Annotated in this window: 190 protein-coding genes, 1 rRNA gene, 1 pseudogene and 1 riboswitch; of the genes and pseudogenes, 90 read left to right on the top strand and 102 right to left on the bottom strand. The window is 56.6% G+C overall.

Features of this window, described 5'->3' with window-relative positions; all coding sequences use genetic code 11:
- Positions 1 to 452: ribosomal RNA gene (locus ABLU67_RS08235) — 16S ribosomal RNA — on the bottom strand; the annotation flags it as partial.
- Positions 453 to 820: 368 nt separating this feature from the next.
- Positions 821 to 1387, bottom strand: coding sequence for a D-glycero-beta-D-manno-heptose 1,7-bisphosphate 7-phosphatase (gmhB, locus tag ABLU67_RS08230; protein WP_014837457.1), 567 nt, complete (start codon positions 1385 to 1387; stop codon positions 821 to 823).
- Between the two features lie 188 nt (positions 1388 to 1575).
- Between gmhB and metN the strand changes: the two genes are divergently transcribed.
- The 7 genes from metN (at position 1576) to ABLU67_RS08195 (ending at position 8030) form a co-directional block, all read left to right on the top strand.
- The gene (gene metN, locus ABLU67_RS08225) at positions 1576 to 2607 is read left to right on the top strand and encodes a methionine ABC transporter ATP-binding protein MetN (RefSeq protein WP_004098793.1); all 1032 of its coding nucleotides are present in this window, start codon (positions 1576 to 1578) and stop codon (positions 2605 to 2607) included.
- A complete protein-coding gene (locus ABLU67_RS08220; protein WP_004098792.1) occupies positions 2600 to 3253 on the top strand; it encodes a methionine ABC transporter permease MetI in 654 nt (217 codons plus the stop codon). Before metN ends, ABLU67_RS08220 begins: the two co-directional genes overlap by 8 nt.
- Positions 3254 to 3292: 39 nt before the next feature.
- Positions 3293 to 4108 (top strand): methionine ABC transporter substrate-binding lipoprotein MetQ, encoded by an 816-nt coding sequence (gene metQ / locus ABLU67_RS08215; RefSeq protein WP_004098791.1) that lies wholly within the window; start codon positions 3293 to 3295, stop codon positions 4106 to 4108.
- Positions 4109 to 4216: 108 nt separating this feature from the next.
- Entirely contained in the window at positions 4217 to 4624 is a 408-nt protein-coding gene (rcsF, locus tag ABLU67_RS08210) for an Rcs stress response system protein RcsF (protein WP_004098790.1), read from the top strand.
- Positions 4621 to 5328, top strand: coding sequence for a tRNA (N6-threonylcarbamoyladenosine(37)-N6)-methyltransferase TrmO (gene tsaA / locus ABLU67_RS08205; protein WP_032748069.1), 708 nt, complete (start codon positions 4621 to 4623; stop codon positions 5326 to 5328). Before rcsF ends, tsaA begins: the two co-directional genes overlap by 4 nt.
- A gap of 110 nt (positions 5329 to 5438) precedes the next feature.
- Entirely contained in the window at positions 5439 to 7157 is a 1719-nt protein-coding gene (gene proS, locus ABLU67_RS08200) for a proline--tRNA ligase (RefSeq protein WP_048262316.1), read from the top strand.
- A gap of 51 nt (positions 7158 to 7208) precedes the next feature.
- Positions 7209 to 8030, top strand: coding sequence for a YaeF family permuted papain-like enzyme (locus ABLU67_RS08195; protein WP_047724396.1), 822 nt, complete (start codon positions 7209 to 7211; stop codon positions 8028 to 8030).
- On the opposite strand, the gene nlpE is transcribed toward ABLU67_RS08195, so the two are convergent.
- Genes nlpE through ABLU67_RS08180 form a run of 3 tightly spaced genes read right to left on the bottom strand, consistent with a single transcriptional unit; the run spans position 8031 to position 9729 of the window.
- Positions 8031 to 8753 (bottom strand): envelope stress response activation lipoprotein NlpE, encoded by a 723-nt coding sequence (nlpE, locus tag ABLU67_RS08190; protein ID WP_025107392.1) that lies wholly within the window; start codon positions 8751 to 8753, stop codon positions 8031 to 8033. It abuts the gene before it with no gap.
- Between the two features lie 20 nt (positions 8754 to 8773).
- Positions 8774 to 9187: an alternative ribosome rescue aminoacyl-tRNA hydrolase ArfB gene (gene arfB / locus ABLU67_RS08185; RefSeq protein ID WP_014228012.1), complete on the bottom strand. Its 414-nt coding sequence runs from the start codon at positions 9185 to 9187 to the stop codon at positions 8774 to 8776.
- A complete protein-coding gene (locus ABLU67_RS08180) occupies positions 9184 to 9729 on the bottom strand; it encodes a YaeQ family protein (protein ID WP_004098780.1) in 546 nt (181 codons plus the stop codon). The genes arfB and ABLU67_RS08180 overlap by 4 nt, the downstream gene beginning before the upstream one ends.
- A 196-nt stretch (positions 9730 to 9925) precedes the next feature.
- On the opposite strand from ABLU67_RS08180, the gene ABLU67_RS08175 reads away from it, so the two are divergent.
- Both ABLU67_RS08175 and rof read left to right on the top strand, forming a co-directional pair.
- Positions 9926 to 10126: a YaeP family protein gene (locus ABLU67_RS08175; protein ID WP_348852241.1), complete on the top strand. Its 201-nt coding sequence runs from the start codon at positions 9926 to 9928 to the stop codon at positions 10124 to 10126.
- The gene (gene rof, locus ABLU67_RS08170; protein ID WP_004098776.1) at positions 10113 to 10373 is read left to right on the top strand and encodes a Rho-binding antiterminator; all 261 of its coding nucleotides are present in this window, start codon (positions 10113 to 10115) and stop codon (positions 10371 to 10373) included. The genes ABLU67_RS08175 and rof overlap by 14 nt, the downstream gene beginning before the upstream one ends.
- Positions 10374 to 10388: 15 nt before the next feature.
- Here the strand turns inward: rof and tilS are convergent, their stop codons facing one another.
- The 21 genes from tilS to rpsB all read right to left on the bottom strand — a co-directional run bounded on the left by tilS (position 10389) and on the right by rpsB (position 36089).
- Positions 10389 to 11690 (bottom strand): tRNA lysidine(34) synthetase TilS, encoded by a 1302-nt coding sequence (tilS, locus tag ABLU67_RS08165; RefSeq protein WP_047725170.1) that lies wholly within the window; start codon positions 11688 to 11690, stop codon positions 10389 to 10391.
- 69 nt (positions 11691 to 11759) lie between these two features.
- Positions 11760 to 12149 (bottom strand): VOC family protein, encoded by a 390-nt coding sequence (locus ABLU67_RS08160; RefSeq protein WP_004098774.1) that lies wholly within the window; start codon positions 12147 to 12149, stop codon positions 11760 to 11762.
- Between the two features lie 62 nt (positions 12150 to 12211).
- Entirely contained in the window at positions 12212 to 14350 is a 2139-nt protein-coding gene (locus ABLU67_RS08155) for a lysine decarboxylase LdcC (protein WP_025107388.1), read from the bottom strand.
- A gap of 75 nt (positions 14351 to 14425) precedes the next feature.
- Positions 14426 to 16216 (bottom strand): chitinase, encoded by a 1791-nt coding sequence (locus ABLU67_RS08150; protein ID WP_049083129.1) that lies wholly within the window; start codon positions 16214 to 16216, stop codon positions 14426 to 14428.
- A 190-nt stretch (positions 16217 to 16406) separates the two neighbouring features.
- Positions 16407 to 17366: an acetyl-CoA carboxylase carboxyl transferase subunit alpha gene (accA, locus tag ABLU67_RS08145; RefSeq protein ID WP_004137983.1), complete on the bottom strand. Its 960-nt coding sequence runs from the start codon at positions 17364 to 17366 to the stop codon at positions 16407 to 16409.
- 12 nt (positions 17367 to 17378) lie between these two features.
- Positions 17379 to 20861 (bottom strand): DNA polymerase III subunit alpha, encoded by a 3483-nt coding sequence (dnaE, locus tag ABLU67_RS08140; protein ID WP_014228006.1) that lies wholly within the window; start codon positions 20859 to 20861, stop codon positions 17379 to 17381.
- Positions 20862 to 20899: 38 nt separating this feature from the next.
- On the bottom strand, positions 20900 to 21496 hold the full coding sequence (gene rnhB, locus ABLU67_RS08135) for a ribonuclease HII (RefSeq protein ID WP_014228005.1): 597 nt from the start codon (positions 21494 to 21496) through the stop codon (positions 20900 to 20902).
- Positions 21493 to 22641 carry a lipid-A-disaccharide synthase gene (lpxB, locus tag ABLU67_RS08130; RefSeq protein WP_025107387.1) on the bottom strand — a complete coding sequence of 383 codons (1149 nt, stop codon included), beginning with the start codon at positions 22639 to 22641 and terminating at the stop codon, positions 21493 to 21495. Before lpxB ends, rnhB begins: the two co-directional genes overlap by 4 nt.
- Complete coding sequence (lpxA, locus tag ABLU67_RS08125; protein WP_004098763.1) at positions 22641 to 23429, bottom strand: acyl-ACP--UDP-N-acetylglucosamine O-acyltransferase; 789 nt, start codon at positions 23427 to 23429, stop codon at positions 22641 to 22643. The genes lpxB and lpxA overlap by 1 nt, the downstream gene beginning before the upstream one ends.
- Before the next feature lie 3 nt (positions 23430 to 23432).
- Positions 23433 to 23888 carry a 3-hydroxyacyl-ACP dehydratase FabZ gene (gene fabZ, locus ABLU67_RS08120; RefSeq protein WP_004098761.1) on the bottom strand — a complete coding sequence of 152 codons (456 nt, stop codon included), beginning with the start codon at positions 23886 to 23888 and terminating at the stop codon, positions 23433 to 23435.
- A gap of 102 nt (positions 23889 to 23990) precedes the next feature.
- Positions 23991 to 25016, bottom strand: coding sequence for a UDP-3-O-(3-hydroxymyristoyl)glucosamine N-acyltransferase (gene lpxD, locus ABLU67_RS08115; protein WP_014837448.1), 1026 nt, complete (start codon positions 25014 to 25016; stop codon positions 23991 to 23993).
- Between the two features lie 3 nt (positions 25017 to 25019).
- Positions 25020 to 25505 carry a molecular chaperone Skp gene (gene skp, locus ABLU67_RS08110; RefSeq protein WP_004098757.1) on the bottom strand — a complete coding sequence of 162 codons (486 nt, stop codon included), beginning with the start codon at positions 25503 to 25505 and terminating at the stop codon, positions 25020 to 25022.
- Between the two features lie 130 nt (positions 25506 to 25635).
- Complete coding sequence (gene bamA / locus ABLU67_RS08105) at positions 25636 to 28065, bottom strand: outer membrane protein assembly factor BamA (RefSeq protein WP_014228002.1); 2430 nt, start codon at positions 28063 to 28065, stop codon at positions 25636 to 25638.
- Positions 28066 to 28096: 31 nt separating this feature from the next.
- Entirely contained in the window at positions 28097 to 29449 is a 1353-nt protein-coding gene (rseP, locus tag ABLU67_RS08100) for a sigma E protease regulator RseP (protein WP_049069153.1), read from the bottom strand.
- Positions 29450 to 29460: 11 nt separating this feature from the next.
- Positions 29461 to 30318, bottom strand: coding sequence for a phosphatidate cytidylyltransferase (gene cdsA / locus ABLU67_RS08095; protein ID WP_014228000.1), 858 nt, complete (start codon positions 30316 to 30318; stop codon positions 29461 to 29463).
- A gap of 12 nt (positions 30319 to 30330) precedes the next feature.
- Positions 30331 to 31089: a (2E,6E)-farnesyl-diphosphate-specific ditrans,polycis-undecaprenyl-diphosphate synthase gene (ispU, locus tag ABLU67_RS08090; RefSeq protein WP_004098751.1), complete on the bottom strand. Its 759-nt coding sequence runs from the start codon at positions 31087 to 31089 to the stop codon at positions 30331 to 30333.
- Between the two features lie 242 nt (positions 31090 to 31331).
- Entirely contained in the window at positions 31332 to 32531 is a 1200-nt protein-coding gene (gene ispC / locus ABLU67_RS08085; RefSeq protein WP_057173044.1) for a 1-deoxy-D-xylulose-5-phosphate reductoisomerase, read from the bottom strand.
- A 226-nt stretch (positions 32532 to 32757) separates the two neighbouring features.
- Positions 32758 to 33315: a ribosome recycling factor gene (gene frr / locus ABLU67_RS08080; RefSeq protein WP_004098748.1), complete on the bottom strand. Its 558-nt coding sequence runs from the start codon at positions 33313 to 33315 to the stop codon at positions 32758 to 32760.
- Positions 33316 to 33520: 205 nt separating this feature from the next.
- The gene (gene pyrH / locus ABLU67_RS08075) at positions 33521 to 34246 is read right to left on the bottom strand and encodes a UMP kinase (protein ID WP_004098747.1); all 726 of its coding nucleotides are present in this window, start codon (positions 34244 to 34246) and stop codon (positions 33521 to 33523) included.
- A gap of 146 nt (positions 34247 to 34392) precedes the next feature.
- A complete protein-coding gene (gene tsf, locus ABLU67_RS08070) occupies positions 34393 to 35244 on the bottom strand; it encodes a translation elongation factor Ts (RefSeq protein ID WP_004098746.1) in 852 nt (283 codons plus the stop codon).
- 119 nt (positions 35245 to 35363) lie between these two features.
- Complete coding sequence (gene rpsB, locus ABLU67_RS08065) at positions 35364 to 36089, bottom strand: 30S ribosomal protein S2 (protein ID WP_003856207.1); 726 nt, start codon at positions 36087 to 36089, stop codon at positions 35364 to 35366.
- Between the two features lie 323 nt (positions 36090 to 36412).
- On the opposite strand from rpsB, the gene map reads away from it, so the two are divergent.
- From map to ABLU67_RS08040, 5 genes are all read left to right on the top strand, one after another.
- Positions 36413 to 37207 carry a type I methionyl aminopeptidase gene (gene map, locus ABLU67_RS08060; protein WP_004098745.1) on the top strand — a complete coding sequence of 265 codons (795 nt, stop codon included), beginning with the start codon at positions 36413 to 36415 and terminating at the stop codon, positions 37205 to 37207.
- A 191-nt stretch (positions 37208 to 37398) separates the two neighbouring features.
- Entirely contained in the window at positions 37399 to 40062 is a 2664-nt protein-coding gene (gene glnD / locus ABLU67_RS08055; RefSeq protein WP_046878565.1) for a bifunctional uridylyltransferase/uridylyl-removing protein GlnD, read from the top strand.
- A 33-nt stretch (positions 40063 to 40095) separates the two neighbouring features.
- On the top strand, positions 40096 to 40920 hold the full coding sequence (gene dapD, locus ABLU67_RS08050) for a 2,3,4,5-tetrahydropyridine-2,6-dicarboxylate N-succinyltransferase (RefSeq protein WP_004098743.1): 825 nt from the start codon (positions 40096 to 40098) through the stop codon (positions 40918 to 40920).
- Between the two features lie 107 nt (positions 40921 to 41027).
- A complete protein-coding gene (locus ABLU67_RS08045) occupies positions 41028 to 41417 on the top strand; it encodes a DUF3461 family protein (RefSeq protein ID WP_004098742.1) in 390 nt (129 codons plus the stop codon).
- Positions 41418 to 41612: 195 nt separating this feature from the next.
- A complete protein-coding gene (locus ABLU67_RS08040) occupies positions 41613 to 44591 on the top strand; it encodes a putative mucin/carbohydrate-binding domain-containing protein (RefSeq protein WP_128696719.1) in 2979 nt (992 codons plus the stop codon).
- Positions 44592 to 44627: 36 nt separating this feature from the next.
- Here the strand turns inward: ABLU67_RS08040 and cdaR are convergent, their stop codons facing one another.
- The 3 genes from cdaR to dgt all read right to left on the bottom strand — a co-directional run bounded on the left by cdaR (position 44628) and on the right by dgt (position 49065).
- Complete coding sequence (gene cdaR, locus ABLU67_RS08035; RefSeq protein WP_004098741.1) at positions 44628 to 45785, bottom strand: DNA-binding transcriptional regulator CdaR; 1158 nt, start codon at positions 45783 to 45785, stop codon at positions 44628 to 44630.
- 191 nt (positions 45786 to 45976) lie between these two features.
- The gene (gene degP, locus ABLU67_RS08030; RefSeq protein ID WP_004098740.1) at positions 45977 to 47416 is read right to left on the bottom strand and encodes a serine endoprotease DegP; all 1440 of its coding nucleotides are present in this window, start codon (positions 47414 to 47416) and stop codon (positions 45977 to 45979) included.
- A 134-nt stretch (positions 47417 to 47550) separates the two neighbouring features.
- Positions 47551 to 49065 carry a dGTPase gene (gene dgt, locus ABLU67_RS08025; protein ID WP_046877770.1) on the bottom strand — a complete coding sequence of 505 codons (1515 nt, stop codon included), beginning with the start codon at positions 49063 to 49065 and terminating at the stop codon, positions 47551 to 47553.
- Positions 49066 to 49149: 84 nt separating this feature from the next.
- Between dgt and mtnN the strand changes: the two genes are divergently transcribed.
- The 3 genes from mtnN to ABLU67_RS08010 all read left to right on the top strand — a co-directional run bounded on the left by mtnN (position 49150) and on the right by ABLU67_RS08010 (position 51448).
- Positions 49150 to 49848, top strand: a complete 699-nt coding sequence (gene mtnN, locus ABLU67_RS08020; RefSeq protein ID WP_014227993.1) for a 5'-methylthioadenosine/S-adenosylhomocysteine nucleosidase — start codon at positions 49150 to 49152, stop codon at positions 49846 to 49848.
- The gene (gene btuF / locus ABLU67_RS08015; RefSeq protein ID WP_025107381.1) at positions 49841 to 50641 is read left to right on the top strand and encodes a vitamin B12 ABC transporter substrate-binding protein BtuF; all 801 of its coding nucleotides are present in this window, start codon (positions 49841 to 49843) and stop codon (positions 50639 to 50641) included. Before mtnN ends, btuF begins: the two co-directional genes overlap by 8 nt.
- Before the next feature lie 183 nt (positions 50642 to 50824).
- On the top strand, positions 50825 to 51448 hold the full coding sequence (locus tag ABLU67_RS08010; RefSeq protein ID WP_009654554.1) for a TRIC cation channel family protein: 624 nt from the start codon (positions 50825 to 50827) through the stop codon (positions 51446 to 51448).
- 99 nt (positions 51449 to 51547) lie between these two features.
- Here the strand turns inward: ABLU67_RS08010 and erpA are convergent, their stop codons facing one another.
- The gene (gene erpA / locus ABLU67_RS08005) at positions 51548 to 51892 is read right to left on the bottom strand and encodes an iron-sulfur cluster insertion protein ErpA (RefSeq protein ID WP_004098733.1); all 345 of its coding nucleotides are present in this window, start codon (positions 51890 to 51892) and stop codon (positions 51548 to 51550) included.
- An 81-nt stretch (positions 51893 to 51973) separates the two neighbouring features.
- Positions 51974 to 53392: a H(+)/Cl(-) exchange transporter ClcA gene (gene clcA, locus ABLU67_RS08000; protein WP_032694441.1), complete on the bottom strand. Its 1419-nt coding sequence runs from the start codon at positions 53390 to 53392 to the stop codon at positions 51974 to 51976.
- Positions 53393 to 53572: 180 nt separating this feature from the next.
- Here clcA and hemL point away from each other — a divergent pair, with 180 nt between their 5' ends.
- Together hemL and ABLU67_RS07990 are read left to right on the top strand one after the other, a co-directional pair.
- On the top strand, positions 53573 to 54853 hold the full coding sequence (gene hemL / locus ABLU67_RS07995; protein WP_032748054.1) for a glutamate-1-semialdehyde 2,1-aminomutase: 1281 nt from the start codon (positions 53573 to 53575) through the stop codon (positions 54851 to 54853).
- Between the two features lie 271 nt (positions 54854 to 55124).
- Positions 55125 to 55220, top strand: a pseudogene (locus tag ABLU67_RS07990) (Rpn family recombination-promoting nuclease/putative transposase); the annotation flags it as partial.
- Positions 55221 to 55397: 177 nt separating this feature from the next.
- Here ABLU67_RS07990 and fhuB read toward each other — a convergent pair.
- The 5 genes from fhuB to mrcB form a co-directional block, all read right to left on the bottom strand.
- Positions 55398 to 57380 carry a Fe(3+)-hydroxamate ABC transporter permease FhuB gene (gene fhuB, locus ABLU67_RS07985; protein WP_128696718.1) on the bottom strand — a complete coding sequence of 661 codons (1983 nt, stop codon included), beginning with the start codon at positions 57378 to 57380 and terminating at the stop codon, positions 55398 to 55400.
- Complete coding sequence (gene fhuD / locus ABLU67_RS07980) at positions 57377 to 58267, bottom strand: Fe(3+)-hydroxamate ABC transporter substrate-binding protein FhuD (protein WP_048262339.1); 891 nt, start codon at positions 58265 to 58267, stop codon at positions 57377 to 57379. Before fhuD ends, fhuB begins: the two co-directional genes overlap by 4 nt.
- Positions 58267 to 59064: a Fe3+-hydroxamate ABC transporter ATP-binding protein FhuC gene (gene fhuC, locus ABLU67_RS07975; protein WP_004098728.1), complete on the bottom strand. Its 798-nt coding sequence runs from the start codon at positions 59062 to 59064 to the stop codon at positions 58267 to 58269. Before fhuC ends, fhuD begins: the two co-directional genes overlap by 1 nt.
- Before the next feature lie 45 nt (positions 59065 to 59109).
- A complete protein-coding gene (gene fhuA / locus ABLU67_RS07970) occupies positions 59110 to 61314 on the bottom strand; it encodes a ferrichrome porin FhuA (RefSeq protein WP_049082182.1) in 2205 nt (734 codons plus the stop codon).
- Between the two features lie 274 nt (positions 61315 to 61588).
- Complete coding sequence (mrcB, locus tag ABLU67_RS07965) at positions 61589 to 64141, bottom strand: bifunctional glycosyl transferase/transpeptidase (RefSeq protein WP_046877774.1); 2553 nt, start codon at positions 64139 to 64141, stop codon at positions 61589 to 61591.
- A gap of 572 nt (positions 64142 to 64713) precedes the next feature.
- On the opposite strand from mrcB, the gene pulS reads away from it, so the two are divergent.
- Positions 64714 to 65091, top strand: coding sequence for a GspS family T2SS pilot lipoprotein variant PulS (gene pulS, locus ABLU67_RS07960; protein WP_025107373.1), 378 nt, complete (start codon positions 64714 to 64716; stop codon positions 65089 to 65091).
- Between the two features lie 28 nt (positions 65092 to 65119).
- On the opposite strand, the gene gspB is transcribed toward pulS, so the two are convergent.
- Together gspB and pulA are read right to left on the bottom strand one after the other, a co-directional pair.
- Positions 65120 to 65644, bottom strand: coding sequence for a type II secretion system assembly factor GspB (gene gspB / locus ABLU67_RS07955; RefSeq protein WP_048262345.1), 525 nt, complete (start codon positions 65642 to 65644; stop codon positions 65120 to 65122).
- 71 nt (positions 65645 to 65715) lie between these two features.
- Positions 65716 to 68988: a pullulanase-type alpha-1,6-glucosidase gene (pulA, locus tag ABLU67_RS07950; protein ID WP_348852240.1), complete on the bottom strand. Its 3273-nt coding sequence runs from the start codon at positions 68986 to 68988 to the stop codon at positions 65716 to 65718.
- Positions 68989 to 69341: 353 nt separating this feature from the next.
- Here pulA and gspC point away from each other — a divergent pair, with 353 nt between their 5' ends.
- From gspC to ABLU67_RS07885, 13 genes are read left to right on the top strand one after another with little or no spacing between them, the layout of a single operon-like run.
- The gene (gene gspC, locus ABLU67_RS07945) at positions 69342 to 70181 is read left to right on the top strand and encodes a type II secretion system protein GspC (protein WP_102803158.1); all 840 of its coding nucleotides are present in this window, start codon (positions 69342 to 69344) and stop codon (positions 70179 to 70181) included.
- Positions 70182 to 70217: 36 nt separating this feature from the next.
- Entirely contained in the window at positions 70218 to 72164 is a 1947-nt protein-coding gene (gene pulD / locus ABLU67_RS07940) for a GspD family T2SS secretin variant PulD (protein WP_029946937.1), read from the top strand.
- Entirely contained in the window at positions 72161 to 73654 is a 1494-nt protein-coding gene (gspE, locus tag ABLU67_RS07935) for a type II secretion system ATPase GspE (protein WP_109240696.1), read from the top strand. Before pulD ends, gspE (ABLU67_RS07935) begins: the two co-directional genes overlap by 4 nt.
- Before the next feature lies 1 nt (position 73655).
- Positions 73656 to 74861 (top strand): type II secretion system inner membrane protein GspF, encoded by a 1206-nt coding sequence (gspF, locus tag ABLU67_RS07930; RefSeq protein WP_348852239.1) that lies wholly within the window; start codon positions 73656 to 73658, stop codon positions 74859 to 74861.
- A gap of 20 nt (positions 74862 to 74881) precedes the next feature.
- Positions 74882 to 75304, top strand: a complete 423-nt coding sequence (gene gspG, locus ABLU67_RS07925; protein WP_004098709.1) for a type II secretion system major pseudopilin GspG — start codon at positions 74882 to 74884, stop codon at positions 75302 to 75304.
- Positions 75304 to 75816 (top strand): type II secretion system minor pseudopilin GspH, encoded by a 513-nt coding sequence (gene gspH / locus ABLU67_RS07920; protein ID WP_049083165.1) that lies wholly within the window; start codon positions 75304 to 75306, stop codon positions 75814 to 75816. Before gspG ends, gspH begins: the two co-directional genes overlap by 1 nt.
- Complete coding sequence (gene gspI / locus ABLU67_RS07915) at positions 75813 to 76178, top strand: type II secretion system minor pseudopilin GspI (protein WP_009654631.1); 366 nt, start codon at positions 75813 to 75815, stop codon at positions 76176 to 76178. Before gspH ends, gspI begins: the two co-directional genes overlap by 4 nt.
- Positions 76175 to 76771 (top strand): type II secretion system minor pseudopilin GspJ, encoded by a 597-nt coding sequence (gene gspJ / locus ABLU67_RS07910; protein ID WP_348852238.1) that lies wholly within the window; start codon positions 76175 to 76177, stop codon positions 76769 to 76771. Before gspI ends, gspJ begins: the two co-directional genes overlap by 4 nt.
- A complete protein-coding gene (gene gspK / locus ABLU67_RS07905) occupies positions 76768 to 77748 on the top strand; it encodes a type II secretion system minor pseudopilin GspK (RefSeq protein ID WP_032720565.1) in 981 nt (326 codons plus the stop codon). Before gspJ ends, gspK begins: the two co-directional genes overlap by 4 nt.
- Positions 77741 to 78934 (top strand): type II secretion system protein GspL, encoded by a 1194-nt coding sequence (gene gspL / locus ABLU67_RS07900; RefSeq protein WP_348852237.1) that lies wholly within the window; start codon positions 77741 to 77743, stop codon positions 78932 to 78934. The genes gspK and gspL overlap by 8 nt, the downstream gene beginning before the upstream one ends.
- Complete coding sequence (locus ABLU67_RS07895; protein ID WP_049102380.1) at positions 78927 to 79412, top strand: type II secretion system protein M; 486 nt, start codon at positions 78927 to 78929, stop codon at positions 79410 to 79412. Before gspL ends, ABLU67_RS07895 begins: the two co-directional genes overlap by 8 nt.
- Positions 79402 to 80160: a type II secretion system protein N gene (locus ABLU67_RS07890; RefSeq protein ID WP_049102377.1), complete on the top strand. Its 759-nt coding sequence runs from the start codon at positions 79402 to 79404 to the stop codon at positions 80158 to 80160. Before ABLU67_RS07895 ends, ABLU67_RS07890 begins: the two co-directional genes overlap by 11 nt.
- A 2-nt stretch (positions 80161 to 80162) precedes the next feature.
- A complete protein-coding gene (locus ABLU67_RS07885; protein ID WP_348852236.1) occupies positions 80163 to 80960 on the top strand; it encodes an A24 family peptidase in 798 nt (265 codons plus the stop codon).
- A 269-nt stretch (positions 80961 to 81229) separates the two neighbouring features.
- On the opposite strand, the gene hrpB is transcribed toward ABLU67_RS07885, so the two are convergent.
- Complete coding sequence (hrpB, locus tag ABLU67_RS07880) at positions 81230 to 83659, bottom strand: ATP-dependent helicase HrpB (RefSeq protein ID WP_181251227.1); 2430 nt, start codon at positions 83657 to 83659, stop codon at positions 81230 to 81232.
- Between the two features lie 72 nt (positions 83660 to 83731).
- On the opposite strand from hrpB, the gene thpR reads away from it, so the two are divergent.
- The 9 genes from thpR (at position 83732) to panD (ending at position 90722) form a co-directional block, all read left to right on the top strand.
- A complete protein-coding gene (gene thpR, locus ABLU67_RS07875) occupies positions 83732 to 84268 on the top strand; it encodes an RNA 2',3'-cyclic phosphodiesterase (protein ID WP_014837425.1) in 537 nt (178 codons plus the stop codon).
- Positions 84268 to 84984, top strand: coding sequence for a DNA/RNA nuclease SfsA (gene sfsA, locus ABLU67_RS07870; protein WP_004098690.1), 717 nt, complete (start codon positions 84268 to 84270; stop codon positions 84982 to 84984). Before thpR ends, sfsA begins: the two co-directional genes overlap by 1 nt.
- 164 nt (positions 84985 to 85148) lie before the next feature.
- Positions 85149 to 85604, top strand: coding sequence for an RNA polymerase-binding protein DksA (gene dksA, locus ABLU67_RS07865; RefSeq protein WP_004098689.1), 456 nt, complete (start codon positions 85149 to 85151; stop codon positions 85602 to 85604).
- Between the two features lie 60 nt (positions 85605 to 85664).
- A complete protein-coding gene (gene gluQRS, locus ABLU67_RS07860; RefSeq protein ID WP_014837424.1) occupies positions 85665 to 86546 on the top strand; it encodes a tRNA glutamyl-Q(34) synthetase GluQRS in 882 nt (293 codons plus the stop codon).
- A 51-nt stretch (positions 86547 to 86597) separates the two neighbouring features.
- Entirely contained in the window at positions 86598 to 87995 is a 1398-nt protein-coding gene (gene pcnB, locus ABLU67_RS07855) for a polynucleotide adenylyltransferase PcnB (protein ID WP_071846143.1), read from the top strand.
- The gene (gene folK / locus ABLU67_RS07850) at positions 87992 to 88471 is read left to right on the top strand and encodes a 2-amino-4-hydroxy-6-hydroxymethyldihydropteridine diphosphokinase (RefSeq protein ID WP_025106514.1); all 480 of its coding nucleotides are present in this window, start codon (positions 87992 to 87994) and stop codon (positions 88469 to 88471) included. Before pcnB ends, folK begins: the two co-directional genes overlap by 4 nt.
- Before the next feature lie 119 nt (positions 88472 to 88590).
- Entirely contained in the window at positions 88591 to 89382 is a 792-nt protein-coding gene (gene panB / locus ABLU67_RS07845) for a 3-methyl-2-oxobutanoate hydroxymethyltransferase (protein ID WP_004098680.1), read from the top strand.
- Positions 89383 to 89393: 11 nt separating this feature from the next.
- Positions 89394 to 90248 (top strand): pantoate--beta-alanine ligase, encoded by an 855-nt coding sequence (panC, locus tag ABLU67_RS07840; protein WP_025106513.1) that lies wholly within the window; start codon positions 89394 to 89396, stop codon positions 90246 to 90248.
- A gap of 93 nt (positions 90249 to 90341) precedes the next feature.
- Complete coding sequence (gene panD, locus ABLU67_RS07835; RefSeq protein WP_004098675.1) at positions 90342 to 90722, top strand: aspartate 1-decarboxylase; 381 nt, start codon at positions 90342 to 90344, stop codon at positions 90720 to 90722.
- 1 nt (position 90723) lies between these two features.
- Here the strand turns inward: panD and ABLU67_RS07830 are convergent, their stop codons facing one another.
- The 4 genes from ABLU67_RS07830 to ABLU67_RS07815 form a co-directional block, all read right to left on the bottom strand.
- A complete protein-coding gene (locus ABLU67_RS07830) occupies positions 90724 to 91977 on the bottom strand; it encodes a polysaccharide deacetylase family protein (RefSeq protein ID WP_122117159.1) in 1254 nt (417 codons plus the stop codon).
- A gap of 57 nt (positions 91978 to 92034) precedes the next feature.
- Positions 92035 to 92475, bottom strand: coding sequence for a PTS sugar transporter subunit IIA (locus ABLU67_RS07825; RefSeq protein ID WP_064374759.1), 441 nt, complete (start codon positions 92473 to 92475; stop codon positions 92035 to 92037).
- 121 nt (positions 92476 to 92596) lie between these two features.
- The gene (locus ABLU67_RS07820) at positions 92597 to 93367 is read right to left on the bottom strand and encodes an ABC transporter permease (protein WP_004098668.1); all 771 of its coding nucleotides are present in this window, start codon (positions 93365 to 93367) and stop codon (positions 92597 to 92599) included.
- Positions 93364 to 94290, bottom strand: a complete 927-nt coding sequence (locus ABLU67_RS07815; RefSeq protein ID WP_004098667.1) for an ABC transporter ATP-binding protein — start codon at positions 94288 to 94290, stop codon at positions 93364 to 93366. Before ABLU67_RS07815 ends, ABLU67_RS07820 begins: the two co-directional genes overlap by 4 nt.
- 107 nt (positions 94291 to 94397) lie before the next feature.
- On the opposite strand from ABLU67_RS07815, the gene can reads away from it, so the two are divergent.
- A complete protein-coding gene (gene can / locus ABLU67_RS07810) occupies positions 94398 to 95060 on the top strand; it encodes a carbonate dehydratase (protein ID WP_004098666.1) in 663 nt (220 codons plus the stop codon).
- Positions 95061 to 95111: 51 nt separating this feature from the next.
- Here can and hpt read toward each other — a convergent pair whose 3' ends face one another.
- On the bottom strand, positions 95112 to 95648 hold the full coding sequence (hpt, locus tag ABLU67_RS07805) for a hypoxanthine phosphoribosyltransferase (protein WP_014227950.1): 537 nt from the start codon (positions 95646 to 95648) through the stop codon (positions 95112 to 95114).
- A 203-nt stretch (positions 95649 to 95851) separates the two neighbouring features.
- Between hpt and ABLU67_RS07800 the strand changes: the two genes are divergently transcribed.
- Complete coding sequence (locus tag ABLU67_RS07800) at positions 95852 to 98242, top strand: glucose/quinate/shikimate family membrane-bound PQQ-dependent dehydrogenase (RefSeq protein WP_122117158.1); 2391 nt, start codon at positions 95852 to 95854, stop codon at positions 98240 to 98242.
- A gap of 100 nt (positions 98243 to 98342) precedes the next feature.
- Here ABLU67_RS07800 and cueO read toward each other — a convergent pair whose 3' ends face one another.
- A complete protein-coding gene (gene cueO / locus ABLU67_RS07795) occupies positions 98343 to 99944 on the bottom strand; it encodes a multicopper oxidase CueO (RefSeq protein WP_186006611.1) in 1602 nt (533 codons plus the stop codon).
- A 146-nt stretch (positions 99945 to 100090) separates the two neighbouring features.
- Here cueO and ABLU67_RS07790 point away from each other — a divergent pair, with 146 nt between their 5' ends.
- From ABLU67_RS07790 to speD, 5 genes are all read left to right on the top strand, one after another.
- Positions 100091 to 100438: a YacC family pilotin-like protein gene (locus tag ABLU67_RS07790; RefSeq protein WP_014227947.1), complete on the top strand. Its 348-nt coding sequence runs from the start codon at positions 100091 to 100093 to the stop codon at positions 100436 to 100438.
- A 343-nt stretch (positions 100439 to 100781) separates the two neighbouring features.
- Entirely contained in the window at positions 100782 to 101201 is a 420-nt protein-coding gene (locus ABLU67_RS07785) for a hypothetical protein (RefSeq protein WP_025106509.1), read from the top strand.
- A complete protein-coding gene (locus tag ABLU67_RS07780; protein ID WP_122117860.1) occupies positions 101198 to 102961 on the top strand; it encodes an FKBP-type peptidyl-prolyl cis-trans isomerase N-terminal domain-containing protein in 1764 nt (587 codons plus the stop codon). Before ABLU67_RS07785 ends, ABLU67_RS07780 begins: the two co-directional genes overlap by 4 nt.
- A gap of 165 nt (positions 102962 to 103126) precedes the next feature.
- Entirely contained in the window at positions 103127 to 103990 is an 864-nt protein-coding gene (gene speE / locus ABLU67_RS07775; RefSeq protein WP_004098658.1) for a polyamine aminopropyltransferase, read from the top strand.
- Between the two features lie 14 nt (positions 103991 to 104004).
- Entirely contained in the window at positions 104005 to 104799 is a 795-nt protein-coding gene (speD, locus tag ABLU67_RS07770; protein ID WP_004098656.1) for an adenosylmethionine decarboxylase, read from the top strand.
- Positions 104800 to 104822: 23 nt separating this feature from the next.
- Here speD and ABLU67_RS07765 read toward each other — a convergent pair whose 3' ends face one another.
- The 6 genes from ABLU67_RS07765 to acnB all read right to left on the bottom strand — a co-directional run bounded on the left by ABLU67_RS07765 (position 104823) and on the right by acnB (position 112114).
- A complete protein-coding gene (locus ABLU67_RS07765; protein WP_032748007.1) occupies positions 104823 to 105593 on the bottom strand; it encodes a DeoR/GlpR family DNA-binding transcription regulator in 771 nt (256 codons plus the stop codon).
- A 9-nt stretch (positions 105594 to 105602) separates the two neighbouring features.
- On the bottom strand, positions 105603 to 106586 hold the full coding sequence (locus tag ABLU67_RS07760; protein ID WP_014227943.1) for a D-threonate 4-phosphate dehydrogenase: 984 nt from the start codon (positions 106584 to 106586) through the stop codon (positions 105603 to 105605).
- Positions 106576 to 107847, bottom strand: a complete 1272-nt coding sequence (locus ABLU67_RS07755) for a D-threonate kinase (protein ID WP_102803133.1) — start codon at positions 107845 to 107847, stop codon at positions 106576 to 106578. Before ABLU67_RS07755 ends, ABLU67_RS07760 begins: the two co-directional genes overlap by 11 nt.
- The gene (locus ABLU67_RS07750; RefSeq protein WP_025106505.1) at positions 107844 to 108797 is read right to left on the bottom strand and encodes a 2-keto-3-deoxygluconate permease 1; all 954 of its coding nucleotides are present in this window, start codon (positions 108795 to 108797) and stop codon (positions 107844 to 107846) included. Before ABLU67_RS07750 ends, ABLU67_RS07755 begins: the two co-directional genes overlap by 4 nt.
- 181 nt (positions 108798 to 108978) lie before the next feature.
- Positions 108979 to 109341, bottom strand: a complete 363-nt coding sequence (gene yacL / locus ABLU67_RS07745) for a protein YacL (protein ID WP_004098646.1) — start codon at positions 109339 to 109341, stop codon at positions 108979 to 108981.
- A gap of 175 nt (positions 109342 to 109516) precedes the next feature.
- Positions 109517 to 112114: a bifunctional aconitate hydratase 2/2-methylisocitrate dehydratase gene (acnB, locus tag ABLU67_RS07740; RefSeq protein WP_004098644.1), complete on the bottom strand. Its 2598-nt coding sequence runs from the start codon at positions 112112 to 112114 to the stop codon at positions 109517 to 109519.
- Between the two features lie 355 nt (positions 112115 to 112469).
- Between acnB and ABLU67_RS07735 the strand changes: the two genes are divergently transcribed.
- Entirely contained in the window at positions 112470 to 114068 is a 1599-nt protein-coding gene (locus tag ABLU67_RS07735; RefSeq protein ID WP_348852235.1) for a DUF3300 domain-containing protein, read from the top strand.
- Positions 114069 to 114078: 10 nt separating this feature from the next.
- The gene (locus ABLU67_RS07730; RefSeq protein WP_148851028.1) at positions 114079 to 114879 is read left to right on the top strand and encodes a DUF2950 family protein; all 801 of its coding nucleotides are present in this window, start codon (positions 114079 to 114081) and stop codon (positions 114877 to 114879) included.
- Between the two features lie 51 nt (positions 114880 to 114930).
- On the opposite strand, the gene ABLU67_RS07725 is transcribed toward ABLU67_RS07730, so the two are convergent.
- From ABLU67_RS07725 to pdhR, 5 genes are all read right to left on the bottom strand, one after another.
- Positions 114931 to 115215, bottom strand: coding sequence for a hypothetical protein (locus ABLU67_RS07725; protein ID WP_014227938.1), 285 nt, complete (start codon positions 115213 to 115215; stop codon positions 114931 to 114933).
- Positions 115216 to 115378: 163 nt separating this feature from the next.
- Positions 115379 to 116803, bottom strand: a complete 1425-nt coding sequence (gene lpdA, locus ABLU67_RS07720; RefSeq protein ID WP_004098637.1) for a dihydrolipoyl dehydrogenase — start codon at positions 116801 to 116803, stop codon at positions 115379 to 115381.
- Positions 116804 to 117010: 207 nt separating this feature from the next.
- On the bottom strand, positions 117011 to 118900 hold the full coding sequence (gene aceF / locus ABLU67_RS07715) for a pyruvate dehydrogenase complex dihydrolipoyllysine-residue acetyltransferase (RefSeq protein WP_014227937.1): 1890 nt from the start codon (positions 118898 to 118900) through the stop codon (positions 117011 to 117013).
- A 14-nt stretch (positions 118901 to 118914) separates the two neighbouring features.
- Positions 118915 to 121578: a pyruvate dehydrogenase (acetyl-transferring), homodimeric type gene (aceE, locus tag ABLU67_RS07710; RefSeq protein ID WP_004098634.1), complete on the bottom strand. Its 2664-nt coding sequence runs from the start codon at positions 121576 to 121578 to the stop codon at positions 118915 to 118917.
- A 119-nt stretch (positions 121579 to 121697) separates the two neighbouring features.
- Positions 121698 to 122477 carry a pyruvate dehydrogenase complex transcriptional repressor PdhR gene (gene pdhR, locus ABLU67_RS07705; RefSeq protein ID WP_004098632.1) on the bottom strand — a complete coding sequence of 260 codons (780 nt, stop codon included), beginning with the start codon at positions 122475 to 122477 and terminating at the stop codon, positions 121698 to 121700.
- A 652-nt stretch (positions 122478 to 123129) separates the two neighbouring features.
- Between pdhR and aroP the strand changes: the two genes are divergently transcribed.
- The 3 genes from aroP (at position 123130) to ABLU67_RS07690 (ending at position 127033) form a co-directional block, all read left to right on the top strand.
- The gene (gene aroP / locus ABLU67_RS07700) at positions 123130 to 124500 is read left to right on the top strand and encodes an aromatic amino acid transporter AroP (RefSeq protein ID WP_086544283.1); all 1371 of its coding nucleotides are present in this window, start codon (positions 123130 to 123132) and stop codon (positions 124498 to 124500) included.
- A 176-nt stretch (positions 124501 to 124676) separates the two neighbouring features.
- Complete coding sequence (locus tag ABLU67_RS07695) at positions 124677 to 126083, top strand: MFS transporter (protein ID WP_014227935.1); 1407 nt, start codon at positions 124677 to 124679, stop codon at positions 126081 to 126083.
- Positions 126083 to 127033, top strand: coding sequence for a family 43 glycosylhydrolase (locus ABLU67_RS07690; RefSeq protein ID WP_064374764.1), 951 nt, complete (start codon positions 126083 to 126085; stop codon positions 127031 to 127033). Before ABLU67_RS07695 ends, ABLU67_RS07690 begins: the two co-directional genes overlap by 1 nt.
- A gap of 30 nt (positions 127034 to 127063) precedes the next feature.
- Here ABLU67_RS07690 and ampE read toward each other — a convergent pair whose 3' ends face one another.
- Together ampE and ampD are read right to left on the bottom strand one after the other, a co-directional pair.
- Positions 127064 to 127918 carry a beta-lactamase regulator AmpE gene (ampE, locus tag ABLU67_RS07685; RefSeq protein ID WP_004098628.1) on the bottom strand — a complete coding sequence of 285 codons (855 nt, stop codon included), beginning with the start codon at positions 127916 to 127918 and terminating at the stop codon, positions 127064 to 127066.
- A gap of 9 nt (positions 127919 to 127927) precedes the next feature.
- Positions 127928 to 128479 carry a 1,6-anhydro-N-acetylmuramyl-L-alanine amidase AmpD gene (ampD, locus tag ABLU67_RS07680; RefSeq protein WP_009654552.1) on the bottom strand — a complete coding sequence of 184 codons (552 nt, stop codon included), beginning with the start codon at positions 128477 to 128479 and terminating at the stop codon, positions 127928 to 127930.
- A gap of 200 nt (positions 128480 to 128679) precedes the next feature.
- On the opposite strand from ampD, the gene nadC reads away from it, so the two are divergent.
- The 4 genes from nadC to hofC all read left to right on the top strand — a co-directional run bounded on the left by nadC (position 128680) and on the right by hofC (position 132779).
- Positions 128680 to 129573, top strand: coding sequence for a carboxylating nicotinate-nucleotide diphosphorylase (nadC, locus tag ABLU67_RS07675; protein WP_025106498.1), 894 nt, complete (start codon positions 128680 to 128682; stop codon positions 129571 to 129573).
- Between the two features lie 183 nt (positions 129574 to 129756).
- Positions 129757 to 130188 (top strand): prepilin peptidase-dependent pilin, encoded by a 432-nt coding sequence (ppdD, locus tag ABLU67_RS07670; protein ID WP_014227930.1) that lies wholly within the window; start codon positions 129757 to 129759, stop codon positions 130186 to 130188.
- Between the two features lie 10 nt (positions 130189 to 130198).
- Positions 130199 to 131584, top strand: coding sequence for a type II secretion system protein GspE (gene gspE / locus ABLU67_RS07665; RefSeq protein ID WP_102803129.1), 1386 nt, complete (start codon positions 130199 to 130201; stop codon positions 131582 to 131584).
- A complete protein-coding gene (gene hofC / locus ABLU67_RS07660) occupies positions 131574 to 132779 on the top strand; it encodes a protein transport protein HofC (RefSeq protein ID WP_032694420.1) in 1206 nt (401 codons plus the stop codon). The genes gspE (ABLU67_RS07665) and hofC overlap by 11 nt, the downstream gene beginning before the upstream one ends.
- Positions 132780 to 132808: 29 nt before the next feature.
- Here the strand turns inward: hofC and ABLU67_RS07655 are convergent, their stop codons facing one another.
- Positions 132809 to 133852 carry a GMP reductase gene (locus ABLU67_RS07655; RefSeq protein WP_025106495.1) on the bottom strand — a complete coding sequence of 348 codons (1044 nt, stop codon included), beginning with the start codon at positions 133850 to 133852 and terminating at the stop codon, positions 132809 to 132811.
- A 348-nt stretch (positions 133853 to 134200) separates the two neighbouring features.
- Between ABLU67_RS07655 and coaE the strand changes: the two genes are divergently transcribed.
- Genes coaE through yacG form a run of 3 tightly spaced genes read left to right on the top strand, consistent with a single transcriptional unit; the run spans position 134201 to position 135768 of the window.
- Positions 134201 to 134821, top strand: coding sequence for a dephospho-CoA kinase (coaE, locus tag ABLU67_RS07650; protein WP_004098610.1), 621 nt, complete (start codon positions 134201 to 134203; stop codon positions 134819 to 134821).
- The gene (gene zapD / locus ABLU67_RS07645; protein WP_014227927.1) at positions 134821 to 135564 is read left to right on the top strand and encodes a cell division protein ZapD; all 744 of its coding nucleotides are present in this window, start codon (positions 134821 to 134823) and stop codon (positions 135562 to 135564) included. Before coaE ends, zapD begins: the two co-directional genes overlap by 1 nt.
- A gap of 9 nt (positions 135565 to 135573) precedes the next feature.
- On the top strand, positions 135574 to 135768 hold the full coding sequence (gene yacG / locus ABLU67_RS07640; protein ID WP_004098607.1) for a DNA gyrase inhibitor YacG: 195 nt from the start codon (positions 135574 to 135576) through the stop codon (positions 135766 to 135768).
- Between the two features lie 56 nt (positions 135769 to 135824).
- Here the strand turns inward: yacG and mutT are convergent, their stop codons facing one another.
- The 23 genes from mutT to leuO form a co-directional block, all read right to left on the bottom strand.
- Entirely contained in the window at positions 135825 to 136226 is a 402-nt protein-coding gene (gene mutT, locus ABLU67_RS07635; protein ID WP_046877800.1) for an 8-oxo-dGTP diphosphatase MutT, read from the bottom strand.
- 61 nt (positions 136227 to 136287) lie between these two features.
- The gene (gene secA / locus ABLU67_RS07630; RefSeq protein ID WP_004098603.1) at positions 136288 to 138993 is read right to left on the bottom strand and encodes a preprotein translocase subunit SecA; all 2706 of its coding nucleotides are present in this window, start codon (positions 138991 to 138993) and stop codon (positions 136288 to 136290) included.
- A 62-nt stretch (positions 138994 to 139055) separates the two neighbouring features.
- On the bottom strand, positions 139056 to 139565 hold the full coding sequence (gene secM / locus ABLU67_RS07625) for a secA translation cis-regulator SecM (protein ID WP_014837406.1): 510 nt from the start codon (positions 139563 to 139565) through the stop codon (positions 139056 to 139058).
- A 247-nt stretch (positions 139566 to 139812) separates the two neighbouring features.
- A complete protein-coding gene (gene lpxC / locus ABLU67_RS07620) occupies positions 139813 to 140730 on the bottom strand; it encodes a UDP-3-O-acyl-N-acetylglucosamine deacetylase (protein WP_004098599.1) in 918 nt (305 codons plus the stop codon).
- Positions 140731 to 140830: 100 nt separating this feature from the next.
- A complete protein-coding gene (gene ftsZ / locus ABLU67_RS07615) occupies positions 140831 to 141982 on the bottom strand; it encodes a cell division protein FtsZ (protein ID WP_004098597.1) in 1152 nt (383 codons plus the stop codon).
- 62 nt (positions 141983 to 142044) lie between these two features.
- Positions 142045 to 143301, bottom strand: coding sequence for a cell division protein FtsA (ftsA, locus tag ABLU67_RS07610; protein WP_004098594.1), 1257 nt, complete (start codon positions 143299 to 143301; stop codon positions 142045 to 142047).
- Positions 143298 to 144131: a cell division protein FtsQ gene (gene ftsQ, locus ABLU67_RS07605; protein ID WP_014227923.1), complete on the bottom strand. Its 834-nt coding sequence runs from the start codon at positions 144129 to 144131 to the stop codon at positions 143298 to 143300. The genes ftsA and ftsQ overlap by 4 nt, the downstream gene beginning before the upstream one ends.
- A 1-nt stretch (position 144132) precedes the next feature.
- Complete coding sequence (locus tag ABLU67_RS07600; RefSeq protein ID WP_064377750.1) at positions 144133 to 145053, bottom strand: D-alanine--D-alanine ligase; 921 nt, start codon at positions 145051 to 145053, stop codon at positions 144133 to 144135.
- Positions 145046 to 146521: a UDP-N-acetylmuramate--L-alanine ligase gene (gene murC, locus ABLU67_RS07595; RefSeq protein ID WP_014227921.1), complete on the bottom strand. Its 1476-nt coding sequence runs from the start codon at positions 146519 to 146521 to the stop codon at positions 145046 to 145048. Before murC ends, ABLU67_RS07600 begins: the two co-directional genes overlap by 8 nt.
- Before the next feature lie 47 nt (positions 146522 to 146568).
- Positions 146569 to 147639 carry an undecaprenyldiphospho-muramoylpentapeptide beta-N-acetylglucosaminyltransferase gene (murG, locus tag ABLU67_RS07590; RefSeq protein WP_014837405.1) on the bottom strand — a complete coding sequence of 357 codons (1071 nt, stop codon included), beginning with the start codon at positions 147637 to 147639 and terminating at the stop codon, positions 146569 to 146571.
- Positions 147636 to 148895 (bottom strand): cell division protein FtsW, encoded by a 1260-nt coding sequence (ftsW, locus tag ABLU67_RS07585; RefSeq protein WP_004098587.1) that lies wholly within the window; start codon positions 148893 to 148895, stop codon positions 147636 to 147638. The genes murG and ftsW overlap by 4 nt, the downstream gene beginning before the upstream one ends.
- Positions 148895 to 150211: a UDP-N-acetylmuramoyl-L-alanine--D-glutamate ligase gene (murD, locus tag ABLU67_RS07580; RefSeq protein ID WP_014227919.1), complete on the bottom strand. Its 1317-nt coding sequence runs from the start codon at positions 150209 to 150211 to the stop codon at positions 148895 to 148897. Before murD ends, ftsW begins: the two co-directional genes overlap by 1 nt.
- 2 nt (positions 150212 to 150213) lie before the next feature.
- Positions 150214 to 151296: a phospho-N-acetylmuramoyl-pentapeptide-transferase gene (gene mraY, locus ABLU67_RS07575; protein WP_004098585.1), complete on the bottom strand. Its 1083-nt coding sequence runs from the start codon at positions 151294 to 151296 to the stop codon at positions 150214 to 150216.
- Complete coding sequence (gene murF, locus ABLU67_RS07570; protein ID WP_014837403.1) at positions 151290 to 152648, bottom strand: UDP-N-acetylmuramoyl-tripeptide--D-alanyl-D-alanine ligase; 1359 nt, start codon at positions 152646 to 152648, stop codon at positions 151290 to 151292. Before murF ends, mraY begins: the two co-directional genes overlap by 7 nt.
- Positions 152645 to 154132, bottom strand: a complete 1488-nt coding sequence (murE, locus tag ABLU67_RS07565; RefSeq protein ID WP_004098583.1) for a UDP-N-acetylmuramoyl-L-alanyl-D-glutamate--2,6-diaminopimelate ligase — start codon at positions 154130 to 154132, stop codon at positions 152645 to 152647. Before murE ends, murF begins: the two co-directional genes overlap by 4 nt.
- Positions 154119 to 155885, bottom strand: a complete 1767-nt coding sequence (locus ABLU67_RS07560) for a peptidoglycan glycosyltransferase FtsI (RefSeq protein ID WP_004098582.1) — start codon at positions 155883 to 155885, stop codon at positions 154119 to 154121. Before ABLU67_RS07560 ends, murE begins: the two co-directional genes overlap by 14 nt.
- Positions 155886 to 155900: 15 nt before the next feature.
- Positions 155901 to 156266 carry a cell division protein FtsL gene (gene ftsL, locus ABLU67_RS07555; protein ID WP_002888550.1) on the bottom strand — a complete coding sequence of 122 codons (366 nt, stop codon included), beginning with the start codon at positions 156264 to 156266 and terminating at the stop codon, positions 155901 to 155903.
- Complete coding sequence (rsmH, locus tag ABLU67_RS07550) at positions 156263 to 157204, bottom strand: 16S rRNA (cytosine(1402)-N(4))-methyltransferase RsmH (protein WP_004098579.1); 942 nt, start codon at positions 157202 to 157204, stop codon at positions 156263 to 156265. Before rsmH ends, ftsL begins: the two co-directional genes overlap by 4 nt.
- Before the next feature lies 1 nt (position 157205).
- Positions 157206 to 157664: a division/cell wall cluster transcriptional repressor MraZ gene (mraZ, locus tag ABLU67_RS07545; protein ID WP_009654608.1), complete on the bottom strand. Its 459-nt coding sequence runs from the start codon at positions 157662 to 157664 to the stop codon at positions 157206 to 157208.
- Between the two features lie 626 nt (positions 157665 to 158290).
- Positions 158291 to 159295 carry a catabolite repressor/activator gene (gene cra, locus ABLU67_RS07540; protein ID WP_004098577.1) on the bottom strand — a complete coding sequence of 335 codons (1005 nt, stop codon included), beginning with the start codon at positions 159293 to 159295 and terminating at the stop codon, positions 158291 to 158293.
- Positions 159296 to 159475: 180 nt separating this feature from the next.
- The gene (gene ilvN, locus ABLU67_RS07535; RefSeq protein WP_004098573.1) at positions 159476 to 159967 is read right to left on the bottom strand and encodes an acetolactate synthase small subunit; all 492 of its coding nucleotides are present in this window, start codon (positions 159965 to 159967) and stop codon (positions 159476 to 159478) included.
- Positions 159968 to 159969: 2 nt separating this feature from the next.
- The gene (gene ilvI, locus ABLU67_RS07530; RefSeq protein ID WP_025106489.1) at positions 159970 to 161694 is read right to left on the bottom strand and encodes an acetolactate synthase 3 large subunit; all 1725 of its coding nucleotides are present in this window, start codon (positions 161692 to 161694) and stop codon (positions 159970 to 159972) included.
- A gap of 391 nt (positions 161695 to 162085) precedes the next feature.
- A complete protein-coding gene (gene leuO / locus ABLU67_RS07525; RefSeq protein WP_086073947.1) occupies positions 162086 to 163054 on the bottom strand; it encodes a transcriptional regulator LeuO in 969 nt (322 codons plus the stop codon).
- Positions 163055 to 163839: 785 nt separating this feature from the next.
- Here leuO and leuA point away from each other — a divergent pair.
- The 8 genes from leuA to aroD all read left to right on the top strand — a co-directional run bounded on the left by leuA (position 163840) and on the right by aroD (position 173847).
- Complete coding sequence (gene leuA, locus ABLU67_RS07520) at positions 163840 to 165411, top strand: 2-isopropylmalate synthase (RefSeq protein ID WP_004098567.1); 1572 nt, start codon at positions 163840 to 163842, stop codon at positions 165409 to 165411.
- A complete protein-coding gene (gene leuB / locus ABLU67_RS07515) occupies positions 165411 to 166502 on the top strand; it encodes a 3-isopropylmalate dehydrogenase (protein WP_025106488.1) in 1092 nt (363 codons plus the stop codon). The genes leuA and leuB overlap by 1 nt, the downstream gene beginning before the upstream one ends.
- Before the next feature lie 2 nt (positions 166503 to 166504).
- Positions 166505 to 167905, top strand: coding sequence for a 3-isopropylmalate dehydratase large subunit (gene leuC / locus ABLU67_RS07510; protein ID WP_025106487.1), 1401 nt, complete (start codon positions 166505 to 166507; stop codon positions 167903 to 167905).
- A gap of 10 nt (positions 167906 to 167915) precedes the next feature.
- Entirely contained in the window at positions 167916 to 168521 is a 606-nt protein-coding gene (leuD, locus tag ABLU67_RS07505; protein WP_014227913.1) for a 3-isopropylmalate dehydratase small subunit, read from the top strand.
- A 403-nt stretch (positions 168522 to 168924) separates the two neighbouring features.
- Positions 168925 to 170958 carry an FAD-dependent oxidoreductase gene (locus ABLU67_RS07500; RefSeq protein ID WP_348852234.1) on the top strand — a complete coding sequence of 678 codons (2034 nt, stop codon included), beginning with the start codon at positions 168925 to 168927 and terminating at the stop codon, positions 170956 to 170958.
- A gap of 10 nt (positions 170959 to 170968) precedes the next feature.
- Entirely contained in the window at positions 170969 to 171832 is an 864-nt protein-coding gene (locus ABLU67_RS07495) for a shikimate dehydrogenase (RefSeq protein ID WP_004108154.1), read from the top strand.
- Positions 171833 to 171843: 11 nt separating this feature from the next.
- A complete protein-coding gene (locus ABLU67_RS07490) occupies positions 171844 to 173058 on the top strand; it encodes an MFS transporter (protein ID WP_109240688.1) in 1215 nt (404 codons plus the stop codon).
- A gap of 33 nt (positions 173059 to 173091) precedes the next feature.
- Positions 173092 to 173847 (top strand): type I 3-dehydroquinate dehydratase, encoded by a 756-nt coding sequence (gene aroD, locus ABLU67_RS07485; RefSeq protein WP_014837399.1) that lies wholly within the window; start codon positions 173092 to 173094, stop codon positions 173845 to 173847.
- A 38-nt stretch (positions 173848 to 173885) separates the two neighbouring features.
- On the opposite strand, the gene ABLU67_RS07480 is transcribed toward aroD, so the two are convergent.
- Positions 173886 to 174782 carry a LysR family transcriptional regulator gene (locus ABLU67_RS07480; RefSeq protein WP_014227908.1) on the bottom strand — a complete coding sequence of 299 codons (897 nt, stop codon included), beginning with the start codon at positions 174780 to 174782 and terminating at the stop codon, positions 173886 to 173888.
- A 230-nt stretch (positions 174783 to 175012) separates the two neighbouring features.
- On the opposite strand from ABLU67_RS07480, the gene ABLU67_RS07475 reads away from it, so the two are divergent.
- Positions 175013 to 176323, top strand: a complete 1311-nt coding sequence (locus ABLU67_RS07475; RefSeq protein ID WP_187228512.1) for an MFS transporter — start codon at positions 175013 to 175015, stop codon at positions 176321 to 176323.
- A 47-nt stretch (positions 176324 to 176370) separates the two neighbouring features.
- Here ABLU67_RS07475 and ABLU67_RS07470 read toward each other — a convergent pair whose 3' ends face one another.
- Positions 176371 to 177555 carry a sugar efflux transporter gene (locus tag ABLU67_RS07470; protein ID WP_009654594.1) on the bottom strand — a complete coding sequence of 395 codons (1185 nt, stop codon included), beginning with the start codon at positions 177553 to 177555 and terminating at the stop codon, positions 176371 to 176373.
- Positions 177556 to 177783: 228 nt separating this feature from the next.
- On the bottom strand, positions 177784 to 177936 hold the full coding sequence (sgrT, locus tag ABLU67_RS07465) for a glucose uptake inhibitor SgrT (protein ID WP_004098552.1): 153 nt from the start codon (positions 177934 to 177936) through the stop codon (positions 177784 to 177786).
- An 87-nt stretch (positions 177937 to 178023) separates the two neighbouring features.
- Here sgrT and sgrR point away from each other — a divergent pair, with 87 nt between their 5' ends.
- From sgrR to thiQ, 4 genes are all read left to right on the top strand, one after another.
- Entirely contained in the window at positions 178024 to 179679 is a 1656-nt protein-coding gene (gene sgrR / locus ABLU67_RS07460) for an HTH-type transcriptional regulator SgrR (protein WP_025106480.1), read from the top strand.
- Positions 179680 to 179716: 37 nt separating this feature from the next.
- Positions 179717 to 179879, top strand: a riboswitch (TPP riboswitch).
- Between the two features lie 31 nt (positions 179880 to 179910).
- Positions 179911 to 180894 (top strand): thiamine ABC transporter substrate binding subunit, encoded by a 984-nt coding sequence (thiB, locus tag ABLU67_RS07455; protein ID WP_201993113.1) that lies wholly within the window; start codon positions 179911 to 179913, stop codon positions 180892 to 180894.
- Entirely contained in the window at positions 180870 to 182480 is a 1611-nt protein-coding gene (thiP, locus tag ABLU67_RS07450) for a thiamine/thiamine pyrophosphate ABC transporter permease ThiP (protein WP_014837395.1), read from the top strand. Before thiB ends, thiP begins: the two co-directional genes overlap by 25 nt.
- The gene (thiQ, locus tag ABLU67_RS07445) at positions 182464 to 183165 is read left to right on the top strand and encodes a thiamine ABC transporter ATP-binding protein ThiQ (protein ID WP_014837394.1); all 702 of its coding nucleotides are present in this window, start codon (positions 182464 to 182466) and stop codon (positions 183163 to 183165) included. The genes thiP and thiQ overlap by 17 nt, the downstream gene beginning before the upstream one ends.
- On the opposite strand, the gene ABLU67_RS07440 is transcribed toward thiQ, so the two are convergent.
- Together ABLU67_RS07440 and araC are read right to left on the bottom strand one after the other, a co-directional pair.
- Entirely contained in the window at positions 183152 to 183919 is a 768-nt protein-coding gene (locus ABLU67_RS07440; RefSeq protein WP_348852233.1) for a DedA family protein, read from the bottom strand. The two genes, thiQ and ABLU67_RS07440, sit on opposite strands and share 14 nt — an antisense overlap.
- Before the next feature lie 128 nt (positions 183920 to 184047).
- On the bottom strand, positions 184048 to 184893 hold the full coding sequence (gene araC, locus ABLU67_RS07435; RefSeq protein WP_004098545.1) for an arabinose operon transcriptional regulator AraC: 846 nt from the start codon (positions 184891 to 184893) through the stop codon (positions 184048 to 184050).
- A gap of 337 nt (positions 184894 to 185230) precedes the next feature.
- Between araC and araB the strand changes: the two genes are divergently transcribed.
- The 6 genes from araB (at position 185231) to rluA (ending at position 195503) form a co-directional block, all read left to right on the top strand.
- Entirely contained in the window at positions 185231 to 186940 is a 1710-nt protein-coding gene (araB, locus tag ABLU67_RS07430; protein WP_148849400.1) for a ribulokinase, read from the top strand.
- A gap of 10 nt (positions 186941 to 186950) precedes the next feature.
- A complete protein-coding gene (gene araA, locus ABLU67_RS07425; RefSeq protein WP_004098541.1) occupies positions 186951 to 188453 on the top strand; it encodes an L-arabinose isomerase in 1503 nt (500 codons plus the stop codon).
- Positions 188454 to 188526: 73 nt separating this feature from the next.
- Positions 188527 to 189222, top strand: coding sequence for an L-ribulose-5-phosphate 4-epimerase (araD, locus tag ABLU67_RS07420; RefSeq protein WP_014227900.1), 696 nt, complete (start codon positions 188527 to 188529; stop codon positions 189220 to 189222).
- A 157-nt stretch (positions 189223 to 189379) separates the two neighbouring features.
- A complete protein-coding gene (gene polB, locus ABLU67_RS07415) occupies positions 189380 to 191737 on the top strand; it encodes a DNA polymerase II (RefSeq protein WP_032747938.1) in 2358 nt (785 codons plus the stop codon).
- 187 nt (positions 191738 to 191924) lie between these two features.
- Positions 191925 to 194831 carry an RNA polymerase-associated protein RapA gene (gene rapA / locus ABLU67_RS07410; RefSeq protein WP_348852232.1) on the top strand — a complete coding sequence of 969 codons (2907 nt, stop codon included), beginning with the start codon at positions 191925 to 191927 and terminating at the stop codon, positions 194829 to 194831.
- Positions 194832 to 194843: 12 nt separating this feature from the next.
- Positions 194844 to 195503, top strand: a complete 660-nt coding sequence (gene rluA / locus ABLU67_RS07405) for a bifunctional tRNA pseudouridine(32) synthase/23S rRNA pseudouridine(746) synthase RluA (RefSeq protein WP_004098537.1) — start codon at positions 194844 to 194846, stop codon at positions 195501 to 195503.
- Positions 195504 to 195584: 81 nt separating this feature from the next.
- Here the strand turns inward: rluA and citX are convergent, their stop codons facing one another.
- On the bottom strand, positions 195585 to 196124 hold the full coding sequence (citX, locus tag ABLU67_RS07400; RefSeq protein WP_134899082.1) for a citrate lyase holo-[acyl-carrier protein] synthase: 540 nt from the start codon (positions 196122 to 196124) through the stop codon (positions 195585 to 195587).
- A gap of 168 nt (positions 196125 to 196292) precedes the next feature.
- The gene (locus ABLU67_RS07395; protein ID WP_047724510.1) at positions 196293 to 197648 is read right to left on the bottom strand and encodes a 2-hydroxycarboxylate transporter family protein; all 1356 of its coding nucleotides are present in this window, start codon (positions 197646 to 197648) and stop codon (positions 196293 to 196295) included.
- Between the two features lie 322 nt (positions 197649 to 197970).
- Here ABLU67_RS07395 and ABLU67_RS07390 point away from each other — a divergent pair, with 322 nt between their 5' ends.
- Together ABLU67_RS07390 and ABLU67_RS07385 are read left to right on the top strand one after the other, a co-directional pair.
- Positions 197971 to 199596 (top strand): sensor histidine kinase, encoded by a 1626-nt coding sequence (locus tag ABLU67_RS07390; protein ID WP_049084488.1) that lies wholly within the window; start codon positions 197971 to 197973, stop codon positions 199594 to 199596.
- Positions 199586 to 200284 carry a response regulator gene (locus tag ABLU67_RS07385; protein WP_025106473.1) on the top strand — a complete coding sequence of 233 codons (699 nt, stop codon included), beginning with the start codon at positions 199586 to 199588 and terminating at the stop codon, positions 200282 to 200284. The genes ABLU67_RS07390 and ABLU67_RS07385 overlap by 11 nt, the downstream gene beginning before the upstream one ends.
- A gap of 30 nt (positions 200285 to 200314) precedes the next feature.
- Here ABLU67_RS07385 and djlA read toward each other — a convergent pair whose 3' ends face one another.
- On the bottom strand, positions 200315 to 201142 hold the full coding sequence (gene djlA / locus ABLU67_RS07380) for a co-chaperone DjlA (protein WP_014227894.1): 828 nt from the start codon (positions 201140 to 201142) through the stop codon (positions 200315 to 200317).
- 244 nt (positions 201143 to 201386) lie between these two features.
- Between djlA and lptD the strand changes: the two genes are divergently transcribed.
- The 6 genes from lptD (at position 201387) to apaH (ending at position 208221) form a co-directional block, all read left to right on the top strand.
- Complete coding sequence (gene lptD, locus ABLU67_RS07375) at positions 201387 to 203729, top strand: LPS assembly protein LptD (protein ID WP_047724516.1); 2343 nt, start codon at positions 201387 to 201389, stop codon at positions 203727 to 203729.
- 53 nt (positions 203730 to 203782) lie between these two features.
- The gene (gene surA / locus ABLU67_RS07370; protein ID WP_004098530.1) at positions 203783 to 205069 is read left to right on the top strand and encodes a peptidylprolyl isomerase SurA; all 1287 of its coding nucleotides are present in this window, start codon (positions 203783 to 203785) and stop codon (positions 205067 to 205069) included.
- A gap of 112 nt (positions 205070 to 205181) precedes the next feature.
- Positions 205182 to 206171: a 4-hydroxythreonine-4-phosphate dehydrogenase PdxA gene (pdxA, locus tag ABLU67_RS07365; protein ID WP_025106472.1), complete on the top strand. Its 990-nt coding sequence runs from the start codon at positions 205182 to 205184 to the stop codon at positions 206169 to 206171.
- Entirely contained in the window at positions 206168 to 206989 is an 822-nt protein-coding gene (gene rsmA / locus ABLU67_RS07360; protein ID WP_004098527.1) for a 16S rRNA (adenine(1518)-N(6)/adenine(1519)-N(6))-dimethyltransferase RsmA, read from the top strand. Before pdxA ends, rsmA begins: the two co-directional genes overlap by 4 nt.
- A 2-nt stretch (positions 206990 to 206991) precedes the next feature.
- Entirely contained in the window at positions 206992 to 207369 is a 378-nt protein-coding gene (gene apaG / locus ABLU67_RS07355) for a Co2+/Mg2+ efflux protein ApaG (RefSeq protein ID WP_004098526.1), read from the top strand.
- A 3-nt stretch (positions 207370 to 207372) separates the two neighbouring features.
- Positions 207373 to 208221 carry a bis(5'-nucleosyl)-tetraphosphatase (symmetrical) ApaH gene (gene apaH / locus ABLU67_RS07350; protein WP_348852231.1) on the top strand — a complete coding sequence of 283 codons (849 nt, stop codon included), beginning with the start codon at positions 207373 to 207375 and terminating at the stop codon, positions 208219 to 208221.
- Between the two features lie 40 nt (positions 208222 to 208261).
- Here the strand turns inward: apaH and folA are convergent, their stop codons facing one another.
- From folA to citC, 12 genes are all read right to left on the bottom strand, one after another.
- On the bottom strand, positions 208262 to 208741 hold the full coding sequence (gene folA, locus ABLU67_RS07345; protein WP_004098524.1) for a type 3 dihydrofolate reductase: 480 nt from the start codon (positions 208739 to 208741) through the stop codon (positions 208262 to 208264).
- A 197-nt stretch (positions 208742 to 208938) separates the two neighbouring features.
- Positions 208939 to 210804, bottom strand: a complete 1866-nt coding sequence (gene kefC / locus ABLU67_RS07340; protein ID WP_032694437.1) for a glutathione-regulated potassium-efflux system protein KefC — start codon at positions 210802 to 210804, stop codon at positions 208939 to 208941.
- On the bottom strand, positions 210797 to 211330 hold the full coding sequence (gene kefF / locus ABLU67_RS07335; RefSeq protein ID WP_004098522.1) for a glutathione-regulated potassium-efflux system oxidoreductase KefF: 534 nt from the start codon (positions 211328 to 211330) through the stop codon (positions 210797 to 210799). The genes kefC and kefF overlap by 8 nt, the downstream gene beginning before the upstream one ends.
- 149 nt (positions 211331 to 211479) lie before the next feature.
- Positions 211480 to 211713 (bottom strand): YgdI/YgdR family lipoprotein, encoded by a 234-nt coding sequence (locus ABLU67_RS07330; RefSeq protein WP_014227888.1) that lies wholly within the window; start codon positions 211711 to 211713, stop codon positions 211480 to 211482.
- 388 nt (positions 211714 to 212101) lie between these two features.
- Positions 212102 to 215326: a carbamoyl-phosphate synthase large subunit gene (gene carB, locus ABLU67_RS07325; RefSeq protein ID WP_014837385.1), complete on the bottom strand. Its 3225-nt coding sequence runs from the start codon at positions 215324 to 215326 to the stop codon at positions 212102 to 212104.
- An 18-nt stretch (positions 215327 to 215344) separates the two neighbouring features.
- Positions 215345 to 216493, bottom strand: coding sequence for a glutamine-hydrolyzing carbamoyl-phosphate synthase small subunit (gene carA / locus ABLU67_RS07320; protein ID WP_014837384.1), 1149 nt, complete (start codon positions 216491 to 216493; stop codon positions 215345 to 215347).
- A gap of 457 nt (positions 216494 to 216950) precedes the next feature.
- On the bottom strand, positions 216951 to 217772 hold the full coding sequence (gene dapB, locus ABLU67_RS07315) for a 4-hydroxy-tetrahydrodipicolinate reductase (protein ID WP_004098517.1): 822 nt from the start codon (positions 217770 to 217772) through the stop codon (positions 216951 to 216953).
- A gap of 243 nt (positions 217773 to 218015) precedes the next feature.
- Positions 218016 to 218924, bottom strand: a complete 909-nt coding sequence (citG, locus tag ABLU67_RS07310; protein WP_025106470.1) for a triphosphoribosyl-dephospho-CoA synthase CitG — start codon at positions 218922 to 218924, stop codon at positions 218016 to 218018.
- A 19-nt stretch (positions 218925 to 218943) separates the two neighbouring features.
- On the bottom strand, positions 218944 to 220470 hold the full coding sequence (citF, locus tag ABLU67_RS07305) for a citrate lyase subunit alpha (RefSeq protein WP_085520376.1): 1527 nt from the start codon (positions 220468 to 220470) through the stop codon (positions 218944 to 218946).
- Positions 220471 to 220480: 10 nt separating this feature from the next.
- The gene (citE, locus tag ABLU67_RS07300; RefSeq protein WP_025106468.1) at positions 220481 to 221350 is read right to left on the bottom strand and encodes a citrate (pro-3S)-lyase subunit beta; all 870 of its coding nucleotides are present in this window, start codon (positions 221348 to 221350) and stop codon (positions 220481 to 220483) included.
- On the bottom strand, positions 221347 to 221640 hold the full coding sequence (gene citD, locus ABLU67_RS07295) for a citrate lyase acyl carrier protein (RefSeq protein WP_014227881.1): 294 nt from the start codon (positions 221638 to 221640) through the stop codon (positions 221347 to 221349). The genes citE and citD overlap by 4 nt, the downstream gene beginning before the upstream one ends.
- 29 nt (positions 221641 to 221669) lie before the next feature.
- The gene (citC, locus tag ABLU67_RS07290; protein WP_102803120.1) at positions 221670 to 222698 is read right to left on the bottom strand and encodes a [citrate (pro-3S)-lyase] ligase; all 1029 of its coding nucleotides are present in this window, start codon (positions 222696 to 222698) and stop codon (positions 221670 to 221672) included.
- Positions 222699 to 223103: 405 nt separating this feature from the next.
- Between citC and citS the strand changes: the two genes are divergently transcribed.
- Together citS and ABLU67_RS07280 are read left to right on the top strand one after the other, a co-directional pair.
- Positions 223104 to 224444, top strand: coding sequence for a citrate/sodium symporter CitS (gene citS, locus ABLU67_RS07285; protein ID WP_014837380.1), 1341 nt, complete (start codon positions 223104 to 223106; stop codon positions 224442 to 224444).
- A 160-nt stretch (positions 224445 to 224604) separates the two neighbouring features.
- Positions 224605 to 224838, top strand: coding sequence for an oxaloacetate decarboxylase subunit gamma (locus ABLU67_RS07280; protein ID WP_348852230.1), 234 nt, complete (start codon positions 224605 to 224607; stop codon positions 224836 to 224838).
- The last annotated feature ends 18 nt before the right edge of the window (positions 224839 to 224856 follow it).

Genomic DNA, 224856 nt, shown 5'->3' with positions numbered 1-224856 from the left:
CCTTCCTCCCCGCTGAAAGTACTTTACAACCCGAAGGCCTTCTTCATACACGCGGCATGGCTGCATCAGGCTTGCGCCCATTGTGCAATATTCCCCACTGCTGCCTCCCGTAGGAGTCTGGACCGTGTCTCAGTTCCAGTGTGGCTGGTCATCCTCTCAGACCAGCTAGGGATCGTCGCCTAGGTGAGCCGTTACCCCACCTACTAGCTAATCCCATCTGGGCACATCTGATGGCAAGAGGCCCGAAGGTCCCCCTCTTTGGTCTTGCGACGTTATGCGGTATTAGCTACCGTTTCCAGTAGTTATCCCCCTCCATCAGGCAGTTTCCCAGACATTACTCACCCGTCCGCCACTCGTCACCCGAGAGCAAGCTCTCTGTGCTACCGTTCGACTTGCATGTGTTAGGCCTGCCGCCAGCGTTCAATCTGAGCCATGATCAAACTCTTCAATTTAAGTTTGATGCTCGTGAATTAAACTTCGTAATGAATTACGTATGTTCACTCAGAGACTTGGTATTCATTTTTCGTCCGAGGACGTTAAGAATCCATGTCACTTTGAGTGCCCACACAGATTGTCTGATAAATTGTTAAAGAGCAGTGCAACGCGGCTTTCGCTCACCGTTGCGAGGTGGCGTATATTACGCTTTCCTCTTTCAGAGTCAACCCGTTATTTCAGGATTTTTTCTCTTCAACCAACCGGGTTGTTTGTGAAGTGATTCACATCTGCCGTGTCAGTGGGAGCGCATTATAGGGAGTTATTCGGCGGTGACAAGCGGTAAAATGCAATTTTATTTCAACCGCTCACCTTTTATACATAACGCTTATTTTTGCTGCTTTTTGATAGCATCCGGCAGGTCTGCCAGGCTATTAAGTACCCAATCAGCGGCACTTTCGGCTTCTGGGGTCACCGGCTTGCCGGTGCGCACTAATACTTTCGTGCCGACATTGGCCGCCAGAGCTGCCTGCATATCTTCGACTTTATCGCCAACCATAAAGGAAGCCGCCATATCAATATGCAGATAGTCGCGCGCCGAAATCAGCATCCCCGGATGCGGCTTGCGGCAGTCGCAGGTCTGGCGAAACTCTTCAACGGTTCCCTGCGGGTGGTGCGGACAATAATAGATGCCATCCAGGTCAACGCCGCGATCGGCCAGCGACCAGTCCATCCACTCCGTCAGCGTTTCAAACTGCTCTTCAGTAAACTTACCGCGGGCGATACCGGACTGGTTGGTCACCAGCACCAGCGCGTAGCCCATCTCCTTTAATTGACGCATTGCGTCAATGACGCCATCGATAAATTCAAAGTTGTCGATTTCATGGACATAGCCGTGATCGACGTTAATCGTGCCATCACGGTCAAGAAAAATTGCGGGTACTGACATTGCCACCGGTTTGCTCCTGATAAAGGCTAATGCGCGTAGTATCGCATGTTTCCGGACGCAAGAAAGTGCTCATTATACAGAGTCAGATTGATTTAGACGTCTGGATGCCTTAACATCCATTTCATTGACAGGCATCGCCTGGACACGGCAGAAGAAAATGCCACGGCAAACGGCTAAACGATAATAAATAACTGATGATTAAACTTTCGAATATTACCAAAGTGTTCCAGCAGGGAAATCGCAGCATACAGGCGCTGAACGATGTCAGCCTGCATGTCCCCGCCGGGCAAATTTATGGCGTCATCGGCGCTTCCGGCGCGGGTAAAAGTACGTTAATCCGCTGCGTTAACCTGCTCGAACGTCCAACGCAGGGCAGCGTACAGGTAGGCGGCCAGGAACTAACGGCGCTGTCAGAAAAAGAGCTCACTCGCGCTCGTCGCCAGATTGGCATGATCTTCCAGCACTTTAACCTGCTTGCCTCACGCACCGTATTCGGCAACGTGGCGTTGCCTCTGGAGCTGGATAATACGCCGAAAGATGAAATCAAGCGCCGGGTGACCGAGCTGCTCGATCTCGTCGGTCTGGGGGATAAACACGATAGCTATCCGGCAAATCTCTCCGGCGGTCAAAAACAGCGCGTGGCCATCGCCCGTGCGCTGGCGAGCAATCCAAAAGTCCTGCTCTGCGACGAAGCCACCAGCGCTCTGGACCCGGCCACTACGCGTTCAATTCTGGAACTGCTGAAAGATATCAACCGTCGCCTGGGCCTGACGATTTTACTGATTACCCATGAAATGGATGTCGTCAAACGCATCTGCGATTGCGTTGCCGTTATCAGCAACGGCCAGCTGATTGAACAGGATACGGTGAGTGAGGTCTTCTCTCATCCCAAAACCCCGCTGGCGCAACAGTTTATTCAGTCAACGCTGCACCTTGATATCCCGGATGATTATCAGGCCCGCCTTAAACCTGAAGCGCTTCCCGATAGCGTGCCCATGCTGCGCATGGAGTTTACGGGTCACTCCGTTGATGCCCCGCTTCTTTCTGAGACTGCCCGTCGTTTTAATGTGAATAACAACATTATTAGCGCGCAGATGGATTACGCGGGCGGCGTGAAGTTCGGCATTATGCTCACTGAGATGCACGGCACGCAGGAAGATACCCAGGCCGCAATCGCCTGGCTACAGGAACACCATGTAAAAGTAGAGGTACTGGGATATGTCTGAACCAATGATTTGGCTGCTGGTTCGCGGCGTATGGGAAACGCTGGCCATGACGTTTGTCTCCGGCTTCTTCGGTTTTGTTCTCGGCCTGCCGGTCGGCGTGCTGCTGTACGTCACCCGTCCGGGGCAAATTGTCGCTAATGCGAAGCTCTACCGCACGCTTTCGGCGGTGGTGAATATTTTCCGCTCGATTCCTTTTATTATCCTGCTGGTGTGGATGATCCCATTCACTCGCGTGATCGTTGGCACGTCGATTGGCCTGCAGGCGGCTATCGTTCCGCTGACGGTCGGCGCTGCGCCGTTCATCGCCCGTATGGTGGAAAACGCCCTGCTGGAGATCCCCACCGGCCTTATCGAAGCATCCCGCGCCATGGGCGCAACGCCGATGCAGATCGTGCGTAAGGTTCTGCTGCCGGAAGCGCTGCCGGGCCTGGTGAATGCGGCAACCATCACGCTCATTACGCTGGTCGGCTATTCCGCGATGGGCGGCGCCGTCGGTGCCGGTGGTCTCGGGCAGATTGGCTATCAGTACGGTTATATCGGCTACAATGCAACGGTAATGAATACCGTACTGGTGCTGCTGGTTATTCTGGTGTACTTAATCCAATTCTCAGGCGATCGTATCGTCCGGGCTGTGACTCACAAATAACATTACACACAATACAGAATCTTACAGGAAGGAAATAACATGGCCTTTAATTTCAAAACCTTTGCGGCAGTCGGCGCGTTAATCGGTTCTCTGGCTCTGGTGGGTTGCGGTCAGGACGAAAAAGATCCTAACCATATTAAAGTCGGCGTTATCGTCGGTGCGGAGCAGCAGGTTGCGGAAGTCGCGCAGAAAGTAGCAAAAGAAAAATACGGCCTTGATGTCGAACTGGTGACCTTCAACGACTACGTTCTGCCGAACGAAGCGCTGAGCAAAGGTGATATCGACGTTAACGCCTTCCAGCATAAACCGTATCTTGACCAGCAAATCAAAGATCGCGGCTACAAGCTGGTTTCCGTAGGTAACTCTTTTGTTTACCCGATTGCGGGTTATTCGAAAAAAATCAAATCGCTGGACGAACTGCAGCCGGGCTCTCAGGTCGCGATTCCTAACGATCCCACCAACCTTGGCCGCTCTCTGCTGCTGCTGCAGCAGGTTGGCCTGATCAAACTGAAAGAAGGCGTTGGTCTGCTGCCAACCTCTCTGGATATTATTGAAAACCCGAAAAACCTGAAAATTGTTGAGCTGGAAGCCCCGCAGCTGCCGCGCTCTCTGGATGATGCGCAAATCGCTCTGGCGGTTATCAATACTACCTATGCCAGCCAGATTGGCTTAACGCCGGCAAAAGACGGTATTTTCGTGGAAGGTAAAGAGTCTCCGTACGTGAACCTGATTGTCGCTCGCGAAGACAACAAAGATGCGGAAAATGTTAAGAAATTTGTTCAGGCCTATCAGAGTGATGAAGTTTACGAAGCGGCTAACAAAATCTTTAATGGCGGTGCGGTGAAAGGCTGGTAATCTTTTCTCAGCGTAATATCATTCAGGACGGGCTTTATGCCCGTCTTGTCATTTATGCAAGCACCTGATTCAATAGCGCCCTGTTTTATTATTTATTGAGGAAATACTATGCGTGCTTTACCGGTCTGTTTGTTAGCACTCATGTTAAGCGGTTGTTCTATGCTAAGCAGATCTCCCGTCGAGCCTGTACAAAGCACCGTAACCCCGCCTGCCAAATCGGAACCGGCAAAACCGAAAGCGACGCGTCCGGCCCCGGTAAGAATCTATACCGATGCAACAGAATTGGTGGGTAAACCTTTCCGCGAACTCGGCGAAGTCACCGGTGAATCATGCCAGGCCTCGAATCAAGACTCTCCGCCCAATATCCCGACGGCGCGCAAGCGCATGCAGATTAACGCTGCAAAAATGAAAGCCAATGCCGTGCTGCTGCACCGCTGCGAAGTGACCAGCGGAACTCCGGGCTGCTACCGCCAGGCCGTCTGCCTTGGTTCAGCGCTTAACGTTACGGCGCAATGAGTGATTTTCAGTTTGCGCAGATAGGCGTTATTCGCTCGCCCTATAAAGAAAAATTTGCCGTCCCCCGCCAGCCTGGGCTGGTTAAAAACGGCGGCGGCGAATTACATCTTCTGCCCCCCTATAACCAGGCCGATGCCGTACGTGGCCTGGAAAACTTCAGCCATCTGTGGATCCTGTTTGTGTTTCATCAGACCATGGAAGGCGGCTGGCGCCCGACCGTGCGCCCTCCCCGCCTCGGCGGTAATGCGCGGATGGGCGTTTTCGCCACCCGTTCGACCTTTCGTCCTAATCCAATCGGTATGTCGCTGGTCGAGCTAAAAGGTATTCGCTGCCAGAAAGAACACGTCGTTCTGGAACTCGGTAGTCTGGACCTGGTGGATGGTACGCCGGTCGTGGACATCAAACCTTACCTGCCCTTTGCCGAAGCGCTGCCGGAAGCCAGCGCGAGCTACGCGCAGCAGGCACCGCAGGCGGAAGTGGCGGTGAGCTTCACGCCCGAAACAGAAGCCCGGCTTTTAGAACTGGAAAAGCGCTATCCCCGACTTAAGGTGTTTATTAGCGAAGTTCTGGCGCAAGATCCGCGCCCGGCATATCGTAAAGAAGAAGACCCGGGAAAGACCTACGCCGTCTGGCTGCTGGATTTTAACGTGCGCTGGCGGGTGATTTCGTCCGGTTTTGAAGTCTTTTCTCTCGAACCACGCTAATTTTATTTTCCTCTCTTTTGGCATCTTTGCCACACTGGTAAACTAAACCACTTTTTTGTGTCAGGCTGGCTCCCAGCCTGTATCGATCGTCCAAATGGAACCGTAACAACATGCGTACTAGCCAATACCTGCTCTCCACTCTGAAGGAGACACCTGCCGACGCCGAGGTTATCAGCCATCAGCTGATGCTGCGCGCCGGGATGATCCGCAAGCTGGCCTCCGGGTTATATACCTGGCTGCCGACCGGCGTGCGCGTCCTGAAAAAAGTCGAAAACATCGTGCGTGAAGAGATGAACAACGCCGGTGCAATCGAGGTGTTAATGCCGGTAGTTCAGCCCTCTGAGCTGTGGCAAGAGAGTGGTCGTTGGGAACAGTACGGCCCGGAACTGCTGCGTATTGCTGACCGTGGCGAACGTCCGTTCGTACTCGGTCCGACTCATGAAGAAGTGATCACCGACCTGATTCGTAACGAGCTGAGCTCTTACAAACAGCTGCCGCTGAACTTCTATCAGATTCAGACCAAATTCCGTGACGAAGTGCGCCCGCGTTTCGGCGTGATGCGTTCCCGTGAATTCCTGATGAAAGATGCTTACTCTTTCCATACCTCTCAGGAATCTCTGCAGGAAACCTACGACGCGATGTACGCCGCGTACAGCAAAATCTTCAGCCGTATGGGCCTGGATTTCCGTGCGGTACAGGCTGACACCGGTTCTATCGGCGGTAGCGCATCTCACGAATTCCAGGTGCTGGCGCAGAGCGGCGAAGATGACGTGATCTTCTCTGACTCTTCCGACTACGCGGCCAATATTGAGTTCGCCGAAGCCGTTGCGCCGAAAGAGCCGCGCGCGGCCGCCACTCAGGAAATGACGCTGGTCGATACGCCGAACGCCAAAACCATCGCCGAGCTGGTTGAGCAGTTCAATCTGCCGATTGAGAAAACGGTGAAAACCCTGCTGGTCAAAGCGGTAGAAGACAGCAAGTCTCCGCTGATTGCCCTGCTGGTTCGCGGCGATCATGAGCTGAACGAAGTTAAAGCGGAAAAACTGCCGCAGGTCGCCAGCCCGCTGACCTTCGCTACCGAAGAAGAGATCCGCGCGCTGGTGCAGGCAGGTCCCGGTTCTCTGGGCCCGGTTAATATGCCCATTCCGGTGATTATCGACCGTACCGTTGCCGCAATGAGCGATTTCGCCGCGGGCGCTAACATCGACGGGAAACACTACTTCGGCATCAACTGGGATCGCGACGTCGCCACCCCTGACGTGGCTGATATCCGTAACGTCGTAGCGGGTGACCCGAGCCCGGACGGTAAAGGCACGCTGCTGATTAAACGCGGTATCGAAGTGGGCCACATCTTCCAGCTGGGTACCAAGTACTCTGAAGCGATGAAAGCCTCCGTACAGGGCGAAGATGGCCGTAACCAGATCCTGACGATGGGCTGCTACGGTATCGGTGTGACGCGCGTGGTGGCGGCCGCCATTGAGCAGAACTTTGACGATCGCGGGATTCTGTGGCCGGAAGCTATCGCCCCGTTCCAGGTTGCGATTCTGCCGATGAACATGCATAAATCCTACCGCGTGCAGGAGCTGGCCGAGAAGCTGTACGCAGAGCTGAGCGCGCTGGGTATCGACGTGCTGATGGACGACCGTAAAGAGCGTCCGGGCGTGATGTTCGCCGATATGGAGCTTATCGGTATTCCGCACACCATCGTGCTGGGCGACCGTAACCTCGACAACGACGATATCGAATATAAATATCGTCGCAGCGGCGAGAAGCAGCTGATTAAAACCGGCGATATCGTGAATTACCTGGTACAACAAATTAAAGGTTAACGCCAAAAGAGGCTCTGGTTTCAGAGCCTCTTTTTTACAAGGATTGTAATCATGGCTAAACAACGGGCAAATTATGTCCTGCTTTTTCCCGCATTGTTTTTACTTTCGGCCTGCACGGTAGACGTCAGCCGGTCCGCGCCTTCCGCTTCCGCTATTAAGCCACCATCGCAGCAATGGGCAGTTAAACTTCAGCGCCAGAGCTCGGTGGCTAATAACACGCTGACTGAAATTAACGCACAAGACCTGCTCCCCGGCGATCTCCTTTTCTCTTCCAGCATTGGCGTGACGTCCCTGGGGATTCGTGCTTTTAGCACATCGTCCGTTAGCCATGTTGCTATCTATATCGGTGATAACCAGGTTGCAGAAGCAACCGGCGCTGGGGTGCAGATTATTCCGCTCCAGCAAGCAATGCAGCACAGCGATAAGCTGTTTGCCCTAAGAGCGCCTGACCTCACGCCGCAACAGGCCGCAGGCATTAAAAATTTCGCCTATAAAAACAGAAACAGCGGCTATAACTATCGCGGCATCATTGAATTTGTGCCCTTTATGGTAACCAAACAGCTCTGCTCCCTGAATCCCTTTTCGAAAGATTTCCGCCAGCAGTGCGTGAATGGCCTGGCCAAAGCGCAGCTTAGCGATGCCGTTTCCGGGGACAAAAAAATGTGGTTTTGTTCTGAGTTTGTCAGCGATGCCTTCGCGAAGGCCGGACACCCGCTGACCCTGGCTCAACCGGGCTGGATTAGCCCATCAGACCTGCTTCATATGCGTGAGGGGGACGTGGCAAACTTTAAGCCCGAAACACAATTGCAGTATATCGGGCATCTTAAATTGGGAATTTATATCAAGACAAGCCGTCTCGTAGGACTCAATTAACTAACGAGAATTGCAGTCTTCTTTTTGATAAAACTTGCCTGGTGAATCCACCGCCAGAACTTTAACCGGCGCTCCCGAATCCGGGTTCGCTTCCAGCGTAAAGTGCCCCTCGACCACCAGCAGCACCGGGCGAGTATCCGTTCCGCGCGCCGCGGCATAATCACGCTCGAGCTGCGCGTTATTCGCGACTGCCACTCGCTTGCCGGTTGCGCAATCGGTAAAGGTCGCGGCATCCGCCATATAGAAGTACATTCCGCGCATCGCCATTGGCGTGATGGGCAGGCTGGATTTGACTGACTCAAGCGTATAGTTCAGCGTAGACTCGATGGGATTACCGTCGCGATCGAGCATTTCCAGCTTGTCGCCCTTCGCCCGATAGTAAGACTTCTCGCCTTTGCTGTCGGTCAGCACCAGCTTATCGGCCGTGCGCGCCCAGGTGCCATAGGAAGCAAAGGAGGAAGGCTCGCGACTGACGCCCTGATACCGCTCGTTCATCACCCAGGTGCCGTCTTTCTCAAGAAAGAGCGAAGTTTCGATGCCTTCGCAGTCGGCACACGGCAGCACGCCGCGCCAGCTCTGCTGCATCGGCTTTAGCTCTTCCATCGGCGCGGGTTGTAGCGTGTCCATCTCCGCGCGATGGTTACAGCCGAATAGGGCAAAAAGCGAGCATGCCGCCACGACTGAAAATACGATTTTCTTCACTGTAAATTCCTTATTATCCATTCCACCGGTTCGCCATGCCTTTAATGACGAACTTTCCCACGCAGCGCCTTAACTGAGGATTTTTGCGCCTTTGAGGCAAGCCGGCGCTCTTTTGACGCTCTGGTCGGCCGCGTCTCCCGGCGGCGCTTCTGCACTGCGGTTAATTCTTGTATTAAGGCAACCAGACGCGCAATCGCCGCTTCGCGATTCATCTCCTGGCTGCGATATTCCTGAGCCTTAATGATAACCACACCCTCGGCAGAAATTAAGTGATGGCTGGAGGTAAGCAGACGTTCCTTATAATACTCGGGCAGGCTCGATGCCTTAATATCAAAGCGCAAATGGATAGCCGTCGATGCTTTATTGACATGCTGACCGCCCGCCCCCTGGGCGCGTATCCCGGAAAGTGAGACCTCGTCATCCGCAATCGCCACGCTGCGGCTAATCGTAATCATGCGGATGTTTGCCAGGCCGTTAAATGAATTTCCAGATTATTCTTAGCGTCAGATAACCAGATAGCGCCATCCTGGATAGTCGCCTGTAGCGACATTGTCCGATCGGCAAAAGCACTGAGCTGCGCCAGCTGAGTATCATCTAAATACCATACGGTTAGCTTTGAAAACTGTGCCATTTTGCTTTTATTTTGCTGCCACCAGATTTCTGCCGCCCGGCTATTATAGGCAAACAGCGCCACCTCTTGCGCCCGCGAACAGGCTTTTTTAATCCGCCGTTCGTCCGGCAGCCCCAGTTCAATCCACAGATCAACGCCCAGATGATCGTTTAGCAGCCAGAGTTCAGCTTCATCATCGGAAGACAGACCGCGGGTAAACTGCAGACGCTCGTCGGCGTATTTCATCCACGCCAGCAGGCGCAGCATCATGCGCTCCTGGGTTTCTGACGGATGCTGGGCAAGCGTCAAACTGGCATCCAGAAACTGGTTGCGGTCCAGGTCGGCCACGTTCACCGTCGCTTTATAAATCGTCGCTTTCAGCGCCATGAGGAAACTCCTGATAAAAATGGCGTTCATTGTAGCGAAACTGGCGGCAAAAGGCTGTCAGCAATCGCAGGATCCCCTTTCATCCTGCTGATATTGCTTAAATGACTATGGTATAGTCACCTTGCTAAACAGAGTTTATCTTCGTAGGCTTAAACTTACATCCCACGGTTAAGTCAGAACGCTGACAGGAGGGCATGTGGACAAATATTGTGAGTTAATACGCAAGCGGTATGCGGAAATAGCCAGCGGGGACCTTGGGTATATCCCGGATGCGCTAGTTTGCGTGTTGAAAGTATTGAATGAGGTTGCGGCGGATCAGGCCCTTGCTGAGTCAGTCAGGGAAAAGGCCGCATATGCGGCGGCAAACTTACTGGTGAGCGATTATGTCAATGAATGATACTTATCAACCCATCAATTGCGATGATTATGACAACCTCGAACTTGCCTGTCAGCACCATCTGGTCCTGGCGCTGGAGCTCAAAGATGGCGAACAGCTGCAAGCGAAGGCCAACGATCTTATCTCGCGCAAAAATATCGAGTATCTCGTCGTGGAGCTCGCCGGTGATGTCCGCGAACTGCGCCTGGATAAAATCGCCAGCTTCAGCCATCCGGAAATCGGTACGGTAGTGGTCAGCGAGTCCTGAAGCAAAACGGGTGGCTCAGCCGCCCGTTTTCATCCACATCATCTGCACGCCTTCACCTTCCTGAACTTTCCCATCGACGGTAATAAACAGACCATCGGCTGCGGCGATAAGCGTTTCGCCGTAAAACAGCAGCGGCGTGGTATCGCGCCGCCAGGGCGCAACGTTGAGCTCCTGCCAGATTTTCTTCAGCTTGCGGCCGCCCTGGCGACCGACGATATGCAGATTACCGCTGGCGCGAAAACGAATAGTGACCGCTTCATCCTGGCGCGGGCCGCGTAACGGGCCGCCGGCCAGGAGCTTCAGTTCGCCAAGGCCGTCGGGTAACGGCAGCGGCCTGGCAATATCGCGCCACGCCAGCACCGTCTCGCTCTGTCCGGGGAGATATTTCACCCAGTGCAGCCGTTGCTGATAGCGACGAACGGCGAAGTGGCCAAGGCGCAGGCAGGGATACGCATCCTCGCGCGCCATCGCCACTTCACGCCAGATACGCTCCGGCATCTCGCGCGAAGGCATCGGCGCATTGAGCCCAGCCAGCCAGCGGCGCAGCAGCGCGGCCCGACGCGGCGCGCTCATGGCCGCCAACGGTTCGATAGTCAACGCGCCATCCTCCGCCACCAGCGTTGCCAGCTCCGCCGCGAGCATTTCATCCAGCAGCTGTTCCTGCTCGCCGCACAGGCTGGCGCTGCGCGCTACGGCCTCGGCGAAGTGCGGCCAGCGAGCGTTAAGCAGCGGAACAATTCGCAGGCGGAGAAAATTGCGATCGTAGGCGTCGTCCTGGTTACTTTCGTCTTCAATCCAGCTGAGCTGATGGGCTATCGCCCACCGGTGCAGGGAGTCGCGGCTTTCGTTAAGCAGCGGACGCAGCAGTTTCGTCCCGGCAAAATCGGACTCGCCGGCCATCGCCGAAAGCCCGGTTGGGCCGCTCCCCCGCTTAAGCGCCAACAGAAAGGTTTCACACTGGTCGTCAAGATGCTGTGCCGTCACCAGCACTTCGCCGGGTAATAGCGCCGAACGGAAAGCCTGATAGCGCGCCTGACGCGCGTGGGCCTCAATCCCCAGTCCCTCATCGGCGAGCGCCACCCGTTCAACCAAAAGCGGTACCTGCCACTGCTGGCATATTTGTCGGCAGTGCGCCACCCAATCGTCGGCGTTCGCGCTGAGGCCGTGGTGAATATGCATCGCCCGCAGTTGAACGGTAGGATCCTGTTCGCGCCAGCAAACCAGGCGATACAGGAGCACGCTCGAATCCAGCCCGCCGCTAAAGGCCACTAAAAAATGGCGGTGCGGCTGTAGCGTTTGCGCCATGTCTGGGATCATCATCATGAGAGTACTAACTGAGGAAAGCGTGTCCGGCACGTTACCCGGCAGAACACGCCCTGACAAGAATTACTGCTGATAAATCTCCAGCGGTAGCCCGTCCGGATCGTTAAAAAAGGTGAATCGTTTACCGGTGAAGGGGTCGATACGAACGCCTTCACAAGCCACGCCGTGGGCCTCAAGATGCGCAACGGCGGCATCGACATCATCAACGCTAAACGCCAGATGGCGCAGCCCGCAGGCTTCGGGGCGGCTCGGACGCGCAGGAGGAAACGGGAATGAAAAGAGTTCAATAACATATTCGCCATTTAGCGCCAGATCGCCCTTCCATGAATCGCGCTCCTGGCGATAGAACTCGCCCTGCAGGGTGAACCCCAGAATGTCGCAGTAGAAGGCTTTACTCTTCGCATAATCCGTCGCAATGATGGCGATATGGTGAACCCGTTTTAAACCCAGCATGGTACAACTCCTCCAGTTGAAGCCAACAAAGTTACTCGTTCAGTTCGTGAGTGCGCAAGCGCTTAGTCATTTTTTAAGACTCGAACCCAGTACACGCCGTCTTCATCGCGTTTCGCGCCGTGGATATCGGTTTCGAAACCCGGATAGTGGCGGCCGATGGAGCACAGCATAAGCAGGAAATTGAGCACCGCGCGGCTCTCTTCGGCGATCATCTCGCCGGGCATCAGCAGCGGCACGCCGGGCGGGTACGGTAGGATCATATTCGCTGAAATACGCCCGACCAGATTCTCCAGTTCAATGGTTTCCACTTCGCCTTTAATCTGCCGCTGCCAGGCCTGATGCGGCGTCATTTTCATCTCCGGCAGGACGTCGAAAGCGCTAAGCATCAGCTGCGAGAGCTGGTGCTGGCGAATCAGACGATGAATACCCTGGGCCAGATCCTGAATACGCATGTTGCGGTAAAAATCCGGATCTTCGGCGTACAGATCCGGCAGCATGTTTTTCACCCGTAAATTGAGATCGTAAGCGCGTTTGAACTCGGTCAATCCGCGCAGCAGCCCCATCGCCCGGGTTTTATCTATACCGATACTGAACAGGAACAGCAGGTTGTACGGCCCGGTTTTTTCTACCACCACGCCGCGCTCATCAAGGAACTTCGCCACCAGCGCGGCCGGAATGCCTTCGCTATCCATGTTGCCCTGCTCGTCCATACCGGGCGTCAGAATGGTGACTTTCACCGGATCGAGGAACATATGGTCGTCATCGGCGTCCTGAAAGCCATGCCACCTTTCTCCGGGTGAAACCGGCCAGCACTGCGCTTCCCCCACCTCTTCCGGCTGCCAGATATCAAAAAACCAGCCGTCAGACTCTTCGCGCAACCGCTGCACCTCTTTACGAAAATCCAGAGCCCGCTCAATCGAACGCTGAATCAGTCGTCTGCCGGAGTTGCCGCGCAGCATGGCGGCAGCCGTCTCAATGGAGGCAACGATCGGGTAGCTCGGGGAGGTCGAGGTGTGCATCATAAAGGCTTCATTGAAGGTATCTTCATCATAGCTGCCTTTAATATGAATCAGCGAAGCCTGCGATAGCGCGGCCAGCATTTTATGCGTCGACTGCGTTTCAAAGATCACTTTCCCCGCAATGCGATCGCCGCTCATCCCGCTTTTACCCTGATAGATCGGATGAAAATGGGTATAGGGCACCCAGGCGGAATCAAAGTGGATTGACGGTACGTCGAGGGTCTCTTTGATCCAGGTGGTGTTATACAGCAGTCCGTCATAGGTGGAGTTGGTGATCACCGCATGCACAGGCCACCCGGCGCCGCCTGTCGCATTAACCTTTTGCTGAATACTGTCGCGGGTAAATTCGCGCTTGGGTATGCCGCCGAGGATCCCTAGCGCATTGCGCGTCGGCTTTAGCCACAGCGGCACCACGTCGCTCATCATCAGTAAATGAGCCAACGATTTATGGCAGTTGCGATCGATAAGCAGGGTGCTGCCCGCCGGAGCAGAATACATACCGACAATCTTATTCGACGTCGAGGTTCCGTTGGTCACCATATAGCTCTGTTCGGCGCCGAATGCGCGGGCAATATACTCTTCCGCCTCCAGATGCGGACCGCTATGATCGAGCAGCGATCCCAGCTCCGTCACGGAAATAGAGACGTCGGCCTTTAGGGTATTCCCGCCAAAGAAATCATAAAACAGACAGCCCACCGGACTTTTTTGATATGCCGAGCCGCCCATATGCCCGGGGGTACAGAAAGTATATTTCCCCTCCTGCACATAGTTGAACAAGGCTTTGGTAAACGGCGGGGTTATGTTGTCGAGGTATTCACGGGTGTATTGACCGATGCGGGTAGCGATCTCTTCCGCCAGCCCCAGCGCGTATTCAAAGAACCATAGCGTCATGCGCAGGTCCTGGCTGCTGACGTCCATCGTCGAATGGGCGTTGATAAATGCGTACAGCGGCAGATATTCATTTAAGCAATTAATATCGCTGCACAGATCAACGCTGTATTCATCCCAGTCAAAAATAACCCCGCAGATCCGCGGATTATGCTCGATAAATTGCAAAAGATCGGCGCTATTTTGCGGCCAGATGGTCTGGAAACCTTGCCGTTGCAGGGCGGCTTCCAGTTCTTTGATCGGTTCGTCTTTATAATAGACGCCGTGGGGACCCATGATCGCAATGATATTCACGCTTTCCTCCTGAATTTACCTAAGGAAAGCATCATATCACCCCGCCAGCGCTAAGCACTGGCGGATTTATCTCTATTACAGCGCTTTCCACGCATCGCCCCAGGCAATGCCTGCGCCGGGCTCATAGTAGGTCGGCGCCACGTTGCACCACGCCCCTTCAGGTAGCGGTTTACACTGATACAGCGCGCCGTGGTTATTAACGATATCGCCCGCTTTCCAGGTCTGGGTACTGCTCCAGGAAGGATAGCTGATGGTGTCGCTGTCTTTGCCATCGGTCGTTTCATCCGCAGCAGCAGCTTTAGCCTTCACGTTCAGGGTGTACGTTGCCGTGCTGGATAAGGTCCCGTCGCTTACCGTCAGGCTCACTACATATTGCGCATCGCGATCTTTTTCCGGAGCGGTAAAGGTGATAACGGCTTTATCCTGTCCGCTGATAGTCTGACCGTCCTGCGACATCCAGGTATAGGTGAGCTTATCGCCATTCGCATCGGTAGAGCCCTCCGCGCTCAGGGAAACCCTGGCGCCCGCTTCGATAGCGCCAATCGGACCGGCGATACGCGCAACCGGCGCCACGTTAGTTTCCTGCGCAGGCGTGGTATCGTCAGGCGTCGCCGGGGGAGTATCCTCGGCCTGGCCGGTATCGTCGATGATATTGACGTTGAAGTGGCTCTGGACGCACTTCGCATAGTCACCTTGTTTAAAGGCGCTATACGGCGTCTGGTAGCCCACCAGCTGGCAGGCGTTAGTCTTGCCGTCAGCGGTGTCCGGGCTCCATCCCCAATCCTCTTCCCAGTAAATCGGTAACGCGCCCGCGCCGCCTTCATCGAACTGCTTCATATTCTTACAGCCGAGAACTTCATCATCAGCAATCGGCACTTTCAGGTAGTTTGCGAACTCTTTGTAGTAGGCAATACGGTTCAGAGACTGCGCGTTCTCTTCCGCCCCGCCGCACTCGACGCCGCCGTTGATAATTTGAATGGTGACCCCAAAGCCTTCAACCAGGCCATTCGCTTTATCATGATCGTTTGGTACCCAGGTTCCGTCGATGACGTGCAGCATAGAGGGCTTCGGCGGCTGCGGGTAAACGAAGAAGAACACCGCGCTCGCCAGGTTCATCCAGGTATCCGCCACCCGCTCCGGTTTATCCAGCAGAGGACGAACGTCGCCATCGTACATGGCATCGGAGAACGGGCCGTAGTTGTAGTTATAGGAGAGCTGTTTTGCGCCGCGGCCAAAGTAGCTCAGGTAGTCGCCGTCTTTATCTTTACCGCAGGGCCAGGTCTGCCCCTGCCAGATATCCGGGTTACACTCCCCGTTGTAGCCGCCTTTCTGACCTTCAACCCAGCCCACTTCACGGAGATAAACCAGCGCCTGGCGCCACTCGGGAATATCGCGCCAGCTTTCGTGGCCGCCGGTTTCCTGAGCAAAGTGGGCAAACATGGTTGCCAGAGATTTACGGCATATGGCATCGCTATCGCGTCCGTCGGTATAGGTCCCGCAAACCGCAGGGAATTTACCAATAGCTTTCAGAAAGTTAGAGTAGGTATATTCTGCCGCGCGCATCGGGAACAGATATTCCCAATCCTTTTCGGACAGAATGCTTTCCACGCGCTTCACGTTTGCCGGGTTAGTCGCCAGACCCGGCTCGATTTTTTCAACTTCGCTGTTCGGCAGCGTTTGAATCGATGATTTTACCGATGTCATGAGCGGAAAGTCGGTTAAGGCTTTTTCTTTCGCGGCCAGGTCACTCGCCTTGATGGTTGTCGCTTCCGTTGCGCCAAGCAACGGTGTGGCCTGTGCGGCCCCCAGGCTTAACATGATCCCTGCGGCCACGGCGCTTAATGCGACGGTTTTGTGCAATGCCATAGTATTTCTCCTTTATCCTTGTTAACGGCCTGCCGGGTCGCAATCCCTGGCAGTTGCTGCAGTTTCAGGAGAGATCGGCATCATCGGCTAATCACATTAGCTCTTATTCATCTCATCTCGTCTCAGTAAACAACACATAAAAAAAGGGCCGGAAAATCCGGCCCTTAGGGATAAAAAATGAGTCAGATAATCAGGCGTAGCCGTAGCTCATCAGACGCTGATAGCGACGGTTCAGCAGCTCTTCTTCACTCAGAACATCGAGGTCAGCCAGATCGGCCAGCAGCTGCGCTTTCAGAGAGGCGGCCATGACTTCCGGATTACGATGCGCGCCGCCCAGCGGCTCAGGAATGATGGAGTCAATCAGCTTCAGCTCTTTCAGACGCGGGGCAACAATCCCCATCGCTTCGGCGGCCAGCGGCGCTTTATCGGCGCTTTTCCACAAAATGGAGGCACAGCCTTCCGGGGAGATAACGGAATAGGTGCTGTACTGCAGCATATTCACTTTATCGCCCACGCCGATTGCCAGCGCGCCGCCGGAACCACCTTCACCGATAACGGTGCAGATAACCGGGACGCTCAGACGCGACATTTCACGCAGGTTGCGGGCAATCGCTTCAGACTGGCCGCGCTCTTCCGCACCGACGCCCGGGTAGGCACCCGGGGTGTCGATGAAGGTGATGATTGGCATTTTAAAGCGTTCGGCCATTTCCATCAGGCGCAGCGCCTTACGATAGCCTTCCGGCGCCGGCATACCGAAGTTGCGGCGAATTTTCTCTTTGGTTTCGCGCCCTTTCTGGTGGCCGATAATCATTACCGGACGCCCGTCCAGACGCGCAATCCCGCCGACGATAGCTTTATCGTCAGCATAGGCACGGTCACCGGCCAGTTCGTCGAATTCGTCGAAAGCCAGGCGGACATAATCCAGGGTGTACGGGCGACGTGGATGGCGCGCCAGTTGCGCAACCTGCCATGCACCAAGATCGGCGAAGATCTTGCGCGTCAGCTCTACGCTCTTTTCACGCAGGCGATGCACTTCTTCATCGATATTAATATCCAGTTTCTCATCCTGGCGGCTAACCGCAGTCAGAGAATCGATTTTCGCTTCCAGCTCTGCAATCGGCTGTTCAAAATCAAGGAAATTCAGACTCATAGTATTCCTGTATTAGTCAAACTCCAGTTCCACCTGCTCCGAGCCGATAAGGCCACGCAGATCGTTAAGTAAACGATCGCTCGGAGAGACGCGCCATGTTGCGCCAAAACGCAACCGCGCGCGTGCATCCGCCCTCTGATAATAGAGGTGTACTGGAATAGTTCCCGAACGGTGGGGTTCCAGAGACTGACGGAGTCGGTTTAAAAGCTGGTCATCAATTTGCCTGTCCGTCAGCGAGATAGCAAGCCCGCGAGCATATTTTTCCCGGGCTTCGTCAATGTCCATGACTTCACGAGCGGTCATTTTAAGCCCCCCGCTGAAGTCATCAAAGCTGACCTGTCCGCTGACGATAAGTATGCGGTCTTTTTCCAGCAGCTGCTGGTATTTATCCAGGGCGTCGGTGAACAACATCACCTCCAGACGCCCGGAACGGTCATCCAGCGTGCAGATGCCGATACGATTGCCGCGCTTGGTGACCATGACCCGCGCGGCAATAACGAGCCCGGCCGCCGTGGTCACTTTACCACGATCGGTCGGATGCATGTCTTTGAGTCGTACGCCGCCTACGTAGCGCTCGATCTCTTTCAAGTACTGGTTAATCGGATGCCCGGTCAGGTACAGCCCCAGGGTCTCCCTTTCGCCATCCAGCACGACCTGTTCCGGCCACGGCTGGCAGCTGGCGTAGGACTGTTCAATTTGCTCAGGCTCTTCCGCCAGTACGCCGAACATGTCCGCCTGACCGATAGCTTCGGCTTTGGCATGCTGATCGGCGGCTTTTAGCGCATCGCCCAGTGAATTCATTAACGCCGCGCGATGCGGCCCGAGGCGATCGAAGGCCCCGGACATAATCAGTTTTTCCAGCACCCGGCGGTTGAGCTTTTTAATATCCGTACGCGCGCAGAGATCGAACAGCTCGCGGAAATAGCCGCCCTGATTACGGGCTTCAATGATCGCTTCTATCGGACCTTCGCCGACGCCTTTGATGGCGCCGATACCATAAACGATTTCGCCATCGTCGTTAACGTGAAAATGGTACAGGCCGGAGTTAATATCCGGCGGCAGGATTTTCAGCCCCATCCGCCAGCACTCATCCACCAGGCCGACGACCTTCTCGGTGTTATCCATATCCGCGGTCATTACCGCCGCCATAAATTCAGCCGGATAGTGCGCCTTCAGCCACAGCGTCTGATAGGACACTAAAGCATAAGCGGCAGAGTGCGATTTGTTAAATCCATAACCGGCGAACTTCTCTACCAGGTCAAAGATTTTAATCGCCAGTTCGCCGTCAACGCCGCGCTTTCTCGCCCCTTCTTCAAAGGTGCCGCGCTGCTTGGCCATCTCTTCCGGCTTTTTCTTACCCATCGCACGACGCAGCATATCCGCGCCGCCGAGGGTATAGCCGGAAAGCTCCTGGGCAATCTGCATGACCTGTTCCTGGTACAGGATAATGCCATAGGTTGGCTCCAGTACCGGTTTCAGACATTCGTGCTGCCACTGTACGTCCGGATACGATATCTCTTCGCGACCGTGCTTACGGTCGATAAAGTTATCCACCATTCCCGACTGCAGCGGCCCCGGTCGGAACAGGGCCACCAGAGCGATCATATCTTCAAAGCAGTCAGGCTGCAGACGCTTGATCAGATCCTTCATACCGCGCGATTCGAGCTGGAAGACGGCGGTGGTTTCCGAACGCTGCAGCATGTCGAAGCTTTTTTTATCGTCCAGCGGGATAGCGGCGATATCCAGCGGCCCCTCGCCGTTCTTCTCGCGACGGGCGTTGATCATCTCCAGCGCCCAGTTAATGATGGTGAGCGTACGCAGACCGAGGAAGTCGAACTTCACCAGCCCGGCATATTCAACGTCGTTCTTATCAAACTGGGTAACCGGATGCTGGCCCGCTTCATCGCAGTACAGCGGGGCAAAATCGGTTATTTTGGTGGGCGCAATCACCACCCCGCCCGCATGTTTACCGGCGTTACGGGTGACCCCTTCGAGCTTACGCGCCATGTCGATCAGCGCTTTAACCTCTTCGTCCGCCTCGTAAATCTCCGGCAGCTGCGGCTCGGCTTCAAACGCTTTCGCCAGCGTCATACCCGGATCGGGCGGTACCAGCTTGGAAATGCGGTCCACAAAGCCGTACGGGTGGCCCAGCACGCGGCCAACGTCGCGGATAACCGCTTTCGCCGCCATGGTGCCGAAGGTAATAATCTGCGAGACCGCATCGCGACCGTACATGTCCGCGACGTGTTCAATCACCTGGTCGCGCTTCTCCATACAGAAGTCAACGTCGAAGTCGGGCATGGAGACACGTTCCGGGTTAAGGAAACGTTCGAACAGCAGGTCGAACTCCAGCGGATCGAGGTCGGTAATTTTCAGCGCATAGGCCACCAGCGATCCGGCGCCGGAACCACGTCCCGGCCCTACCGGCACGCCGTTATCCTTCGACCACTGGATAAACTCCATAACGATCAGGAAGTAGCCCGGGAACCCCATCTGGTTAATCACCTGCAGCTCAATATCCAGGCGTTCATCATATTCGGGACGGCGTTTAGCCCGCTCATCCGGATCGGGGAACAGGAATTCCAGACGCTCTTCCAGACCCTCTTTGGATTTCTTAACCAGATAATCTTCGGTGGTCATATCCCCCGTCGGGAACTGCGGCAGGAAGTACTCGCCAAGGCGCACGGTCACGTTACAGCGTTTGGCGATCTCCACGGTGTTTTGCAGCGCTTCGGGAATATCGGAAAAGAGCTCGCACATCTCCTCTTCGCTGCGCATATACTGCTGCGGCGAGTAGTTGCGCGGACGCTTGGGATCGTCGAGGGTAAAGCCGTCGTGGATAGCCACGCGGATTTCATGGGCGTCGAAGTCGCCCGGCTCAAGGAAGCGAACATCGTTGGTCGCCACCACCGGTAGGCCGCGGGTTTCCGCCAGTTCTACCGCCGCATGCAGGTAGGGCTCTTCATCCTGACGGCCGGTGCGAATGAGCTCAAGGAAGTAGCAATCAGGGAAATGTTGTTCATAAAAATCAACGCACTGATCCACCAGCGCCATGTTTCCGCGCAGCAGGCTACGACCCACGTCGCCCATACGCCCGCCGGAGAGCAAAATCAGCCCTTCTTTTAATTCGATCAGCCAGTCGCGATCGATAATCGGGCCTGCCGCGCCGTAGCCGCGCTGATAGGCTTTGGAGATCAGCAGCGTCAGGTTTTGATAGCCAGCGTTGTTCGCCGCCAGTACCGTCAGCTGGCTCAGTTCATCGCCAAGCAGATCGCTCTGAACGTGAAAATCGGCCCCGACGATGGGTTTAATTCCGGCACCGTGCCCTGCTCCGTAGAACTTCACCAGCCCGCAAAGGTTGGTAAAATCAGTGATCGCCAGCGCAGGCATGCCGAGCGCGGCCGCCTTTTTTACCAACGGTCCGGTTTTCGCCAGACCATCGATCATGGAATAGTCGCTGTGCACCCGCAGGTGTACGAAACGTGGTTCAGCCATCTTCAGATTCCGCGTTACTTAATTGCTTGCGTGTCGGTTCAGGACGCCAGGCCCAGCGCGCGTTTCACCGGGCCAAAGCTGCGCCGGTATTGCTCGATTACGCCATGTTCCAGCAGCTTTTGCAGATGAAAAGCGGTGGGATAACCTTTATGTTGCGCAAAGCCGTACTGCGGGAACTCCCGGTCCAGTACGGCCATTTCAGCATCGCGCGTCACTTTAGCCAGAATAGACGCGGCGCTGATTTCCGCCACTCGGCTGTCGCCTTTGACGACCGCCAGTGACGGCATCGGCAGCGGCGGACAGCGGTTACCATCAATAAGAACAAACTCAGGGGAAACGCGCAAACCGGCAACGGCGCGCTGCATGGCCAGCATAGTCGCGTGCAAAATATTCAGCTCATCGATTTCATGCGGCTCAGCGCGACCGAGGCTCCAGCACAGCGCTTTTTCTTTGATCTCGTCAAATAGCGCAAGGCGGCGTTTTTCGCTTAGCTTTTTTGAGTCGTTAAGACCGACGATCGGCTTTGCCGGATCGAGAATAACCGCGGCGGTCACCACCGCGCCAACCAGCGGGCCGCGTCCGACTTCATCGACTCCCGCAACCAGATGGGTATGCGGATATACGAATTCCATCATTTTGCTAACTCCAGTACGGCATCCGCCGCCTGCTCATCAGCGTTGCAGCGGATCTGCTGATGCAGCGCGCGGAAGGTTTCATGCATATCGTGGCTGGTTTTTCCGTCGGCCAGCAGCGGCTTCAGCGCCTCGGCCAGCGCCTGCGGCTGGCATTCATCCTGCAGCAGTTCTTTAACCAGTTCGCGCCCGGCCAGTAAATTCGGCAACGACACATAGTCGGTCTTCACCAGCCGTTTCGCCAGCCAGAAGGTAAACGGCTTCATCCGATAGCCGACAACCATCGGACACTTAGCCAGCATACACTCCAGCGCAGCCGTGCCGGAGGCCAGCAGCGCGGCATCGCTGGCGATCATCGCATCGCGCGCCCGGCCGTCGAGCAGGTGGACGGCAAGATCAGGCGCCGTTTCCGCTTTGATGCGCTCGAACTGTTCCCGCCGCTTCGCGTTGACCAGCGGAACAACCACTTCCAGGTCGGGATAATGGTCTCGCAGGAGCTGCGCCGTTTTCAGAAAATCAGCGCTGAGCATCTCAACTTCCGCCCCACGGCTTCCCGGCAGCAGCGCCAGGCAATGCACGTTACGATCGATCCCCAGACGGTCGCGCGCCGCGCCTTTATCCGGGTCCAGCGGCATCGCATCCGCCATCGTGTGGCCGATAAACCGGCAGGGAACGTTGAATTTGTCATAAAACGCTTTTTCGAAAGGCAGAAATGCCAATACCAGATCGGTGGATCTGCCAATTTTGAAAACGCGTTTTTGCCGCCATGCCCACACCGAGGGGCTGACGTAATGGATAGTTTTGATACCCTGCTTCTTCAGATTACCTTCGAGGGTGATATTGAAGTCAGGCGCATCAATGCCGACGAATACGTCTGGCTTAAGCTCGGTCAATCGACGGGTGAGATCGGCGCGAATATGCAGCAGACGGCGCAGGCGACCCAGCACTTCCACAATGCCCATCACCGCCAGCTCTTCCATCTCATACCAGGCTTCGCAGCCTTCCGCCTGCATCAACGGCCCGGCAACGCCGACAAAGCGGGCATCAGGTATGCGGGCTTTGAGCGCGCGGATAAGACCGGCACCAAGAATATCGCCGGAGGTTTCTCCGGCGACCAGGGCAATCGTCAGGGGACGCAATTCAGCCATTAACGAATCAGGCCGCGCGTGGAGCGGGCAAAAAAGTCGGTAAAGGTCTGCACTTCGGGATACTGCGCCGCCAGCTCGGCAATTTCAGCTTTCGCTTCGTCCAGCGTTTTACCGCTGCGGTACAGCAGCTTATACGCGTTACGAATCGCAGTGATCGCCTCACGGCTGAAGCCGCGGCGTTTCAGCCCTTCGATGTTGACGCCAAACGGCGTCGCGTGGTTGCCCTGCGCAATCACGAACGGCGGAACGTCCTGCGCTACGCCGGAGCAGCCGCCCACCATCACGTGTGCGCCAATAATGCAGAACTGATGCACGGCGGTCATGCCGCCGATGATAACAAAATCATCCAGCGAAACGTGGCCCGCAAGGGTCGCGTTATTGGCCAGAATACAGCGGTCGCCCAGCGTACAATCGTGCGCCACGTGGGCGTTGATCATCAGCAGGTTATCGCTGCCCACCTTCGTTAATCCACCGCCCTGTACTGTGCCACGATGAATGGTGACGCTTTCGCGGATGCGGTTGCGATCGCCAATTTCCACGCGGGTCGGTTCGCCAGCATATTTCAGGTCCTGGTTAACTTCGCCGATGGAAGCGAACTGATAGATCTCGTTATCGCGGCCAATTTTGGTATGGCCGTTGATGACAACGTGAGATTTCAGTACGGTACCTTCGCCGATTTCGACGTTAGCACCAACAATACAAAACGGGCCAACGTGGACGTTAGCGCCAATAACGGCGCCTTCTTCTACAATGGCGGAAGGATGAATAAAGGCGGTTTTATCAATCACGTATCAGGCCTCCCGGCTACGGGCACACATCATCGTTGCTTCGCAAACCACTTTTCCGTCAACGGTTGCAACGCCTTTAAAGCGAGTCAGACCGCGGCGGGTTTTTTCAAAAGTGACTTCCATAATCATCTGATCGCCAGGCACGACCGGACGTTTGAAACGCGCTTCGTCAATCCCGGCAAAATAATACAGCTCGCCCGGTTCCAGTTTTCCAACGCTTTTGAATGCCAGAATGCCGGTGGCCTGGGCCATAGCTTCGAGAATCAATACGCCCGGTAAAATCGGCTTACCAGGGAAATGCCCCTGGAAAAACGGCTCATTTACAGAAACATTTTTAACTGCGCGTAGAAAACGACCTTCTTCAAAATCCAGCACGCGATCGACCAGCAGGAACGGGTATCGGTGAGGCAGAAGTTCCAGAATCTCTTCAATGTGCAGAGTATGAGTGTCAGTAGTCAAAATACTCTTCCTGTCTAAATATCCTAAAAGGCAATAATAACACGGCCTGCGGCAATCTCATGAATGCAACAGGCCGAAAATTTAATGTGGCTGGACGCAGCACTAATCTTGTTGATTAACCTTGCGCTCAATGGCTTTGAGGCGCTTGCTCATATCATCAATATTCAGTACCAGCGCAGCGGTCTTACGCCAGACCTTATTCGGCTGCAGCGGGATACCTGAAGAGTAAACCCCTGGCTCGGTGATAGGACGCATAACCATTCCCATCCCCGTGACGGTGACTTTATCGCAGATTTCCATATGGCCGTTGATCACGCTGGCTCCGCCAATCATGCAGTAGCGGCCGATCTTCAGGCTGCCCGCCATGATCACGCCGCCAGCAACCGCGGTGTTGTCGCCAATCACCACGTTGTGCGCAATTTGACACTGGTTATCAATAATCACGCCGTTACCGATGACGGTGTCGTCCAGCGCACCACGGTCGATGGTCGTACAGGCGCCAATCTCCACGCGATCGCCAATAATTACGCGACCCAGCTGTGGGATCTTAACCCAGTTGCCGCGATCGTTCGCGTAGCCGAAGCCATCTGCGCCAATCACCGTGCTGGACTGGATCAGGCAATTCTCGCCGATCTCAATGTCGTGGTAAACGGTGACGTTGGCCCATAAACGCGAGCCGGCACCTATTTTCGTATTTTTCCCAACAAAGCAGCCCGCGCCGATAACCACGTTATCACCGAGGATGACGCCCGATTCAATCACGGCGTTGGGGCCAATCGCCACGTGGGTACCCAGCTTCGCCGTCGCATCGATGACCGCGCTGGGCGCGATATCCTGCGCCGGCTGCGGCGTGGTATCAAGAATTTGAGCCATGCGCGCGTAGGTCAGGTAGGGATTACGCACTACCAGCGCGGCGCTATGAGCAAAAGGTAAATCATCCTGCGTCATCACGACGGCAGATGCCTGGCAAGCGGCCAGGTGTTCACGGTACTTAGGATTTACCATGAAAGTAATATCGCCCGCTTGTGCGGACTGCATGGACGCAACGCCGGTGATGACGATATCGCCATCACCGTGTAATTCTGCATCCAACTGCTGGGCTAAATCAGCCAGTCGAATTGAAGGCATTACTTATTTAACCTGTTTCAGCACATCAGCGGTGATGTCTTTTACATCGCTGCTGTTGTATGCAACGGCATTAGAGTCAACAACCAGATCGATGCTCTGATCTTTAGCCACGCTCTGCACGGCGCTCTGAATACGAGTCACCAGCTTGCCGCGCTCTTCGTTAGAACGACGTGCACGATCCTGTTCGAAAGACTGCGCTTTCTGGGAGAAAGTCTGGCGCTGAGCCATCACGTCTTTTTCCAGTTTGGTACGGTCAGAGCCCGCTTTCATGGACTGCAGACGCTGCATTTTAGACTGCAGGTCGCCTTCCATACGCTGCAGCTCGCTCGCGCGGCCTTTAAACTCGTTTTCCAGCGTGTTAGAAACGCCTGTTTTCTGGGCAACCTGTTGGAAGAGGCTGTTCATGTTAACCATTGCAATTTTATCTGCCGCCTGAGCGGAAGTTACCATTGCTAAACCCAGACCTGCAGCTAATAACCACTTTTTCACAATTAACTCCTTACCATCCCATGAGTACCCAGGGGTACCGTTATTTGCGTGGCCAAGCGACAACTTCAGTTATCGCCAATAGTCAGCGCTATACTGCAACTGCACTTACATTCCATTGTAGCCAATACCATTACCAGGTTTTACCGATGTTAAACTGGAACTGTTCGGCTTTGTCTCCATCGTACTTTTTAAACGGCTGAGCGTAGGAGAATACCAACGGCCCTAACGGCGACATCCACTGTACTGCGATACCCGCAGACATACGGATATTGCTTGGATCGCTGTAGTCCGGGTAACCACCATATGCGGCTGAATCCCAGTGAGTATCCCACACGGTACCCATATCCCAGAAGACGGAAGTACGGACCGAGTTCGCATATTTATCGCTAATAAACGGCGTCGGGGTGATCAGCTCAAGGCTGGCAACCGCCATGGCGTTACCGCCCACCGCATCATCAGACTTACACGGTGCGGACTCGCTGCTCTTACATTCGTTATCGTAGCTGCTGTCGTCGTCATGACGACTGCTGGCCGGGAAATAAACCGCTTTCGGACCGATAGTATTGGACTGGAAGCCACGCACGGTGCTTGAACCACCGGCATAGAAGTTCTCATAGAACGGCATCTCTTTACCGCCCAGACCATCGCCATAACCAAAGCGGGTACGACCCAACATCACCCATTTATGATCGTCATCGATCGGTACATAGGTCGCGGTATCGAGCGTCGCTTTGTAGTATTCGTTATCCGATCCCGGAATCGTCACTTTACCGTTCAGGTTGACGCGTGAGCCTTCGGTCGGGAAGAAGCCACGGTCAAGCTTGTTATACGTCCAGCCGTAGTTGAAGGTGAAGTCGTCAGCGCTGAACGAGTTTCTGTCGTTGGTGTTGTCCGGATACTGCCCCATCGAATTCAGATAACGCCACATGGATACCTGAGGCTGCATGTTGGACAGCTTGTTATGCACATAGCCCAGGCCCGCGCGCAGCGTATTGTATTCGTTAACCGGGAAGCCCAGCGTGATGTCTGTACCATAGCTTTTGTTGGTATAGTCAGACAGGTCCGCATCGTTAGCGTCGAAGTCGTTATAGAAAACACGACCGCCGAGGCTGACGCCATCCACGGTAAAGTACGGGTTCGTCACCGACAGTTCAGTATAGGTCTGATAGTCGTTTTTGGTGCCGTTAATCCCAACGGAATAGCCGGTACCGAGCCAGTTATCCTGCTGAACGCCGGCCTGGAAGCTGACGCCGCTTTCCGTACCGTAACCAACGCCGAAGTTAAAGCTACCGGTGTTACGCTCTTTAACCTTATAGACCACGTCAACCTGATCCGGGCTGCCCGGAACGCGCTGCGTATCGGTATCAACCGTTTCAAAGTAGCCTAAACGGTTCAGACGATCTTTACCCTGATCGACCAGGTCGCTGCCTAGCCAGGCGCCTTCCATCTGACGCATTTCGCGACGCAGAACGGCATCTTTCGAGGTATCGTTGCCTTCGAAGCGAATTTTACGCACGTAGTAGCGGTTACCCGCATCGACGTTCACGTGCAGCTTCACGGTCTTATCGCTATCGCTGATTTCCGGCTGGGACTGAACGCGCGGATAGGCATAGCCGTAGCGACCGAGGAGTTTCTTAATGTCATTCTCCATTTTGGTCACTTTGGTGCCGTTATACAGCTCGCCCGGCTCCACTTTGGTCAGCGCTTCGATTTCCGCCGAATGCCCCGCCAGATCCCCCGTCACCTGCACACCAGAAAGCTTGTACTGATCGCCTTCGGTAATGTTGATGGTGATGTAGATACCTTTTTTGTCCGGCGTCAGGCTAACCTGCGTGGAGTCAATGTTGAAACGAGCATAGCCGCGATCCAGATAGTAGCTGCGCAGCGTTTCAAGATCTCCCGCCAGCTTCTGTTTCTGATATTTACGATCGCCCACCACGTTCCACCACGGCACTTCATCGCGCAGCTGGAAGGTAGAAATGAGTTCATCGGTGCTGAATGCGTGGTTGCCGACGATATTGATCTGCTGGATTTTCGCCGAGACGCCTTCCTGGAATACCAGCTTCAGGTCGACACGGTTACGCGGCAGCGGCGTCACGACAGCTTTAACGCTGGCGCTGTACTTACCGACGCTGTAGTAGAAATCCTCCAGCCCCTTTTCGATATCAGCCAGCGTGGTGCGATCGAGGGATTCCCCTACGCGCACGCCGGATGCCTCAAGGTTTTGCTTGAGCATGTCATCTTTCACCGACTTGTTACCGGAGAAAGTGATGCTGGCAATCGTTGGACGCTCTTTCACCTGCACCAGCAGGGTATCACCATCGCGCAGTACGCGGACGTCCTCAAAGTTGCCGGTGGCAAACAGAGCACGGATGGTGTTACTGATATCATCATCGGTTACGGTATCGCCAGGACGCACTGGCATACTGAGGAGGGCCGCACCAACAGCGACTCGCTGAAGGCCTTCGAAATGAATGTCCTTCACCACGAACCCGTCAGCACCGTATACGGTTGCGCTGCTAAACAGCAGCGACGCTATGAGCAACTTTTTCATCGCCATCGTTATTATGCGTTCTTCCTAACAAACTCTCTTACAACCGAGAGAAATCATTGAAAAGTGCAAGCCCCATTAACAGCACCAGCAATATTGAGCCAATGCGATAACTAAAGTCTTGAACTCGCTCGGATACCGGCCCGCCTTTCAGCTTTTCAATCGCCAAAAACAGCAGATGTCCCCCGTCGAGAACGGGAAGCGGGAACAGGTTGATTATGCCGAGGTTCACGCTGATCAGCGCAAGGAACATCAGATAGTAAATCAACCCAAATTCCGCTGACATCCCAGCCCCCTGGGCGATAGAAATCGGCCCGCTGAGGTTGTTCAGTTTGACATCACCGGTTATCAATTTGCCCAGCATTCGGACCGTTAACGACATCAGCTGCCAGGTTTTATCCGTGGCTTCAGCGATGGCGGCAAACGGCCCGTACTGACGCACTGTCTTATATTCATCAGGCAGCGGGATGACCTTAGGTACGACCCCTGCAAACCCCTCCGCTTTGCCTTTGGTAGACTTCGTGTCCGGCGTCAAGGTCACCGACAGGGGACTACCCTGCCGCTCGATGTCCAGAACTAATGCCCTACCCGGATTATCACGCACCAGATTAACAAACGTCATCCACTGCGTTAACGGTTGACCATCGACTTTAACGATCCTGTCGCCCGCTTGCAAACCCGCCTTCTGCGCCGCCGAGTCAGATTGTACTTCAGCCAGGACGGTATCAATCTGCGCGCTGCGAGGCTGAATGCCCAACGAGGCAACCGGATCTTGTTTATCCGGCTCAAACGCCCAGTGCTGCAGATCGAGGATTTTATCCTGACGTTGATTGGTCCCGAAAGGGGCGACCGTAACTATTGTTTGCCGATCGCCTATCTTCGCCACCAGCGCCATACGTACTGCATCCCAATCAGGCGTTTCGATGCCATCTATCGCTTTAAGTTCCGTTCCTTTTGCAATTTGTGCTTGCGCGGCGATCGAGTTGGGCGTTATGTCGCCAACGACCGGACGCACGCCTGGCACGCCGATAATAAACACCAGCCAGTAGGCAAAAATGGCAAAAAGGAAGTTCGCGATTGGCCCCGCGGCAATAACGGCGGCGCGCTGGCCGACGGTTTTGTTGTTAAACGCGAAGTGACGCATCTCTGGCGCCACGGGCTCAACGCGTTCGTCGAGCATTTTGACATAACCGCCCAGCGGAATAAGGGCGATAATAAATTCCGTACCTTGCTTATCAAAACGGCGCCACAGCGCTTTGCCAAAGCCGATTGAGAAACGCTCAACGCGGATACCGCAGCGGCGAGCAACCCAGAAATGGCCAAACTCATGGACGGTGATCAACACGCCCAGCGCAATAATAAAAGCAGCCAAATTCCAGAGAACGCTCAGCATAAAACCTTCCGTCAAATCGTCCTGAAAACCAACAAGAGTAGGCAAGCAAACACGGGCACCGCGGCCGTCAGGCTATCGATACGATCGAGGATGCCGCCGTGTCCGGGAATCAGATTTCCGCTATCTTTAATGCCAGCTTCGCGTTTAAACATGCTTTCGGTCAGGTCGCCGAGTACCGAAGCCAGGGCCGCGACAATAGAACACACCAGCAGCACCATCGGCGTGACATTCAGATGGGCCCACCAGCCGTAAGCCCAGGAGATAACTGCTGCCGTTAACAGACCGCCGAAAAAACCCTGCCAGGTTTTACCCGGAGAAACCTTTGGCGCCAGCTTATGCTTACCGAACATTTTTCCGAACATGTAAGCGCCGGAATCCGCGCCCCAGACCAGAATCATCACGTACAGCAACCACAGCGCACCGCTATAATGGTCATCGGTGTAATGCCAGGCCCGAAGCGCCAGCATGCCCCAAAAAAACGGCACGATGGTCAGGACGCCAAAAATCAGACGGAGCGTTTTTGAATTGCGCCAGAAAGCCGCTGAAGCGGGGTAAGTCAGCACTAAAAGCAGCGCGACGACCCACCAGCCTAATGATGCCCATAGCGCGCCCTCAACCAGCGGTTGATGAACGTCATAATGGTATTCCGGCATCAGGAATAGCATCAGCGCCAGCAGCAGACCGCAAAGCACTGACAGCCAGACTCTCTGGGTAGTTGAAGTGAAACCGCTAAATTGCCCCCACTCCCACGCGGCGAGCATACAGACGACTAGCGTAACGATGGCAAAACCCGCGGGCGGCAGTAAAAAAAGCGCCGCAATAACAACGGGTATTAAGACGAAAGCAGAAATCAGGCGATACTTCAGCAAAAGTGACCCCCATCAGGCATTGTTGCCGCCCGGCTCAGTGCCGCCGAAGCGACGCTCTCGATTAACAAAGGCATGGAGTGCACCTTCAAAGTCCTGTTCAGCGAAATCGGGCCAAAGAACATCCGTAAAGTAAAGTTCGGCATAGGCAATTTGCCAAATCAAAAAATTACTAATGCGATGCTCTCCCCCGGTCCTAATAACTAAATCTACGGGAGCCAGTTCATGCATGCAGACCTGCTGGCTCAACATCTCTTCTGTGATTTGCTCGGGCTGAAGCACCCCGTCTTGCACCTGTTTGGCCAGATGACGAACGCCCTGGACGATATCCCAGCGACCGCCGTAGTTCGCCGCAATATTCAGGGTCAAACCGGTGTTGTTCTCAGTCAGCGCCTCCGCTTTGCGAATACGCTCCTGGAGACGCGCATTGAAGCGCGTGGTCTCGCCGATAATACGCAGACGCACATTATGCCGGTGCAGACTTTTCACTTCGCTATCCAGCGCCCAGACAAACAGCTCCATCAGCGCGCTGACTTCCTGCGCCGGGCGATTCCAGTTTTCACTGCTGAACGCGTATAACGTCAACGCTTCAATACCATTATTCGCCGCGAAAGAGACGGCGCGACGAACAGATTTAGCGCCGGCTTTATGGCCAAAGGCGCGGATCTTTCCTTGCCGTTTTGCCCAACGCCCGTTGCCATCCATAATAATGGCCACATGACGACAGCCATGCGCAGGCAACATTTCGCTGACAGTTTGATTAGCAGACAACATAACGCGTTTTAAGTCCATAATAAGGATTAGCTAAGCTACTAAACACGGGCCACCGGTCAGCGCTGGATACGCATTTTTATCCGGTGCCGGAGCTACGGCCAATCGCAGAGAACAACCAAAAGCTTTACGCAAAAAAGCCGTGTCTTGCCACGGCCACCGTAATCTTTCACACCAAAATGCAACGATCGGATGGCGCAGACTATATCACTGAAGCACAGCGCCCACAAATATCACAACGCGTATCAGAATTTGCGCCACGCCGTCAGGAGCTGGCCTGCGCTTACCCGGGCCATCGCATCAATAGCCAGCACTTCATCAATACTTTGCGGCTCATTTAACGCCTGTTGATCCAGCACCGCCTGATTTATCGCCGCAATATCGGTAAAGCGAATATCCCCGTTCAGAAACGCCGCGACCGAAACTTCATTTGCCGCATTCAGCGCCGTGGTCGCCGCCTGGCCGACATCAAAAGCCTCCATGGCCAGCTTCAGACAGGGGTAACGGCCGTAATCCGGCGCCGAGAAGCTCAGAGTGCTCAACTGACAGAAATCCAGCGGTTTCACGCCAGAATTAAGGCGTTTTGGCCAGCCCATCGTGTGGGCAATCGGCGTACGCATATCCGGCTCGCCGAGCTGCGCCAGGACGCTGCCATCCTGATAACGTACCATCGAGTGAATCACCGATTGCGGATGGATCAGGACTTCCATCTGCTGCGCCGAGGCGTTGAACAGCCAGCGGGCTTCGATATACTCCAGCCCTTTGTTCATCATGGTGGCCGAATCGACAGATATTTTGCGCCCCATCGACCAGTTTGGATGCTTGCATGCCCGATCGGGGGTCATCGCCGCCAGTTCAGAAATCGCCGTTTCCCGGAAGGGACCGCCGGAGCCGGTGAGCAGAATCGACGCCACGCCGTTCTGGGTTAAATCAGCGTATCCCAGATTATGTTGAATTGTTTCCGGCATACTCTGAAAAATCGCATTATGCTCGCTATCAACCGGCAACAATCGTGCGCCGTACTGCTGCACGGCATCCATAAACAGACGGCCACAGGTCACCAGCGACTCTTTGTTCGCCAGCAGCACCGTTTTACCCGCACGAATGGCTGAGAGCGTCGGCACCAGGCCTGCTGCGCCGACAATCGCCGCCATCACCTGCTCAACCTCGTCGAGCGCCGCCACTTCTGCCGCCGCCTGCTGGCCGCTCATGACTTCCGTTCGGCTGCCCTGCTCGCGCAGTTGCGCACGCAGCAGCTCCGCGCTGTGCGCATCGTCCATTACCGCGTAACGAGGGGAGAATTCCAGACATTGTTCAACCATACGGTCGACATTTTTCCCGGCGACCAGCGCGGTGATAGAAAAGCTATCAGGATTATGGCGCACCACATCCAGCGTGCTGCAGCCGATAGAACCGGTCGAACCAAGAATGGTTAATTGCTTCATGAGGCGTCCAGAATAATGAAGACAGGATAAAAAGCAAAACGCCGCCAGCAAACCCTTATGCATCAATTATCGGTTGACAGAGCGGAGGCGCAAGGCCTTTGACATGGCGCCAAAGGCTACAAGGCCAGCCGTCTAAACGCAATCCCGAAAATTGAGCGTACGGTCTCCTGTACGGCGTTTCAGATTTTACGCAGGCCGATCGTCAGACCTGCGTGTCGGCAGAGAATCAGAACTGCATCAGTTCCGCTTCTTTATCCGCCAGCGCCGCATCAACTTTCTTGATAGCAGCATCAGTCATTTTCTGCACATCTTCCTGAGAGCGGCGATCGTCATCTTCGCTGATCTCTTTCTCTTTCAGCAGCGCTTTGACTTTGTCGTTGGCATCGCGACGAACGTTACGTACGGCAACGCGCGCCTGTTCAGCTTCGCCACGCACGATTTTGGTCAGATCTTTACGACGCTCTTCGGTCAGCGGCGGCAGCGGAACGCGGATATCGCTGCCCGCAGAGCTTGGGTTCAGACCGAGGTCGGAAGCCATAATCGCTTTTTCAACGGCCGGGCTCATGGAACGATCGAAGACGTTGATCTTCAGCGTGCGGGAGTCTTCTACCGTTACGCTAGCCAGCTGACGCAGCGGAGTCGGCGTGCCGTAGTATTCCACGATAATGCCATCCAGCAGGCTGGGAGAAGCACGACCCGTGCGTATTTTGCTGATTTGGGTTTTGAACGCTTCAACGCATTTGTCCATGCGTACTTCAGCATCTTTTCTGATATCGCTAATCACGTTACGAATCCTTGAAAACTTGTCTCAGACAGACCAGACGGTCACCCACTGCAAAAGTGAGCTAAGTATAGTCATGTTTATGCTCAGCGTCTTTCAGGCTGCGGGTCAGCCGCAGCATTCCGTCCACAGAGCATGTTGAAAACCATCGGGTCAAAAACCCGAAAAAGTAAGGCCGAATATTACCCGTATTTGACGCTGACGGGAATTACTCAGTAATTAATGTGCCTTCTTTTTCACCCATCACCACGCGGCGCAGCGCGCCAGGCTTATTCATATTGAATACGCGAATCGGCAGTTTGTGGTCACGCGCCAGGGTAAAGGCCGCAAGATCCATCACTTTCAGCTCTTTATCCAGTACTTCGCTGTAGGTCAGCTGATCGTACATCGTTGCGGAAGGATCTTTGGCCGGGTCAGCGGTAAATACACCGTCGACTTTGGTGGCTTTCAGTACCACATCGGCTTCAATTTCAATGCCGCGCAGGCAGGCAGCGGAATCGGTGGTAAAGAATGGGTTGCCGGTACCCGCGGAAAGAATCACCACGCGGTTGTTACGCAGCAGGCTGATAGCTTCCGCCCAGCTGTAGTTATCGCACACGCCATTCAGCGGAATCGCTGACATCAGGCGGGCGTTCACATAGGCGCGATGAAGTGCATCACGCATTGCAAGGCCGTTCATGACCGTTGCCAGCATGCCCATGTGGTCGCCCACAACGCGGTTCATACCCGCTTTCGCCAGACCAGCACCACGGAAAAGGTTACCGCCACCAATCACTACGCCAACCTGAATACCCAGCTCAACCAGTTCTTTGATTTCCTGAGCCATGCGGTCAAGTATGCTCGCATCAATACCGAAGCCTTCTGAACCTTGCAGAGCTTCGCCACTTAACTTAAGCAGAATACGTTTGTAGACGGGTTTTGCATTGGTAGCCATGTTTCTTTCCTGAGACTGTCAACGAATGAGATGAATTAATTCTGGCGACATTGTACGTCGCTTTTCAGCGTGCCCACTATAGCGGTTGGCTGAATTTACACATTAGGCGCAAAAAGAAGCCGCCCTCAGGCGGCTCCTTTTGAAAATTAAGACTGCTTGGACATCGCAGCAACTTCTGCTGCAAAGTCAGTCTCAACTTTCTCAATGCCTTCGCCCACTTCAAAGCGGATGAAGCCAGTCACGTCAGCGTTGTGCTCTTTCAGCAGCTGAGCAACGGATTTGCTCGGGTCCATAACGAACGGCTGACCGGTCAGAGAAACTTCGCCGGTGAATTTCTTCATGCGGCCTTCAACCATTTTCTCTGCGATTTCTTTCGGCTTGCCAGACTGCATGGCGATGTCCAGCTGAACCTGGTACTCTTTTTCGACCACTTCAGCGGAAACGTCTTCCGGCTTAACGAATTCAGGCTTGCTTGCAGCGATGTGCATAGCCAGCTGTTTAACCAGCTCTTCGCTCGCGCCTTTAGCGGCAACCAGAACACCGATACGCGCGCCGTGCTGGTAAGAGCCCAGAACTTCGCCTTCCAGGGAAGAAACGCGACGGATGTTGATGTTCTCACCGATTTTAGCAACCAGCGCAACGCGTTCTTCTTCGAACTGTGCTTTCAGAACTTCAACGTCGGTGATTTTGCCTGCAACAGCTGCATCCAGAACTTTGTTAGCAAATGCCTGGAAGCCACCATCTTTAGCCACGAAGTCAGTCTGGCAGTTAACTTCCAGAATGATGCCGTAGGTGCCATCGATTTTAGTGATGATCACGCCGTCAGCGGCAACGTTGCCCGCTTTTTTCGCTGCTTTAATAGCACCGGATTTACGCATGTTTTCGATTGCCAGCTCGATGTCGCCGTTCGCTTCAGTCAGCGCTTTTTTGCAATCCATCATGCCTGCGCCAGTACGCTCGCGCAGCTCTTTTACCAGGGATGCGGTAATTTCAGCCATTCTTTATTCCTCGGGAGATGTGATCGGCCCGGTTCCAGGAACCAGACAGATTTGAAAGTGAAAAAGGGGCCGCTAAGAGGCCCCTATTTATACACGGTACTAAATAAGGGTATGCCTTATTATTCAGCTTCTACGAAGCTTTCTTCCGCCTGAGAAGCCAGATCCTGAGAACGGCCTTCACGAACGGTAGCAGCAACAGCGCTCAGGTACAGGCTAACTGCACGGATTGCGTCGTCGTTACCCGGGATAACGAAGTCAACGCCGTCCGGATCGGAGTTAGTATCAACGATAGCAAATACCGGAATACCCAGGTTGTTTGCTTCTTTGATTGCGATGTGCTCGTGGTCAGCGTCGATAACGAACAGCGCGTCCGGCAGGCCGCCCATGTCTTTGATACCGCCCAGGCTGTTTTCCAGCTTGTCCAGCTCACGAGTGCGCATCAGCGCTTCTTTCTTGGTCAGCTTGTCGAAAGTACCGTCCTGGGACTGAGTTTCCAGGTCTTTCAGACGTTTGATAGACTGACGAACGGTTTTCCAGTTAGTCAGCATACCGCCCAGCCAGCGATGGTTCACGAAGAACTGGTCGCAGCTGTTAGCAGCGTCTTTTACCGCTTCGCTTGCAGCGCGCTTAGTACCAACGAAAAGGATTTTGCCTTTGCGAGAAGAGATCTTGTTCAGTTCAGCCAGAGCTTCGTTGAACATCGGTACAGTTTTCTCAAGGTTGATGATGTGAACTTTGTTACGCGCGCCGAAGATGAAAGGCTTCATTTTCGGGTTCCAGTAACGGGTCTGGTGACCAAAGTGAACACCAGCCTTGAGCATGTCGCGCATGGAAACAGTTGCCATGTTTAAAACCTCTATAGATAAAAGTTGGGGTTATGCCTCCACGTATCCCATATTACCGACCCCAAAGGGCACCCCGGAATATGTGCCGATACGTGTGTGTTGTTACACAAAGTGAGATTTGTCGCTTCAGTCCATCTTGTGTATCTGAGAATGGAACAGAAGTCCGGCGCGCTTTATACCACAAAACAGGACCAGACACCAACTGTTGTTGACGTCGCGTGCTGCTAATGATTCTCAATTTGGCAGCAGGACGCCCGGACTGTTAACATTGTTCAGACATAATCTATTATTGTCGAAAAAATCGACACTGCTGGACACAATCCATGGCTATTTCTATCAAGACATCTGAAGACATCGAAAAAATGCGCGTTGCCGGCCGCCTGGCCGCTGAAGTGCTGGAAATGATCGAACCCTACGTAAAACCGGGCGTCAGCACCGGCGAACTGGATCGCATCTGCAACGATTATATCGTTAACGAACAAAAAGCCGTATCCGCCTGCCTGGGCTACCACGGCTTCCCGAAATCCGTCTGCATCTCTATTAATGAAGTGGTGTGCCACGGGATCCCGGACGACGGCAAGCTGCTGAAAGATGGCGATATCGTCAACATTGACGTCACCGTCATTAAAGATGATTTCCACGGTGATACCTCGAAGATGTTTATCGTCGGTAAACCGACCATTCTGGGCGAGCGCCTGTGCCGCATTACCCAGGAAAGCCTCTATCTGGCCCTGAAAATGGTCAAACCGGGCGTTAATCTGCGCGCTATCGGCGCGGCTATCCAGAAATACGTTGAAGCCGAAGGTTTCTCCGTCGTGCGCGAGTACTGCGGCCACGGTATCGGCCGCGGTTTCCATGAAGAACCGCAGGTGCTGCATTACGACTCTCCGGAAACCAACGTGGTGCTCAAACCCGGCATGACCTTTACCATTGAGCCGATGGTCAACGCGGGTAAAAAAGAGATCCGCAGTATGAAAGACGGCTGGACGGTAAAAACCAAAGACCGGAGCTTGTCTGCGCAGTATGAGCATACTATTGTGGTGACAGACAGCGGCTGCGAAATACTGACGTTACGCAAGGATGACACCATCCCGGCGATAATCTCGCACAACGAATGATGAAAAGCCGGCGCCAGCCGGCTTTTTTATGACGGGCACCCTGTGGGCCGCCGCAAGCGACGTTAAAAATCGCTCCCGGCGATTTTTTATGACGGGCGTCCTGCCCGTCACCCTATGGGCCGCCGCAAGCGACGTTAAAAATCGCTCCCGGCGATTTTTTATGGGTGATAGTTTTTTATTATGGTGGCGCGATGAGCAACTCTTTATCTGATACTGTCTCCCCTGCCCTGGCCGACCAGCCGGCGAATCCGGGCTGCTGGCCGCAGAGCGACTTCAACTGCGCGGCTATCAAGGCGCACATCGACGCTTTTCAGCGCTGGCTGGGCGAAGCGTTTGACCACGGCATCGCCGCAGAGAGATTGATTGAGGCGCGCACCGAATTTATCGATCAACTGCTTCAGCGGCTATGGGTCGAGTACGGGTTCGGGTCGATGAACGACATCGCGCTGGTCGCCGTCGGCGGTTACGGCCGCGGCGAACTGCACCCGCTTTCCGATATCGACCTGCTTATCCTGAGCCGTAAAAAGCTGCCCGATGAGCAGGCGCAGAAGGTCGGCGAGCTGCTGACGCTGCTGTGGGATATCAAGCTGGAAGTCGGCCACAGCGTGCGCACCCTCGAAGAGTGCCTGCTGGAGGGGCTGTCGGACCTCAGCGTCGCCACTAACCTGATTGAATCGCGTCTGCTTATTGGCGACGTCGCGCTGTTCCTTGAACTGCAAAAACACATATTCAGCGACGGCTTCTGGCCATCGGAAAAGTTCTTTGCGGCAAAAGTCGAAGAGCAGAATGTACGCCATCAGCGCTATCACGGGACCAGCTATAACCTCGAGCCGGACGTGAAAAGCAGCCCCGGCGGCCTGCGCGATATTCACACCCTGCAGTGGATCGCGCGCCGCCATTTCGGCGCCACCTCGCTTGATGAAATGGTCGGCTTCGGTTTCCTGACCGAAGCCGAGCGCAACGAGCTTAACGAATGCCTGCATCAGCTGTGGCGCATTCGCTTTGCGCTGCATCTGGAGCTCAACCGCTACGATAATCGTCTGCTGTTCGACAGGCAGTTCAGCGTCGCCCGTCGCCTGCGTTACGAAGGCGAAAGCAACCAGCCGATCGAGCATATGATGAAGGATTTCTTTCGCGTCACCCGCCGGGTGAGCGAGCTGAACCAAATGCTGATCCAGCTGTTCGAAGAGGCGATTCTGGCGCTCACCGAAGATGAGAAGCCGCGGCCGATTGACGATGATTTTCAGCTGCGCGGCACGCTAATCGATCTGCGCGATGACACGCTGTTCATCCGCGAACCGCAGGCGATTCTGCGCATGTTCTTTATGATGGTGCGCAACAGCAGCATTACCGGCATCTACTCCACCACGCTTCGCCACCTGCGCCACGCTCGCCGTCATCTGACGCAGCCGCTTTGCTATATTCCGGAAGCGCGGACCCTGTTCCTCAGCATGCTGCGCCATCAGGGCGCGGTCAGCCGGGGGCTGCTGCCGATGCACCGCCATAGCGTGCTGTGGGCCTATATGCCGCAATGGTCGCATATTGTCGGTCAGATGCAATTTGACCTATTTCACGCCTATACCGTTGATGAACACACGATCCGCGTGCTGCTTAAGCTTGAGAGCTTCGCCAAAGAAGAGACCCGCAGCCGCCATCCGCTGTGCGTTGAACTGTGGCCGCGCCTGACGCATCCGGAGCTGATCCTTATCGCCGCCCTCTTCCACGATATCGCGAAAGGACGCGGCGGCGACCATTCGATTCTCGGCGCGCAGGACGTGCTGAAATTCGCCGAGCTTCACGGTCTTAACTCGCGCGAAACCCAGCTGGTGGCGTGGCTGGTGCGTCATCATCTGCTGATGTCGGTCACCGCCCAGCGTCGCGATATTCAGGATCCGGAAGTGATCAAGCAGTTTGCCGAAGAGGTGCAAACGGAGAACCGTCTGCACTACCTGGTTTGCCTGACCGTCGCCGATATCTGCGCCACCAACGAAAACCTGTGGAACAGCTGGAAGCAGAGCCTGCTGCGCGAGCTCTATTTCGCCACCGAAAAACAGCTGCGCCGGGGGATGCAAAACACGCCGGATATGCGCGAGCGGGTGCGTCACCACCAGCTACAGGCGCTGGCGCTGCTGCGGATGGAAAATATTAATGAACAGGCGCTGCACCAAATCTGGAACCGCTGCCGCGCCAACTACTTTGTGCGCCATACGCCAAACCAGCTCGCCTGGCACGCGCGTAATCTGCTGCAGCACGATCTCAGCAAACCGATGATCCTGCTCAGTTCCCACGCCTCGCGCGGGGGCACCGAGATCTTCATCTGGAGTCCGGATCGTCCTTACCTCTTCGCCGCCGTTTGCGGCGAGCTGGATCGACGTAATCTTAGCGTTCACGATGCGCAGATCTTCACCACCCGCGACGGCATGGCGATGGATACCTTTATTGTTCTTGAGCCGGACGGCAGCCCGCTTTCCGCCGACAGGCACGAAATGATCCGCGTGGGCCTGGAACAGACCATCAGCCAGCGCAGCTGGCAGCCGCCGGCGCCCCGTCGTCAGGCGGCGAAGCTGAGGCATTTTTCCGTGCCGACGGAGGTGAATTTCCTGCCGACGCATACCGACCGGAAATCCTTTCTTGAGCTGATTGCTCTCGACCAGCCGGGTCTGTTAGCGCGCGTCGGCCAGGTGTTTGCCGACCTCGGAATTTCGCTCCACGGCGCGCGAATTACGACAATTGGTGAGCGAGTAGAAGATTTATTTATAATCGCCACCGCAGACCGGCGCGCCCTTAATAATGAGCTACAGCAAGAAGTGCAACAACGGTTGACAGAGGCCCTCAATCCAAACGATAAAGGGTAACGTATTTTTTTAAGTAAATGGAAAGAGTAAACAATGCAGCAATTACAGAACGTTATTGAGTCCGCTTTTGAGCGTCGCGCCGACATCACGCCGGCAAACGTGGATACCGTAACCCGCGAAGCGGTTAACCAGGTGATTTCTCTGCTTGATTCCGGCGCGCTGCGTGTCGCTGAAAAAGTTGACGGCCAGTGGGTCACCCATCAGTGGCTGAAGAAAGCGGTTCTGCTCTCTTTCCGTATTAACGATAACCAGGTTATCGATGGTGCGGAAAGCCGCTACTTCGATAAAGTCCCAATGAAGTTCGCGGATTATGATGAAGCGCGTTTCCAGAAAGAAGGTTTCCGCGTCGTTCCGCCGGCGGCCGTTCGTCAGGGGGCGTATATCGCTCGCAACACGGTTCTGATGCCGTCCTATGTGAACATCGGCGCCTACGTTGACGAAGGTTCGATGGTTGATACCTGGGCGACCGTGGGTTCCTGCGCGCAGATCGGCAAAAACGTCCACCTGTCCGGCGGCGTCGGCATCGGTGGCGTACTGGAGCCGCTGCAGGCGAACCCGACCATTATCGAAGATAACTGCTTTATCGGCGCGCGTTCGGAAGTCGTTGAAGGCGTCATCGTCGAAGAGGGTTCCGTTATCTCCATGGGCGTCTACCTCGGCCAGAGCACCAAAATCTACGACCGCGAAACCGGTGAAGTGTTCTACGGCCGCGTTCCGGCGGGATCCGTCGTCGTCTCCGGCAACCTGCCGTCAAAAGATGGCAAGTACAGCCTGTACTGCGCGGTTATCGTCAAAAAAGTCGATGCCAAAACCCGCGGCAAGGTTGGAATCAACGAACTTCTGCGTACCATCGACTAAGCAGCATGAAAAGCGGGAGGCATCCCGCTTTTTTTATATATTGAGCTGGCGAAGATGGATTTTTTCGTTAATTATTCAAAGATTACGATGATATCAAAGGTACCGTTATGTACGATAATCTGAAAAGTCTTGGTATTACCAATCCTGATGAAATCGATCGCTATAGCCTGCGGCAGGAAGCCAACAACGACATTCTGAAAATCTACTTTCAGAAGGATAAAGGCGAGTTCTTCGCCAAGAGCGTCAAGTTCAAATATCCGCGTCAGCGCAAAACCGTTGTCGCCGACGGCGTGGGCCAGGGATATAAAGAAGTCCAGGAGATTAGCCCTAATCTACGCTATATCATCGACGAGCTGGATCAAATCTGTCAGCGCGATCGCACCGAAATCGATCTGAAACGTAAGATCCTCGACGATCTGCGTCACCTCGAAAGCGTGGTGACGAATAAGATCAGCGAAATCGAATCCGATCTGGAAAAACTGACCCGCAATAAGTAAGCCTGATACGGGCCAGATGCTGGCCCTGTTTCTCTCTGCCTCATCCTCTTTTTTCTCACTTACCCCCACCGGCAGCATCAGCGAATATCAGCTATTCCTCTCTGATATCATTTCATCTCATATCCCTATCTACATGAATGACATAATAAAATAAGTCGCTGTATGTTCAATTTCCACCTGAAAGGAGATCATACGATGACACAGGAAATTGAACAAAAATTTTATACCCTACAATCTGCGCCCTGGCTGGATAAGACCGGTTTTGAAAAAGGACGGCAGCACGATCGCCAGCCGCTGGGCTTTATTCTGCCCGCCAATACGCCGCTGCACATTCGCCAACCGGATATCAGCAACGGCAACTCGATTCTGCGCCTGCTTTGCAATGATACCGCGCTAGAAAGCACCAGCACGATCGCCACCGGCTGGAAAACGGTCAGCGCCACGGTCGACACCGTTCCTTTTGTCGATACGCTGTTTACCGACCAGTCCAGCGAATTCACCGTCATCTACCAGCAACCTGCGGCAACTAAACCGCTGCCGTGCTGGAAAGCAGGACAATCTGAGGATGAATTTTTCCTCAGCTGGGAGAAAAATCAATCCGCACTCGCGCTGCTTGATTTAGATGTGATTAACCTGCTGCTGCCCTACGCCGACCGCGATAATGCGATGAAAGCGGGCTTATCCTCGCTACACGCTTATTACACCCACCTTTTCAAATGCTATAACGACTGGGCTGGGCTAAGCGATCGCCCGGATGCGCCGTGGAACCAGGATGTCGCCAACCGCTACTTTGTGCGGGCAGATAAACACGGCGTCGGCGCAGCCTATTATCACCCCTGGTGGTGCGCACATACATCATCAACGTTAGGTGAAGGCTGGCTGGATAACGTTGCGACGCAGTGGGTTATTCTTCATGAAATTGCGCACGGGTATCAGGGCAAATTTATGCAGGACACCACTCTGCCCGTCAATGAGGTGTGGAACAATATTTACGCCGCTTTCTATCAGCAGCTTACCCTGAGCCAGGATAATCATCTCTATGTGGATGGCTGGCTCTATAACTATGGTCAGCAGGCCGTACAGGAACTCCAGCTGATGACCTATATAAAAGACCAGACGCCGGTCGCCAGCTGGGGCCTGCGTCCGCGCCTGCAGTTCCTGATGCTGATGTTGCTAAAAGCAGGAACCAAAGCCTTCAGCGCCTTTAACCAGAACTATCGTGAACTGGCCAACGGCGATAGCTTCCGGCCGTCCGATTATCAGCTTATCGATATGTTGGCTACCGCCATTGCCGCCGCCGCAGGGTATGATGTCACGCCGTTTATCGAGCTATGCGGCTTAACGCTGGAAATTACCACTAAGGGAGATATCGCCGCGCTGGCGGCAAAACCGCTCTATCCGCTGTATCTTTTCCTTCCGCAAAGCGAATGGGATAGCGCGCGGCGGCAGCTGGGGCTGGACTCCTTCGTGTGGCTGGTGGATAACAGCGAACTGGCGGCATTAGGCAAAACGGGGACGCTATCCCTGACGTTCAATATCGACCAGCTGGAACAAATTTACGGGCGAACGCTGACGATTAAAGATAATTGTGGCACGCATTATTCACTGGTTGTTAATGATGACACGTTGATCCTGAATGATATTCCAGTCGGCGTTTACCAGATCGATCCTCCGAAAGGCCGTTCACAAAAATATCGTCCGGATATCAGCTATCTCGTCGTAAAAGAAGGGGCGAATGCGGCTACCATCAACTACACCCGACAACGCGATACCCGCGGGCGTAACGTGACAATGAGCTTTTTAGGTATTGGCGACACGCCGTTTGCATATCTGGATATCGATTTCGAAAATCAGCAGCTTACGCTGAATATTACCAGCGCCACGCCGCACAACAACTACCCTGACGCGCTCTATGCCGGCGTATGCGTACTTTCCGCCAGCGGCGAAAAAGTCTTTGAGCGCAATATGAACGGCACAAACTGCGCCACCGGTAAGGTGATTATTCCCTTCGGCCCTCACTATCACTTGTATATTACTCACGTCGAGCCGGGACGTCTGAAAGCCTCCCCGGAGTATTTACCGCTGATCGCGGGCGAGAAATGCCAGCTGATGCGTATTGATGAGAGTGGGCTTTACAACTTTATCCTCGATAATAATCCGGCGGAAGATTTACTGGCTATTTTCGAGCATGACGCTCAGGCGATGCGTAACCAGCCCTCGCTATTAGCGCAGGAAGAGAGCGTATGTAAAAACGATCTCTGGCTGATGCTCTCCCATATTGAAGAGCCCCAGCGCAGCAGGCTGCTTAAAGAGTATGCCGATGTTCTGCCTCAGGATAATAGTGAACCGGGCGAGTTGACGGGCAAGAGCGTGACCCTCAATCTCAGAGGACAGGGCAACAAAGATTTTTGCCAGATCGTTATCGATAATCAACAGCACGCCATGACGGTCACCACCCGTACCGGTGCGCCGCACCCGTATTATGTCTCCCATACCTACGCCAGCATTACGGTAACCGGGGCGGACGATACGGAGGTTTATCGCCGCAGCTATGCCGGAGCGACCAACAACCTGGCAAACAGCGAAACTCTCGCGCTCGCTGAAAACATGATCATTGAGGTTTTCCATGATGAGCCATTCCGCTCCAGCGCCAGCAATGATACGACGCATCTCGCCATTACGCTGAAGCAGCACAACCGCTGGCGGGTAGTGAAGGATGGGCTGGAGGCCTGTTCGCTGGTGCCAGACCCGGAGGATAAAGAAACTACGGATGCTGAGGACGAGGCTACAGAGCTGTATGGCGATCTCTTCTGCTGGCAGCTACTTGGCAATGATAATATTCGTTTTGCGACGATGGAGATGGATATTGGCCGCGGCGCGCTCACCTTTACCGCCAGCCCCGTGGTGCCGAATAAGCACTTTACGACGGCCTATGCCGCGGTGAATATCTACAATACGCGCGGCTCGGTGGTTTATCGCCAGTCCATTAAAGGCTCATCGCAGCTTGGCGACTATATAGATACGGCAATACTTGATGAGGGCTATATCATCGAAGTATTCCATGCCGAAGCCGGCGATCGCTCCGTCATTATCAACCCACAAAACGGTAACGCCTGGCCACAGCCTCATACCGTCTCCTGGCAAGTCACGGCCCGCGGACTGCAGCGCCTGTAATTGCCGTCCCCGCTCCCGCCGCAGGCGGGAGTGTTTTTAGCGCTGCTCATCGAGCTGTAGCGCAATATACAGCAGCAGACGATCGTCAAAATTACCCAAATCCAGCCCCGTCAGCTCAGAGATACGGTTCAAACGGTATTCCAGCGTATTACGGTGGATAAACAGTGCTTTCGACGTCGCCAGCGGCTGCACGTTATGACGAAACCAGGCCTGTAAGGTGCGACGCAGCAGGCCGTTGTTATCCATCGCCTTCAGGCGAACCAGCGGGCGCGCCAGCTCATTAGCCTGCCAGCCGCCGCGCAGGCTATCCAGCAGTACCGGCAGCATCAAATCCTGGTAAAAATAGCTACGGCTCTCCGGCATCCGCTGTTTACCGACCATCATGGTGGTTCTGGCGGTGCGATACGAGCGAGCAATACTGCCCGGTCCGGTAAAAAAGTTTCCCAGCGCCACGCGAAAACGCAGCTGACCGTTCTCTTTCATCCTGCTAATGAGCTGCTCGACCCGTTTGCAGTGATCTTCCGCATCCCAGCGGCCAAAGGCGTTCAGCGCGGGCTTCAGTACCACCATTTCGGTCAGCGAGACAATGGCCACCAGATTATTACGGTCCGGCGTGGTCAACGCGGTCTGGAGCTGCTGCAGCTCCGCCATCGCGCTGTCTACGCCCAGCTGGCCGCTATCCACTTCAATCATAGCCACCACGCGCGGTTGGTTGAGATCGATCCCCAGACGCTGGGCCCACTCGGTCAGCGCCGGGGTGTTCTCTTCCGCCTGAATCAGGTTCATCACCAGCTCTTCGCGCAGACGGCTATCCTGGGCCAGGAGATGCATCAGCCGCGATTGTTCCAGCATCATCTCGGCGGTCATACACACCAGTTCACCGTATTTACGCAGCGACTCCGGTTCGCCGGTCAGGCCGATAACGCCGACGATCTCCCCTTCCAGACGCAGCGGCAGGTTGATCCCCTGGCGCACGCCGTGCAGATGTCGGGCAACGGCATCATCAATATCGACAACGCGGCCCTGGGAAAGCACTAATAGCGCACCTTCGTGCAATTCACCAATTCGCTCGCGGTCTCCGCTACCGATAATGCGCCCGCGGGCATCCATTACGTTAATATTGGTATCAATGATGCGCATCGTACGCGCCACGATATCCTGAGCCATTTTGGTATCAAGATGCCAGCCAGCCATGTAACCCTCCCGTGAGCAGGCTAACAGCATAAAAGAGTTGGCAACACGCCGCATTGTGCATTTGCACAAAGCCGGGCTAAGAAATATGGAGTTGTGGAAGATATCACAGAACGAAAAATGGAAGGGGCGGCAGAAATAAAAAAGCCCCTTTCCTCCGCAAGGAGAAAAGGGGCTTTGCGAACCGTCAGGGATTACTGCATCAGCAGATAAATCGACGTATCGCCGCGCTGGATATTCAGCGCCAGAACCGACGGTTTGGCATCAAAAATTTTGCGCAGGTCGGCAATATTTTTCACCGGCTGCTGGTTCGCGCCAACGATAATATCGCCTTTCTTCAGGCCAATCTGCGCCGCCGGCGTTCCCGCTTTCACGTTACTCACCACGACGCCTTTATCCTGACCTTTGTTGCTCATTTCCGCACCTTCAATACCGTTGAAGATGGTGCTTGAGTCAACCTGGTTCTGATTGCTCTGCTGCAGCTCAACGGTCACCGTCACCGGCTTGCCATCACGCAGCAGGCCAAGCTCGACTTTGCTGCCGATCGGCATGGTCCCCACCTGGGCACGCAGCGCGGCAAAGCTGCTGATCGATTTACCGTTCAGCGTGGTAATCACGTCGCCGGCTTTAATCCCCGCCTTAGCGGCCGCCGAGTTCGGCATCACCTGGCTGACGAACGCGCCGCGCTGAGCGTCAACTTTCATCGCTTTCGCCAGTTCGGAATTCAGCTCGGTCCCCATGATGCCCAGCTCACCGCGCTTAACCTGGCCAAATTTGACCATCTGATCGGTCAGGTTTTTCACCATGTTGCTCGGAATAGCGAAGCCGATACCAATGTTGCCGCCGTCCGGCGCCAGAATCGCGGTGTTGATACCGATCAGCTCGCCGTTCAGGTTAACCAGCGCGCCGCCGGAGTTACCGCGGTTGATCGCCGCATCGGTCTGGATAAAGTTTTCATAGTTTTCAACGTTCAGGCCGCTACGGCCCAGGGCGGAAACGATCCCCGAGGTCACGGTTTCGCCCAGGCCAAACGGGTTACCGATCGCCACGGTGTAATCGCCGACGCGCAGGGCGTCAGAGTCCGCCAGCTTAATCGCGCTCAGGTTTTTCGGATCCTGGATTTGAATCAGCGCAATATCAGAACGCGGGTCTTTGCCGACCACTTTCGCGTCGAACTTGCGGCCATCGCTGAGCTGAACTTTGATAGTAGTCGCGTTATCCACGACGTGGTTGTTAGTCACAACATAGCCTTTAGCGGCATCAATAATCACCCCGGAACCAAGGGCCATAAATTTCTGCTGCTGGCCGCCGTCGCTACCCGGCGCACCGCCCTGCCCGCCGCCCTGACAGAACGGAGAGCTCTGGAACGGAGAACCATCCTGACAGAACGGCGAATTGTCGCCAAAGAACTGCTGGAAGTTACGCGGCATCCGCGGCGTATTAACGGTGGTGCTCCCCTCAACGTTAATGCTCACGACCGACGGCATCACTTTTTCCAGCATCGGCGCCAGGCTTGGCATCTGCTGCGCATTAGTCGCCGAAGAAGCTGTTTCCGCCGCGCTCGCAGAGAGAGGGGACAACGCCAGACCTAAACTCAGAGCCAGGGCACTCATTGCTAACGTGGTTTTTTTCATAGGTTTCAATCTCAATTTCAGATAACGAATAGTTGCTGTGTTGGTGACTATCAGAGTCATTTTATAGCGCGAAGTTCCGGAATGAAGTTTTGGTAAAAGTAAAAATTTATTGTCCGTCTTTACAAAACTCACCCTTATTCTACGGCCATCAATCGTCGATATTCATCCCATGCATACAAGTCGGTCATTCCGCTGATATAGTCCTGAATGAGACGACAGCGATAATAATATTCCATCACTGGAAACTCCGGATTATTGCGCGAAATCTTATTTACGGCTTCTATGTAAGCTAACCGATGACGAGTTGAAAGTTTCTGAAAAAGACGTGATGCAATCGGTAAACTTCGCACCCGCTCTTTTTCCACCAGCAAACTAAACTCATCCAGCGATAATTTTAACAGCGGCTGGTATATATCTAACAGACCGCTGATCACGCGATAGCCCTGCAGCTCCAGCTGCTCGACATCCGGATGGCTAAACACATGTTTTACCGCGACATTTTTATATAGTTCAAGAAGCTGGCTGCAATCGCTATCGTCCTCAAGCAGCGCATGGTTAAAGTCACCGCTAAAAATCTTCGCCAGGTTATCAATAAACCGCCGCGCCGCATACGGTACCAGCCTATTGAGCGTATTAACCCGTAAATACATAAAAAACTGATCTTCGGTACTCCGGCTCAGAGAATTCGCACGCGATTTCTCCCAGGCGTTTTCGACAACCTGATTAAACAAGGAGCCTTTTTCGTGAACGCCCCAGGCTTCATAGAGATGCTGATAAAGCTGCTCTACGCTGAAGATGCGTTTTTCTACCGCATCTTCAAGGTCGGCGACGCAATATGAGATATCATCCGCGGCTTCCATAATCCACGTTAATGGGAAGCGATTGTAAGGAGCCAGATCCAGTTCTTTACGCAACCTCGCAACATAGCCCTCTTCGGCTAAATAATAACCAGGTTTTTTCATTAAATAATTGTGGCTAGCCGGCGGTTCCCCGCGCCACCATGCCGGACGCGTATATTTTAGAATACAGCCCACCTGCGCCCAGGTGAGATTCATGCGCATCAGCGTATGCACTAAGCGAATACCCTGCGCATTGCCTTCAAACCAGCATAAGTCCTGGCGAACCTTACGCCGCAGCTCATTCAGCTGGCTATCGCCTTCCTGCAGGCGCAGCGCCGCAACCACGCAGCGATCGTCGGTTAACGGCTGGCTGGCCGCATCGCCGGGGAAGAGCCGCTGGCTGAACCAATCATTAATTGCCGCCTCGCCAAAATGGCCAAATGGCGGATTGCCGATATCGTGCATCAGGCAGGCCATTTCAACAATGCTCTCGAACGGCCCGGTAAGCTCATCCAGCCCGTAGCTTTCCAGCAGCTTCTGCTCTTTCAGACGACTCAGCACCTCTTTGGCGATGTAGCGGCCCACCTGCTGAACTTCCAGAGAGTGGGTCAGCCGCGTACGCACCGCGGCATTGCGCTCCAGCGGGAAAACCTGGGTTTTTTGCTGCAGCCGGCGGATCGCCGGCGAGTTGATGATGCGTCCGCGATCGCTTTCGAAAATTCGCAGGATTTCACGCTCCGTCTCAACGCCCTGCGGTGAACGGTAGCGGCGACGCCAGTTAATCTTGTTGCGAAAATCGATCTTAGCCATGATCTCCCCCGAGCGAGCAATAACGTTTCCTTCTAAGCGCATGATAGACTATGCCGCTAAAACCCACACATCGCGAGTAAATCTATGAAAATCGGTATTATTGGCGCAATGGAAGAAGAAGTTACCCTTCTGCGCGACAAAATCGACAACCGCCAGACCATCACTATCGGCGGCAGCGAAATCTACACCGGCCAGCTGCAGGGCGTTGATGTCGCTTTGTTGAAATCGGGCATTGGCAAAGTCGCCGCCGCCATGGGCGCCACTCTGCTGATGGAGCACTGCAAGCCGGATGTGATTATTAACACCGGTTCTGCGGGCGGCCTCGCGTCGACCCTGAAGGTTGGCGATATTGTCGTCTCCGACGAAACGCGCTATCACGACGCGGACGTCACCGCGTTTGGCTATGAGTATGGCCAGCTGCCGGGCTGCCCTGCCGGTTTCAAAGCCGATGATAAGCTGATTGCCGCCGCAGAGACCTGCATCAGCGCGCTGAATCTTAATGCGGTTCGCGGACTCATTGTCAGCGGCGATGCATTCATCAACGGTTCCATTGGTCTCGCCAAAATCCGCCACAACTTCCCGCAGGCCGTCGCGGTAGAAATGGAAGCCACCGCCATCGCGCACGTCTGCCACAACTATGGCGTACCGTTTGTTGTCGTTCGCGCGATCTCCGATGTTGCCGATCAGCAGTCGCATCTGAGCTTCGACGAGTTTCTCGCCGTTGCCGCGAAGCAATCCACCCTGATGGTGGAAAACCTGGTGCAGCACCTGGCTCGTGGCTAAGTCGCTCAACGCGGCGCTTGCCGTCCTGATGCTGCTTGCCCCGGCGTGGCTTTTCGCCGCGCCGCGGGTGATTACGCTCTCTCCCGCCAATACTGAACTGGCGTTTGCCGCGGGTATTACGCCAGTTGGCGTCAGCAGCTATTCCGATTATCCCCCGGAAGCCGCAAAGATAGAGCAGGTCTCCAGCTGGCAGGGGATGAATCTGGAACGCATCGTCGCCCTTAAGCCCGACCTGGTGCTGGCGTGGCGCGGCGGTAACGCTGAACGCCAGGTGAATCAGCTAAGCTCGCTCGGGATAAAAGTCATCTGGGTCGAAACATCGACCATCGAAGAGATTATCGCAACGCTTCGCCAGCTGGCGCAGTGGAGCCCGCAGCCGGAAAAGGCGCGGCAGGCGGCGCAGAAAATGCAGGACGCGTACCAGGCCTTAAAAACCCGCTACGCGAGCGGGCCGAAAAAACGCGTTTTTTTACAGTTCGGCGCCAACCCTCTCTTTACCACCAGCAAAGGCTCGATTCAGGATCAGGTTCTGACGCTGTGCGGGGGAGAAAACATTTTTGCCGCCAGCCGGGTTCCCTGGCCGCAGGTGAGCCGTGAACAGGTACTGGCAAGGCAGCCGCAGGCCATTGTCATCGCCGGCGACGCCAGTCAACTTCCCGCCGTTGAGCGCTATTGGCAGAATCAGCTAAAAATTTCTTTTATTGCGCTACATGGCGACTGGTTTGAACGCGCGAGCCCACGTATTATTCTCGCCGCAAAACAACTCTGTACTGCGCTCGAGCAGATAAAATAATCACCTGCTAACCCAGGTGCTAAAAGGCTATCCCACCAGGCGCAATTGTTGCAGCCAGTTTGGACACGGGCGGCGCGGAACACCCGGAGCGTACATGTGGTACGTGAGGGCGGTGAGCACTGCCCAGGGCCAAACTGGCAAATAAAATCGCCTAATGGGATAGACTCTAAGTGGGAACTGACGATGCTTGTCTATTGGCTGGATATCATTGGCACCGCCGTGTTTGCCATCTCCGGCGTCCTGCTGGCTGGAAAGCTGCGCATGGACCCTTTCGGCGTGCTGGTATTAGGCGTGGTCACCGCGGTAGGCGGTGGCACCATTCGCGATATGGCCCTTGCTAACGGCCCGGTATTTTGGGTTAAAGACCCTACCGATCTGGTGGTGGCGATGGTCACCAGCATGTTCACTATTCTGCTGGTACGCCAGCCGCGCCGGTTACCCAAATGGGTGCTGCCGGTGCTGGACGCCGTTGGTCTGGCGGTATTTGTCGGTATTGGCGTCAACAAAGCCTTTCTTGCCCATAGCGGACCGCTGGTGGCCGTCTGCATGGGGGTCGTCACCGGCGTCGGCGGGGGGATCATCCGCGACGTGCTGGCGCGTGAAATCCCGATGATTCTGCGTACGGAAATCTACGCGACGGCCTGCATCGTTGGCGGCATCGTGCATGCGACGGCGTACTACACCTTTCAGGTTCCGTTAGAAAACGCGGCGATGATAGGTATGGTGGTCACGCTGGTCATCAGGCTGGCGGCCATCCGCTGGCACCTGAAGCTGCCAACGTTCGCGCTTGATGAGAATGGACGGTAATAAAAGCAAAACGGTAACCTTAACGTTACCGTTTTTAGCGTTTGCTCCCTCTCGCTGTATGAGAGGACTGGGGAGAAGAGGCTCCCGGACGCACTATCTTTAGACGCTGAACGAGGAGCCGCAGCCGCAGGTGCTTTTCGCATTCGGGTTGGTCACGATAAAACGCGAGCCTTCCAGACCTTCGGTATAATCGACGGCGCCGCCGACCAGATACTGCAGGCTCATTGGGTCAACCACCAGGCCGACGCCCTGCTTCTCGATAGTCATATCGCCTTCGTTAACCTGATCGTCGAAGGTAAAGCCGTACTGGAAACCGCTGCAGCCACCACCGGTGATGTACACGCGCAGTTTCAGGTTCGGATTGTCTTCATCCGCAATCAGGTCTTTTACTTTAATCGCCGCGGCTTCGGTAAACTCCAGCGGCAACGCTACGTCATCACTCATTTTATGCTCCCATTGATACTTCTGACCGGTTAAAGAATAACCCGACCTTTTGAGCCATTATCCAATACCCGAGTAAATCGTTCAAGTATTCTCCCCGCCGACCGGCTGCGCCTTTGCTTCCTGTTCCGCCTTTTGTTTTGCCAGGGTGCGCTGCAGAATAGTCGAGTATAAAGGCTTACCGCCGAGGAATTGTGCCAATAGTGTGGCGCCGAGACAGGTAATAATCATTGGCAAAATGAGCTGATAGTTATCGGTCATCTCCAGCACCAGCACGATGCCGGTCAACGGCGCGCGAACCGAGGCGGCGAGCAGCGCCCCCATCCCGGCGATGGCAAAGGTGCCGGCATCCAGATGATAGGCCGGAAATAGAGGCGTCGCCGCCATGCCAAACGCCGTGCCCAGCAGCGTCCCCAGCGCCAGCATCGGCGCAAAGATACCGCCGGGCGCGCCGGAAGAGAAGCAAAGCAGCGTGGTAATCACCCGCGCGATAAAAATAAACAGCAGCAGGCCGACGGAAAAATTGCCCGCCGCGGCGATGGGAATCAGGTTAAACCCGCCGCCGGACGCCGCCGGCTGAATCAGGCCCAGCACGCCGCAGCTTCCGCCGATCAGGCCGCCAATCAGCACCCATTTTTTAATGTTGCCGCCGTGGAGCCGCTGGAACATATCCTGGGTGCGCAGCACCAGCGTATTAAACAGCGGGCCAACACAGCCAAAAATCATCCCGAGGATCAAATACAGCCACAGGGTGTTGACCGGCGCATTGCTGAGCTTACCGACCTCGATAACCGCTTTATCGCCGTTGAAAATACGAAAAACGATGGTGGCCATAATGACGCCGGTAAACACGGCTTTAATGGAGATCAGGTTGTAGCGAAACTGCGGGCGCATCTCTTCAATAATAAACAGAATCCCGGCCAGCGGCGCGTTAAAGGCGGCGGAGAGGCCCGCCGCGGCGCCGGTCGCCAGCAGCGTATGGCGCGCTTCCGGACTGCGCATGCGAAAAACGTCCACCACCATGCGCCCAAGATTGCCCCCAAGCTGCACCATCGGCCCTTCGCGCCCCAGCACCATGCCCGCACCCAGCGTCCCCATGCCGCCGATAAACTTCACCGGCAGTACGCGCCACCAGCGAACGGGACGCAGCTCCTCCAGCGCGCCTTCAATTTCCGGGATCCCGGAGCCGCCCGCTTCCGGCGCAAAACGACGGACGAGAAAATAGCCCACCATCGCCAGCAAAGCGGAGAGGATAAAGGCCAGCGGCCAGACCAGAAACCAGTGGTCTGCCACCTCTACCAGCGCGCCTATGCGCAGGTTCTGCACCCAGTTGACGCTTTTTTCAAACGCGACGCCGATCAGCCCCGCCAGCGTGCCGACAACGGCCGCCATTAATAACACCGCCAGCGGCGTTTTATCACGCTGAATCAACCGACGCACGGCATCGCTGCGGCGAACGCGTACGAACTGATGTGCTGAAGAAGAGGGGTTTTCTGCTTTCATGCCATTATCAATAATAAGTAATACAAATAGAAAGAAGGTCATTCTAGCCAACCGGACAGGCTCCGTCGTCAAAAAAATGCGCCGTGACCCCATTGTTTCAATTGGGCAAAACTTTCATAACCTTCCTGGAATAACTTAGAATAGTCGACAAAACATTTTTCACGAACCAGGACCCTGGCAATGAGCAAATCTGAAAATCTGTATAACGCTGCGCGTGAACTTATTCCCGGCGGCGTGAACTCTCCGGTACGTGCGTTCACCGGCGTCGGCGGTACGCCGCTGTTTATCGAGCGCGCCGACGGCGCTTACCTTTACGACGTTGATGGTAAAGCGTATATCGATTATGTCGGCTCCTGGGGCCCAATGGTGCTGGGTCATAACCATCCGGCCATCCGCAACGCGGTCATTGAAGCCGCCGAACGCGGCCTGAGCTTTGGCGCGCCGACGGAGATGGAAGTTAAAATGGCAGCGCTGGTCACCGAGCTGGTCCCGACCATGGATATGGTCCGCATGGTGAACTCCGGTACCGAAGCCACCATGAGCGCCATTCGCCTGGCCCGCGGCTTCACCGGCCGTGATAAAATTATCAAGTTCGAAGGCTGCTACCACGGCCACGCCGACTGCCTGCTGGTAAAAGCCGGCTCAGGCGCGCTGACGCTCGGCCAGCCGAACTCGCCGGGCGTGCCGGCGGACTTCGCCAAACACACCCTGACCTGCACCTATAACGATCTGTCATCGGTTCGCGCCGCGTTCGAACAGTATCCGCAGGATATCGCCTGCATCATCGTTGAGCCGGTGGCCGGTAATATGAACTGCATCCCGCCGCTGCCGGAGTTTCTGCCGGGCCTGCGCGCGCTATGCGACGAGTTCGGCGCGCTGCTGATTATTGATGAAGTCATGACCGGCTTCCGCGTGGCGCTGGCCGGCGCGCAGGATTACTACGGCGTTGTGCCGGATCTGACCTGCCTTGGCAAAATCATCGGCGGCGGTATGCCGGTTGGCGCATTCGGCGGTCGTCGTGAGGTGATGGATGCCCTGGCGCCGACCGGCCCGGTTTACCAGGCAGGCACCCTCTCCGGCAACCCCATCGCGATGGCGGCAGGTTTCGCTTGCCTGACCGAAGTGGCGCAGCCCGGCGTGCACGAGACGCTAACCGAGCTCACTAACCAGCTGGCCCAGGGTCTGCTGGACGCCGCGCGCGATGCCGGTATTCCGCTGGTGGTGAATAACGTCGGCGGCATGTTCGGCATTTTCTTTACCGACGCGCCAACCGTGACCTGCTACCAGGACGTGGTGAAGTGCGATGTAGAGCGGTTTAAACGCTTCTTCCACCTGATGCTGGAAGAGGGCGTCTACCTGGCGCCGTCGGCGTTTGAAGCGGGCTTTATGTCCATCGCCCATAGCGAAGAAGATATCGACAACACCGTCGCCGCCGCGCGTAACGCCTTCGCGAAGCTGTAACCTCAACGCCGGGGCCCCCCTGCCCCGGCAATACGCATCTTGTTCAAAAGCATCATTTTGCGTCGGCCCACGCATAACAAGATGCAAACGCGATCGCCTCGAAAGATTGTCATCATCCCGCCTCGTAGAACCCAAAATCGTCGGCAGACAATGGGCAGGCAAAAGCAGATTCTCAGCGGAAACTCAGCCGCAAGGATTGCTCAGAATGACAACACAATCGTCCCCTACACCGCATGACGCCATTTTTAAACAGCTACTGGCCCATATCGATATGCAGCACCAGCGTATTGCGATCCTGGAGCTCCTGCAAAAGCATATTCGCCAGCGGGATCTCATGTTGCTGCTCGAGCAATTGGGGATTCTGCTTAACGCGGGATACACTACCGCCGAGCAGCTAAAAGTGTTTTTTAGCTATATGGGGCAGCGCGGTCGTGACGGAAAACGAATTAGAGCAGTTGCAGAATTCCGCAGTTAGTCCCAACTGAATCCGGGCAAAAAAGGGGATAACATCGCGACGCCCGCCGGGCATCGCGATGGTGAAACGCTACCGGCTCTGCTTTCTCAACAGATAGATAAAGTACGGCGCGCCGATAAACGTCGACAGCAATCCTGCCGGGATTTGGTACGGGAACATCAGCATCCGGCCGCACCAGTCGGCAAACACCAGCAGCACTCCGCCAATCAGGCCGGAGATCGCCATATGCGGCATCGTACGCCGGAATCCCATCATACGCGCAATATGCGGCGCCATTAACCCCACGAAGCTGAGCGGGCCAATCGTTAGGGTTGCGGCCGCGGTCAGACATGCCGCCAGCAGCAGCAGCCCGATACGTGACGGCGTCAGCGCCATCCCGACCGCCCTCGCCGCCTCGCCGCCCAGCGGCAGAATCGTCAACCAGCGTCGGCAAAGCGGCGTCAGCGCCAGCAGAATAAGCATCACCGCGCCGCTGCGCATCACGAGCTCCGGCGTGGCGCTGTAGGTTGAGCCGGAAATCCACGTCAGGATTTGCGCCATTCGCGGATCGCCGCTGGCCTGCAGCATCATCAGCAGCATGGTAAACGCCGTGCTCAGCGCCATCCCCGCCAGCAGCATGCGATGCGGCGAGAACCCGCCGCGTCCGGCGGCAATCAGAATGACCAGCAGCGTCGCCGCCGCGCCGAGGCTACCGGCGGGCAGCAGCCAGCCAAAGGCATTTCCCGGCACGAAGAACAGCATCACCACCACGCCAAACGCCGCGCCCGAGCTGATCCCGAGCACTTCCGGACTGGCCATCGGATTACCGGTTAAGCGCTGGATAATGCAGCCCGCCACCGCCAGCATCACGCCAGCGAACAGCGCCGCCAGAATGCGCGGCCAGCGCCAGGGCATTAGCTCATCCAGTAGCGTACCGCTGGCCCAGTGCCAGCCCTGCGCGTCGCGGCCGAAAGCCAGCGCCGCGACGATGGCCAGCAGCAGAATCGCCAGCCCGCCCAGCGCGAACCACAGCACATGTTGCCGTTCAGCCAGCACGCTATCGCCACCGTTCATCACCGGCGCGCTAATGCTGCGCAGGCGCGGCAGCAGCCATAGCAGCAGCGGCGCGCCAATCAGCGCGGTCACCGAACCGGTGGAGATCTCCATCCACACCCGGGCCAGCCAGAGGATAACCTGATCGGAGAGCCACAGCAGCAGCGCGCCAATCAGGGCCGCCAGCAGCAGGCGCGAGAGCAGGCGACGCGCGCCCAGCATCTTCGCCAACAGCGGCGCGAACAGGCCGATAAAGCCAATAATCCCCACCGCATTCACCAACAGGGCGCTAATGATAATCGCCAGGGTCAACGCCCCCAGCCGCGCCAGCGAGAGCGCCAGTCCGAGGTTGCGCGCCACGCCGTCGTCCAGCCCCATCAGGGTCAGCGGACGCAGCAGCAGTAGCGTTAAAATCGCTCCGCCCAGCAGCTGCGGCCACAGCCGCTGCACCACGCTCCAGTCGGTCTGCGTCAGGGTACCTGTACTCCACAGGAACATACTTTGCAGCCGATCGTGATGGAAAATAGCCATTAGTTGATTAAGCGCGCCGCAGTACAGGCTCACCACCAGCCCTGCCAGAATCAACGTCACCGGCGAGAGGCGTTTGCCCCACGACACGCCAAACACCAGCGCGCCGACAATGCACGCCCCGGCCAGCGCGGCGAACTGCGACGCCAGCACGCCAGGGATCGCCCACAGCGTGGTGACCGTCATGCCCAGCTGCGCCCCGGTCGCCACGCCGAGCGTCGTCGGCTCCGCCAGCGGGTTACGTAGCACCTGCTGGAACAGCACGCCCACCAGCCCCAGCCCGGCGCCGACCAGCAGCGATATCGCCAGCCGCGGCAGCAGGCTGTAGTGGAACAGCATCTGAGCGATATTATCGATATTCGGCTGCCAAAGCGCCTGCCCCCATTCGCTTCGCGGCAGCGCCACGTTGAGGTTGAACAGCGTCAGCGCAGCAGCGACGAGAAGGAGCGTCAACAGCAGTGGTGTCGCCAAATACGAAATTCGCGATCTCATGCCGGGCCTCCCTGAGCGTCGGCCAGCACGCGGGCAAAATGCATCGCCGATAGCGTCGCGCCATAGAACCACACCGCCGGGACGCGCTGAAAATGCCCTGCGCGAACAAACGGCATCGCTCGCCACAGCGGCGTCGCCATAAGCTGCGCCATCTCCCCCGCATTGCCGTGGTCGAAGCAGATAACGTCGGCGTCTCTGTAGGCCGCCAGCCGGTCAATACCGACGGTGACGCTGCCCCAGAAGGTGGTTTCGCCCTGCCAGGCATTTTTGATGGCAAAGCGGTCGAGCACCTCCTGGAACAGGCAGTTTTGCGCAAAAACCAGCACGTGACGGCTATCAAGCAGAGTAATCATCAGCAGCGGACGATCGCCGCGGCGGGCAAAGCGCGGTCGCAGGCTCTCCATCAGCGCGTCAAATTCCGCCAGATGGCGCTTCGCTTCCCGCTGCCTGCCGATCAGATCAGCCATTTCGCCAAGCGACTGCTGAGCCATCATCAGCGGGCGCTTGCCGTCGCTGAAGGTGAATCCTCGTCCGGGCGCTATACGCGCCAGCTTTTCCGCCGACGGGCCGTATCCCGCCGACCAGACCAGAAACGACGGCTTCATCTGCGTCAGCAGCTCCAGATTGGGCTCGGTACGCAGCCCGACGTCAATCACCGAATCAGGCAGCGCCGGTTCATTGACCCACAGCCGGTAGTTAGGGATATCGGCAACGCCGTAGGGCGTAACGCCCAGCGCCAGCAGCAGCTCTACCGGCAGCCATTCGAGCGCGACAATACGCTGCGGATCCACTTCCGCCGCCCGCGCGCCGCGCATCTGCCACAGCAGCGGAGACAGCGCCATTGCGGTCAGCAGGCGCCGCCGCGTGATAAATGTGAGGTTTTCCATCAATAGACAAAACTTACCGGCGCTGCGCCAGCCGGATGCGGCAGGATCCCCATCGGGATGCCGTAAATTTGTTCCAGGGTTTCGCTGCGCATCAGCTCCGCGGGCGTTCCCTGAGCGATCATCTCACCGCCGCGCAGCGCAACCAGATAGTCGCAGTAGCGCGCCGCCATATTGATATCATGCAGTACGGCGATCACCGTCAGCCCGCGCTGCTGGCTGAGGCGATGGACCAGCGCCAGCACATCCACCTGGTGGGCGATATCCAGCGCCGAGGTCGGTTCATCGAGCAGCAGGCAGCGGCTATCCTGAGCCACCAGCATGGCAATCCACGCGCGCTGGCGTTCACCGCCGGAGAGGCTGTCCACCAGCCGGTGGGCCAGCGGTTTTAGGCCTACCAGCGCAATCGCCTCTTCCACTTTCTCCCGATCCGCCGCGCCAAAACGCCCCAGCGCTCCGTGCCACGGGTAGCGGCCGATCGCCACCAGCTCACGCACCGTCATGCCTTCCGCCGGTGGCAGCTGCTGCGGCAGATAAGCCACTTTGCGGGCAAAGGCTTTACTGCCCCAGCTGTCGAGCGGCTGACCGTCGAGCAAAACCTCCCCGTCCGAGGGCGCCTGATGGCGGCCAAGCATTTTCAGCAGCGTCGATTTGCCGGAGCCGTTATGGCCAATCAGGCCCGTGACTTTTCCCGCCGGGAAGGTTAACGACAGAGGATGCAGCAGCGTTCTGCCGGGCACGCGGAAGGTCACGCGGTCCAGTGAAAACGTCGTATCGGAGTGCGGAGTGATTTCCTGCATAACGGAACCTGGTCAGAGGCGCGGCGAACCGCGCCCGTTAAGTGGTTAGAAACGGAAAGTCGCGGTCGCCACAACCTGGCGCTCAGCGCCCCAGTAGCATGCGTACTCGCTATAGCAGCTGGAAACGTATTCGCGATCGAACAGGTTGTTGACGTTGACCCCGATCGACGAACCCGGCAGACCAAAGCGCGCTAAATCATATTTCACGGTGGCATCCATTAACGCGTAGCCCGCGACGTTGAAGGCGTCATCTTTTTTCCCCGTCGAAGTATCGTTTTTGTAATAGCTTACCGTTGAACCGACATAGCGCGCCCCGGCACCCACCGTCAGGCCGCTCAGCGCGGTTTCGTGGAAGGTGTAGTCGGCCCACAGCGACGCCATGTTGCGCGGCACTTCCGCCGGACGCTTGCCGTTAAAGGTGGTGTCATGCTGGTATTGGGCGTCGGTATAGGTATAGGAAGCCGTCACGTTGACGTTGGCGTTAACCGCCGCCTTCGCCTCCAGCTCAATCCCGCGAGAGCGGATTTCGCCCGTCTGGATGCTGAACGAGGCGTTGTTCGGATCCGCCGTCAGGTTTTTATCTTTGGTCAGCTGATATACCGCGGCGGTCAGCACGACCGGCATATCCTTCGGTACGTACTTCACCCCGGCTTCATACTGTTCGCCGTGGGAAGCATCGAAGGGTTTACCATCCCGCGACGATCCGGAAACCGGCTCAAAAGACTGGCTGTAGCTGAAGTATGGCGAGATACCATTATCAAACAGATAGTTAATACCGCCGCGCCAGGTGAACTGCTGATCGTGATTTTTGGCGAGGGTATTCGCAGGGCGCGTCAGGGTTGAAGCCATTGCATAGTCGTAGCGGCCCCCCAGCGTCATCACCCACTTATCCCACGCCATCTGATCCTGGGCATAGAGACCGGTCTGCTCCATACGGTTCAGCACTGAATAGGGGAAGTTAACGCTAACGTTTGCATTGCCGTACTGCGGATTCTGCATGTCAAGCGCGGAAGCCGTCCCGTAATCGGCGTTCACATCATTGCGCATGCGCGAATAATCCACGCCGGTTAACAGAGTGTGCCCTACCGCGCCGGTAGCGAAATCAGACTGCAGCTGAGTATCAACGGTAAACGTATTAAGGTTCTCATCAGAGCGAACATACGCACGGTTGATTTTGCCTGTCGGCGTATATCCGTTGCCGTAGACCGAACGATAGAGGGTATGGACGTTGGCATAACGCAGGTTCTGACGTACGGTGAAAGTATCATCAAACTGATGCGAGAAGCTGTAGCCCACCATCTGCTGACGGCGGGACATCTTATTATCCGCCTCGCCTTCGTTAAAGTCCGTCGGCAGCTTATGCGCCTTACCGTTGGCGTCGTAATACGGCACCACCGTCCCTTCACGCGGCAGCCAGCCGTAATATCCGGCATACGGATCGCTCTGGAAATTACTCAGGAAAGTGAAGTCCGTTTTGTCATCCGGACGCCAGCTAAAGGAGGGGGCGACCGCGTAACGGGTAGACTTCGCCATTTGCTGCTGGGCGTCCTGGCTGCGGCCCAAACCGGTCAGACGATAAGACCACACGCCGTCATCATCAATGGCGTCGCTGAAATCAAATCCCGTCTGCCACAGATTATCGGTGCCCATTTTAAACTGGATTTCTTTCAGCGGCTCAGTGGTCGGACGCTTGCTGACCATGCTGACGATACCGCCAGGGTTGCTGTTGCCGTACAGCACCGACGTTGGCCCGCGCATCACCTCAACACGTTCGAGGAAATAAGGGTCCATCGATACTTCGGAATAGTTATTACCCTGCAGCTTCATCCCATCCAGATACTGGTTGGTATTCACCGTTGTCGACGTGGTGAAACCACGAATCGTCACCACATCATAGGTGGTTGAGCTGCCGCGAGTCGAGAATACGCCCGGCGTATAGGCCAGCGCTTCTTTCACCGTCGTCGGCTGCTTCATCTCCATTTCCTGACGGGTCACCACGGAAATAGACTGCGGCGTTTTTTCGATGGGGGTATCGGTTTTTGTTGCGGTAGCCGAATGTTTCGCCGCGATGGTCGCTGCCGGTCCCCAGGCGCTCTCCTGCGGGGCCGGAGCGGCGGTGACGGTAATGGTTTCTTCTTTCGGTTCAACTGCCGCCTGTGCATAAACAGACATGCCGCTAACCGCCGTGGCTACTACAACTGCGATTTTACGCAGCGAGTGATTTGGCTGAGCAGTTTTAAGACGCGCCATGGGTATATCTCTAATAGAAGTGAATGATAACGTAAACGAGAATTATTATTATAACGGGTGACATAATAGGCGAAACGCGCGCGGCAAGGCAAGAAATATGCCCCCTGTGAGCGATCAAAGGATGAATAAATAACCAGACGGTAAGTGTGGGGTTAAACGGCTGTTAATTAAATGACAGAGATAAAAAGGCCCTCTACTACCGGGGTAGTAGAGGGCCTATATTTCCGCCTCCATTCAACCGACACAGCGCCGGTTTACAGGATGCAGCGGCGGGTTAATTGCTGCCGAACATATCCTTAATCCAGCCCGCTACGCCATCGCTCTTCTCCTGCTTCGGCGGTTGCTGCTGCTGATTTTGCTGCTGCGGCTGCTGCCCGGACTGATTGAACGGGTTATTCGCCTGCTGCTGCTCAAGCTGCTGCTGTTGGATCTGTTCGCCCTGGCGGCACAGCGCGTCCGGCGTGGTCGTCCATACCGGCAGCGAGCGCATGCCGCCGCTGCAGACAAAGTTACCGCTGCCATCGACGCCCATATCCACCACGTCTTCAGGCGGAGTCAGCACCAGCGGCGTCGGCGTCTGGTTAGCCAGGTAGCGCTGATAAATTGACATCGCGCCGCTGGCGCCGTACAGCTTGGTCGGCTGGTTATTATCGCGACCCACCCAGGTAATGGTCACCTGACCGCCGTCAATACCGGCAAACCAGGTATCAACGTTGTTGTTGGTGGTCCCGGTTTTACCCGCCAGATGCAGGCCCGGATACTTCGCGCCCAGCTGGCGACCGGTACCGCGCTGCACCACCTGCTGCATGGTCCATAGCGTCATATACGCCGCCTGCGCCGGCACCGCGCGTTCCGCCTGCGGATAGCTCTGATAGAGCACGGTACCATCTTCAGCGATAACGGAACGCAGCGCGGACAGCGGTGCGCGGTTACCCCCGCTGGCAATGGTCTGGAACGCCTGCGCCACTTCAATCGGCGTCAGGTTCAGCGCCCCCAGCAGCATAGACGGCACGGCGTTCAGCTGATTCTTCGGCGCGCCCAGCTTAGTCCAGGTATCGACCACCGCCGGCAGACCCAGCGCCATCCCAAGGTTCACCGTCGGCACGTTCATTGAACGCGTCAGCGCGTCAACCAGCATCACTTTACCGCTATCGCTGTAGCGACGATCGTCGTTCTGCGGCGACCACGTCTGGCCGTTAGACAGGCGAATCGAGATAGGCGCATCGGCAATCCAGGTATTGAGACGATACTGGTTCGGCTGGCTTAGCGCGGTCAGATAGGTCGCCGGTTTTGCCAGTGAACCAATTGAACGGCGCGCCTGCATCGCGCGGTTATAGCCGGCAAACTGCGGCTCCGCGCCGCCGACCATCGCCCGCACCTCGCCGGTGAAGCGGTCGACCACCACCATCGCGGTTTCCAGATCCGGCAGCTTACGCTGTTTCTTCAGCGCCGGAATACCTTCCGTCGCCGCTTTTTCCGCCGCGTCCTGCGCGACCGAGTCGAAGGTGGTAAAGATCTTCACGCCGGAGAGATCTTTCACTTTGTCGCCCAGCTTCGCCTGCAGCTCCTGGCGTACCATCTGCATAAACGCCGGCTGCGGAGAGATCACCCCGCCGCGCGGCTGTACGCCCAGCGGACGCGCACTCAGCATGTCATACAGTTCCTGATCGATAACCTGCTGCTGCTGCAGCAGACGCAGCACGAGGTTGCGTCGCTCCAGCGCCAGCTTCGGGTTACGCCACGGGTTGTAGACCGACGCGCCTTTTACCATCCCCACCAGCAGCGCCTGCTGATCGAGGCTCAGCTCTTCCACCGGACGACCAAAGTAATAGAGGCTCGCCAGCGGGAAGCCGCGGATCTCGTTATCGCCGCTCTGACCGAGGTACACCTCGTTCATGTACAGCTCAAGGATACGATCCTTGCTGTAGCGGGCATCGACGATTAGCGCCATATAGGCTTCATTAATCTTGCGCCAGTACGAACGTTCGCTGGAGAGGAACAGGTTTTTCACCAGCTGCTGGGTCAGCGTACTCGCGCCCTGCACCGTACGCCCGGCGGTCAGGTTCGCCAGCACCGCGCGGCCAATCGAGTAGAGGCTGATGCCGTCGTGTTCGTAGAAATGACGATCTTCCGTCGCCAGCAGGGTATCGACCAGCAGATCCGGGAAGCCGTTGCGCTTAACAAACAGACGCTGTTCGCCGTTGGCCGATTGCAGCATGGTGATCAGGCGCGGATCGAGACGGAAGAAACCGAACTGGCGGTTGTTATCCATATTCTCGATAGTGTCCAGACGATCGCCATTAAAGGTCAGACGTGCGCGCACCTGCCCTTCTTTACTGTCCGGGAAATCGAACGGACGGCGGATCATCTCGATACTGTTGGCCTGTACCGTGTATTCGCCCGGGCGCGTCATCGCGCTCACCTGGCGATACTGCGTGGCGTTGAGCAGGCGCACCATTTCGTTTTTGCTGATCTGCATATCCGGCTCAAGGTTGACCATCCGGCCATAAACCGCCGCGGGCAGATCCCAGACTTTACCGTCGATGCGGCTGCGGATTTTCTGATCGAGGTAGACGCCATAGGCGGCAATCAACACCGCACAGACGACCCCAATCTTAATCAGCAGCCATAGCCAGGCGCGTTTACGACGAGGGGGTTTACCGCCTTTGCCTTTTCCTTTCCGCGGCATCGGTTTTTCATCCTCATAGTCATCATCATAATCGTCGTCGTAGTCCTCTTCCCGGACCCGACGGCGAGTTACCTTTTGTTTTGCCGGGCGCGAGGGTCTCCCCTTACGTCCGATCGGCTCGCGGTCATCTCCCGCCATGCTTTTTCTCCGCAACTTACAGGCGTAAAGGCCTGATTCTCAATGTTTCCCCGATTGGGGGAAAGAAGAAATCTCTCAAATTGACGCCCGACCGTTTTGGCTTTCAGGCGACCATTTATGAACTGCGCGACGCGTTATCATGTCGCTCGCATGATTTTCACTTTAAAAATTCACCATACAAATCACATTGTTACCGGCTTCATCGACAGAATAGTTCGGGACACGGTACTTGTTGTCCAGGCGATACAGGATAGCACTAAACCGCGACATTCTTAACCAGCATTTTACATGCTCATCAGGTAACAAAAGGGAAATTATTATGTTTTTTAACAACATAAACATGTCCGTCCGTATCCTTCTACATGCCGCCAAAAGAAAGCGGAACGGCAACACCGGAAAATAGTATTTCCGCCATAAAAGAAAAATCATGCAGGTGAAAGAAAAACAAATTTAAAAGACGACAATGATAAAAAAGCGAGCCGCTTAACATTGATAATTTGGCAGATTTTCTGATGACTACGGACAAATATTTGTTAAACTGTCAGCCAATTAATTTTTCCGATTAATATATTATGCGCAACTTTATTCTATTCCCGCTTATGGCGGTCGCCCTGCTCTCAGGCTGTCAGCAAAATCGTTCGACAACTCTCAGTCCTGCCGTGAGCGGTCAGGCCCAGCTTGAGCAGCTTGCCTCCGTCGCCGCCGGGGCGCGCTATCTGAAGAATAAATGCAACCGCAGCGATCTGCCCGCCGATGAAGCGATTAATCGTGCGGCAATAAACGTGGGTAAAAAACGCGGATGGGCGAATATTGACGATAATCTGCTAAGTCAGCGCAGCACGCAGCTATATCAACAGCTCCAGCAGGACAGTACCCCGGAAGCCACAAAATGCAGCCAGTTTAATCGCCAGCTGGCGCCATTTATTGATAGCCTGCGCGGCAATAAATAGCGCTTATTTTTATTCCGCTCGCACTATTTTATTCAGCCTGCGGACTCTCCTCAATCGCCCCGCCCGGCCAGTCATCCAGCGCCGCGAGGGTAAACGTTTTACCGTTGAAGCTAAATACGGTGAGATCCTGCTGAATCTGCTCAATAACCAGGTTCGGCAGCGGCGAGTCGCCCTCCTTCCAGGACTGTCCGTTTAATACAATGCTGCGTTTCTCCGCCAGCGAGGCGTAGACGTGCGCGCTATAGCGCAGAGGCGGCAGAGTATCTTCATCGATCGCTATTTCTGGTTCAGCCTTCATTTCTGGCTCGGCTTTAACCGCCGTCACGGCAGTTTTGACCGCCGGTTGATTCAGCGGCACTAACGCCGCATGCGCTACTGGCTGGCTCATCGGCTGCGGCTCGGGCTTATTCCGCCACTGCTCGCCGCCGAACCAGCCGAGCGCAATCAGCAGCGCGGCGTACAGCGGTACGGTCACATAGGGGATCTGCACCATTTTTCCAACTACCGTCGGGGGCGCGGACTGCGGGTACGGCTCTTGCTGACGAACAAGCACGGGCTTCTCCTTAATCAAGACACGCCATCCCGGCCCGTGGTTATGACGCCGCGGGCCGGGAGGTTCAGGTCTTACTTGCTGCTGACCGGCAGCCCGGCGCCCTGGGCATCGCCCTGCGGCATTTCCAGCACCGCCACCGACCATGCCGGCAGCGTGACCGTGCCATCAGCGGCAATCTGCACGCCGTTTGCCAGCGAATTTTCACCCGCCGCCTGCTGGATCGCGCTTAGCTGCAGCGTTTCACCGGCAAACTCATTTAGCGTACGGCTTTCCGGCGCGGCGTTAATCGCCACCACCAGGCCGTCAAGACGGCTATCCAGGCTGGCGCCCGCTTTCACTCCGTCATCCACGGTCATAACCAGCAGACCGGCCTGCTGGTCTGAACCGGTATTACGGAAATCAACGCGCCTCATCACCGCGCTGCCGTCGCCTAAGGTGAACAGCGGGGAGGATTTACGCAGCTCGGTCAGCTCCTGGTAGAACGCGGTCATCTGCTTCAGCTCCGCTTCGCCCGGAGTGGCAACCATCTCTTTGACGCGAGTAATCACGTCATAGTTGCTGCCGTCATCGCTGATGCGTGGCATCCCAACGTTGTAGTTGTTATCCTGCAGGGAATAATCCACGCGGTTGAACCAGTCGCCGGAGTCGTAGGAGTCGCGGGTAAAGGATTTCGAGCGCAGCAGTTCAGAACCCTGCTGGTCGAAAGCGATCCCCTGCCCGAGCATCACCGTCGCCAGCGAAACGGCCTGCATGCGAACGCGGGTCGCCAGGTCGGCTTCCTGGGACGCTTTATAGCTGATCATGTCCCACAGCGTCTGGTTGTCGTGCTTCGAAACATAGTTGACGACCTCCGTCGGGTCTGCGGCATAGCCGCCAGGCGCGCCGTTATAGTCAATTTCGCTGCCTTTCTTCACCGCGCCGTCTTTGTCGATCATCACAAAGTCAGCGAGGTTACCGGCCATGCCCAGACGGGTCAGATCGGCCAGATGACGCACCTGGTCATCGCTCAGGCTGGCGAGTTCGTTTGGCAACACGCCCGCGCCGCTGCCGACGCCCTGGTTCTGACGCAGAGCATCGCCGGAATCGAACGGGCCGCCGCCGCGCACGGAGTCGCGCAGGCGATCGGAGAACGTGCCGATGCCGGTACCTTTCAGGTTGATCTGCGAGGCGATTTCAAAACGGTCGCTCTGGTTAGAGTCCCAGCCTTCGCCGAAGAAGTAGATATCCGGGTTCAGGGCCTTAATGCGCTCCCACGCCGACAGAATTTGCGCTTTCGGGTGATAGCCCATCAGATCGAAGCGGAAGCCATCGATTTTATAGTCCGTGGTCCACACCGCCAGCGAGTCGGCGATCAGCTTGGCGAACATCCGATGCTCCGGCGCAGAGTCGGAACAGCAGGTGGCGGATTCAACGCTGCCGGTAATTTCATTCAGACGCTGATAGTACCAGGGTACTATCTTATCCAGCACCGACGTGCGGTCGGTCGGGCCCGCGGCGTTGGTGTGGTTGTATACCACGTCCATAATGACGTTCATCCCCAGATCCTGCTTGATCGCCTGAATCATGGTGCGGAACTCTTTGATGCGCGTCGTGCCTTCCGGATCGGTCGCGTAGGAGCCTTCCGGAACCGTGTAGTGGAACGGATCGTAGCCCCAGTTGTAGGAGTCGGTCTGCGCCACCAGCGTATTCAGCGCCTGCACCTGCGGATTATCCTGGCTATCGCTCTGCTTAAGCTGATTCAGCACCTCTTCCACGGCGGAGCCGCTGTCGCAGTATCCGGCGAACTCGCTGCTTTTCACCGCGCTGTTCACTTCGCACAGGCGGCTGAACGGCTGCTGAATATCGGCGACTTTGTCGCTGAACTCGTTCACCGTCGCCAGATCGAAGACCGGCAGCAGTTCAACGTGCGTGACGCCTGAAGCGGAGAGCTTCTTCAGATGCTGCACCATATTGCTGTCGCCGGCGGTCAGCGCAAGGTATTTACCGCGCAGTTCGGCCGGAACGGTCTGGTCCCAGGCGGAGAGATCGCGAATATGCGATTCATGAATCGTCATCTTCGCTAAATCCGCTTTTGTCTTCTGGGCATGCGGCATCGTCAGGCTATCCCAGCCGTCAGGCTTCAGGGCGCTGTCGTTGAGATCGACCACCTGGCTGTACTCCGAGTTGGTCGACAGGCTATGCGCATACGGGTCGGTGACTTCGTACTGTTCAACCTTGCGCGACTGCGGGTGATAAACCGTCATCGCATAGCGGTAGAACGCGCCTTTCAGATCGCTACCGCCCTGCCACGACCACGCGCCGGAAGCGCTGTCGCGGGTCATCGGATGGCTGCCAATCACTTTTTTGTCCGCGCTGTAGACCACCACATCCACCTGCTGAGCGGTCGGCGCCCAGACGCGGAAGGTGACGCCGCCGTCGGCCAGCTGCGCGCCGTAGCTCAGGACTTCCGCCGCTTCGGCATAGGTATCATCCAGCACGCCCGCCGTCTGTACCTGGGTGGCGGAAATCAGGATCCCGTCCTCTGCGGCGGCAATGGCGACCGTTTCGCCCTGCAGCAGCTCGTCAACGTTGGCGTTGTCCGGCAGCTTAAAGGCCGCATAGCTGGAAAGGTGCGGGAAGCGCATGCTGACCTGCTGGCTGACGGTAGTCGGCGTCAGTTTCAGATAGCGGTCGGTAAATTTGCCTTCGCCGTCGGCCGCCACTTTACTGCTGTGGCTGTAGTAGAGGCGCACGAGGGGCTTATCCTGCCCGCCCGGCCACAGCAGCGTATTTTTATCGACCCAGTGGGCTTCGGCCAGCGCGACGCCAAAAGCGGCGCGGAAGGCGTCGGCGCGGGAGTCATAGACCGCGCTGTTGCCGGCGATCACCGATACCGTACGATCGGTAAAGTCGCCAAACGACACCCGCAGGTCGCTATCGATCAGCTTATCGGTGCCGTCGCGAACGATAACGTTAATACAGCCGCTCTCTTTGTTGAGCGGGATCACCCAGTACGGGCCATATTTATCGCTGCCGCTCGGCGTGGTGCTGACGTCATTCCAGTCCGCTACCGGCGCGCTCAGCGCGTCGCAGGTTTCGTTGTTCCATAAGTAGAGGTTTTTACTGCTGTAGTCCGCAGCGCTACTGCTGGTGATGCCGGCGATATCCACCAGGTGAATGACCGCCTGCTTTTCTGTCGCCGTGGCCGCTTCGCCGGGTACGGCAACGTCAGGTAAACGTACAACCACATCCTGATTACCAGGAGTGTCGGGATTTCCAGAGGAAGAAGAAGAGGATCCGTTATCGCAGCCGCTAAGTAAAACCAGCGATCCCAGAACCAGGGCATTACGGGTATATCTGAGCATTCGATAGTCCCTATACATGCTGATTAAATTATATGAAGTGTTATATACGCGAAACTATTCCTGGCGCACTTAAGCACCATAAAAAAAATAACGAGCATATCTTTAAAGCGCCGATAATTAGATATTCTTGCTCTCTCCGGTTCAATCATCCATTCGCTCATTACGTGGGGGCGTAGGCGGCCGGAGGAGAAAAAATAAAAAGGGAATGACGACCGCAATAGCCAAACTCTTTATGATTCGCAGCGACCTACGCAGATTCCCGCAATAAGCACGCTCACAATAAAAAAAGCCCCACCAATATCGGTAGGGCGGTACCTTTTGCTGAGGGAAATAGAATGAGCAAAGGAATAAAAATGCATAATTCCGTGATGAGACTAACAATATCAAATAAAAAAATAATTAATTACGCGCCTCATATTGTGACGTCCATCATATTATTTTTTATCTGCCAGCAGTTCGCCCAATTAACCTGGAAAATAATTCTCCCGGTAAACTTTACGGATAACGCATTGAGCCCTGCCGATATGACGGCGCCCGCAACCCCCTCCCCGGAAACGGCGCTGCCGCGCTTTACGCTGTTTGGCCTTGCGGAGAAAACCTCCGCCTCCGCGCACGGCGGCAACCTCGACCAGGCGCCCGTTTCGGCGCTCAAACTGCGCGTTACCGGCCTGCTCGCCAGCACCGTTCCCTCTCGCGCCATTGCCATCATGATGAAAGGGAATCAACAGGTTAGCCTCGGGATTGGCGATAGCACGCCGGGCGGAGAGGCGAAAATCGTCGCTATTTTCCCCGACCGCCTGATTGTTAATTACCGCGGCAGAAATGAGGCTATCCCGCTGTTTAACGACCCGCCCGCCGCCGGCAAAAATAGCGCCGCGCCGCCAGCCCGCCAATTGGCGCAGGAGCTCCGCGCGCAGCCGCAAAATATTCTTCATTACCTCAATATTTCGCCGGTCATGGTTAACGACAAGCTCAGCGGATATCGTCTGAATCCGGGCAAAGACCCGGCGCTATTTCGCCAGGCGGGTCTCAAGGAAAACGATCTGGCGATAGCCCTGAACGGCCTGGATCTTCGCGATAAAGAACAGTCCCGCCAGGCATTAGCCCAGCTACCGGAATTAACTGAAATAACCCTTACCGTTGAACGCGACGGCCAGAAACAAGATATTTATCTAGCCCTGAGGGATGAATAATTGATCATCGCCAACGTCATTCGCCCATTTTCCCTGATGCTGCTGGTATTCGCCGCGCTGTTATTCAAACCGGCCGCGGCGGAAGAGTTTTCCGCCAGCTTTAAGGGCACCGATATTCAGGAATTTATCAATACGGTGAGTAAAAACCTGAATAAAACGGTCATTATCGATCCCAGCGTACGCGGCACCATTACCGTGCGCAGCTACGATATGCTCAACGAAGAGCAATATTATCAATTCTTCCTCAGCGTCCTCGATGTCTATGGCTTCGCGGTGATTAATATGAATAACGGCGTCCTGAAAGTCGTTCGTTCGAAGGATGCGAAAACCGCCGCGGTGCCGGTGGCGAGCGATGCCGCGCCGGGCATTGGCGATGAGGTCGTCACCCGCGTCGTGCCCCTGACCAACGTCGCGGCCCGCGATCTGGCACCGCTGCTGCGCCAGCTTAACGATAACGCCGGCGCGGGCAGCGTGGTGCACTATGAACCCTCCAACGTCCTGCTGATGACCGGCCGCGCGGCGGTCATCAAGCGCCTGCTAACCATCGTCGAACGCGTCGATAACGCCGGAGACCGCAGCGTGGTGACCGTTCCCCTCGCCTGGGCCTCCGCCGCCGATGTGGTCAAGCTGGTGACCGAACTCAACAAAGACACCAGCAAATCGGCGCTGCCCGGCTCAATGGTCGCCAACGTGGTGGCCGATGAACGCACCAACGCGGTGCTGGTCAGCGGCGAGCCGAACTCCCGCCAGCGGATCATCGCGATGATTAAGCAGCTCGACCGCCAGCAGGCGACCCAGGGCAATACCAAAGTGATCTACCTGAAATACGCCAAAGCCTCCGACCTGGTGGAAGTGCTGACCGGCATCAGCAGCACGATGCAGAGCGAAAAGCAGGCCGCGAAGCCGGTGGCGGCGCTGGATAAAAATATCATTATCAAAGCGCACGGTCAGACCAACGCCCTGATTGTCACCGCCGCCCCGGACGTAATGAACGATCTGGAGCGGGTGATCGCCCAGCTGGATATCCGCCGCCCGCAGGTGCTGGTCGAAGCGATTATCGCCGAAGTGCAGGACGCTGACGGTCTCAACCTCGGCATCCAGTGGGCCAATAAAAATGCCGGGATGACCCAGTTCACCAACAGCGGTCTGCCGATATCCACGGCCATCGCCGGGGCCAACCAGTACAACAAAGACGGCACCGTCAGCAGCTCGCTGGCGAGCGCCTTAAGCTCCTTCAACGGCATTGCCGCCGGCTTCTACCAGGGTAACTGGGCGATGCTGTTAACCGCCCTTTCCAGCAGCACCAAGAACGATATTCTCGCGACGCCGAGTATCGTCACCCTCGACAACATGGAAGCCACCTTTAACGTCGGCCAGGAGGTCCCGGTGCTGACCGGCTCGCAAACCACCTCCGGCGATAACATCTTCAATACCGTCGAGCGCAAAACCGTCGGCATCAAGCTAAAAGTGAAGCCGCAGATCAACGAAGGCGATTCGGTTCTGCTGGAGATCGAACAGGAGGTCTCCAGCGTGGCGGACGCCGCCTCCAGCACCAGCTCGGATCTCGGCGCGACCTTCAATACCCGTACGGTCAATAACGCCGTGCTGGTCGGCAGCGGCGAAACGGTGGTCGTCGGCGGACTGCTGGATAAAAGCGTCTCCGACACCGCCGACAAAGTCCCTCTGCTCGGCGATATCCCGGTGATTGGCGCGCTGTTCCGCTCCACCAGCAAAAAGGTCTCCAAGCGCAACCTGATGCTGTTTATCCGCCCGACGGTGATCCGCGACCGCGACGAGTACCGTCAGGCTTCATCCGGGCAGTACACCGCGTTTAACGACGCCCAGAGCAAACAGCGCGGCAAAGAGAACAACGACGCGATGCTGAGTAACGATCTGCTGGAGATCTACCCGCGCCAGGATACCGCCGCGTTCCGCCAGGTCAGCGCCGCCATCGACGCCTTCAATCTGGGAGGCAATCTATGACCCCCGCCGCTGAACGACGCCCGCTGCTCCCCTTCGGCTACGCCCGCGCGCACAACGTGATGCTCCTGAGCAACGGCGAAAGCTGCGAGGTTTTCTGCCTCGCCGCCACCGCGCCGCAGGCGCTGCTGGAAGCCCGCAGGGTGGCCGGGATGCCGTTCAGCCTCGAGCGACTGGAAGCGGAGGCGTTCGAAAAGCTGCTGGTGCTGAGCTATCAGCGCGACTCCGCCGAGGCCCGGCGCATGATGGCGGATATCGGCAACGAGCTGGATCTGTACACCCTTGCCGAAGAGCTGCCGGACACCGACGACCTGCTGGATAGCGAAGACGACGCGCCGATTATCCGCCTGATTAACGCCATGCTCACCGAGGCTATCAAAGAGAAAGCGTCGGATATTCATATCGAAACCTATGAACGCCACCTGCAAATTCGCTTTCGCGTCGACGGCGTACTGCGCGAAATCCTGCGCCCGCAGCGCCGCCTCGCCGCGCTGCTGATCTCGCGCATTAAGGTGATGGCGAGCCTTGATATCGCCGAAAAGCGCATTCCTCAGGACGGTCGCATGGCGCTGCGCATTGGCGGACGCGCCGTCGACGTGCGCGTCTCCACCCTGCCGTCGAGCTACGGCGAACGCGTTGTGCTGCGTCTGCTCGATAAAAACAGCGTCAATCTCGACCTGCTGACCCTCGGCATGTCGCCCGCGCTGCTTCAGCAGGTGGATGGACTGATCGCCCGCCCGCACGGCATCGTGCTGGTGACCGGGCCGACCGGTTCGGGAAAAAGCACCACCCTCTACGCCGCGCTGAGCCGCCTCGATGCCCGCGAGCGCAACATCATGACCATTGAAGATCCTATCGAATATGAGCTGGAGGGCATCGGTCAGACCCAGGTTAACGCGAAAGTCGATATGACCTTTGCCCGCGGGCTGCGCGCCATTTTGCGCCAGGACCCTGACGTGGTGCTGGTGGGCGAAATTCGCGACGGCGAAACGGCGCAGATCGCCGTTCAGGCCTCGCTAACCGGCCATCTGGTGCTCTCAACGCTGCACACCAACAGCGCGCTGGGCGCCATCTCGCGCCTGCAGGATATGGGCGTGGAGCCTTTTCTGCTCTCCACCTCGCTGCTGGCGGTGATGTCGCAGCGGCTGGTGCGCCGGCTCTGCCCGCTCTGTCGCCAGCAGGAACCGGCCAATGCCGACACCGCCCGCCAGATGGAGATCGCTCCCGGCACGGCGCTCTGGCAGCCCCGGGGCTGCGCCGAGTGCGGCTTTACCGGCTATCGCGGACGTACCGGCATTCATGAACTGCTGCTGGTGGACGATCGCGTGCGTATGGCAATCCACCGCGGCGAAAACGAGGTGACGCTGATCCAGCAGCTGGGGGCGGACTATATCACCCTGCGCCACGCCGGACGGGACAAGGCGCTGGCGGGGATCACCAGCTGGCAAGAGGTGCTGCGGGTTAGCGAACAGCAGATCGCGGAGGCCTCCTGACATGGCGCTTTTTCGCTATCAGGCCGTAGATGAAAACGGTAAAACCCGGCGCGGCGTCCAGCAGGCGGACTCCGCCCGCCACGCTCGCCAGCTGCTGCGGGAAAAGGGCTGGCTGGCGCTGGACATCGCCCCGGCAGCCGGCAGCGGCGGGCAAACGCGCTTTATCCGCCGCACCAACGCCCGCGATCTCGCCCTCGTTACCCGCCAGCTGGCGACGCTGGTCGCCGCCGCCATCCCGCTGGAAAAAGCGCTCGACGCGGTGGCCCAGCAGTGTGAAAAAAACCAGCTGAAAACCCTGATTGCCGGCGTGCGCGGCAAAGTGCTGGAAGGCCATTCGCTGGCGGAAGCGATGCGCGGCTACCCGGGCTGCTTCGACGCGCTCTACTGCGCGATGGTCGCCGCCGGAGAAGCCTCCGGCCACCTCGACGGCGTGCTGAACCGGCTGGCGGACTATACCGAACAGCGCCAGCAGCTGCGCGCCCGGCTGCTGCAGGCGATGATTTACCCCATCGTGCTGACCCTGGTGGCGGTCAGCGTGATCGTCATTCTGCTATCGACGGTGGTGCCGAAGGTTGTCGAGCAGTTTATCCACCTTAAGCAGGCGCTGCCGTTTTCCACCCGCCTGCTGATGGCGATGAGCGATGTGCTGCGCGCCGCCGGTCCGTGGCTGCTGCTGGCCGCCGTGCTCGTCGCTCTGCTGCTGCGCTACCTGCTGCGGCAGCCGGCAAAGCGGCTGGCCTGGCACAGGCTGCTGCTGCGCCTGCCGCTGATTGGCCGGGTCGCGCGCAGCGTTAACAGCGCCCGCTACGCCCGCACCCTGAGCATTCTCAACGCCAGCGCCGTTCCGCTGCTGCTGGCGATGCGCATCAGCGCGGAAGTATTAAGCAACGCCTGGGCGAAGCGCCAGCTGGAAGCCGCCAGCGACGCGGTTCGCGAAGGCGTCAGCCTGCATCGCGCGCTCGAAATGACCCAGCTGTTCCCGCCGATGATGCGCTACATGGTCGCCAGCGGCGAACAGAGTGGCGAGCTCAACGGCATGCTGGAGCGCGCGGCGGATAACCAGGACCGGGATCTGAGCGCGCAAATTCAGCTGGCCCTCAGCCTGTTTGAACCTCTGCTGGTGGTGGCGATGGCCGGCATGGTGCTGTTTATCGTCCTCGCCATCCTGCAACCGATACTGCAGCTCAATACCCTGATGAGTATGTAATTGTTCTAATGGAGAAAAATATGCAACGACAGCGCGGATTCACCTTACTGGAAATCATGGTGGTAATTGTTATCCTCGGCGTGCTCGCCAGCCTCGTGGTGCCCAACCTGATGGGCAACAAGGAAAAGGCCGACCGGCAAAAAGTGGTCAGCGATCTTGTGGCGCTCGAGGGGGCGCTGGACATGTACAAACTGGATAACAGCCGCTATCCCACCACCGAGCAGGGGCTGCAGGCGCTGGTCAGCGCGCCATCGGCCGAGCCGCACGCGCGCAACTATCCTGAAGGCGGCTATATTCGCCGTCTGCCGCAGGATCCCTGGGGCAGCGATTACCAGCTGCTGAGCCCCGGCCAGCACGGACAGGTGGATATTTTCAGCCTCGGGCCGGACGGCGTACCGGAGAGCAATGACGATATCGGCAACTGGACAATCGGGAAGAAATAGTGCGACAGCGCGGCTTTACGTTGCTGGAGATGATGCTCATTTTGCTGCTGATCGGCGTCAGCGCGGGCATGGTGATGCTGGCCTTCCCCGCCTCGCGCGACGATAGCGCGGCGCAGGCGCTGGCGCGCTTTGAGGCGCAGCTGCGCTTTGTCCAGCAGCGAGGGCTGCAAACCGGCCAGTTTTTTGGCGCCTCGGTGCATCCCGATCGCTGGCAGTTTCTGGTCTTACAGCCCCGCGAAAGCAACGACCCGCCCCCGGCCGGCGACGACTGGAACGGCTATCGCTGGCTCCCCCTGCGCGCCGGACGCGTCGCCACCTCGGGCAGCGTCGCCGGGAACACGCTGCATCTCACTTTTCCGCAGGGCGAGGCCTGGACGCCGGGCGACAATCCCGATGTGCTGATCTTTCCCGGCGGTGAGATGACGCCGTTCCGGTTGACCGTCGGCGAGGGACCGGGTATCGCGTTTAATGCGCGCGGCGAAAGCCTGCCCGAACCGCAGGAGGCGCCATGAAAAAGCAGGCCGGTATGACGCTGATTGAAGTGATGGTCGCCCTGGCGGTCTTCGCCCTCGCCGGGCTGGCGGTGATGCAGGCCACGCTCCAGCAAACCCGCCAGCTGGGTCGTATGGAGGAGAAAACCCTGGCCGGCTGGCTGGCGGATAATCAGCTGGTGCAGCTCCGGCTGGAAAATCGCTGGCCCGCGCTGAGCTGGTCGGAAACCACGGTGCAGGCGGCGGGCGTCAGCTGGCACATTCGCTGGCAGGGGGTGGAGACCGACCTGCCGCAGCTGCGGGCGCTGGACGTTGAAGTCCGCCGCGCCAAAAGCGATAAAATGCCCGTCTCTTCGCTGCGCACCTACGTGACGCCGCCATGATCCAGCGCGCTCGCGGATTTACCCTCGTCGAAATGCTGCTGGCGCTGGCTATCCTCGCCGCGCTCAGCGTCGCTGCGGTCACGGTGCTGCAAAACGTGATGCGCGCCGATACGCTCACCCGCGATAAGGGCGGGCGCATGCAGGCGTTACAGCTAACGTTCAGCCAGATGGCGGCGGACTTTAGCCAAATCATTCCCCGCCGCAGCCGCGACAGCGCGAGCCTCTTTTTTGCCGGACGTTTTCAGCTCGGCAGCGACGACTGGGCGATCGCCTTTAGCCGCAACGGCTGGCCCAATCCTTTGGGGATCCTGCCGCGTTCGGAAATTCAGAACGTCAGCTACCGCCTGCGCGGGGATCGGCTGGAGCGTCTGAGCTACGACCAGCAGGACCCGCTGCCCGGTAGTCTGCCCACGGTGACCGTTATGCAGCGCAACGTGCAGGCGTTTCGCCTGCGCTTTTACGCCAGCGGCCGCTGGCAGGATGAATGGCAGCAGACGCAGACGCTGCCGCAGGGGCTGGAAGTCACCCTGACGCTGGAACAGTCCGACGAGATCCGCCGGCTGTTTCTGCTTACGCCGGGAGGCAGCCAATGAATACCCGCCAGCGCGGCGTCGCCCTGCTTATGGTGCTGCTGATCCTCGCTCTGATGATGGTGCTGGCGAGCGCCATGACCGAACGCAGCGCGCGGATGTATCAGCAAACCGCCACTACCCTCGATAACCTGCAGGCTAAATGGTACGCGCTGGGGGCGGAAACCCTGGCGGCGGCGCTGCTGCAACGCGACGCGCTCGACTCGCCGAACCAGACCCATCTGGCGCAGAACTGGGCCCAGCAGGGGCGCCGCTTTGCGGTCAATGATGGCGAGATCTACGCCACGATTACCGACGCTCAGGCCTGCTTCAATCTCAACGCCATTAACCAGCTCAGCGGCGACGAAAGCGTTGAAATCCCTTATCCCGCGCAGGTTTTTACCCGACTGCTGGAAAACCTCGGCAGCGAGCCGCTGCGCGCCTTACAGCTGACCGCCGCCCTGCGCGACTGGGTGGATAGCGATCGCCAGGCGCTGCTGAACGGCGCGGAAGACGAAGTCTATATGGCGCAATCCCCCGGCTATCTGACCGGCAATCAGCCGCTGCAGGACGTCAGCGAGCTGCGTCTGCTGGCCGGGATGGACGCCGCGCTCTATCAGCGTCTGCTGCCCTACGTTTGCGCCCTGGCGGACGAGACGCTGCAGGTGAACGTCAATACCCTGCAGCCCGCTCAGGCCGCGCTGCTGGCGGCGCTCTTCCCCGCTGAACTCACCCTCGTCGAAGCCCGGCAACTGCTGCAGGCCCGCGCGGCCACCGGCTGGAGCAGCGTCGCCGCCTTCCTGTCGCAGCCGCTATTACAAAAAACCGATACCGCCGCCGCGCGTCCGTGGCTGGCGGTGCACAGCGAGCGCTTTATCGCCACCTTCAGCGTGGTGATGGGCAGCGCCCGCTATCAGCAACGCAGTCTCCTGCAAAAGCAGGGGCGAACCTTCAGCGTCGTCCAGCGGCGCTACGGAATCTATTGGGTAGCCGATGAATAACCACCATACTTTTTCCGCCGCCGTGCTGATTATTCGCCTCAATCCCGATGCCGCGACGGCGATATGGCGGCTAGCCGCGCCGGGCGACGCGGCGCAGACTGGCGAGTGGCATCCTGACGCTGGCGACCCGACGCTCAGCCTGCTGGCGCAGCGTCATCCGGCCTGGGTGCTGGTGCCCGCCAGCGACTGCGCGTTTCATCGCGTTACCCTGCCCGCCGGCGCGCGCCGAAATGCGCAGCAGGCGCTGGCGTTTTTACTCGAAGAACAGCTGGCAACGGAGATCGAAGAGAGCCATTTTGCCCTGATCCACCGGGATAAAAGCGACTGTGCCGTGGCGGTGGTCGGGCGGGAGAAGATGCGCGCATGGCAGGCCTGGTGCGAGGGGCTCGGACTGAACGTGCTGGCCCTGACGCCGGATGCCCTTGCCCTGCCGCAGAACCCGACCGGCTGGAGCGCCGTACGCTGCGGCGAACAGTGGCTGTTTCGCTGCGAGACGTGCAGCGGTATGGCGGTGGAAACCCCATGGCTCGGCGAACTGCTGGCCCACTGGCCCCATATCGCGCCCATCGCCTGCTACTCGCCGCCGCCGGATATCGCCGCGCCGTGGCAGCCTCGCCCGGCGCAGGATTTGCTGGCGCTGGCGGCGAGCAACCCGCAGGCGCGCAAAATCTGCTTACGCCAGGGCAATTTTGCCGCGAAACGCCGGCCGCCGACGCCCCGACGCTGGCGGCCGACGATTGTCGCAACCCTGGCGCTACTGCTGCTGTGGAGCGGAAATCGCCTCCACGACCATCTCGCCCTGGCGCGTCAGGCCGACGCCGCCGTGCAGGCCAGCCGTGATTTTTACCGCCAGTGGTTCAAAGCGGAAAAAAATCTCGTCAATCCACGCCTGCAAATGCAGCAGCATCTGCGCCGTCTGGAAAGCGTGAGCGCCCGGCCGGCGCTCATCTCACGGCTCGGCGCCCTGCAGCAAATCATCGCCGAAACGCCGGGCATTCGTCTGCGCGCCCTGAGCTTTGACGCCGCGCGCAACGCGCTGCAGCTGGAGATATCCGCCGTTTCATCGCAGGCCCTGGCGCAGTTCAGCCAGCGGGCGCGGGCGGGGTTTCGCGTGCAGACCGGCGAGATGAAGCCGCGCGCCGACGGTATTGAAGGGCGTCTGACGCTGGAGGGTAACGATGGATAACCTGCTCGCCTTATGGCAACAGCGTACGCGTCGCGAACGGCATCTGCTGCTGGGGATGGGCGTCATGCTGCTTATTGGCCTGATTTATTACGCCCTCTGGCAGCCCTGGCAAAATCGCGAGGCGCAGTGGCGGCAAACGCTGGCCAGGGAGCAGTCCAGCCTGCGGTGGATGCGCCAGCAGACCCCGCTTCTCCAGCAGCTTAACCAGCGGAAACCTTCTGCCGCTCCGGAAGAACCCTCGACGGTGATTATGCGCGAAGCCGGCCGCCACGGTATCGCTATCGTTCGCCTGCAGCCGCAGGGCTCCCGCCTGAACCTTACCGTGCAGCCCGCCGATTTCCAGGCGCTGATGGCATGGCTGGACGCGCTGGGGCAGGCGGGGATGACCACCGCCACCCTGGCGGTGACCGCCGTGGCGCAGCAGCCCGGTTGGGTGACGATTAATACGCTGGTGCTGGAGCGCAGCGATGAAAAATAAACTCACTATCGCCCTGCTGCTGGCGGCGGTCTATCTCTTCTGGCTGCTGTTTAGCGCGCCGGCGCGGCTGCTTACTCTGGCGCTACCGGACGGCGCGCGGCTCGGCGAAACCACGGGCACCCTGTGGCAAGGAGAAGCCCGTCAGGTCAGCTGGCGCGGTTTTGACATCGCCCATTTACGCTGGGAGTTTGGCTTTTCGTCGTGGCTTCCCGGCTGGCATATCGCGTTTAACGACCCCTCCGGCCTGCGCGGCCAGGCCTGGCTGCACGGTCTGAACGACGTTGTGGTGCGCGAGGGACGACTCGCGGCGCCGGCCCGGACGCTCGGCCAGCGGTTAGCATCCGGCATACCGCTGGAGGCCCGCGGTCAGGTTGTGCTGACGCTGCCCGAGGCCCGCTTTAACGCCGGCGGTTGCCGACAGATGAGCGCCAGCACCGTGCAGTGGCGGGACGCGGCGCTCAGCTCCCCCGCCGGATCGCTCGAACTGGCCCAGGTCAACGGCAAATTAAGCTGTACCCCGGCGGGCGCGCTGGCTGTCGCCCTGACCCAGGACTCCCGTCAGCTTAGCCTCGCAGGACAGGGCGTTCTGACGCCCAACGGGCGCTTTACGTTTAACGGTACGCTGCAGACCCGCCAGACGGCTCCGGCGCTGCTGGCGCTGCTGCTCGCGCAAAACGGCCGCAAAGATGAGCAGGGGCGCACGCCGTGGCAGTGGCAGGGGCAGTGGCGCTCCGGGGAGAAAAAATAGAGATGGAAAATATCGCGCAGTTACCCGAGTTCGCCGCGCAATTCCCGTCAATCTGGGGCGGCTTTTTATTCCTGTCCGGACTGGCGTTCGGCAGCTTTTTTAACGTCGTTATCCATCGTTTACCGCTGATGATGGAACGCGCAGAGGGGGTGAATCTCTGCCTCCCCGCGTCGTTCTGCCCGCAGTGCCGTCAGCCTATCGCCTGGCGGGACAATATCCCGCTGCTGAGCTTTTTATGGCTCAGGGGGCGCGCGCGCTGCTGCGGGCAGCCGATCTCGCGTCGCTATCCCCTGATGGAGCTGACGACCGGCGCGCTGTTTGTACTCGCGGGGTACCTGATGGCTCCGGGCATGCCGCTGCTGGGCGGGCTAATTTTCGTATCCGTACTGCTGATCCTCGCCGCCATCGACGCGCAAACGCAGCTGCTGCCTGACAGGCTGACGCTGCCGCTGCTGTGGGCCGGGCTGCTGTTCAATCTTTCCGATACCTTCGCGCCGCTGGCGGAGGCGGTCATTGGCGCGATGGTCGGGTATTTGTCGCTGTGGTCGGTGTACTGGGTGTTCCGTCTGCTGACCGGTAAAGAGGCGCTGGGCTACGGCGATTTCAAGCTGCTGGCGGCGCTCGGCGCGTGGCTCGGCTGGCAGCCGCTGCCGCAGACGCTGCTGCTGGCTTCCGCCAGCGGTCTGGTCTGGACGCTGCTGCAGCGCCTGGTAACCCGTCGTTCGCTCGAACAACCTCTGGCCTTCGGCCCCTGGCTGGCGCTGGCGGGCGGCGGCATCTTTTTGTGGAGCCAGGTATAACCCCCCTGCTCGCGCTGCGCTTAGTAGGGCTACGGGCGGTGCTGGTCCGGTAGCCCGGGTAAGGCGTTTACGCCGCAACCCGGGAAAACATCCCCTGCTCGCGCTACGCTTAGCGGGGCTACGGGTGCTGTTGGTCCGGTAGCCCGGGTAAGGCGTTTACGCCGCAACCCGGGCCCCCCCCTGCTCGCGCTGCGCTTAGCAGGGCTACGGGCGGTGCTGGTCCGGTAGCCCGGGTAAGGCGTTTATGCCGCAACCCGGGAACTCTCCGGCTACGAATACTTTTTGGTGCGCCGGGTCGGGGCGGTATTGGCCGGATCGTCGGGCCAGACGTGCTTGGGATAGCGCCCTTTCATCTCTTTTTGCACCTCGCGGTAGCTCCCCTGCCAGAAGGCGCCTAAATCGCGGGTGATCTGCAGCGGGCGCTGCGCCGGCGAAAGCAGCTCCAGCACCAGCGGCACGCGCCCCTGGGCGATAGTCGGAGTGGTCGCCTCGCCAAACATCTCCTGCATCCGCACCGCCAGCGCCGGCGGGTTTTCATCGTGATAACGAATGGCGATGCGGCTACCGGTCGGCACCGTATAGTGCGTGGGCAGCTCGCTGTCCAGCTTCTGGCGCAGCGGCCACGGCAGCCAGTTTTGCAGCGCCTGACGCACGTCCAGCGCCTTCAGGGCGCGCAGCGAATGGACGCCCGCCATCTGCGGCAGCAGCCACTGTTCAAGCGAGGCCAGCAGCGACGCCTCGTCAACGGCCGGCCACGCCTCCTCCGGCAGCCACCGCGCCGCGCAGTGTAGCCGCAGACGCAGCTGCTCCGCCTCCGGCGTCCAGCTGAGCACGCTCAGTCCCTTCTCGCGGATCCCGTTGAGCATCGCCTGGTGCAGCTCCTCCTCCGACGGCTTCGCCAGCGGCTGGGTCTTAATCACCAGGCGTCCGATACAGGTGCGCCGCCAGGCCTTCAGCGTTCCTAACGCCTCATCCCACTCGACGATATCGGAACGCCGGGCCAGGGCCGGACACCGCTCAATCAACGCGTGAATATCGACCGGCAGCGCCAGCAGGATCCGCGCGTCCGGCGATGCGCTTCCCTGCAGCAGCAGCGGCGCAATCAACCATTCGTGGCGGCCCAGCGCATCGTCGGCGTCGAGCATCGCCCCCATCCCGTTAGCCAGCTGGTAGCGCCCCTCCTGGCCGCGACGATGGGCGATACGGTCGGCAAAAGCGGAGGCCAGCAGCGCCGCGATGCTGTCGGCGTCGGGCTGACCGCCGCGAACCGCCAGCCTTTTCATCAGCTGCTGCGCCCGCTGCTGCCAGTTACCCTGCTGACGGGCAAACGCCGCGCTAAGATCGCTATTGCCGCCGCGCGGCGGCTCTTCAAGGATCGCCGCCAGTTTAGCCGCCGTGGCGGCGCTATCGGCATCCTCCGCCGCGGTCAGCATCGCCGCCAGGCGCGGATCGTTGCCCAACGCCGCCATTTTGCGCCCGTGCGCCGACAGCCGCTCGCCTTCCAGCGCAGAAAGGTCGGTGAGCAGACGCCGGGCCGCCGCCAGGTTGGTCGCAGGCGGCAGATCCAGCCAGCTGAGCTGGGCCGGGTCCTGGCATCCCCACTGCAGCAGCTCCAGCAGCAGCGACGACAGATCGCTTTGCAGAATTTCCGGGTCGCCCTGCGCCGCCGCGCGCTCGGCCTGCTCTTTAGCCAGCAGATGCAGGCAGATCCCCGGTTCCAGACGCCCGGCGCGTCCGGCGCGCTGGGTCATTGAGGCCTGGCTGATGCGCTGCGTCACCAGGCGAGTGAGCCCGGTGCGGGCGTCAAAGCGGGCGACGCGCTCCTGGGCGCTATCCACCACCAGCCGAATCCCCTCGATGGTCAGACTGGTCTCGGCGATATTGGTCGCCAGCACCACTTTGCGCATCCCGGCGGGCGCGGGCAGTATCGCCTTACGCTGCTCGCTCAGCGGCAGCGCGCCGTACAGGGGGCAAAGGATCACATCGCTCGCCACCCGCTCCGCCAGCCGCTCCTGAACGCGCTGAATCTCTCCCACCCCGGGCAGAAACAGCAGCATTGAGCCATTTTCGCTGCGCAGCAGCTCCGCGGCGGCCACCGCCACCGCCTCGTCAAAGCGCTGATGGGCCGGCAGCGGCAGAAAACGCCGCTCAACCGGAAACGCGCGCCCTTCGGAAACGATAACCGGCGCCTCCGGCAGCAGCCGCTGCAGGCGTTCATTGTCCAGCGTCGCCGACATAATCAGCAGTTTGAGATCGTCGCGCAGTCCCTGCTGAACGTCGAGCAGCAGCGCCAGCGCCAGATCCGCCTGCAGGCTGCGTTCGTGGAATTCATCGAGGATCGCCAGCCCCACGCCGCTCAGCTCCGGATCGCGCTGGATCATCCGCGTTAAAATACCTTCGGTCACCACTTCGAGGCGCGTGTTCGGCCCGACGCAGGTCTCCGCGCGCATGCGATAGCCCACGGTCTCGCCGGGCTTCTCTCCCAGCAGTTCCGCCAGCCGCTGCGCCACGTTACGCGCGGCCAGCCGCCGCGGCTCCAGCAGGATTATGCGTCCGTTGATGTTACCTTCGGCGAGGATTTGCAGCGGCAGCCAGGTGGATTTCCCGGCGCCGGTTGGCGCATTAAGCAGAACCTGCGGCGCATGCTGCAGGGCAGAGAGAAGTTCAGGGAGGACGGCGGCAACCGGCAATGAGGACACGAAACGCTCCGGAGGTTAACATTTGCGGGCAAGCATTGTAGCATCCCGGTAATTCATTACCGAGTCTCTATCATGTCCGAGCCGAAAAGGCTGTTTTTCGCCATTGAACTTCCCGGGGACGTTCAGCAGCAGATCGTGCACTGGCGCGCCGCCAGCTTTCCCGGCGATGCGGGTCGACCGGTGGCGGCGGCTAACCTCCATCTGACGCTGGCGTTTCTTGGCGAGGTGAGCGCGGACAAGCAGCGGGCGCTGTCAGCGATGGCCGGACGGATCCGCCAGCCGGGCTTTACCCTGACGCTTGACGATGCCGGGCAGTGGCTGCGTTCGCGGGTAGTGTGGCTGGGCACCCGTCAGCCGCCGCGCGGGGTGCTGCAATTAGCGAATATGCTGCGCGCCCAGGCCGCCCGCAGCGGCTGCTATCAGAGCCCGCAGCCGTTTCATCCGCATATCACCCTGCTGCGCGACGCGCGCCACGCGGTGCCGATTCCGCCGCCCGGATTTAGCTGGGCGTTTGCGGTCAACGAATTTGTGCTCTACGAATCCAGCTTTAGCCGCGGGCGCACCCGCTATCAGGCGCTGGAACGTTATCCCTTCGACAAGGAAAGCTGATGCTGTTCACTCCTCCCCTGCAGTCCGCCACCCTGGTTAAACGTTACAAACGGTTTCTCGCCGACGTGGTCACCCCCGACGGCCGCGAGCTGACCCTGCACTGCCCCAACACCGGCGCCATGACCGGCTGCGCCGCGCCGGGCGATACCGTCTGGTATTCCACCTCAGATAATCCTAAGCGTAAATATGCCCACACGTGGGAATTAACTGAAACCGTAGAGGGCGCGACAATTTGTGTTAATACTCTACGTGCTAACACGTTGGCAAAAGAGGCGATTCTGGCAGGAAATATTCCCGAGCTTTTGGGCTATAACACGCTGAAAAGCGAAGTGAAGTATGGTGATGAAAGCAGCCGCATTGATATTCTGTTACAAGCAGATGACCAACAAAACTGCTATATTGAAGTGAAATCGGTTACGTTGGCGGAAAAGGAATACGGTTACTTCCCCGATGCGGTTACCGCACGCGGTCAGAAGCACCTGCGGGAGCTAATGAGCGTGGCGGCAGCGGGCGATCGGGCGGTGATTTTGTTCGCCGTGCTGCACTCGGCGATAGACCGTTTCTCACCCGCGCATCATATTGATGCCAGATACGCACAGCTATTGATTGAGGCGCAAAACAAGGGGGTGGAAATTCTCGCCTACAAGGCGGAACTTTCTACCGAGATGATGACTCTGAATAAGCCGATTACCGTGGTGTTAACCCCCGGTAAATAAACGGCTAAATAGTATTCGGGTCGCGAGCGCAAATACGCTTTTCCTCACAGGGTTGTCAAGTGTAACGTTTAGATAATTGCTATCCGGAAAAGCATCTGCTATTTATAGCGGCCTGATTTTTCCCCCAACACGGGGATCGATAGTGCGTGTTAAGGAGAAGCAACATGCAAGAAGGGCAAAACCGTAAAACATCGTCCCTGAGTATTCTCTCCATCGCTGGGGTGGAGCCGTACCAAGTGAAGCCGGGCGAAGAGTATATGAACGAAGCCCAGCTGGCGCACTTCAAGCGCATTCTTGAAGCGTGGCGTAATCAACTTAGGGATGAAGTGGATCGCACCGTAACGCATATGCAGGATGAAGCTGCTAACTTCCCGGATCCGGTAGACCGTGCCGCTCAGGAAGAAGAGTTCAGCCTGGAGCTGCGTAACCGCGACCGCGAACGTAAACTGATCAAAAAGATCGAGAAAACGCTGAAAAAAGTCGAAGACGAAGATTTCGGCTTCTGTGAATCCTGTGGCGTTGAGATTGGTATCCGTCGTCTGGAAGCGCGTCCGACCGCCGACCTGTGCATTGATTGCAAAACGCTGGCGGAAATTCGCGAAAAACAGATGGCAGGCTAATCACTTCGCTGACGCATCTCTGGCGGGAGCTTTCTCCCGCCCTGATGCTTTAGTCATACGATGACAGATTCCCACTACATCGGGCGCTTTGCCCCCTCACCTTCCGGCGAACTCCACTTCGGCTCATTGATTGCCGCGCTTGGCAGCTATCTGCAGGCTCGGGCACAGAACGGTATCTGGCGCGTGCGCATTGAAGATATCGATCCGCCGCGTGAAGTCCCCGGCGCCGCCGAGACTATTCTTCGTCAGTTAGAGCACTTCGGCCTGCACTGGGACGGAGAGGTACTCTGGCAGTCAAAACGCCACGAAGCCTATCGTGAGCGCCTGGCCTGGCTACGCGAGCAGGGCCTCTGCTACTACTGCACCTGCACCCGCGCGCGTATCCACGCTATTGGCGGCCTTTACGACGGCCACTGCCGTGATTTACGCCTCGGCGCGGAAAACGCCGCTCTGCGCCTGCGGCAAACGCGTCCGGTCCTTGAATTTTATGACCAGTTGCGCGGTACGATCGTCGCCGACGAGCCTCTGGCGCGTGAAGATTTTATTATCCACCGTCGCGATGGGCTGTTCGCCTATAATCTGGCGGTGGTGGTGGACGATCATTTTCAGGGCGTCAGCGAAATCGTCCGCGGCGCCGATCTTATCGAGCCGACGGTGCGGCAAATTTCGCTCTATCAGCATTTTGGCTGGCAGGCGCCGGACTATATCCATTTGCCGCTGGCCCTCAACGCGCAGGGCAATAAACTGTCGAAGCAAAACCACGCTCCGGCGTTATCTACAGGCGATCCGCGCCCGGAAATTGTGCGGGCGCTAACGTTTCTTAATCAGGATGTCATTCAGGAATGGCAGACGCTGAGCATTGAGGATTTACTCAAGTACGCGGTAGCGAACTGGCGGCCGGAGCAAATCCAGCATTCTCAAATGCGTTCTGCTGAGCTATGATTAGCCGCTATTTTTTTGTCCTGAAGTCCGTCTGACACTACGAGGTGTACCATTTTTACCCGAGTCGCTAATTTTTGCCGTAAGGTGCTAAGCCGTGAAGAGCGCGAGGCAGAAGCCGCCGTCGAACAACTACATATGACGGTTATCCCGCGCGAGCAGCATGCAATTTCCCGCAAAGATATCAGTGAAAATGCCCTCAAGGTCATGTACAGACTCAATAAGGCGGGCTACGAATCGTGGCTGGTCGGCGGCGGCGTACGCGATCTGCTGCTGGGCAAAAAACCCAAAGATTTTGACGTCACCACCAACGCCACGCCGGAGCAGGTGCGTAAGCTGTTCCGCAACTGCCGTCTGGTCGGCCGTCGCTTCCGCCTGGCGCACGTGATGTTCGGGCCGGAAATTATCGAAGTCGCGACCTTCCGCGGCCACCATGAAGGCCACACCACCGATCGCGTCACCTCCCAGCGCGGCCAGAACGGCATGCTGCTGCGCGACAACATCTTCGGTTCGATTGAAGAAGACGCCCAGCGTCGCGACTTTACCATCAACAGCCTCTATTACAGCGTGGCGGATTTCACCGTCCGCGACTACGTCGGCGGCATGAAAGATCTGCAGGATGGCGTCATCCGGCTGATCGGCGATCCGGAAACCCGCTATCGCGAAGATCCGGTGCGCATGCTGCGCGCGGTGCGTTTTGCGGCGAAGCTCAGTATGAGCATCAGCGAAGAGACCGCCGAGCCGATCCCGCGCCTGGCGACGCTGCTGCACGATGTACCGCCGGCGCGCCTGTTTGAAGAGGTGTTAAAACTGCTGCAGGCCGGCGACGGCTATCAAACCTATATTCTGCTGCGCGAATATAATCTGTTCCAGCCGCTGTTCCCGACCATTACCCGCTACTTCACCGAGCGCGGCGATAGTCCGATGGAGCGCATCATCAGCCAGGTGCTGAAGAATACCGATAACCGCATTCGCAACGATATGCGCGTTAACCCGGCGTTCCTGTTCGCGGTAATGTTCTGGTATCCGCTGCTGGAAACGGCGCAGAAAATCGCCCAGGAAAGCGGGCTGGCCTACTACGACGCCTTCGCGCTGGCGATGAACGACGTGCTGGACGAAGCCTGCCGCACGCTGGCGATCCCGAAACGCATCACTACTCTGGTGCGCGATATCTGGCAGCTTCAGCTGCGGATGTCCCGCCGTCAGGGCAAACGCGCGTGGAAGCTGATGGAGCATCCCAAATTCCGCGCCGCCTACGATCTGCTGGAGCTGCGCGCCGGCGCCGAAAACAGCAGCGAACTGCAGCGTCTGACCAAATGGTGGGGCGAGTTCCAGGTCGCCGCGCCGCCGGATCAGAAAGATATGCTGGATGATTTAGGCGACGATCCGGCTCCGCGCCGCCGCCACCGTCGTCCGCGTAAACGCGCGCCGCGCCGCGAAGGCAGCGCATGACGCTCGCTTATATCGCTATCGGCAGCAATCTGGCCTCGCCGCTGGAGCAGGTCAACGCTGCCGTTAACGCGCTGGCGGAGATACCGGACAGCCGGGTGATAAGCGTTTCCTCTTTCTACCGTACGCCGCCGCTGGGGCCGCAGGATCAGCCTGACTACCTCAACGCCGCCGTGGCGCTGGAGACGTCTCTCGCCCCAGAGGCGCTGCTCGACCACACTCAGCGCATTGAGCTGCAGCAGGGCCGCACGCGTAAAGCTGAACGCTGGGGACCGCGCACGCTGGACCTCGACATCATGCTGTTCGGCAATGAGGTGATTAACACCCCGCGGCTGACCGTGCCGCACTACGATATGCAAAACCGCGGCTTTATGCTGTGGCCGCTGTTTGAAATTGCGCCTGAGCTATGTTTCCCCGACGGTTTGGCATTGCGCGACGTGCTGGCCAATCTCGGCGCGGAAAAACCCGCGAGCTGGTAATACCCCTTCATTTTTTAGCAATTACGGCGATCGTGGTAATCGGTTGCCTAAAACCATTGCCCCCCTGAATGCGGCTGCTAGAATGCCGGTTAAAATGACTTTCATCATCAGGAAACGTTATGAAACCGACCACTATCGCCCTGCTGCAGAAATGCAAACAGGAGAAGAAACGCTTCGCCACTATCACCGCCTACGACTACAGCTTTGCAAAGCTGTTTGCCGATGAGGGTATCAACGTGATGCTGGTCGGCGATTCGCTGGGCATGACGGTGCAGGGCCACGACTCCACCCTGCCGGTGACCGTAGAAGACATTGCCTATCACACGCGCGCGGTGCGCCGCGGAGCGCCCAACTGCCTGCTGCTCGCCGATCTGCCGTTTATGGCTTACGCCACGCCGGAACAGACCTTCGAGAACGCCGCCATCGTGATGCGCGCGGGAGCCAATATGGTCAAAATCGAGGGCGGCGCATGGCTGGCGGACACCGTGAAAATGCTTGCCGAGCGCGCGGTGCCGGTGTGCGGGCACCTCGGTCTGACGCCCCAGTCGGTGAACGTCTTCGGCGGCTATAAAATTCAGGGCCGCGGCGATGCCGGACAAGTTCTGCTGGATGACGCGCTGGCGCTAGAAGCGGCGGGCGCACAGCTGCTGGTGCTGGAGTGCGTACCGGTCGAGCTGGCGAAACGCGTCACCGAGGCGTTAACCATCCCGGTGATCGGCATCGGCGCGGGCAACGTCACCGACGGGCAAATCCTCGTCATGCATGACGCATTCGGCATCACCGGCGGCCATATTCCCAAATTTGCCAAAAATTTCCTGAGCACAGCGGGCGACATGCGCGCCGCGGTACGGCAATATGTTGCCGAAGTGGAGTCCGGCGTCTATCCGGGCGAAGAACACAGTTTCCATTAAGGAGTGTTGTTGTGCTGATTATTGAAACCCTGCCGCTGCTGCGCCAGCATATCCGTCGTTTACGCCAGGAAGGCAAGCGCATTGCGCTGGTTCCCACCATGGGCAACCTGCACGATGGTCATATGAAGCTGGTTGATACCGCCAAAGCCAGCGCGGATGTGGTGGTGGCCAGTATCTTCGTCAACCCTATGCAGTTCGACCGCGCCGAGGATCTGGCGCGCTATCCGCGTACCCTGCAGGACGATTGCGAAAAGCTGAACAAGCGTAAGGTCGATTTTGTCTTTGCCCCTGCCGCGGCGGAAATCTATTCGCACGGCCTCGAAAATCAGACTTACGTGGATGTTCCGGGGCTGTCGACGATGCTCGAGGGCGCCAGTCGTCCAGGCCACTTCCGCGGCGTTTCCACTATCGTCAGCAAGCTGTTCAACCTGATCCAGCCGGACGTCGCCTGCTTCGGCGAAAAAGACTTCCAGCAGCTGGCGCTGATCCGCAAAATGGTGGCCGATATGGGCTACGACATCGAGATTATCGGCGTGCCGATTATGCGCGCGAAAGATGGGCTGGCGCTCAGTTCGCGCAACGGCTATCTCAGCGCAGACCAGCGCAAAGTTGCGCCGGGGCTGTATAAGGTGATGAATGGCGCGGCGGAGAAGCTGGCGGCCGGCGAGCGCAATCTTGACGAGATTATCGCGATTGCCGCGCAGGAGCTGAACGAAAAAGGCTTCCGCGCCGATGATATCCAGATCCGCGATGCCGACACGCTGCTCGACCTGACGGAAAACAGCCAGCGCGCGGTGATCCTGATGGCGGCATGGCTCGGCGAAGCGCGTTTGATCGACAACCAGATAGTGGCGCTCGTTCGGTAGACACGGGTTAAAAATCGGGCAATACTGCCTGGAATTTCCTCAAGGCGGGCGTCACGTCCGCTTTGTTATCGTTAAGCTTTAAAGGTAGACGTTATGATTCGTAATATGCTGCAGGGCAAACTCCACCGCGTAAAAGTCACGCAGGCCGACCTGCACTATGAAGGCTCCTGCGCTATTGATCAGGATTTCCTGGATGCGTCCGGCATCCTTGAAAACGAGGCTATTCATATCTGGAATGTGACCAACGGTAATCGTTTCTCCACCTACGCCATCGCCGCGGAGCGCGGTTCGCGAATTATCTCCGTGAACGGCGCGGCGGCACACTGTGCGAGCGTCGGCGATATTCTGATTATCGCCAGCTTCGTCACCATGCCTGACGAAGAAGCCCGCACCTGGCAGCCGAAAGTGGCCTATTTCGAAGGCGAAAACGAAATGAAGCGCCAGGCCAAAGCTATTCCGGTGCAGGTTGCCTGATCTACCCCTGCGGCTGGTTGCTTATCAGCCGCGACATTGTCTCCAGCGAATCCGTTCTTAATATATACAGCCTTTTCAACAAGAACGGATTATCGCCCGGCTTTACCTTCCCTCTCACCGTAGTCACCGCCAGATGAAAACCGGCGTCGTTGGCGGCCTGGACCGCCTTAGCGTTATAGCCGCCAAACGGATAAGAGAGATACAGTACGTGGGGGTTAAACTGTGCCAGCGCCCGCCGCGAATGCGCAAAATCAAACAGAATATTGTGATAGCTGCGGCTGAGGAGAATCGGATGACGTTCAGCATCAACCCGATGCAGGAAATGGGTATGCGACTGCACGTCAAAGACGTCCTGGATCTGTTTTAGCTCGGAAATACTCATAAACTGCAGCGATTTCGGCGCCCATTTCTGCGGATGGCGCTTGATGCGCGACGAGATAATAAACGCCGTGGCGTGAAAGCCATACTGTTTGAGGATCGGGTAGGCATAGCGGTTGACCGACTTCAGCCCATCGTCAAAGGTGATCGCCACCGCACGCGCCGGAAGATTCACTTTATTACGCAGATAACCTTCCAGTTGATACATGCTGAGCGTGATGTAGCCCTGGTCGCGTAGCCAGGTCATCTGATTGCTGAAGGCGCGCACGGAAGTCGTCGTTGAGGTATGGCGAAAGCGGGTATTTTCTTCATCACGCAGGATATGGTGATAAGTCAGTACTGGGATGCCGTTATCTTCTTGCGCATCCAGACTGCTCACCCACGCCAGGCGGTTGCCGATACGAATCTGAAACCAGGTTTGATTAAGCCGATCTTTGAGTTTGCTGATAATCGGATAACGCAAATTATTCGCCAGGGTGCCAAATGGCGCGCTGCCCACGGCGGGGGCATCATAGATTGGCGTATCTTTCCAGGTAATGAGATTTTGGTTGCTTAGAGGCTTATGCAGATCGCCAAGGCTATCCTCCACCCGCTGCTTACCCTGTACCGGCCCCAGGTGGCCTTTATCGATAAAGCCGGTCGCAAAGCCAAAATTAAACTCATAGTAATCCGCCGCCGTCGGTACTACCGCCAGAATTTGCCCTGCCCGCACGTTGCCGACGCTCACCACCTGATTGCCAACCTGCGCCCAGATATCCGCATCTTCGGTCGTTTGCATATAACGTGCCGGCACACCCTGCTGGCTTAACAGGCTGGCAGAGGCGCTTAGCGCCGTGAACAGGAGGAGTAAAGCAAGAATTCGGGCAAACATGCGCATCGAGCCGGTAGACAAGAACTGCCGTCATTGTAACAAAAGCCTCATCAATACCAACGCTTAATTCCCGTACGGCTCATGCAGTAGTCGAAAAGGCGGATTTTTTTGCTGCTGATGCCAGAGGCTGCTCACCGCCGGGCCTCCGGCGCTGACAATGGCGTGCCGGAAGGCTTCGCTGCTCAGGTTCTGGCGCAGCAAATACATGCTTTCCAGTAATGGATAGTCGATCCCGGAAATCACTTCACAGTGGGTGTGCTTATGGCTCAGCAGCGCCGCCACGCGATAAGGCGCCGCGCCGGTATTATCGGTCAGAAAAATGACCCCGTCTCCGCCGTCCGTCTCGTGCAGCGCGTCGCACATCATGCGGCTCAGCATATTGCTGCTGAGATTACGCCAGTAGTTGACCGCCCGACACTGCGTCAGCGGCCCAAACTTTTTCTCCAGACGATCCAGCATCTCCTGCGCCAGTTCGTCATGACAGGTAATCACCCAACCTAACATCGCCCACCTCCTTAGCAGGCAAACAATGTAGCAAGGGAAGAGATGAATATCGGTGATGACAATCAAAATTGTTTGCCGGCGCTTCGCTGAACGGGGCAGCGAAGCGCAGTGGTTGGCTAAATTAGCTGCGAAGCCCGCGTCCGCGCTGGATCAGATACCAGCACAAGAGATAAAACGCGACGATAAACACCACCAGCACGCCGAAGGTGGTGGCGAGCGGAACATCGTTAATGCCGAGGAAACCGTAGCGGAAACCGCTGATCATGTAGACGATCGGGTTCAGATGCGACAGCCCTTGCCAGAACGGCGGCAGCAGGGTCAGCGAATAAAAAACCCCGCCGAGATAGGTCAGCGGCGTTAGCACGAAGGTCGGAATAAGGCTGATATCGTCAAAGGTTTTGGCAAACACCGCATTCAGCAGACCGGCCAGCGAAAATAGCACGGCGGTCAGCACCAGGGTCAGGGCGACGAATATCCATGAGTGAACCTGGAACGGTACGAAAAACAGCGAAATCGCCGTCACCAGAATCCCGACGCACAGACCGCGGGCAACGCCGCCGCCCACATAGCCGGCGATAACCACGTGGGTGGGAACCGGCGCGACCAGCAGTTCTTCAATATTGCGCTGAAATTTCGCGCTGAAGAAGGAGGACGCCACGTTGGCGTAGGCGTTGGTGATCACCGCCATCATAATCAGGCCCGGCACGATAAACTGCATATAGGTGAAACCGTGCATTTCACCGATGCGCGAGCCGATCAGATTGCCGAAAATAACAAAGTAGAGGGTCATAGTTATGACCGGCGGCACCAGCGTCTGGATCCAGATACGCATAAAGCGATGGATCTCTTTGGTCCAGATGCTTTTCAGCGCGACCCAATAAAGCTGCATCATGCTGATTCTCCTTTCCGGTCATGGACCAGCGTGACAAACAGCTCTTCCAGACGGTTAGCTTTGTTACGCATACTTAATACCTGTACGCCCTGCGCGCTTAACTGAGTAAATACGCTGTTAATCCCCTGCTCACGCAGCACCTCAACCTCCAGCGTCGACGTATCAACCAGACGATACTGATAGCCTTCCAGTACCGGTAATGGACTCTTAGGTGCCAGATCGAGAATAAAGGTTTCCGATTTCAGTTTGGAAAGCAGCGACTTCATCGAGGTGTTTTCCACCAGCTCACCGTTCTGAATAATGCCAATATTGCGACACAGCATCTCGGCCTCTTCCAGATAGTGGGTAGTGAGGATAATCGTCGTGCCTTTATCGTTGAGATCTTTCAGGAAGCCCCACATCGAACGACGCAGCTCGATATCCACTCCCGCCGTGGGTTCATCAAGAATCAGCAGCTTCGGCTCGTGCATCAACGCGCGGGCAATCATCAGGCGACGCTTCATGCCGCCGGAGAGCATCCGCGCGCGTTCGTTGCGTTTTTCCCAAAGATCGAGCTGTTTAAGGTACTTTTCGCTACGGGCGATCGCTTCTTTGCGCTCGACGCCGTAGTAGCCCGCCTGGTGAATCACAATCTGCTGCACGGTTTCGAACGGGTTAAAGTTGAACTCCTGCGGCACCAGGCCGAGCTGGCGCTTGGCGTTCACCACATCCTTTTGCAGGTCATAGCCAAACACGTTGACCTCGCCGGAGGTTTTATTCACCAGCGAACTGATAATGCCGATAGTGGTGGATTTTCCCGCGCCGTTTGGCCCCAGGAGCGCGTAAAAATCGCCCGCCTCAACCTGCAGATCGATTCCGCGCAGCGCCTGAACCCCGCCGGGGTAGGTTTTTTTAAGCTGTTTTAATTCCAGAGCAATGGTCATTAAATGTCTCTTCTCGTGTCGTGACACGCGATGGGTTGTTTTAAAAAATGTGAGGTTAACCTATATTAGCGCAACGCACTTACTTGGTTACAGGCCCGTAAACATCCATGAACGATATAGATACACTCATCAGCAACAATGCACTATGGTCAAAAATGCTGGTGGAGGAAGACCCCGGTTTCTTTGAGAAACTGGCACAGGCGCAGAAGCCGCGCTTTCTGTGGATTGGATGTTCAGATAGCCGCGTCCCCGCTGAACGTTTGACCGGCCTGGAACCTGGCGAGCTGTTTGTACACCGTAACGTCGCCAACCTGGTGATTCATACCGATCTGAACTGTCTTTCCGTCGTGCAGTACGCGGTCGACGTACTGGAAGTTGAACACATCATCATCTGCGGCCACTACGGCTGCGGCGGCGTGCAGGCGGCGATTGAAAATACCGAGCTTGGCCTTATCGACAACTGGCTGCTGCATATTCGCGATATCTGGTTTAAGCACAGCTCGCTGCTGGGGGAAATGCCCGAAGAGCGCCGCCTTGATACGCTGTGTGAATTGAATGTGATGGAGCAGGTTTACAACCTTGGCCATTCAACGATTATGCAGTCGGCGTGGAAGCGTGGACAGAAGGTGACAATTCACGGCTGGGCCTACGGCATTCACGATGGCATGTTACGCGATCTGGACGTGACCGCCGTCAGCCGCGAAACGCTGGAGCAGCGCTATCGCCAGGGCATTTCCAACCTTAAAAGCAAGCACGTCAATCACAGATAATTCACGCGCCCCTCTTAACTATCCCGGATAAGCCGGGATAGACACTCCGCATTACTCGTCCAGCAGCGTCACTTTGCCGATATACGGCAGGTGGCGATAGCGCTGAGCATAGTCGATACCGTACCCCACCACGAACTCGTCCGGGATCGCAAAACCGACAAACTCAACCGGCACCTTCACTTCGCGGCGGCTTGGCTTATCGAGCAGCGTACAAATCGCCAGCGATTTTGGTTCACGCAGGCTGAGGATTTCACGCACTTTTGACAGCGTATTGCCAGAGTCGATGATGTCTTCCACGATCAGCACATCTTTACCGCGGATATCTTCATCCAGGTCTTTGAGGATTTTGACGTCACGGGTGGTGGACATGCCGCTGCCGTAGCTCGAGGCGGTCATGAAATCCACTTCATGGGGTACCTGAACCTCACGGCACAGGTCGGCCATAAACATAAATGAACCGCGTAATAGCCCCACCAGCACCATTTCGCTGCCGCTATCTTTGTAATGTTCATTAATTTGACGACCGAGCTCAGCGATACGGGCTTTGATCTCAGTTTCCGGGATCATCACTTCTACAGTATGTTTCATAAAACTAACCATTTGATTCTTAATGTAAATCATCAAAGCCGCTGCGATTGCACCGACGTTGACCGGCAAGCCACGCAGTATACCAGTAAAAAGAAATATGCGATGCAGTGATTAATAAAGCCCATTTTGTGATTCCGATCACACTTGTTAAATCCTATAATTAATTGCAGTTAAAAAATTAACAAACAAACGAGTGTCCTTCTATGGCAGAAACAAAATCTCAACAATCACGGCTACTCGTGACGCTGACGGCTCTTTTTGCAGCGTTCTGTGGCCTGTATCTTTTAGCGGGCGGGGCCTGGCTGGTCGCTCTTGGCGGCTCATGGTACTACCCTGTCGCAGGCCTGGTCATGCTTGGCGTCACCGTCATGCTGTTCCGCGGAAAGCGTTCTGCGCTTTGGCTGTACGCCGCGCTGCTGCTTGCCACTATGATCTGGGGCGTATGGGAAGTTGGTTTCGACTTCTGGGCGCTGACCCCGCGTAGCGACATTCTGGTCTTCTTCGGCATCTGGCTTATCCTGCCGTTTGTCTGGCGCCGCCTGCCGATTCCCTCCTCTGGCGCGGTTGCCGGGCTGGTTGTCGCCCTGCTGATTAGCGGCGGTATCCTGACCTGGGCCGGCTTCAACGACCCGCAGGAAGTCAACGGTACGCTGAGCGCTGATGCAACGCCAGCGGCCCCCATCTCCGACGTAGCCGATGGTGACTGGTCGGCGTATGGCCGCAATCAGGAAGGCCAGCGCTACTCGCCGCTGAAGCAGATCAACGCCGATAACGTGAAGAACCTGAAAGAAGCTTGGGTCTTCCGTACGGGCGATCTCAAGCAGCCTAACGATCCGGGTGAAATCACCAATGAAGTCACGCCGATTAAAGTGGGCGACACGCTTTATCTGTGTACCGCTCATCAGCGCCTGTTCGCGCTTGACGCGGCCACCGGTAAAGAAAAGTGGCATTTCGATCCGCAGCTCAACGCTGACCCCTCTTTCCAGCACGTGACCTGTCGCGGCGTTTCATATCATGAAGCCAAAGCGGATAACGCGCCGGCGGATGTGGTTGCCGACTGCCCGCGTCGGATCATTCTTCCGGTCAACGATGGTCGTCTGTTCGCCCTCAATGCCGAAACCGGTAAGCTGTGTGAGTCCTTTGCTAATAAAGGCATTCTCAATCTGCAAACCAACATGCCTGTCACTACGCCGGGTATGTATGAACCAACATCACCGCCGATTATTACCGACAAAACTATCGTCATTGCCGGCGCCGTGACCGATAACTTCTCCACCCGCGAGCCGTCGGGCGTTATCCGCGGCTTTGATGTGAATACCGGTAAACTGCTGTGGGCCTTTGACCCGGGCGCGAAAGATCCCAACGCGATTCCTGATGATGAACATCATTTCACGCTGAATTCACCAAACTCCTGGGCGCCTGCGGCCTATGACGCGAAGCTGGATCTGGTCTACCTGCCTATGGGCGTAACCACCCCGGATATCTGGGGCGGCAACCGTACGCCTGAACAAGAGCGCTATGCCAGCTCCATCGTGGCGCTGAACGCGACGACCGGTAAACTGGCGTGGAGCTACCAGACCGTTCACCACGATCTGTGGGATATGGATATGCCGTCGCAGCCGACGCTGGCGGATATCGACGTCAACGGTAAAACCGTGCCGGTGATTTACGCTCCGGCAAAAACCGGTAATATTTTTGTCCTCGATCGCCGCAACGGTGAACTGGTTGTCCCGGCGCCGGAAAAACCGGTTCCGCAAGGGGCGGCGAAAGGTGACTACGTCGCGAAAACTCAGCCGTTCTCCGACCTGAGCTTCCGTCCGAAGAAAGACCTGACCGGCGCGGACATGTGGGGCGCCACCATGTTCGACCAGCTGGTGTGCCGCGTTATCTTCCATCAGCTGCGCTACGAAGGGATTTTCACCCCGCCGTCAGAACAAGGCACGCTGGTATTCCCGGGTAACCTGGGGATGTTCGAATGGGGCGGCATCTCCGTCGATCCGAACCGCCAGGTGGCGATTGCTAACCCAATGGCGCTGCCGTTTGTCTCAAAACTGATCCCTCGCGGCCCAGGTAACCCGATGGAGCAGCCAAAAGACGCCAAGGGTTCCGGTACCGAAGCCGGTATTCAGCCACAGTACGGTGTCCCTTACGGCGTTACGCTTAATCCGTTCCTGTCACCGTTTGGTCTGCCCTGCAAACAGCCAGCCTGGGGCTATATCTCCGCGCTGGATCTGAAAACCAACGAAGTGGTGTGGAAAAAACGTATCGGTACGCCGCAGGATAGCCTGCCGTTCCCGATGCCGGTTAAGCTCCCGTTCACAATGGGTATGCCGATGCTGGGCGGTCCAATTTCGACGGCCGGCAATGTGCTGTTTATCGGCGCGACCGCGGATAACTACCTGCGCGCGTACAATATGAGCAACGGTGAAAAATTATGGCAGGCACGTCTGCCGGCAGGCGGCCAGGCGACGCCGATGACCTATGAAGTGAATGGCAAGCAGTACGTTGTCATCTCTGCGGGCGGTCACGGTTCGTTTGGCACGAAGATGGGCGACTATATCGTCGCTTATGCTTTACCGGACGACGCGAAGTAAAAAACAGAAGGCCCGGTTTCCGGGCCTTCTCTCTATGGTACGTCTCTCTCTTTTCTATCGAAGCAAGCCACACGCCTCGCCCTTAGACGGGAAGCGAATTCTACACCGTAAATCCCAGCATCATTCCCGTATCTTCATGCTCCAGCAGATGGCAGTGCGCCATATAGGCATGCTCTTTCGGCGCATCGTGATCAAATTTCACCAGCACTTCACTGACATCGCCTTCAACCCTGACGGTATCTTTCCAGCCGCTCCTGTGGGGTGCCGGCGCTTTGCCGTTTTCGGACAAAATACGGAACTGAGTGCCGTGAATATGGAACGGATGCAGCATCATGTCGCCTTTGCCAGAAATCACCCACCGCTCATACTGCCCTTTCGCCGCCGCAAACAGGGGAACATTCATATCAAAGGCTTTACCGTTGATCCGATTCGCATTATGGAAATCAAACGCCTTATTACCGTGCTTCATCTGCGCCGTGCCGCCATGATTCATGCTTCCCATGTCACCGTGGTTCATATTGTTCATATTCCCCATCTCTCCGTGATTCATCATCATGCCATGGTCCATGCCGGACATGGCCTGGTCGCCATATTTTTGCATCAGCGCCTGCATGCCCATCATATCGAGCATCGGATCCATCGAGAGCTGCAAAGTACGCTGAGTCAGGCCCTGAAGCGAGGGCAGCGCTGGCATAGCGGCCAGCACATCCGGCAGCTTACCGGAAGCCTGGATAGTCAGCGGCTGCACGCGTAACACTGGCTGCGGCCGATCAAACGGAGCGATCGCCATCCCCATCTGGTTGACCGGGAGCGTAATTAAATCGAAGGGCTTCCCGTCAGTGGTATCTACCAGCACTTCGAAACGCTCGCCCATCAGCACCGGCAGCGCGTTAACTTTCACCGGCTCAGCCAGGAGACCACCATCGCTTGCCACGACGTACATGGGCCGCTTATCGCTGGTGGCGAAATTCAAAGAACGCGCATTACAGCCGTTCAGCAGACGTAAACGTAGCCAGCCGCGAGGCGCAGCGTGCTCCGGGTACAGCGCGCCGTTAGTGAGCAGCGTATCGCCAAACCAGCCCACGGCTGCGCTCATAATATCGAGCTGATAATCAATCTCTCCCGCTGAGGTGAATTTTTTATCCTGCACAATCACCGGGACATCATCAATTCCCCACTGCTTTGGCAGGAGCAGCTTTTCGCTTTCTGCATCAGAAATCAGCACCAGCCCTGCCAGCCCCATCGCGACCTGTCTGCCGGTTTTACCATGCTGATGGGGATGGAACCAGCAGGTCGCCGCCCGCTGCGTTGGGGTAAAGGTCACCGTGCGGGAGCCTCCGGCGGCAATCACGCCCTGGGGACCGCCGTCCACGGCGCCGGGAACCTCCAGACCGTGCCAGTGCACGGTGGTCTCCTCCGCCAGACGGTTATGAATGTCGATGGTCGCCTCCTCACCCTGCTTAAGCTGTAGGGCCGGGCCCAGCAGATTGCCGTTATAGCCCCAGGTGGTCGCCAGATGAGGGCCGAACTGCGTTTTTCCAGCCTGAATGATTAACGAGATGCGATTACGCGCGTCGGCGGTAAGCAGTTCGGGTACAGGCAAAGATGGGCGGCTGGCGGCAAAAACCGAGCGGCTCCATAGCGGCAATGCGCTGGCCACGCTGACCGCAGCGGTTAGTTTAAGAAACTCACGACGTTGCATTTTCACATCCTTTTTATTCTGCTGGTGAATAATTGAGCTTAAACCCTCCCCCAACAGGAAGGTCAAGCAGAAGAGTAAGAATAAAGCTCGGCGCACTGTAATGAAGTGTGCTAACTTTGTTTGTCCGTGATTCAATGGTAGAAAAAATGAAGACGCTTTTCAGAACAATAGTGCTTGGCAGCCTGCTGACTCTCTCCGCCAATAGCTATGCATTAAGCGAGTCCGAAGCGGAAGATATGGCTGATTTAACGGCAGTATTCGTCTTCCTGAAGAACGACTGCGGTTATCAAAATCTGCCTAACACGCAGATTCGCCGTGCCCTGGTCTTTTTTGCTCAGCAGAATCAATGGGATTTAAGCAATTACGACAGCTTCAATATGAAAGCGCTCGGCGAAGATAGCTACCGGGACCTTAGCGGAATCCAGATTCCCACCACTAAAAAATGCAAAGCGCTGGCCCGCGATTCGCTTAGCCTGCTCGCTTACGTGAAATAACCCCCTTCATTTCATAATACGGTAGCCGTGCGAATACGGCTATGACGCCGCATAATAATAGCAATTCAATTAACAACAGCACTTAATTTATATCTCAATTCATAGAATTCAATGATAATTCATTAAGCATTCAACATATTAATATATACCCTAAATAATTAGAGTTACTTGAAGGCGGCAAGGGGTAAGCGAGCGTAGCCAACGCATAAGCAGCGTGAAATATGACGGGTATAACTAATATTAAAAGTACGCCATCAAAAATCATAAACTCTATTATTGCATTCTTCTTTTTCGCACACTATTATCGCCCGATAACACCTCTTTTTATCAATGGAATGAAACCTTGAACAGATCCTTATTTACAAGCATAGCCCCTCTGGCCCTCATTTTATTAGCGGGTTGTAATTCAATACAACCCAGGCAATCCGCCGGATTAGTGAAACCCTTATCTGAGTCGACATTAAGCCAACAGCAAACCGAACAGCAGAGAATCGCCGATGAGCAAGCGCGTTTAGACACTTGCCGTAAAGCGCTGGAGTCGCTGAAAGAAGTGAACCCCAAACAGGCGGACAAACTCGGCAATGAGTTCACTGCCCTGCTTAGCGCGGCATCACAATATAATTCTGTGCGCAGTAAAGTGGCAGAACCGACAAAACAGGGGATCGATTCGATGTACCAGTTCAAATCAATCAAGCTGTGCGCTGATATTGAAAAGGAGCTGATCGATAGCCTTGTTAAACGTGGTGAAAATGTTCAGCCATGAACGGGAAAATAGCCAAAAACTTCAATCCGGTATCGCTGGCAGCAGTTTTTGTGCTGGCGCTATCGCCGGATGCCTATGCGGAAAAAGACGCCCTTATCAGCGTCACGGCGAGCTCAAATAGCGATGCCTCAGGCCCGGCATTTTTAAATTATGCTAAAGAGCAGCAGGCGCAAAAAATCAGCGAGCCGGTAAAGCCCGTTGAGGAGAAAAGCAATAATACAAAAACAACGAATAAAAAAACCGTCCTGAATACCCATGAAGTTTCCCGTCAGGCTGCAATCATTGCTCAAAAAGATAAACTCATCCGCCAACTTCGGCAGCAGCTTGATGTGAAGCCGGCCACGGTGAACGCCGAAGCAGACAACCAAAAAGCGCTGAAAGATAAAATTCAGCTGCTTGAGAAAAAGTTAGCGACTGCCGTAGCCGAAAAACAACAATTAATAGATAACGCGCTATCCGCCGCGGCTGAAATAAAACAGATCGAGGGCCAGCGTAATGCCACAGAAAATAAAACGCTGCAGCAGGAAAAAAGAGTGGCATTAGTAGAATCCGCGAAACAAAAAGTTGAGCTTCAGCTGGCTGAGGCAACCGCCGAAAAGCAATCCCTGCAGCAGAAGCTCGCGGCGCTGGAAACAGAAAAGCAAGATACGCTCTCAAAGCTGGCGGCGGCCGCAGCGGAGAAACAAGCGCTCACCGGTAAGTTCACGACAGAGGCGAAAGAGAGGCAAGCTCTCGCAACAAGGCTCGCTGCTGCAGAGGCAGCTCAGCAGGAAATGCTAACAAAACTCGCCGCGGCTGACGCCGCACAGCGGGCGCTGCAAACGAAACTGGATGCGTCTCAAACCGAGCAGAAAGCAGCGATAGCGAAGCTCAACGCCAGTGAAGCGGAAAAAACAGATTTAACGACAAAGCTGGCGGCCGCGGCAGTAGAAAAACAGGCGCTCACGGCTAAACTGGACGCCGTTATCATCAGTACGCCGCAGACGTCCCTTCAGGCGGATGCTGGCCGTCAGCAGGCCGGTCAGGACAACGCCCTACAGCAGGCCAGCGCCGATGAAATTACCCGGCTAAAGGCCAGGCTTGCTGACGCCAAGGCGAAAAAGCCGCTGGCTATCGACTTTGCAAAAGAGCCTCTGCGACAGGCTTACGCTATCGGTGTATCGATGGGCGAGGAGGTGCTGCAGCTCTTATCTACCCGGGCATCTCAGGGCGTAAAAACCAGTAAAGATACCGTTTTACAGGGGATTATGGATTCTTTTTCAGGGGATATCGCCCTTGATGAGAAAGCGCGCAATAAAGCCTTATTCGATGTGTCTAAAAAAGTCTTTCAGAACCTAAAGAAGCTCGAACAGCAAACCCTTAGCGAAGGAAAGAAATATCAACAAAACTTCGCGAAGCAAAAAGGGGTGGTATTGAAAGACGGCATTTACAGTCGCATAGATTATGCCGGCAAGGGCAAGATTCTCGACAGCGATATCGTTACCGTCACTATCAAGGAAACGCTTACCGATGGAACCGTCATTAACGATATGGAAGCGGAGGGGAAAGTCTGGTCCCAGCCTCTGAAATCTTATCCTCCCATCTTCCTTGGGCCACTCAAGCGGCTGGGAAACCACGGAGCGATAACGGTCGTGATCCCCCCCAATCTCGCCTACGGCAGCGAAGGCAAGCCGCCTAAAATCCCACCGGGAGCGACCATGGTATATACCGTCAGAATCGTTGACGCCACTGCGGCAGAACCACAGGCTAAAAAACCCTGATCCTGGCGCCTCCCATCGGGGAGGCGCTTTCCCCTCTTTGTGAACGGGTAATGCCCCACGCTTCATTTGCTGAAATATCCACCGTGCATCATCTTCTATAGTTGGCTATGATGTTGCGCTCATTTTTGATGGGTGTAACAGGTGTTAACAAAGGAGGATCTGCCCGTGGCCGATAGCAATCTGTGGCATGAAACGCTGCACGACCATTTTGGTCAGTATTTCAGCGTTGATAACGTTCTGTATCATGAGAAAACCGATCATCAGGATTTAATTATTTTCGAAAACGCAGCCTTTGGCCGCGTGATGGCGCTGGACGGCGTGGTACAAACCACCGAACGTGATGAGTTTATCTACCATGAAATGATGACCCATGTTCCTCTGATGGCCCACGGCCAGGCGAAACATGTGTTAATTATCGGCGGCGGCGATGGCGCCATGCTGCGCGAAGTCTCCCGTCACCGCAGCGTCGAAACCATCACCATGGTAGAAATTGACGCTGGCGTGGTTTCATTCTGTCGCCAGTACCTCCCCAACCATAACGCGGGTGCGTACGACGACCCGCGCTTTACCCTGGTGATTGACGATGGCGTCAATTTTGTTAACCAGACGGCGCAAACGTTTGATGTCATTATCTCCGACTGCACCGATCCTATCGGTCCCGGCGAGAGCCTGTTTACTTCCGCCTTCTATGAAGGCTGCAAGCGCTGCCTCAACCCAGGCGGGATCTTCGTCGCTCAGAACGGAGTCAGCTTCCTGCAACAGGATGAGGCCGTCGATAGCCATCGCAAGCTCAGCCATTACTTTAGCGACGTAAGCTTCTATCAGGCGGCGATTCCCACCTACTACGGCGGCATCATGACCTTCGCATGGGCCACGGACAACGAAGCGCTGCGCCATCTTTCCAGTGAAATCATCCAGGCCCGTTTTCACAAGTCGAACCTGAAGTGCCGTTATTACAATCCGGCCATTCACGCGGCGGCATTTGCTTTACCGCAGTATTTACTGGATGCGCTATCCACCGTTAAGTAAGGAGGTGATCTAAATTGAAAAAATTGAAGCTGCACGGCTTTAACAATCTGACCAAAAGCCTGAGTTTTTGCATTTACGATATCTGCTACGCAAAAACGGCAGAGGAGCGCGATGGCTACATCGCCTATATTGACGAACTCTACAACGCCAACCGCCTGACGGAAATTTTGTCAGAGACCTGTTCGATTATCGGCGCCAATATTCTTAACATTGCCCGCCAGGATTATGAACCGCAGGGCGCCAGCGTGACGATCCTGGTCAGCGAAGAGCCTGTCGATCCGCAGCTTATCGATCAGACAGAACACCCGGGTCCGCTACCGGAAACCGTGGTGGCGCATCTCGATAAAAGCCATATCTGCGTTCACACCTATCCGGAAAGCCATCCTGAAGGCGGACTGTGCACCTTCCGCGCCGATATTGAAGTCTCAACCTGCGGGGTCATTTCACCGCTGAAGGCCCTGAACTATCTGATTCACCAGCTAGAATCCGATATCGTCACGATTGATTATCGCGTTCGCGGTTTTACCCGCGATGTGAACGGCATGAAGCACTTCATCGATCATGAAATTAACTCCATTCAGAACTTCATGTCCGAGGATATTAAGTCTTTGTATGACATGGTGGACGTGAACGTTTATCAGGAAAATATTTTCCATACCAAGATGTTGCTTAAGGAGTTCGACCTTAAGCACTATATGTTCCACACGAAGCCAGAAGATTTGAGCGAAGAGGAGCGTAAGGTGATTACCGACCTGCTCTGGAAAGAGATGCGCGAAATCTACTACGGACGCAATATCCCGAGCGTGTAACACCGTATCGGCTGGCGGTATCCTTAACGTTCAGGCTGTACCAGCGTAAGGGCAACGGACTGCGCTTTCAGCTCAGCCTGAACGGGAAGAGGCAACCCCCCATCGGTAATAATGTCAGTGAAGCGGCTCAGCGGAGCGACGTTGAACAGCGAGTGGGCGCCATATTTGCTGCTGTCGGCCAGTAAGATCTTACGCTGGGCGTTGGCAATGATCTCCTGCTTCAGCCCCGCCTTTTCTTCCGTCGGCGTCGTCACGCCCTTTTCCACGCTCCAGCTGTTACAGCTCATAAAAGCGATATCGGGATAGACGCTACGTAACATCTTACGACCAAACTCGCCGATACAGGACTGGCTGCTGTCATCAATGCGGCCACCGACGATGGTCACTTCTATCTGGCGGAACTCGGATAAAAACAGAGCGATATGCAGATCGACTGTGATCACCCTGAGCGGAAGATGGGTCAGGCATTTTGCCAGCTCCAGCATGGTGGTGCCGGCATCCAGTACCACCGCGTCGCCCGCCTGCACCATCGAGGCGGCAAAACGCGCAATCGCCCGCTTTTCCGCAGGCGATCGTAGCTGCTTTTCATTGGTGGTAGGCTGAGAAGGCTCAAAGCGCCGCAGGGCAACACCGCCGTGGCTGCGGCTGATCACGCCCTGCTCATCCAGTTTGATCAGATCGCGTCGTATCGTTGCAGGCGATGCTTCTACCGCATCCACCAGCTGTTCCACGGTCACCAGCGTATGATTTTTCAAATACGCCACAATCTTATCCAGACGGTGTTGTCCTTTCATAACAGGAAATTACGCCAGTTGCATTGCCAGTTTAATCGATACGGCCATGCTCTCAGATTTTGCTTTTCCCGTCCAGGCTATATCAAACGCGGTGCCGTGATCGGCAGAGGTGCGGATGAACGGCAGACCCGCGGTGATATTCACCCCATCGTAGAAGCCAAGCAGTTTGAGCGGAATATGTCCCTGATCGTGGTACATCGCCACCACCATGTCATATTGCCCCTCGTACGCCTGTAGAAACACGGTGTCCGGCGGGCAGGGCCCGTAAACATCGATTCCCTTCGCTTTCATGTTTTCAATGGCCGGCGACACAATGCGTATTTCTTCATCGCCAAACAGACCGTTTTCGCCCGCATGGGGATTGACCCCGGCAACGGCAATGCGCGGCTGGGTGAAGCCTACGCGTTTCAGGAAGCGATCCGCGATGCCGATGACCGTCTCCACGCGCTGGCCATTAAGCGTATCGAGGAACTTACGCAACGCAATGTGGGTCGAGACATGAATGACCTTCAGCTTGTCGGTGTAGAGCACCATGGCGTAATCGCGGCTTTCAGTCAGCGTCGCCAGCAGCTCGGTATGACCAGGATAATTGTGCCCGGCCAGATGAAGCGCTTCTTTATTCAGCGGTGCGGTCGCGATGGCGTGTACGTCGCCTTTCATCGCCAGCGCCGTCGCCCGCTTCACGCAGCGGTAGGCCAGATCGCCCGCCTGGGCCTGCACTTTACCCGGCTCCAGCGCGTCCGGCTGGGCCAGCGGCTCGTCGATGACATGAATCACGCCTGGAGCAAATCGCGCCTCCGCGACCTCGGCGATCGCGCGAAAGGTGACGCCTTCCGCCAGCCCTTTGTCCTGCAGACGTTTCAGGGTTTTCAGACACCCGACCACCACCAGCGGCGCGCCGTTGAGCTCGTCTTCACAAAGCGCTTTGACAATAATTTCCGGACCGATGCCCGCCGGGTCGCCCATCGTAATCGCAATTGTTTTAGTTACCACTGTACATCTCCTCAATAAAATAAAGCGCATCACAAAGGGTGCTGTCTGAACCGAATCCGCCGGCTTTAGTGATAACCGGCAGATCGTCGATTTCACTGTTAACGAACGTCCCGCAGGGAATACAGGGCGCCACCTCACTCTGAATGCGATAGCCTTCCGCCCCGAGCGCGGCGGCGACCGCGGTGGCGATATCTCCTCCGGTCAGGAACAGCCCGCCAATACGAGCCTGTTCGATAATGCGCAGCGTAATCATTCCGAGGCGTTCGCTAAGCATCTCACCGAGCTGCTGGCGGCTTACGCCAGCCTGAGCGCACAGGCCATCGATCATCTGCCGATCGTCCGCACTCCGGCTGGTACGTAAAATGGTGTGCTGCTGGCGACTGAGCAGCGCACAGGCCTGTTCAACCGCCGCGGCCATTTCCTGCTCGTACTGCGCCGAGGCCAGCCGCGAGGCGTCAATATCCACGACGCTGGCGCGCGCCTGGCAGAGCGCTTTTTCAACCTGCCGCCGCGTGGCCTCGCTCATCGATCCGGCCACCACCAGTACCGGTAGCTCCTGCTTTTCCTGCATGAAGGTGCTGACCGGTAGCGCGTTCGCCAGCCCGGCAGCGCCAACCAACAGCGGCATCTCCTTTTGTTCACAAATAGCCTGGGCAATCAGCAACAGATCGCGATCTTCCACGGCATCCACCACCACCATGCACTCCCCCTCGGCTGAAAAAGCCGTCAACAGGGCGCTCAATTGCCCCCGACGAACGTCTTCGAGCGACACTTCATGAACCGGGATATCGCTTTGCAGGGCGATCAACGTCGCAATTCGCGAGGAGATAATGGGCGTTTTCGGATCGCTGGCGAATTCGGTTTCCAGCAGTGGCGTACCGTTGACCAGGCATAATCCGTCGCGGGTGGTGCGCCCGGCTGCGGGGATAGCCGCCGCAATTACGGCCAGCTTCCGGTTTGCAGCACGCATTGCCGCCGTCACTTCAGCCCCCACGTTGCCGCGGAAAGTAGAGTCGATTTTCTTGTAAACCAGCGGACGCGCATCACCATCGCACCACGGCGCTAACGCCTGCGCTACCGCTTTCCCGGCCTCAGCTGCAGGCATCGCACGGCTTTCGGTGTTGATCACCAGCACATCAGCGCGACGCGAAGGTTTTTGATCCGGCGTTAGCATCACTTCCGTGCGCGCCCCCTTCTTTGCCAGCTGCACGCCGGTATCGTTAGAACCCGTAAAGTCGTCGGCGATAACGATCATTTTCATGCTTTTTTCTCCTCTGCAACCTGACGCGCTTGCTTCTTAGCCACCCATGAGGTGAGGACCGGCGTCAGAATCGCGGTGGTGATCACCGATGCGGCAATCAGCGGCGCGGCCGCGGCGGCAACCTCTGCCAGAGAGGGATCGGCCTGGGCAATCGCCAGCGGCGTCGCCACGGCGTTTCCGGCGGTACTGGACGCCGCCGCGCCGGCAATCCCGGTTCCGCCCACCAGACGGTCGGCACGAATGTTAAAGAAACCGCCGATAAAGGTCGTCAGCACGCCGAGCAGAATGCCCGCCAGACCGCCCTGTAGCAGCATTTCAAGGTTGATCCCTGCGCCCAGCGCAAAAGCGAAGAACGGAATCAACAGCGGGCCGCCTTTGGTCAGGAAGTCGCGCATGTTGGGATCGAGGTTACCCAGGATCATTCCCACCACCAGCGGCACCAGCACGGCGACCAGCGCCATAATGGGAATGTTGGCCATCCCCGCCGCACCCAGCGCGATCATCGTAAAGAATGGCCCGTCATTCAGTGACAGGATGGAGATCGCTCCCACATCACGCTCGTTACCAAACTCGCCAACCAGCGCGGCGTAAAGCCCGCCATTCGAGTTACTCATCGCAGCGATGATCGCCACGCCGCTTAAGCCGAAGATCCCTTCAGCACCAAAGAGCTGTTCCACGCCGAGGCCAATCGCAATGGCGATCAGGAGTTTGGTCAGCGTAATGGTACCGCCCTGCAACAGCGCCTGTGGCGCTGCCTTGACGCTAATTCCCGCCCCCATGCAGAGCAGGAAGGCGCCAATCAGCGGCGCTGCGCCGTTTTTAAACAGCGCGGTGGTGAACCCGCCGATCTCAAGCGCTTGCGGGGCAAAGGTATTGATAATGGCGCCGATCACCAGTGGCACAACCATCATGCCGCCAGGTACACGTTCTATAGCCTTTTTGATGTTCATGGTCTTCCCGCCTGTTGTTATGCTGTGATTAAATAAAATCATAAAGATTATATTCAATCAAATAAACTTCACAAACGCGCCAGATCACAGTTTTAAAATGATTAATAAAAATCAAACCAGGCCGTTAAGGCCAAAAAAAAGCCGGACATAACTGTCCGGCCGTGGAAATGATTAACGTTGCTCAGGATTGACCTACAAATTTTCGATAGGCGTTGACGACCTGAAGAAAGTCTTCCACGCCGCATAGCGAGAGGCTTTCTTCGTCATAGTAGCTCATCCCCTCTTCTATCTCATCGCCGGAAAAATCCAGTTGGTTAGCGCGGATCATCACTTCTTCGCCGTCCAGCCATAGCGTGTATTCATGGCCGACGCGTTGCCAGGAACGTTCACTGCCTTTAACGGTGCGCGCGGCCTGCTCGACTTCGTCCAGCAGGGCAAGGTTATCTTTAACCTCTTCGTTGAACCAGTGGCCGATCGCCTCATGATCCATCGACATTCGCACCTTTACCACTCCGGTAATATCGCGCAGAAATTCGTAATCCATAGTCTTTTCCTCTGCAAGGGCAGTGCGTCACCGCTGCACTGTACCCATACAGTCATTATCGCAGCAGTGGAAGAGAAAAAAAGCGTGGTGGACGGAGGGACGGGAAATAAAAATGCCCGGTGACGCAAAGTTCACCGGGCATTGGCGGGATTATGTACAGCGCTGAGTTAGCGCATTACACCGCGGTCTGGAAAATAACCCCGTCGGCCTTCTCGGTGTACTGACCCAGCTGGTCGAAGTTCAGATAACGATAGGTATCCGCTGCGGTTTTATCCACCTGAGCAACATAGGTCTGATACTCTTCCGGCGTCGGCAGTTTACCGATAAGCGCGGCCACGGCCGCCAGCTCCGCAGAGGCCAGGAAGACGTTAGCGCCGGTACCTAAACGGTTCGGGAAGTTACGGGTTGAGGTAGAGACCACCGTCGCACCGTCGGCAACGCGCGCCTGGTTACCCATGCACAGGGAACAGCCAGGGATTTCAATACGCGCACCGCTCTTACCAAACACGCTGTAGTAGCCCTCTTCAGTCAGCTGCGCGGCGTCCATACGGGTTGGCGGCGCCACCCACAGACGAGTCGGCAGCTGGCCTTTGTGGTTGTCCAGCAGCTTACCGGCCGCGCGGAAGTGGCCGATGTTGGTCATGCAGGAACCGATAAACACTTCATCGATCTTCTCGCCCTGCACGTCGGACAGCAAACGCGCATCGTCCGGATCGTTCGGCGCGCAGAGGATGGGCTCTTTGATATCGGCCAGATCGATATCGATCACCGCCGCATATTCCGCATCCGCGTCGCCTTCCAGCAGCTGCGGATCCGCCAGCCATTTTTCCATGCCCTGAACGCGACGCTCCAGCGTACGGCGATCGCCGTAACCTTCGGCGATCATCCACTTCAGCAGGACGATGTTGGAGGTCAGATACTCAACGATCGGCTCTTTGTTCAGCTTAATGGTACAGCCCGCGGCGGAACGCTCGGCGGAGGCATCGGTCAGCTCAAACGCCTGCTCAACTTTCAGATCCGGCAGACCTTCAATTTCCAGAATGCGGCCGGAGAAGATGTTTTTCTTACCTTTCTTCTCCACGGTCAGCAGACCCTGTTTGATCGCATACAGCGGGATGGCGTGTACCAGATCGCGCAGGGTGATGCCCGGCTGCATTTTGCCTTTAAAACGTACCAGTACCGATTCCGGCATATCCAGCGGCATGACGCCAGTTGCGGCGGCAAACGCCACCAGGCCTGAGCCTGCCGGGAAGGAGATACCGATCGGGAAACGGGTATGAGAATCACCACCGGTACCCACGGTATCAGGCAGCAGCATACGGTTCAGCCAGGAGTGGATAACGCCATCGCCCGGACGCAGCGATACGCCGCCGCGGTTCATGATGAAGTCCGGCAGCGTGTGGTGCGTGGTGACGTCCACCGGCTTCGGATAGGCGGCGGTATGGCAGAAGGACTGCATCACGAGGTCGGAAGAGAAGCCCAGGCACGCCAGGTCTTTCAGCTCATCACGGGTCATCGGGCCGGTGGTGTCCTGAGAGCCTACGGAGGTCATCTTCGGTTCGCAGTAAGCGCCCGGACGAACCCCGGCCACGCCGCAGGCGCGACCCACCATTTTCTGCGCCAGAGAGTATCCGCGGCTGCTTTCCGCCACGTCTTTCGCCTGACGGAACACATCGCTGTGCGGCAGGCCCAGCGCTTCACGCGCTTTGGTGGTCAGGCCACGACCGATGATTAGCGGGATACGGCCGCCGGCGCGCACTTCGTCGATCAGCACGTCGGTTTTCAGCTCGAAGGTCGCCAGCAGTTCGCCGGTTTCGTGGTTACGTACTTCACCTTTGAACGGATAAACGTCGATCACGTCGCCCATGTTCAGGTTGTTTACGTCCACTTCAATCGGCAGCGCGCCGGCATCTTCCATGGTATTAAAGAAGATAGGCGCAATTTTGCCGCCGAGAACCAGACCGCCGCCGCGCTTGTTCGGCACGTGCGGAATATCGTCGCCCATAAACCACAGCACCGAGTTGGTGGCGGATTTACGCGATGAGCCGGTACCCACGACATCGCCGACGTACGCCAGCGGGAAACCTTTTTGCTGCAGTGCTTCAATTTGTTTAATCGGGCCAACGGCGCCGGGCTGATCCGGGTCGATGCCTTCGCGGGCGTTTTTCAGCATTGCCAGCGCGTGCAGCGGAATGTCCGGGCGGGACCAGGCGTCAGGGGCCGGAGACAGGTCATCGGTGTTGGTTTCGCCGGTGACTTTAAAAACGGTCACGGTGATTTTGTCAGCCAGCTGAGGACGGCTCAGGAACCACTCAGCGTCGGCCCAGGATTGCATAACCTGTTTGGCGTAGGCATTGCCCGCCTTGGCTTTCTCTTCTACATCGTAGAAGTTGTCGAACATCAGCAGGGTGTGGGACAGCGCTTTCGCGGCGATCGGCGCCAGTTTTGCGTCGTCCAGCGCGTCAATCAGGGGATGGATGTTGTAACCGCCCTGCATGGTGCCCAGCAGTTCGACAGCTTTTTCACGGGTAACCAGTGGAGAAGTCGCTTCGCCTTTGGCGATCGCGGCAAGGAATCCGGCTTTAACATAGGCGGCTTCGTCGACGCCCGGCGGTACGCGGTTAATTAACAGGTCTAACAAGAATTCTTCTTCACCCGCTGGCGGGTTTTTCAGCAGTTCTACCAGCGCGGCCATTTGGGTTGCATCTAAGGGTTTCGGTACAATCCCCTCGGCGGCACGCTCAGCTACGTGCTTACGGTATTCTTCTAGCACGACGGTTCTCCTCGCTCTCATTGTAAAATGCGGTAGGCGATTCTCTTCACGCTCCTGTGAGACAGCAGTTTGTAGGGTAAATGCCCGATACCGCGTCGGCAGCATAGCAGGATTTTGGCGGGGTGTTAATCTGTTTACAAAAAAGCAACATTAAAAATTAGCTGAATCGTTAAGGGCAGAATAATGCAGGTTTTCTGTCAATTTAGCGGTATATAAAATTAATTCTGTTACACATAATTGAGCAAAATCCCAACTAAAATCAAAAACGCAAATACGCGCTCTCTATACTCAGGCAATCCCCCGCTTTTCGACAATACTCTGTCAAAACGGGCCAATTATTGTGCCGGGAGTTCTCATGACACTGCCTTTCAAACCCCATCTGCTCGCGCTGCTCTGTAGCGCCGGGCTATTAGCCGCCGCGGGTACGCTCTACGTCAAAAGCCGGGAGCCGCAAACGGTTCCCGAGCCCCCCGCCGTTGCGCAAACGGCGCAGGCAACCGCCGCCGCCCAGCCGGTGACCACGACCTATACACCCGCGCAGATAGACCAGTGGGTCGCGCCAATCGCGCTCTATCCGGACAATCTGCTGTCGCAGGTGCTGATGGCTTCGACCTACCCGAGTAACGTTGTCCAGGCGGTAGAGTGGTCGCAGGATAACCCCACAATGAAGGGCGACGCGGCGGTGCAAGCGGTGGCAAATCAGCCCTGGGATCCCAGCGTAAAATCGCTGGTCGCCTTCCCTTCCCTGCTCGCGTTAATGGGAGAAAATGCGCCGTGGGTGGAAAACCTGGGTAACGTATTTCTCGCCCAGCCGCAGGACGTCATGGATTCGGTGCAGCGCTTACGCGCCATCGCCCAGCAGACCGGAACGTTAAAATCCACGCCGCAGCAGAAAGTCATCACCGCCACCCGCTCCGCGGCACCGGCACCGGCTCCGGCAACGTCCACGGCCACCGCTTCCCGCAGCAGCAGCGCCGTGACATCCTCCGCCCCGGCGCAGGTGATTAAAATCGAATCAACCAATCCAAATGTGGTGTACGTGCCGGCCTATAACCCTTCAGTTGTTTACGGCGCCTGGCCTGACACCGCCTATCCGCCGGTCTACCTGCCGCCGCCTCCGGGGGAGCAGTTTACCGACAGCTTCGTCAAGGGGTTTGGCTATAGCCTCGGCGTCGCCACAACCTACGCTCTGTTCAGCAGCATCGACTGGGATGATGACGATCATCACCACCATGACGATGACGATCACCATCACGATGATGATCATCACGGCGGCTACGCGCACAACGGCGATAACATCAACATCAACGTCAATAATTTCAACCATATTACCGGGCAGAACCTGCCGGGAAACCACGCCAGCTGGCAGCATAATCCGGCCTACCGCGGCAATATTCCCTATCCGAACAATACGATTGCGCAGCATTACCATCAGACCAATGTTCCCGGCGGGCTTAGCGCGACCCAACATCAGCCCGCCGATCGCAACGCGCAGCGTCAGGCGGCCATGACGCAGCTACAGCAGCGTACCGGGCCTGCGGATAACGCGCTTAATCACGCGCCTTCCCGCGATGCCCAGCGCCAGGCCGCGTCGCAGCAGCTCCATCAGGTGACCCAGCGCAATAACTATCGCGGCTATGACGCCACGCCGGCGGTAAAAAATAGCGCCGTACAACAGCAGCATCGGGAAGCGGTCAAAACGCAAATTCAGCATCCGACGGCGCAGCAGCAACAGCGCCGTGAACAGTTCCGGGCCGCAACGCCCGAACAACGTCAGCAGAAGCTGAATAATCTGCACGCCAATGCCCTGAGCGGTAACGATATCCGCTCTCCCTCCTGGCAGTCTCAGCAGGAGCGCGGCCTGCAGAGCCGCCATATCTCGGGTTTAAGCAGCGAGCAGCGCAGCGCGGCCAGAGAACATCTTTCCGAACACCGTGAACTGCGCCGCCGCTGAGGATAATCAGATGAAAAAATTTTTAAAAATGACGCTGCTGGCGCTGGCCATGACGCCCGCCATGGCGCTGGCTCAGCAGCAGTTTTCCTCTCCGGAACAGGCCGCAAGCGCGCTGGCTGAGGCAATCGGCAGGCATGATGAATCTGCCCTCAACGGGCTGCTCGGCGATAGCTGGCAGCAATTTTTACCGCCGGAGGGCATCGACCCAGATGCCGTCGCTCGCTTTCAGCGCGACTGGAAAGTCAGCCATCGTATCGTTCAGCAGCAGAATAGCGCCTGGCTGGAGGTGGGACAGGAAGCATGGCGGCTACCGATCCCCATCATTAAGGATAAGAGCGGCTGGCGTTTTGATATGGCCGCTGCTGAAGATGAGATCCTGACTCGCGCGATTGGCCGCAATGAGCTGTCAGCCATTCAGGCGATGCACGCTTACGTTGATGCCCAGCAGGATTTTTATCGGCTAAACCACACCTGGGCGCAGAGGATTATCAGCAGCGATGGTAAGAAAGACGGCCTCTACTGGCCTGCCGCTCCCGGCGAAGCGCCCAGCCCGCTAGGGCCCGCGTTTAGCCCCGTCGAACCCGGCGAAGGCTATCACGGCTACCGTTTTCGCATCATTCAAGATGGCGAGGGTCAGGGCTTCGCCCTGCTGGCGTGGCCTGTGGAATGGGGAAAAACCGGCATCATGAGCTTTATGGTCAACCAGAATGATGAGGTTTATCAGGCTAATTTAGGGGATGAGACGCAGAGCAAAGCGCGCGCCATTTCGCAGTTTTCGCCGGATTCAGCCTGGCAGGCCATCAATCAATAGAAAAAAAGCCCGGCGTGCGATAACGCTGCCGGGCCATATCTGTGTGCTGATTTAGCCCTGATGGGGCATCAGAGACGGGTCACCCGCAAAAGCCGGTTTAGTGCTGGTCAACGCCGCTTCATCAGAGCTGATGCTGCCGGAATTCGCCGCCCATACCCCTTCGCTGGTCTTTGTTATCTGCTGATGCTGCATATTCAAATCCTGGCCCATCGCCGCAATATGGGTGCTTTCGGTCCCGCCGCTGTTATCAGCCCAGGGAATAGCGGCATCGGCCGCGCAGGCCATACCCGAGACCAGTGTTGCTGCCAGCAGCGTCGTCGTTAAAACTTTTTTCATCACACACCTCACATATAGTTAACTACCTATAAGTTTACTGAGTAACTATTTTTCAAGTATTAATAAGATATGCAATTTTATTAACGGCGACACAGTTCTAAACATCACCGATAAAAAAAGCGGCTCACTGAGCCGCTTTTTGGATTTTGCCTGAAAGAAAAATTTACTTTTTCTTCGCTTTCGCGTTTGGCAGGTCGGTGATGCTGCCTTCGAAGACTTCTGCTGCCAGGCCAACGGACTCGTGCAGAGTCGGGTGAGCGTGGATGGTCAGCGCGATGTCTTCAGCGTCACAGCCCATTTCGATCGCCAGACCGATTTCACCCAGCAGCTCGCCGCCGTTGGTGCCGACAATCGCCCCGCCGATAACGCGGTGAGATTCTTTGTCGAAAATCAGTTTGGTCATACCGTCAGCGCAGTCGGAAGCGATGGCGCGGCCAGAAGCAGCCCACGGGAAGGTGGCGGTTTCGTAGCTGATGCCTTTCTCTTTCGCTTCTTTCTCAGTCAGACCAACCCACGCAACTTCCGGCTCGGTATAGGCGATGGACGGGATAACTTTCGGGTCGAAGTAGTGCTTCATGCCGGCAATAACTTCGGCAGCAACGTGGCCTTCGTGAACGCCTTTGTGCGCCAGCATCGGCTGACCGACGATATCGCCGATAGCGAAGATGTGCGGCACGTTGGTACGCAGCTGTTTATCAACGCGGATAAAGCCACGCTCGTCAACTTCAACGCCTGCTTTACCGGCATCGAGGTTTTTACCGTTCGGTACGCGGCCGATAGCTACCAGCACGGCGTCGTAGCGCTGCGCTTCAGCCGGGGCTTTTTTGCCTTCCATGGAAACGTAGATACCGTCTTCTTTCGCTTCAACGGCGGTCACTTTGGTTTCCAGCATCAGGTTGAATTTCTTACTGATGCGCTTGGTGAAGACTTTCACCACGTCTTTATCGGCAGCCGGGATAACCTGGTCGAACATTTCAACCACGTCAATCTCTGAACCCAGCGCATGGTATACGGTACCCATTTCCAGACCGATGATACCGCCGCCCATAACCAGCAGGCGTTTTGGTACGGTTTTCAGCTCCAGCGCATCGGTGGAGTCCCATACGCGCGGATCTTCATGCGGAATGAACGGCAGTTCGATCGGACGGGAGCCCGCCGCGATGATAGCGTTGTCGAAGTTGATGACGGTTTTACCGTTTTCGCCTTCCACTTCCAGGGTGTTAGCGCCGGTAAATTTACCCAGACCGTTAACCACCTTCACTTTACGCCCTTTGGCCATGCCAGCCAGACCGCCGGTCAGCTGAGTGATGACTTTTTCTTTCCAGGTGCGAATCTTGTCAATGTCAGTTTTCGGTTCACCGAAAACGATGCCGTGTTCGGCCAGCGCTTTCGCTTCTTCGATAACTTTAGCAACGTGCAGCAGTGCTTTAGAAGGGATACAGCCGACGTTCAGGCAAACACCGCCGAGGGTGCTGTAACGTTCTACGATGACGGTTTCCAGACCTAAATCAGCGCAACGGAAGGCAGCAGAATAACCTGCGGGGCCTGCCCCAAGTACCACGACCTGAGTTTTGATTTCAGTACTCATCATGACCTCTGTTATTTGTATCCGGCGGGTCTGACGCTATTGTTTTTACGCCCATGTCCACCGGGACGTTCTATCCGCAAGCATTTTACAAAATTGTTAACAATTTTGAAACAACAAACGGCAAACGATTTTGTCCTTTATTGCTGGTAACTTCAAAACGCAGAAGAGATTACCAGAAAAAAGCCGGCCGTCAGGCCGGCTTTTTGCTTACATCACCAGGCGGCGAATGTCGCTCAGCATATTGTTGATGATGGTGATAAAGCGCGCACCATCAGCACCGTCGATCACGCGGTGGTCGAAGGACAGAGAGATCGGCATCATCAGACGCGGCACGAACTCTTTGCCATTCCATACCGGCTCCATCGCGGACTTGGACACGCCGAGGATAGCCACTTCCGGCGCGTTCACAATCGGTGCGAAGTGGGTGGTACCCAGGCCGCCGATGCTGGAGATAGTGAAGCAACCACCCTGCATTTCGCCAGCGGTCAGCTTACCATCACGCGCTTTCTTGGAAATCACGGTCAGTTCACGAGACAGCTCGGTAATGCTCTTCTTGTTCACGTCTTTGAAGACCGGAACAACCAGACCATTCGGGGTATCAACCGCCACACCGATATTGATGTATTTCTTCAGCGTCAGACGCTGTGCATCTTCAGACAGGGAGCTGTTGAAGCGCGGCATCTGCTCAAGCGCCGCGGCAACGGCTTTCATGATGAAGACCACCGGAGTGAATTTCACGTCCAGCTTACGCTTCTCAGCTTCGGCGTTCTGCTGTTTACGGAACGCTTCCAGATCGGTGATATCGGTTTTGTCGAAGTGCGTAACGTGCGGGATCATCACCCAGTTACGGCTCAGGTTAGCACCAGAGATCTTCTGGATACGGCCCAGTTCAACTTCTTCCACTTCACCAAACTTGCTGAAGTCCACTTTCGGCCACGGCAGCATGCCCGGGATACCGCCACCGGTAGCAGCAGGCGCGGCTTCAGCGCGTTTAACCGCTTCTTTCACGTAGGCCTGAACGTCTTCGCGCAGGATACGGCCTTTACGACCAGTTCCTTTCACTTTCGCCAGGTTTACACCGAACTCGCGCGCCAGGCGACGAATCAGCGGGGTGGCGTGAACGTAAGCGTCGTTTTCAGCGAACTCAGATTTGCCTTCTGCTTTTGCAGCAGGTGCAGCTGGTTTAGCAGCCTGAGCCGGTGCAGCAGCTGGTGCTGGAGCAGCCGCGGCAGCCGGAGCTGCGGCAGGCGCAGCGCCTTCCACTTCGAAGACCATAATCAGGGAGCCGGTGGAAACTTTGTCGCCGGTGCTGATTTTGATCTCTTTCACGGTACCCGCGAACGGCGCAGGCACTTCCATGGAAGCTTTGTCGCCTTCAACGGTGATCAGTGACTGTTCAGCGGCAATTTTATCGCCCACTTTCACCATCACTTCAGTCACTTCAACTTCATCGCCGCCGATATCCGGCACGTGAACTTCTTTAGAACCTGAAGCTGCCGGTGCAGCAGCAGCCGGAGCGGCTTCCGCTTTCGCCGGCGCCGCGGCAGGCGCTGCGCCCGCCACTTCGAAGATCATGATCAGGGAACCCGTGGACACTTTGTCGCCGGTGTTAATCTTGATCTCTTTCACGGTACCGGCGAACGGCGCCGGCACTTCCATAGAGGCTTTATCGCCTTCTACGGTGATCAGGGATTGTTCAGCGGCGATGGTGTCACCCACTTTTACCATGATTTCCGTGACTTCAACTTCATCACCGCCGATATCCGGTACATGAACTTCTTTCGCGCTGGCGGCTGCCGGTGCTGCGGCGGCCGGAGCCGCTTCTTTCTTCTCTTCCTGCGCAGGTGCAGCTGCTGCTGCACCATCGGCGGAATCGAAAATCATGATCAGTTTACCGGTCTCGGTTTTGTCGCCGACGGAGACTTTGATCTCTTTAACGACGCCAGCCTGCGGAGACGGGACTTCCATAGAGGCTTTGTCGCCTTCTACGGTGATCAGCGACTGTTCAGCTTCAACTTTGTCGCCCACTTTGACCAGAATCTCGGTGATTTCAACTTCATCAGCCCCGATGTCCGGTACTTTGATTTCGATAGCCATTATTCTTTTACCTCTTACGCCAGACGCGGGTTAACTTTATCTGCATCGATGTTGAATTTAGTGATGGCTTCCGCAACCACTTTCTTATCGATTTCGCCACGTTTAGCCAGTTCGCCCAGCGCTGCTACCACCACGTAGGAAGCGTCAACTTCGAAGTGGTGACGCAGGTTTTCACGGCTGTCAGAGCGACCGAAGCCGTCGGTACCCAGTACGCGGTAATCATCGGCCGGTACGTAAGTACGAACCTGCTCAGCGAACAGTTTCATATAGTCAGTAGATGCGACTGCCGGAGCGTCGTTCATCACCTGAGCGATGTACGGAACGCGCGGCGTTTCCAGCGGATGCAGCATGTTCCAGCGTTCACAATCCTGGCCATCGCGCGCCAGTTCGGTGAAGGAGGTGACGCTATAAACGTCAGAGCCTACGCCGTAGTCTTTGGCCAGGATCTGCGCTGCTTCACGGACGTGACGCAGGATAGAACCGGAGCCCAGCAGCTGAACTTTACCTTTGCTACCTTCAACGGTTTCGAGTTTGTAGATACCTTTACGGATACCTTCCTCGGCGCCTGCTGGCATTGCCGGCATGTGGTAGTTTTCGTTCAGCGTGGTGATGTAGTAGTAAACGTTCTCTTGTTTCTCACCGTACATACGCTCCAGACCATCGTGCATGATGACCGCAACTTCGTACGCGTAAGACGGATCGTAAGAGATACAGTTCGGGATAGTCAGAGACTGAATGTGGCTGTGGCCATCTTCGTGCTGCAGACCTTCGCCGTTCAGCGTGGTACGACCGGAAGTCCCGCCGATCAGGAAGCCGCGAGCCTGCTGGTCGCCGGCCTGCCAGCAAAGGTCACCGATACGCTGGAACCCGAACATGGAGTAGTAGATGTAGAACGGGATCATCGGCAGGTTGTTGGTGCTGTAGGAGGTCGCAGCAGCCAGCCAGGATGCACCGGCACCCAGTTCGTTGATACCTTCCTGCAGAATCTGGCCTTTCTCGTCTTCTTTGTAGTAAGCAACCTGCTCACGGTCCTGCGGAGTGTACTGCTGACCGTTCGGGCTGTAGATACCAATCTGACGGAACAGGCCTTCCATACCAAAGGTACGCGCTTCATCGGCGATGATCGGCACGAGGCGGTCTTTGATGGATTTGTTCTTCAGCATCACGTTCAGGGCACGAACGAACGCGATAGTGGTAGAGATCTCTTTATTCTGCTCTTCCAGCAGCGGACCGAAATCTTCCAGGGTCGGCAGCTCCAGCTTCTCATCGAAGTTTGGCTGACGGCTCGGCAGATAGCCGTGCAGTTTCTGACGCTGGGCGTGCAGATAGGTGTGCTCTTCAGAACCTTCCGGGAAGGTCACGTACGGCAGTTTTTCGATATCAGCATCGGCAACCGGCACGTTGAAACGATCGCGGACGTAGCGAACGCCGTCCATGTTCATTTTCTTAACCTGGTGAGCGATGTTTTTACCTTCAGCGGTGTCACCCATGCCGTAACCTTTAATGGTATGGGCGAGGATTACGGTGGCTTTGCCTTTGGTTTCCTGTGCTTTTTTCAGCGCAGCGTAGACTTTCTTCGGATCGTGACCGCCGCGGTTCAGGGCCCAGATCTGCTCGTCAGTCCAGTCGGCAACCAGCGCTGCGGTTTCCGGATATTTACCGAAGAAGTGCTCACGCACGTAAGCGCCATCTTTGGATTTGAAGGTCTGGTAGTCACCGTCAACGGTCTCTTCCATCAGCTGGATCAGTTTACCGCTGGTATCTTTACGCAGCAGCTCATCCCAGCGTCCGCCCCAGATAACCTTGATAACGTTCCAGCCAGCACCGCCAAAGATGCCTTCCAGTTCGTTAATGATCTTGCCATTACCGGTAACCGGGCCGTCAAGGCGCTGCAGGTTACAGTTGATAACGAAGACCAGGTTGTCCAGCTTCTCACGGGTCGCGATGGTGATCGCGCCTTTGGATTCCGGCTCGTCCATCTCGCCGTCGCCGAGGAAAGCGTAAACGGTTTGTTTGGAAGTGTCTTTCAGGCCGCGGTGTTCCAGATACTTCAGGAACTTAGCCTGATAAATCGCACCGATTGGACCCAGCCCCATAGAGACAGTCGGGAACTGCCAGAATTCCGGCATCAGTTTCGGGTGCGGATAAGAGGACAGACCTTTACCGTGAACTTCCTGACGGAAGTTGTTCATCTGCTCTTCAGTCAGACGACCTTCCAGGAAAGCACGCGCGTAGACGCCCGGAGAGATGTGGCCCTGGAAGTAAACCAGGTCGCCGCCGTCCTGCTCGTTGCGTGCGCGGAAGAAGTGGTTAAAGCACACTTCATAGAAGGTTGCGGAAGACTGGAAGGAAGCCATGTGGCCGCCCAGTTCGAGATCTTTTTTCGATGCGCGCAGAACGGTCATAATCGCGTTCCAGCGGATCGCAGAACGGATACGACGTTCCAGATCCAGATTACCCGGGTATTCCGGCTCATCTTCAACGGCAATAGTGTTCACGTAACCGCCGGTCGATGCGCCAGCAGCCACTTTCACCCCGCCTTTGCGGGCTTCAGAAAGGAGTTGGTCAATAAGATACTGAGCGCGCTCAACACCTTCTTCACGGATGACCGATTCGATCGCCTGTAGCCAGTCGCGAGTTTCGATCGGATCCACGTCATTTGGTAAACGTTCTGACATGGGGGGTATTCCTTATCTATCTAATCGTTGATTAATCTGGAACCTGTCCCATTGAATTCTCGTCAGAGAATGCAATAAGACAGGTTCTGCGTTTAGTTGCCGCGCTCTAAAAATGGCGCTTAAGAACCGGAGTTCTCATCTTTTCGTTGCTGTAAACGACGCAGTGAGCGTTCACGACGGCTCTGCTCACGGCTACGATCCAGCAAAATTTCCTCAATGAACGCCAGGTGACGATGCGACGCTTCACGCGCCTGCTCCGGTTCCCCGGCGATTATCGCCTCAAAAATGCGAGTACGATGATTGCTGACCTGCGGGAGCATCTCCCGACGGGCGTACAACAATTCAAAATTCTGGCGAACGTTCTGGGCCAGCATCGGCTCCATACAGCGTAGTAGATGGAGCAGCACCACATTGTGCGCCGCTTCGGTGACGGCGATTTGATACTGGACGACGGCATCGGATTCGGCGTCGAGATCGCCGGACTGCTGAGCCCGCTCAATGGCCTGATGCAGCTCGCGAATGCGTTCGCGGTCTTCATCATTGCTGCGCAGCGCCGCGTAATAAGCCGCGATGCCTTCAAGCGCGTGACGGGTTTCCAGCAGATCAAATTGGGATTCAGGGTGGTCGGACAGTAGCTCTACCAGCGGGTCGCTGAAGCTCTGCCACAGGCGGCTTTGTACAAACGTTCCGCCCCCCTGGCGACGAAGCAACAAGCCCTTAGCTTCGAGGCGTTGAATAGCCTCACGGAGCGAGGGACGGGAAACGTCGAACTGTTTTGCCAGTTCACGTTCTGGCGGAAGTTTTTCACCGGGGCGCAACGTCCCCTCAAGGATTAAAAACTCCAGCTGCTGCTCTATCACATCGGATAGTTTTGGTTGGCGGATCTTGCTGTAGGCCATATTCCCTGTCTCTGCCATTAGCCCGGAGTCAATTGGTCTTACCAATTCATAGTTCGTATCGCTAAAGTAACAAAGTATTCACCTTCTGTCCATACAGGTTTTGATTGAAATCATTAAACCCGGCACGTTTTAACAACCTTACAGAAATAACATTTCAAAAATGTAACCTTGCACAAATGTTGTGTTTACTCACAAAGAGGTAGCGTTAACGTAATAGAAACGAAAAATTACGCTATCTGAACCGATTCAACGCCTTATGAAGTGAATATAAATTCAATAAATTTGCATGAATGACAAATAGTGGGTAGGCACTGGCGCATGGGGTGGGATTTACAAATGGCGTCTTTTTGCTCGCTTCGTCATCATCCCTTCATAAAGCAGGTGCATTCAGCGGCGCTTATCACTATTCTCCATGATACGAAAGGCCTTTTCATGAATTCCCTCTCCGCCTTGCGTAAAGAAATAAGTACATCAATGGAATTTGATAATTACACAAACACAACAATATGTGCGCTACATCACTCGGGGCAAAACGGGCCGCAGGCTCAGTGAAAATTCGCTGACTATGCTATCAGGCAGGGATGGACAGCGAAGAAGTCACCTGATGGATGACGCGGACAAACATAATAACCATAACCACACACGAGGTTTCATGATGGAAGGTCAACAGCATGGCGATCGGCTAAAGCGCGGCCTTAAAAACCGCCATATTCAGCTTATTGCGCTGGGAGGCGCTATCGGTACCGGTTTGTTTCTGGGTAGCGCATCCGTCATCCAAAACGCGGGTCCCGGTATTATTCTGGGCTACGCAATTGCCGGTTTTATTGCTTTCCTGATTATGCGTCAGCTGGGCGAGATGGTCGTCGAAGAGCCGGTAGCCGGCTCATTTAGTCATTTTGCCTACAAATACTGGGGCGGCTTTGCAGGCTTCGCTTCCGGCTGGAACTACTGGGTGCTTTACGTGCTGGTCGCGATGGCCGAGCTGACCGCGGTCGGGAAATACGTCCAGTTCTGGTGGCCGGAAATTCCTACCTGGGTTTCTGCGGCCGTTTTCTTTATCGCTATCAACGCCATCAACCTGACGAACGTCAAGGTGTTCGGCGAGATGGAGTTCTGGTTCGCGATCATCAAAGTCGTCGCCGTCGTGGCGATGATCCTGTTCGGCGGCTGGCTGCTGTTCAGCGGCAACGGCGGCCCGCAGGCCACCGTACGCAACCTGTGGGAGCAGGGCGGTTTCCTGCCGCACGGCTTCACCGGGCTGGTAATGATGATGGCGATTATTATGTTCTCTTTCGGCGGGCTGGAGCTGGTCGGTATTACCGCAGCCGAAGCGGATAACCCGGAGCAGAGCATTCCGAAGGCCACCAACCAGGTCATCTACCGCATCCTGATTTTCTATGTGGGCTCGCTGGCCGTTCTGCTTTCGCTGCTGCCGTGGAGCCGCGTAACCGCCGATACCAGCCCGTTCGTCCTGATTTTCCACGAACTGGGCGATACCTTCGTCGCGAATGCGCTGAATATTGTGGTATTAACCGCGGCGCTCTCCGTTTACAACAGCTGCGTATACTGCAACAGTCGGATGCTGTTCGGTCTGGCCCAGCAGGGTAACGCGCCAAAAGCGCTGATGAGCGTCGATAAACGCGGCGTGCCGGTTAACACCATCCTCGTCTCCGCGGTGGTCACCGCGCTGTGCGTACTGATTAACTACTTCGCGCCGGAATCCGCGTTTGGTCTGCTGATGGCGCTGGTGGTTTCAGCCCTGGTGATCAACTGGGCGATGATTAGCCTGGCGCACATGAAATTCCGTCGCGCTAAGCAGCAGCAGGGCGTGGTCACCCGCTTCCCGGCGCTGCTTTATCCGCTGGGCAACTGGATCTGCCTGCTGTTTATGGCGGGAGTGCTGGTGATCATGCTGATGACCCCTGGCATGGCGATTTCCGTCTACCTTATCCCGGTATGGATTGCCGTTCTCGGCGTCGGCTACCTGTTTAAACAGAAAACCGCCAGCGCCATTAAAGCATAATCCTGCATCTCCACAACCTGTGTCCGCCCGCCGCTGGCGGACACAGCGCATTGTTATCTGCTTCACACTTTCCCCCTGATAACCGATTTATCCATATCGTTAACCCTATCCTGCAACGCATTAGTCCATTACCCGGCTAATAATTCTCTCCATACCGCCACGGGGAGATCGCTGCGATGAATGGCAATAAGCTTTCAGTTAAAGAAAAAATAGGCTACGGGATGGGTGATGCCGGATGCAATATCATATTCGGCGCCATCATGTTGTTTGTTAACTATTTTTATACGGATATTTTTGGTCTCGCGCCGGCGCTGGTAGGCGTTTTGCTGCTTTCCGTACGCGTTATTGATGCCGTCACCGATCCGATTATGGGGGCGATGGCCGACCGTACCCGCAGTAAATACGGGCGCTTTCGCCCATGGCTGCTGTGGATTGCCTTCCCGTACGCGCTGTTCAGCGTGCTGATGTTTACCACCCCGGAGTGGTCGTACAATAGCAAGGTTATCTATGCTTTCGTCACCTACTTCCTGCTCTCGCTGACCTACACCGCGATCAACATCCCCTACTGCTCCTTGGGTAGCGTGATTACGAATGACCCGAAGGAACGCGTGGCCTGCCAGTCCTATCGCTTCGTGATGGTCGGTATCGCTACGCTCCTGCTCTCCCTGACGCTGCTGCCGATGGCGGACTGGTTCGGCGGTGAGGATAAAGCCAAAGGCTATCAGATGGCGATGACCGTGCTGGCGATTATCGGTATGTGCATGTTCCTGTTCTGCTTTGCCACCGTTCGTGAGCGCGTAAAACCCGCCGTCCAGACCAACGACGAACTGAAAAAAGATCTGAAAGACGTCTGGAAAAATGACCAGTGGGTTCGCATCCTGCTGCTAACGCTGTGCAACGTTTGCCCGGGCTTTATTCGCATGGCCGCCACCATGTACTACGTCACCTGGGTGATGCAGCAAAGCACCCACTTCGCCACGCTGTTTATCAGCCTCGGGGTAGTCGGCATGATGATCGGCAGTATGCTGGCTAAAGTCCTGACCGACCGCTGGTGCAAACTGCAGGTGTTTTTCTGGACCAACATCGTGCTGGCGATTTTCTCCTGCGCCTTCTACTTCTTCGACCCGCACGCCACCATGATGATTATGGTGCTCTATTTCCTGCTGAACATTCTGCATCAGATCCCCTCGCCGCTGCACTGGTCGCTGATGGCCGACGTGGATGACTACGGCGAATGGAAGACCGGCAAACGCATCACCGGCATCAGCTTCTCAGGCAACCTGTTCTTCCTGAAGGTCGGTCTGGCCATCGCCGGCGCGATGGTTGGCTTCCTGCTCTCCTGGTACGGTTACGATGCCGGTGCGAAGCAGCAAAGCGCCTCCGCGATTAACGGTATCGTATTGTTATTCAGCGTTATCCCCGGCATCGGCTATCTGATTACCGCGGGGGTGGTGCGTATGCTGAAGGTAAACCGCGAATTTATGCGGCTAATTCAGTCCGACCTCGAGAAACGCCGGGTCAACTACAGCGAACTCAACGACTATCAGGAACTGAAAACCGGCGAACAGGTAAGGAAAGCGTAATGAAAAACTGGCCGAATCCATTTATTGAACAACGCGCGGACCCGTATATTCTGCGCCATCAGGAGAGCTACTACTTTATTGCCTCGGTGCCGGAGTATGACCGTCTGGAAATCCGCCGCTCAGCAACCCTTGAAGGTTTACGCCACGCGCAGCCGGTGGTCGTCTGGCGTAAACCGGACAGCGGCCCGATGAGCCAGCTCATATGGGCCCCGGAGCTGCATGAGATTGACGGCAAATGGTATATCTACTTTGCCGCCAGCCACACCCACGATCTGGATGCGCAGGGCATGTTCCAGCACCGCATGTTCGCGCTCGAATGCGCGGACAGCGACCCGTTAACCGGTAAATGGCAGGAAAAAGGCCAGATTAAAACGCCGCTTGATACCTTTGCGCTGGATGCCACCACCTTCCGCCATCAGGGTAAACGGTGGTACCTGTGGGCGCAAAAAGATCCGGAAATTAAGGGCAATACCAACCTCTATCTGGCTGAACTGGCAAATCCGTGGACGCTAAAAGGTCAGCCGGTCAGGCTGAGTCAACCCGAGTTTGACTGGGAGTGCCGGGGTTTTCTGGTGAATGAAGGCCCGGCGGTCCTGTTCCACGGCGACAAGCTGTTCGTCAGCTATTCCGCCAGCGCCACCGACGAAAACTACTGCATGGGATTATTGTGGATAGACGTTAACGCCGACCCGCTGCGGCCGGAAAACTGGCATAAAGCGCCGCAGCCGGTGTTTCGTACCAGCTATGAGAATCGTCAGTATGGGCCCGGACACAATAGCTTTACGCAAACGCCGGAGGGAGAAGATGTGCTGGTGTACCACGCGCGCAACTACACCGAAATTGAAGGCGACCCGCTGTACGATCCGAATCGCCATACCCGCCTGAAGCTTGTCCGCTGGGACGAAAACGGGATGCCTGATTTTGGCATCCCGGCAGCAGATACGGATTAAAAGCGGAACCTGCCCCCAGCGGGCAGGTGCTTAAATCAGCGTACCGTAAATCGTCAGCAGCGCCATAATCACCACCACCACCAGCGATGTTTTTTTCGCCATGGAGACCGCCGCCTTCGGCGTCGCCACTTTATCCACGTGCGGCTCGCGCGCCAGCGAATACTGCGCCAGGCGCGTCAGCACCTGATACTGCGAAGAGTGGCGGTCGCCCAGCGAGGCAAACCACGCAGGCAAAGCCTTTTCCCCGTGCCCAACCAGCGCGTACACCACGCCGACCAGACGTACCGGAACCCAGTCGACAACGTGCAGAATGCCGTCAATACCCGACTGTAAGCGATGACGCGGCGTCTGATAACGCGCCAGCCAGGTCTGCCAGGCCCGCAGCGTACAGTAGGCAATCAGGGTTAACGGTCCCCACGGCCCGCCGACAACGAACCAGAACAGCGGAGCGAGATAGTAGCGGTAGTTAATCCACAGCAGCGCGTTTTGCAGCTCGCTCAGATATTCACGCTGGTCGCAGCCGGGCGGCACGCCGTGGATCAGGGTGAGCTCGCTGGCCATGGCGTCGCAGGCGCGGCTATCATCGCGCGCCGCCGCCTTCAGGTAGGCGTGATAGTGCAGACGGACTTTGCCCGCGCCGATGCACAGCAGGCCCAGCAGGATCCAGAACACCAGCAGAGGAATGTTAAACAGCTGCCCCTGCAGCAGGCGCTGAATAATAAACACGACCGCCGCCGCCGCGACCGTCATCAGTAGGGTAGTGAGCAGGGAATAATGCTTTACCCGGCGAAACAGCACTTCCAGCCGGTGATCGAGCTGCCAGTGCTCGCCCAGCTTAAACAAACGCTCGGCAATGAGGACCAACAGCGTAGTGAACAACGTCATGGCATCTCCTTATTCTGACGACGGGGTTAACAGACCGCGAAATTTGACCCAGTCAAAAGCCGGGCCGGGATCCGTTTTACGCACTGGCGCAATATCGCTATGGCCGGTGATATTGTCAGCTATCGCCGGATAGCGCGAGATAAGCTGACGGGTAACGGCAACCAGCTGCTGATACTGCGCGTCGGTATAAGCCAGCTCGTCGGTCCCTTCCAGCTCAATGCCTATCGAAAAATCATTACAGCGCTCGCGCCCGTGATAACTGGAAACCCCCGCGTGCCAGGCGCGCTGGTCGAAAGGCACATACTGCACGATTTCACCATCGCGGCGAATCAGACAGTGTGCCGAAACGCGAAGATGCGCGATTTCAGCAAAGAAAGGATGGGCATGGGGATCGAGCGTACCGCTGAACAGGGCATCAATCCATGGCCCGCCAAATTCGCCGGGCGGCAGGCTTATATTATGCACCACCAGCAAAGAGGGGGTTTCATTATCCGGGCGGCTATCGTGGTGCGGCGAAGGAACCCGACGCGCCTCTTCCAGCCATCCCCCGTTCAACTGCATGTTGAGTCTCCTTTTACTAGCTTATGCATTCGCGGCACCGTGACCAAACAATCCCCGGCATCATACCCACGCTTGCTCGGTTGGCTAACGCTAAAACTTCACGCTGGTGCCGCCGACGAAAGGACGCGGATGTGGTACAGAAACGTCGTTCAGGTTAGCATGTTTCCCACTTCTGAATCTTATCTATCTGGAGCTTTATCATGACGCCTCGTCGCTACAATCCCGACCGCCGCCGTGACGCGCTGCTGGAGCGTATTAATCTTGATATTACCGATGCCGTCTCTCAATCCCTGCGGGAAGATTTAGGCGGTGAAGTGGATGCGAACAACGATATTAGCGCGCAATTATTGCCGCAGGATGCGCGCTCGCATGCCGTCGTCATCACCCGTGAAGACGGCGTGTTTTGCGGTAAACGCTGGGTAGAAGAAGTCTTTATTCAGCTTGCGGGCGACGACGTTAACTTCACCTGGCACGTTGCCGATGGCGACGCGGTAAAAGCCAATCAGCCGCTATTCGAGCTGGAAGGCCCTTCGCGGATCCTGCTCACCGGCGAACGTACCGCACTCAATTTCGTGCAGACGCTCTCCGGGGTGGCCAGCGAAGTCCGCCGCTATGTCGACCTACTGGCAGGCACCAAAACTCAACTGCTCGATACGCGCAAAACGCTGCCGGGCCTGCGCACGGCGCTGAAATATGCGGTCCTGTGCGGCGGCGGGGCCAATCATCGCCTGGGCCTCTCCGATGCCTTTCTGATTAAAGAGAACCATATTATCGCTTCCGGCTCGGTACGGCAGGCGGTTGAAAAAGCGTTCTGGCTGCACCCGGATGTGCCGGTTGAGGTGGAAGTCGAAACCCTTGAAGAGCTGGATGAAGCGCTGAAAGCCGGCGCTGACATCATTATGCTCGACAACTTCACTACCGACCTGATGCGCGAAGCGGTCAAACACACCAACGGCCAGGCGGCGCTGGAAGTCTCCGGCAACGTCACATTCGAGACTATTCGTGAATTTGCTGAAACCGGCGTCGATTACATCTCCGTTGGCGCGTTGACCAAGCACGTCCGCGCTCTCGATCTCTCTATGCGCTTCCGCTAATCCCCCTGCCCCGGTTCGTCGTTGATGCCGGGGCGCACTTTTGCGAGCCGGCTCGCACGCCAATAATCCCTCAATGCAACCCGCAAAAAAAGCCTGGAAGCGTGCTTCTCCAGGCGCGATCTGCCGCTCGTATCGCTAAACAAACCCCGGCAAAGTGCTCCCGAAGATAACAAGGAGCAACTTATGGACAAACAACGCGGCTTTACCCTCATCGAACTTATGGTGGTCATTGGGATCATCGCCATTCTCAGCGCAATCGGCATTCCGGCTTATCAGAACTATCTGCGAAAAGCGGCGCTTACCGATATGCTGCAAACCTTCGTCCCGTTCCGCACCGCCATTGAGCTGTGCGCGCTGGAGCACGGCGGATTAACCACCTGCGATGGCGGCAGCAACGGTATTCCCTCGCCCGCCACAACCCGCTACGTCTCGGCTATGACCGTCGCCACAGGCGTTGTCACGCTCACCGGGCAGGAAAGCCTTAATGGCTTAAGCGTCACGCTGACGCCGACCTGGGATAACGCTAACGGCATCACCGGCTGGCAGCGAGTGTGCAACATTACCGGCGATAGCGCACTCAAGCAGGCCTGTGAAGACGTATTCCGTTTTAACTGAGGGCGCGGCAATGAAAACTGAACAATTGATACCTCTTTGCCAGCGCTATCAGGCCTTACTGCTCGATAGTAATGAACACACCATCGCTATCGCCGTGGTTGACGCCCCCGCCCCGGAGCTGCTGGAAGCGTTACGTTTCGCGACGCAGAAAAGGATTGATATCGAGTGCTGGAGCCAGGACCAGATGGATAAGCGGCTGCAGACGCCGGGAATATCAACCCTCACCCCGCCTGTTGAAGCCTCGGCCAGCATCGTTGAACAGGTAAATAGCCTTCTGGAACAGGCCCTGCGCCAGCGCGCATCGGATATTCATATTGAACCCGGTGACGATCGCCTGAGAATTCGCCTGCGGGTAGATGGCGTACTCCATTCTCTTGCGCCGCTTGCGCCGGAACTCGCCGCCCCCATCACCGCCCGACTTAAAGTGCTCAGCAATCTGGATATCGCTGAACACCGGGTACCGCAGGACGGTCAGTTTACCCTCACGCTCGCAGACCGCCCGATCTCGTTTCGGATCGCCACGCTTCCCTGCCGCGGCGGAGAAAAAATCGTCCTTCGCTTATTACACCAGGTCGAACAAGCGCTGGACCTCGAAGCGCTGGGGCTATCGTCTCAGCAGCTTGCCGCCTTTCGCTCGGCGCTTAACCAACCTCAGGGGCTGATGCTGGTCACCGGCCCGACGGGAAGTGGGAAAACCGTCACTTTGTATAGTGCGCTGCAGGCGCGGAATCGCGACGAGGTCAATATATGCAGCGTTGAAGATCCGCTGGAGATCCCCATCGTGGGGATGAATCAGACGCAGATTAATCCGCGGGCGGGCTTAACCTTTCACAGCGTACTGCGCGCCCTGCTACGCCAGGATCCCGATATCGTGATGGTCGGAGAGATACGCGATGCAGAAACCGCTGAAATTGCGATAAAAGCAGCGCAAACCGGGCACCTGGTTCTCTCAACGCTGCACACCAATTCAACCAGTGAAACGCTGGTTCGCCTGCAGCAGATGGGCGTTGCGCGCTGGATGATCTCATCCGCGCTTTCTCTGGTGGTTGCTCAACGCCTGGTACGCAAACTGTGCCCGCATTGCCGCCAGGAAACCGGCAGTTCGGCCGATGTTCCACACAGCCTGTGGCCACGGGCGCTTCCTCGCTGGCAGGCTCCGGGCTGTCAGCACTGCTATCACGGCTACTACGGTCGCCTGGCGCTATTTGAGCTGCTCCCCGTCACCACCGCGTTACGGCAGGCGATTACTCAGGGTCTTAGCGCCGGAGAGATCGAGTCCCTGGCGCGCGAATCCGGCATGATGACGCTGTTTGAGAGCGGCTGTCTGGCCGTCGAACGTGGGATGACAAGTCTGGAAGAGGTCGTTCGCGTGTTGGGGATACCGCATGGCGACTAAACGACTGTGGCGCTGGCGCGGTCTCTCTCTCCAGGGCATTCCCTGCCAGGGAACGCTCTGGCAGGATAATCGCCCTGAGGCATTGCAGGCTCTGCAGCGGCAGCGAATTATCCCGCTGACGCTGCGCCGCTGTAGCGTGCAAAGCGCCCTCTGGCATCCGCGCTACAGTGGCGAAATCATCCGCCAGCTGGCCGCGCTTCTTCAGGCCGGTCTCCCCCTGGCCGAGGGGCTGGAACTGCTGGCGCAGCAGCAGCCCAATGCGCAATGGCAGGCGCTGCTGCAAACCCTGGCGGAGGATCTGGCGCAGGGCATTTCGCTTTCAGGCTCCCTGGAAAAATGGCCTGAGGCGTTCCCTCCGCTCTATCTGGCCATGATTCGCACCGGTGAACTTACCGGTAAACTGGAACTTTGCTGCGCTCAGTTGGCCAGGCAGCAGCGAGAGCAGCTGCTCCTCACCGAAAAAGTGAAAAAAGCGCTGCGCTACCCGTTGATTATCTTATCCCTGGCGCTGCTGGTGGTTATGGGAATGCTGTGCTTTGTCTTACCGGAGTTCGCCGCTATATATCAAACCTTCAACACCCCGCTGCCGTGGCTGACCCGCGCGGTAATAAGCATTGGCGAAGGGTTAACTCGCTGTTGGCCACTGCTCGCTGCCCTGGGTATTTTACCTGCAATACTCAACCGGCTGATTTGCCAGCGGCCAGGCTGGCTGCTGTACCGTCAGAAGCTGCTCCATACGCTGCCGGTGTTTGGCAAACTGCTATGCGGCCAGCGGCTTAGCCAGATTTTTACCGTACTCGCATTGACGCAAAGCGCCGGAATCAGCTTTCTGCAAGGTCTGCAAAGCGTGGAGGAAACCCTGAGCTGCCCGCTATGGCGGCAGAGGCTCCAGCAGGTTTGCCGCCAAATTACCCACGGCGATCCCATCTGGCAGGCGCTCGCCAACGGCGGAGGCTTTACGCCGCTTTGCCTACAACTGATCCGTACCGGTGAAGCCTCGGGTTCACTGGATACCATGCTGGAAAATCTGGCTCGTCACCATAGTGAGCAGACGCATCAGCAGGCAGATAATCTGGCGACCTTGCTGGAACCGATGATGTTGGTAGTGACCGGAACGATTGTCGGCGTGCTGGTGGTGGCGATGTATTTACCCATTTTTCATCTGGGCGACGCCATTAGCGGAATGGGGGGATAACGCTGGCGCAAACGCGCCAGCGAACGGCATTACAGGCTGTTGAACACGCGGTTCTCTTGTTCCTGTACGCGAATAAAAGTCGTGCGTTTAGTCAGTTCTTTCAGCCGCGAAGCACCTACGTAGGTGCATGCGGAACGCAGACCGCCAAGAATATCGCGCGCGGTGTTTTCAACCGGGCCGCGCAGAGGCAGCTTAACGGTTTTGCCTTCAGCCGCACGGTACTGGGCTACGCCGCCAACGTGACGGGTCATCGCCGACTCCGAGCTCATGCCGTAGAACAGCATGAATTTTTCGCCGTTTTCTTCAACCACGGTACCGCCGCTCTCTTCGTGACCGGCCAGCATACCGCCAAGCATCACGAAATCCGCGCCGCCGCCGAAGGCTTTAGCCACATCGCCCGGCATAGTACATCCGCCGTCGCTGATAATCTGCCCGCCCAGGCCGTGCGCCGCATCGGCACACTCAATCACTGCGGAAAGCTGCGGATAGCCGACGCCGGTTTTCACGCGGGTTGTACATACGGAGCCCGGACCGATACCCACCTTAACGATATCAGCCCCCGAAAGAATCAGCTCTTCGCACATTTCGCCGGTAACAACGTTGCCCGCAATAATGGTTTTCTGCGGCCAGGCTTCGCGGGCTTTCGCGACAAACTGCACGAAGTGCTCTGAATAGCCATTCGCCACGTCAATGCACACAAAGCTAAGCTGCGGATTTTGGATCAGAATCTGATTTGTTTTTTCAAAATCCGCATCGGAGGTGCCGGTAGAGACCATGACGTGCTGCACGACATCTGCCGATACGCTCTGAACAAACGCCTGCCACTGTTCAACGCTGTAATGCTTATGTACGGCGGTCAAAACGCCAAATGAAGCCAGGGCTTTAGCCATGGCAAACGTGCCAACGGTGTCCATGTTAGCAGCAATGATCGGCACACCAGACCAGGTCTGGCCAGAATGTTTGAAAGTGAATTCACGTTCCAGCTGTACGTCAGAACGGCTTTTGAGGGTAGAACGTTTCGGGCGGATAAGAACGTCTTTAAAACCAAGCTTCAAATCTTCTTCAATACGCATGTGCGAATTCCTGGGGTTAATTGCATTATTGTGAGAGCACAACTCCAGTGACGTTATCATACGCACGAATCATGGCCGCGCAAGACTGCGATTTTCACTTTTTTTACGCTACAATCGTATAAATTTACCTGGTGAACAGCCAAAAGCGAATTTGCGATATCCCATCGCAGGCGTATCATTTTTAACCATTTGATTTACATGCGCAAAAAGAACCAGGGTACGTGGTGACAGCCATTTATTGGTTGATATCACGTCGATAAAACCACTGTCGCAGTGGCGTCGTCGCGTCGTAAATCACGGCTCTATTATTGAAAAATGTGCATGTAGTCAGTTTCAGGATTGAGGTGTATGACATACACGGTAGCGTTAACAGGCGGCATCGGTAGCGGTAAAAGTACCGTAGCCGACGCATTCTCACACCTCGGGGTTAACGTTATTGATGCTGACATTATCGCGCGCCAGGTGGTCGAGCCCGGTACCCCGGGGCTAAACGCGATTGCTCAACGCTTCGGTCCGCAGATCCTGAATAAAGATGGCACCCTTAACCGTCGCGCTCTGCGTGAACATATTTTCGCTCATGCAGAGGATAAGAACTGGCTAAACGCGCTGCTGCACCCGCAAATTCAGCAGGAAACGCGTCGCCAGATGCAGCTTGCCACCTCGTCTTATATTCTCTGGGTTGTACCTTTACTGGTCGAAAACCGTTTGTCCGCCAAAGCCGATCGGGTCCTTGTTGTCGATGTGCCGAAAGAGACGCAGATAGCGCGCACGATGCTTCGCGATCGGGTCAGTCGGCAACATGCGGAACATATTCTTGCCGCTCAGGCAACGCGCGAACAGCGCCTTGCCGTTGCGGATGATGTTATTGAAAATATGGGTTCACCTGATGCCATCGCATCAGCTGTCGCCCGCCTGCATGCAAAGTATCAACAGCTGGCAGCGCAGGCCGCCTCACAGGAAAAACCGTAATGTCTACCCCTGTTCTATTTGAACATCCGCTTAATGAAAAAATGCGCACCTGGCTGCGTATTGAGTTTTTGCTCCAGCAGCTGACCGTACATCCCGCCATTACCAGCCATGCGGATGCGCTGCATTTTTTCCGCAATATCGGCGATCTTTTAGATGTTTTTGAACGCGGTGAAGTACGTACCGATCTGATGAAAGAGCTGGATCGCCAGCAGAGGAAGCTGCAATCCTGGGCGGAAGTCCCTGGGGTTGATCAGGATCGTATCAACGAACTGCGTCAGCAGCTGAAGCAATCAGGCAGTACGTTAATGTCGGCGCCGCGTATCGGCCAGTACCTGCGAGAGGATCGCCTGATCGCCCTGGTACGCCAACGCCTGAGTATCCCGGGCGGCTGCTGTAGCTTCGATCTTCCGACGCTGCACATCTGGCTGCATATGCCGCAGGAATATCGCGATGAGCAGGTCGGTAAGTGGCTGGCCAGCCTGGAACCGTTGACGCAATCGCTGATGCTCATTCTCGATCTCATCCGTAACTCGGCCCCCTTCCGTAAGCAGACCAGCCTGAACGGTTTTTATCAGGACAACGGCGAAGATGCCGATCTGCTGCGTCTGCGGTTGGATCTTGCCAGCCAGCTCTACCCCCAAATATCAGGCCACAAGAGCCGCTTTGCCATCCGCTTTATGCCGCTGGACAGCGAGCACGGCATCGTGCCGGAGCGTTTTGATTTTGAACTGGCCTGCTGTTAAGGAGTCAATATGTCAGAAGAGATAACCGTCAACTGCCCAACCTGCGGCAAAATTGTGGTCTGGAATGAGCAGAGCCCGCATCGCCCGTTCTGCTCCAAACGCTGTCAGCTTATCGATTTAGGCGAATGGGCAGCGGAAGAGAAACGTATCCCAAGCAGCAGCGATCTGTCAGATAGCGACGGCTGGAGCGAAGAAAAAGAGTAACGGATTTCGGGCGGGCATGTACAGGCCCGCCCTGATTTGCCGGATGCAGGCGCCCCCTACCCGATCAGAGAACCTTGAATTAACTTCGTAATGACGGGTTCGTTTGCCGGCGGAAAATCCTCAGCAACGAGCGCGCTCTGCGCAATCCAGCGGCCCGGCTGCCCTTCTTTCCCCCACGGCTCGCCTTCCCAGCTGTTCACCAGCCAGAACCACAGCGTGATATGGCGATCGGGAAACTGGTACTCCAGCTTATCAAACAGGCTGTAAGCTTTGGCTGTAATGCCGACCTCTTCCTGCAGCTCGCGTACTAAGGCCTGTTCGGACGACTCGCCCTCTTCAATTTTACCGCCCGGGAATTCAAGCTTGTTCGCCATATGCGCATCGGCGGCCCGCTGAGTGATAAAAATCTCCCCTTGCGAATTACGGATAATACCCACTGAAATTTGCAGCGTTTTCATTGTCTTCATTCCATAAAAAAGGCGCAGATATCTGCGCCCTGGTATTCAATATTGTAAAAGCTTAGCTCAGGCGACCGTGGCACTGCTTGTATTTTTTGCCAGAACCGCACGGGCAAGGATCGTTACGACCCACTTTACGCTCGCCGGTTTGTTCAGCCAGCGCGGCCGCGGCTGCGCTATCATCGTCCTGATGGCTCAGCTGCTGCATCTGCGCCAGACGCTCAGCTTCTTCACGACGCTGCTGCTCCATCGCCTCAACCTCTTCCGGCATCCGCACCTGAACTTTGCTCAGGGTACTGATCACTTCATATTTCAGGGATTCCAGCATTGAAGCGAACATGGAGAAAGATTCACGCTTATATTCCTGCTTCGGATCTTTCTGCGCATAGCCGCGCAGGTGGATCCCCTGACGCAGGTAGTCCATCGCCGCCAGGTGCTCTTTCCACAGGGAGTCCAGCGTTTGCAGCATGACGCCTTTTTCAAAGTGACGCATCATCTCAGCGCCAACCACTTCTTCCTTACGCTGATAGGTTTCAATGGCGCTCTGCAGAATGCGCTCACGCAGCGTTTCTTCATGAAGCTCCGGCTCTTTATCCAGCCACTCTTTGAGCGGCAACTCGAGGTCGAAGTCATTTTTCAGACGCTCCTGCAGGCCTTCAATATCCCACATCTCTTCCAGCGACTGCGGAGGAATATGGGCATCGATGGTCGCTTTAAATACGTCTTCACGAATGCTGTTAATCGTCTCGCTCACGTCGGTCACGTCGAGCAGCTCATTACGCTGGGTGTAAATAGCGCGACGCTGATCGTTAGCCACATCGTCATATTCCAGCAGCTGCTTACGAATATCGAAGTTGCGGCTCTCGACTTTACGCTGCGCGTTGGCAATCGCTTTGGTCACCCACGGATGCTCGATAGCCTCACCCGGCTTCATACCCAGTTTACGCATCATGCCGGACACGCGGTCAGACGCGAAGATACGCATCAGGGCATCTTCCATCGACAGATAGAAACGGGAAGAACCGGCGTCCCCCTGACGGCCTGAACGACCGCGGAGCTGGTTATCAATACGGCGGGATTCATGGCGTTCGGTGCCGATGATATGCAAACCGCCCGCAGCCAGTACCGCATCGTGACGAACCTGCCAGTCGGCTTTGATCTGCGCAATCTGTTCTGGAGTCGGGTCTTCCAGCTGGGCGACCTCGGCCTGCCAGCTACCGCCAAGCATAATGTCGGTACCACGGCCGGCCATGTTGGTCGCAATGGTTACCGCAGACGGATAGCCCGCCTGCGCAACGATGTCCGCTTCGCTGGCGTGGAATTTCGCGTTCAGCACGTTGTGCTTGATGCCCGCCTTCGTTAATTCATTAGAGACCACTTCTGATTTTTCGATAGAAATGGTACCCACCAGCACTGGCTGACCCGCGGCGGTACGCTGCTTAATATCTTCGATAATGGCCTGAATTTTTTCCGCTTCGGTCATATAGACCAGGTCCGCCATGTCTTTACGAATCATCGGACGGTTGGTCGGAACCACAACGGTATCCAGCTTATAGATTGAGCTAAATTCAAACGCTTCGGTATCGGCGGTACCGGTCATCCCTGCCAGCTTCTCGTACAGGCGGAAATAGTTCTGGAAGGTAATTGAAGCCAGCGTCTGGTTCTCGTTCTGAATATCAACGCCTTCTTTCGCTTCAACGGCCTGGTGCAGGCCATCGGACCAGCGGCGCCCCTGCATCGTACGGCCGGTGTGTTCGTCGACGATGATCACTTCGCCATCTTTCACGATGTAATCAACATCGCGGGTGAACAGCACATGCGCGCGCAGCGCGGCGGTCACGTGGTGCATCAGCATGATATTGGTCGGTGAGTACAGCGACTCGCCTTCTTCCATAATACCTTCATTCACCAGCAGCTCTTCAATCAACACCAGGCCGCGTTCGGTCAGGTTTACCTGACGCGCTTTCTCATCGACGGAGAAGTGCCCTTCGCCGGTAAAGGTTTCGGAGTCTTCTTTATCCTGACGCACCAGGTGCGGAATGATCTTGTTCACCTTCTTATACATTTCCGAGCTGTCTTCAGCCGGGCCGGAAATAATAAGCGGGGTACGCGCTTCATCGATCAGAATGGAGTCGACTTCATCCACCAGCGCATAGTGCAGTTTGCGCTGGACGCGCTCTTCAGGACTGAAGGCCATATTGTCGCGCAGATAGTCAAAGCCGTATTCGTTGTTGGTACCGTAAGTAATATCGGCTGCGTAGGCTTCACGCTTGGCCGGCGCAGGCAGGCCGGACATGTTAATGCCAACGGTCATCCCCAGGAATTCAAACAGCGGGCGGTTGTTCTCGGCATCACGCTGCGCCAGATAGTCGTTGACGGTCACCACGTGAACGCCTTTACCGGTCAGCGCATTCAGATAGGCAGGCAGAGTTGCGGTCAGCGTTTTACCTTCACCGGTACGCATTTCTGCAATACAGCGGTCGTTGAGAACCATGCCGCCCAGCAGCTGAACGTCAAAGTGACGCATGCCGAAGACGCGTTTACTGGCTTCACGCACGACGGCAAAGGCTTCCGGGATCAGGCTCTCCAGGGCTTCGCCTTTTTCCAGGCGAGCGCGGAACTCAGCGGTTTTCCCTTTCAGTTCGTCGTCGGACAGTTTTTCCATGGACGGTTCCATGGCGTTGATCACGTTGACGGCTTTGCGCATACGACGCAGCGTACGGTCGTTACGACTACCGAATACTTTAGTTAATAATTTGATTAGCATAATAAAATCTCAAACGCCCCGCGGTGCGGAGTCACAAAAAAATAGAATGGTCCGTTTTTGGTTTAGCTGAGACGTTGAGGCCCTGCGCGTATGCCGGCCACCTGGCTAATCCAGGTACAGACGCGAAACGCGCAGTGGGAAATAGAGGGGTTATATGCCGCCAGATGAACAATGGCCGGAGGTTTACTCTCCTGCGTCAACAGCGCGCTAAGCGTGTCGAGAAGGGCCAGATGCTGCGCCTGAAGCGGTGAAGACTCTTCCGCTACCGGCAGCGCCTGCGGGGCCATCGCAAAAGAGAGGTGGCGAATGACCGTACGAATGGCGTGCTGATGCCAGTAATCAACCGTGAAATTGGGCCGACGACTGGAAGATTCCAGCAGCGCTAGCTGAGAAAAATTAACTTTAGCAGGATTATGGTTGCTGGACGTCGTTTTAGCGGGCGACGCGGTCTCATGCTCATGACCATTGCTAAGCGCAGGCAGGCCGAGGCTAGCCGCGACCATCCCCAACAGGAGATGCGGCCAGAAATACCGTCTGCCAAACTGTCGCCAGCGCGTCAGCAATCCACTCACTTACGTTACCTTTTGTTGGTAGCAACCCTAAGAAATATTTTGCGTCCAAATACTAACATTAATACGCCGTCACGGCAGCAGGAATGAGGTCTCAGGCGGGGGAAAAACGTTTAAAAAAGGAACGAACGCGCAAAAAATGCAGTTAAAAATCAAAGCAGGACGCAGCGGGAATATAAAAAAGAAAACGACTGGCTCCCTGGCCGGAGAGAGTACCAGGTTACCAGTCGAATTTACTGCCGGGTCTGACTTATGCCAGAACCAGCGTCGGGGCGCGGAACGCCAGCGGCATTTCTGCGTCGTCCTCGAAGGTCACATACTCCCAGGCTTCCTGTTTTGCCAGAACAGCCTGCAGCAGTTTGTTATTCAACGCGTGACCGGATTTGTACGCCGTAAATGCGCCGATAATGTTGTGACCACACATAAAGAGGTCGCCAATGGCATCCAGCATTTTGTGACGGACAAACTCATCTTCAAAGCGCAAACCGTCTTCGTTCAGTACGCGATAATCGTCAACAACGATGGCACAATCGAAGCTGCCGCCCAGGCACAGGCCGCGGGACTGCAGATATTCGATATCACGCATAAAACCGAAGGTACGCGCGCGGCTAATCTGGCGCATAAACGCATCAGCCGAGAAGTTCATTGCGTAGCGCTGGCTGCTGGAGTCAATCGCCGGATGGTTAAAATCAATGGTGAAGTCCAGTGAAAAACCATTATACGGTTTGAATTCGGCCCATTTATCGCCATCTTCAACGCGAACTGTCTCTTTGATACGCACAAATTTCTTAGCGCAGTTCAGTTCATCGATGCCGGCATCCAGCAACAGATAAACGAACGGAGCCGCACTACCGTCCATAATTGGGACTTCCGGCGCATCGACTTCAATAATAATGTTGTCGATACCCAAGCCAGCCAGCGCGGCATTGAGGTGCTCAACCGTCGATATCCGCACGTCATGCTCATTGACCAGGCAAGTACAGAGCATGGTATCACGCACAGATTTGGCATCAGCCGGAAAATCAACCGGTGGATTCAAGTCGGTGCGACGATAGATGACCCCGGTATTTGCCGGCGCAGGGCGTAACGTCAGGGTGACTTTCTTGCCGGTATGCAAACCGACGCCAGTCGCCTGAACGATACGTTTAAGAGTCCTTTGTTTGATCATCGTATAATCTCGCCAAGTTACCTATCCAACCGAAGTGTACTATACATTCGGCAGGCCAGTTTAGCACAAAGAGCGCAGATGCCCAACTTCCAGCCAATTCTTAATCGGCTTGCTTACGCAGGAAGGCTGGAATATCCAGATAATCTGGCTCTTTCGCGGCCTGCGGCGTATTGTCGTTGACCACTTTTGCGGCCGGTTTCTGCTCTTGCGTCAGTGGAGACATACCGTGCTGCTGGTAACGATCCATCACCGGCTGCTGCACCTGTTTGTTGGTGACCAGGGTGATTTCCGGACGTTTGTCCATACCGATACCGGTAGCAACGACGGTGACGCGCAGCTCGTCGTTCATATCCGGGTCCAGAGAGGTACCGATAACCACGGTGGCGTTATCCGAAGCAAATGCGCGGATAGTGTTACCTACGGTCTCGAACTCATCCAGACGCAGGTCGAAGCCCGCAGTGATGTTGACCAGAACGCCACGCGCGCCGGACAGATCGATATCTTCCAGCAGCGGAGAAGAGATCGCCATTTCAGCCGCTTCTTCCGCACGGTCTTCACCGCTCGCCACGCCGGAGCCCATCATGGCGTAGCCCATTTCAGACATCACTGTACGCACGTCCGCAAAGTCGACGTTCATCAGGCCTGGGCGGGTGATCAGCTCAGCGATACCCTGCACCGCGCCTTTCAGCACGTCGTTGGCCGCACCGAAAGCGTCGAGCAGAGAAATGCCGCGGCCGAGAACCTTCAGCAGCTTGTCGTTCGGGATGGTGATCAGCGAATCCACATGCTTGGACAGCTCGGTGATGCCCTGCTCAGCGAACGCCATGCGCTTCTTGCCTTCAAAATTGAACGGCTTAGTCACCACGGCAACGGTCAGGATACCTAAATCTTTTGCAACTTCAGCCACCACTGGCGCAGCACCGGTTCCGGTACCGCCGCCCATGCCGGCTGCGATAAATACCATGTCGGCGCCGTCAAGGGCGGCACGCAGCGCTTCACGGTCTTCATCCGCCGCGTTACGGCCGACTTCCGGGTTTGCGCCTGCGCCCAGACCTTTGGTAATACCGCTACCGATCTGGATAGTCTGGCCAACAGCCGTTTTGCGCAGAGCCTGCGCGTCGGTGTTCACCGCGAAAAATTCAACACCCTCAATGCGCTCGCGCACCATGTGCTCAACGGCGTTACCGCCGCCGCCGCCGACGCCGATGACTTTAATCACCGCGTCGTTGGTCAGTTCCATAGGTTCAAACATAATTTCTCTCTCCGTTGTGCCTGTCGCCTGAGAACGCTAATTTTCTGCGTTCTCTTAAAAAATTAAAACTCTTTTCGCAACCAACTGTTGAGTCGTTTGATCCACGACCCGACCGTTACGCGTTTTTCCACCTCTGCTTCACCACTGAGATGAGATTCCTTCCCGTAGTGCAGCAGCCCAACCGCCGTCGAGTAATACGGCTCCTGGGCATAATCCGTTAATCCGGTAATATTCAGCGGCGCGCCAATTCTCACCTGCGTATGGAATACGCGCTGCGCACAGGCGGCAAGTCCTTCAATTTGCGCCGCACCGCCGGTTAATACAATGCCAGCCGCCAGGTGGTGCTTCACACCTTGTTGACGGAGCTGTTCCTGCAGCTGCAGGATCTCTTCATTCACCAGGTTGAGCAATTCGGTATAACGTGGCTCAATCACCTCGGCCAGCGTCTGACGCTGCAGACTACGAGGCGGACGCCCGCCCACGCTGGGGACTTCCACGTTCTCGTCTTTACCAACGATGGAACCCAGCGCACAGCCGTGACGCACTTTAATGGCTTCTGCGTCGCTCGGCGGCGTACCGAAAGCGTAGGCAATATCGCTGGTCACCACGTTGCCCGCGTACGGGATCACTTTGGTATGACGCAGCGCGCCGCCGGTATAGACCGCAATATCCATTGTACCACCGCCGATATCCACCACGCAGACACCCAGTTCACGTTCGTCTTCCGTTAATACGGAATAGCTGGCGGCTAAACCGGCGAAAATAAGCTGGTCGACTTTCAGACCGCAACGCTCCACCGCTTTGACAATATTTTTTGCCATATCGTTATGGCAGGTAATCAAATGCACTTTCGCCTGCATGCGTACGCCAGACAGTCCTACGGGGTTTTTAATCCCCTCCTGGTAGTCGATGGCGTACTCCTGCGGGATAACGTGCAGAACGCGATGCTCGTCGCGCACGCGAACCGATTTCGCGGTATGTACCACGTTCTCTACGTCGTCCTGCGTCACTTCTTCTTCAGAAATCGGCACCATACCGATTTCATTTTGACAGCTGATATGTTTGCCTGAAAGCGCCAGATAGACTGACGAGATCTGGCAATCCGCCATCAGTTCGGCCTGGTCAATGGCGCGCTGCACGCATTTCACCACGGATTCCAGGTCGTTCACTCCGCCTTTATCCATACCACGCGATGGGCAACTGCCCACGCCAATGATATTAATCATACCGTCGGGCAGAACTTCCCCTACTAAAGCGGCAACCTTAGCGGTGCCAATCTCCAGTCCAACTACCAGTTTTCTGTCCGTCGCCTTGATCATTGTTGTTCTGCCTGTGCCTGATTCTGTTGTTGTTGAGTTTCCTCTACAGGAGCCGGTACCCAACCGACTGCCGCTCCCGAGTCATAACGCAAATCAACGTAGCTTATCCGTTTGCCGTCGGTCTGCGCCTGCTGCTGAAGAACCGGGTAGAGTTCCATAAAGCGCTGAAGCCGTTTCATGGTGTCACCCCGACCAAGGTTGAGCTTAATGTCGTTATTAAGCGTCAACTGCCAGGAGCGACGCGCGGTCATTGCCGCTACTTTCAACGTGAATTTATCCTTCGCCAGCACCTGCCCCATGTCGCGGTATCCCTGAAGGACTTCGTTCTCACTGCCTTCCGGGCCGTACAACATCGGTAAATTCTGTTTACTGGTGCGATCTGACGGCACGCTGAAAGAATTTCCGTCCACGTCTACCATATGCTGATCATTCCAGCGCGCTATCGGCACATATTCAACCAGATGAATCTTCAATTCGTCCGGCCACTGCTTTCTGACGCTCGCCTGCTTAATCCACGGCAGACGTTCAATCTGGCTTTGAATAATGTTGACGTCCTGCGTCATAAAGGTGCCCGGCGACCCCAATGCCAGAATCGCCTGACGGATATCATCGTTGCGCGTGTAGTGACGCTCACCGGTGACCACCATCTTTGACAGCGGTAACCGCTGTGCATCTTCCATCCAGCCCAGAACCATCCATCCGCTGACCAGCACGGTACAGAGCACCGCCAGCAGGAAGAAGATACCCGCCAGACGAGAGCCATTACTTCGACGCGAAGAAGTTTCGTCTTCCTCTTCGTGGTTCCGCGTATTCAGCGCAGCCTGCGACATATCACCCCGCCAGGTCCAGAATTCGTACAACAAGCTGCGAGAAGCTCATCCCTGCCTGACGCGCCGCCATGGGCACCAGGCTATGGCTGGTCATGCCAGGAGAGGTGTTTGCTTCCAGCAGATAAAACTGGCCATCGCTGTCCAGCATCACATCAATTCGCCCCCAGCCGTAACAGCCAAGACTATCCCAGGCTTTTTGCACCAGAGCCTGGATTTCTGCCTCGCGCGCGGAATCTTCCAGGCCAGGGCAGAAATATTGCGTTTCATCAGAGAGATACTTTGCTTCATAATCATAGAAGGTTCCAGCCGCCTGGATACGTATTGACGGTAAAATTTCTTCTCCGACGATAGCGACGGTAAATTCCGGCCCACTGAGCCATTTTTCAATCAGAACTTCGTCATCATGCTGAAAAGCCAGCGCCAATGCATTTTGTAATGCACAACTTTCGCTGACTTTGGACATACCGACGCTGGAGCCTTCGCGACTGGGTTTAACAATCAACGGCAGTCCGAGGGCGGAAATCTGCTGTTCTACCTCAGCGGAAAGCCCCGCGGTGAACTGTTTACGCGTCAGCGCAACCCACGGCGCAACCGGCAGCCCGGCGCCCTGCCACAGCAGTTTGCTGCGCAGCTTATCCATTGAGATAGCGGAAGCCATCACGCCGCTGCCGGTATAGGGGAGTTGAATCAGCTCCAGCAGACCCTGCAACGTACCATCTTCACCGCCGCGACCGTGCAAGGCAATAAACGCTTTCTGAAAACCCATATTTTTCAATTGGGTAATATCCACGTCGCGCGGGTCGACCGGGTACGCATCGACCCCGGCTTCGCGCAGGCCGGCGAGCACCGCCGAACCTGAATTGAGAGAGACTTCACGTTCAGCGGAGGTTCCGCCAAAGAGGACCGCGATTTTATCAGCCATGGCGCTCCTCCTGCGATTTTTGCGGCTGCAATTTGATTTCCGCCAGGTGACGGGCGATTTTACCAATGTTTCCCGCCCCCTGAACCAGCACCAGATCGTTGCCGGTCAATACTGAAGCCAGCATCTCTGCCGCCTGCGCCGGGTCGGAAACCAGAATCGGGTCGACTTTACCGCGGCCGCGAATCGTACGGCACAGCGAGCGGCTGTCGGCGCCAGGAATAGCGGCTTCACCCGCGGAATAAACGTCCAGCATCAGCAGCGCGTCAACCTGGGTCAGCACGTTGGCGAAATCATCATACAGATCGCGCGTACGGGTAAAACGGTGCGGCTGAAACAGCATCACCAGGTTTTTATCCGGCCAGCCCGCCCGCGCCGCTTTGATGGTGGCATCCACTTCCGTAGGATGATGACCATAATCATCGATCAGCATCGCGGTACCCTCTTTACCGTTAACTTCAGCTAAGGGGTATTCGCCAAGGAAATCAAAGCGACGGCCGGTGCCCTGGAAGCTTTCCAGCGCGCGCAAAATAGCGTCATCATCAATGCCCTCTTCCGTGGCAACGGCCACCGCCGCCGCCGCGTTCAGCGCGTTGTGGCGACCCGGTGCGTTCAGCGTCACCTGAATGACCTCTTTATCCTGGCGAACCAGACGGAAATGGCCCTGAGCGCCAACCTGACGATACTCTTCCACGCGAACGTCGGCATCATCGCTAAATCCGTAGGTGGTGAGCTGGCGGCCAACGCGCGGCAGCAATTCACGAATCACCGGATCGTCCACGCACATCACCGCGCGTCCGTAGAACGGCAGATTGTGCAGGAAGTTAATAAACGTCTGCTTCAGGTTTTCGAAGTCGCCGTGGTAGGTATCCATATGATCGGCTTCGATATTGGTCACGATAGCGACCATCGGCTGTAAATGCAGGAACGAGGCGTCGCTTTCGTCCGCTTCGGCAATCAGGTAACGACTATGGCCAAGGCGCGCGTGCACGCCAGCGGCTTTGACCAGACCACCGTTCACGAAAGTAGGATCCAGCCCGGCTTCAGCGTAAATGCTCGAGACCATCGCCGTGGTTGTGGTCTTTCCGTGCGTGCCGGCAATGGCAATGCCGTGGCGAAAACGCATCAGCTCCGCCAGCATCTCGGCGCGGCGAATAACCGGAATACGCGCTTCGTGGGCGGCGACGATTTCCGGGTTATCCGCTGAAATCGCGCTGGAAACCACGACAACGCTCGCATCGCGCACGTTTTCAGGGCGATGGTTGAAATAAATCGTGGCGCCAAGCTGAGTCAACTGCTGGGTCACCGGATTCGGCGCCAGGTCGGAGCCGCTAATCTGATAACCTTCGTTGGCCAGAACTTCGGCAATACCGCCCATGCCGGCACCGCCAATGCCAACAAAGTGAATGTGCCGGACGCGACGCATCTCGGGCACGATAGAACGCAGTTTTGCCAGATCTTGTGTATTCATTCTTTACGCCATCAACTTCTTTATTCGGACGGTGATCATCACCGCGATTAACGCGCCAGTGCTGCGGCGCTCACTTCTTCTGCTACCCGTTCGGTCGCGTCCGGAATCGAGGCTCTGCGCGCTCGCTCCGCCATATCCAGCAGCGTCTCGCGATCCCAACCCGCCAGCGTTTGCGCGACGGCCTCCACGGTAAACTGCGGCTGCTCAAGGATCTTCGCTGCCCCTGCCTTCTCTAACGGCAGCGCATTCCAGTACTGCTGACGATCTTTGTGCTGAAAAGGCACAAACAGCGCCGGTAAACCCGCGGCGGCAATTTCGCTCACCGTCAGCGCCCCGGAACGACATACGACAACATCGGCCCAGGCATAAGCCGCCGCCATGTCGTCAATAAATTCGGTGACTTTGTGCTGCGGCTGGCCGGCGTCGGAATAGGCCTGCTGTACGCTCTCCTGACCCCCTTTACCGCTCTGGTGCCAGATGGTGACAGCAGAACCCAGCTTCGCCGCCACCTGCGGCATCGTCTGATTGAGCACGCGCGCGCCCTGCGAGCCGCCGACGACCAATACGCGAATCGGCCCCTGACGCCCGACTAACCGCTGTTCCGGCAGCGGCAGCGCCAGCACATCGGTACGAACCGGGTTGCCAACAACGTCGGCATGCGGGAAAGCGCCGGGAAATGCCTGCATGACCTTTTTGGCAATTTTCGCCAGCCATTTATTCGTCAGGCCGGCAATCCCGTTCTGTTCATGCAGGACAACCGGGATCCCCAGCGACCATGCCGCCAGACCGCCGGGTCCGGAAACATAGCCGCCCATGCCCAGCACCACGTCCGGCTGAAAACGCTGCATAATCGCTCGCGCCTGACGCCAGGCGTTGAAAATACGCACCGGCGCCAGCATCTGCGCCTTCAGGCCCTTGCCGCGCAGGCCGGATATCTGAATGAAATCAATTTCAATGCCGTGCTTCGGCACTAAATCCGCTTCCATACGATCCGCGGTACCCAGCCAGCGGACCTGCCAGCCCTGGTCCATTAAATGGTGCGCAACCGCCAGTCCCGGGAACACGTGTCCGCCGGTACCGCCTGCCATCACCATTAAGCGCTTTTCCTGACCGCTCATCGAACACCCCGTGTAAACGCCTGGGCTTTTTCCAGACGCGTTTCATAATCAATTCGTAACAGCAACATGATCGCCGTCGACATAATCAGCAGGCTCGAACCGCCGTAACTGATCAGCGGCAGCGTCAGGCCTTTGGTTGGCAGCATCCCCGCCGCCGCGCCGACGTTAACCAGCGCCTGAAAGCTAAACCAGATCCCAATGGCGCAGGCCAGAAATCCGGAGAAACGGTGGTCAATCTCCAGCGCTTTGCGGCCAATGGACATGGCGCGAAAAGCGACGAAGAATACCATTAAAAGTGCGAGTACCACACCGATATAACCGAGCTCTTCACCGATAATGGCGAAGATGAAATCGGTGTGCGCCTCGGGCAAATACTCCAGCTTCTGGACCGAATTGCCCAGGCCCTGCCCCCACATTTCGCCGCGACCAAAGGCCATCAGCGACTGGGTTAGCTGGTAGCCGCTGCCGAACGGATCTTCCCACGGGTTCCAGAAAGAGGTCACGCGGCGGATACGGTACGGTTCAGCCAGAATCAGCAGTACGACCGCCGAAAGCCCCATCCCGATAATGGCGATGAACTGCCACAGCTTGGCTCCCGCCAGGAACAGCATGGCCAGGGTAGTCACAAACAGCACGACGACGGTACCGAGGTCAGGCTGCGCCAGCAGTAAAATCGCCAGTACGAAAATCACGCCCATCGGCTTTAAGAAGCCGCGCAGGTTGTTACGCACTTCGTCGCCTTTACGCACGAGGTAGTTGGCGATGTAGCAGAACAGCGACAGCTTGGTAAACTCCGCAGGCTGGATACGCAGCGGCCCCAGCGCAATCCAGCGCGACGCCCCGTTAACCGAGCTGCCGACCACCAGAACAATCAGCAGCATGACGATAGAGGCGATCAGCATCGCGGTACTGTGGCGCTGCCAGAACTCCATCGGCAGGCGCAGCGTCACCATCGCCAGCCCTAGCGCCAGCAGAATGTATAAGCCATCGCGCTTGGCAAACAGAAACGGATCGTTCGCCAGACGCTGGCCTACCGGCATCGACGCCGAGGTCACCATAATGAAGCCTATTGCGGCCAGGCCAAAGGTCAGCCACAGCAGCATCCGGTCATACATCACCAGGCTATCGGTATCTTTTTGCCGCGAGCCCATCACCCAGCCTTTCAGCGCGGCGAACAGCCATGCGAAAATAAACATTCCCGGCAGACGCGGCAGTCTCAGCCGTGGCATTTTCAGGCGCGGGAGTGATAAACGCATCAACCTAACTCCTTCGCCAGGCGAGCAAAGATGTCGCCGCGTTGTTCAAAGTTTTTAAACTGATCGAGGCTGGCGCACGCGGGAGACAGCAGCACCATATCACCCGCGACAACCTGCGGCGCAATCTGGCGCATCGCCTGCTCCATGGTTTCCGTTTGCACGGCGACGTCCGGGCGAAGGGCCGCCAGCTGCGCGCCGTCGCGGCCGAAGCAGTACAGGCGAACGTTGTCGCCGGTCAGGTAACGGCTTAACGGCGTGAAATCAGCGGATTTCCCATCGCCGCCCAGCAGCAGATAGAGCGTTCCATCAAGATGCAGCCCATTGAGCGCCGCTTCAGTACTGCCGACGTTGGTGGCTTTAGAATCGTTGATCCAGCGCACGCCGTTGTGCTCCAGCACCAGTTGGAAACGATGCGCCAGCCCGGTGAATGTGGTCAGCGCTTTCAGGCTACTGGCGCGCGGCAGACCCGCCGCGTCCGCCAGAGCCAGGGCCGCAAGCGCGTTACTGTAGTTATGCTGGCCGCTAATCTTCATCTCTTTGACGTTGAGCACTTTCTCGCCTTTGACGCGCAGCCAGGTTTCTCCCTGCTGGCGGTTCAGGTGATAGTCGCCAACGTCAACGCCGAAGCTGATGCAGCGATCGTCAGCGCCGCGTACCGGCATGGTTAACGCATCGTCGGCATTGACGATACAGGCCCGGGCGTTCTCATAAACGCGCAGTTTGGCGGCGCGATACTGCTGAAGCCCCAGCGGATAGCGGTCCATATGATCTTCGGTGACGTTAAGGATCGTCGCCGCGGCCGCCCGCAGGCTGGAGGTGGTTTCCAGCTGGAAGCTGGAAAGCTCCAGGACATAGAGTTCGCGCTCAGGATCCAGCAGCATCAGCGCCGGCAGGCCAATATTGCCTCCGACGCCAACGTTCAACCCCGCCGCTTTCGCCATTTCTCCCACAAGGGAAGTCACGGTGCTTTTACCGTTGGAACCGGTGATCGCAATAATCGGCGCCTGCGCCTCGCGGCAGAACAGTTCAATATCGCCGACTATTTCTACCCCCGCATCCGCCGCGGCGCTCAGGGAAGGATGCGCCAGCGCGATGCCAGGGCTGGCGACAATCAGGTCCGCCGTCAACAGCCAGTCTTCGTTCAGACCGCCGACATAGCGCTCAACGGCTTCCGGCAGCTTGTCCAGCCCCGCCGGCGCAACGCGGGTATCCATCACCCGCGGCGTCACGCCGCGAGCCATGAAAAAGTCCACGCATGACAGGCCGGTCATACCCAGCCCAATAATGACGACTTTTTTACCCTGATAATCTGCCATGATTAACGTACCTTCAGCGTCGCCAGGCCAATCAGCACCAGCATCAGCGAAATAATCCAGAAACGCACGATAACGCGCGGTTCCGGCCAGCCTTTCAGTTCATAGTGATGGTGAATCGGCGCCATGCGGAAGATGCGCTGACCGCGCAGCTTGAAGGAGCCGACCTGCAGAATCACCGAGAGCGTTTCCACCACAAATACGCCGCCCATAATCACCAGCAGGAATTCCTGGCGCAGCAGCACGGCGATAATCCCCAGCGCGCCGCCGAGTGCCAGCGAACCCACATCGCCCATAAAGACCTGTGCCGGATAGGTGTTAAACCACAGGAAGCCCAGGCCCGCGCCGACAATCGCCGTACAGACGATCACCAGTTCACCGGCGTGACGCAAATAAGGGATATGCAGGTAGTTGGCGAAATTCATGTTCCCGGTCGCCCAGGCAACCAGCGCGAAGCCGGCGGCAACGAATACGGTTGGCATAATCGCCAGCCCATCAAGGCCGTCGGTCAGGTTGACCGCATTACCGGTCCCGACGATAACAAAATAGGCCAGCAGGACGTAGAACAGGCCCAGCTGCGGCATCACGTCTTTAAAGAACGGCACCACCAGCTGAGTCGCCGGCGTATCTTTACCCGCCATATACAGCGCAAAGGCGACGCCCAGCGCAATCACCGACATCCAGAAGTATTTCCAGCGGGCAATCAGGCCCTTGGTATCTTTGCGAACCACCTTACGGTAGTCATCAACGAAGCCGATGATGCCGTAGCCCACCAGTACCGTCAGCACGCACCAGACGTAGGGGTTAGATGGATAGGCCCACAGCAGAACGGAGACAACAATGGCGGTCAGGATCATGATCCCGCCCATGGTCGGCGTACCGCGCTTACTAAAGTGAGATTCCGGGCCATCGTTACGTACAACCTGGCCAAAGGAGAGTTTTTGCAGACGGGCGATCATGCGCGGGCCCATCCACAGAGAGATGAACAGCGCGGTCAGCAGGCTGACAATGGCGCGAAACGTCAGGTAGGAAAAGACGTTAAAGCCTGAATAATATTTGACCAAATGTTCGGCCAGCCATACTAACATGTTCCGTTCTCCTGTAATGCGCGTACTACCACTTCCATGGCGGCACTACGTGAACCCTTCACTAAAATGGTCATAATTTTATGTTCTGCGGTGAGCTCGCGCAGGCGGGTCACCAGCGCGGCCTTCTCGCTAAAATGTTCGCCAACGCCGCTGGCGCCGCTGATCTCTGCGCTCAACGTACCGACGCTCAGTACGCGATCGAGCCCGGCCGCTTTTGCCGCTTCGCCCACCTGACGATGGCACGCCTGGCTTTCCGCGCCGAGTTCGGCCATATCGCCGACGACCAGTACCCGGTAGCCCGGCATCTCAGACAGCACCTGTACCGCAGCGGTCAGCGAGCCGACGTTGGCGTTATAGGAATCATCCAGCAGCAGCTGGCTGTCGGTCAGCTGAATCGGGAATAACCGCCCCGGTACCGCTTTCAGATCTTTCAGACCCGCTTTGATCGCCTCATGCGTCGCCCCCACCGCCATTGACAGCGCCGCGGCAGCCAGCGCGTTGGCGATGTTATGGCGCCCCGGCAGCGGTAGCAGTACATCAACGCTGCCCGTTGGGGTCTGCAGAGTAAATTCAGTCCCGTGCGAGGTCACATGAACGTTGGTTGCCGTGAAATCGCTGTGGGCGGCGTTCGGCGAAAAACGCCAGGTTTTACGCTCGCCAATCACGCTTTGCCAGTTCAGCCAGTCATTATTGTCGGCGTTCATAATCGCGATGCCGTTGAGCGGCAGACCGGTGTAAATTTCGCCCTTGGCTTTCGCCACGCCTTCCAGAGAGCCAAAGCCCTCCAGGTGCGCGGCGGCCAGGTTATTCACTAACGCGGCTTCGGGACGGGTCAGGCTAACGGTCCAGGCAATTTCCCCCTGGTGATTAGCGCCTAACTCGATGACCGCGTAGTCATGTTCTTTGGTGAGACGCAGCAGCGTCATCGGCACGCCGATATCGTTGTTCAGGTTACCTGCGGTATACAGCGTATTGCCGCACTGGCTCAGAATCGCCGCGGTCATCTCTTTAACCGAGGTTTTTCCGGAAGATCCGGTCAGCGCGACCACGCGCGCCGGCACCTGCTGACGCACCCACGCGGCCAGTTCGCCAAACGCCAGACGCGTATCCTTCACCACCACCTGCGGTAGATCGCAGGCCAGCTGACGGCTGACCAACAGCGCACCCGCGCCGGCAGCTTTCGCCTGTTCGGCAAAGTCATGCGCATCAAAGCGCTCGCCTTTTAGCGCCACGAACAGGCAGCCCGCCGTGATTTTACGGGTATCGGAGGTGACGTCATCAATCGCCACATCGCGGCCGTGCAGCTCGCCATGCGTGATGCCGGCGAGCTGGCTGAGAGTCAAGCGAATCATGCTACCGCCCCCAGCAGACGCGCTACGGTGACGCGGTCAGAGTAATCGAGTCGGCGATTGCCGACGATTTGATAGTCCTCGTGGCCTTTGCCCGCCACCAGAACGACGTCGTTTTCTTTCGCCTGCATCACCGCATTAGTGACCGCTTCCGCACGACCTTCCACCGCCCTGGCATGGCCCGCATCCAGCATGCCGGCCAGAATGTCGTTGATAATCGCCCGCGGCTCTTCGGTGCGCGGGTTGTCGTCGGTGACAACCACGATATCGGCAAACTCTTCGGCGATAGCGCCCATCAGCGGACGCTTGCCTTTGTCGCGATCCCCGCCGCAGCCAAATACGCACCACAGTTTACCGCGACAGTGCAGACGCGCCGCCTGCAGCGCTTTTTCCAGCGCATCAGGCGTGTGGGCGTAATCAACGACCACGGTGGGTTTACCCGGCGCGGCGAACACTTCCATACGCCCGCATACCGGCTGCAGGCGCGCGGCGGTTTTCAGCAGATCGGCAAGCGGATAGCCCAGCGCCAGCAGGGTGGCTAAGGCCAGCAGCAGATTGCTGACGTTAAAGGCGCCCATCAGGCGGCTTTCGATCTCGCCGTTCCCCCAGCTGGAGGCAAACTGAATGGTGGCGCCGCTATCGTGATAGCTCACGGCGGTCGCTTTGAGCCAGCGACCCCGGCAGTTCGGGTTAATGTGATCTTCCATCGATACGGCAACCGCATCCGGCAGTTTCGCCAGCCAGCGGCGACCGACTTCATCGTCCGCATTAACAATCGCCTGCCCGCAATGGTGGGTTGAGTAGAGCAGCCATTTCGCCGCTTCGTAATGTTCCATATCACCGTGGTAATCGAGGTGATCGCGGCTCAGGTTGGTGAAGACCGAGGCGGCAAACTGCAGCGCGGCTACGCGATGCTGCACCAGCCCGTGGGAAGAGACTTCCATCGCGGCGAACGTCGCCCCCTGCCCTGCCAGGCCAGAGAGTACGTGTTGAACATCAACGGCCGAACCGGTGGTGTTTTCCGTTGGGATAACTTTCTCCAGCAGGCCATTGCCTACGGTTCCCATTACCGCGCTGGTTTCCCCCAGCAGCTGCGCCCACTGCGCCAGCAGCTGTGTCGTGGTGGTCTTACCGTTAGTCCCGGTGACGCCCACCAGGCGCAGTTGTTCCGAAGGCTGATGGTAAAAACGCCCGGCCAGCGCGGATAAGCGCTCGTTGAGTTGGCTCAGATAGATAACCGGCACACCGTGCATTTCACGGATTTCGCCGTCATGGGCCTCATCTTTGGCCTCAGCAATAATGGCAGCAACACCTTGCGCTATCGCCTGCGGGATATAACGACGCCCGTCCGCCTGATGACCTAAAACCGCGATAAAAAGATCGCCAGAAGCAGCCACCCGGCTGTCCAGCGTCATTTCTCGCAGAATTCGCTCCGGCGCATTTGGCACCCACGGAGCGAGAAGGTCGCGCAAATTACGATCTGCCACCTGTTCCCTCGCCTTGATTAATCACTAATTCACTTTTTTCAGCCGTTGCCAGCGCATCCGGTTCAATGTTCATGGTGCGCAGTACGCCGCCCATGATGGCACCGAAGACCGGCGCGGAAACGGCGCCGCCGTAGTATTTACCCGCCTGCGGATCGTTGATCACCACCACCAGCGCAAAGCGCGGATGGCTGGCGGGCGCAACGCCTGCGGTGTAAGCAATGTATTTGTTGATGTAGCGGCCGTCGGGCCCTACTTTTTTCGCCGTACCGGTTTTAATGGCGATGCGATAGCCTTTGATCGCCGCCTTCACGCCGCCGCCGCCGGGCAGCGCCACGCTTTCCATCATATGAACAACGGTACGAACGAGTGATTCCGGGAAGACGCGCTCGCCCGGAACCGGTGGATCAACTTTGGTAATCGACAGCGGGCGATATATGCCGTAGCTGCCGATCGTTGCGTAGACTCGCGCTAACTGTAACGGGGTTACCATTAGCCCATAGCCGAAAGAAAAGGTGGCCCTCTCTATGTCAGACCACCGTTGTTTTTGAGGGTATAAGCCACTGCGTTCTCCGACCAACCCCAAATTGGTCGCTTTTCCGAGTCCAAAACGTGAGTAAGTATCTACTAACGCTGAGGACGGCATCGCTAACGCCAGCTTAGAAACACCGACGTTACTCGACTTCTGTAGTACCCCGGTCAGGGTCAATTCGCTGTAGCGCGCCACGTCTTTGATTTCGTGGCCGTTAATTCGATAGGGAATGGTGTTCAGTACGGTATTTTCGTTAACAATGCCGCGCTGAAGCGCCGTCATCACCACCATCGGCTTCACCGTTGAGCCCGGCTCAAACACGTCGGTAATGGCGCGGTTACGCATCGTATCTTTGGAGGTACCCGCGAAATTATTCGGGTTGTACGACGGGCTGTTGGCCATCGCCAGCACTTCGCCGGTGTTAACGTCGACCAGAACCGCGGTACCTGACTCCGCTTTGTTGAACGCCACCGCATTATTCAGCTCGCGATACACCAGCGCCTGCAGGCGTTCGTCAATGCTCAGCGCCAGGTTATGCGCGGCCTGGCTATCGGTGGACGAAATATCTTCGATTACCCGACCATAGCGGTCTTTACGCACGATACGCTCGCCGGGCTGGCCGGTAAGCCACTTATCAAAGCTCTTCTCTACGCCCTCAATCCCCTGGCTATCGACGTTAGTGAAGCCAATGAGGTGAGCGGTTACTTCGCCAGACGGATAGTAGCGGCGGGACTCTTCCCGCAGATGAATCCCCGGCAGCTTCAATTTACGGATGTAGTCGGCCATATCAGGGTTCACCTGACGCGCCAGATAGATAAAACGCATCCGTGGATTGGTATTGATGCGCGATGCCAGCTGATCCAGCGGCATATTCAGCGCATCGGCCAGCGCCTTCCAGCGGTTGTCCAGGGTCACGCCCCCGGCTTCATGCAGCTCTTTCGGGTCAGCCCAGATAGCTTTTACCGGCACGCTCACCGCCAGCGGGCGGCCGGAACGATCGGTTATCATTCCGCGCGCGGTAGAGACTTCCTGCACGCGCAGAGAACGCATATCGCCCTGGCGTACCAGCATGTCCGGGCTAATCACCTGTAACCAGGCCACGCGGCCCAGCAGGAAGCCCAGCGCCAGCAGAATACAGCCGCACAGCAACGCAAAACGCCAACTGATAAAGTTGGCCTGTTCTTCCTGACGTTTTGCTTTTGGCGTTTTCGGCGCTGCTTTCATGCGTCGCAATAATCCTTATTTCTGTACAACGATATTTTCTTGTGATGGATCGACGTGCTGCATCTGCAGCTTCTCGGTCGCGATCCGCTCAACCCGACTGTGATCGCCGAGAGCATTTTCTTCGAGGATCAGGTTGCGCCATTCAATATCCAGCGCGTCGCGTTCCAGCACCAGCTGTTCGCGCTGCGCGGTTAAGAGGCGAGTATGGTGCGCCGTTGTCACCACCGTAATCGCCGTAATAATGATGCAAATGAACAGGCAGAGTGGCAGCTTCCCAAACCGCAGAAGGTCGTCTCCGATCACGCCAGGCAAAGCATGGCGCTCGTTGCTTCCTATCGACCCTTTCACCTTGCTTAGGGCTTCTGTCACTCTGCCGATCATGCGTTCGTCCTCTCTGCAATACGCAGAACTGAACTACGGGCACGAGGATTTTCAGCTACCTCTTTTTCGCCCGGCATCAACTTGCCTAATGCTCTTAGCTCACGGCCGCCCAGTTTTTTAAGCTGCTCTTCGGTCATCGGTAACCCTGCCGGAACCTGCGGACCGCGGCTTTGCTCGCGCATAAAGCGCTTCACAATACGGTCTTCCAGCGAGTGGAAACTGATGATTGAGAGCCGCCCGCCCGGGGCCAGCACGCTGAGCGAGCTTTTTAGCGCCTGCTCTATCTCCTCCAGTTCACTGTTCACCCAAATGCGCACCGCCTGGAAGGTACGGGTCGCGGGATGTTTGAATTTATCTTTCACCGGCGTCGCCGCCGCAACGACCTCCGCCAGCTCTTTGGTACGCGTCATCGGTTCCACGCGGTTGCGTTCAACGATGGCGCGGGCAATGCGTTTACCAAAGCGCTCTTCGCCGAAGGTTTTGATGACCCAGGCGATATCGGCTTCGTCGGCGGTTTGTAGCCATTCAGCGGCTGACTGGCCGCGCGTCGGATCCATGCGCATATCCAGCGGACCATCGCGCATAAAAGAGAAGCCACGTTCAGCGTCATCCAGCTGCGGTGAAGAAACGCCAAGATCGAGCAGAATACCGTCGATCTTGCCGGTTAGATTGCGCTCGCCAACATAGTCGGCCAGCTGAGAAAAAGGACCATGAACGATGGAAAAGCGGGGATCATCGATAGTTTTCGCGACGGCAATAGCCTGCGGGTCGCGATCGATCGCCAGCAGGCGTCCCTCCGCTCCCAGCTGGGAGAGAATCAGGCGCGAGTGACCGCCGCGGCCAAAGGTACCATCAATGTAGATACCGTCAGGACGAATATTCAGGCCGTTAACGGCTTCATCCAGAAGTACCGTAGTGTGTTTATAATTTTCCATCATTTTACAAAGACAAATCCTGCAGGCGCTCCGACAGTTCCCCGGAAGCGGACTGCTCAGCGTCGATATCTTCCTTGACCCGTTGATACCAGGTCGTTTCGTCCCACAGCTCAAACTTATTGAACTGCCCGACCAGCATCACTTCTTTTGTCAGCCCGGCGTGTTGCCGCAGCACCGGGGCGATTAATAGCCTCCCGGCGCTATCCATCTGACATTCGCTGGCATGTCCCAGAAGCAAACGCTGTACGCGCCGCTCGGTGGGGTTCATGCTCGATAAACGCGATAATTTTTGCTCGATGATTTCCCATTCAGGCAAAGGGTAAAGCAGCAGGCACGGGTGATGGATGTCAATGGTGCATACCAATTGACCGGAAGCGTTCTCGATCAGCCCGTCGCGGTAGCGCGTCGGTACGGCCAGACGGCCTTTACTGTCGAGATTGACTAACGTTGCCCCACGGAACATGCCAGCCTCACCCCTTTTCGCCACTTTACCCCACAAATTCCCACAAGAAGGAGTTTACGGAGCGGAGGAAAAGCTTGTCAAGCCAGCACGGATGCCAACAGAGCTCAAAAACCCATTATTTACAGCCGATATTCGCCCTGAGGAAAAATCAACCAACAAACGAGGCAAATTAACGTTATGAATATCGGTAAGAAAACAACCAACAAACTTGTAACGGTTAAAGCAGCAAAATATCTTCGAAGGGAAAATATAAAGTGTCAGTTTGCGACGCGAGCGGCATTTTAGGCCATTCTGATGACCGTTAACAGCACCAGTTTTCACAGGAGAGGCACTCTTACTGCGGGGTACAGCGCTTATCGCTACCATAATAGCGAGGAAATGAGTGTTAATTCAGCAACTCACCCGCTGAATGTAACAAAATAATACAAATAAATACGCTAATCCTTTTATGGGCTAATTAAACCGCAAAATAAATGGCGCGAAGAATAAAATTAAAAGAGATGTCAGGAAGATTAAGGATTTGTCTGAAAGATCCTTAACCCTGCAATTTTTACGTCATCTTAGCGGATTATCGCCAGACGCGTCTCCGTCTGGCGAATGCTCTACGAATAATCCTGGTCACGCGCTTAGCGGCGATTCAGGCTGCCGCGACGATAAAGATTGCGCCGGATACGGCTTAACCCAGGTTTCGGCTTACGCGGTTCATCAAGGCTGGCGAGCACGATCTCCAGCACGCGCTCCGCCACGTCGCGGTGGCGCTGGGCTACGGCTAAAACGGGACACTGGAGGAAATCCAGCAGCTCATTATCGCCAAAAGTGGCAATAGCCAGCTCGGAAGGCAGCTTCCCTTCCCGGCGCAGCGTGACGTCCATCACGCCCTGCAGCAGCGGAAACGAAGTCGTAAACAGCGCCTGAGGCATTGGATGCGTTTCCAGCCACTTTTCAAAGAGCTGCGCCGCGGCTTCGCGCTCGTAGCTGTTTGCATAGAGGAAATGCACCTCTCGCGGATCGTCCTTCCATGCCGTACGGAATCCCTGCTCGCGCAGGAAGCTCACCGAAAGCTCCGGCAGCGCGCCAAGGTACAGCACCGTTTCAGCCGGAAACTTACGCAATTCCGCGCCGAGCATTTCAGCATCGTCCTGATCGGCGCCCACCACGCTGGTGAAGTGCTCTCGATCGAGCGCGCGGTCGAGCGCGACAATCGGGAACGGATCGTTAGCCCAGCGCTGATAGAACGGATGTTCAGGCGGTAATGAGGTAGAAACGATTATCGCGTCGACCTGACGCTGCAGCAGATGCTCAATGCAGCGCATTTCGTTATCCGGCTGATCCTCGGAGCAGGCGATCAATAGCTGATAGCCGCGCTGGCGCGCCTGACGCTCCAGGTAATTAGCGATGCGCGTATAGCTGGTGTTTTCCAGGTCCGGGATAACCAGACCAATGGACCGCGTACGTCCTGCACGCAAGCCTGCAGCAACCGCATTCGGATGATAGTTGTGCTCACGAACCACCGCCATCACCTTTTCAACAGTTTTATCGCTAACGCGATACTGCTTCGCTTTCCCATTAATCACATAGCTAGCGGTCGTTCGCGAGACACCGGCCAGCCGGGCGATTTCATCCAGTTTCACAATTGCCCCTTGGGTAATAAGTACAGAACATAACCATTCTTCAGGTATGGATTCGTTTTTATAACATCTAAGCGCAGAAAAGTAAGCGCAGCAACCGCTTTAGTCCACAGTTCCCACCGATTTCGCAAAAAAATAGCCCGACAGGCTGTGTCGGGCTATTTTTACGTCGGTTTCAGCGGCTCAGCGCATGATTTTGTCGCCGCGCGACAATCCGACTACGCCCGAGCGGGCGACTTCAACAATTCGCGCCACGTCGCGCAGCGAAGCCAAAAACGCATCCAGCTTATCGCTGGTTCCCGCCAGCTGAACGGTATAGATAGACGGCGTGACGTCGATAATTTGCCCACGGAAGATTTCCGTATTGCGCTTGACCTCATCGCGTCCATAGCCGCTGGCCTGGACCTTCACCAGCATAATTTCACGCTCAACGTGCGCGCCTTGTCCGAGCTCGTTAACGCGCAGCACGTCGACCAGCTTGTGCAGCTGCTTTTCTATCTGCTCAATCGCTTTCTCATCGCCAACGGTTTGAATCGTCATTCTGGATAACGTCGGATCGTCCGTCGGCGCTACCGTCAGGCTTTCAATATTATAACCGCGCTGTGAAAAGAGGCCGATCACGCGGGATAGCGCGCCCGATTCGTTCTCCAGTAATACTGATAATATCCGGCGCATAATCAGGTCCTCTCCGTTTTGCTCAGCCACATCTCGTCCATACCGCCGCCGCGAATCTGCATGGGGTATACATGCTCACTGCCGTCAACCGTTACATCAACGAAAACCAGTCGATTATTACGCACCTGCTCCAGCGCCTCAGCGAGTTTCGCTTCCAGCTCCTGCGGGTCGCTGATACGAATCCCCACGTGGCCGTAGGCTTCCGCGACGCGAGCAAAATCAGGCAATGACTCCATATAGGATTGTGAATGACGGCCAGAGTAAAGCATATCCTGCCACTGCTTCACCATCCCGAGGTAGCGGTTATTGAGGTTCAGCACCAGCACCGGCAGCTCGTACTGCAGCGCGGTGGAGAGCTCCTGAATATTCATCTGGATGCTGCCATCGCCGGTCACGCAAATCACCGTTTCTTCCGGCAGCGCCATCTTCACGCCCAGCGCGGCGGGAAGGCCAAATCCCATCGTTCCCAGACCACCTGAGTTGATCCAGCGCCGCGGTTTGTCGAAAGGATAATAAAGCGCCGCGAACATCTGATGCTGACCCACATCGGACGTCACGTACGCATCGCCGTGCGTCAGCCGCCAGATGGTCTCAATTACCGCCTGCGGTTTAATCTTGCCGCTTTGCGTGTCGTACTGCAGGCAATGACGCGCGCGCCACTGCTCAATCTGCTGCCACCAGTCGCGGATTTCATCCAGCGGCTGCTGCGTCTCTTCATGGTCGAGCAGTTCCAGCATCTGTTCCAGCACCAGGCGGGCGTCGCCAACGATAGGCACGTCGGCAGGAACGGTCTTGGATATCGAAGTGGGATCGATATCAATATGCAGCACCGTCGCGTTCGGACAGTACCGGGCCAGATTATTCGTTGTACGATCGTCGAAGCGCACGCCGACGGCGAAAATCACGTCGGAATGGTGCATGGTCATATTGGCTTCATAAGTCCCATGCATGCCCAGCATCCCTAACGCCTGCTGGTGCGAGGCAGGGAAGGCGCCCAGCCCCATCAGCGAAGACGCCACCGGCAGCTTCAGTTTCTCAACCAGCGCGAACAGCTGCGGTTCACATTGCGCATTAATCGCCCCGCCACCGACGTAAACCACCGGTTTTTTGGCCGCCACCAGCGTCTGCAGCGCACGTTTAATCTGCCCTTTATGACCCGACGTCGTCGGATTATAAGAGCGCATGCTGACCGTATCTGGCCAGGCGTACGGCAGTTTTTTCGCCGGATTGAGAATATCTTTCGGTAGATCCACGACGACCGGGCCGGGACGCCCGCTGGCCGCCAGCCAGAACGCTTTTTTCAGCACGCCGGGAATATCTTCGGTTTGCTTAACCAGAAAGCTGTGTTTTACCACCGGTCGGGAGATCCCCACCATGTCGCACTCCTGGAAAGCATCGTAGCCAATTAAGGACGTCGCGACCTGGCCGGAAAGAATCACCAGCGGAATGGAATCCATATAAGCCGTCGCAATGCCGGTAATCGCGTTAGTCGCCCCCGGACCCGAGGTCACCAGGACTACCCCGACCTCGCCCGTTGCGCGCGCAAGGCCATCCGCCATATGCACGGCAGCTTGCTCATGGCGGACCAGTACGTGATCGATTCCGCCAAGGGTATGTAACGCATCATAGATATCGAGGACCGCGCCCCCGGGATAACCGAACACCTGCTTGACGCCCTGATCGACCAGCGACTGGACGACCATTTCGGCTCCTGACAACATCTCCATGGTTTGCCTCCCGGCTTATAGTTTTTAACGACAGCGGAATCCGATTTCCGCGCGCTCGCACAAGACGAAGCGCAAAAGCTTCGTCCTGAGGTGAATAGACTGCATGCCGTTACCATAACTGCTCGCTAACGGGCAGGCAATTGGCGACCGTCGGCACCTAAGAGGCATTAAAAGGATAAAAGAAAGGTTCGCAGCTAAAACACGGTGAAAAACTTCGGAGATAAGAAAATATGATAGTCAATGCTCGGGGAAAATAACCAACTACAGCAAATCATCCATTTTTTAACGGGCAGCGCCGGGGGCGGACAAGCGCAAACAGAATAAAATTCTACGTTTAGTGATTTTTGTCACACAAAGCAGGAGCCGAAGCCCCCGTTTGTATCGCGACCGTTTAGCGCTGGCAGATATTGACCAGCAATTCTTCCATCCACTGATGCCCTTTATCACGGCCCGCCGCTTCATGCCATGAAAGATAGCAGGTACGGCTATTCACTTTCAGCGGCAACGGTAATATTTGCAGATCCAGCTTATCGGCAAACTCGCTGGCTAACCAGCGCGGTGCGATAGCAACCATATTGGTCTGGGAAACCACATTTAATACGCTGACCATCGCGTTACCTTGATAAGCAATACGCGATTGTTTATCCGCGGTGTCATACCACGGCTGGCTAAATGAAGCGTAGCGATCGAGCGCGACAACCGCGTGCTCCTCCTGATAAATATCATTTTCCATCATTGGGCCAGAAATACGCGGATGTTTCCGGCTCGCCACCAGCACCATTTCATCTTTAAATAAAGGCACGCAGGCAAACTCAGGGCGACGAAACTCTTCATAACCAATAACGAATTCAATTTCCTGATAACGTAATTGATGTTCCGTGTTTTGATTCAATGCCGATTTAAAGACCAAATGAATGTTGGGCGCAATCTCGCCAACTTTATTGAAAATAACCGAAGTCAATGCATTATCCAGCGGGCTGCAAACGCATAAATTAAAGACCCGCTCGCTGCTGAGCGGCTCGAAGCCCGAGCCCGGCAACTCGTTCTGCACTAATTGTAATGCCTGTCGTACAGAACCAAATAGCTGATAAGCACGCGCCGTTGGCTGGATGCCGCGCCCATAACGAACAAACAGCTCATCATTAAACATCACTTTCAGTCTTGATACGGCATTGCTGACCGCCGGCTGCGACATCCCCAGGGAATGTGCCGCACGGGTGATATTTTGTTCCTGCATTACCGCATCAAATACGGTTAACAGATTCAGGTCGACCATTCTCAGCTGAGGTTTTGCGTTTTCCACCTCTGAGTCCGGCTTATATTCAGTATTTTCTTTTAACATATTTAACTCCACTGTCACGCTAAATTCCCTTTGCCAAAGTGCAGTAATTAATTCTGAAAATATCATTTACCATGCATATGACATTTACAAAAGGGCAAAGATGAATTTTAGGAATATATTAAGGTTATGAGTGGCGACGAAAATTCTGCAGTTGAACGTACTCGCAACCCCCTAACCATATTGTTTACTTGATAAAACCAAGTGTACCCATAAATATCAAAAATAAACAATAACAGCAGCGGTTAACTATAATTTAAGCACTATTACAATATCGGTTTAAGCTGCCCTTAACATTCACATTTTATTATCATTGATAATTCCCCCTTACAAACATGGACACATTCAGCAAACAAATAAATTCAGCTATTTCATTAAGATATGATTCTGGCCAGGCGCGCTATCCTTGCGGCTCTCAGCGAAAATCAAAATTATCAAATAGTGAAAATATCTCAACATGCACTGATGTCCTAAAAAGGATCATCGGCAAAAAAGCGCGATCGTCAGCACAATTAGCTAATTCTTCTCGCGGGTAAAAAGACCTTTTCTTCACCCAAGGGTTGACATCAAACCCCATATCCAGTAACTCTAAATGCATAACGATTTCATCTGGAGCATGACGCAATGATTCGCAGCATTCGCTTTCTCAGCCTACTACTACTAAACGCATCCATTTTGCGCGGTAGGCTGTTGGGCGACGTTCATCGTTAAGTCATCTTCCAGCAAGACTATAAAACCCGCGCCAATGCGCGGGTTTTTTTATGCTCGTAAGCAAGGCGCCAGGACACAGACCAAGGATCTAAACCATGAGCCAGCAAGTCATTATTTTCGATACGACCTTACGCGACGGTGAACAAGCGTTACAAGCCAGCCTGAGTGTGAAAGAGAAACTGCAGATTGCTATGGCCCTGGAGCGGATGGGCGTTGACGTCATGGAAGTGGGCTTCCCAGTCTCGTCTCCAGGCGACTTTGAATCCGTGCAAACCATCGCGCGCACGATCAAAAACAGCCGCGTTTGCGCCCTGGCCCGCTGCGTAGAAAAAGATATCGATGTTGCAGCAGAATCATTAAAAGTGGCGGAAGCGTTCCGTATTCACACTTTTATCGCCACCTCGCCGATGCATATCGCCACCAAGCTGCGCAGTAACCTGGATGAGGTTATTGAACGTGCCATCTATATGGTGAAGCGCGCACGCAACTACACTGACGATGTCGAGTTTTCCTGTGAAGACGCTGGCCGTACGCCGATTGCCGATCTGGCTCGCGTCGTTGAAGCCGCGATTAATGCAGGCGCAACGACCATCAATATTCCGGATACCGTCGGCTACACCATGCCGTTCGAATTCGCCAACATCATCACCGGTTTGTACGAACGCGTGCCTAACATCGACAAGGCCATTATCTCCGTCCATACCCATGACGACTTAGGCATCGCGGTCGGTAACGCCCTCGCAGCGGTCCACGCCGGCGCTCGCCAGGTTGAAGGCGCGATGAACGGTATCGGCGAACGCGCCGGCAACTGCTCGCTGGAAGAAGTGATCATGGCGATTAAAGTGCGCAAAGACATTATGAATGTGCACACCCGCATTAATCACCAGGAAATCTGGCGTACCAGCCAGACCGTCAGCCAGATTTGCAATATGCCGATCCCTGCCAACAAAGCTATCGTCGGAACCGGCGCCTTTGCCCACTCTTCCGGTATTCACCAGGACGGCGTGCTGAAGAATCGCGAAAACTACGAAATCATGACGCCGGAATCTATCGGCCTGAACCAGGTGCAGCTGAACCTGACCTCACGCTCCGGCCGCGCGGCGGTGAAACACCGTATGGAAGAGATGGGCTATAAAGACACCGACTACAACATGGACCATCTGTATGACGCGTTCCTCAAGCTGGCGGATAAAAAGGGCCAGGTATTTGACTATGACCTGGAAGCGTTAGCCTTCATTAATAAACAGCAGGAAGAACCGGAGCATTTCCGCCTGGATTACTTCAGCGTGCAGTCCGGCTCCAGCGATATCGCAACCGCCTCCGTGAAGCTGGCATGCGGTGATGAAACAAAAGCTGAGGCCGCCAACGGTAACGGCCCGGTGGACGCCATTTATCAGGCCATTAACCGCATCACCGGCTATGAGATTGAGCTGGTCAAATATGACCTCAACGCCAAGGGTCAGGGTAAGGATGCGCTGGGCCAGGTGGACATCGTGGCGAACTACAACGGCCGCCGCTTCCACGGCGTGGGTCTGGCGACGGATATCGTGGAATCTTCCGCGAAAGCCATGGTTCACGTCCTGAACAATATCTGGCGCGCCGCTGAAGTCGAAAAAGAATTGCAACGCAAAGCTCAGAATAAAGAGAACAATAAGGAAACCGTGTAATGTCGAAGAATTACCATATTGCTGTTTTACCAGGTGATGGTATTGGCCCGGAAGTCATGAACCAGGCGATGAAAGTACTGGAAGCCGTTCGCCACCGTTTTGATATGCGCATTACCACCAGCCAGCACGACGTCGGCGGTGTCGCCATCGATCGTCAGGGCACTCCCCTGCCGCAGACTACCGTCGAAGGCTGCGAACAGGCCGACGCGATCCTGTTTGGCTCCGTTGGCGGACCGAAATGGGAGCACCTGCCGCCCGCGGAGCAGCCGGAGCGCGGCGCGCTGCTGCCCCTGCGTAAGCATTTCAAATTATTCAGCAACCTGCGCCCGGCTAAGCTGTACCAGGGCCTGGAAGAGTTTTGCCCGCTGCGCGCCGATATCGCCGCTAACGGCTTCGACATTTTATGCGTCCGCGAACTGACCGGCGGCATTTACTTCGGCCAGCCGAAAGGCCGTGAAGGTAGCGGCCAGCATGAGAAAGCGTTCGATACCGAGGTGTATCATCGCTTTGAGATTGAGCGTATCGCCCATATTGCGTTCGAGTCCGCCCGCAAGCGTCGCCACAAAGTGACCTCGATTGATAAAGCAAACGTGCTGCAGTCTTCTATTTTGTGGCGTGAAATCGTTAGTGAAGTCAGTAAGCAGTATCCTGACGTTGAGCTGTCGCATATGTATATCGACAACGCCACCATGCAGCTGATCAAAGATCCGTCCCAGTTTGACGTCCTGCTGTGCTCCAATCTTTTCGGCGACATCCTGTCTGACGAATGCGCCATGATTACCGGTTCAATGGGCATGCTGCCGTCCGCCAGCCTCAACGAGCAAGGCTTTGGTTTATATGAACCCGCAGGCGGCTCCGCGCCGGATATCGCCGGTAAAAACATCGCTAACCCCATCGCGCAGATCCTCTCCCTGGCGCTGCTGCTGCGCTATAGCCTGGATGCCGATAACGCGGCAACCGCGATTGAAAATGCGATCAACCGCGCATTAGAAGAAGGCGTACGCACCGGCGATTTAGCGCGCGGCGCGACGGCGGTCAGTACCGATGAAATGGGCGATATCATTGCCCGCTATGTCGCTGAAGGGGTGTAATCATGGCGAAGACGTTATACGAAAAGTTGTTTGATGCTCACGTGGTTTATGAAGCGCAAAACGAAACCCCGCTGCTGTACATTGACCGTCATCTGGTTCACGAAGTGACCTCGCCGCAGGCGTTTGACGGTCTGCGCGCCCACAAACGCCCGGTACGTCAGCCGGGCAAAACCTTCGCCACGATGGATCACAACGTTTCAACGCAGACGAAAGACATTAACGCGTCCGGCGAAATGGCGCGTATCCAGATGCAGGAGTTAATTAAAAACTGCAAAGAGTTCGGCGTGGAACTGTACGATCTGAACCACCCTTTCCAGGGCATCGTCCACGTGATGGGGCCGGAACAGGGCGTCACCCTGCCGGGTATGACCATCGTCTGCGGCGACTCACACACGGCAACCCATGGCGCATTCGGCGCGCTGGCCTTCGGTATCGGCACCTCTGAAGTCGAGCACGTCCTGGCTACGCAAACGCTGAAGCAGGGCCGCGCTAAAACCATGAAGATCGAAGTCAAAGGTAAAGCGGCTCCGGGCATCACCGCCAAAGACATCGTTCTGGCGATCATCGGTAAAACCGGCAGCGCCGGCGGTACCGGGCACGTTGTTGAATTTTGCGGCGAAGCCATTCGCGATTTAAGCATGGAAGGCCGCATGACCCTGTGCAATATGGCTATCGAAATGGGCGCGAAAGCAGGCCTGGTCGCGCCTGACCAGACCACATTTGATTACGTGAAAGGCCGCCTGCACGCGCCGAAAGGCAAGGATTTTGACGAAGCCGTCGCTTACTGGAAAACCCTGACCACCGATGATGGCGCGACATTTGACAGCGTTGTCACCCTGCAGGCGGAAGAGATTGCCCCGCAGGTCACCTGGGGCACCAACCCAGGCCAGGTCATCTCCGTCACCGATATCATCCCGGACCCGGCATCATTCACCGACCCGGTAGAGCGCGCGAGCGCGGAAAAAGCGCTGGCCTATATGGGCCTGAAATCTGGCGTACCGTTAACCGACGTGGCGATTGATAAAGTCTTTATCGGCTCCTGCACCAACTCGCGTATCGAAGACTTACGCGCGGCGGCCGAAATCGCGAAAGGCCGCAAAGTCGCGCCGGGCGTTCAGGCGCTGGTCGTGCCAGGCTCTGGTCCGGTAAAAGCGCAGGCCGAAGCCGAAGGCCTGGATAAAATCTTTATTGAAGCCGGTTTTGAGTGGCGTTTACCCGGCTGCTCCATGTGCCTGGCGATGAACAACGACCGCCTGAACCCGGGCGAGCGCTGCGCCTCCACCAGCAACCGTAACTTTGAAGGCCGTCAGGGCCGCGGCGGGCGCACTCACCTGGTCAGCCCGGCCATGGCAGCCGCGGCGGCCGTTACCGGTCATTTCGCCGATATCCGTAGCTTGAAATAAGGAAACCATCATGGCAGAGAAATTTACCCAACATACCGGCCTGGTGGTTCCGCTGGACGCCGCGAACGTCGATACCGATGCAATCATTCCAAAGCAGTTCCTGCAGAAAGTCACGCGTACCGGTTTTGGCGCCCATCTGTTTAACGACTGGCGCTTCCTGGACGACAAAGGCGAACAGCCTAACCCGGAATTCGTGCTGAACTTCCCGGAATATAAAGGCGCCTCTATCCTGCTGGCGCGGGAAAACTTCGGCTGCGGCTCTTCGCGCGAGCACGCGCCGTGGGCGCTGACCGATTACGGTTTTAAAGTCGTCATCGCGCCGAGCTTCGCCGATATCTTCTACGGCAACAGCTTTAACAATCAGCTGCTGCCGGTCACCCTGAGCGAAGCGCAGGTCGATGAGCTGTTTAAGCTGGTCCACTCTCAGCCGGGCATTAAGTTTGAAGTCGATCTGGAAGCCGAAGTGGTTAAAGCAGGCGATAAATCTTACAGCTTTAAAATTGACGCTTTCCGCCGCCACTGCATGCTGAACGGTCTGGACAGCATCGGCCTGACTTTGCAGCATGAAGAGGCGATCTCAGCCTATGAGAAAAAACAGCCGGCCTTTATGAATTAAGGCAGCCGCCATGTATATCTCAGCCCGGACCGCGATCCGGGCTTTTTTTTCGCCGGTAAAAATGAGATCTGGCGCACATATATCAATATTCGTCGCTATAACGGGGCGACATTTTCGCCGCGATAAAAATAAATCATTATCAATTGGGCATCTATTCAATCATTCCCCTACTCTTTTTGTGTCATTCCACAAGTACAAGTAAAAAATCGATTGAAATATTTAAGGTAAAAACACTAATGTGTAAATAAATTGTTAATCCCATAGAATCACGCTATAGCTCCGCGCAAAAAAAAGCATTATTTTTCTATTAAACGCCTCGTTATCTTTCCCCACAGAGAAATATTAACTTTGGACAGGCCAGAATCGCCGTAAAAGGCTATCAGGCATCCAGTGGAGAGAGCATATGAGCCACTATCCCCATCTTTTTTCCCCGTTGACCATTAACGGAATGACAATAAAAAACCGCATCATCATGCCGCCAATGGGCACTAACCTGGCGAGCCTGAACGGGGAAGTCACGCAGGAGCAGATTGACTACTATGAGCTACGCGCGCGGGGCGGCACAGGACTCATCACTATCGAGAATATTTGCATCGATTTTCCTTTCGCCTCTAACGGCACTACGCAGCTGCGTATCGATAACGATCAATATATTCCGCGCCTGTTCAAATTAACCGAAACCTTACATAAACACGGCGCCTGCGTCAGTATTCAATTAAACCACGCCGGCGCGTCGGCCTATGCGTATCGCCTGAACGGCGAAATGCCGCTGTCTTCTTCCAGCACGCCGTCCAAAAAGAACGGGAATATCCCCCGCCCGATGACGCACGATGAGATATATCATGCCGTCGATAAATTTGGTGACGCGGCGGAGCGCGTTCGCCGCGCTGGATTCGACTGCGTGGAAATTCACGCCGGCCACTCTTATTTAATTAGCCAGTTTTTATCACCGCTGTTTAATAAGCGCACCGATGAATTTGGCGGCAGCGTAGAGAATCGCGCCAGAATATTAACCCTAATCGTCGATAAGGTACGGGCCTGCGTAGGCCCGCGTTTTCCGGTCAGCCTGCGTATTAGCGCCGATGACTTTCTGAAAGGTGGAAATACGCTCGAAGACTCCTTGCAGATCCTCGAACTGTGCCAGGAAAAAGTGGATATTATCAACGTCTCCGCCGCGCAAAACGACAACCTCAATTTCCAGATTGACCAGATGTCTCTGGAAGATGGCTGGAAGCGCTATCTCTCTCGCGCGGTACGCGACAAATTCCACAAGCCCACGGTGATTGCCGGCAACATCCGTACCCCGAAAGTCGCCGAAGATATTATCGCCAGCGGCGATGCCGACCTGATTGCCATTGGCCGCGGCCTGATCGCCGAGCCGGAGTGGGTGCAAAAAGTTCAAAGCGGCAACGAACGTTTGATGCGGAAATGCATCTCCTGCAACATTGGCTGCGCGGATCACCGCATCGCCCGCTCCCGCCCTCTTCGCTGCTCGATCAACCCGGATATCATCCACGGCGACGCGTATAAGCAGCAGCGCGTGATCCGCGATACCAACGTCGTGGTCATCGGCGCGGGTACGGCGGGAATGGAAGCGGCCTGCACCGCGGCTGAAGTCGGCTGCCATACCTGGCTGCTGGAAGAGAAGCATAGCATCGGCGGACTGGCCAGCGAGATCTCCCTGCTGCCGGAGAAAAAGCGTATCGCTGATTTTCCGCAGTTTATGAAAAACCGTATCACCTCGCTCGATAACCTGATGCTGCAGGTCGGCAGACGCGCCACCGTGGCGTCCGTTTCCGCTCTTCGCCCGGATTTAATCGTCAACGCCACCGGTTCAGTGCCCCTGCTGCCGCCCATTGAAGGACTGCGCGAGAACATCGATGTCGAAGGCGGGAACGTCTTCTCCATTACCAACATGATTCATCATCTGGACCAGTTTGCCGATGCTACAGGTAAACGCATCGCCGTCGTCGGCGCAGGCGCCGTGGGTCTGGACGTCATCGAGTACTTCTCCGCGCGCGGTGCCAGCGCCGTGCTTATCGAGATGCAGGACGCGCCGGGTCGCGATCTGGACATCATTACCAAAAACGCCATGTTGACCATGCTGGATGAACATCACGTGGAACAGCACATGCGCACGCAGCTGGTTGCCGTCACCCCGAAGCATTTCACCGTTAAAAATGCGGATGGCACCTTCGACATTCCTTTCGATTACGGCTTCGTCTGCCTGGGAATGTGCGCCAACACCGCCGGTCTCACTGAGATTGAACAATGGGCCAGAGCCAATAACGTAAAAATAATGAACATCGGCGACAGCCTGATGGCCCGGCGAATCATTGATGGCGTGCGCGAAGGGCGCAACGTGCTGGACACCCTCGAAGATATGGGGGCTCTCGGCAACCGCGAATCGACAAAAATTCCATTTCTAACATATTGAGGATTTTATCATGGCAGAACGTATTACCGGACATACCGAGCTGATTGGCCTGATTGCGACTCCGATTCGCCACAGCATGTCGCCAACCATGCATAACGAAGCTTTTGCTCATCTGGGGCTGGACTACGTTTACCTGGCGTTCGAAGTCGGTAACGAAGAGCTGAAAGACGTGGTACAGGGCTTTCGCGCGTTAAAACTGCGCGGCTGTAACGTCTCCATGCCGAACAAAACGGAGATTTGCCAGTATCTGGACAAGCTCTCGCCGGCGGCAGAACTGGTTGGCGCGGTGAATACCGTGGTGAACGACAATGGCGTACTGACCGGCCACATTACCGATGGCACCGGCTATATGCGCGCGCTCAAAGAAGAGGGCATTGATATCATCGGCAAAAAAATGACCGTTCTGGGCGCAGGCGGCGCGGCAACCGCGCTCTGCGTTCAGGCCGCGCTCGATGGCGTCAAAGCGATCTCCATCTTTAACCGCAAAGATAAGTTCTTCGCCAATGCAGAACAGACCGTCGCCAAAATCCGTAACAACACCAACTGCGAGATCCACCTGTTCGATCTGGACGATCATGACAAACTGCGCGCGGAAATCGACAGCAGCGTCATTCTGACCAACGCCACCGGCGTGGGTATGAAACCGTTTGAAGGCCAGATGCTGCTGCCTGATGACAGCTTCCTGCGCCCGGATCTGATCGTTTCTGACGTGGTCTATAACCCGCGCAAAACTTATCTGCTGGAAGTGGCCGAGAAAAAAGGCTGCCGCACCATCAACGGTCTGGGGATGATGCTCTGGCAAGGCGCGCGCGCTTTTGAAATCTGGACGGGCAAAGAAATGCCGGTTGAACACGTCAAAAATATCCTGTTCTAAGGATGGGCGCGATGAAAAATCCATATGTCCCAACGGCGGCTGGGCTCTATCTTAACTACCTGATCCACGGCATGGGGGTTTTGTTAATCACCCTCAATATGGCAAATCTGCAGGAACAGTGGGGAACCGACGCTGCCGGCGTCTCCATCGTCATTTCGTCGCTCGGGATCGGTAAGCTCGCCACGATCGTCACAGGATTCCTGTCCGACCGTTTTGGCCGTAAACCTTTTATCTATCTCGGCATCGCCAGCTATCTGGTGTTTTTCCTCGGTATTTTACTGACGAAAAACATTTATATGGCCTACTTCTTCGGCATTATGGCCGGTCTGGCAAACAGCTTCCTCGATTCCGGAACCTATCCGGCGTTGATGGAGTCTTTCCCTAACTCCGCCAGCCGGGCAAATGTGCTGATCAAAGCCTTTGTCTCTGCCGGGCAGTTCCTGCTGCCGTTCATTATCGGTGCGCTGATTTGGGCGAATATGTGGTACGGATGGTCGTTTATTATCGCCGCTGTATTGATGATCATTAGCGCTATCTACCTGATAAAAATGCCTTTCCCGGACCATCGGGCGAAAAAGGAAACCGCAGAAAAATCGTCGGCCGCCGCCGTTGCCCCGCAGGCGAACGCCGGCAAGCTGGATATGGCCATCTTTACCCTGTACGGCTATATCGGTATGGCGACTTTTTATCTGGTCAGCCAGTGGTTAGCGCAGTACGGCGAGTTCGTTGCCGGCATCCCGCACGAGTCGGCCATTAAACTCCTGAGCGTCTATACTGCCGGTTCCCTGACGTGCGTGTTCGTCACCGCGGCCTTTGTCAAAGAGGTATTTAGCTCGGCCGTCGCCATGATCGTTTACACTTTCCTGTCGATGATGTCACTGCTGATCGTTTGCCTGTTCCCTACGCCGATGATAGTGACCGGCTTCGCCTTTGTCATCGGCTTTGCCGCCGCCGGCGGCGTGCTGCAGATAGGCGCGACCATTATGGCCATGAGCTTCCCGAACGGAAAAGGCAAAGCCACCGGGATCTTTTATACCGCAGGAAGTCTGGCCAGCTTTACGATCCCGCTGATCACGGCAAAACTGTCGAAGATGGGTATCGCCAGCATTATGTGGTTCGATCTTCTGATCGCGATCGTCGGCTTTGTGATCGCCCTGTACATCGGTTATCGTCAGCTTCAGGTTCGCGCCGCTGCAAAAACATCCCGGGTTGCAGCAACCGCCTGATGGTCAATGACAAAAAGAATAATGGATACCAACATGACTCAAGCAGTAACAGTAAAAAACATCACCTTCCAGGAAGGGGAAACCTTAATCTGCGTACCGCTGATCGGCAAAACGCTCGCCGAGCTGCAGACTAACGCGCGCGCGCTGGCTACCGCCGGAGCCGATATTATCGAGTGGCGCGTCGATCACTTCACCCAGGTCAGAGAAACGGAGCAGGTACTGCTGGCGCTGGGCGAGATTCGCCAGCTGCTGAAAGAGATCCCGCTGCTGTTCACCTTCCGCAGTAAAAAAGAGGGTGGCGAAACGGAAATCAGCGACGAAGCCTATTTTGAGCTGAATCGCCAGGCGGCCGTTAGCGGTCTGACCGACGTGATTGATATCGAGCTGTTCAACGACGAAGCGCAAATTCGCTCGCTGGTGAGCGATGCCCACGCTGCGGGCGTCAAAGTTATCATGAGCAATCATGATTTCCATAAAACGCCGGCTCAGGAAGATATCATCTACCGCCTGCGCCGCATGCAGGATCTTGGCGCTGACCTGCCGAAGATCGCGGTTATGCCGCAGTCGCCGCAGGATGTCCTGACCCTGCTCTCGGCAACCCTGACGATGAAAGAGAAGTACGCGACTCGGCCGTTAATCACCATGTCGATGGGTAAATCCGGTGGCGTGAGCCGGGTAACCGGCCGTTTGTTCGGTTCAGCAATGACCTTCGGTACCGTCGGCCAGGCTTCTGCGCCAGGGCAAATCGCCATTACCCAACTGCGTGAACTGATGGATATTCTTTCCTGATAAAACATCGCCCGGGGGTTACCCTCCGGGCGATGTTGCTAGCGGATTTTTTGGCTGTCATTAATAATGACATCTTTAAATGACTGAATCGCCGGAGAAAGTACCCGCTCTTTCATCGTTGCCAGATAGATATAACGCGGAGGAATCGCATTTTTAATCGTCAGGATATGCACGTTGTAATACGAGAGCGCGGAAATTCGCGGCATAATAGCAATACCGTAATCAATACTGACCAGCCCCGCCATCGCCGTATCCTCATCAACGTAGCAGGCAATATCCGGCACCAGCTTTTGCTGCATAAACACGTTATCAATAAAGGGGCGTAACCCGCTATTTTCTGAAAAATAGATATAGGGATAGTGGATAGTCTCCACCAGGTCGACTTCATTTTCATAGAGCCTGGCCAGAGGGTGATCTTTTGCCGTCACCACGACCAGCTCCTGCTGAATAATAGGAATAAAGTCGATATCAGGCTCATCCGCAATATAGGAACAAATCGCCAGATCGCTTTTCCCGGCCTTCAGTTCCTGCAGAAGCGTTAACGACGTTCCCTGAGTAAAAGAAAATGTCACATTGTGACGAGATGGTGAAAGGGAATATTTATTAATTAACTGCGGAACAACATATTCGCCCATGGTGTAAATGAACGCAATGCGAATATTCTCCTTGTTCTCGTCGCTATTTTTTTGCAACGTCATGCGGCCATTCTCTAATGAGGCCAGGGCATCTTCGACGTAGGGCAGAAAGCGCTTACCATTCTGCGTAATTTTGACATTACGCCCTTTCCTGGCAAATAGCGCCACGCCAAGCTCTTTCTCCAGTTCAGATATGGCGTGGCTTAGCGAGGGTTGAGTGATAAAAAGACTGGAGGCGGCTTCAGTGTAGTGCTCGGTTTCTGCCAGCCGCTTAAAATAATAAAGTTGCTTTAGGTTCATTATTTTTGCTCGTATAATATAAGAATAAAACTCATGCCCCTAATATACCATACAGGCTATCGATGATGAGCCGAAAAGGAGAAATATCGGGGTCATATCAAATATTGTTATGCCATGTCACAGAAGCCGTAACAAAGCGTGACTTATCATCGATAGCGTCAACGTCAAATAGAATATTTTTGCCTGCATAAATTCATGCAAAAATATTTTAAACTTTAAAGGAAATCACTATGAGGACGATCGATGCTCAGGAACGGCCGATTTTGCTGTCGGCCACGCAAAAGCGAACTAAAACGCGAATTGTAATTTTAATGTTACTATCGATAGGGACGATGATAAATTATCTCGATCGGACTATTTTAGGTGTTGTTGCGCCCAAGTTAACGAGCGAAATAGATATTGACCCGGCCATGATGGGGATCGTTTTTTCCGCTTTCGCCTGGACCTACGCTCTGGCGCAAATTCCCGGCGGGATGTTTCTCGATCGCTTCGGCAATAAGCTGACCTACGCGCTTTCTATTTTTTTCTGGTCAACCTTTACCTTACTGCAAAGCTTTTCTGTCGGCCTAAAATCGCTGCTGCTGCTGCGTTTAGGCTTAGGCATCAGCGAAGCCCCCTGTTTCCCGGTTAATAGCCGTGTCGTCAGTAAATGGTTTCCGCAGCATGAACGCGCCCGGGCAACGGCGACTTACACCGTCGGTGAATATATTGGTCTGGCCGCATTCTCTCCGCTCCTTTTTTTAATTCTGGAGCATCATGGCTGGAGAACGCTATTTTTCCTGACCGGTGGATTGGGTATTGCATTTACTTTTGTATGGTGGAAATTTTATCACGAGCCACATGAATCAAAAACGGCAAATAAAGAAGAGCTGGAGTATATCGGCGTAGAAAATACGACATCCGTCAATGAAAACATCCCTTTCAACTGGCATGATGCGAAACGTCTGCTGTGCTGCCGGCAAATCATCGGCGCCAGCCTTGGTCAATTTGCCGGTAACACCACGCTGGTTTTCTTCCTGACATGGTTCCCGACTTATCTGGCTAACGAACGCCACCTCCCCTGGCTTCACGTGGGTTTCTTCGCCTCCTGGCCGTTCCTGGCCGCGGCTATTGGTATCTTTTTCGGCGGTTGGGTATCCGATAAAATAATAAAGAAAACCAACTCAGTAAATATTAGCAGAAAGCTGCCAATTATTTCCGGACTGCTACTGTCGAGCTGCATCATCATTGCTAACTGGGTCGATAGCAACACCGCAGTCATTATTATTATGTCGATTGCATTTTTTGGTCAGGGTATGGTTGGCCTCGGCTGGACGCTTATTTCTGACATTGCCCCTAAGAATATGGGTGGATTGACCGGCGGCATCTTCAACTTCTGTGCTAATATGGCATCAATTATTACCCCATTAATTATTGGGGTTATCATATCCATGACCGGTAATTTTTTCTACGCGCTGATTTATATCGGTTTAACCGCGCTGGTTGGCGTTATCGCGTATGTTTTTATTATCGGCGATATTAAAAGGATCGTGTTGAAATAACCTGTCCAGCCCCTGTCCCGGCATCCTGCCGGGACAGGGGTGGCGATTCAGATATCTTTCACCCTGCTGGTCATAAACAGCGTCACCAGCGAAATTGCGGCAATCGTCCAGTAGACGCTGGCGTGACCATAGCTTTGCGACAGCGCGCCCTGAATCACCCCCGCCAGAATCACCCCGGTGGAAATACTGTTGGTAAACAGCGTCGTCGCGGCGCCCGCCCGTCCGGGCATCAGATCCTGAAACCACAGCATGCCAATCCCGGCAACAATCCCGATAAATACGGCATTAAACAGCTGTAGCACCAGCAGCGCCACGCGGTCGTGGAACAGAATCAGACCGATATAAAAAAGCACGCCCGCCGCAACCGCTGTCACCATCATCTTGCGTTTGCCCCAGCGCTTAACGTAGTAGCCCGCCAGTATCATCGCCGGGATCTCCAGCCCGGCAGCGGTGCCCATCAAAATCCCCGCGAGGCTGTCCGGCAGGCCAAGATCGCTGCTGATCCACAGAGGCATATCAATGATATACATGGTATTGCAGGTCCACATCAGCGTGGAGGCGATGAACAGCATCCGCACGTTTTTATCGTGCCATCCTCCGGCCTGCACCAGCACGTCAGCGCCTTCCGAAGGCTGCTCAACGCGGGCGACCGAGGGCAGTTTGACGGCGATCAGCGCCAGGCTTATAACAAAGATCCCGGCGGCAATCGAAAACATGGTGGTGAAGCCATAATTCAGCGCCAGCATAAAAGCCAGCGGTGGACCAATAACCCACGCCAGCGAAAGCTGCGCACGCATTATCGAACTGAACATCACCACTTCGCGCGCCGAGCTATCGGCATATTCCCGCGCCAGGGCAAAAAGCTGCGGCATCGCGGCATTCGCCACCGAGGCCAGCATAACCCCGCAGGTAATCAGCGTCAGATAGTGGCGATTAAAAGCGAACAGCAGCGCGTTTCCCACCGCCATCAGGCAGCAAAACATAATCAGCCGCCGGCGATCGCCCCGGCTGTCGGAGCGTTTAGCCAGCGCCAGGCTGACCAGAATGCCGGCAATGGCGTTAACCGTATAGAACAGTCCTACCCAGAACGGCTGCGCGCCCACTTCGCGGCTGAGGAATAAGCTGAGCGTCGGCGCCTGCAGCGCGCCGGCGATCCCCATCATGAAAGCGACAAGCATAAAAGCGGCGTAAACGCCGTTTAGACGACGCCCCATCGTCATTAACCACAGCATGAAATATCCTTAAGCACGCGAAGAAAACGAAAAAAGCCAGCAGAAGTATTCTGCTGGCGGGTGATTCTATACTCTATGGATTTCGAGTTGCGGGCAGGCGGCCAGAACGTAAGTCCCTGGAAACATAGATAACTATGTGGCCTGGGCGAGCGGGCGCAGCCAACGCACCTGCAGCTTGAAAGACGACGAGTATAACACCAATACTCAGTCACACATGATGTCTGCAAGTCAATGATCAGAGGTCTGCGACGTAACTCCCCACTGCATCAGTTCGCCGAGCATTTTCTGCTGTCTTCCTGCCATCAGGCGGGCCAGCCAGGACGCATCCTGCGTCGCAGAAAAGTAGCGTTGGTAGAACTGTTTCATGGTTGACCCCATCATATTCACCTCCTCGCTTCATCGACGTTGATTATTGACTTAATATAGGAAGTAATAAATTGCTGAGTTTTTATCAGGAGTTCCCCTTTTATGTCTTCCGGTCGTTTACAACAGCAGTTCATCCGCCTGTGGCAGTGCTGCGATGGCAAGTCGCAGGAGACCACGCTGAATGCGCTGGCAGAGATGCTAAGCTGCTCGCGCCGCCATATGCGTACCCTGCTCAACATGATGGAAGCGCGCGGCTGGCTGACCTGGGAGGCGGAGGCCGGGCGCGGCAAGCGCTCCCGCCTCTCTTTTCTCTATACCGGTCTCGCCCTGCAGCAGCAGAGGGCGGAAGATCTGCTGGATCAGGACAGAATCGATCAGCTGGTGCAGCTGGTTGGCGATAAAGCCGCCGTCCGGCAAATGCTGGTTTCCCATTTAGGCCGCAGCTTTCGTCAGGGCCGGCATATCCTGCGCGTGCTCTACTATCGGCCGATGAAAAATCTGCTGCCCGGCAGCGCGCTGCGCCGCTCGGAAACGCATATTGCCCGGCAGATTTTTAGCGCCCTGACGCGGGTAAATGAGGAAAATGGGGAACTGGAGGCCGATATTGCTCACCATTGGCAGCAGATCGCCCCCACCCACTGGCGCTTTTTTCTGCGTCCGGGGATTCATTTTCATCATGGACGAGAGCTGGAGATGGAAGATGTCATCACCTCTCTGCAGCGCAGCAACGCCCTGCCGCTGTTCTCTCATATTGAGCGCATCGACTCTCCCACCGCATGGACCCTCGACATTCATCTCCGCCAGCCCGACCGCTGGCTGCCGTGGTTGTTAAGCCAGGTCCCGGCCATGATCCTTCCGCATGAGTGGCGAACGATGGAGAATTTCTCCAGTATCCCCGTGGGGACCGGGCCCTACTCGGTTGTGCGTAATAACCAGAATCAGCTCAAAATTCACGCCTTCGATGACTATTTCGGCTACCGGGCGCTGATCGATGAAGTGAACGTCTGGGTCCTGCCGGAAATCAGCGAAGAACCCAACGGCGGGTTGACGTTACAGGGCACCACGCAAAGCGAAAAAGCGGTGGAAAGCCGCCTGGAAGAGGGGTGTTATTACCTGCTGTTCGACGCCCGCAGCCCGCTGGGCGGTAACAGCGCGGTACGCCAGTGGCTAAGCTATGTGTTCCAGCCCGCTAACCTGCTCTATCACGCCGGCGAGCACTATCAGGGCAACTGGTTCCCGGCGTATGGCCTGCTGCCCCGCTGGCATCATGCGCGCAGCCACGCCTGCGAGAAGCCTGCCGGCCTTGAGACGGTCAGGCTGACCTACTACCAGGATCACGTCGAGCATCGCGTGATGGGCGGGATCATGGCAACGCTGCTGGCCGAGCATCAGGTTAAGCTGGAGATCCAGGAGCTGGAGTATCAGGAGTGGCACCGCGGGGAGGTGGTCAGCGACGTTTGGCTCAACAGCGCCAACTTTACGCTGCCGATCGATTTCTCCCTGTTTGCCTGGCTGTATGAAGTTCCGCTGATTCGCAACTGTATCCCCATCGACTGGGAACATGACGCCGCTCGCTGGCGCGCGGGCGAGCTGAACCCGGCCACCTGGAGTCAGCAGCTGTTGGCCAATCAAACCGTGGTGCCGCTGATCCACCACTGGCTGATGATCCAGGGGCAGCGCAGCATGCGCGGCGTACGCATGAACACGCTCGGCTGGTTTGACTTTAAGTCCGCGTGGTTCGCGCCGCCGGAGCCGTAATGCTTTCCGTTGGCAAACAAAATCATTACACTAACTGCCGTTCTCAACGGGGTGCTAATAAACATACGCAATCTCATTCAAGTTGCCTCAACGCGCGGTTAGCGCAGAAGCAGCCCGAAGATAAAGCGTATGGGCTGAGAAAATACCCGTCGAACCTGATCCGGATAACGCCGGCGAAGGGATTTGAGGCCCTCTCAAAATCCTTTGCCACCCCTTTTTCTGAGGTGCAAAGTGTTGAAAAAATTACTCCCCCTGCTGGCGCTGGTCGCCGCGCCCGTTTTTGCCAAACCGCTGCTCACCGTTTATACCTACGACTCGTTCTCCGCCGACTGGGGCCCGGGCCCGGCGGTTAAAAAAGCCTTTGAAGCCGACTGCGGCTGCGAGCTGAAGTTCGTGGCGCTGGAAGATGGCGTCTCGCTGCTCAACCGCCTGCGAATGGAAGGCAAAAACAGCAAAGCCGACGTGGTGCTGGGACTGGATAACAACCTGCTGGAAGCCGCTTTGCAAAGCAAGCTGTTCGCCAAAAGCGGCGTCCCGGCCAGCGCGGTCAGCGTGCCCGGCGGCTGGGACAACGACACCTTCGTGCCGTTCGATTACGGCTACTTCGCCTTTGTTTACGATAAAAACAAGCTGAAAAATCCGCCGAAAAGCCTGAAAGAGCTGGTTGAGGGCGAGCAAAAATGGCGGGTGATTTATGAAGATCCGCGCACCAGTACGCCGGGCCTGGGCCTGCTGCTGTGGATGCAAAAAGTCTACGGCGATAAAGCGCCGGAAGCCTGGCAGAAGCTGGCGGCGAAAACCGTTACCGTTACCAAGGGCTGGAGCGAAGCCTACGGCCTGTTCCTGAAAGGCGAAAGCGATCTGGTGCTGAGCTACACCACCTCCCCGGCTTACCACATTATCGAAGAGAAAAAAGATAACTACGCCGCGGCAAACTTCGCTGAAGGCCACTACCTGCAGGTTGAGGTAGCCGCCCGCACCGCGGCCAGCAAACAGCCGGAGCTGGCGGAAAAGTTCCTTAAATTTATGGTATCGCCGGGCTTCCAGAACGCGATCCCCACCGGCAACTGGATGTATCCGGTGACGACGGTTGCGCTTCCGGCAGGCTTTGACGCGCTGATGAAACCGCAAACGACCCTCGAATTCACACCGCAACAGGTGGCCGCCGAACGTCAGAACTGGATTAGCGCATGGCAACGCGCCGTCAGCCGCTAGCTTTCGGCTGGCTCCTGCCGGGACTCACGGCGGCCATCGTTCTGGTCGTCGTGGCGCTGGCCGCCTTTCTGGCGCTATGGTTCAGCGCCCCGGAGACCTCCTGGAACGCGCTTATCCGCGACAGCTATCTCTGGCACGTGGTGCGTTTCTCCTTCTGGCAGGCCTTCCTTTCCGCGCTTTTTTCGGTGCTACCGGCGATATTCCTCGCCCGCGCCCTGTACCGGCGGCGCTTCCCCGGGCGCACGCTGCTGCTGCGCCTTTGCGCGATGACCTTAATTCTGCCGGTACTGGTGGCGGTCTTCGGCATTCTTAGCGTCTACGGTCGTCAGGGCTGGCTGGCCCAGCTATGCCACGTTTTTGGCTGGCAATGGGAATTCTCGCCCTACGGGCTACAGGGGATCCTGCTGGCGCACGTATTCTTTAATATGCCGATGGCCACGCGCCTGCTGCTGCAGACGCTGGAAAATATCCCCGGCGAACAGCGGCAAATCGCCGCCCAGCTCGGCATGCGCGGCTACGTCTTCTTCCGGCTGGTCGAGTGGCCGTGGCTGCGCCGGCAAATTCCACCGGTCGCGGCGCTGATCTTTATGCTCTGTTTCGCCAGCTTTGCGACCGTGCTGTCGCTGGGCGGCGGCCCGCGGGCGACCACCATCGAACTGGCGATTTACCAGGCCCTTAATTTCGACTACGACCCGGCGCGCGCGGCGATGCTGGCGCTTATCCAGATGGTCTGCTGCCTCGGGCTGGTGCTGCTTAGCCAGCGCCTGAGTAAAGCCCTCGCCATCGGGGCCAGCCATATTCGCGGCTGGCGCGATCCCGACGACCGGCTGTACAGCCGGTTATGCGACGCGGCGCTGATTGGCGCGGCGCTTTTACTGCTGCTGCCGCCGCTGCTGGCGGTGATAGGCGACGGGCTGAACAGCAATCTGCTGAGCGTGCTGCATCAGCCGGCGCTATGGCAGGCGCTGTGGACGTCTCTGCGTATCGCCCTTGCCGCCGGGCTCTTAAGCGTCATCCTTACCATGATGCTGCTCTGGAGCAGCCGCGAGCTTCGCGCCCGCCGTCACCCTCTGGCCGGTCAGGCGCTTGAGCTGAGCGGGATGCTGATCCTCGCCATGCCGGGCATCGTGCTGGCCACCGGTTTCTTCCTGTTGCTCAATAACAGCGTGGGCCTGCCCGAGTCCGCCGACGGTATCGTGATTTTCACCAATGCGCTGATGGCAATCCCCTATGCGCTCAAGGTACTGGAAAATCCGATGCGCGATATCGCCGCCCGCTACGGCACCCTTTGCCAGTCGCTGGGGATGCACGGCTTCACCCGCCTTCGGGTGGTCGAGCTTCGCGCTTTAAAGCGGCCGCTGGCCCAGGCGCTGGCCTTCGCCTGCGTGCTGTCGATTGGCGATTTCGGCGTCGTGGCGCTGTTCGGCAACGAAGATTTCCGTACGCTGCCGTTTTATCTGTATCAGCAAATTGGTTCTTACCGTAGCCAGGACGGCGCCGTGACCGCCCTTCTGCTTCTGCTGCTGTGCTTTTTACTCTTTAGCGTGATTGAAAAACTTCCGGGACGCGATGCTAAAACTGAATGATGTGACCTGGCTTTACCAGCATCTGCCGATGCGTTTTACGCTTTCCGTCGAACGCGGTGAGCGCATCGCGGTTCTTGGCCCGAGCGGGGCCGGTAAAAGTACGCTGCTGAACCTGATTGCCGGTTTTTTAACGCCCGCCAGCGGCAGTATCGCGCTCGACGGCCAGCCCCATACCCACACGCCGCCCGCGCGTCGTCCGGTATCAATGCTGTTTCAGGAAAATAATCTGTTCAACCATCTCACCATCCGCCAGAACATTGCGCTGGGAATGCACCCGGGGCTCAAGCTGAACGCGGATCAATCCGCCCATCTGCAGGCGATTGCCGGGCAGATGGGGATTGACGCGATGTTAGAGCGGCTGCCGGGCGAGCTTTCCGGAGGCCAGCGCCAGCGTGCGGCGCTGGCGCGCTGTCTGGTGCGCCAGCAGCCGGTACTGCTGCTGGATGAGCCCTTCTCGGCGCTCGATCCCGCGCTGAGGCTGGAGATGCTGACGCTGGTTGCCGACGTCTGCCGGCAGCGGCAGCTGACGCTGCTGATGGTCTCGCACAGCGTGGAAGATGCGGCGCGCATCGCGCCGCGGTCGGTGGTCGTGGCTGAGGGACGCATTGCCTGGGATGGCGCGACCGCCGCGCTGCTCAGCGGCAACAGCAGCGCCTCGGCGCTGCTGGGAATTAGCGCAAAATAACCTTATGCAGGATGTCGAGATAGACCGGCATCAGCGGATGACGGAAGGCAAACACCAGCGCTGCGCCGGCGGCGCACACCATGAGCGGAGCGAGCAACAGCAGGCGCGAACGCGGCAGAAAACGGGTGAGACGATCGCCGGCGCTTTTGGCGCTGCGCCACAGCCGCCAGCATAGCCACGCCGCCAGCCACGCCAGCAGCGCCGCCCCCAGCAGCAGCCACTTAAAGCTGGCGCTATTCTCATCGGCCGGGATATCAATGGCCGCCCCGGCAAGGATTCCCGGTAAGAAGTAGAGCGGCGGCCACAGCAGGCAGCCGATGATATTCGGCGGGATGAACTTCGCGACCGGCAGATCGAGCATTCCGGCGACCATCGGCACCAGCGGGCGCGTCGGCCCGACGAAGCGGCCAATCAGAATCGTAAACATGCTGTGCTGATGCAGCGCATGTTCGGTTTTATCCAGCAGTGCTTTGTTTTTCTTCAAAAAAGACCAGCGATGCAGCGGCTTTTTAAACCGCCAGCCAAGCCAGAATGAAATCCAGTCGCCGAGCAAACAGCCGATAATCCCCGCCAGCCACGCCTGCCAGAAGTTAACCTCGCCGCTGCCGATCAGCGCCCCCAATCCGGCCATCATCACCGTTCCCGGTAAGATAAGCCCTACCAGCGCCAGCGACTCGAGGAAGGCGACCAGCAGAACGGCTATCAGAGAATAGACCGTGGATTGAGTAATAAAGTGTTCCAGCAATGCTTGCATAATGTACCCGGTTTAAAAACGAAGCACGGATTCTCCGGAGCCGTTCATACTTCGTCAAGCCATCATTTGTTTGTATAGTTTACTGGCTGTGTTAAAAATCCGGGCCATCATTTCACTTTCTTTACTTTTTATTCACACCCTGCGCGAAACTCGCTCGGGCTGGCGCCGGTGCATTTCTTAAACACGCGCGAAAAGTAGAGCTGGTCCTCAAAACCGACGTTACGGCCAACGGTCGCGATCGGCATCCGCGTCGTGCTCAGCAGCAGCTTAGCCTGGCTAATGCGCTGATCCTCCCGCCACCCCAGTACGCTGATCCCCAGCTGCTGGCGGAACAGATGCGACAGGCGCGACGGCGACAGGCACACGTGCTGGGCGACGCTGGCAATATCGAAATGGCTGTCCGCCAGATGATCGCTGATGTACTGGCAGGCATCGCGCACCCGGTTATCCAGCGGCGGATGCAGCGATTCGTTGATAGCTTCCATGCGCCTGAGCAGCAGCTGCTCCATAAGATTGATCGCCAGCAGCTCGGAGTAACGCCCGGCGCCCTGCCCGGCTTCCACAATCTGCCCGAACAGTTCGCCAAAGCGCGCCTGCCACTGCTCATCCGGGCGGAAAAAGCCGGTCTGGGCAAAAATCGTTGGCCAGTTAAGCCATTCATGCCAGTAGGCGCGCGGCCGGAAATAGACCCACTGGTGATACCACTCGCGGGCATCGGGATGGCGGCCATAATGGTGAATTTCTCCCGGCGGGAACAGCAGCATATCGCCAGGCCGGCAGATAAACTGCTCTCCGTGGTTATTGATCACCCCTTCGCCGCGAATCGTCAGATTAAGGATATAGCCCTTCATGCCCAGCGGACGGTCAATAAAGAAATCAAGATAGCCATCGGCTTCAATTGGCGTCAGGCCCGTCACCAGATGGGCGTTAAAAGAGTAACCCGGCAACAAAGGATCGTTTTGCGTTTCGGCCATAAACTCTGCTCTCCAGGAGACATTAAGGACACCAATTGTCCATACCTTGTATTTTATCCTCTGGCTGGTCGCTCATGCTGCGACGCGGGTTAGAAAATGAATTAAAACCCGCCTCTTCTCGATAAAAACTGAGCACGGCGCACAGTTCAGGCGCTTTCAGCGCATAACTGAAGTGTCTATAAAGACGGCAGGAAAGTCCACATTGAATATTTGCACGGCGTCACACTTTGCGACGTCACAGCAATATAGTCCATAAGATTAGCGAATACGGCCTGACGGTTTTCAGCCCAGATATCTACTGTTTCACCATGAATGATTTTTAGCATGGAGTAACAGTATGGCAATTGCGATTGGCCTCGATTTTGGCAGTGATTCAGTACGCGCCCTGGCGGTAGAGTGCGCGACCGGCGAAGAGCTCGCCGCAAGCGTCGAGTGGTATCCACGCTGGCAGGAGGGGCTATTTTGCGATGGTCCGAACAACCAGTTCCGCCATCATCCACGCGACTATATCGAATCAATGGAAGCCGCGCTGAAAAGCGTCCTCGCATCCCTTAGCGCCGAACAGCGCGCTGCCGTGGTGGGTATCGGCGTTGACAGCACCGGCTCCACCCCCGCGCCCATCGACGCCGACGGCAACGTCCTGGCGCTGCGCGACGAATTCGCCAGCAACCCCAACGCCATGTTCGTGCTGTGGAAGGACCATACCGCGGTGGAGGAGGCGGAGGAGATTACCCGCCTGTGCCACCAGCCGGGCAAAGAGGATTACTCCCGCTATATCGGCGGTATCTACTCCAGCGAATGGTTCTGGGCCAAGATCCTCCACGTGACCCGCCAGGACAGCGCCGTCGCCGAGGCCGCCGCGTCGTGGATTGAGCTGTGCGACTGGGTGCCAGCCCTGCTTTCCGGGACCACCCGCCCGCAGGATATTCGTCGCGGCCGCTGCAGCGCCGGGCACAAATCCCTTTGGCATGAAAGCTGGGGCGGACTGCCGCCTGCCGGTTTCTTCGATGAACTCGACCCGATAATCAACCAGAGCCTGGCCTACCCGATGTTCAGCGATACCTGGACTGCGGATATCCCGGTCGGCACGCTCACCGCCGAATGGGCCGCGCGCCTGGGCCTGCCGCAAACCGTCGCCATCTCCGGCGGCGCATTCGACTGCCATATGGGCGCCGTCGGCGCCGGTGCGCAGCCAAACGCGCTGGTCAAAGTTATCGGCACCTCCACCTGCGACATTCTGATCGCCGATAAACAGAGCGTTGGCGAGCGCACGGTGAAAGGGATTTGCGGCCAGGTCGACGGCAGCGTCGTGCCTGACTTTATCGGTATGGAAGCGGGGCAATCCGCTTTTGGCGACATCTACGCCTGGTTTGGCCGCATTCTCGGCTGGCCGCTGGAGCAGCTGGCGCAGGCCCACCCGGAACTCAAAGAGCAGATCAAAGCCAGCCAGAAACAGCTGCTGCCCGCGCTGACCGACGCATGGGCAAAAAATCCGTCTCTTGACCACCTGCCGGTGGTGCTGGACTGGTTTAACGGCCGCCGTACGCCGAATGCCAACCAGCGTCTGAAAGGGGTCATTACCGATCTGAACCTCGCCACCGACGCCCCGGCGCTGTTCGGCGGACTGATTGCCGCCACCGCTTTTGGCGCCCGCGCCATTATGGAGTGCTTCACCGAACAGGGGATCCCGGTCAATAACGTGATGGCGCTCGGCGGCATCGCGCGCAAAAACCCGGTGATCATGCAGGCCTGCTGCGATGTGCTGAATCGTCCGCTGCAAATCGTCGCGTCCGATCAGTGCTGCGCCCTGGGCGCGGCTATCTTCGCCGCCGTTGCCGCCGGCGTATACCGCGATATCCCTGCCGCACAGGAAAACATGGCCAGCCAGGTGGAAAGTACCCTGCAGCCTCGTCCGGCGCAGGCGCAACGCTTCGAACAACTCTATCAGCGCTACCAGCAGTGGTCGCTCAGCGCGGAACAACGTTATCTCCCTTCGACTGCAAAAGCGGAATCCGCGCCGCAATCTCAGGCAGCCCTCACCCATTAAGGACATGAAAATGACGATTTTTAATAACTATGAAGTGTGGTTCGTTATCGGTAGCCAGCATCTGTACGGCCCTGAAGCGCTACGTCAGGTGACAAAGCACGCAGAACATGTGGTGAACAGCCTGAATGCGGAAGCCAAACTGCCGTGCAAACTGGTGCTTAAGCCGCTGGGTACCACGCCGGATGAGATCACCCATATCTGCCGCGACGCAAACTACGATGATAAGTGCGCCGGGATGGTGGTGTGGCTGCATACCTTCTCGCCGGCGAAAATGTGGATCAATGGCCTCACGATCCTGAATAAACCGCTGATGCAGTTCCATACCCAGTTCAACGCGGCCCTGCCGTGGGACAGCATCGATATGGACTTTATGAACCTGAACCAGACCGCCCACGGCGGCCGCGAATTTGGCTTCATCGGCGCCCGCATGCGTCAGCAGCACAGCGTGGTGACCGGCCACTGGCAGGATAAAGAAGCCCATCAGCGCATCGGCGCGTGGATGCGCCAGGCGGTCTCTAAACAGGATACCCGCCACCTGAAAGTGTGCCGTTTCGGCGATAACATGCGCGAAGTGGCGGTCACCGACGGGGATAAAGTCGCCGCGCAGATTAAGTTTGGCTTCTCGGTTAACACCTGGGCGGTGGGCGATCTGGTGCAGGTCGTCAATGCGGTCACCGACGGTGAAATCAGCGCCCTGGTGGATGAGTACGAAAGCAGCTATCGCCTGACCCCCGCGGTGCAAATCCACGGCGATAAGCGGCAGAACCTTCTCGATGCCGCGCGCATTGAGCTGGGGATGAAGCGCTTCCTGGAACAGGGCGGCTTCCACGCGTTCACCACCACCTTTGAAGATTTACACGGCCTGAAACAGCTTCCGGGTCTCGCCGTGCAGCGTCTGATGCAGCAGGGCTACGGCTTTGCGGGCGAAGGCGACTGGAAAACCGCCGCTCTGCTTCGCATCATGAAGGTGATGGCAACTGGTCTGCAGGGCGGCACCTCCTTTATGGAGGATTACACCTACCACTTCGAGAAAGGCAACGATCTGGCGCTGGGCTCGCATATGCTGGAAGTCTGCCCGACCATCGCCACCCCTGAAAAACCGATTCTCGACGTGCAGCCGCTGGGCATCGGCGGGAAAGCCGATCCGGCGCGCATCATCTTTAACACCCAGACCGGCCCGGCGATCGTCGCCAGCCTTATCGATCTCGGCGATCGCTATCGTCTGCTGGTGAACACCATTGAAACGGTGAAAACGCCGCACGAACTGCCGAAGCTGCCGGTGGCCAACGCCTTGTGGAAAGCGCATCCGGATCTGCGCACCGCGTCCGAAGCCTGGATCATCGCTGGCGGCGCGCACCACACCGTCTTCAGCCATGCGCTCACCCTCGACGATATGCGCCAGTTTGCTGAGCTGCAGGATATCGAGCTGACCGTGATTGATAACGAAACCCGTCTGCCCTCCTTCAAGGACGCGCTGCGCTGGAACGAAGTGTATTACGGTTCAAAACGCTAAGGGGCCGTCCCCTCACCCTCTCCCTGAGGGTGCGGGTGAGGGGAACTGACTCGCCAGCAATTCGGAGCACAGTATGTTAGAAGATCTTAAACGCCAGGTTCTCGAAGCCAACCTGGCCCTGCCAAAGCACAATCTGGTTACCCTCACCTGGGGCAACGTCAGCGCCGTCGACCGTGAACGGGGCGTGCTGGTGATTAAACCCTCCGGCGTCGACTACAGCGTCATGACCGCCGAGGATATGGTGGTGGTCAGCCTGGAGACCGGCGACGTGGTGGAAGGCAAGAAGAAGCCCTCGTCGGATACGCCAACCCACCGTCTGCTGTATCAGGCATTCCCGACGCTGGGCGGCATTGTTCATACCCATTCGCGTCACGCCACCATCTGGGCGCAGGCCGGACAGTCGATTCCCGCTACCGGCACCACCCACGCCGACTATTTCTACGGCGCGGTCCCCTGTACCCGTTTGATGACCGACGATGAGATCAACGGCGAGTACGAATGGCAAACCGGCGAAGTGATCGTTGAAACCTTCCGTGAGAAAGGCATCGATCCGGCGCAAATGCCCGGCGTGCTGGTGCACTCGCACGGCCCGTTTGCCTGGGGGAAAAACGCCGAAGACGCGGTGCATAACGCTATCGTGCTGGAAGAGATCGCCTATATGGGTATCTTCTGCCGCCAGCTGGCGCCGCAGCTGCCGGAGATGCAGCAAACGCTGCTGGATAAACACTATCTGCGCAAGCACGGCGCGAAAGCCTATTACGGGCAGTAACGCCGCAGCATTCCCGGCTCGCGCTGCGCTTAGCCGGGCTACAGGCTGGTAGCCCGGCTAAGTCCGGGAAACAGCGCGCCACACCTGTATAAAACCCCAGCATCATTCGGTGAACCAGGCTATAATCAGGCCTGGTTTTTACTGATGAGAGCACGGCGTGACGCAGCCACGAGCAGGTTTTTTACTCACCCGTCACTGGCGGGATACCCCGCAGGGCACCGAACTGACATTCTGGCTGGCGACCGATGACGGCCCGCTTGAGGTCACCCTGCCGCCGCAGGAATCCGTCGCGTTCATTCCCGAATCGCAGCGCCCGCAGGCTGAACGCCTGCTGCAGGGCGAAAACGGCCATCGCCTTGCTGCGCTCACTCTGCAAGATTTTCATCGCCAGCGGGTCTTTGGCCTCTACTGCCGCGCTCACCGCCAGCTGATGAGGCTGGAAAAAAAGCTGCGCGAAAACGGCGTCACGGTATATGAAGGCGACGTTCGCCCGCCGGAGCGCTATCTGATGGAGCGCTTTATCACCGCCCCGGTGTGGGTTGAAGGCGAGGCGCGCGGCCAGCGGCTGGTCAACGCGCGGATGAAGCCCAATCCCCACTACCGGCCGCCCCTGAAGTGGGTGTCGCTGGACATCGAAACCAGCCGCCACGGCGAGCTCTACTGCATCGGCCTTGAAGGCTGCGGCCAGCGGGTCGTCTATATGTTAGGGCCGGAACCGGCCACCCCGCCTGCCGTCGATTTCGAACTGGAGTACGTCGCCAGCCGCCCGCTGCTGCTGGAAAAGCTTAACGCCTGGTTTGCCGCCCACGACCCGGACGTGCTGATCGGCTGGAACGTGGTGCAGTTTGATTTACGCGTCCTGCAAAAGCACGCCGAGCGCTATCGCATCCCGCTGCTGCTCGGCCGCGGCAACAGCGAACTGGAGTGGCGCGAACACGGTTTTAAGAATGGCGTCTTCTTTGCTCAGGCCAACGGCCGCCTGATTATCGATGGCATCGAGGCGCTGAAATCCGCGTTCTGGAACTTCTCCTCTTTTGCGCTGGAGTCGGTCGCCCGCGAGCTGCTCGGCGAGGGCAAAGCCATTGATAATCCCTGGGATCGGATGGATGAAATCGATCGCCGCTTTCACCAGGATAAACCGGCGCTGGCCACCTATAACCTGCAGGACTGCGAGCTGGTCACGCGCATCTTCCACAAAACCGAGATCATGCCGTTTTTGCTGGAGCGCGCGACGGTCAACGGCCTGCCTGCGGATCGCCACGGCGGTTCGGTCGCCGCCTTCAGCCATCTCTATTTCCCGCGCATGCACCGGCTCGGCTACGTCGCGCCGAACCTCGGTGAAGTGCCGCCGCAGGCCAGCCCCGGCGGCTACGTGATGGACTCCCGCCCCGGCCTCTACGACTCGGTGCTGGTGCTGGACTACAAAAGCCTGTACCCGTCGATTATCCGCACCTTTCTGATCGACCCGGTAGGGCTGGTGGAAGGTCTGGCGCAGCCCGATGACGCTCACAGCACCGAAGGCTTTCTCGGCGCGCGCTTCTCGCGAGAAAAACACTGCCTGCCGGGGATCGTCGGGCAAATCTGGCACGGGCGCGACGAGGCCAAGCAGCATAAAAACAAACCGCTGTCGCAGGCGCTGAAAATCATTATGAACGCCTTCTACGGCGTGCTCGGTACCAGCGCCTGCCGCTTTTTCGATCCGCGTCTGGCCTCATCCATCACCATGCGCGGCCACGCGATTATGCGCCAGACCAAAGCGCTGATTGAATCCCAGGGCTATGACGTTATCTACGGCGATACCGACTCCACCTTCGTGTGGCTCAAACGGTCCCACAGCGAAGAGGAAGCCAGCAGCATCGGCCGCTCGCTGGTGGCCTTTGTCAACGAATGGTGGGCGGCGGAGCTGAGCAAAGAGGGGCTTGTCAGCACCCTCGAGCTGGAGTTCGAAACCCACTTCTGCCGCTTTCTCATGCCCACCATTCGCGGCGCGGATACCGGCAGTAAAAAGCGCTACGCCGGGATGATTCAGGAAGGCAGCGAGCAGCGCATGGTGTTTAAAGGGCTGGAGACGGTACGCACCGACTGGACACCGCTGGCCCAGCAGTTTCAGCAGGAGCTTTATCTGCGCATTTTCCGCCATCAGCCCTATCGCGATTACGTGCGCGAAACCATTGATAAGCTGATGAACGGCGAGCTTGACGATCGGCTGGTCTACCGCAAGCGCCTGCGCCGTCCGCTGGCGGAGTATCAGCGCAACGTGCCGCCGCACGTGCGCGCGGCCAGGCTCGCTGATGAGCAAAACGTCAGGCTGGGCAGGCCGCAGCAGTATCAGCAGCGCGGCAGCATTAAATACGTCTGGACCACCGGCGGGCCGGAGCCGGTGGATTATCAGCAATCACCGCTGGATTATGAACACTATCTTTCTAAGCAATTAGAGCCTGTCGCCGAAGGAATACTTCCCTTTGTCGACGACGATTTTGCTACAATAGTGACGGGGCAGCTGGGGCTATTTTGATTTTTTCTCACTCATTCCGCTGGCGCAAAAGCCGCAAAATGAAGGGTGAGGAGGACGTGACGAACGTTCCGCCATCCAGTAATATAGCGCCCTTTCCATTCCTGGACCCAATTTTGACGTATCTCCGATTCTCCATGGAGATGCTCAACTATTGCCTGCAATCAAAGAACTAAAGAGCCGAACATATATGCCTTTTACACTTGGTCAACGCTGGATTAGCGACACAGAGAGCGAACTGGGATTAGGGACGGTCGTTGCGCTGGACGCGCGCATGGTGACCCTGCTTTTCCCCGCCATCGGCGAAAACCGTCTGTACGCACGCAACGACTCCCCAATCACCCGCGTGATGTTTAACCCGGGCGATACCATCACCAGCCACGAAGGCTGGCAACTCCAGGTTGACGAAGTTAATGAAGAGAACGGTCTGCTGGCCTACACCGGCACCCGCCTCGATACCCAGGAAGCCAACGTTACCCTGCGTGAAGTGCTCCTCGACAGCAAGCTGGTCTTCAGCAAACCGCAGGACCGTCTGTTCGCCGGACAGATCGACCGTATGGATCGTTTCGCCCTGCGCTATCGCGCGCGTAAATTCCAGAGCGAACAGTACCGCATGCCGTGGAGCGGCCTGCGCGGCCAGCGCACCAGCCTGATCCCGCATCAGCTGAATATCGCCCACGACGTTGGCCGCCGCCACGCGCCGCGCGTCCTGCTGGCGGACGAAGTAGGTTTAGGTAAAACCATTGAAGCCGGGATGATCCTGCATCAGCAGCTGCTCTCCGGCGCCGCGGAACGCGTCCTGATCGTCGTCCCGGAAACCCTGCAGCACCAGTGGCTGGTGGAAATGCTGCGCCGCTTTAACCTGCGCTTCTCGCTGTTTGACGATGAGCGTTATGCCGAAGCGCAGCACGACGCGATTAATCCGTTCGAAACCGAACAGCTGGTGATCTGTTCGCTGGATTTCGTGCGCCGCAGCAAGCAGCGCCTGGAACACCTGTGCGAAGCCGAATGGGATCTGATGGTCGTTGATGAAGCGCACCACCTGGTCTGGAGCGAAGACGCCCCGAGCCGGGAATATCAGGCGATTGAACAGCTGGCCGAATGCGTGCCGGGCATTCTGCTGCTCACCGCGACGCCGGAGCAGCTGGGAATGGAGAGCCACTTCGCCCGCCTGCGCCTGCTCGACCCCAACCGTTTCCACGACTTCGCCCAGTTTGTTGAAGAGCAGCAGAACTACCGTCCGGTTGCCGACGCGGTCGCCCTGCTGCTGGCCGGTAATAAGCTGAGCGACGCCGATCTGAACGCGCTGAGCGATCTGATCGGCGAACAGGATATTGAACCATTATTGCAGGCCGCCAACAGCGATCGCGATGATGCTCAGGCCGCTCGTCAGGAGCTGGTGTCGATGCTGATGGACCGCCACGGCACCAGCCGCGTGCTGTTCCGCAACACCCGTAACGGCGTCAAAGGTTTCCCGAAACGCGAGCTGCATACGATTCGTCTGCCGCTGCCGACCCAGTACCAGACGGCCATTAAGGTTTCCGGTATTATGGGCGCCCGCAAAACCGCCGAAGAGCGCGCCCGCGACATGCTCTATCCGGAGCAGATTTATCAGGAATTTGAAGGCGATACCGGCACCTGGTGGAACTTCGATCCGCGCGTTGAATGGCTGATGGGCCATCTCACCAGCCACCGCTCGCAGAAAGTGCTGGTCATCTGCGCCAAAGCGGCCACCGCGCTGCAGCTGGAGCAGGTCCTGCGCGAGCGCGAAGGCATTCGCGCCGCGGTGTTCCACGAAGGGATGTCGATTATCGAACGCGACCGCGCCGCCGCCTGGTTCGCCGAGGAAGATACCGGCGCTCAGGTGCTGCTGTGTTCTGAGATCGGCTCCGAAGGCCGTAACTTCCAGTTCGCCAGCAATCTGGTGATGTTCGACCTGCCGTTCAACCCGGATCTGCTGGAGCAGCGTATCGGCCGTCTTGACCGTATCGGCCAGGCTCACGATATTCAGATCCACGTTCCCTATCTGGAAAGAACCGCCCAGTCGGTGCTGGTGCGCTGGTATCACGAAGGCCTGGACGCGTTCGAGCACACCTGCCCGACCGGCCGTACCGTCTACGACAGCGTGCATAACGAACTGATCAACTATCTTGCTACGCCGGAAAATACCGACGGCTTCGACGACCTGATCAAAGCCTGCCGCCAGCAGCATGAAGCGCTGAAAGAGCAGCTGGAACAGGGCCGCGACCGTCTGCTGGAGATCCACTCCAACGGCGGAGAAAAAGCCCAGCAGCTTGCGGAAAGCATTGAAGAACAGGATGACGACACCAGCCTGATCGCCTTCTCCATGAACCTGTTTGATATCGTCGGCATCAACCAGGACGATCGCGGTGAGAATCTGATTGTCCTGACCCCCTCCGACCATATGCTGGTCCCGGATTTCCCGGGCCTGCCGGAAGATGGCTGCACCATTACCTTTGAGCGTGACGTCGCCCTGTCCCGCGAAGACGCGCAGTTCATTACCTGGGAGCATCCGCTGATTATCAACGGTCTGGATCTGATCCTCTCCGGCGATACCGGCAGCAGCACCATTTCGCTGCTGAAGAATAAAGCGCTGCCGGTAGGTACTCTGCTGCTGGAGCTGATTTACGTCGTTGAAGCGCAGGCGCCGAAGCATCTGCAGCTCAACCGCTTCCTGCCGCCGACGCCGGTGCGCATGCTGCTCGACAAAAACGGCAACAACCTCGCCGGTCAGGTGGAGTTCGAAAGCTTCAACCGTCAGCTGAGCGCGGTTAACCGCCACACCGGCAGCAAGCTGGTCAACGCCGTCCAGCAGGACGTCCACGCGATTTTACAGCAGGGCGAAGGCCAGGTAGCCAAAGCGGCCCAGGCGCTGATCGACGCCGCGCGTAAAGAAGCCGACGATAAGCTGACGGCCGAGCTGTCACGTCTTGAAGCGCTGCGCGCCGTGAACCCGAACATCCGCGATGATGAACTGGCGGCTATCGAGAGCAACCGTCAGCAGGTTATGGACGCGCTGGCGCAGGCGGGCTGGCGCCTGGATGCGCTGCGCTTAATCGTGGTCACCCACCAGTAACGGAACGCGAATATGGCGATGGAAAACTACAATCCGCCGCAGGATCCCTGGCTGGTTATCCTCTACCAGGATGAGCACATTATGGTGGTCAACAAGCCAAGCGGCCTGTTGTCCGTGCCGGGCCGGCTTGCCGAGCACAAAGACAGCGTGATGGCGCGCGTTCAGCGCGACTTCCCGCAGGCCGAGTCGGTGCACCGGCTGGATATGGCGACCAGCGGCGTGATTGTGGTGGCCCTGACCAAAGCGGCAGAGCGCGAGCTGAAGCGGCAGTTCCGCGAACGGGAGCCGAAAAAGCAGTACGTCGCCCGCGTCTGGGGGCATCCGGAGAAAACCGAGGGTCTGGTGGATTTACCGCTGATTTGCGACTGGCCGAACCGGCCAAAGCAGAAGGTGTGTTACGAAACCGGCAAAGCGGCGCAAACCGAGTATGAAGTGCTGGAGTTGGCGGCGGACAACACCGCCCGCGTGCGCCTGAAGCCGATTACCGGGCGTTCGCATCAGCTGCGCGTGCATATGCTGGCGCTGGGCCATCCGATTCTTGGCGACCGCTTTTATGCGTCGCCGGAAGCGCTGGCCATGGCGCCTCGTCTGCTGCTGCACGCCGAAACGCTGACCATCACCCACCCCGCTTTCGGTAATACGATGACGTTTCGCGCGCCGATCGACTTCTGACCGTACCTCTCTGTCCCGGGTCGTGCCGCCAGCGGCTCACCCGGGCTACTCCTCGCTCATCAATGCCGCGGAAAACGGGCGTCAGTCGCGGGCAAACCACGCATCAATCATCTGCTCAACGCGGGCCACAACCTGCCCGGTGTCATGGCGGTGGCTGCGCGCGCAGGCGTGCGCGGGCTCGTCGCACAGCAGGCAGCGGCGCTGGTTCTCCCCCATTGACTGACGGCCAACCAGGCCATTTTTCGGGCAAATGACGTCAATATCCCACAGGCGGCCCAGCGGATGGGTATGCTCAAGATCGGTACAGAAGGCTTTGATTTCACTGGCGGCGTGATCGACGCACCACAGCGCTTCCGGCCCGGTCGGCAGCCACAGCACCTGGCGATCCAGCGTCTGCCAGCGGTGTTTCCACAGCATCTGATCGCAGGCCTGCAGCGCCACCCCCATCATATTACGGTAGCGAATGCTGTCTTTCACCGCGCCCGGCGTCACCAGGGTCAGCGAAATCACCGGCCGCTGATAATGGGCTAACCAGTCGGCCTGGCGCGCGGCGCGCTGCTCTTTCGCCGCCAGCAGCGCTTCCATGCTTACGCCCTCACGGGCGAGAGTATCCACTGACATTTGTTTCTCTCCTCACTTAATAAAAGGCAGCGGACAGGCTGCCGTCGCAGTCGCGAATAATGGCGCTGATTGTATCGCTAAACGATCCCTGTTTTGGAGACGGGGCGCAGATATTTTCTGCGCCATTTAGCACGAAAAAGCAGACTTAGCGGTTATAAAAAAGTTAAATCAGGCCAGAAAGTGACTGAGGAACAGCAGACCCAGCGAAACATTAATCGCGCCGCCGATCCGGGTTGCGATCTGCGCGAACGGCATCAGGTTCATGCGGTTGCCGGAGGTCAGAATCGCCACGTCGCCGGTACCGCCCTGACCGCTCTGGCAGCAGGAGACAATCGCCACGTCAATCGGGTACATGCCAATCTTTTTGCCGACCAGGAAACCGGTCGCCACCAGCGCCGTTACGGTGCTGATAATCACCAGCAAATTGGTCACGGTAAAGGCGTTGACCAGCTCCTGCCACGGGGTGATCGCCACGCCGACGGCAAACAGAATCGGATAGGTGACCGCCGTACGGAAGAACTTATACACCATCTGCGACCCCTCCTGCAGGCGCGGAGAGACGCCGTTCACCAGCTTCAGCAGCACCGCGAGGAACAGCATGCCCACCGGCGCGGGCAGGCCGATGGTCTTCTGCCCCAGCATACCCAGCATATAGAGCAGCACCGCCAGCAGCGCGCCGGAGGCCAGCGTTGTCACGTCCATTTTGCCCTCGGTGGGCGTTTCGCGATGCGTCTCGTTGCGGCGGTTCGGCATCAGCTGCCCCTCCCCGGTCAAATGCGGGAAACGCTTGCCCAGCTGGTTCAAACAGCCGGAGATAACGATCGCCGTCAGGCTGCCCAGCATCACCATCGGCAGCACGCGCCCAAGCGCCACGCCCTGATCCATATGCATCAGCGCGGCGTAGCCAATCGACAGCGGGATCGCCCCCTCGCCTACGCCACCGGCCATGATCGGCAGGACGATAAAGAAAAACACCTGAAACGGCTCCAGCCCCAGCGCGGTACCGACGCCGACGCCGACCAACATGCCGACGATTTCGCCGCACAGCATCGGGAAGAAAATCCGCAGAAAGCCCTGAATCAGCGTGGTGCGGTTCATGCTCATAATGCTGCCGACGATAATGCAGCAGATATAAAGATAAAGAATGTTGGTCGACTTATAGAATTTAGTGGTCGATTCCACCACCACCTCCGGCAGCAGGCCGTAATGCACCAGCGCAGAAGGGATAAAGGTCGCGCAGATGGCCGCCGCGCCGAGCTTGCCGAGTACCGGCAGCCGTTTACCGAATTCGCCGCAGGCAAAGCCGAAAAAGGCCAGCGTCGCTACCATCACGACGATATCGCTCGGCAGCTTGCCGCCCAGGCAGTCCAGCGCGATCAGGCCGCCGGCCAGCAAAAAGAGCGGCAGCGGGATAATACCGACTTTCCAGTTATCGAGGATATGCCACCAGCGCTGCTTAAGCGCGGGTTTCGGCGTATTAATAGGGTCGATGGTTGCAGAGAATGCATTGTCTGTGGTGCTCATAATTAAGCCCTCTGGTTATTATTACTTTTCAGGTTAGAGGGCCACGCGCGGAGTTAATGTGAGGATCGGCAGATTAAAAAAGAAGTTTTAATGGTCACTATGGTTTTTATGGTTTCTATTATTATTGTGAAACCGCTCTGATTTATTGCCGTGGTTTTTAAGGTTTTTAAATCCAGCGCCTGATTAACCTTGATAAATTCCCCGCCAGCGGATAATTCTGGTTCCCGGACGCTCTTGTGACGTTCACCGGTTTCCCTCAGCCACGATGCCGGCAGCGAAAAAATGATACGCTGCCGCATCCCTGATACTGTGCATTATACTTATGAAGGTTTCATTTCAGTTTAAGCTGTTCATTTCGCTGGTCGCTTTTTTCTCAGTGCTGTTTGCGCTGCTGGGCGTGTATTACTATTTCGACGCCAGCCATCAGCTTTATCAGGAAATGAGCGCCCGCGCGAAAATACAGGCAGAAGAAATCGCGCTGATGCCGGATTTACGTCAGCAGGTGGCGCGTGAAGACGCGCTGGCGATAAAGCCCTTTATGAAAAATATCGCCGCCCACAGCGACGCCAGTTTTATCGTCATTGGCGATAAGCGGGGCGTGCATCTGTTTCACTCTGTCCATCCGGAGTGGGTCGGCACGCGGCTGGTTGGCGGCGATAACCAGCCGGTACTTGAGGGGAAAAGCACGACCACCATCCGCAAAGGGGGACTCGGTATTTCCCTGCGCAGCAAAGCGCCCATTTTCGATGACGCGGGTCGGGTCGTTGGCATTGTCTCCGTCGGCTACCTCACCAGCTATCTCGACAGCATCACGCTGGCAAAAGTCATCAATATCTTCATCGCCGCGGTGCTGCTGCTTATCGCGCTGTTTATCTTCTCCTGGTACTTCACCCGCAGCATTAAAAAACAAATTTTCTCGCTGGAGCCGCGCGAAATCGGCCTGCTGGTACGTCAGCAAAAAGCGATGATGGAGTCGATATACGAAGGGGTGATTGTGATTGACCATCACCGGCGTATTGAAGTGATAAACCACGCCGCCCGCAGCCTGCTCGGACTGAGCCAGCCCGCGCACCAGCTGCGCGGTAAGTCTATCGATAGCGTCATTACGCCGCAGCCGTTTTTCGCCGGCGGAGAGATGTTCGAAAGCGATACCCACGACGAGCTGTGCCGTTTTAATCAGCTGACGGTACTCGCCAGCCGGGTGCGAATCATGCTGGAGAATGCGCTACAGGGCTGGGTGATCACCTTCCGCGACCGCGATGAAATCAACTCCCTGAGCGCCCAGCTCAGCCAGGTAAAACGCTACGTTGATAATCTGCGCATCATGCGCCATGAACAGCTCAACCGGATGACGACCCTCTCCGGCCTGCTGCATATGGGCCACTATGACGAGGCGATTCGCTATATTCAGGCGCAGTCGGAGCATGCCCAGGAGCTGCTGGACTTTATTTCATCGCACTTTAATTCGCCGACGCTGTGCGGCCTGCTGCTGGGTAAAGCCGCCCGCGCGCGGGAAAAAGGGGTTGAGCTGAGCTTTGACCCGGCCTGCCGCATCGACCGCCCGCTGCCGTCGTTGATGGAGTCCGAGCTTATCTCTATCATCGGTAATCTGCTGGATAACGCCATTGAAGCCACCCAGCGCGCCGAACTGCCGCACGAACCGGTCGAGATCCTGATTCAGCTCAACGCCCGGGAATTAATGATTGAAGTCGCCGATCGCGGCGTCGGTATTCGTCCGGAGATCCGCGAGCATATATTTGAGCGCGGCGTCACCACCAAAACCCGCGGCGATCACGGTATTGGACTGTATCTTATTGAGCGCTATGTCACCCAAGCTGGCGGCACGATTGAAGTGGCCGACAACGCGCCGCGCGGGGCGATTTTCACGCTGTTTATTCCCGCCAGCGGGCCAGCCCATCCGCAAGAAGAGACGCACTATGCATCATGACCTGGTCGATGTCCTGATCGTTGAAGATGAAAGCGAACTGGCGCGGCTGCACGCCGAGCTTATCCAGAAACACCCGCGCATGCGGCTGACCGGCACGGCGGCCTCTCTCGCCCAGGCGCGGCAGATACTCAACGCCAGACCGCCGCAGCTGGTGCTGCTGGATAACTACCTGCCGGACGGCAAAGGGGTCACCCTGATGAACGACCCTATTATGGCCCATGCTAACTGCTCGGTGATCTTTATCACCGCCGCCAGCGATATGGAAACCTGTAGCCAGGCAATCCGCAACGGCGCCTTCGACTACATTCTTAAGCCGGTATCATGGAAGCGCCTGAGCCAGTCCCTTGAACGGTTCGTGCAGTTCTACGATCAGCAGCGCGAATGGAAGATCGTCGACCAGCAGAACGTGGATTCGCTGTATCAGCTGCAGGCTAAAAACTACCGAGCCGATAGCGGCAGTAAAGGCATTGAAGAAAAAACGCTGGCGCTGGTGCAGAGCCTGTTTACCGGCGAAGAAGAGCGCTGCTTTTCCGTTGATGACGTGGTGAGCGAGGCTGGCTTGAGCAAAACCACGGCCCGTCGCTATCTGGAGCACTGCGTGGAAATCGGCTTTCTGGAGGTGGAAATGCTGTACGGCAAGATTGGCCATCCGCGGCGTATGTACCGCCGCGCCGCCGGCGCATCGTGACGCCTCTCCCGCCCGGGAGAGGCCGGTTGTTTAGAAGCCGCGCTGCTCTTTAATCAGCTCCCAGGCTTTCTGAATCTCCTGCGCTTTCTGCTTAGCCATCTCCATCATTTCCGGCGGTAGCCCTTTCGCCACCAGCTTATCCGGATGGTGCTCGCTCATCAGCTTACGATAGGCGCGCTTGACGGTGGCGGCATCGTCGGTCGGTTTGACGCCCAGCACATTGCAGGCATCTTCAAGGGTTGGCCCGCGCTGCGCCTGCTGCCAGCCGGCGTTGCCGCCGCGCTGGCCGTAAGATTGCTGCTGCGAACCGCCGCCAAACTGCGCCCCGCCCTGCATCATGCGCAGGAACTGTTCGAACTGAGCGCGGGAGATGCCCAGCTCGTCGGCAATCACAAACAGCACGTCACGTTCGTTGGGATGCAGTTCGCCGTCGGCGAAAGCCGCCTGCAGCTGAATTTCCAGAAACATCCGAATTAAATCAAAACGCCCAAAGCAGACGCTGCGCAGCTGGCGCATTTTCTCCCGCAGCGGGTAATCATCTGATTTCCCTACGCGAAACGCGTGCTGGGCCGCGGTACGCGCTTCGCCGTGCAGGTTCATGCGATCCATCAGCAAATTGGCGACCTGAATATCGGCTTCGGTGACGCGCCCTTTCGATTTGGTCAGATGCCCCATCACTTCAAACGTCGTCGAGAAAAACAGCGACTGGCGCTCCTGCTGATTGGCAAAGACGTTCAGCCGGCGGCTGCGCGCGCGGTCAAACATATGTCCGATTAAGAAGCCCAGCACCACGCCCCAAAAGCCGCCGCCCATCATCAACGCAACCGCAACGCCAATTATTTTACCCAAATACTGCATAGACTCCCCAATCTCTCTGCCGCCAGTTAAGCTATATCTGACCGCACGTTACAAAGCGTTTACGCCTCGGTCAATTGTGGGACATAGCCTATAATTTGCTTTATCATACTCGTCATTCTACACGGTGCCTAACGCTCGGGCTCGAAACGGGCAGGATTAACACTAGCGCGATTTAGACGAGTACGTTAGGCTCTGACCGTTTGCAAGCCGCTGCCACACGATGACGGAACAACAAATACAACGTATGAAAAAACGTATTCCCAGCCTCCTGGCCACCATGATTGCCAGCGCCTTGTATAGCCAACAGGGCCTCGCTGCCGATCTCGCCACGCAGTGTATGCTTGGCGTACCAAGCTACAATCGTCCTTTGGTTGAAGGGAAACCCAACGACCTGCCGGTGACGATCGATGCCGATCATGCGAAAGGCAACTATCCTGATAACGCCGTATTTACCGGCAACGTTGATATCAATCAGGGGAACAGCCGACTGCAGGCCGATGAAGTGCAGCTTCACCAGCAGCAGGCCGCGGGCCAGCCGCAGCCGGTGCGCACGGTCGACGCCCTCGGCAACGTTCACTATGATGACAATCAGGTGATCCTCAAAGGGCCGAAAGCCTGGTCGAATCTGAACACCAAAGATACCAACGTCTGGCAGGGCGATTACCAAATGGTTGGCCGTCAGGGGCGCGGTACCGCTGACCTGATGAAACAGCGCGGTGAAAACCGCTATACCATCTTAGAAAACGGCAGCTTCACCTCCTGTTTGCCGGGCTCTGACACCTGGAGCGTGGTCGGCAGTGAAGTCATCCACGACCGCGAAGAACAGGTCGCTGAGATCTGGAACGCCCGCTTCAAGCTCGGTTCCGTACCGATTTTTTATAGTCCCTACCTGCAGCTGCCGGTGGGCGACAAGCGTCGTTCGGGCTTCCTGATCCCCAACGCCAAATACAGCACCAAAAACGGCGTCGAGTTCTATCTTCCTTACTACTGGAACATCGCCCCGAACTTCGACGCCACGCTGACGCCGCACTATATGAGCAAGCGCGGCGGCGTCATGTGGGAGAACGAATTCCGCTATCTGACCAAAGCAGGAACCGGCTTAATCGAGTTCGACTACCTGCCTTCGGATAAAATTTACCAGGACGATCACTCCGGCGACAGCAATAGCCGCCGCTGGCTGTTCTACTGGAACCATTCTGGCGTCGTAGACCAGGTGTGGCGCTTCAACGCCGACTACACCAAAGTCAGCGACCCGGACTACTTTAACGACTTCAGCTCTAAATACGGTTCCAGTACCGATGGCTACGCGACGCAGAAGCTCAGCGCCGGCTACGCGAATCAGAACTTTGACGCCACCGTATCGACCAAGCAGTTCCAGGTCTTTAACCGCGACTCAAGCAACGCCTATTCCGCCGAGCCGCAGCTGGACGTGAACTACTACCAGAACGATGTCGGCCCGTTTGATACCCATCTTTATGGCCAGGCGGTGCATTTTGTTAACTCGAACAGCAGAATGCCGGAAGCAACGCGCGTTCACTTCGAGCCAACCATCAATCTGCCGCTGTCTAACGGCTGGGGAAGCATCAATACTGAGGCAAAACTGCTGGCAACCCATTACCAGCAAAGCAACCTTGATGACTACAACGCGGCCAACGGTACCGATTACAAAGACTCCGTTAACCGCGTCATGCCGCAGTTTAAAGTCGATGGTAAAATGGTTTTCGAGCGCGATATGCAGGAGAACTATACCCAGACGCTTGAGCCGCGGATGCAGTATCTGTATATCCCCTATCGTGACCAGAGCAAGATCGGCAGCTACGACTCAACCCTGCTGCAGTCGGACTACAGCGGCCTGTTCCGCGACCGTACCTATAGCGGCCTCGACCGTATCGCTTCCGCCAACCAGGTCTCCACCGGCGTCACATCTCGCGTTTATGATGCCGCCGCCGTTGAACGTTTTAATATTTCCGTTGGTCAAATCTACTATTTCACCGAGGCACGTACCGGTGACGACAACATCAACTGGGAGAACAACGACACGCGAGGTTCACTGGTATGGGCTGGCGATACCTACTGGCGCATCACCGATGACTGGGGTTTACGCGGGGGAATTCAGTACGATACGCGTCTGGATAACGTCGCAACCGGCAGCGGAACCGTGGAATATCGTCGCGACGAAAACCGTTTAGTACAACTTAACTATCGTTATGCGAGCCCGGAATACATTCAGGCGACCCTGCCGTCTTATTCCACCGCTAAGCAGTACAAAGATGGTATCTCGCAGGTGGGGATGACCGCCAGCTGGCCAATCGTCGATCGTTGGGCAGTCGTCGGCGCTTATTACTACGACACGAATACCAGAAAGTCAGCGAACCAGATGTTAGGGGTTCAGTATAGCTCCTGCTGCTACGCTATCCGCGTCGGCTATGAACGTAAGATCAACGGCTGGGATAACAGCAGCAGCGAAAGCAAATACGACAACACCTTCGGCTTTAACATTGAGCTGCGCGGCCTGAGCTCCAACTACGGTCTCGGCACCCAGCAGATGCTGCGTTCGAACATTTTACCGTACCAGAGCTCCCTGTGATGTGGCTGGTTTACACGTAATCCGCAATTGCGGTTAATTGAAATGGAAAAAGTATGAAGAACTGGAAAACGCTGCTTCTCGGTATCGCCATGATCGCGAATACCAGTTTCGCTGCCCCACAGGTTGTCGATAAAGTAGCGGCTGTCGTCAATAATGGCGTTGTTCTTGAAAGCGACGTCGATGGCTTGATGCAATCGGTAAAACTGAACGCCGGCCAGGCCGGGCAGCAGCTGCCGGATGACGCCACCCTGCGTCATCAGATCCTTGAGCGTCTGATCATGGACCAGATTGTCCTGCAGATGGGCCAGAAAATGGGCGTGAAGATCTCTGACGATCAGCTCGACCAGGCCATCGCCAACATCGCCAAACAAAACAACATGACCATGGATCAGATGCGCAGCCGTCTGGCCTATGACGGTATTAACTACAGCACCTACCGTAATCAGATTCGTAAAGAGATGCTGATTTCGGAAGTACGTAACAACGAAGTCCGTCGTCGTATCACCGTTCTGCCGCAGGAAGTTGAAACCCTGGCCAAACAGATTGGCGATCAGAACGACGCCAGCACCGAGCTGAATCTCAGCCACATTCTGATCCCGCTGCCGGAAAACCCAACGTCCGAGCAGGTGGCAGAGGCTCAGGATCAGGCCAATTCAGTGGTTCAGCAGGCGCGCAGCGGCGCGGACTTTGGCAAACTGGCTATCACCTACTCTGCCGACCAGCAGGCGCTGAAAGGCGGCCAGATGGGCTGGGGCCGGATTCAGGAACTGCCGGGCATCTTCGCCCAGGCGCTGAGCACCGCGAAAAAAGGCGATATCGTCGGCCCGATACGTTCCGGCGTGGGCTTCCATATCCTGAAAATTAACGATATGCGCGGCGGCAGCCAGAACATCTCCGTGACCGAAGTTCACGCTCGCCATATCCTGCTGAAACCGTCGCCGATCATGAACGACGATCAGGCTCGGGCGAAGCTGGAGCAGATCGCGGCTGATATTAAGAGTGGAAAAACCACCTTTGCCAAAGCGGCAAAAGAGTTCTCTGAAGATCCGGGCTCTGCCAACCAGGGCGGTGATTTAGGCTGGGCGACGCCGGATATCTTCGATCCGGCCTTCCGCGACGCCATTCTGCGCCTCAATAAAGGCCAGACCAGCGCTCCGGTTCACTCCTCCTTCGGCTGGCACCTGATTGAGCTGCTGGATACCCGCAACGTCGACAGAACCGACGCCGCGCAGAAAGATCGCGCTTACCGCATGCTGATGAACCGTAAGTTCTCTGAAGAAGCGGCGACCTGGATGCAGGAACAGCGCGCCAGCGCCTACGTGAAGGTTCTGAGCAACTAATTGCATTAGCCTCATACACAACATCGCTCAGGGTGTATCGAGGCGGCTGAGCAAATCGCCCCGGTCTCTGACGGGGGCGACGAAGCGCAGCCAGTAAGAGACCGCCTGAAGGATGACGTGTATGAATCGAGTTGTTATCACTCCCGGTGAACCCGCCGGGATTGGCCCCGACCTCGTTGTGCAGCTTGCGCAGCGCGACTGGCCGGTAGAGCTGGTGATCTGCGCCGATGGCGCTCTGCTGTCTGACCGGGCGAACCTGCTCGGTCTTCCTTTATCGCTCCTGCCTTACAACCCCACCGCTCCCGCTACGCCCCAGCGTGCAGGCACCCTGACCCTTCTCCCCGTCGCGCTCAACGCGCCGGTTGAACCGGGCGTGCTCAACGTCAGCAACGGCAGCTACGTGGTGGAAACGCTGGCCCGCGCCTGCGATGGCTGCCTGAACGGCGAATTCGCCGCGCTGATTACCGGGCCGGTGCACAAGGGCATTATTAACGATGCGGGGATCGCCTTTACCGGTCATACCGAGTTCTTTGAAGAGCGCTCGCAGGCCAGTAAAGTGGTGATGATGCTGGCGACCGAAGCGCTGCGCGTGGCGCTGGTGACCACTCACCTGCCGCTAAAAGCGATAAGCGATGCGATTACCCCTGAGCTGCTGCGGGAAATCATCACTATCCTGGATCACGATCTGCGCACCAAATTTGGTATCAGCAACCCGCACGTGCTGGTTTGCGGCCTGAACCCGCACGCGGGCGAAGGCGGCCATATGGGGACGGAAGAGATCGATACCATCATTCCGGTGCTCGAAGAGATGCGCGCGAAGGGGATGAATCTCAGCGGCCCGCTGCCGGCGGATACCCTGTTTCAGCCGAAATACCTCGACCATGCCGATGCGGTACTCGCGATGTATCACGATCAGGGCCTGCCCGTGCTAAAATACCAGGGCTTTGGCCGCGGCGTGAACATTACGCTCGGTTTACCATTTATTCGTACTTCCGTTGACCACGGCACCGCGCTTGAACTTGCGGGCCAGGGGAAAGCGGAAGTCGGCAGTTTTATCACGGCGCTTAATCTCGCCATTAAAATGATTGTTAATACTCAATGAATAATCGAGTCCATCAGGGCCACTTAGCCCGTAAACGCTTCGGGCAAAACTTTCTCAACGATCAGTTTGTGATCGACAGCATTGTCTCGGCCATCAATCCACAAAAAGGCCAGGCGATTGTTGAAATCGGCCCCGGCCTCGCCGCGCTGACCGAACCGGTCGGTGAACGCCTCGACCAGCTCACCGTTATCGAGCTGGACCGCGACCTGGCCGCTCGTCTGCAGACGCATCCGTTCCTCGGACCTAAGCTGACGATTTATCAGCAGGACGCGATGACCATGAACTTCGGCGAGCTGTCGCAGAGCATGGGCCAGCCGCTGCGCGTATTCGGCAACCTGCCGTACAACATCTCGACCCCGCTGATGTTCCATCTGTTCAGCTATACTGATGCCATTGCCGATATGCACTTTATGCTGCAAAAAGAGGTCGTCAATCGCCTGGTTGCCGGGCCGAACAGTAAGGCGTATGGTCGGTTAAGCGTAATGGCGCAGTACTACTGCCAGATCATTCCGGTGCTTGAAGTTCCGCCGAGCGCCTTTACGCCGCCGCCCAAAGTCGATTCCGCCGTGGTGCGTCTGGTGCCTTACCGCACGCTGCCGCATCCGGTGAAAGAAGTGCGCGTACTGAGCCGTATCACGACGGAAGCCTTTAACCAGCGTCGGAAAACGATCCGCAACAGTCTCGGCAACCTGTTCAGCGTTGAGGTTCTGACCGAACTGGGCATCGATCCGGCGAAGCGCGCAGAGAATATTTCCGTAGCGCAGTACTGTCAGCTAGCTAACTGGTTATCTGAGAACGCGCCCACCAAGGAGAGCTAACCATGATTAATTCGCCCCGAGTTTGTGTACAGGTGCAAAGCGTCTACATCGAATCGCAATCTTCTCCGCAAGAAGAGCGCTACGTCTTCGCTTATACCGTGACCATTCGCAATCTGGGGCGGACGCAGGTTCAGCTTCTTGGCCGCTACTGGCTTATCACCAACGGCCACGGTCGTGAGACCGAAGTCCAGGGTGAAGGCGTGGTCGGCGAGCAGCCGCATATTCCGGCCGGCGGCGAATATCAATATACCAGCGGCGCGGTCATTGAAACGCCGCTGGGCACCATGCAGGGACATTATGCGATGATCGATGTGAACGGCGCGCCGTTCACCATCGAAATCCCTGTTTTCCGTCTCGCAGTACCCACTCTCATCCATTAAAACATGTCTACATACCTTATTGGCGACGTTCACGGTTGCTACGATGAACTGATCGCATTATTAGAGCAGGTGGAGTTTAACCCTGAGACTGATACGCTGTGGCTCACGGGCGACCTGGTCGCGCGCGGCCCCGGTTCGCTCGAAGTACTGCGTTTCGTGAAACAGCTTGGCGATAGCGTACGCCTCGTCCTGGGCAATCATGACCTGCACCTGCTGGCGGTCTTTGCGGGCATTAGCCGCAATAAACCCAAAGATCGGCTGAAATCGCTGCTTGAGGCGCCGGACGCCGACGATCTGCTCAACTGGCTGCGTCGTCAGCCGATGATGCAAATCGATGAAGAGAAAAAGCTGGTCATGGCCCATGCCGGGATCACCCCGCAGTGGGATCTGGAAACCGCCAAACAGTGCGCCCGCGATGTGGAAGCCGTACTTGCCAGCGACTCCTATCCGTTCTTCCTCGATGCGATGTACGGCGATATGCCGAACAACTGGAGCAGCGAACTCAGCGGCCTGGCGCGCCTGCGCTTTATCTCCAACGCCTTTACCCGCATGCGCTACTGCTTCCCGAACGGGCAGCTGGATATGTACGCCAAGGAGTCGCCGGAAAACGCGCCCGCGCCGCTCAAGCCGTGGTTTGCTATTCCCGGGCCGGTGGCCAGCGAGTACAGCATTGCCTTCGGTCATTGGGCTTCGCTGGAAGGGAAAGGCACGCCAGAAGGGATTTACGCGCTGGATACCGGCTGCTGCTGGGGCGGCGATCTGACCTGCCTGCGCTGGGAAGATAAAACGTACTTCACGCAGCGATCGAACCGGCAGAGCAATCTTGATGAAGGCGAGGCGATCGCCTCCTGAAGAGAGTCACCCCGGTGAGCGAACGTCACCGGGGAAAACCTTAGCGGCGCTCCAGAATCTCGAAGCAGTAGCTATGGGAATTCTGCGCATCCGCATCGTGGAACTCGCTGAATACCGACTCCCACTCATCCGGATCGTAATCCGGGAAGTGGGTATCCCCTTCCACTTCCGCATCAATATGGGTCAGATAGAGCTTGTGCGCTTTCGGCAGGAACTGCTCGTACACGCGTCCGCCGCCGATCACCATCATCTCTTCCACGTCGCCGCAGGCGGCAATGGCTTCATCGACCGATTTGACCCACTGCACGCGATCGTCGGTGCCGGGCTGGCTGCTAATCACGATATTTTTACGCCCCGGTAACGGACGACCGATGGATTCCCAGGTAAGACGTCCCATCACTACCGGTTTGTTTAAGGTATTGCGCTTAAACCAGGCGAGATCGGCAGGCAGATTCCATGGCATGGCGTTTTCCATACCAATGACGCGATCTACCGCTAACGCCGCAATCAGACTGATCATTGAATAATTCCCGAATGCAAAAAATTGTCGCCACTATACGGAAAGCGTAATACTTCGTCGACTGGGCGAAGAGTAAAGAATCAGAAAATTTTAAGATTTGCTGGCGAGCCCACGTAAGCCCCGTGAGCCGCCAGGCAGGATTTAAATTGAAAACAAAATGTTACTTGTAAAGCTAACGTAACACCCTGAATTCTCCCTTATGCCGAGGGCTTATTTTGCGGCTCATCGGCGATGTCACCGGTATGCCGTCCCTCTTCCGTTCCTTGCCAGCCGTGACGCTGAACCAGCGATAAATGATTGCGGTCTTCGTTGATAATGCCGGTCAGCATATCGCTGGTGCGCTTGAATACCGCCACCCGGGAAGCCGCGTCGTTTTCCGCCATCGCCACCATCTCTTCCACCATTTGCAGATTGAAACGGCGGAACAGATCGGCCCGTTCGCGGGCCTCGTAGGCGCCGAGGCCCAGCGCCTCCAGCGTCATGCGTCCGGACTTCAGCGCCGCTTCGAAGGTTTCACGCTCCGGCGCTTCGACCCCGGCCTGGCGCAGCTTGATGTAATGATCGACATCGCGGGCGCGGGAGATGATCTGCAGATGCGGGAAATGCTCTTTTGCCAGCTCCGTCAGCTGCAGGTTCGTCTGCGGATCGTCGATGGCGTTAATCAGCACTTCCGCCTTTTCCGCCCCCGCCGACTCCAGCAGGTCCACCCGCGTCGCATCGCCATAGAACACCTTCATATCAAATTTACGCAGGGTGTCGACGTGGTCAGGATCGTGATCGAGAATCACCATCTTAACCCCGCTGGAGAGCAGTACGCGGCCGGCGATCTGCCCGTAACGGCCAAAGCCGGCGATAATCACCCGCGGCTGCTCTTCGTCAATTTCATCGGCTTCGCGCTCCTGGCCGCTGGCGGATTTCTCCAGGCGGGTCAGCAGCACCAGCAGGATTGGCGTGGCCGCCATTGATAGCGCCACCGCGAGGGTCAGCGCCTTCGCCCATTCGCCGTCCAGGACATCGGCCATCTGCGCCGCGCCGAAGACCACAAAGGCGAATTCGCTCCCCTGCCCCAGCAGCACCGCAAACCAGCGGCGCTGGGCGCGCGGAACGCCTAACGGCCGGGCGATCAGCCACAGCATCAGAGATTTAATCACCAGGAATCCCACCAGCAGAATCAGGATCCGCAGCGGATGCGTCACCAGGGTACCGAAGTCGATAGACATCCCGACGCCGATAAAAAACAGCCCCAGCAGCAGGCCCTTAAACGGTTCAATATCGCTCTCCAGGGCGTGGCGGTACTCCGAGCTCGCCAGCAGCACGCCGGCGAGGAAGGCCCCCATCGCCATCGACAGCCCGACCTCTTCCAGCAGCAGCCCGAAGCCAAACACCAGGAACAGCGCCACGGCGCTGAAGACTTCACGCAGGCCGGAGCGCGCGACAAAACGCAGCATCGGCCGGGTCAGATAGCGTCCGAGCGCCACCACCAGCGCCAGCGCGCCCGCCACTTTCAGCGCCGAGAGCGCAAACGCGCCCAGCGTCGTCGAGCCGCCGCTCGCCGCCAGCAGCGGGATCATCGCCACCAGAGGAATGGCCGCGATATCCTGGAACAGCAACACCGCAAAGGCGCTGCGGCCCAGCTGGGTAACCGTCAGGTTACGTTCGTTCATCGCCTGCATAGCGATCGCCGTTGAGGAGAGCGCCAGGGTCATACCAATCAGTTCGGCAACCTGCCAGCGCAGACCCAGCGACATGCAGAACAGGCCAATCAGCACGCCGCAGACGACCATCTGCAGCGCCCCGCCGCCGAACACCGAGGCGCGCAGTTTCCACAGCCGCTGGGGATCGAGCTCAAGACCGATAACGAAAAGCATCAGCACCACGCCGATTTCCGCGAAGTGCAGAATCGACTCGGCGTCGGTGACCAGCCGTAGCCCCCACGGGCCAATAATACAGCCGGCAATTAGGTAGCCGAGCACCGACCCCAGCCCAAGGCGTACGGCAATCGGCACGATCAGCGCGGCGGATCCTAAATAGATCAGCGCCTGTATCAGCGTATGGCTATCCATTATTGTGCGCCTCCTGCCATTCGATTAAACGTTGACGGTAGTGGCGCGCCTGCGCCTGAAGGGTTTCGTCATCGCAGATAAAAGTGCAATGCATCGCGAACGGCGGCAGCCATTTCATGCCGCAATACAGCGCGGTCGCCTGCAGCGGTTGCGCCAGGACGTCGAAACCGGGAAAGGAACCAATATCAAAGTGGCTTTCGCCGCCGCCGGTGGTCACCGCCCACATCAGCGATTTACCGCGCAGCGCGATACCGTTGTGCCCGTACGCCCAGCCGTGCGCCAGCACTTTGTCCATCCACAGCTTGAGCAGCGGCGGCACGCTGTACCACTGCATCGGATGCTGCCAGATGACCAGATCGGCACGGGCCAGCGCCGCCTGCTCGGCAGCGATATCGATATTGAAATCGGGGTAAAGTTGATAGAGAGAGCGTATCTCGACGCCGTCAAGCGTCCCTGCCTGCTCAAGCATCCGCTTATTCGCATGCGAGTGCTGCGGATAAGGGTGCGCATAAATTATGAGGATCATTGATTAGCCTGCGTTAGCTCTTGTTGTAATCAGCAAGAGTGTAGACAGTTAATCGAACCGCTTACAGTGATAAGTGTGATTTATCTCTCGTTCAGGGCGAGGATCGGTCAGGCAGGCGTGACCCCGCGGTACGGGGCCGTGGATAACGCTTAGTTATCCAGTTCGTCCATGGACTTAACCTGATCGCGATTGATCTGCTCGGTGCGGCCGGTTTCCGCGTTTTTGTAGGACACCAGGCCGGTGTCGTCATCCACCTGCGGTTTGCCATCGGTGACAATGGTTTTTCCGTCGGTCGTTTTTAGCGACTGATTAGATGAACAGCCGGCCACGGTGAACAGTGCGGCAGCGGCGAAGATAGCAGCGGTGAGGGGCTTGTTGTGCATGGTGTTTCTCTCCCGTTATTAAGAGCCTATCCCATTAGGACTATTTCACTTGCCATTTTGGACCTGGGCAGTGCTCGAAATCCTCACGTACTACGTGTACGCTCCGGTTTCTCCGCGCTGTCCGTATCCAAACTGGCTGCGCCAATAACGCCTACTGGGATAGGCTCTAAGTCATATTCATTATCACCCTAACCACTTTAGGCTAGCTGACTGTCCGGCGAGAGAAAACCAGAACTCTCCTAAGTGGCCTGTTAACGCCGATCCCCCTGTTTTTGTTCGACGTTCAGCGCCGCGGGGAGCGTCACTTTATTCCGCCCAGGCTTATCGTCACGCAAAAAAAAGCGCCTCCGGCGTTGGCCACCGGAGGCGCTTTTACTGGCAGATAATATTACTTTTTAATCTGCGCGTGCATTTCCTGCACCGAGGTCACTTTTTCCATCGCGTTGGCATTCAGGGCCATTGCGGTCGCGAAACCACCGTTCAGCGTGGTGTCGTAGTGCACTTTGTACTGCAGGGCGCTGCGGCGAATCAGCTTGGAGTCTTCAATCGCCTGGCGGCCCGCGGTGGTGTTGATGATGTAGGTGTATTCGCCATTCTTGATGCGGTCCTGAATGTGCGGACGGCCTTCATGCACCTTGTTCACCAGACGCGGGTTGATGCCGGCTTCGCCCAGCACAATCGCGGTACCGTGGGTCGCATCCAGCTCGAAACCAAACTTCAGCAGTTTTGCCGCCAGATCCACCACGCGCTCTTTGTCGCCTTCGCGAACGGAGAGCAGCGCGCGTCCCTGTTTCTTCATCGTCGAGTTGCTGCCCAGCTGCGCCTTGGCGAACGCTTCCGCGAAGGTGCGGCCTACGCCCATGACTTCACCGGTAGAGCGCATTTCTGGCCCTAACAGCGGGTCGACGCCCGGGAATTTGTTAAACGGCAGCACCACCTCTTTCACCGAATAGTACGGTGGGATGATCTCTTTCGTGACGCCCTGCTGAGCCAGCGTTTTGCCCGCCATCACGCGCGCCGCGACTTTCGCCAGCGGTACGCCGGTGGCTTTCGAGACGAACGGGACGGTACGCGCCGCGCGCGGGTTGACTTCAATCAGGTAGACTTCGTTGTTTTTGACCGCAAACTGCACGTTCATCAGGCCGCGCACCTGCAGCTCAAAGGCCAGCTTCTGCACCTGCTCGCGCATCACGTCCTGAATTTCCTGGCTCAGAGTGTAAGCCGGCAGCGAACACGCGGAGTCGCCGGAGTGCACGCCCGCCTGCTCGATATGCTCCATGATGCCGCCAATCAGCACCATTTCGCCGTCGCAGATCGCATCGACGTCGACTTCAACCGCATCGTCAAGGAAGCGGTCCAGCAGCACCGGCGCATCGTTAGAGACGCTGACGGCGGTCTGGAAGTAGCGACGCAGGTCGATTTCGTCGTAGACGATTTCCATCGCGCGGCCGCCGAGAACGTAGGACGGACGCACCACCAGCGGGTAGCCAATCTCTTTCGCCTTTTCGACCGCCATTTCGATCGCGGTCACGGTGGCGTTCGCCGGCTGCTTCAGCTTCAGGCGGTCAACCGCGTGCTGGAAGCGCTCGCGGTCTTCCGCACGGTCGATGGCATCCGGGCTGGTGCCGATAACCGGCACGCCTGCCGCTTCCAGCGCGCGCGCCAGCTTCAGCGGCGTCTGGCCGCCGTACTGCACGATAACGCCTTTCGGCTTCTCAATGCGCACGATTTCCAGCACGTCTTCCAGCGTCACCGGCTCAAAGTAGAGGCGGTCGGAGGTGTCGTAGTCGGTAGAGACGGTTTCCGGGTTACAGTTGACCATAATGGTCTCGTAGCCGTCTTCGCGCAGCGCCAGGGAGGCATGGACGCAGCAGTAGTCGAACTCGATGCCCTGGCCGATACGGTTCGGGCCGCCGCCGAGCACCATGATTTTGTCGCGGTCAACGGACGGGTTGGCTTCGCACTCGTCTTCATAAGTGGAGTACATGTAGGCGGTGTCGGTAGCGAATTCCGCCGCGCAGGTATCCACGCGCTTGTAGACCGGGTGCAGGTCATACTGGTCGCGCAGCTTGCGGATTTCCGCTTCGCGCACGCCAGCCAGCTTCGCCAGACGCGCATCGGCAAAGCCTTTACGCTTGAGCTGACGCAGGAAGTCGGCGTCGAGGCCGGTAATACCGACTTCAGCCACTTTCTCTTCCAGACGCACCAGCTCTTCAATCTGCACCAGGAACCAGCGGTCGATATTGGTCAGGTTGAACACGCCATCAACGGAGAGGCCCGCGCGGAAAGCGTCAGCGATGTACCAGATACGCTCAGCGCCAGCATCTTTCAGCTCGCGGCGAATCTTGGTCAGCGCTTCCGGGTCATCGAGGCTCACTTTCGGGTCGAAACCGGTAGCGCCCACTTCCAGGCCGCGCAGCGCTTTCTGCAGGGACTCCTGCTGGGTACGGCCAATCGCCATCACTTCGCCCACCGACTTCATCTGGGTGGTCAGACGGTCGTTCGCGCCGACGAATTTTTCAAAGTTGAAGCGTGGGATTTTGGTCACGACGTAGTCGATGGACGGCTCAAACGACGCCGGGGTGCGGCCGCCGGTGATATCGTTCATCAGCTCATCAAGGGTGTAACCAACCGCCAGCTTCGCCGCCACTTTAGCGATCGGGAAGCCGGTGGCTTTCGAGGCCAGCGCCGAGGAGCGGGAGACGCGCGGGTTCATTTCGATAACGATCAGGCGACCATCTTTCGGGTTCACCGAGAACTGAACGTTGGAGCCGCCGGTTTCTACGCCGATTTCACGCAGTACCGCCATCGAGGCGTTACGCATGATTTGGTACTCTTTGTCGGTCAGGGTCTGCGCCGGCGCCACGGTGATGGAGTCGCCGGTGTGGATGCCCATCGCGTCGAAGTTTTCGATGGAGCAGACGATGATGCAGTTGTCGTTTTTATCACGCACCACTTCCATCTCGTACTCTTTCCAGCCGATCAGCGATTCATCAATCAGCAGCTCGTTGGTCGGCGAGAGATCCAGACCGCGTTCGCAGATCTCTTCGAACTCTTCGCGGTTGTAGGCGATACCGCCGCCGGTGCCGCCCATCGTAAAGGACGGACGGATGATGCACGGGAAGCCAACTTCAGCGGCAACCGCCAGCGCTTCTTCCATGGTATGCGCGATACCGGAACGCGCGGTATCGAGACCGATTTTCTTCATCGCCACGTCGAAACGGCGGCGGTCTTCGGCTTTATCAATCGCGTCGGCGGTCGCGCCAATCATGGTCACGCCGAACTCGGCCAGCACGCCCTGACGCTCCAGCTCCAGCGCGCAGTTCAGCGCCGTCTGGCCGCCCATGGTCGGCAGAACCGCATCCGGACGCTCTTTCTCAATGATCTTGCGCACCACTTCCCAGTGAATCGGCTCGATGTAGGTGGCATCAGCCATTTCCGGGTCGGTCATGATAGTGGCCGGGTTAGAGTTCACCAGAATAACGCGGTAGCCCTCTTCGCGCAGCGCTTTACACGCCTGGGCGCCGGAGTAGTCAAACTCACACGCCTGACCGATAACAATCGGGCCCGCGCCCAGAATCAGGATGCTTTTTATATCTGTACGTTTTGGCATGGCTCTCTTAACTCCTGATTATTTCGCGGACTGACGGTACTGCTCAATTAATTCGATAAAATGGTCGAACAGCGGTGCGGCATCGTGCGGGCCGGGGCTCGCCTCCGGATGTCCCTGGAAGCTGAACGCCGGTTTATCGGTACGGTGAATCCCCTGCAGGGTGCCGTCGAACAGCGACTTGTGGGTCACGCGCAGGTGGGCGGGCATAGACGCCTCATCCACCGCAAAGCCGTGGTTCTGCGCGGTGATCATCACCACGTTGTTATCAATATCTTTTACCGGATGGTTGCCGCCGTGGTGGCCGAACTTCATCTTCACGGTCTTCGCGCCGCTCGCCAGAGCCAGCAGCTGGTGGCCGAGGCAGATGCCGAATACCGGAATATCGGTCTCCAGGAACTTCTCAATCGCTGCGATAGCGTAGTCGCAGGGCGCCGGGTCGCCGGGACCGTTGGACAGGAAGATACCGTCCGGATTCATTTTCAGCACCTCTTCAGCGGAGGTCTTTGCCGGCACCACCGTCAGACGGCAGCCGCGATCGACCAGCATGCGCAGGATGTTGCGCTTGGCGCCGAAATCGTAGGCCACCACGTGGAACGGCAGCTCGCTTTCCGCTTTGGCTTCCGGCAGGTCGCCCGCCAGCGTCCAGCTCCCCTGCGTCCAGCTGTAGGTTTCTGCGGTGGTCACTTCCTTCGCCAGATCCATGCCGTTGAGGCCCGGGAACGCTTTCGCTTTTTCCAGCGCCAGCTGCGCATCCGGGCTATCGCCGGCGATGATGCAGCCGTTCTGCGCGCCTTTTTCGCGCAGCAGGCGGGTCAGCTTACGGGTATCGATATCGGCAATCGCCACGATATTGTGGCGCTTCAGATAAGAAGAGAGGTCTTCGGTATTGCGGAAGTTGCTGGCAATCAGCGGCAGATCGCGAATGACCAGACCCTGCGCATGTACCTGAGAAGATTCTTCATCGGCGGCATTGGTGCCGACGTTGCCGATATGGGGATAAGTTAGAGTGACGATTTGGCGGGAATAGGAAGGATCAGTGAGGATTTCTTGATAACCGGTCATTGAAGTATTGAAAACGACTTCCCCAACCGCCGTGCCGGTAGCCCCAATGGCCCGACCGTGAAACTGGGTTCCGTCTTCCAGAACCAATAGCGCTGACTTAATCAAAACACCCTCCAGAGAATATCCACTCACTTTATTTGCATATTAATTCATAATGTAGATCTGAATCAATGCAAATCTGTTGCCCGCAGAATTTTGGCAAACGGCGGCATTCTGGAGAGATGGCGGGTAAAAGTCAACTTAAAGCGGATATTTTTAATCTTGTTTCAGGCCACTATTCAGTAATACCTGCCTTAACGGGCAAAAAGATCACCTAACTCGCCCGGGAAAACGCTTGCGGAGGAGGATGTTTGTAAAATCGCCGGGCAGGGATTGAAAAAGTAGACCATATGGTCAAAATTTACAATAAAACAACAAAAACAAGGCGGATAAGATAGTATTTTTCAGGCTTGGCGATAAAAAAACGGTTAAACACCAAAAATAAAAAAGGGCAATAAAACATTGCCCTTTGCAATCAATTACTTATTGAAAGCAATAACCACATCACGATGGGTAATAATCGTTATAAAGAGTTCAATTCAAGCACATCACGCATATCAAAAAGACCGTTTTTCTTGCCTTTTAGCCATAATGCAGAACGAACGGCACCATTTGCAAAAGTCATCCGGCTGGAAGCCTTATGGCTGATCTCAATACGTTCGCCGATATCCGCAAACATCGCCGTATGTTCGCCGACGATATCCCCGGCGCGCACGGTCGCAAAGCCGATGGTGCCGGGAACGCGTTCGCCGGTATAGCCTTCGCGACTGTAGACCGCACACGCTTTCAGATCTTTATCCAGCGCTCCGGCAATCGCCTCGCCCATCGCCAGCGCCGTACCCGATGGCGCATCCACTTTGTGACGATGATGCGCTTCGATAATCTCAATATCGGTATAGTCGCCCATCACCTTCGCCGCTTTTTCCAGCAGCTTAAGCATCACGTTGACGCCGACGCTGAAGTTGGCGGCAAACACGATGGCGATCTCCTGCGAAGCGTCGCGAATCGCCTGCTTCCCGGCGTCGTCAAACCCGGTGGTGCCGATAACCATGCCTTTGCCGTGTTGACGGCAAAACGCAAGATGGGCCAGCGTGCCTTCCGGGCGGGTAAAATCGATGAAAACGTCAAAATCGTCTTTTACCGCCTCGAGGCTGCTTTGCACCACCACCCCTGACCTGCCCGCGCCCGCCAGCTCGCCCGCATCGCTGCCGAGCAGCGAGGAACCTTCGCGCTCCAGCGCCGCGCCAAGCGCCGCGCCGTCCATCTGTTGTACCGCCTGAATTAACTGGCGTCCCATCCGGCCGCCCGCGCCCGCGATGGCCACGCGGATTTGTGCATCATGCATAGCTATTCTCTTTTGTTAACACTACGTAAATTGTTTTCAGAGTAACCAGCTCATTGATGGGCCGCTACTCAAAAACACCGATAATTAGAAATTTATGACAAACTGCCGCCGATATCAGTAAAAACTATAAGATTGTGTCGGGAATTTGCCGTGGAGTAGTGAGGAGCGAGGAGCGCGCAGTCCGCAACCCCGGCCCGGCCCTGTATGGCCAATCCGGGGAATACGGCGACAGAAAAGCAGCGACTAGTGCAGGAACAGCTCGCCGGCCGGGAAACCGGACAGGAACCAGGTGACCGCCAGCAGGTCGGCGCTGCCGCCCGGGCTAAGGTGGCGAATAATCAACTCATCATCCAGCCGGCGCAGCGCCTCCAGCCCGCCATCGGTCAGCACTCCGCCTTCCCACAGCAGCTTTTGCGCCTGCTGCTGCACAAAATTGAGCCCTTCCAGCCCGCCGCGCGACACCAGATTGGTATCGTCATTCCAGGCCATCAGGTGCAGTAGAGTCTGCAGTAACGCCAGATTGGTATCGCCGGTGTCCGCCATAACGCGATTGAAGACCGGCATCGCCTGGGTGCGCACGGTGCGAAAGCCGCTCTCCGCTTCGCCTCTGGCGCCGGAGAGCCCGTAGCGCAGGAAATGCCCTTCGCCTTTACTGACCTTCATTCCTTCAGGAGAGGAGAGCTCGCGCCCGACCAGGCCGCGGCAGAAGCGGGCCACCCGATCGCAAACCCGGTGCTGTTCAACCGGCTCCCCTCTGGCCACCAGCCTTCCCGCCGCCGCGCTGAGCAGGCCAAAAGCGAAGATCGCGCCGCGATGGGTATTCACCCCGCCGGTAGCCTCCAGCATATCCGTCTCGCACGCCATGCCCACCGGACGCAGCATCGTCAATACCTGCTCCGGCGTGATATTGGCCGTGTCGTGGCCCATAATGAAAAACTTCTCCATCCATGGCGCGACAGCCGCCGTGCTGGCCTCAAAAGAGGCCAGATCCATATCCCGATGCGCGCCGGCGTTACGAATATCCACCAGGCCCGGTTTCGGCGTCAGGCGGACTTCGGTCAGCAGCGCCCGTTCCACGCGAGAAACTATCTCCTCCGCCGTCACCGTTTGACGGCTCAACGGGCGACGCTGGCTTATCATCACTTCGCTCATGCCTTTCTCCTCAGCGCGTTTAACCGGCGCTTTTAACCTGATGAATGACATCAATCACTGACCCGTCGCGATAGCGCACCACGGCCACCACCCGATCGGTGAAGGCGATCGGGTCAGGCTTGCCGGTCAACAGTTCGGCGCGCTGCTGCAGCTCTTCAATGGTCAGCAGCGGGATACCCGCGTTACGCAGGTTATCAATCAGGTCCTGACGCGCCGGGTTGACGGCGATACCGTGATCGGTGACCAGCACATCCACGCTGGCGCCCGGCGTCACGCGAGTCAGCACCTTCTCCACCACGCACGGGATGCGCCCACGCACCAGCGGCGCGGTGATAATGGTTAAATCCGCGCCCGCCGCCGTATCGCTGTGGCCGCCGGACGCGCCGCGCAGCACGCCGTTGGAGCCGGTCATCACGTTAACGTTGAATCCGGTATCGATCTCCAGCGCGCTCAGCATCACCACGTTCAGGCGTTCGCAGGAGACGCCTTTCGAACCGGGATTGGCGTACTGATTAGCGGAAATTTCAATATGGTTAGGGTTATTGGCCAGCGAACGCGCGGCATCGCCGTCAAAAGACTGGGTATCCAGCAGCGCTTTGATCAGCCCCTTTTCGTGCAGATCGACCATCGTGCCGGTGATCCCGCCCAGACCAAAGCTGGCGGTAATGTTGTTACGACGCATCTTATCTTCGAGGAAACGGGTCACCGCCAGCGATGCGCCGCCGGTCCCCGTCTGCAAAGAGAAACCGTCTTTGAAATAGCCAGAGTGTTCGATCACCTTCGCCGCCTGGCGGGCGATCAGCAGTTCGCGCGGGTTGCTGGTCAAACGGATCGCCCCGGCGGTGATTTTCGCCGGATCGCCGACCTCATCGACCTGCACAATCAGATCCACCCGATCCTGGGCGATGCTGGCCGGATAGTTTGGATAATCTACCCACTCTTCGGTGAGCAGCACCACGCATCCGGCGGCCTCGGCATCCACTCTGGCGTAGCCCAGAGATCCGCAGCGGGATTTACCGCTAAAGCCGTTGGCGTTGCCATATTCATCGCAGCACGGCACGCCGAGGAACGCCACATCAATGCGTAGCTCACCGGTTTGCACTAAATGCGCCCGGCCGCCGTGAGAGTGGATTTGTACCGGGTTTTCCATCAGGCCGGCGGAGATCGCTTCGCCCAGCTTACCGCGCAGACCCGAGGTATAAATCTGCCGGATCACGCCATTCTTAATATGCTCAATCAGCGGCCAGTGGGCATCGATAAGCGAGCTTGAAGCCAGCGTCAGATCGCGAAAACCCATCTCAGCCAGCTTCGCCACCACCATATTGACCACCTTGTCGCCGCCGCGGAAGGCGTGGTGAAAAGAGATGGTCATGCCGTTTTGCAGCCCGGAACGGCGAATCGCCTCCTCCAGCGAGGCGCAGATTTTACGCTGCCGCTTTTCGCTTTCGCTGGCCAGCCACGGGCTCTGCGCCGTTACGCCCGCATAGGGCGCTAATCCTTCCGGCATCACGTACTGCTGATTAAGCATTGCTACGGTCTCTTTCATTATTTACTCCTTAATCACGAATGCCGGAAGCCGACAGCGCCACGACTTTGCGCGCATGATCGATAATCGGTCCATCTATCATCTTGCCGTTCAGCGATACCACGCCCAGACCGCGCGCTTCCGCCTCTTCCGCCGCCGCGATCACCTCCCGCGCATGTTCAACGTCTTTCAGCGTGGGGGCATAAACCTGGTGCAGCAGCTCAATCTGGCGCGGGTTAACCAGCGATTTACCGTTAAAGCCAAGATTCTTCGCCAGATTCGCTTCCGCGAGGAAACCCTCTTCATTGTTAATATCCGACCACACCACGTCGTACGCCGCGATCCCGGCGACTCGCGCCGCGTGCAGCACCGCGCAGCGGGCGTAAAACAGCTCGGTGCCGTCGCCGCGGCTGGTGCCCATATCCATAACGTAATCGAAGGCCGCCAGCGCGATGGCCGACAGGCGCGGGCTGGCGCGAGCGATCTCAACCGCGTTCACTACGCCCAGCGCCGACTCTATCGCCGCCATTAATTTCGTGCTGCCCACTTCCCGGCCGCATTCGCGCTCAATCCGCTCGACCTGCGCTTCCAGCTCATGGATATCTTCTTTGCTATCGGTTTTCGGCAGGCGCACCATATCGACGCCCGCGCGCACCACCGCCTCAAGGTCGGCGAGACCAAACGGCGTGCTGAGCGGGTTAATGCGCACCACGGTTTCCACATCCCGGTAGAGCGGATGCTGTAGCGCATGATGCACCAGCAGGCGGGCGGTATCTTTTTCACGGAGCGAGACGGCATCTTCGAGGTCGAACATCACCGCATCAGCGCCGTAAACAAATGAGGTGCTTAACATCGCGGCGTTGGCGCCGGGGATAAACAGCATACTGCGACGAGGTTTCATAGCTGACTCCAGTGCGGTTGAGATTGTTGCGCAGCGCGCAGCGCCGCGGCCTGAACGCGAGCCTTCAGTACGCATTCGAGCGCGCCTTTATCATCGACGACGACGTTCGCCCGGGTAACGCCAAGCTGCGTCAGCGTCTCTCTGACCACCCGCTCAATCGCCGCGCCAAACTGCTGCTTCACAATGCTGTCGATTTCAAGCTGAATACCTGGCTCATTCGCAGGCCCGATCCTGACCATCACATCGCTGGATTCCAGCGTGCCGGCCAGGGCGTCAATCATCATTTCCATAGAGGCTGATCCTTAGTTATGGAGGTAAATCAGGCGGTTTGGTGTTCGCTTTCCGCCAGATGCATCAGAAAAGAGAGGGTTACCGGCGGCACCAGCGGCGCAATCGACGACCACTGGCGCTGCTGATACAGCCTGCGCACCCGGGAAGCGGAAATGGGCGCGCCCTCTTTCTCAACCCGCGCCAGCTCAACCACCTGAATCGCCGGCGCGTCGCCGGGCGCTTCCAGCAGCTGGCGCATGCGCTGGTTGTAGCGACGGGTTAATTCACAAAGCGGTTCGCTGCCGACAAAGCGGTGGGTCACGCCCAGCGCCGGGGCTAAACGTTCGCGAAAGAGCTGCAGATCGATCTGGCTGTGGCAATCGTCAACCACGCCTTTGTCTTTTAGGAAGTAGCCGGGAAAAGTGGCGCGCGAGATCAGATAGGCCGACCCCGGATGCAGGGTCACGTTGGCGATCCCGGCGATCCCCTGTTCAATCAGCGCCACGCGATCGCGGTAGCGGAAAAACGAAGCATCTTCCTTCACCACGAACAGATGCAGCCAGTCGCAGCGTTGAGCCGCCTGCTCCACCAGCCAACGATGCCCCAGGGTAAAGGGATTGGCGTTCATCACGATGGCGCCGATTTTTTCGCCGGGCTGACGATACATCGTAAGCTGGCGGCAATAGCGGGCCAGACGTTCGCGGCTATTTTCCATTAACACGGCCTGCTCCCCCGCGCGGGCGATAGGCCAGAACCCGGCGCAGGAGAAGAGCTCCGCGTTATAGGGTTTAGTGAACAGAAACAGCTCGCTGCGGCCCAGCTCATACGCCAGGGTCATCAGTTCAGTCAGCAGCTTCAGGCTGAGCCCTTCCCCCTGCAGCGACGGGTCGACGGCAATACACTTCAGAACGCATCCGGCAATGGCGCCGCAGCCGACAATGCGCCGCTGGTACTCGACGATAATCGCCCATTCGCAGTCCGCCTCCAGCGAGAGCTGGTGCTGATGAAGAAAGAGGTCAACGGCCTCTCGCCGCCGGGGGTCGAGCTGTACCGCGACGCGTTTTACTATCAGATTCATTTTTTTCGCGCTTCATTGACCAAAACGAGCTGTATTTCGCCATCGTTCCCGCAGCGGTTCTTTTATTTCAATCACATTTTTCCGCGTACCTTAATTGGCTTTATGGTTTTTATGTTGTTAATTAATTCAGAAGAATAAAAACAATTAAATTAATTAAAAACACGACTAATCAGTGAAGATAATCACATATCGCCGGGGAACATATTTATTATTATGCCGCCGTCCTATTATTGTTTTTTCTAACGGCATTAATACACAAAATCATTCAAGTTGCATCGAGGCGGTAACTGAATGAATCCCCAGGAGCTTACGCATAGTAAGTGACTGGGGTGAGTGAAGGCTGCCAACAAAGAGGCAGCTTGAAGGATGATGTTTATATTCCTTTTTTTAACAGGGTGACGTCATATGACTAATATGAGCCAGGCTCCATCTGCGGAGAAAAAAGGGGTTAGCGATATTCTGGGGTTTAAAATCTTCGGCATGCCGCTACCGCTTTACGCCTTTGCGTTAATCACTTTACTACTTTCACACTTTTATAATGCCCTGCCGACCGACATTGTTGGTGGCTTCGCGATCATGTTTATTATTGGCGCCGTTTTTGGCGAAATTGGCAAACGCCTGCCAATCTTCAATAAATATATTGGCGGCGCGCCGGTGATGATCTTCCTCGTGGCCGCCTATTTCGTTTACGCCGGCATATTCACCCAGAAAGAAATTGATGCAATCACTAATGTGATGGATAAAAGTAACTTCCTGAACTTATTCATCGCAGTATTGATTACCGGCGCAATCCTCTCGGTTAACCGTAAGCTGCTGCTGAAATCGCTGCTGGGTTATATTCCGACGATCCTTATGGGGATCCTCGGCGCATCCATCTTCGGGATTATCATTGGCCTGTGCTTCGGTATCTCCATCGACCGCATCATGATGCTGTACGTCCTGCCGATTATGGGCGGCGGCAACGGCGCGGGCGCGGTGCCGCTGTCTGAAATTTATCACTCCGTCACCGGCCGTTCGCGTGAAGAGTACTACTCCACCGCGATTGCTATCCTGACCATCGCCAACATCTTTGCCATCGTCTTTGCTGCACTCCTCGATATTATCGGTAAAAAACACACCTGGCTGAGCGGTGAAGGCGAACTGGTGCGTAAAGCCTCCTTTAAAGTCGACGACGATGAAAAAGCGGGCCAGATTACCCATCGCGAAACCGCCGTCGGCCTGGTGCTCGCCACCACCTGTTTCCTGCTGGCCTACGTTATTGCCAAGAAAATTTTGCCAAGCATTGGCGGCGTCTCTATCCACTATTTCGCCTGGATGGTGCTGATCGTCGCGGCGCTGAACGCTTCCGGCCTCTGCTCGCCGGAGATCAAAGCCGGGGCCAAACGCCTGTCTGACTTCTTCTCTAAGCAGCTGCTGTGGGTACTGATGGTCGGCGTCGGCGTGTGCTACACCGACCTGCAGGAAATTATCGACGCGATTACCTTCGCGAACGTCATCATCGCGGCGGTGATCGTGGTGGGTGCGGTCGTCGGCGCAGCCGTCGGCGGCTGGATGATTGGCTTCTTCCCGATTGAGTCCGCGATCACCGCCGGTCTGTGCATGGCCAACCGCGGCGGCTCGGGCGACCTGGAAGTGCTCTCGGCCTGTAACCGTATGAATCTTATCTCTTATGCGCAAATCTCCTCCCGTCTGGGCGGCGGTATTGTGCTGGTCATCGCCAGCATTGTGTTCGGCATGATGATGTAACCAACACGCACGATGGCGATGTTTGAGCGTCAACCACAGCGGTGCTCTTTAGGGTCCAGAGCCGGGGGCGGCTTCGGGAAATCCACCCTACTCCTTAGCCGGAAGTATCGTTTGGTTAGCCTTCAAACACGCCGTCGTGCCCTTACTTTAGGGTCTTTCAATGACTGAAGCTGTACTGCTGGGTGAAGGCTTCACCCTGATGTTTCTCGGCATGGGGTTCGTGCTGGCGTTTCTGTTTCTGCTGATTTTCGCCATCCGCGGCATGTCCGCCGCCGTCAACCGCTTCTTCCCCGAACCGGCTACCGCGCTGAAGGCCGCGCCCGCTGACGACTTCGCCCGCCTGGCGCCGGTGATTGCCGCCGCTATTCACCACCATCGCCGACTTAACCCTTAATTCACGGAGGAATCCATG

Source organism: Klebsiella sp. GN_Kp190, from assembly GCF_040061795.1.
In the GTDB taxonomy this organism is placed as follows: Bacteria; Pseudomonadota; Gammaproteobacteria; order Enterobacterales; family Enterobacteriaceae; genus Klebsiella; species Klebsiella michiganensis.
Note: the sequence above shows the minus strand (reverse complement) of the source record. Positions and strands in the feature narration are given on the sequence as shown.

Coding starts and splice junctions, on each gene's coding strand:
- metN (WP_004098793.1), top strand. CDS start 1,576: ATGATTAAACTTTCGAATATTACCAAAGTGTTCCAGCAGGGAAATCGC.
- ABLU67_RS08220 (WP_004098792.1), top strand. CDS start 2,600: ATGTCTGAACCAATGATTTGGCTGCTGGTTCGCGGCGTATGGGAAACG.
- metQ (WP_004098791.1), top strand. CDS start 3,293: ATGGCCTTTAATTTCAAAACCTTTGCGGCAGTCGGCGCGTTAATCGGT.
- rcsF (WP_004098790.1), top strand. CDS start 4,217: ATGCGTGCTTTACCGGTCTGTTTGTTAGCACTCATGTTAAGCGGTTGT.
- tsaA (WP_032748069.1), top strand. CDS start 4,621: ATGAGTGATTTTCAGTTTGCGCAGATAGGCGTTATTCGCTCGCCCTAT.
- proS (WP_048262316.1), top strand. CDS start 5,439: ATGCGTACTAGCCAATACCTGCTCTCCACTCTGAAGGAGACACCTGCC.
- ABLU67_RS08195 (WP_047724396.1), top strand. CDS start 7,209: ATGGCTAAACAACGGGCAAATTATGTCCTGCTTTTTCCCGCATTGTTT.
- nlpE (WP_025107392.1), bottom strand. CDS start 8,753: ATGGATAATAAGGAATTTACAGTGAAGAAAATCGTATTTTCAGTCGTG.
- arfB (WP_014228012.1), bottom strand. CDS start 9,187: ATGATTACGATTAGCCGCAGCGTGGCGATTGCGGATGACGAGGTCTCA.
- ABLU67_RS08180 (WP_004098780.1), bottom strand. CDS start 9,729: ATGGCGCTGAAAGCGACGATTTATAAAGCGACGGTGAACGTGGCCGAC.
- rof (WP_004098776.1), top strand. CDS start 10,113: ATGTCAATGAATGATACTTATCAACCCATCAATTGCGATGATTATGAC.
- tilS (WP_047725170.1), bottom strand. CDS start 11,690: ATGATCCCAGACATGGCGCAAACGCTACAGCCGCACCGCCATTTTTTA.
- ABLU67_RS08160 (WP_004098774.1), bottom strand. CDS start 12,149: ATGCTGGGTTTAAAACGGGTTCACCATATCGCCATCATTGCGACGGAT.
- ABLU67_RS08150 (WP_049083129.1), bottom strand. CDS start 16,216: ATGGCATTGCACAAAACCGTCGCATTAAGCGCCGTGGCCGCAGGGATC.
- accA (WP_004137983.1), bottom strand. CDS start 17,366: ATGAGTCTGAATTTCCTTGATTTTGAACAGCCGATTGCAGAGCTGGAA.
- dnaE (WP_014228006.1), bottom strand. CDS start 20,861: ATGGCTGAACCACGTTTCGTACACCTGCGGGTGCACAGCGACTATTCC.
- rnhB (WP_014228005.1), bottom strand. CDS start 21,496: ATGATGGAATTCGTATATCCGCATACCCATCTGGTTGCGGGAGTCGAT.
- lpxB (WP_025107387.1), bottom strand. CDS start 22,641: ATGGCTGAATTGCGTCCCCTGACGATTGCCCTGGTCGCCGGAGAAACC.
- lpxD (WP_014837448.1), bottom strand. CDS start 25,016: ATGCCTTCAATTCGACTGGCTGATTTAGCCCAGCAGTTGGATGCAGAA.
- bamA (WP_014228002.1), bottom strand. CDS start 28,065: ATGGCGATGAAAAAGTTGCTCATAGCGTCGCTGCTGTTTAGCAGCGCA.
- rseP (WP_049069153.1), bottom strand. CDS start 29,449: ATGCTGAGCGTTCTCTGGAATTTGGCTGCTTTTATTATTGCGCTGGGC.
- ispU (WP_004098751.1), bottom strand. CDS start 31,089: ATGTTGTCTGCTAATCAAACTGTCAGCGAAATGTTGCCTGCGCATGGC.
- ispC (WP_057173044.1), bottom strand. CDS start 32,531: ATGAAGCAATTAACCATTCTTGGTTCGACCGGTTCTATCGGCTGCAGC.
- pyrH (WP_004098747.1), bottom strand. CDS start 34,246: ATGGCTACCAATGCAAAACCCGTCTACAAACGTATTCTGCTTAAGTTA.
- tsf (WP_004098746.1), bottom strand. CDS start 35,244: ATGGCTGAAATTACCGCATCCCTGGTAAAAGAGCTGCGCGAGCGTACT.
- rpsB (WP_003856207.1), bottom strand. CDS start 36,089: ATGGCAACTGTTTCCATGCGCGACATGCTCAAGGCTGGTGTTCACTTT.
- map (WP_004098745.1), top strand. CDS start 36,413: ATGGCTATTTCTATCAAGACATCTGAAGACATCGAAAAAATGCGCGTT.
- glnD (WP_046878565.1), top strand. CDS start 37,399: ATGAGCAACTCTTTATCTGATACTGTCTCCCCTGCCCTGGCCGACCAG.
- dapD (WP_004098743.1), top strand. CDS start 40,096: ATGCAGCAATTACAGAACGTTATTGAGTCCGCTTTTGAGCGTCGCGCC.
- ABLU67_RS08045 (WP_004098742.1), top strand. CDS start 41,028: ATGTACGATAATCTGAAAAGTCTTGGTATTACCAATCCTGATGAAATC.
- ABLU67_RS08040 (WP_128696719.1), top strand. CDS start 41,613: ATGACACAGGAAATTGAACAAAAATTTTATACCCTACAATCTGCGCCC.
- cdaR (WP_004098741.1), bottom strand. CDS start 45,785: ATGGCTGGCTGGCATCTTGATACCAAAATGGCTCAGGATATCGTGGCG.
- degP (WP_004098740.1), bottom strand. CDS start 47,416: ATGAAAAAAACCACGTTAGCAATGAGTGCCCTGGCTCTGAGTTTAGGT.
- dgt (WP_046877770.1), bottom strand. CDS start 49,065: ATGGCTAAGATCGATTTTCGCAACAAGATTAACTGGCGTCGCCGCTAC.
- mtnN (WP_014227993.1), top strand. CDS start 49,150: ATGAAAATCGGTATTATTGGCGCAATGGAAGAAGAAGTTACCCTTCTG.
- ABLU67_RS08010 (WP_009654554.1), top strand. CDS start 50,825: ATGCTTGTCTATTGGCTGGATATCATTGGCACCGCCGTGTTTGCCATC.
- erpA (WP_004098733.1), bottom strand. CDS start 51,892: ATGAGTGATGACGTAGCGTTGCCGCTGGAGTTTACCGAAGCCGCGGCG.
- clcA (WP_032694441.1), bottom strand. CDS start 53,392: ATGAAAGCAGAAAACCCCTCTTCTTCAGCACATCAGTTCGTACGCGTT.
- hemL (WP_032748054.1), top strand. CDS start 53,573: ATGAGCAAATCTGAAAATCTGTATAACGCTGCGCGTGAACTTATTCCC.
- fhuB (WP_128696718.1), bottom strand. CDS start 57,380: ATGAGATCGCGAATTTCGTATTTGGCGACACCACTGCTGTTGACGCTC.
- fhuD (WP_048262339.1), bottom strand. CDS start 58,267: ATGGAAAACCTCACATTTATCACGCGGCGGCGCCTGCTGACCGCAATG.
- fhuC (WP_004098728.1), bottom strand. CDS start 59,064: ATGCAGGAAATCACTCCGCACTCCGATACGACGTTTTCACTGGACCGC.
- fhuA (WP_049082182.1), bottom strand. CDS start 61,314: ATGGCGCGTCTTAAAACTGCTCAGCCAAATCACTCGCTGCGTAAAATC.
- mrcB (WP_046877774.1), bottom strand. CDS start 64,141: ATGGCGGGAGATGACCGCGAGCCGATCGGACGTAAGGGGAGACCCTCG.
- pulS (WP_025107373.1), top strand. CDS start 64,714: ATGCGCAACTTTATTCTATTCCCGCTTATGGCGGTCGCCCTGCTCTCA.
- pulA (WP_348852240.1), bottom strand. CDS start 68,988: ATGCTCAGATATACCCGTAATGCCCTGGTTCTGGGATCGCTGGTTTTA.
- gspC (WP_102803158.1), top strand. CDS start 69,342: ATGCATAATTCCGTGATGAGACTAACAATATCAAATAAAAAAATAATT.
- pulD (WP_029946937.1), top strand. CDS start 70,218: ATGCTGCTGGTATTCGCCGCGCTGTTATTCAAACCGGCCGCGGCGGAA.
- gspE (WP_109240696.1), top strand. CDS start 72,161: ATGACCCCCGCCGCTGAACGACGCCCGCTGCTCCCCTTCGGCTACGCC.
- gspF (WP_348852239.1), top strand. CDS start 73,656: ATGGCGCTTTTTCGCTATCAGGCCGTAGATGAAAACGGTAAAACCCGG.
- gspG (WP_004098709.1), top strand. CDS start 74,882: ATGCAACGACAGCGCGGATTCACCTTACTGGAAATCATGGTGGTAATT.
- gspI (WP_009654631.1), top strand. CDS start 75,813: ATGAAAAAGCAGGCCGGTATGACGCTGATTGAAGTGATGGTCGCCCTG.
- gspJ (WP_348852238.1), top strand. CDS start 76,175: ATGATCCAGCGCGCTCGCGGATTTACCCTCGTCGAAATGCTGCTGGCG.
- gspK (WP_032720565.1), top strand. CDS start 76,768: ATGAATACCCGCCAGCGCGGCGTCGCCCTGCTTATGGTGCTGCTGATC.
- gspL (WP_348852237.1), top strand. CDS start 77,741: ATGAATAACCACCATACTTTTTCCGCCGCCGTGCTGATTATTCGCCTC.
- ABLU67_RS07895 (WP_049102380.1), top strand. CDS start 78,927: ATGGATAACCTGCTCGCCTTATGGCAACAGCGTACGCGTCGCGAACGG.
- ABLU67_RS07890 (WP_049102377.1), top strand. CDS start 79,402: ATGAAAAATAAACTCACTATCGCCCTGCTGCTGGCGGCGGTCTATCTC.
- ABLU67_RS07885 (WP_348852236.1), top strand. CDS start 80,163: ATGGAAAATATCGCGCAGTTACCCGAGTTCGCCGCGCAATTCCCGTCA.
- thpR (WP_014837425.1), top strand. CDS start 83,732: ATGTCCGAGCCGAAAAGGCTGTTTTTCGCCATTGAACTTCCCGGGGAC.
- sfsA (WP_004098690.1), top strand. CDS start 84,268: ATGCTGTTCACTCCTCCCCTGCAGTCCGCCACCCTGGTTAAACGTTAC.
- dksA (WP_004098689.1), top strand. CDS start 85,149: ATGCAAGAAGGGCAAAACCGTAAAACATCGTCCCTGAGTATTCTCTCC.
- gluQRS (WP_014837424.1), top strand. CDS start 85,665: ATGACAGATTCCCACTACATCGGGCGCTTTGCCCCCTCACCTTCCGGC.
- folK (WP_025106514.1), top strand. CDS start 87,992: ATGACGCTCGCTTATATCGCTATCGGCAGCAATCTGGCCTCGCCGCTG.
- panB (WP_004098680.1), top strand. CDS start 88,591: ATGAAACCGACCACTATCGCCCTGCTGCAGAAATGCAAACAGGAGAAG.
- panD (WP_004098675.1), top strand. CDS start 90,342: ATGATTCGTAATATGCTGCAGGGCAAACTCCACCGCGTAAAAGTCACG.
- ABLU67_RS07830 (WP_122117159.1), bottom strand. CDS start 91,977: ATGCGCATGTTTGCCCGAATTCTTGCTTTACTCCTCCTGTTCACGGCG.
- ABLU67_RS07825 (WP_064374759.1), bottom strand. CDS start 92,475: ATGTTAGGTTGGGTGATTACCTGTCATGACGAACTGGCGCAGGAGATG.
- ABLU67_RS07820 (WP_004098668.1), bottom strand. CDS start 93,367: ATGATGCAGCTTTATTGGGTCGCGCTGAAAAGCATCTGGACCAAAGAG.
- ABLU67_RS07815 (WP_004098667.1), bottom strand. CDS start 94,290: ATGACCATTGCTCTGGAATTAAAACAGCTTAAAAAAACCTACCCCGGC.
- can (WP_004098666.1), top strand. CDS start 94,398: ATGAACGATATAGATACACTCATCAGCAACAATGCACTATGGTCAAAA.
- hpt (WP_014227950.1), bottom strand. CDS start 95,648: ATGAAACATACTGTAGAAGTGATGATCCCGGAAACTGAGATCAAAGCC.
- ABLU67_RS07800 (WP_122117158.1), top strand. CDS start 95,852: ATGGCAGAAACAAAATCTCAACAATCACGGCTACTCGTGACGCTGACG.
- cueO (WP_186006611.1), bottom strand. CDS start 99,944: ATGCAACGTCGTGAGTTTCTTAAACTAACCGCTGCGGTCAGCGTGGCC.
- ABLU67_RS07790 (WP_014227947.1), top strand. CDS start 100,091: ATGAAGACGCTTTTCAGAACAATAGTGCTTGGCAGCCTGCTGACTCTC.
- ABLU67_RS07780 (WP_122117860.1), top strand. CDS start 101,198: ATGAACGGGAAAATAGCCAAAAACTTCAATCCGGTATCGCTGGCAGCA.
- ABLU67_RS07765 (WP_032748007.1), bottom strand. CDS start 105,593: ATGAAAGGACAACACCGTCTGGATAAGATTGTGGCGTATTTGAAAAAT.
- ABLU67_RS07755 (WP_102803133.1), bottom strand. CDS start 107,847: ATGAAAATGATCGTTATCGCCGACGACTTTACGGGTTCTAACGATACC.
- ABLU67_RS07750 (WP_025106505.1), bottom strand. CDS start 108,797: ATGAACATCAAAAAGGCTATAGAACGTGTACCTGGCGGCATGATGGTT.
- yacL (WP_004098646.1), bottom strand. CDS start 109,341: ATGGATTACGAATTTCTGCGCGATATTACCGGAGTGGTAAAGGTGCGA.
- ABLU67_RS07735 (WP_348852235.1), top strand. CDS start 112,470: ATGACACTGCCTTTCAAACCCCATCTGCTCGCGCTGCTCTGTAGCGCC.
- ABLU67_RS07730 (WP_148851028.1), top strand. CDS start 114,079: ATGAAAAAATTTTTAAAAATGACGCTGCTGGCGCTGGCCATGACGCCC.
- ABLU67_RS07725 (WP_014227938.1), bottom strand. CDS start 115,215: ATGAAAAAAGTTTTAACGACGACGCTGCTGGCAGCAACACTGGTCTCG.
- lpdA (WP_004098637.1), bottom strand. CDS start 116,803: ATGAGTACTGAAATCAAAACTCAGGTCGTGGTACTTGGGGCAGGCCCC.
- aceF (WP_014227937.1), bottom strand. CDS start 118,900: ATGGCTATCGAAATCAAAGTACCGGACATCGGGGCTGATGAAGTTGAA.
- aceE (WP_004098634.1), bottom strand. CDS start 121,578: ATGTCAGAACGTTTACCAAATGACGTGGATCCGATCGAAACTCGCGAC.
- pdhR (WP_004098632.1), bottom strand. CDS start 122,477: ATGGCCTACAGCAAGATCCGCCAACCAAAACTATCCGATGTGATAGAG.
- aroP (WP_086544283.1), top strand. CDS start 123,130: ATGATGGAAGGTCAACAGCATGGCGATCGGCTAAAGCGCGGCCTTAAA.
- ABLU67_RS07695 (WP_014227935.1), top strand. CDS start 124,677: ATGAATGGCAATAAGCTTTCAGTTAAAGAAAAAATAGGCTACGGGATG.
- ABLU67_RS07690 (WP_064374764.1), top strand. CDS start 126,083: ATGAAAAACTGGCCGAATCCATTTATTGAACAACGCGCGGACCCGTAT.
- ampE (WP_004098628.1), bottom strand. CDS start 127,918: ATGACGTTGTTCACTACGCTGTTGGTCCTCATTGCCGAGCGTTTGTTT.
- ampD (WP_009654552.1), bottom strand. CDS start 128,479: ATGCAGTTGAACGGGGGATGGCTGGAAGAGGCGCGTCGGGTTCCTTCG.
- nadC (WP_025106498.1), top strand. CDS start 128,680: ATGACGCCTCGTCGCTACAATCCCGACCGCCGCCGTGACGCGCTGCTG.
- ppdD (WP_014227930.1), top strand. CDS start 129,757: ATGGACAAACAACGCGGCTTTACCCTCATCGAACTTATGGTGGTCATT.
- gspE (WP_102803129.1), top strand. CDS start 130,199: ATGAAAACTGAACAATTGATACCTCTTTGCCAGCGCTATCAGGCCTTA.
- hofC (WP_032694420.1), top strand. CDS start 131,574: ATGGCGACTAAACGACTGTGGCGCTGGCGCGGTCTCTCTCTCCAGGGC.
- ABLU67_RS07655 (WP_025106495.1), bottom strand. CDS start 133,852: ATGCGTATTGAAGAAGATTTGAAGCTTGGTTTTAAAGACGTTCTTATC.
- coaE (WP_004098610.1), top strand. CDS start 134,201: ATGACATACACGGTAGCGTTAACAGGCGGCATCGGTAGCGGTAAAAGT.
- zapD (WP_014227927.1), top strand. CDS start 134,821: ATGTCTACCCCTGTTCTATTTGAACATCCGCTTAATGAAAAAATGCGC.
- yacG (WP_004098607.1), top strand. CDS start 135,574: ATGTCAGAAGAGATAACCGTCAACTGCCCAACCTGCGGCAAAATTGTG.
- mutT (WP_046877800.1), bottom strand. CDS start 136,226: ATGAAAACGCTGCAAATTTCAGTGGGTATTATCCGTAATTCGCAAGGG.
- secA (WP_004098603.1), bottom strand. CDS start 138,993: ATGCTAATCAAATTATTAACTAAAGTATTCGGTAGTCGTAACGACCGT.
- lpxC (WP_004098599.1), bottom strand. CDS start 140,730: ATGATCAAACAAAGGACTCTTAAACGTATCGTTCAGGCGACTGGCGTC.
- ftsZ (WP_004098597.1), bottom strand. CDS start 141,982: ATGTTTGAACCTATGGAACTGACCAACGACGCGGTGATTAAAGTCATC.
- ftsA (WP_004098594.1), bottom strand. CDS start 143,301: ATGATCAAGGCGACGGACAGAAAACTGGTAGTTGGACTGGAGATTGGC.
- ftsQ (WP_014227923.1), bottom strand. CDS start 144,131: ATGTCGCAGGCTGCGCTGAATACGCGGAACCACGAAGAGGAAGACGAA.
- ABLU67_RS07600 (WP_064377750.1), bottom strand. CDS start 145,053: ATGGCTGATAAAATCGCGGTCCTCTTTGGCGGAACCTCCGCTGAACGT.
- murC (WP_014227921.1), bottom strand. CDS start 146,521: ATGAATACACAAGATCTGGCAAAACTGCGTTCTATCGTGCCCGAGATG.
- murG (WP_014837405.1), bottom strand. CDS start 147,639: ATGAGCGGTCAGGAAAAGCGCTTAATGGTGATGGCAGGCGGTACCGGC.
- ftsW (WP_004098587.1), bottom strand. CDS start 148,895: ATGCGTTTATCACTCCCGCGCCTGAAAATGCCACGGCTGAGACTGCCG.
- murD (WP_014227919.1), bottom strand. CDS start 150,211: ATGGCAGATTATCAGGGTAAAAAAGTCGTCATTATTGGGCTGGGTATG.
- mraY (WP_004098585.1), bottom strand. CDS start 151,296: ATGTTAGTATGGCTGGCCGAACATTTGGTCAAATATTATTCAGGCTTT.
- murF (WP_014837403.1), bottom strand. CDS start 152,648: ATGATTCGCTTGACTCTCAGCCAGCTCGCCGGCATCACGCATGGCGAG.
- ABLU67_RS07560 (WP_004098582.1), bottom strand. CDS start 155,885: ATGAAAGCAGCGCCGAAAACGCCAAAAGCAAAACGTCAGGAAGAACAG.
- ftsL (WP_002888550.1), bottom strand. CDS start 156,266: ATGATCGGCAGAGTGACAGAAGCCCTAAGCAAGGTGAAAGGGTCGATA.
- rsmH (WP_004098579.1), bottom strand. CDS start 157,204: ATGATGGAAAATTATAAACACACTACGGTACTTCTGGATGAAGCCGTT.
- mraZ (WP_009654608.1), bottom strand. CDS start 157,664: ATGTTCCGTGGGGCAACGTTAGTCAATCTCGACAGTAAAGGCCGTCTG.
- ilvN (WP_004098573.1), bottom strand. CDS start 159,967: ATGCGCCGGATATTATCAGTATTACTGGAGAACGAATCGGGCGCGCTA.
- ilvI (WP_025106489.1), bottom strand. CDS start 161,694: ATGGAGATGTTGTCAGGAGCCGAAATGGTCGTCCAGTCGCTGGTCGAT.
- leuA (WP_004098567.1), top strand. CDS start 163,840: ATGAGCCAGCAAGTCATTATTTTCGATACGACCTTACGCGACGGTGAA.
- leuB (WP_025106488.1), top strand. CDS start 165,411: ATGTCGAAGAATTACCATATTGCTGTTTTACCAGGTGATGGTATTGGC.
- leuC (WP_025106487.1), top strand. CDS start 166,505: ATGGCGAAGACGTTATACGAAAAGTTGTTTGATGCTCACGTGGTTTAT.
- leuD (WP_014227913.1), top strand. CDS start 167,916: ATGGCAGAGAAATTTACCCAACATACCGGCCTGGTGGTTCCGCTGGAC.
- ABLU67_RS07500 (WP_348852234.1), top strand. CDS start 168,925: ATGAGCCACTATCCCCATCTTTTTTCCCCGTTGACCATTAACGGAATG.
- ABLU67_RS07495 (WP_004108154.1), top strand. CDS start 170,969: ATGGCAGAACGTATTACCGGACATACCGAGCTGATTGGCCTGATTGCG.
- ABLU67_RS07490 (WP_109240688.1), top strand. CDS start 171,844: ATGAAAAATCCATATGTCCCAACGGCGGCTGGGCTCTATCTTAACTAC.
- aroD (WP_014837399.1), top strand. CDS start 173,092: ATGACTCAAGCAGTAACAGTAAAAAACATCACCTTCCAGGAAGGGGAA.
- ABLU67_RS07480 (WP_014227908.1), bottom strand. CDS start 174,782: ATGAACCTAAAGCAACTTTATTATTTTAAGCGGCTGGCAGAAACCGAG.
- ABLU67_RS07475 (WP_187228512.1), top strand. CDS start 175,013: ATGAGGACGATCGATGCTCAGGAACGGCCGATTTTGCTGTCGGCCACG.
- ABLU67_RS07470 (WP_009654594.1), bottom strand. CDS start 177,555: ATGCTGTGGTTAATGACGATGGGGCGTCGTCTAAACGGCGTTTACGCC.
- sgrT (WP_004098552.1), bottom strand. CDS start 177,936: ATGATGGGGTCAACCATGAAACAGTTCTACCAACGCTACTTTTCTGCG.
- sgrR (WP_025106480.1), top strand. CDS start 178,024: ATGTCTTCCGGTCGTTTACAACAGCAGTTCATCCGCCTGTGGCAGTGC.
- thiP (WP_014837395.1), top strand. CDS start 180,870: ATGGCAACGCGCCGTCAGCCGCTAGCTTTCGGCTGGCTCCTGCCGGGA.
- thiQ (WP_014837394.1), top strand. CDS start 182,464: ATGCTAAAACTGAATGATGTGACCTGGCTTTACCAGCATCTGCCGATG.
- ABLU67_RS07440 (WP_348852233.1), bottom strand. CDS start 183,919: ATGCAAGCATTGCTGGAACACTTTATTACTCAATCCACGGTCTATTCT.
- araC (WP_004098545.1), bottom strand. CDS start 184,893: ATGGCCGAAACGCAAAACGATCCTTTGTTGCCGGGTTACTCTTTTAAC.
- araB (WP_148849400.1), top strand. CDS start 185,231: ATGGCAATTGCGATTGGCCTCGATTTTGGCAGTGATTCAGTACGCGCC.
- araA (WP_004098541.1), top strand. CDS start 186,951: ATGACGATTTTTAATAACTATGAAGTGTGGTTCGTTATCGGTAGCCAG.
- araD (WP_014227900.1), top strand. CDS start 188,527: ATGTTAGAAGATCTTAAACGCCAGGTTCTCGAAGCCAACCTGGCCCTG.
- rapA (WP_348852232.1), top strand. CDS start 191,925: ATGCCTTTTACACTTGGTCAACGCTGGATTAGCGACACAGAGAGCGAA.
- rluA (WP_004098537.1), top strand. CDS start 194,844: ATGGCGATGGAAAACTACAATCCGCCGCAGGATCCCTGGCTGGTTATC.
- citX (WP_134899082.1), bottom strand. CDS start 196,124: ATGTCAGTGGATACTCTCGCCCGTGAGGGCGTAAGCATGGAAGCGCTG.
- ABLU67_RS07395 (WP_047724510.1), bottom strand. CDS start 197,648: ATGAGCACCACAGACAATGCATTCTCTGCAACCATCGACCCTATTAAT.
- ABLU67_RS07390 (WP_049084488.1), top strand. CDS start 197,971: ATGAAGGTTTCATTTCAGTTTAAGCTGTTCATTTCGCTGGTCGCTTTT.
- ABLU67_RS07385 (WP_025106473.1), top strand. CDS start 199,586: ATGCATCATGACCTGGTCGATGTCCTGATCGTTGAAGATGAAAGCGAA.
- djlA (WP_014227894.1), bottom strand. CDS start 201,142: ATGCAGTATTTGGGTAAAATAATTGGCGTTGCGGTTGCGTTGATGATG.
- lptD (WP_047724516.1), top strand. CDS start 201,387: ATGAAAAAACGTATTCCCAGCCTCCTGGCCACCATGATTGCCAGCGCC.
- surA (WP_004098530.1), top strand. CDS start 203,783: ATGAAGAACTGGAAAACGCTGCTTCTCGGTATCGCCATGATCGCGAAT.
- pdxA (WP_025106472.1), top strand. CDS start 205,182: ATGACGTGTATGAATCGAGTTGTTATCACTCCCGGTGAACCCGCCGGG.
- rsmA (WP_004098527.1), top strand. CDS start 206,168: ATGAATAATCGAGTCCATCAGGGCCACTTAGCCCGTAAACGCTTCGGG.
- apaG (WP_004098526.1), top strand. CDS start 206,992: ATGATTAATTCGCCCCGAGTTTGTGTACAGGTGCAAAGCGTCTACATC.
- apaH (WP_348852231.1), top strand. CDS start 207,373: ATGTCTACATACCTTATTGGCGACGTTCACGGTTGCTACGATGAACTG.
- folA (WP_004098524.1), bottom strand. CDS start 208,741: ATGATCAGTCTGATTGCGGCGTTAGCGGTAGATCGCGTCATTGGTATG.
- kefC (WP_032694437.1), bottom strand. CDS start 210,804: ATGGATAGCCATACGCTGATACAGGCGCTGATCTATTTAGGATCCGCC.
- kefF (WP_004098522.1), bottom strand. CDS start 211,330: ATGATCCTCATAATTTATGCGCACCCTTATCCGCAGCACTCGCATGCG.
- ABLU67_RS07330 (WP_014227888.1), bottom strand. CDS start 211,713: ATGCACAACAAGCCCCTCACCGCTGCTATCTTCGCCGCTGCCGCACTG.
- carB (WP_014837385.1), bottom strand. CDS start 215,326: ATGCCAAAACGTACAGATATAAAAAGCATCCTGATTCTGGGCGCGGGC.
- dapB (WP_004098517.1), bottom strand. CDS start 217,772: ATGCATGATGCACAAATCCGCGTGGCCATCGCGGGCGCGGGCGGCCGG.
- citG (WP_025106470.1), bottom strand. CDS start 218,924: ATGAGCGAAGTGATGATAAGCCAGCGTCGCCCGTTGAGCCGTCAAACG.
- citF (WP_085520376.1), bottom strand. CDS start 220,470: ATGAAAGAGACCGTAGCAATGCTTAATCAGCAGTACGTGATGCCGGAA.
- citE (WP_025106468.1), bottom strand. CDS start 221,350: ATGAAACCTCGTCGCAGTATGCTGTTTATCCCCGGCGCCAACGCCGCG.
- citD (WP_014227881.1), bottom strand. CDS start 221,640: ATGGAAATGATGATTGACGCCCTGGCCGGCACGCTGGAATCCAGCGAT.
- citC (WP_102803120.1), bottom strand. CDS start 222,698: ATGAATCTGATAGTAAAACGCGTCGCGGTACAGCTCGACCCCCGGCGG.
- citS (WP_014837380.1), top strand. CDS start 223,104: ATGACTAATATGAGCCAGGCTCCATCTGCGGAGAAAAAAGGGGTTAGC.
- ABLU67_RS07280 (WP_348852230.1), top strand. CDS start 224,605: ATGACTGAAGCTGTACTGCTGGGTGAAGGCTTCACCCTGATGTTTCTC.